Here is a 230,686-nt window from a genome sequence, read left to right on the forward strand (position 1 = left end):
ATCACGTACCGAATAATTTTGCTCAAACTCTTTCACCTTCTCGTTAATCAATCGTGCGGCATACTGTACAGCCTGCTCCTCCTCCTTCTTAACGGTAAGTGGATAGGTGCGTCCCGCAATGATTATTTTTAACGATATCTCAGCCATTTCTATAGTTTCGAGTTCGTTGTTTATTGTTTTTCAATCTGCTGGACTGCTCCAAATCAAACGTACAAACCATAAACCGAACTATTTTATCTATTTCAAAAGAGCAATACAGTTGTCAATTTCCTGCACTAACTCATTAATTTTCACTTTGGTATCTGTTACTATTTTACTTTGTTCTTCGTTTTTAGAAGCTTCAATCTCTTTATTGTTTTTTTCTAAAGCCTCAATCGTTAATTTTTGTTCGTCAATCGTTTTTTGTAAATTTTCTTTATCTGCAGCCAATTGCTCATTCTCTTTTTTAAGCACTTGGTGTAAGTTTACTAATTTCTCTATTTTCGATTTTAAATCTGTTATGTTTAAAGTTAAGTCGTTCATAATCAAGTATTAAATCTGTTCATTTCAAGTTTTTACAAATATAACACTCAATATCTGAACTACAAAATATTTCTTAACATTGGTTTTCCTACTTTTGTGCATGCAAAAAACGATTTTTTGGACATTCTTTCTCTTTTTTTTACCCTTTTCGCTTCTTGCACAGACCCGTTATCCTCAAAATGATTTTCGTTCCCCTGTTGATACTGCCCTGACTTTAGCAGGTAACTTTGGAGAAATTCGCCCCAACCATTTCCATGCGGGATTCGATATCCGTACCAATAACCGTGAAGGAATGCCCATTTATGCTGTTGCTGATGGCTATATCTCCCGAATAAAGATCAGCGCATTTGGTTACGGAAAAGCTATCTATGTTACACATCCGAATGGGTATACATCCGTTTACGGACATTTAAAGGATTTTGATAATGATGTTCAAACATTCACTACCAAAATTCAGTACTTAAAAGAATCCTATGAAATAGACACAGCACTTGCCCCAACAACTCTTCCAATAAAAAAAGGAGAATTAATTGGCATTTCCGGAAATACCGGTGGATCTCAAGGTCCTCATTTACATTTTGAAATACGTGATACCAAAACCGAAATGCCCATCAACCCTTATTATTTCGGTTATTTGATTGCAGATACAGTCAAACCGAGAATTACTCAAATAGCTGTTTATCCAATGAATGATAATTCCAGAATATTCGGAAAAGGATTCGGCTCCTCAAAAAAAATTGCCCCGGTTTATAAAAAAGGGAAATACACCTATTTGAAACAAGATTCAGTAACTGTGAGCGGACAAATAGGGTTCGGAATTGAATGTTATGATACCGAAACAAAATCAACAAACAAAAATGGAGTGTTCTCCATTGAATTACAATCGGGCGGAAAACGAATCTACTATCACGAATTAGAAACATTTACCTTCGAAAATTCACGTTATGTTAACGCTCATATTGATTATGAATCAAAACAAAAACAGGGAACAAAAATTCAAAGGTGTTTTGTTACCACCAACAACAAATCTGGAATTTACAAAGATGTCATCAACAAGGGAATCCTTAATTTCACAGATGATTCGGTACATTGGATAAAATTTATTGTGAAAGATTTTGTTGGAAACACAACCGAGTTATTGTTAAAAGTAAAAAGTTCGTCAAGCAAACTTTCCGGTGAAATGACTTCAAAACTCCCTATTTACAATTGCTTGGAAGAAATAAAACACGAAACGGAAGACATCAAAATAAAAATTCCCGCAGAAGCATTGTACGAGAACACTCATTTTTATTGTACAAAAAACGGTTCCGCACCCCTTACTTTTTCTCCTATATATGAAATCATGAATGAAAACATTGCTTTACAAAAAGCGATCACCTTAAGTATTAAACCCGTTCGACTTCCCGATTCATTACAAAGTAAAGCCTGTATCGTATCTGTAAACAAAAAAGGTGGAAAGAGTTATGAAGGTGGCGGTTTCACAGATGGTTGGGTAACCACACAAACGAAAGAGTTTGGAAATTACGCCATCGGAATTGACACGGTGGCTCCGAAACTAAAACCTGCTTTTAAAATTATTAAAGAACAAATTCCGGATCTAAGTAAGGCTAAAAAAATTGGAGTGATTGCCAGCGACAACCTTTCAGGGATCAGAAAATACCGAGCAACCATTGACGGAAAATGGGTTTTATGTGAATACGAATTCAAGCAAAATTTACTATTTTATACATTTGATTATAAAATTGAACCCGGTCTTCATGAATTTAAAATTGAAGTGACAGACGATAAAGCAAATACTTCCATACTCACCTTTATTTTTAAAAGATAACGATGAATTCTCTTTTATTACTTCATGGAGCCATTGGTGCGAAAGATCAGCTACAACCAATCGCAGAACAACTCAAAAACACATTTGATGTTCACACACTTAACTTTAGCGGACATGGCGGAGAACCAATGCCATCAAGCTTTATCATTGAACAATTTGCGAAAGATGTCTTACTGTTTTTAAAACAAAACAACATTTCAAAAACAAATATTTTCGGGTACAGCATGGGTGGATATGTTGCACTTTATCTGGCTAAACATCATCCGGATAAGGTTGAAAAGGTGATTACATTAGCAACAAAATTTGAATGGACACCCGAAATTGCAGCGAAAGAAATAAAAATGCTGAATGCTGAAAAAATCGAGGAGAAAATTCCGGCATTTGCTGCGGCATTAAAAAAACGTCATCAACCTAACGATTGGAAAATTGTGTTGCAAAAAACTGCTGACATGATGGTGGCGCTAGGGAACAAAAACACCTTACAATTAATGGACTACAAGTCCATCACAATTCCTGTACTGGTGAGTGTGGGCGATGAAGATAACATGGTAACACTTACGGAAACACAACATGTTTGCAACAACTTACAAAACGGAAAATTGATTGTTTTGAAAAACACTCCACATCCGATTGAAAAAGTTGATGTAAATTTAATCGTTGATGAGCTAAAAAATTTCCTTTAATTTTCTACTTTATGATGCAGAGACTCTTCTGCGGAATGTTTAATAAGTCCTTCGGCCTCATTACCTAAATATTTTTTAACTCCTGCATGTCCTGCATAAATAGCGGGCGTAAGAACAACTGCAATAATCAATTTAGCAGTATACCCAGTTAAAGCCATATTTAAATAGGTTGCGGTATCTACTTTGCCGGGCAACCAAAATCCAATTCCAGCCACAATAAATGTATCCACCAACTGTGAAACAATCGTTGAACCGGTACTTCTCAGCCAAATCATCTTGCCTCCGGTTTTATCTCTCAGCAACCAAAAAATACTGACATCAATAAATTGAGATACCAAAAAAGCTAAAACACTACCTACAATAATCCACATACTTTGTCCGAATACTGCTGTAAACTGGCTATCTGTCACCACCGAAATGCCTTCAGCAGCGGGAACATTCATCGCAAAAAATAAAATTACAAACGCATATACAATCAATGATGCTGTAATGAGAGAAAGTTTTCTCACCCCGGTTCTGCCATAATATTCATTGATTAAATCAGTTGCTAAAAAAACGATGGGCCATGGAAGAATGCCCACACTCATGATAAACGGGCCCAAATAAATGAGTTTCCCTCCTATCAATTCTGCTACAATAGCATTGGTGATAAAAATTCCGGCAAGGATAATAAATACGAATTCTTTTTTTGTTTTAAACATGGTACGTCCCTCGACTCCGCTCGGGATGACAATTAAATTTGATTTAAAATAACAACTCTATAAAACTCCTTCTTCTTTTTTTTAAACAATCTCCAAGTCCTCTGCGCCTTCTCTGCGTTCTCCGCGGTTAAATGGAATGCCCATTCAAAAACGCCTCAACACTATCATAAATATAATCCAAATCTTCGTCTTTAATGCAATACGGTGGTAAGATGTAAACGATATTGCCAAGCGGGCGAAGGATAATTCCTTTAGAAATAAAAAATTCGGAGATCTGTTCAGCTAATGAATTCAGGTAATTGGTTGTTTCAGGTGTTTTTATTTCAAATGCTATGATTGTTCCCAATTGTCTTACGTCAACCAATGCTTTGTGCATTTTTATTTTTTCTAAAAACCCTGCATGCTTATTTTCAATACGAGTGATATTTTCAAATGCGTCCGGCTGATCAAACAAATCCAAGCTCGCCAATCCTGCTGAACAAGCAGTTGGATTTGCGGTGTAGGAATGTCCGTGAAAAAATGTTTTCATTTTATCATCACTCAAAAATGCATCATAAATAAATTCCGCACAGCTGGTAACCCCCAAAGGCATAACACCACCTGTTAATCCTTTACTTAAACAAATGATATCCGCTTTCTGATTTAAATAATCGTTTGCGAAAAATTTTCCGGTACGACCAAAACCAGTCATCACCTCATCCGCAATAGTGATTACCTTTTTTGTACGGCACATTTCAATGAATGCATCCAACACAGATGCTTCATACATCACCATTCCGCCTGCGCCTTGTATCAATGGTTCAAAGATAAAAGCCGCAATGTCCTCTTGCTTTAATGCTGTTTGCATTGCAGCAATACTTTCTTCTTCTTTTCCTTTTGTTGGAACCGGAATATGAATGACATCAAATAATAATTTTGAGAAAGGAAGATTGAAAGCGTTGCGAGCGCCAACACTCATCCCACCAAATGTATCACCATGATAAGCATTTTCAAAAGCAATGATTTTTGTTTTAGTAATCCCTTGATTGCTCCAATATTGAAATGCCATCTTCAACGCCACTTCAACAGCCGTTGAGCCATTGTCTGAATAAAATATTTTGGATTGATTCTCGGGTAACCGCAGCAGCAAGCGCTCGGCTAAACGAACGGCAGGTTCATGCGTAAATCCTGAAAAGATTGCATGCTCAAGGGTTTGTAATTGTTCCGCTACTTTTTTCGCAAGATATGGATGTGCATGCCCGTGAATATTCACCCACCAAGAGGCAATCCCATCGATGTAGCGTTTCCCTGTATCATCAAAAAAATAAGCTCCCTCGCCTTTAACAATTGCAATAGGCAATGGAGCCGTTTTTAATTGTGTGAAGGGATGCCACACCACATTCTTATCTCTTTCTTGTATCGACATAAATGAAAAATCCCTTCAAATATCGTAAAATACTTGATGGGATTTTTTATTCTCTTCTCCTTTTTCTCAAAAGAACCCTTCTGTCAAGAAGAAGATCCAGGAGTAGGGATTATTTTAAATATTCAAACTCTTTTGCATAACGCGAAATCACTTCGGAATTCAAATCTTTTTCTTTATTGATACGGCCCAACACTTTCAAGCCGCTATAATCAATAATGATATCTTCTGACAATTGGTGAGGAGCACCATTGAATACGATTCCCAAAATGTTTACACCTCTTCCTTTTAATACATCTATTGTAAGTAAGGAGTGATTGATACTTCCTAAATAGTTTTGGATGACTAATACCACTTCGGCATCAAACTTTTTAATCAAGTCCACCATAAACTCTTTTCGATTCAGTGGAACCATCAATCCACCAGCACCTTCCATAATTAAGGTATCATTTGTTGATGCAGGCATATTCAATTGATTGATATCAATATCAATACCTTCTAGTTCAGCAGCCGCATGTGGCGACATGTACTGTTTTAACAAATAGCCCTCAGGATGAAATTTACTGACAGGGTTCGTGACCCATTTTTGAACTTTTGCAGTGTCGGTAGAAAAGAAACTTCCGGTTTGAACGGGTTTCCAATAATCAGCTTTTAAAGCTTCCGTGAGTACAGATGAAACAACGGTTTTTCCAACGTCAGTTCCAATCCCGGTAACAAATATCTTTCGCATAAATTGTCTTTATGATACTTTTGAACGAAAATATAACTTTTTGGTTACTTTACAAAATATCCGTTTACCGTTGAACAAAGCTTTTTTACCTCTTTTTCGGAATTAAACGAATGCAAACAAATTCGAATACGCTCCTTTCCTTTAGGAACAGTGGGATTAAGAATAGGACGAACATCAAATCCTTTGCTTTGAAGTTGATGTGCCATTTTTTTCACAACATCGTTTCCTCCTATTACGATACATTGAATGGGGCTGCTACTTTCAATTAAAAAAGGTCGTACATGCTTTGAAATGGACGATTTAAAAAGTTCTATATTCTTGTTCAACAATTTAATTTCCTCCTCCTGCGTTTGCAAAAACGAATATGCTTCGTGAATTGCCACAAGGCTTCGCATCGGCAATGAAGTGGTATAAATAAATGCACGTGAAAAATTAATCAGATAATCACGCAAAAGTCCGCTACCTAATACAATGGCTCCATGGCATCCTAATCCTTTTCCAAACGTATGCACACGGGCAAACACATCTTTTTCCAATTTCAATTCCTGCACCCTTCCTTTTCCGTCATTGCTTGTAATGCCTGTTGCATGTGCTTCATCAACTATTAAATTGGCAGAATACTTTTTACATAGCTTTGCCATTTCTTTCAGCGGAGCATAATCGCCATCCATCGAATATACACTCTCTACCGCAACATAAATAATACCTGTTGCAATTTTTAAACGTTCTTCGAAGTGTTTTAAATCGTTGTGCCGAAAGGCATATGTTGTAGCTGCCGACATCTTCATTCCATCGTGCACCGAAGCATGTATCAACTCATCGTAAAGAATGGTTGTACCTTTTTGACCGATTGCTGAAAACAAACCGACATTGGCATCGTAACCTGAATTGTAAATTAGACCTGCAGAGGCTTGATGAAACTTTGCGACATAGGCTTCCAAATTTTCTGCAAAGGAAGTATTGCCTGCTAATAAGCGAGAGCCACCGGAACCATTGGGTTCTTCATGCTTGGCACAAGCTTTAGATATATTTTTTGATAATTTTTTCGAACGTGCAAAACCCAAATAATCGTTGCTGCAAAAATCGATGAGCTGGTCATTGACAACCAGTTTACGCAACGCATTTTGCTCTTGCCGTTTTTGAAGAGATTGAAATAAAGAGGAATCGGCTGAAAACTTAGATTGTTTCAACTTTTTCTGCTTTGATTTTTGACACAGGTTGTGTTGTTCCTTTGAATGCTTTTCGTGGGCTCAATCCAAATATCTTGAACATTTCCATATCCGAATTAAAATCAGGATTTGGAGTGGTCAACAATTTATCCCCTGCAAAAATGGAATTGGCACCGGCCAAGAAACAAAGTGCTTGTCCTTCCAAGCTCATTTGTGTTCTTCCTGCAGATAAACGCACTACTGTTTTTGGAATAACAATACGTGTTGTAGCAATCATGCGCACCATGTCCCAAATTGGAACCAATGGCTGATCTTCCAAAGGTGTTCCAGCAACAGGAACCAATGCATTAATAGGCACCGATTCCGGATGCACTTCCATGGAAGAAAGTGTTTGTAACATCTTCACACGGTCTTCGGTGGTTTCTCCTAAACCAATAATTCCTCCCGAGCAAACAGAAACTTTTGCTTTACGAACATTCTTAATGGTATTTAAGCGATCATCAAAATTACGGGTGGTGATGATTTTTTTATAGCTTTCTTCAGAGGTATCAATATTGTGATTGTATGCATACAAACCTGCATCAGCAAGTTTTTGAGCTTGGCTTTCTGTTAACATACCCAAAGTACAACAAACTTCTAATCCTTTTTCGTTTACCGTTTTCACCATCTCCAATACGCGATCAAAATCACGATTATCACGCACTTCACGCCAAGCAGCGCCCATACACAAACGGGATGCTCCACCTTCTTTTGCTTTATCTGCCGCTTCACTTACTTCATTTACGGTCATTAATTTATGAACCTCAATACCTGTATTGTAGCGAGCAGCTTGTGGACAATAACTGCAATCCTCTGCACAACCACCTGTTTTGATCGAAAGAAGAGAACTTACCTGTACTTCACTTGCATCGTTAAATTCGCGGTGAATGGTTTGTGCTTTGTATACCAAATCCAGTAATGGCATATTGTAAATATCCAGAATTTCGTCAACGGTCCAGTTATGTTTGATTGCTGTCATGCTTCAATTTTAAATTAATGATGTACAAACTTACGGAATAATTCTTTATTCAAAAAGTGGGATGTATTAGAATAAAATCTCCTTATTAAACACTTCTCCACATCAATACATAATTCTTACATTTGCACCATGCGCATCGACATTATTACCGTTTTACCGGAATTGATAAGAAGTCCGTTTGAACACAGCATCTTAAAGCGAGCAATCGAGAAAGGCTTGGTGGAAGTGAATTTAATTAACCTTCGCGATTATTCTACTCATAAACAGAAGAGTGTGGATGATTATGCTTTTGGCGGTGGAGCCGGAATGGTGATGAGTATTGAGCCCATTGCTAACTGCATCAATGCATTAAAAGCAGAACGCACCTACGATGAGATTATTTATACTTCTCCCGATGGCGAATTGTTAAACCAAAAAATGTCTAATCACCTGTCTACGTTTAATAACATCATGATCCTATGTGGACATTATAAAGGTGTTGACCAAAGAGTACGCGACCATTTTATCACCAAAGAGATTTCAATTGGAGACTATGTTTTGTCAGGTGGAGAATTAGCGGCAGCCGTTATCAGTGATAGTATTATTCGTTTAATTCCCGGAGCCATTTCCGATGAAACCTCTGCATTAACAGATTCTTTTCAGGATAACCTTTTAGCGCCACCGGTGTACACCCGCCCGGCAGATTATAATGGAATGAAAGTTCCGGAGGTATTGTTATCCGGACATGCAGCCAATATTGACCACTGGCGACATGAAGAAAGCTTAAAACGAACCAAGGAAAGACGACCGGATTTGTTGAAGTAGGCAGAAATTGCCACTGATTCACAGATTTAATTTCAAAGAATAATTAATCCGATTGAATAATTAAATTGATCAATTGCGTCAACAATTCAAAATCTGCGTAATTTAGTTTTGCAAAATAATCCGTGAATCTGTGGCGAAATCAATTCACCCAGGTTTTTACCCATCAAGACATGAGGAAAGCTTAAAACGAACCAAGGAAAGACGACCGGATTTGCTGAAATAATGGAGTTTAAACCCTTTGAAAATGTGGATTTTAGCAAAAATCACAAATATTTTTCAGGATTTGCTGTTCGATAATAAAAAAAACTTATATTTGCAGTCCTTTTTAGAGGAAGAACTGTTTAACAGATTATAAAACAAAGAGTTATGAGCACATTATTAAAATTCGTAGAAGAGCAATTCGCAGTAAAAACAAACCACCCGAAATTCAAAGCTGGTGATACCGTTACTGTAAACTATAAAATTAAAGAAGGCGAAAAAGAACGCGTTCAGCAATACCAAGGCGTTGTTATTCAACGTAAAGGTGCTGGTGCAACTGAATCTTTCACCGTACGTAAAATCAGCAACAGTGTTGGGGTTGAACGTGTATTCCCTGTTAACTCTCCATACATCGATAGTATCGAAGTAAACAAAGTGGGTGTTGTTCGCAGAGCTCGTTTGTTCTACTTACGCGAATTGACCGGTAAAGCTGCTCGTATCGCTGAGAAAAAACAATAGTATTTTTAAATATACAAATGAACCCTTTCCCGCTTATGCAGGATAGGGTTTTTTATTTTTTAAGCGCATATTATTTACAAAACAAAAATGAAAAATACAATTACCGTTTTGGTCACTTTTGCAATGTTATTTGCGTTAAGCGCGCAGTCACAATGGGCGCAGATTAATATAGGTGCAGATGGATACAACTCCATTTATTTCACATCAAAGGACACCGGCTATGTTGCTGGTGAAAACGGAGAAATACAGAAAACAACAAATGGCGGTATTAACTGGAGTTATGCGCACACTGGCGGTCAGACAATTGTTGAAATTCAATTTCCTACTATAGAAACGGGTTATGCACTCACCCAATACGGTAACTTGTTATTTAAAACGAACGATACGGGTTCAACCTGGAGCGATGTGATTCTTCCTGCCGGCTATTATCCTGGAATGTATTTTTCAACTGCTAACAACGGATTTGTATGCGGTCAAACTACTAGTGCTCTGGCTTGTATTTTGAAAACAACTGATGGCGGGATCAACTGGTCTATTCAAACCTTTGAAGCAAATGCTGAGTTTGTGGACTTACAAATGTTAAGTGCAACAACAGGTTATGCTGCAGGATTCAATTTCGGAACCTACAATGGGATTGTTTATAAAACCACAGATGGAGGTACATCTTGGATTCCACATACTATCTCTATTTTTCCGGACGATTTGAACTTGCGTGATCTTTCCTTTACCGATAGTATTACAGGATTTGTCTGCGGAGATTTTCTTGACGATACGACTTTTACAAACGTTGGAGTTGTTTTCAAAACAACAGATGGAGGAATAAACTGGGTACAATCAAATATTCCTTCTGCAATCAATTTAAGAGACATTCAAATGGTAAGTGATAGTGTTGGTTATATTGCGGGTACATTAACGGGCTCGACTGGAGCAGGAATAAGCCAGATTTTAAAAACTACGGATGCAGGAACAACTTGGACTATCGAGAACACAGGTCCCCCTGTGTATGGCATTTCATCCTTGCATTTTCCAGATGTAAATCATGGATACGCGCTTGAACAAGGCGGACCACTTGGAAACATATTAAAATACGACAGCAATGTAAATTGTTTTGCATATTATTCAGTAAGCTACGATTCCATCACTAACATTTTTACGATTGCAGTCGATTCTACCACCGCTGCCCAAGCAGTAAGTTATTTCTGGGATTTCGGAGACAGCACCACTTCTACTCTTCCAAATCCAACTCATATTATCTACATTGATACAGCATATAATGTTTGTTTAAAAATTTATACAGCAACGGGTGACTCTTGCAATTACTGTCATCTTTTAGGAAAAGACCACTTCTCTAACATTATTCGGAATCCAGGCTATACAATCAACTGTGTAATTCCTGGTATTTCTGCAGATATTCCTTCAGAAACTTTAAAACTTAGCGACCTTCATACATACCCAAATCCTACAGAAGGAATATTTTATGTAAGAGGTCAATTCAGTGAAGCAATTGTGAAAATTTACGATATTACTGGCAGAGAAATTCTAAAAAAAGCTGTTACTGAAAATCACTTTCAAATAGATCTTTCAGATGAAAGCATAGGTATTTATATACTTGAGCTCATAAGCAAAGAAGGAGTTTCCAGAATGAAAATAGGAAAAAAATAATTCAATGACAATTAAAGAAGAAATAGACAGACGCAGAACCTTTGGCATTATCGCCCATCCCGATGCAGGTAAAACTACATTGACCGAAAAACTCTTGCTTTTCGGAGGCGCTATCCAAACAGCAGGTGCTGTTAAGTCCAACAAAATTAAAAAGCATACCACCTCCGATTTTATGGAGATTGAACGTCAACGTGGAATCTCTGTTGCCACTTCCGTAATGGGGTTCGAATACAAAGGCGTTAAAATAAATTTGCTTGATACACCTGGCCACGAAGATTTTGCTGAAGACACCTACCGAACCCTTACCGCTGTAGATAGTGTTGTGATGCTCATCGATTGTGCCAAAGGGGTGGAACCTCAAACACGAAAATTATTAGAGGTTTGCCGTATGCGCAGCACTCCGGTGATTGTATTCATCAATAAAATGGACCGTGAAGGAAAAGATCCATTCGATTTGTTGGAAGAGATTGAAAAAGAATTACGCATCGACTTACGCCCTTTAAGTTGGCCCATCAGTATCGGGAAAACATTTAAAGGTGTTTATAATTTATACGAAAAGAGTTTAACACTTTTCAATTCCGGTGAAAAACAAACCGATGAAAATTCGGTAGAAATTAAAGATTTGAATGATGGCACCTTGGATAAGCTGATTGGAGAGGATTATGCCAACACACTTAGAAGCGACATCGAATTGTTAGAAGCGGGTTACCCGAAATTTGATGTGGAAGAATATTCTGAAGCAATGGTTTCACCTGTTTTCTTCGGAAGTGCCGTTAATAATTTCGGAGTGCGTGAGCTCTTAGACAGTTTTATTGAAATTGCTCCCCGCCCCAAAGGAAGATCAACCGATGTAAAAGAAGTACATCCGGATGATAAAAACTTTAGTGGCTTTGTATTTAAAATCCATGCGAACTTAGATCCCAAACACCGCGACCGAATTGCCTTTTTAAGAATTGTTTCTGGAAAGTTCGAACGCAACAAAAATTATTATCATGTTCGTGAAAACCGAAACATGAAATTCTCTAATCCTACGGCTTTTATGGCCCAGGATAAAAACATTGTTGATGAAGCATTTCCGGGAGACATTATCGGATTGTACGACTCCAGCAATTTTAAAATTGGAGATACCTTAACCGAAGGAGAAAAAATGAACTTCAAGGGGATCCCTCAATTTTCTCCCGAGTTGTTTAAATATGTGGTGAATGCCGACCCAATGAAAACCAAACAATTGAACAAAGGGTTAGAGCAATTGACAGATGAAGGTGTTGCGCAATTGTTTACAAAGAGAACTGACAACCGTAAAGTATTAGGTACCGTTGGAGCCTTGCAATTTGAGGTGATTCAACACCGCTTAAAAAGTGAATACTCTGCTTCATGTAACTTCGAGCATATTTCATTGTACAAGGCATGTTGGATCAGTAGTAAAGACCAGAAAAAATTACAGGAATTCATTTTTGACAAAGCACATCACATGGCTACTGATAAAGAAGAACGTCCGGTATTTTTAGCAGAATCCGCTTGGGCTTTACAAATGGCACAAGAGAAAAATCCAGAAATTAGATTCCACTTTATTTCAGAGTTTAAAGAGGAATAGGTGTAAAAAAAAGTCCGGTGGACAAATTTTCACGAAGGGCATTATAGATTTATCAACTTCATAGGAAAATTTTGAGATACTTAAAATCATTTTCATTACCTGTATCTTTTCTGATTTCACTTAGTTGTGCTGGTCAAATTGAAAAAGAATTTAAACCATATCAATCTGTTGAAGTTAATTTAAACAACCCGATTTATTTCTTTCAAGACAATATTTACAACTTTAAAAATGAGTTAAGTTATGGAGTCGGTGGACAATTTTCTATCAATGAAAAGGTTGTTAAAATCTCACTGGGTGCTTATTATACATCTAAGAATTATTCAACAACCTATCCGATTGACACAAACACAAGCATAAAAACAATCTTTCATGTTGATTATTTGCACATACCTTTTTTAGTGTCTTTCAAAGTAAATCCAGAAAACGAAAAAAACAATTTCTATATTACTACTGGAGCACTTCTTAATTTTTCTGGCAATTTCAGATCAAAAACCATTTATTCTGATGGGAATTCTACAAATAAGAAATTACATTTTGATGCCCGTCCTGGTATTTCTAACCAATTTGGGATTATGTATTCCAGAAAACTATCAGAAAAACTCAGCATCTATATAAAAGAGAATGTTGAAATAAAATTGCGACAAGATTTTAATGAAATTCACTCAAGTCATTTTTCAACGATCCAAGAGGTTAATAACAATCTGACGAATGAAAGAATATCCATTGGAACTAACGTAGGAATATCCTATGCTTTTAGATAAGTTCTTTTAGCTAAAAAAAAGCGCTCATTATTGTACCTTTTCGCATCTTAGTTATCAGGTGTGATGCAAAAGTCTTGACATTGTCAATAATTGCTGCTTTCGTAGCGTCCTTCGAGTTCTGCGCTGGAGCAGAAACGAGAAGCAATCCTTCAGTAATACCATAAAAAAATCCCGTCAAGCTACACTTGACGGGATTTCTAATTCTTTAATTATTCTTAAATTATCTTACGATTAATTTAGAAGTACTTGCTCCGAAGCTAGTTACTACGTTAACTGTGTAGAAACCTTTAGCTAAGTCAGAAGTATTGATGTGTGCAAAGTGACGACCTTGAGGTTGTTCACCTTTTGATACAGTAGCTACCAATTTACCTGTAACATCGTACAAGTTGATAGTCACCATTGACTCAGAAGACAATGTGTAGTTTACTTGAACATTGTCAGTAGCTGGGTTAGGGAATAAGTTTAAAGATAAGTCGTTTTTGTTCTCGTTGATAGAGTTGTACAAAGTACCACGGATCATAACGTCATCGATAGAAACTAAGTTATCATCAGCAGAGTTACCAATAATTGCAATGTAAACCGCTTGGTTAGCATATGCATTCAAAGGAACTGAAAACTGACGTAATTGACCTTGGTGAGAGTTACTTGTACCTGCAAAATCAATATGCGTTCCATCTAAACCATGAACAAATGCACCTGAAGCTGCAGTTGGAGCGAATGTATACGTGCTGAATGTTGTATCAGTACCCAAAACAGTCATTTGAGATGCATTGAACAATACGTGAGAGAAAGCGGAAGTATTATCTGCATTTGTAGTTGTAGATAAACGTACTTCGTAACCATCCAAATAACGTGGAGTTTGACGTGGAGCTGATTTCCAGAACAATGTATCAGCAGAACCTAACTGAACGCTGCTAGTAATTAACCAGTTTTGTTGTGGCATTAAAGCTGTAGTCCAAGAGTTCGTTCCCAAAACTGTATTTGTATCAGGAGCACCAATTGTTCCGTAAACAGTTTCGTATTGATCTACCACAGAAAATGGTTGCAAAGCAAACCAACCATCAGGACGGCTTCCACCAGATCCATCAGTATCTCCATCAGAGTCCATTGAATACCAGTTCATGTCACCAGCAACTCCCGGAGGGATTGTTGATGTAGCATTACAGTCAATTAATAAAGTGTCATAAAAACGAGTTAATTCGAAATCTTCAAAAAGCAACGTATCTTGCGCTTTTACGAACGTTCCAGTCAACAGGAACATAGATAATAAAACGTAAATTTTTTTCATTTGTAGGGTTTTTAGGTTAATAAATTGATTACGCAAATTTAAGTATAATTTTTCAAAACAAAAAATTTTGTAAAAAATGCATTTAAATGGCATTCAAAATCTTTACAAATAGGATAAATACTTATTTTTGGGTTCCTATTATTGAGCAACATGCGTTTCATCCAAAAAACGATTTTTAGTAGTTTATTCTTTCTCTTCTCATTGAGCAATTTCGCTCAAAATCAAGATATTATAATCGCTATCAAGGAGCCGATGTTAAACAAAATGTTTGCCGCCATGGGTGAAATCAAAGGTACTTCCGCCTACTCGTTTATGTTTATAGAGGGGACGTATACCTGGACACTCATCAAGCCACAGATAAAACTTCACCCTGGAAAAGCCAATTTTGAAACGGATGTGAAAGTGGTAGTCGGCAAATTTGAATACACCACGAAAGTCAACGGCATTGTCGAAATCTGTTACGAACCCACCACCAACCTCATTTATGTAGAAATCACCGAAGCACTTTTTCCATTGAACATCCTTTTTTTAGGAAAAGAACGCCATTTATGGGATGTGGACCTTAAAAAATACTTTGAAACCCCATTTACCTTCGAAGGCCCTCTTACCATGGGAACAGAAATGGCTTTTTCGATGCCCGATGGAACAACAAAGGTCATTTATTGCCATCCGGTAAATTGTGGCGTAAAAATTGCGGAAAAACAAATCATTGTTTCAGCGGAAACAGAGTTTATTGAACGGAAAATTGAACCTACACCTATTAAAAAATAATTGTGAATATGAAACACCTTTTCAAAACGCTACTCGTACTTTCAGCATTCATCAGTTCAACCACTTTTGCGGGCAATACTCCTCCAACAGGATGCAACATTAAAATTGTTTCCAAAGGCCTCAAGGAAGGTTCCATGTGTTTATTGGCCTGCTATTATGGTGATAAAAACTATATCAAGGATTCTGCGAAAGCAAATGCGAAAGGAGAAGTAATTTTTACCGCCACTGAGAAATACGATCAAGGAATTTATTTATTTGTGCCTCCAAGCAAAAAGTACTTTGATTTTGTAATGGATGCAGAGCAAAACTTCACCCTCGAAACCGATACACTGGATTACATAAAACACATGAAAGTAAAAGGATCAGAAGAGAATAAATACTTTTATGAATACCAAAGTTTCATGGGGGTTAAACAAAAACAAATTGAACCCTTACGCGATTTGTATAAGAAGGTAAAAGACAACAAAGACTCCGCTAAAATTGTAGGCGATCAGATTGCTGCCATCGATAAGGAAGTAATGGACTACAAAAACAATTTCATTAAAGCCCACCCAACCACCTTCGTATCAAAAATATTCAGAGCGATGGAAGAACCGATTGTTCCGGAAGCACCGATCTTAGCCAATGGCAGAAAAGACAGTACGTTTGGTTACCGTTATTATAAATCACACTTTTTTGACAACATCGATTTTAGTGACGACCGCTTATTGCGCACCCCTATTTTTCACAACAAAATCAAACAGTATTTAGATAAACTCACGCCACAAACTCCGGATTCAATTAACATTTCAACCGACTTGATTATTGAAAAAGGAAGAGCCAATGAAGAAGTATTCAAATACCTGGTGAACTGGATTACCTATACCTACGAAAGTTCAAAAATAATGGGGATGGATGCCGTGTTTGTGCACCTCGTAAACCGTTACCATTCTAAAAAACAAACCCCTTGGATTGATTCTACCCAACTTTATAAAGTAATCAACAGAGCCTATATTCTAGAACCCTTACTAATTGGCAAAAAAGCTCCTGCTGTTGTGATGCAGGATACAACCGGAAAAGAGGTTGCTCTGTATAATGTAAAAGCACGGTATACTGTTTTATTATTCTGGGACGAAAACTGCGGACATTGCAAAAAGGAAATGCCGAAGATTGTGGAGCTGTACAAAAAATTAAAATCAAAAGATGTGCAGATCTTTGCTTATGAAACGGAAGACAGTCCTAAGCTTTGGAAAAAATTCATCAAAGACAATAACCTCCAGTTCATTAACGGTTATCAGCCCGATCAATACAAACGAGCCGTTACCAAAAAGATTTATGACATCTATAGCACACCGGTGATATACCTGTTGGATGAAAATAAAATCATCAAAGCGAAACGCATCGATGCCGAACAATTAGGCAACCTGATTGAAATGTTCGAAAAAGAACGCTTAGAGAAAGAGACGAAGAAATAAACACAGGAATGGTTCCAAAACCATAAAAAAATCCTCCAAACTTAAAAAGTGGAGGATTTTTTATTTAATGCGTGTTACAATGATGGTATTCCCTCGGGAATAGTCAAATTTCCATTCTCGGTCGAAAATACGAGGCAAATAGCGTTTGTATAAATTGATGCGGGAAGTCAGTTTATCTTCAGGTTCGTCTTCCTTTGCTAAACCGGTAAACTCATAAGTCACCATTTTCGGGTGTTCAGCCATAAACATCTTCACTACGGCAACAATGGTGGTCATAACACGGTACAATTCCCCTTTATTGGTAACAGTATACTCCTCCCCTTCAAACTCATCATTGGTAACACCAAATACAATGGTAGCATGCAAAATATTATCTTGCCTGCGACCAAAACGCACTTCATAGTTGATGTCACTATCCGTGGTAAAATAGTAAACACCTGCTGTACTAATTGCAGGAGCTGTAATTTTATATTCTTCGACCGTACCCAATTGATTTTTTTTATCCATGGCGAAATTATGAAAATATTCGGGATTTCCATTTTTTTTAGACAGAATCAAACGGAATATTGAATACCTTTGATGTATTCACATTTTAAAGCTGAAATCGGAGTCTTTTTAGGCCTTATTTTTGCATCAAAAGCCCATAAATACGTGATTGCATGTCGAACAGCAAAATAAACATCCGCTACCTTTTCACCTTTCTTTTTGTTCTGCTTTATAGCCATTCAGCCTTTTCGCAACACGTTCCGGTATTAAAAATCACCGACCTTGAAAAACGTATAAAAAACGAATCGGACACCACCTATATTGTTAACTTTTGGGCGACCTGGTGCGCGCCCTGTGTAAAAGAACTTCCTGATTTTGATAGCATCTCAAAAGAGTATGCCAATACAAAAATAAAAGTACTACTCGTTACAATGGATTTTAAAGAAGAGTTACAAGCCAAAGTAATTCCTTTCATCAAGACAAAAAAGCTTTATTCGGAAGTGGTCTTATTGGATGAGGTGAATGGAAACTATTTTATTCCAAAAATATCCGATGCATGGTCCGGAGCTTTACCAGCAACATTAATCATTAATCAGAAGAAACAAATCAATCACTTTTTTGAGAAAAAACTGACCTATGAATTTTTAAAATCCGAAATCAAGCTTACCCAATAATCATGATGATGAAACCCAAATTTCTTAACCTTGCCTTATTAGCTGTTGCTGCAGGTGTTTTTGTATATGCCTTTTTTATTTATGATACCGACAAGCCCTTACGCCTATTGCCCATTTTTGGTGAAAAGGAGTACGAGTCTAAAAATGGCAAAACCGATACCACCTATCACACCATTCAAAACTTCAGCTTTATCAACCAAGACGGGAAAACAGTGACCGAAAAGGACTTTGCAGGAAGTGTATATGTGACCGATTTCTTTTTCACCACCTGCCATACAATTTGTCCGATTATGAGTACACAAATGGAACGCGTTGCAGAAAAATTCAAAGGGAATCAAGAAGTGAAATTTTTATCTCATACGGTAGATCCTGAAATTGATACCTTAGAACAGTTAAAAGCATACGCGATTAAACACAATGCAGATTCAAAGCAATGGATGTTTGTAACGGGTGAGAAAAAAGCATTGTACGATATTGCCCGTACCGGTTATTTATTGAATGCAGAAGAAGGTGATGGCGGTCCGGATGATTTTATTCACACGCAAAATTTTGCCTTGATTGATAAAGACAAACGCATCCGCGGCTTTTATGATGGGACAGATTCTACCGAAATGAATCAACTGATGAAAGACATCGAATTATTATTGGCGGAACATCATTATAAAGGGAAATAATTTGAAAATTCGGGAATTAGATAATGTGTCAATTAAAGATATTTAATAAAAAAGCCCTTTCAATTTCGAAAGGGCTTTTTATTTGATGCTTATATCATTTTCAAATTGGCAAATTTCCAAATTGTTACTCCACTCTCTTAATCGAGCAACCAACAGATTTAGAAGAATTTGTTTTCACGGCTTTTCCAGTTCCTACTGCGACTATTGCATCTTTTAAATACAACTCTTTTGCATCGGAAGCCGACTTAATATTATCATCAATCGCACCTCTATAGGCCAATCCTTTTTTATCAAACAAAAAGCAATGAGGAGTGCGTGACGCGCCAAAGGCATTTGCAATAGCTGAGTTTTTATCTACGGCATAGTAAAAATCATAGCCTTGTGCTTTTGCATATTTTTTCATTTCATCATACGAATCTTCATCACCACGTTGTGCTTCATTGGAGTTCAATAAAATAAAACCAACCTTATTTGCCTTTGTTAATTTTGACAATTCTTTAATACGTGATTCGCTCAACTTAACGTATGGACAAGTATTACAAGAGAATACAACCAACAAGCCATTTTCACCTTTTGCATCGGCAAGGGAAACCTCTTTACCACTAATGTCGAGCATTTTTACATCCGCACTTGGTATCGCTTTTCCGATTTCCAACTCCGTATAATCAGCCAATTTAAAAGCGGTTGCTGTAGAGAACACAGCTACGGTTGCAATCAAAACTTTAATCGATGTTTTCATTTTTATCTGTTTTTTTAATTTACAGATATAAATTTACAAAAATCAATCCAAAAAACCTCAATTTGTTATCAACTCTTTGTAAACAAACTTTTCTTGCAGCGATTCGAAGGGGCGGTAGATGTAATACACATAATCCCCTTTAATTTTTATTTTTTCAACGTACTGATTACTGAGTTTGAAAGACGCCATTATCTTTCCGGAATACATATTGATTCGTTTTAAATAATAAAATCCATTTTTCTGATACAGCGCATAAGCGGCATTCGCTTCTTTATCGATAATCACTTCATTTTTCCACTCTCTCCAACTTTTCGGATGATTGTAATCAATTGCAATGGAATCGAGTTGTTTCAATTTCCCATCGTATTTAAAAATGGCGTTACTGGAATGATCAAACACACAAATGGTATCGTCCATTACAAATAAAGGCGAGTAAAGCGGACTATAATACATGCTGCTGGTTAAACCGCTCATGTTAGCCGCCACACGGTGAAAATCCACACCATAATAATTGGCAAGCTTTCGCACTTGCACTCGATCTTTTGGTTTTAAAAAATAGTATTCCATGTTGTAGCCATGCATCACTTCCGGATCGCCAACTTTTTTAATCGGTTTAAATACTTGTTCGGATGCATTGTAGGCATAATAGGTGAACTCCGGATAATCGCGTTGGTAATTTGAGAAATAGATAGACTGGTGTGCACTGTCCACACAGGGCATAATAAACTTTTTATAATCCTCTACCGGCAATGAAAACAAACGCAACACATCATCTTGAATGGTAACCCGATAAATGTGGTTCACACACATCACATTCACGAAACCCATATAATCTTTATAAAATTTCTGAGCTTCATCGGGTAGTTCAAAAGAAGAAAGCACTTTTTGATTCGCATCAATCAAACGAAGTGTGGGTTTTTCCAAACTCTTTTCATACGTTAGGATGACCATTTTATCATCAATAAATTCAAAATCGGCTACACTGTATTTCCAGGTTCCAAAGACTGTATCCACAGCAGGTTTATCAGAAACGGTTACCGATTTTAACGTATACGTTGTTTGGGAATTCGCTTTATAAGCGAAAAAAAGAATGATTGAGATGAGTAGTATAGATCGCATATTTACCTCCTTTTTAACAGATAGACGTTTTTACCAAATATTTTCCATAAATTAGTATCAATGCAATACGATTATTACAAAATATTGGACATTCCGAGGGATGCCAGTTTGGAGGATATCAAAAAGGCCTATCGATTAAAGGCCAAATTGGTGCATCCGGATGTGAACAATTCCCCGAAAGCGAATGAAGTATTTGCAGTAGTAAGCGAAGCATACGATGTGTTGTGCGATGATCAAAAACGATATTTACACGATGTCAAATTGAATTATTATGACACCGAAAAGGAAAATGCTGAACGCAAACGACAGTATTATGGCACTTCGGTAAGAAATGATTCCTTCAGCAATCCTTCCAACTTCAACTACGATTGGAATAGTTTCAGTCAATATGCCTACAAAGAAAAAAATGATGAAGACTATTACAAGCAGTCTCCTTTTTTATACAACCTATTTTTTGCAAGTGGAATGTTCATTGGTTTTATCATCATTACGGTTACCATTTATGGCACCTTAAAAAACTTTTGGCCATTGCCTTTTGTATTGATCAGCATTTCCGGATTTATATTGGTAAGAGAAGGTTGGCGGGGCATGATGGGAAAACAAACCATGCTCAATGGTATACTGAAACGATTGAAGAAATAAAAAAAACTCCCCCGAAATTCGGAGGAGTTTTTTGTTTTGCTGAACGATTAACCCACTTTGTACATCCAATTATGAACATCCGGTGATTTACCTTTTCGGATATTATCCAATTCGATGGCAACGCGGTTTGAGAAAATTCGTCCTTGTGCTGGAGGAAGGATATAATCTTTCCCTTCAAATCCGATTTGTGCAATTTGAGCGATGGTAGCTGCAGTTCCTGTACCGAAAGCATCTTCCAAGGTGCCGGCTTTATGAGCATCCAATACTTCATCAATACTAATCTTACGTTCTTGCACTTTCATTTTCCAATCGCGTGCTAATGTTAAAACGCTATCACGGGTAATACCCGCTAAAATAGTATCACCTAGTGGAGGAGTAATCAATACATCATCAATCACAAACATCAAGTTCATTGTTCCGGATTCCTCTAAATAGCGATGATTACGAGCATCGGTCCAAATAATTTGATGATACCCTCTTTGTTGAGCAAGTTTAGCAGGGAATAAAGAACGACCGTAGTTTCCGGAAGCTTTCACATATCCAACACCACCTTCAACTGCACGAATGTAATTCGTTTCTACCAATACCTTTACCGGTTCATTGTAGTATTTCCCGGCTGGAGAAGTGATGATATAAAAACGATAATTATCAGATGGTTTCACACCGATAAATTCATCTGTACCCACAATAAACGGACGAATGTATAAAGAAGAACCGTCTGTATCCGGCACCCAGTCTCTGTCCAAATTCACCAACTCCGTTAATCCGGCCATAAATAAATCTTGCGGAATAGTAGCCATTGCCATCCGTTCTGCAGAGATATTAATTCGTTTGTGATTATCTAAGGGGCGAAATAAAAATACTTCTCCTTTATCATTTTTATAGGCTTTCATTCCTTCAAAAATAGCTTGTCCATAGTGCAACGCAGAAGTTGCCGGACTCATCGGAATAGGACCATATGGTAAAATCTGAGCATCGCTCCATTGCCCATTTTTAAAATCGGCATAAAACATATGATCAGAAAATAACTTACCAAAAGTAATGTTGTTATAATCCAATTCTTTAATTCGGAGGTGAGCCGATTTTTGAACTTTAATAGGTTGAATGGCTGTTGTTACCATATAATTTTAGTTTATGTATTTTATAAAAATAAGTATTTAATTTATTTAAACAAATAATCTGAATGTTAAATTTAGACGAATGTGGAAAGATGGCAGATAAAAAGGGCAAAAGCCATAAAAAACAGGTTATTCTGGCTTAAAAACAACAAAAAATGGGATTAATAAGCCCCATTTCGTTTGCGCATAAACCACTCAATACTTAATAAGGTGAGAATTAAAAAGAAAATCCACTTCAGATGAATCACCTCTTTTAATTTCTTTTCTGAATAAGAAACGGTTTTAATGTCTTCTCGCGCATTTAATTTAGTTGCCAATTGTTCTAATTGTTGCGGATAAATTAATTCACCATCATGTTTTTTCGCTAAACTATATAACATCTGATGATCGGCAACGGTGTTGGTGAGTTCCACCTGAAGTGCAGTAACGCTAAAAGTTCCACGTTGTTGATAGAGCTTCTCTCCTACTTTCACTTTTGCTTCATACTTATATTCACCAACGGGCATCATACCTGCGTTGAGGCGATAGGCATTGGTGGTTTTGCTAAAAGTGTAATTAAATTTTTTATTATCAGCATTCGTAATCACACAATTTACTTCCGGGTCATTGATGAGTTCATAGCTTTCGTTGTATACCTCAGCTTCCATTTCAACGGCTTCGTTTTCGAAAAAATTATTTTTGCTCAACACTTTAAAAAAACTTTTATCCACTTTCACAGATAAATATTGAACGGTTTTAGAAATAAATTCATCAAACAATTGGTGATTCCCATTTGCAGCAAAATCTTGCAAGCGCCAGCGCCAAATCCCTTCTCCGCTGAACAAGGCACTCTTCACATCACCGGTAGTATTAAATACCATGAGTGGATTTTTGGTATCCACAATTCCAATGCGTTGATAAAACAAAGGAGTGCTATTGTTGTCGTTTTGAAAGGTTCCAAAAGGACAAACCACTGCAGGAAAATCTTTCACTGCTTTTTGAAGCCCTTCGCTAATCGTAAACAGTGGAAAATTTTCATCCAACAAGGGTTCTACCTCATTTGTTTTACCTGTTTTTGCTTGCACCGAAAGATTGTTTCGTAGTTGAGTAGCAGCACCGGAAAAAGCCCAAAAAGGAGTGTTGGAGGCATTGAGTTCAGTAATCAATTTTGTTGCTGCATTGCGAGCACTCGGCAAAGAATGCAAAATTACCAGATTGTATTTTTTTAAGGGTTTGTCAAAATTATCCAACGTATAACTTTCTACTTCATAATTTTGATTCGATTCAATAGAACCTTTAATGGCAGCAATATCAGGATGAGGTGCATCCGATAAAATCACAATTTTTTGTCGCGCATCCAAGACATCAATAAATACATCGCGAGCATTGTTAGCAAGACTCATCTCTTCAGGCAAGGAAGTCAATCGAACTTTATAATGCTGCAATCCTACTTCTTTTGCTTGCAACAGAACAGGAATTGTAACGGTAAAGGCGTCAGAATTAAAGTTGACAGACTGTGTAAATAAGGTTGTATTGTTTTTTGAAATGGTGAGTGTTGATGTTTTTCCTTTTAATTGTTTTGCAGTAACCACCATTTCCATCGGAAAATCATTTCCGAGATATGCCAAACGGTTGTGTTCAACTTTTGTAAGAATCACATCTTTTTTAACTGTTGTATCGCCTAAGGCAATTGCATAGATTGGAATTTTTAATTTATCGGAAGTAAAAACCGGACTCGCACCTTTGTTATACAAGCCATCAGAAGCCAGAATGATGGCGCCTAAATTTCGGTTGCTGTAACGGGTTTCTATTTCATCAAATAAGGCCGAAATATCGGTTTGCTTTTCATTAAAGGATAAGGAGTCGATAGAAGAAATAGATTTTATTTTATCGGCAAAAGAGTATAAACGGACATCGTACTTATCACTCAATACATCCACTAATTTCTGTAGATTCTGTTTGTATTCTTGTTTATAAAAACCGGAATCTTTCCCAACAACAATCGATTCGGAATTGTCCTGAGCAATAATCACTACCGGTTTTTCGGTAGTCCTGTTAACTGTTTTAAGAAGCGGAGATAAGAGAAGAAAACAAAGTAAGGTGACAACGACAAAACGAAATGCAGCCATCGCTCTTACTAGCCAAATGGAAATCTCATCAAATTTTTTGTCTTTGCGATAAAGAATGAATGCGTAAGCAACACCGGCAAGGATGCAAAATACTATAAACCAAGATGGGTATTCGAAAACTATGTTCATGTTTTTTTACCGCAGAGGTCGCTTAAGAAAAAGGAGAACCGCAGAGTTTTTTTTCTACGGTTCTTATGATAAACTATTTATTATCCAAAGAGGTTCGAACTAGGTCAACATTCCACCGCAAACATTCAATACCTGCCCGGTAATGTATGCGCTCATATCAGATGCAAGAAATACGGTCGCATTTGCAACATCATCGGCAGTACCTCCACGTTTCAATGGAATACTGTCTCTCCATCCTTCCACTACTTTTGGATCCAACGCATCGGTCATTTCTGTTTCTATAAATCCGGGAGCAATGGCATTACTGCGAATGTTACGAGAGCCTAATTCCAATGCTACTGATTTTGTAAACCCGATAATTCCGGCTTTGGATGCTGCATAATTTGATTGTCCTGCATTTCCTTTCACACCCACCACCGAACTCATATTAATGATGGAACCTTTGCGTTGTTTCAGCATTGGTTTTTGAACTGCTTTTGTTAAGTTGAATACGGATTTTAAATTGGCATTCATTACTTCATCCCATTGTTGTTCGCTCATGCGCATCAATAAGGTATCGCGTGTAATTCCGGCATTGTTTACCAATACATCTACGGTTCCAAAATCGGCAACAACACTATTTACTAATTCTTCGGATGCTTTAAAATCTGCAGCATCCGAACGGTATCCTTTTGCTTTTATTCCAAATGCTTCTAATTCTTTTGCTAATGCTTCCCCTTTTTCAACAGATGATAAATAGGTAAACGCAACGTTTGCCCCTTGTTCTGCAAATTTAAGTGCGATGCCTCTTCCGATTCCGCGAGACGCACCTGTAATTAAAGCAACTTTTCCTTCTAATAATTTCATACTAATTCTATTTCTACGAGTTATGAAACAAAGATAAAAGAAAATTCAAGTCCTTTTTAATAAAAATAACTCACTGGTTTTCAACAACTCTGATTGATTTTAATAAAATTTAACAACATTACAAACATTTGTAATAGTATTACTATTATCTTTGCAATAAATAAAAACAAAATGCTAAACTTGCTATCTAACTTTAAAATCACCATCAATCAGAATCTTTACATCAAAGATCCATCTTCCAGTGATTTGGGAAAAAAGATTATCACCAATGCCATTGATATGATTGATGAAATCGGTTTCGAAACGTTCACGTTCAGAAAACTCGGACAAAAGATTGATTCACCCGAAGCATCGATCTACAGGTATTTTGAAAGTAAAAATCAATTATTGGTTTACATTACTTCCTGGTATTGGGGTTGGATGGAATACCGCCTGGTACTCGAAACAGCAAACATTCCATCTGCAGAGATGCGATTTGAAAAAAGCATTGCCTTAATCACATCAACAAAAGATCATAAATTAATCATTGATGGAATCAAAGTGAGCAAGCTGCACCAGATTTTAATTTCAGAATCCTCTAAATCGTATTTAACCAAGGATGTAGATAAATCAAATAAAGAAGGTGCCTATTTGAACTACAAACAATTTGTTGCGCGTTTGGCGGAAACCATCAAAGAAATTAATCCAAATTATAAATATCCGCACATGCTGCTCTCCACCATTATTGAAGGAGCGCATTTACAAGTGTTTTTTGCCGAACATCTGCCACGGTTGACCAACAAACAAAAATCGGCTGATTACATCACGAAATTCTATACACAATTAGGTTTACAATCCATCAAAAACAAATAATGAAAACGCCTTACCAACGATTTTGGTTATTACTGAAGCCAGATAATAAGGAAATTTATCAGGTATATACCTATGCCTTTTTCAAAGGTGTGATTGCCCTTTCTCTTCCGATTGGTATACAATCCATCATCAATTTGATTCAAGGAGGAAGTGTTTCTGCCTCTTGGATGATACTTGTTTTTATCGTAACACTAGGAATTGCAATGGGTGGCTACATGCAATTGATGCAAATGAGAATTACAGAAACCATTCAGCAAAAAATATTTACGAGAGCGGCATTCGACTTTACGTACCGAATACCAAAAATTAAATTCGAGGAAATTTATAAGCATTATGCTCCTGAATTAATGAATCGCTTTTTTGATGTATTGACTTTACAAAAAAGTTTATCTAAAATCATTATTGATTTTTCAACCGCAATATTGCAAATTGTATTTGGATTAATTTTATTATCCCTCTACCATCCCTTTTTTATTCTTTTCAGTATTCTCTTGGTTATCCTCGTTTATGCCATCATCAAATTAACGAGTAAAAAAGGTTTAGAAACCAGCTTAGAAGAATCGAAATACAAATACAAAGTGGTATCGTGGTTGGAAGAATTGGCAAGAACAAAAGACTCCTTTAAACTTGCAGGTGTAACCAATTTACCGGAAATAAAAACGGATGAACGTGTTACCGGTTATCTTGAATCGAGAGAGAACCATTTTCAGGTGCTCAAAAAGCAATACATCCTTCTTTTATGCTTCAAGATTATTGTGGCTTTAGGACTTTTAATCGTAGGTGGATTATTGGTTTTAGATCAACAGATGAACATTGGTCAGTTTGTTGCTGCTGAAATCATCATCTTATTGGTGATTGATTCTTCCGAAAAAATTATTTTAAGTCTTGAAAACGTCTTTGACATTCTAACATCCTTAGAAAAAATCGGACAAGTAACCGATTTGGAATTGGATGAACAATCGTTATCGTCTACTTTAAATCACAAAATCACTTCACCCATCCATGTTGAAGTTAAAGACTTAAGCTATACCTATCCGGGACGAACAAAAACAGTTCTTAAAAACATCAGCTACGATTTTAAACCGAATCAGAGCTATTGTATCACCGGGACAAATGGCTCAGGGAAATCAACACTCATCCATTTAATTAGTGGTTTATACCGCGCACAATCCGGAAGCATTTGCATCAATGGGTTTCCAATTGGAAATTATACGATTTCTGAACTTTATAAAGTAATTGGAAACGGCTTAGCCGAAGAAACCATCTTTGAGGGCACACTCTTTGAAAACATTACACTCGGTAGAGATTTTATAACCATCGAAGATGTGAAATGGGCAACAGATAACGTGTTTCTTTCGGAATACATAAAAGAATTACCAAAAGGATTGGACACCCCCATCGAAATCTCTGGACAGAAATTATCGAAAAGCATCATTCAACGAATTTTAATTGCCAGAAGCATTGTGAATAAACCGAAACTAATTCTTTTGGAAAATCACCTCGATTCCATTGAAGAAAATGAACGAAAAAAAATCATCCAATTTTTAACGAACAAACAAAACGATTGGACCTTGATTAGCATTTCAAATGATTCGTATTTACACGAAAAATCTGATGCTGTTATTTGTTTAACTGAAGGAAAAATTTTGAGCTAACGATATGCTTAACATCACACATAATACCATAAAAGATAAAAAGGGGTTAGAAAACCTAACCTCCTTCCGCATATTGGCATCCAGAGTGAACAACAAAAAACTAATCAAAACACTTTATGCCATCGGAATTATTTTACTCATCATCCTTTTTTTACCGTGGACACAAAACATTCGTTCGCATGCGAAAGTAACTGCCCTTAGACCGGAACAGCGACCGCAGACCATTCATTCCGTTATTGCTGGAAGAATCGAAAAATGGAATGTTCAAGAAGGGCAATTTGTAAAAAAAGGAGATACCATTTTATTCATCAGTGAAACAAAGGAAGAATATCTCGATCCTAATTTGGTCGCAAATACAGAACAGCAATTAAAATCAAAAGAATTTGCCGTGAAGTCGTATATGGAGAAAGTAATTGCCAACGACAACCAGATTGACGCGATGATTAATGCTCGTAAATTAAAATTTGAACAAGCCGAAAACAAACTCATTCAAGCAAATTTAAAAGTACAAAGTGATAGCATTGAATTAGTCGCAACACAATTGAACTATAAAATTGCGAAAGAACAGCTCACACGTATGGAAGAACTTCATAAAGAAGGGTTGAAATCTTTAACTGATCTAGAAACACGCAAACTAAAATTACAGGAAACACAAGCCAAAGTGATTGCGCAGGAAAACAAATACATCACCAGTAAAAATGAAGTCCTCAATTCAAAAATAGAATTGCAAAGCATCAATGCAGATTACCGCGATAAAATTGCAAAGTCGGAATCCGAAAAATATTCCACCTTATCCAACATGTATGATGCGGAAGCAACTGTTTCGAAATTGCAAAATCAGTTTATCAATTACAGCATACGCTCTGGGATGTATCACATATTGGCACCACAAGATGGTTACATCACCAAGGCGATTCAATCCGGTATTGGTGAAACCATAAAGGAAGGTTCGCCCATCATTAGCATCATGCCATCGGAATATGAGTTGGCCATTGAAATGTATGTGAATCCAATGGATGTTCCTTTATTAGAAAACGGACAAGAAGTACAAATCCAATTTGATGGTTGGCCCTCTGTGGTATTTTCAGGCTGGCCCGGGATTTCATACGGAACATATGGTGGAAAAATTGTTGCCATCGATAATTTCATCAGTGAAAATGGCAAGTACCGTGTGCTCGTAGCTCGTGATAAAAACGAACCGGAATGGCCAAAAGAAATTCGATTGGGTGCCGGAGCAAGTTCAATGACCCTATTAAAAAACGTACCGGTATGGTATGAGCTGTGGCGCCAAATCAATGGCTTCCCGGCAGATTATTACAAAAAAACTGATGCAAAAAAATCAAATGAAACTAAGAAATAATTTTTTCTTCCTTTTTTTTCTTTCTGCATTCGTAAACACGTGTATCGGACAGCAGGATACGTTATCGCAATTGGGTTTTACTGATTTTTTAAAACTCGTAAAACAACATCACCCGCTTGTGAAACAAGCCAATTTGATAACCAAGTCGGCTGAAGCGAATGTTTTATCCGCAAGAGGAAACTTTGACCCGAAACTTTTTTACGACTTCAATTCAAAATTCTACGATTCAAAAAATTATTATGAATTAGGAGAAGGTGGTTTTAAAATTCCTACCTGGTATGGTATTGAAGTAAAAGGAGGATACGAACAAAATAACGGTAGGTATTTAAATCCTGAAAACACCACTCCTGAGCAAGGACTCCTTTACACTCAAATTTCAATGCCTTTATTACAAGGATTAATCATTGATGAAAGAAGAGCCACCCTAAAGCAAGCAAAGGTATTTCAAGAATTATCCACCTATGATAAAATCAATATCATCAATGAGATTTTATATGGTGCGGGAAAAGTATTTTGGGAATGGCAAATGGCCTATTCAAATTTACAAGTGCATAAAAATGCAGTGAACCTGAGTCAAACTCGATTTGAAGCCGTTCGCAAAACAGCAATCTTGGGCGACCGTCCGGCAATAGATACCGTGGAGGCAAACATTCAACTTCAAGATCGACTCCTGCATTTGCAACAAGCAGAGCTGGAGTATCGAACAAAATCTCTCCTCCTCTCCAATTATTTATGGATGGAAAACAATGTTCCAATCGAGTTAACGGAGAAAACAATTCCAGAAACCACATTGCAACCTGCAACTAACAATGCAATAAATGGGCATTTATCGAAATTGGACAGCCTGGTTAACAGCCATCCGGCATTAAAAATATATGAATTTAAATTAGAGGAATTGGCGATTGAAAAAAGATTGAAGCAAGATAAACTAAAGCCTTCTCTCAATGTAAACTACAATCCTCTGTTTAATGCAGAAAACTTAAACATGGGCTACCAAAACAATTATAAATGGGGCGTAACGGTAGGCTTTCCAATATTTTTAAGAAAAGAAAGAGGAGCATTGGAGCTCACAAAAATTAAAATTGAGAACACCAAATTGGATGCTGTCAACAAAAGAAATGAGTTGGTGAACAAAACAAAATCAACCATCAATGAATTTAACATGTCGCAAAAACAAATTGACATATACAGCAAAAACGTAAACAATTATCAGCGATTATGGGAATCAGAAAAACGATTGTTTGAATCCGGTGAAAGCTCTCTGTTTATGATTAACAGCAGAGAAATAAGCTATATCAATGCACAATTAAAATTAAATGAACTATTCAACAAAAACAAGAAAGCAGCATTAGAAGCAGAATATTCATTTGGTTTACTCAATACACTTTATTAATTATGGAACAACTTGTAACATCGGATTTTAAACTTGGAATTATTGCCGGGGGACAATTAGGAAAAATGTTGGCATTGGCAGCCAGCAACTGGGATTTAAAAACTTACATCCTCGACCCAAACGAAAATTGCCCCGCCTCTACCATTTGCACCAACTATACAAAAGGAGATTACAACGACTATGCAACGGTGTATGAATTTGGAAAGAAGGTGGACATGATTACGTTTGATATTGAAAACATTAATACGGAAGCATTACTACAATTAAAGAAAGAAGGCAAACGCATTTTTCCGGAGCCGGAGATTTTAAAATTGATTCAAGACAAAGGATTGCAAAAGCAATTTTTTCAGGAACATACCATTCCGAGTTCGGCTTTTCAATTATTCACTTCCAAAGATGAAATTTTAACTGCGATTGAAGCCGGAACACTCCAGTTACCGTTTGTCCAAAAGCTCCGCACTTCGGGTTATGATGGGAAAGGCGTTGAAGTCATAAATAGCGAGGTGGATTTACCACGACTGATGGAAGGAGCCTCCTTAATAGAAGCCAAAGTAAAGGTAAAAAAAGAATTGGCGGTGATTGTTGCACGAAACAGCAAAGGAGAAATGAAATCGTTCCCAATGGTGGAGATGGAATTTAATCAGGAAGCTAATTTAGTTGAACGATTGATTTGTCCATCCAGCGAACCTCTTCCCATCCAGGAGAAAGCAAAAGCGTTGGCTGAACAAATTATTTCTAATCTTCAAATGACCGGCATCTTAGCCGTGGAATTTTTTCTGGATGAATCGGACCAGCTCTATGTAAATGAAGTTGCTCCTCGCACCCACAACAGTGGTCACCATACGATTGAAAGTTGTATTACATCCCAATACGAACAACATTTACGTTCCATTTTAGGATTCGCTTTAGGGTCGACAGAAATAAAAATTCCATCAGTGATGATTAACCTGCTTGGTGAAAAAAATGAATATGGAAAAGTAAAATATGAAGGATTAACAGAAAGCATGGCAATTGAAGGAATCAAAATCCATATCTATGGAAAAAAAGAAACAACACCCTATCGAAAAATGGGACATGTTACCATCTTAGATAAATCGATAGATGCAGCAAAATTAAAAGCAAAAAAAGTAAGTGAAACCTTAAAAGTAAAAGCATGGAAATGAAAAAAGTAGGAATTATAATGGGATCTGATTCGGACCTACCGATCATGATGGAAGCATCGAAAATATTAAAACAATTTAAAATTGAACATGAAGTAACGGTTGTTTCAGCACATCGAACTCCACATCGCATGCTGGACTATGCCACACAAGCACATACACGAGGTATTGATGTAATTATTGCCGGAGCCGGTGGAGCCGCACATTTACCGGGAATGATTGCTTCCCTTTCTCCGCTACCTGTAATTGGTGTGCCTATTAAATCCACCAATTCGATTGATGGTTGGGATTCTGTTTTATCCATTTTACAAATGCCGGGTGGTGTTCCGGTAGCAACCGTAGCATTAAATGGAGCAAAAAATGCAGGAATACTTGCAGCACAAATCTTATCGGTTGGCAACCCAGCTATACGAACAGAAATACTCAACTACAAAGAACAAATGAAAAACGAAGTTATGCTTAAAGTTGAAACGTTAAATACCAAACTATGATTCTACTAAAAATTTCATCCAAAGATGAACAATCCATAAAAAAAATAGCAGAAGTACTTATCAAAGGAACGTTTGCTGTGGATATAAACATCAGCACTACTGAAAAGCGAATTGAACTGTTGGATTCAACAATCATTTCAACACCCATTTTTGTTTTGACCGCTAAAACAAAAGCCTTGCTGTTTTCGAAAATCGAAAAAGAAATAAAAAGTATTTTCGAAACCAACCTTCCTGAAATTTATTCGTTACCCATCACAACAATCGAGGCTTCTCAAGCAGACAAAGTAATTAATGGAACGTTAAAAGTTTAAGCAATGCGTATAAAAACTATTGTATTTATTTTTTTAATCGGTTTGATTACCTCCTGTTCGATGGTAAAACATTCTCCCGGAAAATGTTATAAAAAAGCGAAGGAAGAACCGTATGATGCGGTGATTATTCCCGGTTATCCACACGATGGAAAAGAATGGAACGCAGTTATTAAATTCAGGCTACTTTGGGCCTTGCATCTATATGATAACAAACTTGCGAAAAATTTTATCTTCAGTGGCGGAAGTGTGCACACACCTTATAATGAAGGTACCATCATGGCATTGTATGCTGTAAAAATGGGAATCCCAAAAGAGAATATTTTTATTGAACCACGTGCAAAACACAGCTCCGAAAATGTTTATTATTCGCTCAAAGTTGCAGAAGAATTAAAATTTGAACGAATCGCCATTGCAACGGATCCTGTTCAGGGATTTTTATTGACCAACTATACCGAGCGTATCCGACACAAAACCGTTCATTACATCAACTTGCAACCAAAAAAAATTAGAGCTGTTAAACATCCGGATGAACCGAAGATAGATTTCTGGTTAGCCTACAACGATGAGTTTTCTCCACTGATAAAGGATAAAAACTATTGGGAAAGAAAAAAAGAGAGTCTTGGACTAGCCATCGACTACAACATGAAAGTGGATGAGTATTTAAAATACAGCAAATGGTTTGACTGGTAATCCATTTAAAACTTTTTCGGATTAAAAACGATACGCCAAATTTAAATCGCATTGTAATTTAGGAAGTGTATAATCCATTTCAATGGTTTCCTCGCGTTTGTAGCCTGCTCCTATTTTAGCACCTAACAATAAATTTTCAGAAAGTCCTAAATAACCACCCAAGTGCAACATGCCTGCATAATGGGATCCAATGTATTTGGTGCTCGTATAATATGGGTAATACGGTGTACCGGAGTTATTATAGGTTTCTTTATAATACGTAAAGCTACCCGCTACAAAAGAAAGTCCCACATAAAATGTACTGCGTGTTTGTCCGTATGGATAAGCGTTAAACTCCAACCCACCGCTGTACAATCTGTTTTGTAAAAACTGTGTGGTTCCGAAACGAGAAGTATAATTCTCTTGATTCGGTCGACCACCCAAGCCAATAGATACCGGCACTTTTATGGAAAGGTGTCCCTTTTTAAAAATGCGTTCGTAGGATGCAGAAAAATTGGTAAACACAATTTCAAAACAATTGATAGCAATAATGTTTTTCATCCCAGCTGTTTTACTCCCTTCAGGTTCCTCCTCCGTAGCAACCGTTTTGGAAGTTGATGTTTCTGTTGATTTATAAAGCGGGGTATGCACTTGTGTTTCTTTCATCGGATTGTAAATCTCTTTCATTCCACCGGAATAAACGATGTATGCGATTTCGGGCTTATTCGATTCCGCTACCAGCTCTGTTCCATTGTTCACAAACTTATATTTTATGGTCGCTGCATTTATTTCAATCACTCTTGCAATAATACGCGAACCGTTTGTTTTATAAATGGTATCCTGTGCAAAAGAGGTGCAAGCAACAATTAAAAACAGGAAGGTCGAAACTAGTTTTGTTTTCATGGCCAATAGGATTATACAACGAATGTAGTCTATTCTTACCAAAGCAAACTCCAATTCCTATCTGATTATTGCCCGATTAGTATTTTTTTGAAAAAAATACTATATTTGAAATACAATCTCTCAAACGAAACTGCTATGAAAAAACAATCTCTCATTTATACACTATGCTTTCTGGTTATCGGAAACATTTGTTTAGCCGGAGACGGTGATAAAAAAAAAACACTTGAAATTCATGCGAAAGCATCGGCCAACTCCACCTTTTTGTTTAACAACAATATTTCGGATGCCGGTGACGACCAAGATTATGCAGCCGGCTGGAGCCTTCATTATGGCGGTGGTGTTTCCATGTATTTTGGTAATGTTGGGTTTGGTGTGGAAGGTTTATTAGGAAATCACCGTGCAGCCTATGCCGGTACATTTACCACCAAGGATGCTGCAGGAAATGTTTTAAGTACAACCGACTACAGTTCGAATGTGAATTTAAAAATCATGCAAATTCCGGTGTTCTTTAAATTAAAAAGTGATATTGGTGGTTACCTGGAAGTTGGTCCACAATACACCATGATTTCCGAAGCAGCTTACCATTATACTGCTGCGGGTGTTCAGCTCGATACCATCATGACCAATAGTTTTGCGAAATCGTATTTCTCAGCGGTGATTGGTTTTGGATTCAAGATTCAAGTTGCAAAATCAAACTTCGCCATTTTAGGTGGTGCTCGTTTACAATATGCGTTCTCCGACATACAAGGGGTGGATGCATTAGGCAGAGAATTCGCCAATCCGTTCATCTACAAACAAGGTGCTGAAACTACAACTGGTGCTACTGCAGGATTAATGTTAGGGGTTGTGTATACATTGGGGAATAAGGAAAAAGCGGCTAGTAAGTAACTAGGTGACTAGATAACTAGGTGACTAGGTAACTAGGTGACTAGGTGACTAGGTGACTAGGTAACCAAGTAAATAAGTAAATAAGTAAATAAGAAAAAGGTAAAAAAAATCCGGCAGAGAAATCTGCCGGATTTTTTTATTTAAAATATTTATTTTGAGATTGCTTCCTCATACGATTGCTATCGGGAGACGCGTTGCAACAACCCAATCACACCCCCTTAGTCACCTAGTTACCTAGTCACTTAGTCACTCAAATTAGTCTACACGATTTGCATGATGATGTGGGCTTCCTTTTCTAACATCATCCGCTAATGCTTTCGCCATTGCTTTTCCGATATCAGCAGGAGAATCCACCACAATAATTCCGCATTCTCTCATAATTTTCTTTTTTGCTTCAGCAGTATCATCTGCTCCACCTACAATCGCACCAGCATGACCCATTGTTCTTCCTTTTGGAGCTGTTTCACCAGCAATAAAACCTACTACAGGTTTACGATTTCCGTCTGCTTTAATCCAACGAGCAGCATCTGCTTCTAAGTTTCCACCAATCTCACCAATCATAATGATACCGTGTGTTTCCACATCGTTCATCAACAATTCAACGGCTTGCTTGGTTGTTGTTCCAATAATTGGGTCACCACCAATACCAATGGCAGTGGTTACTCCTAATCCTGCTTTTACTGTTTGGTCAGAAGCTTCATAGGTTAATGTTCCTGATTTAGAAACAATCCCAACTGTTCCTTTTTTGAATACGAAGCCCGGCATAATACCTACTTTCGCTTCGTCAGCCGAAATAACACCCGGACAGTTTGGACCGATTAAACGGCAATCTTTATCTGTTAAATATTCTTTTACAGCAATCATATCTCTTACCGGAATACCTTCTGTAATACAAATAATCACTTTAATACCCGCTTCAGCAGCTTCCATAATGGCATCTGCACCAAAAGCAGGAGGTACAAACAAAATAGAAACATCCGCACCTACTTTATCTACCGCTTCTTTAACCGTATTGAATACCGGACGATCCAAATGTGTTGAACCACCTTTACCCGGAGTTACTCCACCTACTACATTGGTTCCGTACTCAATCATTTGTCCGGCATGAAACGTACCCTCAGTTCCTGTGAACCCTTGTACAATTACTCTTGATTGTTTATTTACTAATACACTCATTAGATGTTAGATTTTAGATATAAGATGTTAGACTTTTTTTGAGAATGCTAAAGTATAGTTTTAGACCATTATTGCAAAGCATTTTGATATTTTGTGGAAAAGTAATTGGGTGATTGGGTTGTTGAGGAGTAGGTTCTTTTTACTCCGAAAGGTTAATCCACCCGCCATTCATTACAAGTCCTCCTTCGTGCGGGCTTTTCATTACTCCCGATAGCTATCGGGACGGGGCTAGGGACGACATTATTTGGTTTTAAAAAACTAAAAACTCAATCTTTAGCCCCGATTGCAGTGAAAATCCTTTGGCTTTTTTGCCAAAGATTGCAACGAAAAGCGGGTGGATGGTTGTTTCGGAGCGAAAGGAAAGTGCTCCTTTAAAAGAATCCCCATGAATAAACGGCATTTGAACGATGGCTTTCACCAAAAAACTTCCATTTCCCAGAAAATCCCTATATTTAACACAGTTCTAACATCCATTTGTGACTTACGCTACTCATAACGATACAATTGTTGCCCTTGCCACTCCCCAAGGGATTGGAGCCATTGGCGTGATCCGTTTATCCGGACCACAGGCCATTGCTATCTGCGAAAGTGTGTTTGCCACCAAAAATTTGAAGAAAAAGCAGCTGGAAAACAAAGCATCCCATACCATTCATTTTGGGGTGATTCATGAAAATGACGTGATTATTGACGAAGTATTGGTGAGTTTATTCAAAGCTCCCCACTCCTATACCGGTGAAAATACCGTTGAAATATCTTGTCACGGTTCCCAATTTATCCAACAGCACCTCATTCAATTATTTATAAAAAAAGGCGCCCGCTTAGCCAATCATGGTGAATTTACCTTGCGAGCCTTTTTAAACGGAAAATTAGATTTATCACAAGCAGAAGCCGTAGCCGATTTAATTGCATCCAAATCGTCTGCTTCCCATCAAGTGGCCATGCAACAAATGCGTGGTGGATTCTCCAACCAAATAAAAACGCTGCGTCAAAACTTAATCGACTTTGCATCCCTCATCGAATTAGAATTGGATTTTAGTGAAGAAGATGTGGAGTTTGCCGACCGTAGCGATTTAAAAACCTTGGTCAATACCATTCAACGCATTGTGCAACGCTTAATCGATTCGTTTGAAGTGGGCAACGTCATTAAAAACGGAATTCCCGTAGCCATTGTTGGTAAACCCAATGCCGGAAAATCTACTTTATTAAATGCATTATTAGACGAAGAACGCGCCATTGTTTCGGACATACCGGGAACCACCCGCGATGTGATTGAAGACGAAATGACCATTGATGGTGTTCAATTCCGATTTATTGATACAGCAGGCTTGCGCGAAACCAACGATATTATTGAAAGCATAGGTGTTGAAAAAGCCTACGAACAAATTAAACTTTCGTCCATTGCCATTTACCTGTTTGATGTGCATGAAATTACCGCTTCCGAATTAAAATTAATTGTCAACGACATTACCCCACACCTAAACAATGCTCAACTGGTATTGGTGGCCAATAAAATTGACAAGGAAGACATGGAATATACCTACCGCGAATTTGCGGAGTACAAAGACATGCTGTTTATTTCTGCCAAAGAAAAAATTGGCATTGACGAATTTAAAAAACACATGGTGGCCCTTTTCGACAACCGCACCATTAACGTTACCGAAACCATTGTTACCAATGCCCGCCATGTGGAAGCGTTGCGCCATACCAATGTGGCTTTAATAAAAGTTTTAGACGGACTCAACCACAATGTTTCGGGCGACTTTTTAGCGATGGACATTCGTCAGGCACTCCACTACCTCGGCACCATTACCGGTGAAATTTCGTCTGACGATTTGTTGACGAATATTTTTAGCAGGTTTTGTATCGGAAAGTAATCCCCATATTACTTAATACGAATCAATCATACTTAATCCCACCTAACTCAATAATAACAATACTTACAGAGAAATTGTTAATTACTTTTTATTCCGATTGATTTGCTTATAAACTTTAAATGATTGTACCTTTGCTGTACCTCAACCACTCGAGGTACAATTTTCTGTACTTCTAAAAATTTGAGGTTTACAAATTGATACAACATGTTACAACATGTTACATCATGTTACAAATGAGCAGCAATATTCAGATACCAAAAATATGTACCTTCTGTAAAACGCCATTCATCGCGAAAACTACGGTTACAAAATTTTGCTCTCATAGTTGTTCTAAAAAATCATGGAAGAATAACAAGAGAAATGACAAAATAGAATCTGCTCAAAAAGAAGAATACGAAAAATCAGTTGGGATCGATTACGATACTATTCAAGCAAAAGAATTTTTAAGTATTAAAGAGACGTGTTTACTTCTCGGTATCAGCAGAATGAGCTTACATCGTTATCTCAAAAAGAAATTAATTATCTCTGCGGAACTCGGTGGACGAATAATTATTCAAAGGAAATCAATTACTAAACTTTTAAAATAAAATGGCTGTACACCTTCGTCAAAAAGAATTAAAAAATGGGTTAATGAGTCTTTATTTAGACTACTACCCTCCTATCAGAAAAAATGATGGCAAATTAACACGCAGAGAATTTTTAAATAGAACGATCTATAAGAAACCCCAAAACGCAGAAGAAAAAAGAATAAATAAGGAAAATTTAAATTTTGCAAATTTACTCCGACTCAAACGTGAAAAAGGAATATTGAATGAGCAAGATGGCATCTTCGATTCTACGAATAAAAAAATGGATTTCCTTAAATATTTCAATAGCCTGATAGAAAAAAGACAAGAAGATATAGGAAAACAGGATAACCACTTAGGTGCATTACACTATCTTCAGGCTTTTACAAATGGAAAATGCATCATGGGTGAAATCAATGAAAGCTTTTGTAATCGTTTCAAAAACTATTTACTAAATGCTGAAAGATTAAATACTGTGCGAGGATTAAAGCTAGCACAAAATTCAGCTTCAAGTTATTTCAACAAATTCCGTGCAGCTGTTACTCAAGCGTTTGATGAAAGATTGATAAATGACAATCCTCTTAAACATGTTAAAGGGATAGAACAAAAGGAAAGTAAACGTGAGTTTTTAACACAAGAAGAATTGCAAAAATTGGTTCAAACTGATTGCGATCTGCCAATTATAAAAACTGCTTGTTTGTTTTCCGCCTTGACTGGCCTCCGCTGGTCAGACCTTTCAGCGCTGAAATGGAAAGATATTCAGCATACAGAAGGAAAAGGCTATTTTTTACATCTGACACAAAAGAAAACTCAGGATGTAATTATGCATCCTATTAACGATAAAGCTGTTCAAATTCTAGGAACACCATTGGATCCTAATGAAAAAATATTTTATGGTTTAAAATACAATGACAGTAATAACGATAGATTAAAAAGATGGGTGTTAAAAGCGGGAATTGAGAAAAAAATCACCCTACACAATTTCCGCCACACATATGCAACGCTTATATTAAATAAAGGGGCTGATATTTTTACTGTTTCAAAATTACTTGGTCATAAAAATATTAGAACTACAATGATATATGCAAAAATTTTAACTGAAACAAAAGTAAATGCTGCTAATTTAATTGATATAGAATTATGATAGACATTGAAGAAGATTTCCCCGCTGGTTTCCCAACAGTATCTAGACATGAATATGACATTGATGCTTTTGAAATAATAGATAATCTGAGAAAGAAACTAATTCAGAATCTAGATTCTATTCCTAAACATTTGCAAGATTTAAAATTCATAGATGAAGAGGAAACCCATCTCCTCAAAGCTATGAAAGAGAAAGAGGTAGACTTAACTGAAAATCTAAAATATAGAAATTACATTTTACCTTCTTCCTATAATTTATACAATACTTATTTAGGCTGGAAGCTTTTAACCATGGATATCTATAAAATTGAACCACTATTATCTTATCAATCGGTTTTGTTTTTAGGAAACGATTATGCGTCATCAGAAAATTTTATAGGATTAGTTGAATTTCATATATACACTTTTGTAAAAACAAGAATTTTTTTTAATGAAAATCTCAGATTAGAAAAAATTGTAAACTGGCTTGAACGTAACAGAATTTTCTTAATAAATAAAGCATACAATTCAAGTGATACCATTGTTGAAGATTTGGAAGTTGAAGCTACAAATATCATTGACGAAAAGAAAGAAGATGAAATCATACCTATAAGCAATGTTATTCTTGAAGCTTTAGATGTTGAAAGTCCAGAAGTTATAGAGCAAAAGGAAAATGAAACTATTCCTTTGTTTAGAACCATCACAATGGATCCACAATTTGCGAAAACATTTGTTGAAAAACTGGAACCATATTTTGAGAAAAAACATCATAAGAATCTCTATAATCTAATCATGTTAAATAAAACTTCTCAAAAACTATCATTTAAAGGCAACAGCAATGTGTTTGCTGAGTTATTTAAAAGATTACGATATAATAAAAAGATATATGTATTGACTAATGATCACTTAGCAAAGTGGCTTGCGGAAAACTTTAATCTAGAAAGAAATCTTAATAAAATCGAAGAATTAAACCTCTCCTCTGTATTGGCTGTCTTAAGAAAGACAGAAAAAGAACCAACAAAAGATAAAATAATTTTAGAAGAACTAGCACAATACATCCTTCCAAGCCAAAGAAAAAAGTAGATACCAAGAAAGTGGGGCCCTTTTAGTGCCCTTTTGATACCTTTTTAAAAAGGGCACCAAAAGGGCGTTGCAATTGACAATTCGCTCGTCTATTTTTACAGCCATATTCAAAACCCTATGGCTACACTTCAATTAACACCAGAAATTCGTGATCTAATAAGATTGACAGTCGATTCTGCAATTAAAGCTACGATTGAACAACTCAATCACACTTCAACTTTCAATCCTTCTATTCAGGATGAAGACTTCCTTTCAGCTGAACAAGCTGCTCACTTTCTAAAAATAAAATTGAGTACGTTTATATTCTAAGGTCGAAAAATCCGATTTGCCCCACTATAGGAGTGGCAAGAGGAAACTGCTATTCAAGAAAACAGAATTGGAAGCATACGTTGCTGCAAGAAGAGCAAAAGCAATCAAGAAATTGCTGATGAAGTAGATAACTATATTCTAAACAAATAATGAAAACACTAAGAACATAAAAAATAAAACTTAATGGAAATCCCGCGTGTCTTAAAACTTTTGAATAGATAAAAATAAAATAAAACAATAAATAAAATGGAAAATGAAATAGTAGACCCAGACAACGAATACATAAAAATATGCGCTTATGAGTATTGTAAGGAAGTGTTTGAAGCCGATCATATGCTTCAGTGCTATTGCCCTGAAAAAAATGGGATACGCAATTTCTGCAAAAACAGGCAGAAACGCTTAAACGATCAGAAAAAAAAGGAAGAGAAAGAGATGGAGGCAAAAACAATTGAAGTCGCACCCACTCCTCCAGTCATTGTATCTGAACCAGCAGTATTACCTAAAGATCCAGTAATGGATGCTTACAAGCAGAAAGCAGCACAAAGAGACTTGACCATAAAATTTATAATTTCTCGCATTGAGGCTTATAAATTCATTGATGTGCCATTAAAAACTATTGAGGCATTTGGTATAGACCTAACTGCTTTTGATCACAAACAATTTTTACCAGCACAGAAACGCCATATGCTTGTATTTGGGACATATGGCGCTATATGGATTGAGGACCACTTAATACGATTCACTAACTTAATTTAAAACCTAAAAACATGATAACAAGAGAAGCTTTACAGAGCCTTTTTGGCGAGACATCAATTGCTGGTATTCCAGCGGCTGTGCAACCTAAAATTTCCATCCCTAATGCAGCGCCAGGGCAACAAGGAAATAGTAATTTAACAAAGATTTTGGTCATTGGAGGAATACTAATAATTGGAGGTATAATTATCTATACAATTAGGGAAAATAGAAAAGAAAAGGAGAAAAAGGAGTTCAAGTTTAAAAAATAACCCCCAACACAATTAAGTGAATGGGGGGCGCCAGAGAGTAGCTGGCTAAATAAGTGTTAACATTACATCATCAAAATTTTCTGATTTATAATCCTTCTTGGTAATTGAAAATTCTAGCTCAATTATCAAAACCTTTTCAAACGTTAAGTCAAATATTTTATAGATAACGATATCTATATGAACTATAAAAAAGTACTATTCAAAATAGCTTGATTTTACACCTTCTTTTTCACAAACTGATAGTGCATTTTTTAAAAGAATTTCAAATCTTTTTAAATTGCTTGGCCAGTGTAATTCGGTTGTGTCATTTCTATTATTATTGCTTAAACGAAAGTAATCTAGAGCTATATTTAAGTCGTTTTTTATACTATTATTTTCGTAAATTTTCAGACTGCCATAATCATGTAATAACAGAGGCTTTGAACTTTCATAACTTTTTCTTATGTCTTTTCTATCAGGAAAATGTAACCAGACTCCCTTTGCATATAATTTAATTGTTAATTGATTTTCATCCTGTTTTACTAATTCTTTATCTGAAAAGGGAGTGAATTTTATGTTTAAAGACATTTCAAATTTACCGTCCATATTATAATATGTTCCATCACCATAATTAGATGGAACAAGTGATTCTTTTTCATGGTATTCATCCCATCTAATATTATGAGTAAATCCACCTTTATTATGATCAATCAAACGTAATAGCTTTAATTCACTCTTCAAATAAACTAATCCTGATCCATTGTTGCAATGCGGTATGATCTTATGCTCAAAACCATACAGCAAGTCTACAATCGTTTTATGTTTTTCAAGTATTTCAAATTGGTTAAAAGCTATTTCATTTTTAAAAGGAGTAAATATCGAATCGATATTGGTTAATTCAATTAACCTAGCGCCATTAACCCCAAATTCTCCAACATATATTTTTTTATCATTATAATAATAGACTATTTTAGAATTTTCACCTGAAACATATTTTTCCCATAAGGTATCGGGCAACTTTTTATAGGGTATAAAAATGGCTTTAATTGTTAATGCTTGAATAATCACATAATCAGCAATAAAATGCTCGTTAATTTTAACTTTTTCTTCAACCCTAATCTGAGGATAAGATGATTTTATTTTTTCTACAATTGCTTTAATGTTGATCATTTGAAGTGGTTTATATTAATTTAAAATCTGTTGTTTGAAAAATATCCGCCAATTGCCCGCCTTCGCTCATATAACCCACCACCATTTCATCTGCTAAATCTACAATTAGCTTATTACGAAGGAAAGCTGTTTCACGAGTTACACGAATTGTATTTTCGTCAAATGGAGTAATTACCAACAAACGACCAGCATCAATTGCATTTAGAATAGGTTTATCGAATTGTTTATGAATGCCTCTGGCTAATGCAAGAATGATAGGCTGCTTTCCTTTAAGCAAAATCTCAAATACATCTTTTTCTATTTGAGAATGATTACCTGTAATAACACATTTACCTTCCTTACGCATTTTTTGCCCAATCGTAGCTTTTAAGAACTATATCTGCAGAACATTTTTGCGAAGAAAGAAAACCTGTTTTATGCAGTTTTAATATGTCTTTGTTTCCAAAATATTTCATTACAATCGTTATTAATCCTCCTCATCTTCTTCAATATCCACATCGCTTAATAAAATTTTCATACGATACTTAATATCGTAATTAATAATAAAATCCAATTCTTCCTCAGTAAAGCCATAATACTCTGCTAAAACCGTGTCAATCTGATCTATAATATTTTTAGACTTCTTAATATAAAAATATTGCTTTTTCATTTGAAATTCTCGTCCTTTTGTTGAGTAATTCCTAACGACAATTTTACTGTTTTCTTGAAAATCACTTTGTAACTCTTCGCCTAATTGAACTAACTTCTTCTTAGCTGGTGATGAGAGTTTATTAAAATCAAATTTCAAGTCAAAATCACGACTATTAATTACTTGACAACTAGACCAAACAATATAATTTAGAAAGAATAGACTTGAAGAAAGAAGCCCGCCAAAAACATACTTTTTTTCTGATGAATCAAAATATAGTGGTTTCATCTCACCTGTTACTTTATTTACACCATCTTCTTTAAACACAGGGATTTTGTCAAGTATTTTAACCCAATACAACACTGCTCTGAAGTAATAAATCATATTTCTAGTAGCAGAATTAGACTTGAAATACTCTATATTAAAACTTGATGAGTTCGTTTTTTGCAATAGCCTTTTTGCAAATTCATTTGGAACTTTTGGTATACTACCTTCTATAATAAAATCAAGGACAGACGTATAAGATATATTTTGAAAAAGATCCGGTCTGTAATCATTATACCATTTATAATATTGTGATGAATAAAGTTGATCTTTGGTATTGCAATCAGAAATAATTATAGCCAATAACATATTCGCACCATCAAATAATTTACCTGGGCGCCAAGAGTAATTTGATATCCATGATGATTTATTTGTTTTTAAAATTGCTTGTAAAGGACTCAATTTACCAGCGGAAATACTAGAATTAGGTATTATGAATCCAAACTTACCTCTGCTATGAAGTAACGAAAACGATCTTTCTGTGCAATATGCATACAAGTTTGAGCAAGACAGTGTAGTATAATCTTTCAATATATATTCACTTTTTTCTTCTGTATAAACAACGTACGGAGGATTACCAATTATTACATCGAAACCTCCATCTGCCGCAACAATTTTGTAAAATTCTGCAAACCAATGAAAAGGTTTGTGCGAGCTTAACCAGTATTGAAATTGATTGATTTTTTTCTTCGTTTTTTTGCCCTTATCTGTTGTTATCTCTATTTCGACATTTTTTTCTAAATCCGTAATACCATAATTAGAAGAAAGATATTCATTCAATTTTTGATTCAATTCTTTTAATCTTGCACTTAAATCAGCTTTTGCCTTTTTAAAACTATCACTTCCTTGGTCGTTAATTAATTGATTGTTCTGAAAATGGCTGAAGGCTTTACCAACCAATTCAAACTCCTCTTTAAAATCTTCTACTTTTGCTTCGGCAAACATTGGCTCCGTCTTTCTTATAGTTTCCAACATTTCTTTTTCTGTTGCAAAACCAATTAATGTATTACCGGAACGAATATTAAAATCAACATCAGGCAAAGGTTCTAATCCAAAATTTTCTTTCCGTGGATTTACATCTACACAAGCAACTAATTTTAAAAATAAGCGCAGCTTGGCAATTTCTACCGCTTCTTTCATTATATCTACACCGTAAAGATTATTTAGTATAATGCTTTTGTAAATGTAGTATTGTAAGTTTGGATGCTTTTCGCTTTTTACATCTTCTAATGTTTTTTCAAAGAACTTATATTTAGCCGGCTGCTCAGATGTAAACTGTTCCATGCGGATAATACAAGCCTCATACATTGGTTCTAAAATATTGAGTGCCGCAAACAAGAATGCACCCGAACCGCATGTGGGGTCTAAAATTGTAATTTTATTAATTGCTTTGTAAAAATGCTCAACAAAGTTTGCATCTGGTGTGCTTTCGATAAAATCTTGAGTAAACTGACGGATATTTATATTGTAGGAAATAAAGTCATTGATTGACTTTATTTCTCCATTTGATATTTTAGTATTTATTTCATTGTAGCGTTTTCTTCTATCAATTAACTCACGATATAATTCGGTTGGCAATGCAATGTCTTTAGGAGCAGGCTGATTCCATGTTTTACGAATTTCCCACAAGTGAGATTTACTAACTGCATTTACTAATTGCTTTTCGAGGTTATCATTAAAGCCCTCTTGAATTTCTTTAGGTAAATCGCTCAAAATATCCCCATTTTTGCGTATACCATACTTTACTGCATCAAAAATATAATCATCACCACTATTTTTAATATACGACCAAATTTCACCATTTGATTTAAACGGCTCCTTGCAGTTACGTGCAGTTTCATCAAATAAAAATGGGATAATGGTGTTTTTACCTATGTAATCTGTAATATCTTCCTTTGTGTAATATGCTCCCATTTCTGCCCTGTCGTTGATGTATTTTTCAAAGATATAACCAATAACATCTGGGTTAATATCACGACCTGTTGCCTCTATGCTATTATCTAAATGCCAATTCCATTGATCAAAAAAATCAAATATTTTTTTAAAAGCTTCGTCAGCAATATTAATTTGTGAAAATTGATGTTCCAATTCGTGAACATCGAACAAACCACCATTTAGGTAAGGTATTTTACCTAAGTCAACTGGTAATTTTTGTTTACGTTTTTTTCGGGTTTACCTAAACCATCGTGAAATAACTCTAGCAAAAAACTGCGATAAAAGCTATAGAAATTATTTTTACCGGATTTATCTGAACAAGCACCTAACTTATTTTGCAAGTAATGTATATCTTGGTCTAAAAAGCCTTTCTTTTGAATAAAATAACAGAACATTAAACGGTTAAGCATTAAAGATGCATACCATTGTTTATTAAGGTTTTCTTTATCACTAATGTGCTCATCAATCCCATCAATAAAATCAAGAAAAATTGTGTGTTGCTTTTTGAATTGGTCATAGAATTTTTTAGTAACCTGGTCGGTGTTACGTGCAAAATTTTCAGAAATACGTTGCTTGACATCAACGATTGTAATTTTTTCTTCATCATCTAAAGTGAAGAGTAAATTTTTCATTCGTTGAAAAAGTCCTTCAACATCTTGATGTGTGTACCAACTTACTTCACGAACTTGTTTGGGCTTGTTCTCTTCCTTAATTGCGAGTTGCCAAATTTGTTGTTTCTTATCTCTGTCAGAATAAATTATAAGATGTTCGAAATAGTGATTTGCAACTTTACTTTCTAATTGTTTACGAATATTACTTAAAGGAATTTTGCCATTTGATAATGGAGGGCAAAGTATAATTACGAATCCTTTTTTTTCTGCTATACCTTGCAGCATAAACGCTTCCTCGTTTATTGCAACCGGCAATTGATTATTAAAATTATCCCAGCCTAACTGATTAAAAAGGTCTTTAAAATCAAATGCCTTAATAAATTCTGTAAATTGTGCTTTTTTCATATTACTTTATTCTTAAGCCCATCGAGCATATAATTTGTGGCTCTTTACTAACATTCTCGTCTTCACTGATCAGACTTAGTTTTCCGTCTTCACGCAGTGAAACAATTAAGTTACTCAATTCCTCATCTGTAATACCTGTTTTAAGTTGTCTGTTTATCGTATCTCGTGCAAACTCCCTTAAAGGATAATCATAAATATCCTGAATAGCTCGCTTTAATTCTTCCGTTATAAATAAGGTTCCTTCATGCCTTTGAGCATAAGAAAATAAACGATTGTATGCTCTATATCTAGCTCCCGATTTCTTCCCTAATTGACCTCCGACTTTTGATTCAGTATCTTTAATATGGTTTAAGCCAATTTTCACCAAATCATGATGTTTTTCAAATCGTTCAAGTGCAGGTTCTGTAGGGCCACACTTTACGGCTTTTAAAATTTGGAACTGAGACTGAGTAATTATTTTCCCTGTTTCATCAACCCAAGCTAATACATCGTTTTCACTTGCAGTTTTTGTATAAACGATAGAACCATTCTTCTCTTGCTCATTAGAACCCTTCATGGTTGCATAAAGCACATCGGGCATATCAGGAATCAATTTTGCTAGCTCTGGTTGTTGATCAATTGCATTTTTCCATATTTGAAATGCGAATGAAGCCAAATCAACTTCAATATCTTCTTCCTCATCTAGGATGCCTGACTTTTCATTATACAAATCTTGAATATTGATTGGGTCTCCTTCAAAGAAAACTTCATCAGAACCAACTGTTTCGGCATTTTCGCGAATCCTTTGACTTAAACGGCCACGTAAGTTGATAATGTTTTCTATGCCATCTTCTGGTAAAAATGAATAACAAAAAATTTCGTGATGCTCTTGCCCAATACGATCAACACGACCTGCACGCTGAATTAAACGAATAATAGCCCAAGGTAAATCATAATTTAAAACGATATGAGCATCTTGCAAATTTTGACCTTCACTTAATACATCTGTAGTAATCAAAACTCTAATTTCTTGGTTTTGCGGGATGTCCTTATTGTTACTCTTAGGACTGAAACGATAGGCTATTCCTGTAGGATTCTCGTTATCTCCGGTAACACAATCCATTTGCTTAATACCCCTTTTCTTTAATGAATCAAAGAGGTAATTGGCAGTATCAGAGTATTGCGTAAAAATTAATACCTTTTCATTTTTATGTTTTTTAGTTATTAATTCATGCAGCGCATTTAATTGTCTATCCTCTTCTTGCTTCCAGTCTTTTCCCAATGATAATATTTTCATAAGTTCCTTGCCGTCATTCTCCAAATGAGTTTTAAACTTATCGCTGAATAATTGGCTTTTTATCCATTGAAAATTACTTTTCTTATTGTATAAGTAAGAATAATATTTTTCTGCCTGCTTTAAATATTCCTTTGCTGTGGTAAGTATTTCGGTTTGAGATTCATTATTGTTTTCTTCATCGTCCTCCTCATTATCAGAATACATAAAATCATCAATTAATCCAGCTTCTTGTTTGCCAATAGGGAATGGCAAATTGTTTTCAATTGCATAGATAAATAGATAATTTCTAAGTATGTGACGACTTATTGATAGCAGAAAAGAGTAGCCACTACTTTCTAATCTTTTAAAGAGGTTAGTTCTTGCAAAACCAATAAGCCGAGTGCCAGCACGACTAAGATTTTCTTTAATAAGAATTTCTTCCTTTGTAATTTCAACAACGGGCTTCTTGTTTTCATAGCCTTGTTGTCCTAAACCATAACGGGGAAGTATTAATCCATCAATAATATCAACAACCTTTTTGGAATATAATTTAGCATATTGGTCTTTCGGGTCTTTGGGATTAAAAACATATTCGACTTTGCGTGGCAGTCGATCTGGAAAATAGGATCGCCTTCCATCTGAAAATTCCAAGTATTTTCTATCTTTCTCAGGGTCGTTTTTCGCATAGTTCGTTTTAATGAAGCTACGTGTTCTTCGCACTAAAAATAATCGCATTAACTCTGCCCAGTCGTCTGAGAATTGACTTTTTTCAAAAGCAGAAATTGAGGTTTCGGGAACTTGATGGTTAGCGAGAAAATGTATTCTGCCACCGATGCTTTCAATATATCTTTCTGGACTGATGCCAAGATTATATTCTTCATCTAAAAATAAACGAAGTTGATTACTTAAATCTAAATATGTTTTATTGTAAGGTGTCGCTGTCAGCATGATTACCTTACTGTCATTTAACTGAATGTATTCTTGTATGGCTCTGTATCTTTTTCCATCTCGATTACGAAGATTATGACTCTCATCAATTATAACCAACCTGTATCTTCTTTCATTAGCAAGTTTAGTTTGCGCTTGAGTAACAGACATTATTTTTGCTCTTAATTGGTAGGTGTGTGCATAATCAGTCCACATACCAACAAGATTCTTAGGGCATATTATCAACGTTTCGAGAAAAAAATCATCTTCAAACATTTTTGCCAATGCTGTTGCAGTAATAGTTTTTCCTAAACCAACAACATCTCCAATTATAACACCACCTCTGTGATGCAAATGATGAGCTGCAACTTTAACGGCACTCTGTTGAAAAGGCAATAGTTCTCTTTCAAAAACCTTAGGTAATTGAAATTCAGAAATACCAGCCCTTGCTTCTCTTGACAAGTGATAAGCCATTTTAAGGTATACATAGTATGGCAAGTTTAATTTTTCGGTTGCCCAACTCGTTTCAATTATTTCGGCAAGTTCATCTGTAATGTCAATACTCCAGCGATCAATCCATCTGTCCTGATACCATTTTGCAAGTTTTTTTGCAGCGTCACCTTCAACAACATCAACATTCAATTCGCCTTGTCCTTTAATTCCAGAAAAAGTAAGATTAGAACTTCCTACAAATCCAATTGTTGGACTATTATAATCATTACGGTGAGCTAAATACAACTTAGCATGAAGTCTGTGTTTGAGATGTAATTTAACAATAACACGTTTTTCTCTTAGTTGCTTGGCTAATCGTTTCAACGCCTTTTCATCAGAGTTAGTCGGATTTCCAATTACTAATTGCTCACGAAATTCTCTTGCAATTTTCTTTCGCAATTCTTGTGCAGTAATATTATCAATCATAACATTTCCTTCACCGATGTATTGATCCTTAATTTCATCAGCCGGGAGTTTCTGCATACCAATTAAAACTCTACAATGATATTTAGTATCATCTTCAAATTCAGGCGGCAAAAAATCCCCTTCTAGTTTTTCTACTTTTTCAGCTACTTTTTGCCACCCACGCAAATTAAAATAACCGATACAAAAATCGGCTCGTTTTGAAGTTTCAAGCGTTTTGTTTAACCCTTCCTCTAAGTGTTTTTCAATGTTGTCGTATATTGTTGGCATATTATTTCGTCTGTATTATTGGCTAGGCTTAATTTCTTTCGAAAAAGAGTTTAATTTATGTCAATACCATACTTCCTTAGTTTAGCTTCAATCGCTTCATCTAAATTTTCAAGGTCTGAGTCATTTAATTGTATTAAATTAAAATTGTATTTAGCGTATAATTCTTGTTTACTCTTCTTTCGTGCAGCATATTTTTCATTTTCTTCCATTCCCCAAAATTCTATATATATTTTCTTATCCGGTAAATAAAAATCACAATACATTTCTTCATCAATGTTTAATTTCTTTTCATATGCATGAACAATACCATGGGAGTATAAAAAATTATCGATTAATTGTTCTGCTCTGCTTCTTACATAATGTCCATCAGAAGTTCGTTTTTCAGCAGGATATTTTTTTTCTAAAATCGTCTTTCGATTCTTCCTTCTCAATCTCTTCTTTTGTTTCAACATAATTACCCTCCCCGATGGCAATAGTTCTAATTAAAAAACTATTCTTCAATATTGTTTCGTTCCAAATTGCATAAGGCTTTGCGTTTTGGGCTTCCATTTGGTGTCCACCGTTTTTCTTTCCCTCTTTTGTAAGAACCCAACCACCTTTATCTTTTTCAATCCATCCTAACTCCTTTAAATACAAATTGGTTTTTTGACTTGATATTTTAAAATTCTCACCAAGTTGTGTGGCACTTAATGTTCCTTTTGAGCTTATGGATTGTTCAATATTTATATTACTTGGCCAAGCTACATAATCTCCAAATTTAGGATTGCTGAGCATGTCACCACCGGCCATTCTTCCTTCTTTAGTCAAATGCCATTGGTCATCCTTTTTATAAATCCAACCTTTATCTTTTAATTGGATAAATAATTCCTTTGGATCCCAATCCCTTTCTTTTGCTAATGCTGAAGTTGAAATAAGTTTCATATATCTATTTAAATTTTCTTTGTTACTAATAAGTCTTTGGGGCCCATTTCAAGTATTTCGGCAATTTCAAATAGCAAATCCAAACGCGGTTGTTTTTTGTTTTGATCATAACCATTTATTACCGGATAACTCTTTCCTCGTTTTTCTGAAAGCCATTTTTGCTTCATACCCTTCATGTTCTATAACTTCTTTAATCCGGTTCACTTTAATCGTTGTTATAGTTGGAAATGGTGAGTAAATTTTTGGAAACCACATCAGACTTACGCAAGGCTAATATAATGTTTTTTCATAATTATGTATTAAGTTTTTCAATATACCAGAATAAACCATTATGGGACACATGAAGTAAAGGTTTACGTATGAATATTTCCGAGACTTTATCTTCGTGGGCTTGTTGTAATGATAAATTATAAATTATCTGTTTTCTGAACTAATAATACTTGCTCCACTATCTCTCATTTTCTTTTTTTGTTCCTCCTTCCAAGTTTCAATGGCAACAAGTGCTATTTCTTGTTGAGCTTTTGAAATGGCTTCAAGTACTTCTTTATTTGATTGCAATTCAACATTTAATTTTTGTTCATATTTATCTGAATGGATTCTTACTGCTGTATTTATTTCTTGATTTACATTAGACTGTATTTCTAACTGTCTAACTTTTTCTACATGCTTTATTCTGTCGATAATGTCATCATATGGCCCTCTCTCTGTCATCATTTTAAACAAAATTGGTGCAATTTCAATAAAAATAAAAAGCAAAGTAATCAACCATTTTGAAAACCATATTGTTAAGTATCTATCTGTTAAATTAGAAAGGGCCAACATGCGTGCCATTAATCCTGAGAACTGTTTGGTAACTTCATCGTTAGCATTCTTCTTATCTAATAATTGTCTTTCAAAATTAGAGACCTCCTTTTCTAATGCTTCAATTTTGGGTTGATTAATCTTCCTCAACTCATTAGTTTCTTTAATTAAACTCTTACCACTTTCAAATTTCTCATTGTTTAAACTTGATATTTGAGTTAGCAATTCTGACTTCTTTTTAAGGTTCGAACCATTGGAAAATTTGTCTCGTATTTTTTTATATTGACCTTTCTCCGCTTCATCTGTTGCATTTTCAAACAATGTATTGTATTTAGTATAGCTAACATTGTTAGAGCTTATTAATTGGTCAAGTCTGTTTATTTCATCATTAATCAATGCTATTTGCTTGTCTTCTATTGTTTGTGCATTCGGAATTGATTCGACTTTTGTTATTAAGGAATTTTGATCTTGTTTTAATTGTTTGATTTCAGTCTTCTTATCAGAAATAATTTTCAATAATGGAGCCTCTTTACCATCCAACTTATCCCTCTCATTTCTAATCATATTCTCAACTTCAACTTTTATTTCCTTTTCAAATAATTTTAATTCAAGAGGAGTAGAAATAACAAAACCAAGTATGATGGCCATTATAAGCCTTGGTGTTGCTTCAAAAAGTTCCTGTCTCGAAATAGTTTTTTTTCCATCGCCAACACCAAAGGTTGATACGATAAACCGATCTAAATTGAAAATTAAGGCGCCCCAGAAAATACCAAAGAATACAGCTAAATAATAGCTCTTAACTAAAATAATTTCAACTTTGATTCCATCAGAATTCGATAGTTGAAACGATTCCTTAAATGCCGTAAAAAAGGCATACCCACCGGCAAAACTAGCCATCAATGCAGTAAAAATAATAGTCCCACCAATACCTAAAAACTTATTCTTTTCCATAGGCACTTGCTGAAGTACACTTAAATCTGCACCTGATGACCAAAGAAAAAATGTTTCAACTTTTCTAAATACATACTTTATAAATGATTTCATATTTATTATTTTTTATTTATTCGGGTAAAAAGATTATTGAACAACCCTGAAATGTTATTTATTTTTTTATCTGATAGATTATTGTTATTTTTTACTAATTGACTTTCATTAAAATTAATAAATGAAGGTTCAGGTGAATTATACAGTATATTGTTATTTACATTTACTTTTAATGAATCTGTCAGTGTAATTGGGATTTCTAATAAATTAGCTGGAATAGCGGTTTCTAATTTTAAGATTGGGGTTGGAATAAAAAGTCCCTTTATAATTGGAATTGGAAAAGGTTGTGCTTCAATTGTTTTGTCGACTGAATTAAAAAAACCTTTAGCTTTTATTGTAAATTCTGTTTTGTCTATAATCCCAATACTAGTTGAACCATTTAACTCAACCTTTCCAAGATTAGGCGTTATTTCAACATCTGTAGCATGTTCGGTTTCCCAAAATAAATCAATATTATCAATACCTTTTTCTATATTAATTTCATATTTGAATAAGTTAATTTTTACTTGTTCAACATCTATAATTATTTCAGAAAAAACTTCTTGATCGAAAAATCCTTTTACAACAAGCTTGTATACATTGCGCTCAAGGGGATTAATTTCAAATGTACCTGAAGATGATAAAACTTCATTTGCAATATGAACTTCTTTACAATCTCTGGTTTCCCATTTTAGTATTACTGGTGATAAATCAGTTCTCAGGTATATGTTCGATTCGAACTTTAAGATTATTGGGTCTGTTTTTACAGCATAAATTTGCAACTTAGCTTCAGTTACACCAAAATCATTTACCAGTTTGATTGTTACGTTCTGCTCATCTTCTAATGATATTTCTGATATATTTTTAAAAGAATCAACTAGGCTATCGTTTAAATACACCGCCCGGAAAAAGGAGCCTTTCCATTGAAAATTTACTTTCTCATTTTTTTCCTTAATTTCGGTTTTATTTGATTGAAATGCTTCTAATCTTGGAGCCCCAACAAGTTCCTTGCTTATCTCAAATATGAGATCTTTCCATTGTTTTGGCGTTAATCTTTTGTTTGTTCTAAAAAAACCTTCATTGAATACAGTTTTGAATTTATCTATTATCGGCTTAAGACCTTCTTTACTCAAGGCTTCCATTAACTCAATAATTACTTTATGATTATGAACGCTCTCCTTATTAACATGCTCAGATTTGTCTGAAAAATATGGCCATTGATTTTCTTTTTAAATAATTTTCTAATGAATCATCTTCTAAATTTTTAATAAAGTGAAATGGTGGTATCCTAAACAAAACTTCAAATAAACCATTAGCCAAAACCCAGTTCTCTTCATCTAATCTTTCCACTAGTGAAATATCTTTAGAAGAAGTTCCCTTGACCCATTAATTTTCGCCAATATTTAGAAGCCCATGAATTGATGGCTCCAAGGGTTAATGCAAAACCCTGCTTGTCATAATTATATCCTCCATCATAATCAATAATGGAAAGCTGTGGTTTTTCGGGATTAACAAAGATTGAAACATCCTTAAGGTCAGCATGAATAAATTTAAGTTCGTGCAAGAAGTTAACCCCTCTGGAAAATTGATAACATAAATAAAGTTTTTCTTCGAAACCAACACCTTGTATGTACTTATTTCTATCCCAATTCTCTGAGCCCATGTCACTAAATCCAAAGTAGCCGAGATCCTTCATGACGAATCCTGTAACTTCCTTATCTGTGCTATTCAGTTTCCCTTTAAATGCGAGAAATGGTAATCCGTTTAATTCCGGCACTTCATCAAATACAGGAATCTTACTTATAAGCTGCCGTTCATTTATTTTTTCGTGCAAATGGAAAATTGTTTCGAATGATTTGTTACGAAAATCTTCTTCAGACACAATTTTAAGAAGTAATCCATCTTGAGCTATACCATCAATTGTTGTGACCTTAAACACACTTCCAACGGCACCTGCTCCAATCTGTAAATCTTCAAAATTAACCAACTTAAGACTATATAAGTTATAACTTAGGTTCTGTTGTATTGCACTTATACTGTGTATATCGGTAAGTTTATTTTGCATGATAAACTGTTTTATAATAGTTAATTACTTCTTCTGTTAGAATAACACCGACACTTGCATCGTCTTCAAGTAATTTATTTTCTTTAAAATCATTTAATTCGAGCTCTATAAATTTTTCAATCTTTTGATTTGAAATAAAGGCATAGTTAGCTTTTAAAAAATCATGCAGGTGTTCAATGAATTTGGAAAGTAATCCTGATTGATTTCGCCATAATCTGCTTTGGTCGTCTGCTACTATAAAATCGTCTTCTAGTGAGGTTATGCCATCCGTGCAAATAATTACAATATCTCCGTTAATGCCATCAAGTGTGATATCGATATTTGATGGTATTAATTCCTCCGGATTACTTTGATGGGAAACATGCCTAACAAGAATGCCGTCTCTGTCAATATGAGGCATCATCAAATTTAAATATCTGTATGGCTTATTAATATCTGAATATGTTTTCGGGAGTTCATAAAAGTCTCCCTGCATTTTTATAATACCACCATTACCAATATAACTCAAGGCAAGTTTGTTATTATCATCCATTAATGTCGCCATTATATAAGTGGTTCCAGCTATCAGATTACTTGTAATTATTTCCATAACAGACTTTTCAATCATTCCCCTTGTTTCTACGATTGATTGCGTTGTTATTAAATTATCAATTAGTATTTCAGCTGCTTTTGCAGAATCTTTAAATTCTCCTATACCATCACACAAAATTATTTTATCTCTGTCAAAAAAAGTCCTATCCTGGTCTTTTTTAATGGCAATATGTTTAGCTGATAAATAGACCATTGATTATATTTTTGAAATTTTTGTAATACTCTGAATCATATGGCTTCTAATTTTTTCTGGATCCACTGTCGACATATAATCCGCTTCAGAGGTAGCCAATTTAGAAAATTCACCTTTGACACTCTCGATAATAGATTCGTCAAACTTTTCAATCCAACCTGGAGACTCGAATAATATTGATGAAAAAACAATTTTTTCGTTACCAATTAGTGATTCTTTTACCTCTAATGTACTTTCGTAATCATTTATTGCGCCATCACCAAGTATAATAATAAGCACTTTTGTATTTTGATCTCTGTGTTTTTCTAAATAACTTAATGATAGTTCCCTTGCGCTTATAAGAGTATCCTGAAGATTTGTTTTTGAGTAATCATTAATAAACTCGCATGGATTAAAACAATCTTTTACCAAATTAAATTCATTTATCTGTTTAATTGGAAACATAGAAACTGATTCGTTAGCAAATGCCCACAATGCCACATCAAAAGATGATTCGTTTTTGCTGTCTTTCAACCTTTCTAAGACGTTTATTACAGCCTGATGGACTTCATGGCCCTTCGATTTACCCGAACTACCAGGATAAGTCATTGAACCACTTCCATCTAATAGAAATATCACTAACTGATTAAACATCCGAGGTAAAGTAATTTTGCTAAGGCTTGCTAATGATCCAGCCAACATGCTTTGACCAAGTTTCGCCTTGCCCAACCCAGTTTGTTGTTGGCTTAATTTAGTATTGTTTTTTTCTAATTCATTACTCATGATTGCACAAATTTTAATCCTAATCCTTCTTTTTGATTAAACAGAATTGTTTTTTGATTTTCAAAAAACGCATCCCAATTTGTTAGCTCTTTAATCGTTAAATATGGGTCAGTTGTTTTTAATGTTCGTAATACACCTATGTTTTTATTGTATTTAAACTCTAATACGGCTAATTTACTTCTTAACTTTTCCATTTCGGTATCTTTGAGTGTTTCAGAATTAATCACTCCTAACTTAAGTTCATCATAAATATCTTTTACTTTTTCATAATCTTTGGCCTTATAGGCAGTTGAAAGTGCAGAGAATATTTCTTCTGCTTTTGATTTATCTTCAATAACGCATTTTGAAGAATCAGGGTGACATAATGTAGAAGCTTCATGATAAATCCTTTTCAAATCTGATTTATCTTTTCATTAAGATCCGGAACTCTTTTTCCTCCCTCTTTTCTAATTCTTCTTTATTTTTTCATATTGATTTTTAAGTTCTTCAAAAGTTTCATCAAAAATTCCTTTTGCCTTTAGTTTTTCATATATCTTTTTCTTAAGGTTAATTATACTTGCAATAATGGGATTCAATTCTAGAATGTATCTTCTGTTAAAATTGTCAATTACATCCTCAACTTCCGTACGTTCTATCTCAATTTGTTTAATTTGTTCAGAAAGTAACCTAATCTTAAAAACTAATTCCTCCTTTTCTAATATACTAACATTAGTTAGGGCCGTAAATTTTTTAGTTAATAAATCTATTTCAACCTTTGCTTTTTCATATTCACCATTAAAAAGTAAATCCACAGCAGTTTTTAGTTCAGCCACATCCTTTATTTCGTGTAAATACTGATTTATCTCTGCCGTTTTACCCAAGTCGATAAAAGTCTTAATTAATGCAAAATATTTTAGTGCCTTAGAAATTTCAAGTTCATGTAGTTCTTTTTTTAATCCGGCCATTTTTTTCAGGCGGTCGAATTCATCAGTAAACTCATTAATAGACTGTACATCCTCCTTAATAACTAGTAATGTTTCATTATTACTGTCATTCGCTTTTTTTGTCCAATTAAATGAACCTTGCAACAATATTTTATGATCTATTATGCAAAATTTATGATGCATTGTATTATAGTCTCCACCTATTTCTATAAATATACCGCCATTATCTTTTATTAATTTGTAGTCATTACGACTTTCATCATTAAAGTGATGATTTGTTATAATTAATTCAACTTTAACTCCTCTGGCTTGTACCTCAAGCAATTTGTTGAATAGTTTTACATCTGTAAACCATGCCACTGCAACATTAACGCTGTAAGAGGCTAAATCTAGATTTTCCAAAATAACATCTCGAAGGTTATCTTTTTGACTGAAGTATGTGTTTATTGATGACATTACATTTCTTTGTTTAAATTAACAATTTCTTAATTAAATTTCTACCAAATCTCCAGGCAACTCAAAAAACACCTCAAAATCTAATGGCCTAATTGATGAACCACCTTGAATTAATTCAAAGTTATCTTTCCATTCATCGGTAATAAAAAAATCCTCAACCATATGTATTTTCCATCTTTTACTAAGCCCAAATGGTACTCTTCTCCAATTTTCGATTTTTCAAAAGCTACATAAACTTCATGGGCACTTATTATAAAACTATCATTCGAAACAGATTTCACTTCTAAAAAAATCCAATTTTCTGAGTTGTCAATTGTGTATCTAATATCATATCCCAAACTATCGTCTTTAACCATACCTTGCTGCTCGGAGTTGCCTGATAACCATTGAATGTTCCCCTCGGGGTATTCTTTCTTCAAAGAGTTAAAAACAAATTTTTCGGCTATTTTTCCGGCTCTTTTTTGCTGGCCTTCCCTTTTCTTGCTGAACTCTAATGGAGGTCTTGCTTTAGTTTTCTTTCCTTTGGGTAATGGAGCATTTTTTCCTCCAATTAAAGTCTTTGAAATTGGCAAAACTGCATCATCAGATGGAATATCCTTTTCAGTTGCTGTATCATCGTCCTTCTTTAACTCATCAAAAAGTGTTTTTAGGTGAGCGTAATGTCCTTCAAAATAAAGCAATCCTTTAATTTCATCAGACAGATCATTCATTTCAATCTTATAATCATCAAGCAATTCTTCATAGTAATTTAAAATTAAAATACCTACTAGCGCAGTATCCTTAGTGTTGATGTTGTATGATCTATCTAAATTATCTAATAACAATTGTTTATAGTCAACATCAAATAAATATGCATTTTCTATAGAAAGTCTCTTATTTGCTTTATCAACAAATTCATTATAAGTCTTTCTAATACTATAAAATTTTGATTGTTCCGCAATTCCTTGGTTACTTAACGATAATAATAAAGCTTTCCCAAATAGCTCCTCAATAGAAAATAGATTTTTAAATTTTGAATAATGCCAATCTCTAATGCCATTAAAATCGGGTAATAATTTCTTAATCTGCAACAAGTTGAGCGAAGTTAATTTACATGCCCATTTTAGAAAATCAACACTTTCTTTGTTATTGAAATTTTCAAGGTCTACTTTTTTGTAATTTCCTGGTAATTCAAAATCTTCACCAAAAATATTTTTCAACTCTATAATTAATTCGGATTCTTGTGATATGTCTTGACTAATTTTATTAGCATTAGTATTTAATAAAGTATTCCAGAAATTAATTTCTTGTAATGAAACACCGAAAAGGATTCGAGCTTCGCTTAACTTATCCTCTAATGATTTTGATTTTATAATATAAAGCGAATCTTTAAGCGAATTTTTGTCCTTAAAAACTGCTCTATAATCATCCTTTTTATCGCTAACCAAAAAGAGGGTACAAATTATTTCAGCAAATGCTTCACAAAATTCAGAAGATTCTTTCAGGCTCTCCAAAATGCAGCCTTCTTCACCACATAAAATAAACTTACTATGCCCAATTTTTAAATACTCACCCGGTAATAAAATATTATCGTTATAAGTATCAAACGAGTAGTTTATAGATGATACAAGCTCAATTTCTACATTTTTAAGACTCGCAAGGTTCGTCCTTTTTAATGCGTCTGTTTTTATTGCATTTAATCGATGAGCAAATAGGTATGGTTTAATTTTAAGGAACCAGGCATTAAATTCTTTTGTTGCTGCATGGCGATTACTTTCAATTGATGCTTCGTTTATTGATATAGCAATACTATCAATTTTTTTACCCCAAAATACCTTGCTATTTGCTCTTCGCCATTACGTTTTGGGAAATCAAAGATCCAATATTTACTAATGATTTGCCGTGGCATAGTATTATTATCACTATAATAAACTTCTGTTACCGGCTTATAATCTTTAATCCCCTCCTTTTCAGCTAATAAATCATATTTCTTTTCAAATTTTGAAAAATCTTCATCATCAAATGCTTTAAAATAATTAAATGCAGCTAAATAAAGTTTCCGGCCATAATCAAGTTTAGGATCGTTTGCTTTGCATGTTTGAATGTATTCATAAACAGATTCAATTTCCAACTCATTAAACGACAACTTAGCTCCTAGTTTAGAAATAATATAATTGCATTCTTGCTCTGTAATGTTATGTTTTTGAAGAATTCCATCTTCTAAAGTCAATTGAAATTTATTCAAAAATGGAATATCGTTGTTGTCCAACAAGAATTCACTGAAATTATACAATATTTGTATCTGATATTGAATATAAGAAGGGCAAATTATTGTATTATATGCCTGGCTGTATTGGGACCATAGTTTATCACTGTGACTTTGTTCAATTTTTTGCTTTAATCGTCCATCTTTTGAAATAAGTAGAATAAGTTTTTCTGCACTTATATTTTTGAATGTCTTATCAAAATCAATTATCTCATCCCCCTCAAAATGATATTGTGTAACTAATGGCGGTGTTTCAGCAAACTTATCAAACACATAATTCAAATATTCATTTGACTCGAATTTTCCTTTTGCAAATTTTATCGGGCTCAGAATAATATGTTTATTTACGCCAAGCCATAGAAAAAATCTCTCAATTATTTCAATGTCTTCTGTTGTTTCAAAACCAAAATTAAAAGGTGAACCTAGATAATTGTCTGATGAATAAATATCTTCAAATATTTCTTCAGTTAATTTTCCTGTTGGGTAGTATTCACTTAAAAAAAGTTCATTAGATCGCTTTATTTCACCTCTTTTATTTAATAGTAATAATTTTGATTGTAGAATATTCTCTCGCTCTTTATTATGGTTAAATATTGTATATAGTGATTTAATAGCTTTTGAAATATCCTCTTTATGATTTGTGCTTGAATCGATTTTCTCATTAGTCTCGCTGATAATTGTGGAAATAACATCAATAATATCGTTAGAACCTATGTTTACAATAGGCGACAAAACTCTTTTTAAAGCTCTGGAATAATCACCTTCATCTTCTTTTTTATTTTCATCCAGCCTTTGCTTTAATACTTCTTCTAGTTGCTTTCTTAGATCTATATCAATAAAAGAGATATTAACAAAATTGGGAATATGAAGTTGATCAATTGATCCTTTTAAAATGGTAAATACCCTATTGTTTTCAGAAATTATCTCACCCAATGAATCGATCAAAAGAGGAAAGGTTTCTTTAGTGTTAGATTCATGATAAATTTTAAAAACATCATCTAACAAAATTGTTATTAATTCTACCCGTTCATTTATTTTGTTTTTCCCTAATGATTTAGAAATTGATGATATGCTTTTTTTAAACTCTTCATGGCTTATTTTATTATTAAATTCAAATCTTTGTATCTCAACATTATCTTCCGCCCTTAACAAAACATTTGGGAAATATTCTTCAAAACCATTTTGTGAAATCCAACTTGAAAAATCATTATTATAAAAAACAATCTCGTCCTTAGTTCTATATTGGCCATCAAGACAAGGGTAGATAGCTAATGCTTTCTTTTTTTCTAAAAGTTCGTCAAACAAATATTTATTAAGTAGTTTATTTTCTGAACTGCCAACAGGTGTTAATAAATGAAATCCTCTCCAATCGGCTTTTGAACTCTTTTGCAATTCATTAGTGGCCAAATCACATAATAAATTAGCGATTTCTGTTAATACGAAATGATTCTCAGGCAGGTCATTAATGTGATTTCTAGTTGGATCCAAATCAAAAGAGGCGTGAATTAAACAAGGAAAGTGAGTTTTAACCTGTGTAGGAAAGTAAGTAAAGAAGTTTGTGTCTTGGTCTGATAAATCATTTTTCCAGCCAATTTTTATTTGGTAATGTTTTTCTTCATCAACGTTAAACTTTTTTTCTCCTGTGTCTTTTACGTTCCAATTAACAGAATTAATGCTTACTAATGATTCATCATCCTTATTAGGATTAGTTTTGCTTATTGCTGTTGGTACCCCATCAATCGAATAAGTTAAGTTTTTTATATTATTAAGGAAGATAAGTATCTCAGGTTTGAGTGCTTCAAGCTGATTTATAATATCTTTTTTTGCACCATCTTTATAATTCAACACTATAGTAGTTTGCCATGTAAAATTCTCAATAGTATTAGGTGTTAATTTAGGAATGGCCAAAATAGCAAATGGCACAAAGTCTTGCAATGGCTTTTCTTGTTCAATTAGTCTATTTCTTAAATTTTTATCAGTAACAATTTTTTCGAAGTTCTCTTGAGCAATGAGTGGTGAAAATTTTAAGATAATTTCTTTTGTAATTATCTCAATTGAATTAGTCCAGTTTAATATTGAACGGAAACCGAGACCCTTGTTGCCGATAAATGTTTTTTTATTACCTTTTTTTACACTATTATTGGCAATCATTAATGAAGCAATTCCTTCTATTGTAAAGGGATTACCATTGTTTGAAACAGTTAGAGTCTTGTTTTTAGTATCTAATTCGATAAGAACTTTGTCTGTCCCTTCATCATCGGCATTTTGAAGTAATTCCAATATTTGACGGCCATTATAAGCTGCCGTTATTCCAACTTCGCCTCTATAATCGCTTGTAATTCTGCTCGAAGATTTATAAGTATTATAATTTTCGGTAATTAAATCATTCACTCCTTTGACAAAAGGAATAGTTTCAAAATCTATTTTAACGGCATTCTCCATCTGTACTTCTATTTTAAATCTCTCCCCCAAATGTGCCCAAGCGCGTTTGTAATCTTCTACGCAATCGCATATAGTAAAGGGTGGGTAATACGTGTTTTAGTAATAAAAATGAGGGAGTAGCTCATGGCTAAAATAGCAAAAATCGGGACGTTGGGCAAATATTATGCAAAAACCAAGAATTTGCGTAAAAAGCAAGTATTCTTGCGAATTCTCATGAGGGCATTCAATTCCTTGAGAATTCTCGTCCAAACTATTAACAAATGGGTTTACAGAGCCTAGTTGCTTGAAAATTGTCACGTTTTTTTTATGAATTTGAGAGAGTTTTCCACCCATCATTGCTTATCTAATTTTATGTCCTAAAACATCAAAATTAGTATAGAAGAACGCAAGGTATATGCGCAGAGCGATCACTTAAATTTTATTCATCAGCCAATTCAAGAATACAGCTTGAAAATGATTGAGTTCGTTTTGAACATTCTCGAGTTTCAATACATACTTTTTACAAATCGCTTTCCTATCATTTGCCGGTGATTCTATAAAAGCATTAACGAAACCATTAAATTTCTTATGAAACTCTGTACAAGGATTTTTTTTGATGAAACTTTCATAGTAATCAGTTCTCTTTAAAAATTCATCATCATGAACATCGCCTTTGCCTATTCTACATAAAATATCCAATACCCGTATATCAAGGTAGTAATCTTTATAGATGTTCTTTTTTACATTTTTTTCGAAGGACTCAATCCGCTTATTTAATTCTTCGTAATTTTTTGAAAGGAATAAAATCACAAATGCATTCAATTCCATTCGGAGAGGAAAATCCAAAATCTCATTCTCGTTGAACAGTTCTATTTTTTTTCTTGATATATTCTCAAGATCAACAAGTCCATTAATATCCAGAGGGCCATGGTCATTCTTTAAGGTGAAAATCGTTTTTAACTCAAACAATTGTCTGTAAATAAAAACCGAAAGTTCCAAATTGAATTCTTTCATAGAAAACGCATGGTACAACTTATGTTTTATTGATTCGTAAGCACTTTCAAAATCTGAAATATCATTTGAAAGAATAGCTTTGTACATTCGCTCAATTTGAAACAAATATGATTCTACATCAATAAGTGCTTCCTGTGCCTTCTTTTCATTTATACCAATTGTTTTGCCTTTTCCAAAACCTTGAAAAGCAAATTTAAACGCACCCATTCCGCCCTTCCCTTTCAATTCATATTCGAACAACTCTCTTTCATGATTATAAATATTCAATAATCCATAAAAGGTTGATTTATTAAAATCTTCATTATCAAAAGAATCTAACTTGTCACCTTCAGCTAGTGTATAATAAGAATTGCGCGCAATTGCTGTAAATGGTCGGATTAGTAATTCGAATTCTTCGATTGTTTTTTCATCTTTTTTATTCAAATCGACCCTATATCTAACTTGCATTACAAGTGCAAAAGCTCTCAAAGAAAGATAAAGGGTTCGTTCTTTTAAGTTTTCTTTATGCACCTCTTTTAATAGATCGACAGCAGAAAGAATGTTTTTAAGCGAAATAGAATACAAGCCTTTTTCAAACAAGGCAACACCAGTATCTAGAAACTCGACAATTTTCGCTTCCGTTTCGTCTGAATTAACTTCTCTATAATTCTCAGCAATAAATTTTAGTAGTTCAGCATGTAGCTTTTGATTGAGGTCATCTAAGCTCTTTGTAAATAATGCAGCTTCCTTTTTTAAGACATTTTCCTCAATATCTAAATTGTCAGTTTGCTTTTGATAGAGCTTATACAACTTTACATAACGATGCTCCTTTCCGTCAGATGGCTCCTTTCGTAAAGAATACTTATAAAATGCCTTTGCCTCATCTTTATTGATTTTTTTGGCAATACTAAATATTTCAGAAGCTAGTCTTTTGTTCATTATGTGCCTTTTTGAATTAAAAATTTCACTAAAACGTATAGATAAATATATAAAAACAACACCAATACTCCAAATTACCAATAAAATCAGCCACAATAAAGGATATATCAAAAAATTTCAAGATATGCCTTTTTGAATTTTCAAAATACTGGAATGTAGAATGTAGATGTTCGAATTTTATATCCGTAAACTTAAAACCAAAAAACATGAGTAAAAAATCAAATCAAAGGGCTGATGTAAAAAACCCAAACAATGGGGCTTACAAAGCAGACATGGACAACAGAGCAGGTCTCTTAAATCCACGAATTAACGAAGAGCATCCTTTAAATATTAGGCAAGATGCGATTCCAAAAGCTTAATTAAGCCAAAATTAAAATGCGGAAGCCGAAAAGCATATAGAGTAGGCAAAATACTAAAATCGATATCCAATGGCAAAAAGTAGTGGATTAGTAAATGCTCCAAGTCAAACGGGAGGTAAATCAGGTGGTGGAAGAGGAAATAAGTAACTCTCCTGAAACTAAAAGATAAATATTAAAAAGGGAGGGCCAAAAGCCCTCCCTTTTAAATAAATGCACTCGGGCAAACTCAATAAATTATCAGGTTGCTCTCCGTCACTTACTGTCTTGATGTATTTATTGCCGAAACGACTAGTACTAACAATTACGTTAACGGTGCTGCCACCTTTTGTAACATAAAATTCATATTTATCACTTTCAATGTCTGCGATAGCATCTGCTTGAGATATTCTCCAATTCTTGCCGTCAGCATTCTTTCCGCCAATTTGGGTTATTCGCTCATGTGCATTTTGTCTGTCTGCCTTTTTAATACATAAAATTTGATGTCTTGAAGCCATTTTGTTTTGAATTTAGTTTTTAATAAAAACAAAGCTATTTAAGAAGAACGCAAGGTATTTACGTTGCGCTAAAAATGGGCTAAAAAACAGCCAGAAAACATGATTTTGGAATTATTTTTAAAATAATTGCAAATAAATGGTCTTTTTGATTTTTCTGGACTATTTATATAAGTACACCATAAAAGGCTACATAAACAATGAAAATTTACAAAAAAGAAATCATTGCAGGTGCGACTATAGTTGCAATTGCGTGGGTTGTTGTCGACCACACAGACAAAAAAGCAAAGCGTTATGCTGAAGCTAAATTACAAGAATTCATAGATGCCTATATTGGGGCTCGTGGATTCAACTTGTACAAACACACTCAACCTGATACTGTTGGTGTTATGATTACATTTAATACGGATGATTGTCCTACTGAGGAATTCGAAGTATAAAAAAAGGAGGCGAATAGCCTCCTTTTTTTTTGCAAAATTATTAATCGAATTTAAAACGAGAAACTCAGCATTTAACTTCTGCATTTAGCGCTTCATACAACATTACCATTGCCAATGTATCCAACTCACAATACTTTAACAAACCAGAAACAATTTTAGCTCGTTCACGCTCTTCCATAATTTGATATTGCAATTTGGCATACGCAGTTAATGCACCTCCACCATCTTGAATTCCATTCAATTCAGAAATTGAGTTTTCAATTTCTTCTTCTGTCCAGTCATCAAATAAAGGTGGTAGCTTTTTATATGGGTTTATAACATTTCCTTTTTCGTAATTCAACCAAACATGGGAGTCTGAGAAATTTTTACTCGTAAGTTTTAGTTGACCAATTGTTTTTTTGTATTTGTTTTTTAAAAAATCAGATCCTTCCAAAATAGCAGGCAAAACGAATTTGATTCCATTGCCTCCTTTCATTTTTGGATGATAGTAGAATCTTTTAACAACATCGAGTAAATCAATCATATTGCGCACAGGAGTTTCCCAGGTTGCTGTTCCAGAATTTGTGGGAACAGCTATAGACTGAATAAATTCAATTAAATCATCTTTATCCTTTTCTTTTGAATTTAGCAACTGATTACGAATTGCATTTAAAATAGAGTTTTCATGAGTGGCATAACGAAACACTGATCCTTTATTGGCCTCCAAACTCTTTTTTAAAGCACGAATAAAAATAAAATTCGGGAATTCTCCAGGTTTGTGGCTAATGAATTCCCCAGCGTGTTCAATACGTCCATCCTCATATAAAATATGATGTGAAAATTGAAAAGCAACTTGCATGCATTCCTTTTGTAAATGGTAAGGCAACAGCGCTGGTTTCAAAATCAATAAAGTTTAATGGGAATTTCCAGGAACTCATTTCCGCTTTTAAACCCTCCTTTTCAACATGAGCTGTATTATCACCTGAAACAGTTTTTTCAATTTGAATCCATCTTCTTTCGGAAGTTGTTATTGAATTTGCTTCCACCTCTACATCCAAGTCATCTTCCGTGAGCTCTTCCATGAAAATTTTATCCTGCTCCTCAAATAACTTTTTACCTCTTGCAAAGTTCCACACTTCGAAGGTGTTTGGTTTATCAAATTGCTTATCCGTCCAACCCTTTTGCTCCTTCCAACATTCTTCGAAACCACTTTTTAAGATCTTTTCATCTTTACTTTTCGAGAATTCACAACCTTTGCAATGCCAACCTACAGGATGATTTATTTTTTTATCCTTTTCGTAATGCTCAGAAAACAATTTTATCAATTCAAAAAAATCAAGGTCATAAACTTTATCTTCACCTTTATAAATCATCTCCAGAATATCATCCATTGGTGCCAAACCCAAAACAGAATCGCCCGTATCTTTTAATGTTAAACCATCAGGCATTTGAATTCCAGTCCGATTTTCTGATTTTCCTGTTATTCTGAACAGTTGATTTAATCCATCAATACTGGCATTCTTGGTTTTATCAGCAAGCATCAAAAAAGCTTTTACATTCCAGTTAGGAAAGCATTGAAGAATCACATGTTTTTGAAAAGCTAAATCATATAAATAGGAGCGCCACCCTGAAGAAATATTCTCTTTTCTTCCGAGAAAGTCTGGGTTGTTTGAATCAAACGATTTCGCCTTAACTTCTATAAGCTGAATATTAGTTCCTTTTTTTACTAATATATCAGTACGAATGAATAAGTTCTTAAATTTAAAAGCTGCTTCATAAATAATTACATCTTTCTTTGCTAAGAGTTTGTTTGTTTGCTCTACTAACAAATCATAATCTCCATCGTTACCAGAAATTAATACTCCACCTGGATAATGCAAACGCGCTAATTCTTCCACCTGAAAACCGCCTTCTGCTAATGATTGCAGAAATGTGTCCTCTTCTTGTTTATTAGCATACTCTTTCTTTCGAGTATAAAACAGTTTGTTCGGACAATCCAAAGCTAGTTTAAAACGAGATTTAGTAAGGTAACGTGGTTTCATGTTCTGTTTTCTTAAAGCTAATCTATGAAAAATAAGGGTTAAAGCCAATTAAATAGCGTGCCCGTTATAACCGTATCATCCTTTAATGATTTTACTTCAACTCCAGAGTAAGTAATTTTATGCAATAATCGAATGGTTAATTGAGGTGTAAAAAATTGCAATATGTGTAATTGAAATTCTTCAGGAATGAACCTATCGATGTTCATTCTGTATTTTGACAAATGTCCTTTTTCCTGATAGCCAACGACAAAATTAGGTTTATTTGTATCTAACGTGTCCTTGAGAAATTGTTCTTGATTATCAAACAAGGGAAATAAGTTTGCATCATTTATCAATTCATGGAATTGGTAGGTTTTGATTCGCTTTCTATTGAACCAAATTTCCAATTGACCTCTTTCTGATAAATTAGCACCACGATACACCCCTTTGTTATCAAAATCTTTCCATGTGGAATAATTTTTTGTGTCCGTTTTAGGTATTTGATATTTAGCATAAAACTCATCTTCAAATAATAAATAACCGAGTGAACGCTCCTCCTTTGCAATTCCCAAGTTTAATTGGTCTAATAACAAAGAAGGAACCTCACACACACAAACATCGTAACCTGTGCCTATTATATTAATTAGGACTTTATTTTCTGATTTCAATTTTTCAGGTTGTGAGAGAAATTAATTTATCTATATAATTCCTAAGCCAGATGCTTGAACTGCACCTCTGAAATTTTGCAATTGCAAATCAGGAATAGTTTCCAAGTATTGGTGCAATTCAGTTAGTGCTTCAGGCTTAAATTTTAATAACATTTCTACATTCTCCACAAATGTAAATTCCGGTTTCCAAAAGAAGTTTTTGATGCAATAATCATAAATAGTTATTTGAGTTGCACCAAAGCGTTTATCAATAATTGAAAATTGATTTTGCAATCCGTTTAATGGCCAATAGTCTATTGACTTCAAATTTTTGTTACCTAAACAAATAATGCGTTTTTGAACAAAATAGGGCCCATTTTGAAAGGTAGTCAAATTATTTCCATAGCAATTAAAATTCCCATAAATGTATGCTGGAGAATTCTCGAGCGATTCAAGTAGATTATCAGAAATATCTAAATCACCCCAAACCTGATAGAATTTAATGGGAAACTGACGTAAGCCACTATTTGCCCAATTAATGCTTTCGTAGACGGTAATTTGTCCTTTTGTATCAATGTGATACTTAGTAATTCCAAGCTGAAGTAGTTGTTCCTGAATTGTCATAATACTTTCAATGTTTTTAACGATACAAAGAAAATACATTAGAACGCAGGGTATGTGCGTTGGAATTATTTATAAAGAGAATATGTCGATTTTTCTATATCCACAGTACTAGAACCACTATAAAAGTGAGGCCTAAGGATGTCGTTTTCGGAAGAAAATTCTACTATTGGTTCTAGTTTTAGGCTAAAATTACTCGACTGGGATACTACATTATTTCTCAAAGAAAACTTTGCAACCATTTCCAAATATTTATAAATTTCTTTGGGTGTTTTTGTTCCATTAGCAAACTTGAAAGGAGCAAAGGAATAAAACAAGTTTTCTTTTGAAAAGTGCTTTTCGATAATAGATTGAATTTTTTCTGATTTTTCAGTACGTTTTAGATCCACGTATTGGGAAGACATCCCTTTTATGAAATTTTTAAACTCTCCGTTCTCACGCATATATTCTTCCTTATTTGCATAAGCTAAAATGCCAAAAAGGGAGTCCGCAGCAACAATTGTTTGGTCTACATTCCCAACTCTTTTTAATAGTGAATTTTGATTCTCAAATTTCGACAAGAATTCATTATTGAAAATCATGTAAGTGTTTGAGTAATTGAGATGCAAAAAATGGTCAATAATTCTATTCTTGATGCTGTTTTTTGATTCACCAACATAGTATGGAACAAATGATCCATCTTCTCTTCTAAATCCCCAGATATAAATTCCAGGGGAATTCGCTTCTCTTTTTGCAACCAATTCATCATAAGTGTATAATTGTGAAAAGTGCAATTGAATATTTGACATGGTTTATATCTTTACGAGTTCTATATTAAATGTAAGAAATTTATTTTCAACTTGAAAATTCTTGACAACAGTTGAAGAATTCTCGAGGTTTCTCAAGAAATACTGAATACCGGAAAAACCACAACCGGCATACGACAAAAAACTCGTTTTCTCCAAATCTGAGAGTTTAACATTGAATTGCTCCTCATAATTTGCCAAAAGTGTCCAAGAATTCTCGAGCGCTTTTTTCTCAATAATCTTAATTCTGATTCCTTTCAGTTGTGATTTCAGCACTTTCAATTCGTATAATTTTGCCTGAAAATCAAAAATATATGGTTGAAAATTATGTTCATTCAATAACTTTAGAATTTTACGTGTATTTTCTTGAGAATTCTCGGGATAACTCACGCACCATTGGTTTAGAAGCCCTATATCAATAATTACCTTTTCCATTATTTATCGAATTAAAGTGGGATAAAACTCACAATTTTGCAAGGTTTCTTGAAATTCGGCATTACAGAAAACTGTATTCAATTCTGCCATCCGATTTTCTGAATCAAGTAACAGCCATTCTTCTATATGAAGGAATCCACATAACATTCGAGTAATTAAATCCAACAAGGTTAAATCAGATATTTTAAAGCCATCGTTCTTTTCTTTCCACTGATTAATGTAAATCAATATGCGCATAAGCTCCGCTTTGTTCAAAGGGATAACCTCAATATTGTATTGCTTTAAATCACTTTCATCTATAAAATGGGTACAATACATGGAAATGACAGAGCCTGGTAACATGAAGGATGTTGATATTGAATTGGCTAGTCCGTTTGAGAATAAATTAGATATTCGATCCGATTTTTTGTTTAGTCGCTCAACAACCGATTCCTGTCTTTGCAAGATCATGTTTTCTTCACCTTCATTTAAGATGCCCTCTTCACTTCGAACCATGTGCTCAAATCCCTTTAGTGTCATTTCTTCTTCAATCGCTTTTCTTTTATAAGAAGTAATGTTGATGGCCTGCAATTGAAAATCAAAACATACCGCTTGCAATCCAGACTCTCTATTCATATATGCAAAAAATGGATTTTTTGCTTTTTCCGTTTTACTTGTTCCAGGATTTGCTAATGTGCTTAACATTGAATAATCTAATAATACTCTTTTCATCTCATTTACTTTTCGACAAAGGGACTGAGTTTAAACGCAGAGTATTTGCGTGATGCTTTTGATTTTGATATTGCTACAAAACATAGCAATTAGGATTTCTTAACTCTTTCACGTGCGAAATGAATTTTCTCGTTAATCACCATACGCAGGTTTAAAATCTTGTTTAGATTCCCGAATTCGTTAAATATCTTCTCTTCAATATTTTTGATTCCTTTACTGTCGAACTTGTCTTGTTGGAGTGCCTCAAATATTAGCAAATCGCAAACAGTGGATAGCAACCAATCAATTTCTTCTTTGTATCCGATTGTAGCTATTGCTCCTGTCTTATTCAAGAAGGTTTGAATCTTACGTTTATCCATTCGCAATGTTGAACAAGAACCAAAGTGAATTACATTACCCAAACATTTATCCTCGAGTAATTGCGAGAGTTCATCAATTGTGTAGCAATCTTTGCTATTTAAATAAATCCCTTCCTCTTGTCCATGAAAAGCCAAATACAAAATGGGGTATTTATTAGAAACTGACTTCTGCTTCCATTTATTTAGAAAGAACTCCAATTCTTGCCGTGTTGCACAACTGTGATGTATGAATTTGCAATAGCCTCTGTTCTCCAACAAGTTTAGTATTGGTAATACGCTCGACTTATCTTTAATGTTCGTATGATCCCACAATCCTTCTATGCAGTAAATCCCTTTCTTCTTTATTTTCATATTAATTAGTTTGCAGGAAAAAACCTATGCTCTTGTTTTTCCCTTTTTTAACGAAGAGCTCGTTTTCACAATAGTCTATTATTTCATTTATCCCACAAGGCTTATTTGACAATAGCGAGTTCATCAACATCTTTTTTGTGATGTTATCTATTTGTCCTCCCGAGAACTCGAAATCTGTGGCCAACTTTAATGCTTCATCCTTAGAAATTGAATCGATCTTACTTTTCCAAATCTTTGAGCGAGATTCTATACTTGGCTTAGAGAATTTGATTTTAAATAAAAATCTACGATCAAAGGCTGAGTCCAAATTGTGAATCAAATTGGTAGTTGCCATGAGAATTCCTGAGAAATTCTCCATCTCCTGCAAAAGAACATTCTGCATGGCGTTATTCATTTGATCGGTACTATGTGCCACATTTACTCTTTTTGAAATAAGGGCATCGCTTTCATTGAATAACAATATTGGAGCTTCATCAAAATGTTTTAATGCTCTGCGATAAACATTAAAAACTTCCTTTAACTGCTTCTCGGATTCACCAACATATTTATCGCGAATTTGCGAGATATCTACCAGTAAAATGTTCCGCTTACTCTTTCGAGCCAATTGATAAACACTTTCTGTTTTACCCGTTCCTGGGTATCCATGCAAAATGGCCGTTACGCCTGTAGGTAAATTCCTTTGTTCTAACCTTTCGACAACAGATTTATACTTTGCTGGTTGAATAACTTCTTCAAACATTGCCAGCTCTTTCACTTCTGTTTCATCATAAAATAGGGCTTTCTCCTTAATTGATTCATGCTCAACCAAAATGCAGGGACCTGGATAAAAGGTTTTGCGATCGAATAAAATAGATTCATCAGCAAAAATGCGTTCCGTTGCTCTTCGTGTAAATCGCACATACTGATCCGTTTTGAAATGATTATCATTAAACTCAAAAACATCCGCAGACACTAAATAAGCTGTCCGATTTAAAAATCGCTTGCGCATATCCACACGATGCTGAACCTTCAGAATGTATTTACTCAATCCCCACAATAAATCAATGGATTCTTCCCCCCTGGCAAGTATCGGTTAAAACATAAATGAAAATCAGCTTTTCGTTTTCAGACAAAGTGAGTTCATTCATATACTTAAAAACCGGAAAATGTGCGAATCGCTCAACATAAAAATCAATTTCTTCATTCAAATGATCAAATGTGATATCACCATCGCGGTAATCGCCTAAAGTCCTGAACAATATTTCAGAAACTTCAAACAAGCCCATCGTATCATCAATTGGCTCACGTTTTTCACCTTTAGAAACCAACTCAATTAAATCAAATGGAACTGCAAAGCAAACGTGCTGCTTCTTTCGATTGTTATTACTTCCTGCCTTGATGATATGTTTTTTCTTTATTAGTTCGTTCATATCTGGATCTAGTCGGATCATTTCGAAAGGACTGCAATTCAATACGTTTCCAATGTCACTTGCGGAGCAAGATGTCTCTGTTATTGTTAGATAGAAAATGGCACAAAAAAGCATGGTCTGCGTTTCGGTGCATTCCAAATAATCCATAATTGGCTGAATCTCCGATTTAAGTAAATCATTTTGTCTTAATGCTGATTCATCTTTAGCGGTCATCAATTTCATCTGATTACCAATAGATTCAATAGAATCAAGCAGTGTGATTTTCGTTTTAATTTTCATATATTTGTTTATTACGTTGCGGAAGGAAGGCATTTCAGTTTTCGGTACAAAATTCCGAAGTCAAAACGCAAACAAAGTGCGTAGTAAATATTTAGTATTAATTTTCGCTTAATTACTCCAAATGCCAGCAAATAAAGAAGCCCTAATTAGATACCGTATTATTGACGGTGCTTTGCGTGATAAACAAAAGCCCTACCCTACTTTAGGAGAAATCGTGGAATTATGCGAGAATGTCTTGGGTAAAAGCTTTTCTGAATCTACTATCCAAAAGGATATTTATGCTCTCCGAAACGATCAGGGTTTAAATTACAATGCGCCAATAGAATTCAGCCGTCAGCATGGTGGTTATTATTACACTGAAGACAGTTATACAATTGCTTCCATAGCACTTACTGGCGGAGAACTCAATGCGATAGAGTTTGCCGCGGGAATTCTCGAGCAATTTAAAGGGACTGAACTGCATGGCGAGTTCGATAATGCCGTTGAGAAGATCCTCCAAACATTAAGTATTCGCAAGATTTTAAAGAACGAACAAATTGAAAAAATCATTCAAGTTGAAAAAGCTTCCTATTTTAAAGGCACCGAATACCTTTCGCAATTAATTGAGATCATCAAGAAATCTCAAGTAGTTTCATTCGATTATCATTCGTTCGAGCGAGATGGAGCAAAACGACACATCTTGCACCCATATCTATTAAAAGAATACCGCAATAGATGGTATTTAGTTGGCTATCACCCCGAATACAAAGCCATCCGCACATTCGGAATTGACCGTATGGATAATCTGAAATCTGGAAAAGAGAAATACACCATGATTGAAAAGTTTGATCCTATTGCTTATTTCAAACATTCCTTTGGTATTTCAATTTCTGATAATAAACCTGAAGAAGTCATTTTATCCTTTGCTCCATTAGAAGGGAAATACATTAAAAGTCAAACGATTCATTCAACTCAAAAAATAATTACCGATACTGAAAAGGAATTGCGTATTAGTATTAACGTAATGGTTTCTTATGAACTTCAAATGCAAATCATGAGTTACGGTGACCAGGTGAAAGTGATTAAACCTGCTTCGTTGGTGAAAGTTGTGAAAGAGATGCATAAGAGGGCTGCTGAGAAATACTAATCTAAGACCTTAGTCTCAATTAAACATTTCTCCCAAAAGTCTTTCCAAAATACTTCAGGTTCATGATTTAAGAAGTAGTCTTTTAATTCCTGCTTCATAACATCAAAGGACTCCTGAAGTGAAATGGAGCAATCAACTTTCTCTCTTTAATAATCGTCTTCGTCTTTTTTAAAAACCTCACGGTGAAATCCCTCTCTATTCCCTTTATTTAGATAATCATTCACCGCTTCAAACATTTTTATAGGATGAAGATGTGTCCCACATTCAGAACTCATAAGTGAGGGAGCAGTGCAGTTGCCAATAAATTTCATAGGCTGACGGCTATATTCAAGACGGCCATAATGATCACGATAGTTTGAGTAATAAACCTGGTCGATTAAAACGTTCCAAAACAACGACACAACAAAATGTGGCCTAATTTCATTTTCAATAACATCCAAATAATTGTAAAATGGAATTAAATGAAAATATTGAATTGTAATTTCATCTTTTTTAAAATGATTATTCCCTTCAGTGGGAATTTGACCTACGAAACGACCTAAATCTTTGTCGAAATAATTTTTATAATATGTTTGAAAGTCCATAATAGAGTAATGTTTAAAAATCAGTTGTAAAGTCTATTGATATATTCGACTTGCATTTTATATTTGTCTTAGAGAATTATAAATAGGATCCTCCTTCCCCCTCACCTGTCCTACAAAATCAATCTTTCCTTTTATTTTTAATACAAATGTATTCACCAACTGATCATCAACTAAAAGTGTTTTAAAATGCTTCATAGTAGCCTTTTCGATTCCATTTACTTTTATGTCGTGTAACATCGCTCTAATATTCCTGATATATTTTCTGTCCACATTGGTTTTTCATTTACCTTAATTCCGTAACTGTTTGCTGACTATATTTGCTTTGTAATCTTACTTTCTTATTATTTACCTCAAATTCACAACCAACAATTAAAGCTTTTATTTTCAGAATCATTTCATCAGAAATCTTCTCATTTGAAGAAAAGGTCAAATCATCCGCATATCTCGTGTAAGTCAAGTTATAAAAACTTGCTAAAGCAATTAGTTGTTCATCCAATTTTAAGCTCAATAAATTTGCAACAACGGGGGAAGTTGATGCTCCCATGGGCAAACGACCTTTCCAGCAACAAATAAGAGCAATACATGTTGCCAGGTCTTCAGAAAAATTAAATCTACCCGATTGAAAGAAATCTCTTACTTGTGTTGATGTAACAGAATGAAAATAATCTTTCAGATCAATATTTAAAACATAATCCTTACCAACATGATTTTGAGCATTTGAAAATATAGTACAAGTGGATTGTTCTCCTTTAACAGATTGAATAAAACCATAAACATGAGTAGGTTTAATTTTATAATAAACAGCCTGTAAATAATCATTTAACCTCTTTTGAATCAAAGAAAGATATTCATTCGGTGATTCAATTACCCTTTTTCCTCCCTTCTTTTTAGGAATAGAGAACTCAGTATAACTTGCATTTTCAACAACCCTTTTAAAACTATTAAATTCAAAATGTAACAGGTTTGCTAAACCCTGGCTATTCTGCAAGCGCTGAAAATGAACCGTTTTAGAATTAACGCTATAAATTGATTTTTTATGTTTCATTTGATTTGAAAAAGGGAAAAACCGTTAATGATTATCTAAAACTGATTTCTTCTAGGTCAATTTTTCTTTTCGAAAAATTTACCTAGAAAGATCCTATTATCACATTGTGATAACGGTTGCAGGTACACAACCTAAAGCTTAGGCTCGCTCATAATCTTTTTCTAACGGTTCTTCCCAATATTATTAAAATGGATGATCTTCATCAATGTCGTTCATTTTTGAACCTCTTACAATTTTATCAATTGATTCCTTAAATTCATCCTTACGAATTTCTTTAAAATATTCAGCACCATATTGTTGTTTCTTTAAAGCCACTAAATCGATGTCTTGAAACTTAGTACAATTCCCAATAAAATTTAATTTCGCTGAATCCACCACTCCTTCCCTATTTTTCGCAATAATTATTTCTGCCATTCCTCTGGTGTCTGTCCCATATTCATCTTCAGTAATATTATAATATTCGGGACGGTGAATGAACAAAACCTTATCAGCATCTTGTTCAATTGCACCAGATTCACGCAAATCAGAAAGTTGTGGCCTTTTGTCTCCTCCTCGGGTTTCAACAGCCCTGCTTAATTGTGAACTAACTACAACGGCAATATTATATTTCCTAGCCAAGGCCTTTAATTCACGACAAACTTTGGATATGTCCGCTTCCCGATTATTTTCTCTTCTACTTTTTACTTTAATCAACTGAAGATAGTCTATGAATACTAACTCAATCTTCTTCTCCTTTACCAAATAATCAACTTGAGAAATGATATCATCAATTGAAAAACAAGTATCTTCTACCGTTACATTTGCTTCCCCTATTGCTTTGGTTCTGAATAGTATTTCATCTATTTGTGAAGGAGTATTTTCTTTAGAAGCTATAAGGAACGCTGGCATCTCCATAAAAACGCTTAGCAATCGCATCAAAATTTGTTGTGCTGAATTCTCAATTGAAAAATAGGCCATCGGTCTTTTGCTTTCAATCAAGTTAGCCATTATGGAAACCATAAATGCAGTTTTACCCATGGCTGGCCTTGCTCCAATAACGATTAACTCTCCTTTAGGCAATCCCATTAATATTCGGTCCAAATCCGTGAATCCAGTTGGAATGGCTGAAAATAGTTTACTATCACTACCTGGTTTTGCAATTGCTAACATCGTTTCAAGATATAATTCCTTAAAAGTTAATTTTGCATTCTCCTTCCTGAATTCATTGCTAAGAGAAAGCACCTTGCTCGTCCATTTGTTGACAAGATCTTGCTCTGATAAACCTTCGTATTGAACATCCTTTTCAATTTCAACAGCATATTCGGAGAGTGTTTTTCTTATTGTTTTTTCCATGGAGTAATAATTTGATACAAAGAGAATATTAATTCTTGAATCTATTTCTGTTTAAAAATTGTTTCATGCTGATATACATACTTTTAAAATTTTCTAACAAATGTTTTTTTATTGATTGTTTAACAATTAACTGTTTTCATTTTCGGATTGCCATTTTTATCAATCACAACCAACAAACCTCCTTAGCATATCCTCTACAAACCAATATAATCAAGCCAAGAACTATGGCCATATACGTATAATGCCAAAAGTCCAAAAAGATACGCGTGCAAAAATCAAACTTGCTAACGCAGTCTATTTACGTAGTAAACTTTATTTTCTTTCATACTAAAATCAAAACAGCCTTCGTTATGATGAAAACAAACCCCATGAAAAAGCTAATTATACTCTTCAGCATTTTTACTGGTATAGAATCAGTAAGTGCACAAAACATCGACAGTTTATTTTATTCGGGTCAAGACACAACAGGTTGGGCAAAGGAAATTGCAACAGAAGAAGCTGCTTGGTCTTGGGCAGATACATTATGCGATGGCAATTATGATTATATAGATAGTTATGTAATGGGAATGAAAAAGAAATACAAGAACATTCCCGATCTAGCAAAGGACATTAATCTGGCCTTTGATACAGAACAAGAAAAAATACGTGCCATTTTTATTTGGATGACAAAACATATCGCATACGACTATGTAGAATTGGCAAACAAAAACAGAAGCATTGGCGGAAGTGTTAGCTATTCTAAAGGCACGCCCAAAGTTGTTATAGCAGAGAAGTGGGAAAAAATCTATTTCAAATATGCCACAAAGGTACTTCGCGATAAAAGAGGAATTTGCGAAGTTATGCTACCTTATTTTACGAGTTAAAATACACAAACGTGAATTCTGAAATAGTACATGGTTTTGCAGATGAGGATGAAGAAAAGATTGCAAAATACAGAAAGCAAAAATACGTACCAACCAACCATGCATGGAACAGGGTTCTTTTAAATGGAGAGTGGTTATACATAGATGTTACCTGGGCTAGTAACGGAAAATACAATACGAACAGAAAAAGAACAGAACCGATTGGGTACACTCCATACTATTACCTAGTAAAAGAAAGCAATTTGTATCCCGACCATGTAGTAAATGAAAAACGAAGTAAAAGAAGGAATGAAGTAGTAGGGAATTACTAAAACTAAATACTAATTAATACTAAAACGCTCTCTTATGAAAACTAAACTAACAATGGTGTTGCTGTTGATTACACTAGCTACAATCGGTCAAAACTCTGATGGATTTATATCCTCAAATGCATACAGACTTCAGCAAGTTTATCAAATTAGCCCGAAAACTTCAGATACGGCTGACTACACTGATTTTTTTACGAAAGAAAATGGTTTTATTATTATTCTGAATTACGTTGAAAACAAATCAATTTTCTCAGTAGATGCAGGCAATGAGAACTTAATGTTTATTGGTGCGACTAAAACGGACAACAATGCAGAGGAAAAAGATAACACCATTTATACATCGAATTTTATAGCAGGTGGTGTAGATAGTTTGCAGAATGTGACCATAACAAAAACATATCTGAAAGGCAGCTTTGAGGATAGCGGTGAAAAAGTATTTTCATTCTACATGACTTGTAAAAATGACACTTGGGAATTTATCACCACGGAAGTAATAACTGGCAAAAAAGATTTATAAAATGTTTAAAAAAGGACAACTAGTTATTACTATTCGAAAGCACCCAAATGGACTATTCAAAAAAGGAGAGTTATTTATAATCCAATCCGTAAGAAGAGCTTCTTGCGATTGCATGGAGTGCATTGTCGACATAGGAAAAGAATCCTACAAAGCGGTACACTTTTGTGGTGATTGTAATGTACCCTTAGCCTCAATGTCTATAATATACTGGTTTTCTAATCGATATTTTGCTCCAGCCAATCCTTCTTTTGCTCAAAAAATATTAGATAAAATTGAAAATGAATTAAATTCCTAAAATTTATGGTAACATTTAAAACTAAAAAGAAAGACCTCATTAAAATATTCAAACATCTTTGTCCACAAAGAAGGAAAAGATATTCTAAATACAAAACTGACGATTGCGAAATCACAGTTACAGCAGCCAAAGTAGCCTTCGCTTCAAGAGGTGGAATATTTAGCCTTGATTGCGTAACAATAGGAACTGTAAAGGTTGTAGTTCCTGTTTATTATCTCTTTGATATTATTGATGTCGATCCATCTGAAAACATAGAATTTTCAATAACAGAAGGAAGCATGAAAATAAATAACGTTACAATTAATGTAAACACCTGTTTTTTGAAAGATGATAAAATTTTGCGTACCATTAAACTACCTATAAATTACAATTCGGCAGATGTGATAAAGTTATTGAATGATCATACAGAGGAAGAATTGCTATTCAACCGTGTATACGGCAAAATAATCAAAGAACTGTCTCGTTTGGAAAACAATATTATTGCAGCATATGTAATATTAAAAGAATATGGAGTTACGCACGAAGAAATAGAAAAGTTGGTTGTTCCGAAGCTGTTAAAGGATGGGAAGATTCCAAAAGAATATTAAATTAATACAATATGAAAATTTACTTAGATTTTGACGGCACAGTTGTAGAGCACCAATACCCGGCAATTGGCCAATGCAACGATGGTTGCTTTGATATAATTGAGAAGTTGTATAATGCTGGACATGAAATCATTTTAAATACGATGAGAGTTGAGTTCTCGAATGGAACATTGCAAGAAGCAATTGAATTTATTAATCGTGCGATGAAAAATTTGAACATTTCTCAAATTGATTCCTTCAAAAACACTGACCATAAATACGAACCTACCAAGTGGGATTGGGATCTCCATATTAATAGTGGGCGTATTTTCATTGATGATGTATGTGAAGGCATACCATTAAAAAACTCAATAACAACGAGTCGCAAAATGGTTGATTGGGATAAGCTCGATCTTGAATTTATAGAGCATGGCATATATGTAACAAGTGAGAAATAGTGTAGCTGTTTACTTTGCTTCACTAATTTCATTAGAAAATAAGCAAAATGAATACTATAAAAAAGCAGTAATAAATTTCAAAAAATTGTTTTGGGGTAAAATGTGTATTGTTGAAGACAAAGAGGTTGAGAAAAGAATGTTTCAGTTTAATAAAATATTAGAATAAAAAGAAAATGAACATTATGTTAATCATCAAGTTGAAATTAAAAAGGAACTACAATATTTTGCTTTGATTTTAGCCCACACTTGCAGAAACTCAACGATTCACCCCTGAGAAATAAGTTGTAAATCAGAACGATGTAACGGCTATACATCAATGGATCAGGAAGTTAAAAGAATAAAAACACTTCAAAATTTAAAATATAGTAAATTTCGAACATAATTTATTACTCCAATTCTTTCTGAAGCAACTTGAGATTAAAGATCTTTTGAGAGGTATGAAAATCTCCTTTTTCTGAAGTATATTTAAAATTTGCTATCAAAAGCACAAAAACTGTTTCAATTGGCAATGATGTCGCGTATGCATATTTTTGCTTTACCCCTGCATCAACAAATGTATAATCCCATTCATCCTTTTGATCCATGGTCTTTTATCAATTATTTTCTTGAATTTGATTTGATTGTTTATTTCTTTTCCTCCTTCTTCAAATTCATCTTTATCAGTAAGATAAAAAAGATCGAAGGAAAAGTCTTTAATATAATGTCTTACTAACCCTTTGTTTTCAATAATCGAAATGACCTCAACTAAATGAGACTCTTTTTGAGTACCAATTAACTTTAGATCAACATCAAATTGAACTTTAGGATGTTTTTCTCTTTGCAAAACAAATCGCCAGAATGTCCAAGCACCTCCGATCAATATGGCAAGAATTCCTAAAACATCTTTTACATATTCAATTTTACATTCCATATTCTCCATTTAAACTGTTATTATATTGAAATATCAACAACCTCAACAACGGTTACTACATTTTTAGGAATCGATTTGAATGCATCATACCAAGCCTTCGTGTTTGCATCAATTAAACCGATACAGCCTTGGGTTCCAATATAATCGCCTCCATCAGGATGAATCCCAATACCGTTTCTATTAGTTGAAAACTGAGGTATCAAAAGCTGAAACCAGCAATTTTTCAACGAATCACAAAAAGAATTTTGACCTGCCTTGTCTAACAGATCGCTTCTCATAGCATGATATAACCCCAATGGCAATTCACCCCGGCCATAAGGTCCTGAAATAGCCCCGGACTTAAGATTTTTTTCAGGCCATCTTAATGTCCCATAAGCTTTTTGATTTTCTCTTCTTTCGATTGTAAATTTGATTGGCATAGCTATTCGATTTTAAGATTATTTAATAATTTGTTAGTTAAATTTAGTGATCTATTTTTTTTTAGTTTATAAGAAATTTTGTTCCGTAGGACTCTTCTGCAATGTCCGAACTTCCTTGATAATTAAAATCATACTTAGCCGCAGTATACAATGTTTTAGTAATGTATTTAAAGATTGGCGTTTTTATTTCAAGAATGCCATGCAGAAGACTATATTTTACTGAAACATTAAGTAATTGCTTCAGCCATTCCATTTCTTTCGGATATTGATTATTTCCAATGGAAAATATTTCTTCTGAAAGTACAAGGCTTTTTGAACATTCAAGAGTGCAAGGAGTATAAGGCAAGAGAGATAAACCTACATCAGACAGGAGCCTATTCATCCTCCAATCTTGGGGAAGGTGAATTTCATTAGTACCTGATCCTTTTCCCAGAAAGGAATTAAGGCCAGGAACACCATAATTATAAGCACAATTTAATGATGAAGCAGTACAACAAGATAACGGAGAATTCAGAATATTTAAATTGGTAAAAAGTGATTCTTTTATTCTAAGTTTTAATACTTCTAATTTTTCTTTTGTTCCAATCATGACCATCATTTTGTTCTGGGAGTCAAGAGACCCTTCCATCGCTGCAATTGCTATATCCGATTTTTTTAACTCAGAGAGTAACTGAAAAAACTGCCAAGGTTTAATTGTTATTACTATATAAGGAAGAAGGCTTCTTTTTATACACTCAGCATAAATTAACGGTAGTATATTGTTTATTTTTTCAATCCTTTCTTCCCATATTTTTTTTGCTTTATTACTTGACCAGGACCACCTTAGGAAAAAAGGTGTTTTTTCCAAACTAAGAATATTGTCAGGATTAATATTTGCTGACAATCTATGCAAAGGAATATTGTTACCTTCCGTAAGCCCTTTTATAAAATTCAGTTCTATTTCTTTTCGGTTGCGGTGAAGTGAAAGGGGCTGAATTCCTTTTTTTATAATTCCCTCCTCGAGATGACTAAATAGTTGTTTAAAAAGACTACAATCCTCTGTGCGATTACGCCAATCATATCCCATGGAAGTGCCTGGACAATGACCTTTGCACATAAGAAAAACCTGCAATCCTTACATCCTCCAGCATCCTGAGGAGTAAAATATAATGCTATCTGACGCTCATGTCCATGCTTTTCAGATTTAACCATATCTACTCCGTCCTTATTTGTTCTGCCACAATTTGAATATTGGCCATCACCATTAATTCCCGTAACAGCAGCAGTAGTATAGGGATCGCAAGAATACCACACACAGGAAACCTTGGAATCATCACCTCTTAACAACATCTCCATTTCATCAAGAACATCTATCTCTAAATCTGATAGAGTTATCTTGAGTTTAGCAAAAGCTAAAAGAGCTGTAAAATTTTCATTTTCCGAGAGACTAATATCCTTTCTCACAGATTCGTTGTTTACTTCTAAAGTGTGAACCCTAATAGATCTTATACCTTTTTCATGCAATCCTTTTACCCATTCTATAAGTTTTACCAGCTTATCATTGATCGCATTTTTTTTATGAATCGTAATAATTATACTTACTTGGATAAGCTCTTTTCTCAACTGCAAAATAGTTTCTTCAATTTTTGCTGTAAGTTGGCGGGTATGTGTTAAATTCTTACTCCACCTGACGTCATTCAGTTCATCAGGACCATCGATTGAAATTCCAACTGAAACATTATACTTTTTAAAAAGAACAATATGATTGTCATTTATTAAAGTTGCATTAGTTTGGACCGAATTATTCCCATATTTTTCATAACCTAAGCTCCACAATTCTTCCAAATCTTCTAATGGCATCAATAAAGGCTCACCTCCAAAAAGAGTGAAGGGCTGCCTTTCACGAAGAATCGCAGTTTTTATTTTCTCAAGATCGTAGCTTTTAGATATATTACCTGAACTACGTGTTCCTTCCTGATAACAATATGTACAACGAATATTACAAGCATCCTTGAACGGACGTATTTCAATTCCCATTTCTTAAATATCTATATGATTTTTTGTATCAATATGTGGTACAAGAGGAGTATTTACGTGGGCTCTTGCAGATTCATTCACATGGAGTCTTGCAGACTTATCAACATGTGCTGAGCCTCCTATATCGGTATGAAATCCTGTTCTTGTATCAATGTGTGCTTTTGCTCCCTTATCAATATGTCCTCTTGCCCCTTCATCTATATGTCCTTTTGCTCCTTTATCAATGTGCATTGAAGCCGGAATATCTGTATGACCAAGAGAAATATTTACTTTGGCATCTGGAAATATTGTTTTGATTGCCCCTTCAATTATTTTATCGGAGTAGCCAAGATCAGATAGTGCCTTAATTACATTGGCAGCATTCTCTCCAGCACCTTTCAAAACACCCGCAATTTGCTCTGGCTTGAAATCTAGTAAGGTCTTCACGAGTGGAGCAATTTTGTCACGAGCTATACCATAAACATCGTGGAGTGCTTTTCCTATTAATTGATCAACAATCTGTATTATTTTTGCTTTTATTGCTTTTAACCATAATTCTGCATCTTTTAACAAATCTGCAAATATTTTTTCGACATTTTCCTCGATGTATTTAAAAAGTAGATTAGGAATGTCTTTAATATCACGAGTATCCAATTGGATTGTCCCTAAATTAAAGTCCAGACCAATAATCTCAAACTTAGCGTTTATTTTGGTTTTTAAAACACCCTTATTATATATTGCTACAAAACTACCTTTTACAGATGTGCTAAAATCCAACTTACCTAAATTCATTGGCAATGTAATCGATTTGTTTTTAAACCCAACATCTAATCCTGCTTTAGCCTCAAAATTGGTGTCGTTCAAAGTCACTTCAAGTTCGTCTTTAAATATATTGACAATATTAGATTTAACATTTACTGTTATTCCATTATCACTTAGCTTACCACTTGATTCAGTACTCAAACCAAGTATATCTATCTTCGCAGAAAATGAAAAATAATCTGGTCCTTTGGAGTTGAAAAGAAGCTCCATCCCTCCAGGATCTACTTTTGTAGATCCTTTATATTTTTCAGGCGTTCCTTTTCCTTTACCAGATATTTTCAATAAGCCATTACTAATATTTATTGGAGCAGCAATAATTTTTCCTTTACTTTCTGAAGATGAATCAACGAGTATTTCCCCAAATGTTTTATGTCCGAAAATATTTAGAATAGATGAAAATCCAAAAATGGGCAACGCAATAGTTCCATCTGGCTTTGCTTCTCCTTGCGGAGTTTCACACCAATGAAACATCACTTGCTCCATTGCTATTTTATTCAAGAATGCGGGCAATTCAATATTCTTGTTGGTAATCGCTTTAAGGTATTCTTCAAGTGTTAACTTGTCTAAATACATATAAGCAAAAGACGGTTCAATTTTCCTAAGGAAGTGCTTGAAAAATAAATTTATACTGGTTACTTCTTATACCTCCAAATTCTTTTACCGCAGGTTTATTTCCTACATCACCCGGAGCATCCGGACCGATATAAAAATCACCTTCTGTACCCACAATAGGAATTCCATTACTAATTCCAGCAGAGACAGTTAACGTAGAAAGATGCACTCCTACATAACCAAGCGGAGCTTTAATTTTACTGGCTATTTCATCCATTTTGAATTTTCCACGAATCCCATCAGCTGTAAACGCAAATCCTCCATCAAGAGAAACAGAGACACCTGGTAATTTAACATCGAAAATACCGTCAATAGATATGACTGGTGTTTTTAAAGGTTTTAGCACAAGCTTTGGCCTTTTAATAGTGAAAATGTTTTCAAGTTCTATATCTTTCGGAAGTGATAAACTAAAATCGATGTCCAATTTATCTTTCATGTTCCAGGACATAAAATACGGGCCTTCCCCCACCAGAGGTTTCAATGGTTTAATGACCAAACTTGCAATACTTCCAGAGTTTTTCAAGTCTAACAAACCAGCGAGGTTAATTCCTGGCTTAAAGTTCACTTCTCTATTATTGTATTCAGGAAATGTTTCAGATTTGATAATTGAAATGTCTTTTGATGTCAGAACATAAATAAGACTATCTATTTTAATAAAATCCAGTGGACTTAATAAATCTCCAATAATTCCAGGAAGTTTAGATAATTTGGATGGCATCTTTTCAAGTTTACAAATTGCCAATATTTCAAGTTCGCCATCAGAAAAAGAAAACTCCGCCTCAAGGATCACTCCCCTATTCTTAAAAACATTACTCTTAAACAAAAAATCTTTGGAAATAGCCTTAATTTTGAATCGATCCTCAGCTTCTGAAATAATATCAATATTTGTAACATCTAAGATCAGATCGTTAAACAAATTTTTAATTAAAGAAAAACTATCCCCAAATTCATTTAGAGATAAATTAATTTTTTTAAGTTTTGCATCTTCTTTTAATTTTAAAAACTTTTCCTTTGCGGTTGCCATAATTTATTTAAATTAAATTTGTTTAAAACTAAAGCAAATTAAGTCGAAAAAAATGAATTTCAATGAAAAATGAATTTTTTTCGGCAATTAAAGCTTAATTTCCCCATACTGTCGTTGCGGTCATTTACGTTTGTCTTTTGCTAAAGATGAAATATCCTATATTTACTATAATGAAAATTTTAAAAAGAAATATCTTATACATATATACTGATGGGTCATCTTTTTCAAATCCTAGAAAAGGTGGTTCAGGGATTCGGTTTGTTCAATTGGATGAAAATGAGGAGGAAACGTTACTAGATATTGAACCAGATGGGTATATGGGAGCCACCAATAATCAAATGGAATTATATGCTTGTGTTGAAGGATTAAGGCAAGTTTCACTTACTTATATCGATCAGCCTTATAATGTTATAGAAATAAGGTCAGATTCTAAATATGTTATAGATAATGTTAGCCAAGCAAAGTACTATTGGCCAAAGCAAAACTGGTTAAATAGCGATGGGAAACCAATACTGAACGTGGATTTGTGGAAGCAACTTTTAAAGGAAATATCTAAAATAAAAGTTCAAATTGTTTTTGTGTGGGTTAAAGGACATGCTAAAGATGAACATAATAAAGCTGTTGATAAAACTGCAAAAAAATCTGCTAATTCTTTTCTAAAAGCTCCTTTATCAATTGTTACTACAAGAAGAAAAACGACCAAAGAAAAAACAAAAATTGGAAGTGTTGTAAATAGTGGTCAAAAACTTTCAATTAAAATTGTCACAAGTGAATTTTTGAAACAACAAAAACTAGCTAAATATCGATACGAAGTTATTTCTAAAGGGAGCAAGTATTTTGGTAAAATTGATATTGCTTATTCTAAAGTAATTATGAGGGATGCTCATTCTTATGAGGTAACATTCAATAAGAATATTAATAATCCGAGAATACTCAGAATAATTAGAGAAATAAAATAAGTCTAATCTATTTCTTCAAAAAAATTCCGTAAGAGATATTTTTGAATATTTACAAATCGACATGGAGAAGAGTAAAATTAATTATTTACTCTAAAACAATAAATTCTTTTTTCTTACGTTTCCCATACATAAACATCAAGATTCACGCTATGTGAAACCAACCGAGTCGCGAGGCCACGGTGGTAAAATGATGAGGGCATTCAGTCAAAATAAAGCGCAACACCCCCTTTTCAATTTTTCTCGATGTAATGAATTTAATACTAATCTTTAAATCATTACAAAATGGAACAAGAACCAAATCAATCTGGCCCAGACTTTATTTTGCCATTAACTGATGAAGTAAAAGAAATCAATGAAATAGCATTTAGAAATCATGCTAAAATATGGGCATACTCAAATGCTTTTTTACCTGTAATAAGAAAACTTGAAAACAACACACTCTTCCTCACACTCTACTATGATTCATATCGAAACAGAGATATAAGACAAATAGAAGAATTGTGTGCAACCTATTATCGTGAAGAGTTTCCAGGCATTAGTTATTCTGAATGTAATGTTTTAAAAATTTGGCTTGACAAAGAAGTATCTCAAGAAGATATTATAAAAACTAATTCAATGGAAGAACTTGAAAAAGTATTTATCAAGGCCATCGACCAAAAAAATTATAATGCTTGTATTCCATATAAAGGGGGACTTACTATTTATGCACTTTACTTAGACTACAAATTTAAATATTGGAATAAGCTTATTAGTCAGGGATTTTTGGAACCAGACTATGAAGAAAAATTTCAACACCGAATGATGGGTGAGTTTTGCGAAGTTAAAGCTAAAGAGGAAAAAATATTTCCTAAAGAAGAAAATAAATTTATGGCATCAATCCACATTTTTCATAAAACAGGTGGTGAACAACCAACGAATTTAGATCCTAAAGCAATTAATCATTTTTTCAAGGGAAACTATGCCAAAGATTGGGCAATGAGATTGGGTTACATACCTACTTTCAAAGATTATAAAGATGGAGTAATCCATTTCGATATAATTTCAGACCCTCGTTGTGAAGACCATGATTTCTTCTTGGCTCACTTTATTGCCAGTGAATATCTAAAAAAGGTAACGGTGCTAAAAGATGCAACGAACTTCATTGCAAATTATTTTAAGGCAAATGACATTATTGGATTTTTGATAACTAGTGATGAAAAGGATCAATTAGAAAGTTTGAAAGAAAGGATGGATAAATCGTATGCTGAGTTACCAAAGAAACCACAGTTGGTGCATTATGGGGCAATTCCTATTTGATGAAATTATTCAGAATTCAGAGAAGGAAATAACTTTTAAAATCAGTGACGATTTCCATCGATTACAATTGCTTGGAGGCAATTCCAAGCAATTGTAACCGCTTCTAAGCGATTCCATATAATTCCAATCGATTCTAAGCGATTCTAAGTGAAAGGCTCTGTTAATTGCGAAAATGGACGGTAGCGAGAAATTTAGAGAAATCCCAAACTGTTCATTGCTTAACAAAGGGGGAAATTTAGAAGTCCTGATAATTTTCACTTTCCATATTTTAAGTAATTTATAGTTTTTAAATAGTAGATTTTTGACTAACTTTACAATTAAAGTCGTTGACAAAAAATGGATTCAATAAAGAACAACCTTTTAGGTATACAAAAGAAAATTCAGAATTTAAAATCTGATTCTCATAATAGTGGAATACTTCAAGAATTGCTTAATGAGTCCGGGCAACTTATACAATTATTAGATACGGAGGAGGGAGCGAAAATTTTAAAATTCCGTGACGAATTAACCTTTTATTTAAAAGGGGGCGATGATAAACTTGAAAAATTCTTCAAATGCAAAGCCGAAGTACTTACAATTATTGCTCAAAAGATAAATTGATTTCTTCAAAATTTGATTTCAGCCCAAATCTACTGGAAGTAGTGGTGTGATTATTTTTGGTTGGTTTGCATCACAAAAAAACTCGCTGCTAAATAAAAGAACCTATATTTACTCGATTAACCCTTATTTCGCCTACCTACTCAAGGCTAATTAACCCCATAATACTTTTGTGTTGGGGGTTTTTTATTTAAATTATAAAAGTATCAATCATCTAATGTTGGAGCTTAGAGGTAGAAAATGTATAAAAATTAATTTGTACATTTGAGTATTGTCTTGCCAATAAGAGGAAGTTCTATTTCTCTATGTAGGGAGTAACTCGACAAAGAAGCCATATTATTAATTTAATGTGGCTTCGACCATTTATTGTTTATGCGAATAATTATAAGCATTAACAGAGTCATCAAAAGCCTGTTTATTGCGGTTGACAATGAAGCACCTCTTCATTTTACTTTTTGTTTATTCGACAAAAAAGCAATAAGAACTTGAAAAACTGAAGAAAAAAATCACCCCGGATCAACAATGAAACGGGGCGACTCCTTACTAACTATTTATTTAGGGTTAAACTGTGTTCTTTTATTTAACAATTACAATTTTATCCGATTCGATCATTTCATTATTTACAATAATCTGATAGAAGTAAATACCACTTTCCAATTTGCTTTCATCAATTTGTAAAGTATTAGTTCCGCTAGTCAGAGTATACGCATTCAATTTTCTACCAGTTAAATCATAAATAATTAATGTTCCGGTTGATTCTTCATCAATAGTATAATCCATTTGCATTACACCGTTGTTTGGATTTGGATATACTTTACTTGCAAGAGTATTCTCTTGAATAGTTTCCTCTTCTTCTGTTTCCATTGAACGCACTGTGCTATTATCTGTTGGGTCAATACGAAGCATTGCACGGGCACTGTAAACAGCATCACCATCAATCAACGGATCTAAATTTGCGATTGCAAGTAATGTGCTTTCATCAGCAGATTCAAGTTCATAACTACCACTTGCAAACGTTTGTAAATAAATAGCATTAACTGTTTTGCGATTTGTTTCCATTACTGTTGTTGGAGCAACAGCACTGTTTACCGATGTAGCTGTAGCAACATTATCACTATTGATTAAATCACTTACTTGCTCAAATTTTCCTATCGGTGCAGTTTCACTGGCAGTATAAAAATTTTGATAATCAATATCATCAGCAGCACCCAAGGTAAGCATTGCTGGGTCTTTTTCAGCTCTCTGTATGTCATCATTTTATCTGCAAAATCAAATTCTGCAGGCATTGCTGTATAGGCCATCAGGTTGTGAACAATCTTACCAAATTTTTGATTTCTTACATCCGTTGGTGAAGGTGGAGCAAAAAACTAGCGCAAACATCTGCTGAACTTGTTGCACCTAAAGGGTGTCCTGCAACAAAACTCAATGGTGCCATTCCTTGTTGACAACCCATTTCTAGGGTCAGTGAATGGGCTACCACTTATGTACCACATTTCAATTGGTGATAAAATGTTTCCACTCATTTTTGCCGGTCCTAGGTTAATGAACCATACATTACGCTGAGAAACGCCACTATTCAATTGGTTGCCAACAGTGGCTCCGTCAAATTTTAAACCATACCAACATTGAAATAAATTGTTACAAGCAATGGTTGCATTATTACAAGCTCCCAACATTCGTACACCTTGGCCAACTCTTATAAGTGTGTTTTTTCCGACTACACTGTTTTGAGTATTTTCAACGCTAATACCACGTAAAATTAATTCGGTTGCAGCACTTGGTGGTGGTCCCCCTAATTTTTGAACAGTATTATTTTCAACTTTACTATTATCACTTTTTTCTAAACGGATACCGATCAATGTCGCTCCACTTACAACCATACCAAAAGGATATCCAATTGAATTCCCTTCAACAAGCGTAGCATCTGAATTAATCAACCAAATACCTGTTTTTGCTCTTTCTATTGTGTTGCCTGTAATGGTTGCATTATTTGGATTCAACAATACATTTTGTACAACAATGGCATAGTTTGAAATAATCGATCCATATAAACCGCCAGATAAACTAATTTGATTATTGGCAATGTTCATGCTAAATGCATTTGGATTTTCATACATATCAATACCATTGATAACAGCTGTCATTTTATTGTTTACAACATCCAGTAATCTGTTTGAACATTGAGTAACAAAAACACCTGTACCTGTCAAATTAAGAAATACGTTTCCATCAACAAACACATCCATGTTATTTTTTGCTGAAATACCGTTGAGGCAATTAAAGAACGTGTTTTGTATCGTACCAGCTCCTGCAACAATAAGTATGTGTGATGGTGTTTTTTCTCCTGTTGCACATATTGCAGTTCCAAGTTGACAATCACAACCTTTACATGCTACACCTGATGGATTATCAATAACTGTAAATAAGTTGTTGTATACCACAACACTACTACCTTTACTTCTGATACCATTCCCCATGTTTCTGAAATTGTTTTTTAGGGAAGCACTTGTTGAGGTTCCTATCTGAATTTGACTCACCTCATAAATTTCAATTCCTACTCTTGTTCTTGTTCCCGTAGCATAAGGAGGAAGCAATGTCGCATTTGTTAAAGTAGGATAGTTTCTGCAGTATAAATTAGTTTTTGTGATTGTGCCTGTATGCGAACCTGCAAATGGCATTACAACAATATGTTTGAAATTTTTATTTAACTCAGAATTAGTAATGGTGTATTTTCCTCCATCTACGGAAACAACAGCACTATCAGCATCTTCAATGCGTGTGTTGCCATTAACAACAAGGTTTTGACCAGCATTGATATAAATACTATTCCACATAATATTACATGGTGCTGCATGCACATATGTATTGTTTGTCAAAGTCAAAGTTTTTGTTCCGCCAACAGTGGGAATAACAATTTTTGCTCCGGCAGCCATTACTACATTTGTTCCATTTATTGTAAAATTATTGTCAATAGTAAATGTTCCGTTAATTACTAAAGTTCCTCCAATAAAAGGATTTGCCAAAGAACTCGATAAACCATTGATAACATTTGTTGTGCCGTGTGGACCCAAACAACAAGGATAGTAATGCTCTGTTGCTGAATTCGAACAACCTGTTAAAGGATCTGTTGCTGTTACAGTTATATCTGCTCCAAATGTAACAGCACTTGATATCCAAGTAACGGTAAATGTTCCAGCTCCGCTTATTGCAGAAGCTGTACCATATCCTGGTGGAGTTATCAAAGGAGTACTATAAGTATAAGCAGGATTGTAATTTGAAATTATATAGGTATGTGTTGTTGCGCAAATGGTTCCATCTCCAGAAATAATTGGAGCTGCAAATAAAGGTAAAGTAACAACTGTTGTGCTTGCTGTTCCAACACATCCATTTGCATCGGTTACCGTTACACTTATTGGTCCACCAGGTAAGCCGTTAACGTTATCCGAAAACAAACTACTACTATTTGTTGTCCCATTGCTCCATGCATAAACCAAAGGGCCTGTTGCACCGCTCACAAATGCTGAAGCTTGGCCATCCGAATTTCCTGGACAATTTTCTGGTAAGTTTGATTCTACCAAAACTACAGGGTTGGGATGCAATGTTACTGTGAATGGAGGAGATGTACTTTTACAACCACCAGGAAATCCTATTTGTACAGTATATACACCAGGCACAGTAGCAGTATAAAAAACAAAACCTGCACCAGATGCTCCAGGAATGGCTACGCCATTTAAATACCATTGAATCGTGCTATAAAAACCACTGAGAGCCAAAGCTTGAAGAGTTGTACTTCCACCCACGCAAATCTTATTAATGCCACCAACATTTGGTATTACAGGACCAGGTGTAATTACAAAAGAAAAATTTGTCGTTGAAGTACATCCACTAGGAGCAGTACCTGTTAAAGTTACCGTATAAGTTGTAATCATCGTTACTGGGGGCAAAGGACTTGTTATCGAAGCTGTAGCACCTGACGTTGAAAAGCTTGACAATGAAGGGGTACATGTCCATGTAAATCCACTACCATTGCTTGCAGTAAAAGTTGTATTTACTACATCGCCTGTGCAGACATTAGTACTACCACTAACTACGACAAGTGGCGATTCGGTAATTGAAGCATCGTCTGCATAATAATATTGCAATGAACTAACTCCAGTCGCTGGAAATGCACCAATTGCAATAAAAAGAGCACCAGTGGTAGCAGTATAATAGCTTGTGACTTTTGTATATCCGTTTATATCTGGAGACTCCGTTTTGGGTAATGGCGAACCAGGAGAAGATCCAAAGGAAGCACCAGCAGCGAAAACACCAATATTAGGTGCTACTGGTCCAGGATCGGCAGTTTTGTAATAAAAAATTATTTTGTATGTTGTTCCTGGAGTTACTGTAACAGAATTTGTAATATATTCTTTGTATGCTGGATTAGAAGGGCTTCCTATTGCAAATCCCCCATGCCCACTTCCTGTATGAGGAGACGGAGTAAATGAAAGACAAGATAGCGTTCCAGAACTAGTATTAAAATAATCAGGAGTTTGAATTTGCCCCCAACCAGTGGCTAAGGTAACACTGAAGTCTGGAAAAGAAGGAGTAGAAGCACAAAAAGGTAATGCTGAAAAACTTTCAAACCCACCATTGCTTAAAAGGTTTGCACAAGCAGCCATTGTAGCTTCTCTGTTTTCAAGACAAACTGAATAATCAGTTGTAACACTACTATTGTAAATTTTAATAAAATATTCTTGCGTTGTTGATAGGCCCATTGCATTAATCGTCAAGCTTTTTCGAGCAGCATCAGTAGTGCTTTCAGAGTATAACAGACTCATGCTAGTGCAATTTCCACTATAAAGTTCTAATTGAGTAATGTAGTTGTTTGGATTAAGACTGTCAGGAATAATCGAACAACCAATAGTGACATTTACCGAATCAGGAATAAATTTATGCCAGATTATCTGACTTGCACTTGCCGAATAAACAGGACATTGCAGTACACTGGTATTTGATATTGCACTAATACATGTAGAACCACTTTGTGCACTTGCAGAAAGAATGATAAAACATAAACTAAGAAGAGAAATGATTTTTTTCATGAAGAGTGTTTTTAATTTAGCTTATAACAACATTATAACAAAAAAAATCAAAAAGCAAAAACATTGCTAAGTAAATACCAACATTAATTTACAATGCAAAGCTTTCCCTTGTGAACCTCTCCGTTATTCAATTTTAAGTAATAGTAATAGATTCCAGTTTCAAATTCAATGGTATTCAAATTGTTTTTGTAATTCGTATTTTTGTAAACGATTTGTCCTAATGAATTATATAAGAACAATTCTGTAGTTCCTTGCAATCCTTTTATTTCAAAAATTTGATTTCCTCCCATCAATGTAGGAATAAATAATTCTTCTATTGGCGGGTCAGGACAAGCGGTTACACTCGCATCATCAACATAATAATGTATATTACTTTCGATATTTCCAGGATATGTTGTGTCTATTACAATGTCGGTGTCGCTTAAAAAAGAACCAATGATCATGTATCGCTCCCCTCCAGTAGCAATAAAGCTACCAGATACCAGCATCCAATTAGTAGTATCAGATAGCAAAACACTCGCAGGACTTACCACTTGTGGTAAAACAGGAAGGTAAAAAGGGGTCGTGTAGTCTGTTAGCTTGGTAGCTGAAAAATAAGCCCCTATAGATCTCGTTGAAAATATTGCATAATTACTTAAAGAGAGGTGAAATTCTACACAATATTTTTTATTAGCTTCTAAAGAAGAATCTAATTGTATTCCGATATATTCTCTTTGAAAACTGTTCATCCCTATTCCTGCATAGGCATTTCCTGTTCTTGCAGGTTGATAACCAATGGCATTAGTTGGAACTCCCATATATGCTGCACCTGTGCTATCAATAGCACATATATTAAAATAATCGGGTGTATTAGCTGTTGGATTATACCAAGGTGTTGCTTTATACAATTGATTTGTTAATGTAGGACAACTTGTATATGTTTCAAACGATGGATTAGGAACAAGATTGACTTGCCCAATACAAAAATGGAATGGAATTACTATAAATAATATGTAAATGAGATGCTTCATAAAAACAAAAATGCAATGACACGATTAGTGTCATTGCATTAAGTTAAGATTTTTATTTCACAATTACAATTTTATCAGATTCAATCATTTTATTATTTACAATAATTTGATAGAAGTAAATACCACTTTCCAATTTGCTTTCATCAATTTGTAAAGTGTTAGTTCCGCTAGTCAGAGTATACGCATTTAATTTTCTACCAGTTAAATCATAAATAATTAATGTTCCGGTTGCTTCTTCATCAATAGTATAATCCATTTGCATTACACCGTTGTTTGGATTTGGATATACTTTACTTGCAAGAGTGTTTTCTTGAATAGTTTCCTCTTCTTCTGTTTCCATTGAACGCACAGTGCTATTATCTGTTGGATCAATACGCAGCATTGCACGGGCACTGTAAACAGCATCACCATCCGTCAAAGGATCTAAATTAGCGATTGCAAGTAGTGTGCTTTCATCAGCAGATTCAAGTTCATAACTACCACTTGCAAACGTTTGTAAATAAATAGCATTAACTGTTTTGCGATTTGTTTCCATTACTGTTGTTGGAGCAACAGCACTGTTTACCGATGTAGCTGTAGCAACATTATCACTATTGATTAAATCACTTACTTGCTCAAATTTTCCTATCGGTGCAGTTTCACTGGCAGTATAAAAATTTTGATAATCAATATCATCAGCAGCACCCAAGGTAAGCATTGCTGGGTCTTTTTTCAGCTCTCTGTATGTCATCATTTTATCTGCAAAATCAAATTCTGCAGGCATTGCTGTATAGGCCATCAGGTTGTGAACAATCTTACCAAATTTTTGATTTCTTACATCCGTTGGTGAAGGTGGAGCAAAAAAACTAGCGCAAACATCTGCTGAACTTGTTGCAACTGCAGGGTGTGTTGCAACAAAACTCAATGGTGCCATTCCTGGTGTTGACAACCCATTTCTAGGGTCAGTGAATGGGCTACCACTTATGTACCACATTTCAATTGGTGATAAAATGTTTCCACTCATTTTTGCCGGTCCTAGGTTAATGAACCATACATTACGCTGAGAAACGCCACTATTCAATTGGTTGCCAACAGTGGCTCCGTCAAATTTTAAACCATACCAACATTGAAATAAATTGTTACAAGCAATGGTTGCATTATTACAAGCTCCCAACATTCGTACACCTTGGCCAACTCTTATAAGTGTGTTTTTTCCGACTACACTGTTTTGAGTATTTTCAACGCTAATACCACGTAAAATTAATTCGGTTGCAGCACTTGGTGGTGGTCCCCCTAATTTTTGAACAGTATTATTTTCAACTTTACTATTATCACTTTTTTCTAAACGGATACCGATCAATGTCGCTCCACTTACAACCATACCAAAAGGATATCCAATTGAATTCCCTTCAACAAGCGTAGCATCTGAATTAATCAACCAAATACCTGTTTTTGCTCTTTCTATTGTGTTGCCTGTAATGGTTGCATTATTTGGATTCAACAATACATTTTGTACAACAATGGCATAGTTTGAAATAATCGATCCATATAAACCGCCAGATAAACTAATTTGATTATTGGCAATGTTCATGCTAAATGCATTTGGATTTTCATACATATCAATACCATTGATAACAGCTGTCATTTTATTGTTTACAACATCCAGTAATCTGTTTGAACATTGAGTAACAAAAACACCTGTACCTGTCAAATTAAGAAATACGTTTCCATCAACAAACACATCCATGTTATTTTTTGCTGAAATACCGTTGAGGCAATTAAAGAACGTGTTTTGTATCGTACCAGCTCCTGCAACAATAAGTATGTGTGATGGTGTTTTTTCTCCTGTTGCACATATTGCAGTTCCAAGTTGACAATCACAACCTTTACATGCTACACCTGATGGATTATCAATAACTGTAAATAAGTTGTTGTATACCACAACACTACTACCTTTACTTCTGATACCATTCCCCATGTTTCTGAAATTGTTTTTTAGGGAAGCACTTGTTGAGGTTCCTATCTGAATTTGATTCACCTCATAAATTTCAATTCCTACTCTTGTTCTTGTTCCCGTAGCATAAGGAGGAAGCAATGTCGCATTTGTTAAAGTAGGATAGTTTCTGCAGTATAAATTAGTTTTTGTGATTGTGCCTGTATGCGAACCTGCAAATGGCATTACAACAATATGTTTGAAATTTTTATTTAACTCAGAATTCGTAATGGTGTATTTTCCTCCATCTACGGAAACAACAGCACTATCAGCATCTTCAATGCGTGTGTTGCCATTAACAACAAGGTTTTGACCAGCATTGATATAAATACTATTCCACATAATATTACATGGTGCTGCATGCACATATGTATTGTTTGTCAAAGTCAAAGTTTTTGTTCCGCCAACAGTGGGAATAACAATTTTTGCTCCGGCAGCCATTACTACATTTGTTCCATTTATTGTAAAATTATTGTCAATAGTAAATGTTCCGTTAATTACTAAAGTTCCTCCAATAAAAGGATTTGCCAAAGAACTCGATAAACCATTGATAACATTTGTTGTGCCGTGTGGACCCAAACAACAAGGATAGTAATGCTCTGTTGCTGAATTCGAACAACCTGTTAAAGGATCTGTTGCTGTTACAGTTATATCTGCTCCAAATGTAACAGCACTTGATATCCATGTAACGGTAAATGTTCCAGCTCCGCTTATTGCAGAAGCTGTACCATATCCTAATGGAGTTATCAAAGGAGTACTATAAGTATAAGCAGGATTGTAATTTGAAATTATATAGGTATGTGTTGTTGCGCAAATGGTTCCATCTCCAGAAATAATTGGAGCTGCAAATAAAGGTAAAGTAACAACTGTTGTGCTTGCTGTTCCAACACATCCATTTGCATCGGTTACAGTTACACTTATTGGTCCACCAGTTAAGCCGTTAACGTTATCCGAAAACAAACTACTACTATTCGTTGTTCCATTGCTCCATGCATAAACCAAAGGGCCTGTTGCACTACTTACAAATGCTGATGCTTGACCATCCAAATTTCTGGACAATTTTCTGGCAAATTCGATTCTACAAATACTATAGGATTAGGATTTAATGCTAAAATAAATGGATTAGAAAAAACAGGACAACTTCCATCAGTGTAGCTTATTTGGACAGTATATATTCCAGGAATACTTGCAGTATAATTTACAGACGTTGCACCACTAATTGGTAATCCATTTAAATACCATTGTATTGTAGTCGGATAAATTGTACTTACACTTAAAACACTTGTTCCACCAGCACAAAGCAAATTGCTATAACTAATTGTTGGCAAAGCAGGTGGTGCTGTAATAGTGTAAGGATAAGTAGTTGTGGAAATACATCCACTGGTAGTTGTACAAGTTAATGTTATCGTATATATTACTGTAGTTGTTTGGCCTGCAATAGGGCCACTAAGAGTAGCTACATTCCCTGACGATGAAAAAGAAGTCGATGGTAAAGCGGGACTACAAGTCCAAGTGAAACCAGATCCAGTACTTGTATTTGCTGTAAAAGTAACAGTTCCATTTTCTGCAGCACAAAAAGTAGGTGGTCCAGCTACCGTTACTATAGGTGACTCAACCATTGATACATCATCAATACTCCAATAATTGTTTGTGCTATGATCTATTCCTGAAAAGTAATCTCCAATTGCAAAAAGGACAGTACCAAAAGTAGTTGCATGAGTATAAAATGTAGTAACTTTTACCCAACCTCCAGCTATTGGTGTTTCAGTTTTAGGTAGAGGCGTTTCACCAAAAAGTGGATCAGACATAGTAGCTGGTCCGGGACGTAAGGCTACAGCAATATTACTAGGATCGCTTCCAACGATTCTTTTATAGTAAAATTCAAATTTATATGTAGCACCATTAACCATACCCGTTGCACCATTTAATATATACTCCCTGTACAAACCACCAGAAGCTGTACTACTACCCACTCCTGCTGAACCATTTGCTGTTCTTGGTGGAGCTAAAAAAGAGAAGCATGCAGGTACAATTGGAGAAAGAATATTTTGATAATCTGGAGTAAGTCGAGCACCTGTACTGCTAAAAGGGTTTGGGGAATCCATCCAACCACTAGCTCTGGTAATTCGGAAACTGGTTGATGGGCTTGAACAATCTGGTAATGAACTGAAACTTTCAAAACCACCATTTGAAATTTTGTTTCCACAAGGTACAGACGAAGAAGATTTATTTTCAAGACAAATCGAAAAATCGGTATTGTAGATTCCATTGTAGATTTGTATGAAATACGTTTGCCCAACTATTAAACTCGTAGGATTTAAAAACATTGATTTCATCATTGATGTGTCAGTAGTACTTTCAATAAGGGTCATTCCGCTACAAGTACCAGAATATAAATCAAGTTGAACAATTCTATTGTTAAGATTGAGACTGTCAAACATTGCAGAAACTTCAACAGTAACATTAGTAGAGTCAGGGATAAACTGAAACCATGTTATCTGATTTGAAGTTGCACTATATATAGGGCAATAATTTCCGCTCGTTAAATTAATTGCACTAATACAAGTTGCGCCAGTTTGTGCATTTGTTATAACAGAGCAAAGAAATAAACTTAGGAATAGAAGAAGTTTTTTCATGAGATTTAAAATATAGGGTATATTAAAATTATGGATAAACGCTTATCTATGGCTAATATAGAATAATTTGGATAAAACTCAAACTTTAATACTTAAAGATGATATTAATTAAAATTCCTACGCAAAATAATTCTTTGATTATTTAACCTCCGAATGTTAAATAAATATATTCTAACTTTTTTGGACACTTTTCGACTTCCGTGACATTTTTGTTGATGGTTCAAAAGACCAAATAGGTTTTTTATCTGTCATTGTTTCAATGACACGATTGTCATCGTTCCAGCTACATAAATATTTATACTCTTTTGTACTCAAATTTACCTCCGCAGGTCTCTATGTCAATTATCGCAAACATTGTTAATATTTTCTTGTGGTCTGTAATGCCTTGTGTTAAGGACTTTAAAAGGTTGCTAAAATATGTAGCACAAATATACTAAATATATTGGTAATTTTAAAACTCGGAATTAACCCTACTCAAATCCAATGAATAAGCGAACGATTGTCCACATGGACTTAGATACTTTCTATGTTTCTTGTGAGAGACTCAATAACCCAGAATTAAACGGACTACCATTAATTATTGGTGGTAGTTCTGACAGAGGCGTTGTTGCTTCTTGCTCATACGAAGCACGAAAGTTTGGTGTGAGATCAGCTATGCCAATGAAATTTGCACTTCGTCTTTGTCCTCAGGCTAAAGTAATTAAGGGAGATATGGAATTGTATTCAAACAAATCGCATGAAATAACATCCATAATTCAAGACCAAGCTCCTGTTGTTGAAAAAGCGAGTATTGATGAATTCTATTTGGACATTTCAGGAATGGATAAATTTTTTGGTTGTTATAAATGGACAACTGAACTGACTTCAAAAATTATGAAGGAATCTGGTTTACCTATCAGCTTTGCTTTGTCTGTAAACAAAACTGTTTCAAAAATTGGAACAGGAGAAGCAAAACCGGTAGGCAAGTTAGAAATCAGAGAGGAAATGGTTAGACCATTTTTAGATCCTTTGTCAATTCAAAAAATCCCAATGCTGGGTGATGTTACATTTCAGTTGCTTTCCCGAATTGGTATAAGAACTATTAAAACATTATCTGAAATGCCTGCCGATGTGTTACAGCAGATGATAGGCAAGAACGGGATTGAGTTATGGAAAAAAGCAAATGGAATTGATAATAGTCCTGTTGAACCTTTTTCAGAAAGAAAATCAATTTCGACAGAACATACTTTTGAAAAAGATACGATAGATATTCCAAGATTAAAAGCATTAATAGTTGGAATGGTTGAAAAACTTGCTTATCAATTACGTTCTGAAAAATGGTTGACTTCAACCGTTGTTGTCAAAATACGATACAACAATTTTGATACGGAAACAAAGCAATGCAGAATTGCATATACTTCTTGCGATCATATTTTAATTGATAAAGTAAATGACTTATTTGACAAACTGTATAATCGAAGAATGCGTTTACGTTTAATAGGAATTCGCTTTACAAGCTTAGTTCATGGAACTTATCAAATAGATATGTTCGATGACACAACAGAAATGATGTCTTTATATCAAGCAATTGACAAAATGAAAAATCGTTTTGGCTTTGATGCAATTACTCGTTGTGCAGGTACAAAAATGAAAGATAAAAAAAAGTAAGATGTACCTTAATTGTCATTCATATCATAGTCTACGTTACGGCACAATTCCATTAGATGAATTAGTGCAGAAAGCCAAAGAATGCAATGTTAAAGCGATGGCTCTAACAGACATTAATACGGTTACTGGTATATATGATTTTATAAAAGCTTGTAAAGCTGTTGAAATTAAACCGCTTGTTGGAATTGAGTTTCGATACAACAATAAATTACATTTTGTAGGAATAGCAAAAAAAAAAGATGGAATTGGAGAAATGTGCCGCTTACTTACAAAGCATAATTTTGAGAATACACCACTTCCTGAATATGCACCTGAATTCATTAATGTCGCAGTAATATATCCAATGGAAAACATACCATTGGTTTTAAGAGACAATGAGTACATCGGTATTCGTTCGGAACAGTTAATAAAACTCTTTAGAGATGAGTGGAAAGATAAATTAGAGAAGATGGTTGTTTTTCATCCAGTTACTTTTAGAACTAAAAAGGAATTTAACCTTCACAAGATTCTTAGGGCAATTGACACAAACATTATTTTATCAAAACTAACGAGTGATGATTACTGCAAAACAACGGAAGCAATGCTTCCGCTAGATGAATTACTTTCAAAATATAGCGACTACCCTGAAATAGTAAAGAACACCGAACGACTGATAGATGATTGCAATTTTGAATTTATTTTCAATACGCCACGAAATAAAAGATATTATACAAAAAGTAAACTTGGAGACAAATTACTTTTAGAAAACTTAGCAAACGAAGGACTAATTAAACGCTACGGTAAAAATAATAAAGAAGCGCACGCAAGAGTATTAAAAGAACTAAAAGTAATTGACGATTTAAATTTTGGAGGCTACTTCTTAATAACCTGGGATATTATCCGATACAGCAACAGTAGAGGATTTATGCACGTTGGGCGTGGTAGCGGTGCAAATAGCATAGTTAGTTATTGTTTAGGAATCACAGACATTTGTCCAATCGAATTGGATTTATATTTTGAACGCTTTTTAAATTCAAGTCGCAAAAGTCCTCCAGATTTTGACATTGATTGGTCGTGGCAAGAGAGAGATTTTATTTTGGATTATATATTTAAACGCTTTGATCCAAATCACGTTGCTTTTTGTGGAACAATAGCTGAGTTTAAGTATCGTTCGATATTTCGCGAGGTTGGGAAGGTATTTGGTTTACCAAAAGAGGAATTGGATGTATTAGCAAAATCTCCAATGGCTTCGCACGATAAAAATTCAATTGTAAAGTTGGTTGAGGAATACGGAATGATGCTGGAGAAGTATCCAAACCAAAGGAGTATGCACTCTTGTGGTATTCTTATTTCTGAAGAACCCATCACCAATTTTACTGCTTTGGAAATGCCACCTAAAGGATTTCCAATTGTGCAATTTGATATGCACATAGCGGAAGACATCGGATTTGAGAAATTCGATATACTTAGCCAAAGGGGCTTAGGAACAATTGACGACACAGTGAAGTTGGTTGAAAAGAATCGCGGAATAAAAGTAAATATCAAAGATGTTTCCATTTCTAAAAATGAAGCAAAGTGCAACGAGTTTTTAAGTAGAGGAAAAACACTTGGATGCTTTTACATTGAAAGTCCTGCAATGCGAGGATTGCTTAGGCGTTTAAAATGTGACAACTACAAAGTGCTGGTAGCTGCATCAAGTATCATTCGTCCAGGTGTTGCACAAAGCGGAATGATGAAAGAATATATTTTTCGCCACAACAATCCAGATAAGTTTGAATATTTTCACGATGTTTTTAAAGAACAGCTTGGCGAAACATACGGAGTAATGGTGTACCAAGAAGATGTAATTAAAATTGCTTTGCATTATGCAGGGCTTGAAGCTGCTTATGGTGATATTCTGCGAAGGGCAATTAGTGGAAAAAGCAGATCACTTAAAGAATTACATACTGTCAAAGAACAATTCTTTTTATCCTGCGAGAAAAAAGGGCATCCGCTTAAATTAAGCGAAGAGGTTTACCGACAAATTGAATCATTTGCGGGTTATTCATTTTGCAAGGCACATTCCGCTTCCTATGCAGTTGAAAGTTATCAAAGTCTTTATTTGAAAGTTTATTACGGAATAGAATTTATGGTGTCGGCAATAAATAACGGAGGAGGATTTTATCGACCTGAAATCTATGTTCATGAAGCACGAATGTCGGGCGGGAATATTAATAACCCCTGCGTAAACAAAAGCTTGTATGAAACAATGGTTTATGGGAGTGATGTTTACTTAGGTTTTATGCATTTAAAAAGTTTAAATTCCACATTGGCTAATTCCATTGTAGAGGAAAGAGAAAAAAACGGTGAATACAAATCAATGGAAGATTTTATTAATCGTATTTCAGTCGGCATTGAGGGAATGCAAACTTTAATATTCATCGGTGCATTTCGTTTTACTGGAAAAACAAAAAATGAATTAATGTTAGCTGCAAGATTGATATTGGTGAACTTCAAACCAGAAAACAGAAATTGGATGTTGCTACATGAACCAGTTAAAGAATATAAATTACCCGTTTTGGAACGCTCCGATTTTGAAGATGGGTTTGACGAAATTGAAATTTTAAGCTTTCCTGTTTCCTGCTCACCATTTGATTTATTGCAAACGAAGTATCGCGGAGATGTAATGGCAAAGGACTTATTGCAGCATCATAAAAAGCAAATAAAGATGCTAGCTTACTTGGTTTCAACTAAGCAAGTACCAACTAAGGCAGGAACTATGTATTTCGGAACTTGGATAGATGCAGAAGGAGAATATTTTGACACTGCACATTTCGCAAATAGTTTAGTTAATTATCCATTTAAAGGTGGAGGATGTTATCTGTTATATGGCACAGTTGAAGTTGATTTTCATTTTCCGACAGTTACTATAACCAAGATGGCAAAGATGCCTTTCATTCTGATCCACGTTACTCGAATTCAAGTGGAAGGCAATTCAAAGTGCATGAACAAATAAAACAAGATGTGAGTTCAACACATCGTGCGCCCTATCCAACTGAGGTTGATTTACCGCGAACAAAAATGAAAAACTAACTTAGAGCCAGTTCAGGGTATTCAAAAGGCTCCATCACTTTTGGATTATTAGGGTTTTCCTTTCGAGAAGTAATAAGCTTACTAATTGGATTATCTGCCATTAAACCTGAATCGAAGGGTTCAAGCAATTGCTTTTTCTGTTCATACGAAATACCTGTATCTAACCATGTCTTTGCATCATTCAAATTAAGAATAGCAGGCATTCTCTTTTTTGAATTATGAATCCACTCCATTCTATCGTTAGCGCGGGTAGTTATGATAGTAAAAGTATCATGCACTTCATCAATTGCTTTATTCGTCCACTGATTATACAATCCTGCCAAAAGAAAGACAGATTGATCTTTCGGATAAATAAAATGAGGGTATTTCTCATCATTAAAATGATGCCATTCATAAAAACCATTAACGGGGATAATACAAAATTGGCCGTTCTTAATAGCATCTCTAAATGATGGTTTAGAATCAGCTTCTTCGCCAATTGAATTTAAGCATTGAACTCTACTTTTTTTCGCTGCTTCCCAATCTTTTGCCCAATGAGGAATTAATCCCCAACGATAATTTTTAAACTTCTGTTCAGAAGTTATTACAGGTAACTTAGGATGAGAGAAACCAGAAGCAACATAAAACTCAGGAACTTCCTTTTCTTCCAATTCGGTAGAAAAATCATTTTCCAGTTGTTTTATCTGAATGCCGGATAATTTTGAAGAGACAGAGTAACACATATATCAAAAATACGAAAATTCATTTTGTAAGCGTATATCGTTTCTATATTAATTACTTCAAAAAAAGAAAATCCAAATCAAGAAAAAGTGAAAGACGAATTTGTTTACAAAGAAATGCCTCAAATTTAAAAAGACTATATTTGATATAATCATTCTTGGGAGTAGCATTATTTGAATTGAGACGCTCGAAGCCTTTAATAAAAGCAGGTTCAACATTTGCAAAAAAAGATATTAACATCAATAAAAAAATCTTATATTTATGTTTGCAATAAATCAGCAAAAAAATAAAAATAAACGCTTGTACGATTTACTACGATTGAGTCATATGGCATTTGGTGAACTTTTGTACTTTCTCTGTACCTCAATCTGCCAAAGGCCTACATACATGCACAATCTCAGGTTCTGTATCGGTAAATAATTTCATTATCTTTTTGGAGCACAACCATTTTCATTCATAATAAACTCACACCCGCCTGCCTGCCGGCAGGCAGGCTTTTCACTACAAGTCCTCCTTCGTGCGGGCTTTCCGTTACTCCCGATAGCCATCGGGACGGGGCTAGGGATTTTAATTTGAGTTGTTGGGGGCACTTTCATTTTTTGAAGCACTTTCATTCTTAGTAGCATTATCCTTTTCCTTCGTAATATACTTACACCCGTCTGCCTAAAGGCTTTCCGTTTCTCCCACACGTGCGGGATTCTCTTCTCCCGATAGCTATCGGGACGAGGCTAGGGATTTTAAATTGCAGCATAAAGCCTGCCTGCCGGCAGGCAGGCGGGACAATGAAAATTAGGACGAAAAAGCACGTGCTCCAAAATATTAAAATGAATATGCTCCAAAACATTCAACTTAACATTCAATACAAAAAACTCAGCACCAAAGCAGAAACTAAAAAATTCCTTTTTTCCTTCCTTCCTCCTGCTCTATATTCTTTTCTGTTTTATTGGCGGATTTTCCTTTGCTAAAACGATAACTCAGTTGAACCATCACTACGTTTTTAAGAATACTGATATCGTACGTCTTAGTTTCTTGGTAGGATTGAGTTTTCAAATAACCGCCTTGATCAAAGTCACACCCAAAATTTGTTGGAATAAAATACAAAAGCATCACATTTAATTTCTCTTTAAAGAATGGCTGTTGCACAAAGGCAATCCAATAATCATTGTCTCCTTTATCATATCCTTGCGCTGTAATATATCTTACAAGATTTTTTTGATACTGTAAACCAGCAACTGTAGAATATTTAGGATTCTGATAAATCAATTGACTTGACATGGTCCAAAAGTTAAAACTGTTTGATGTGGTTGCATATTTAATGCTATTGCTGAACACATCAACATCTGTCTGCAAAAAAATTGATTTTGAAAAAGGAATCGTCAAACGTGCCTCTGATCCATATCTTACGTAGTTGCCCGCATTGTTATAACTGTATTCAAATATGTTATCACTGCGCAAAGTTCCAGTTGTGGTTATGTAGTTGTTGGAGAAATGGTAATACGGTTCAATGGTGAATAATCCTCCAAGGATATCTATCTGCATCGACACTTTATTTGTCACTTCCGGTTTCAGATACGGATTTCCAGTTTGTATACTTTGTACATCAATAAAGGATGTAAATGGATTTGTTTCTTCAACATCCGGGTAACGATTGTCTGCACGAAATTTTAGTTTAATGCCCAAGTTTTGCGAAGGAGCGTATTTAATATCGGCATAAGGCTGAGCAATAATATAGTGACGTTTTATTCCGTCCGCATTGGGGGCGCTTGTTTCTGTAGCTGCACCTATTTTTATTCCTAGCTTTTTAGTTAGCTGCCATGAATAATATGCATATAACTTATGGCGAAAATCGATGTACTTAAAATTATTGGTGATACTGTCGGATGTTAATTTGTTATTCTGTTGTTGCCATGCATTGCCATACCCAATTTGCACATTCATTTGTTTCTTGAAGGTATGTGTATACTCTACATAAAATTTACTTGAATTTTTAGTATCATTCCCCTTCTGGTTGGTCACATTTAGTAAATCATCATTGTAATGATTGGTGGTGGTGGAATTCAAAATTGAATAATTAAAACTGGCATTTATTAAATTGTTCTCGTCCAGTTTACCATTGTAAAACAAGTTATTTTTTGAATTCATATTGGACGATGTTTGCAGGGAACTGGAATTGAAATTCAGAAAAGAAGTTCCTGCGTTGGAATAATCTATAGTATACTCTTGTGAAGTACTGTTGTATTTCAATGGGGCGGCCGACAGATCACTTTCAAAACTAATGGTATGTTTGGGGTTGATATAATAATCGGCACCCAAGGTGTATGAATTTGTAACCTCCTTTACATGCATATTCCTATCACCCCTCTTTTTATTTTCGATAACCAAACCACTTCCGTATTCTTTTTTTGTATTCGCATCAAAATTAAAATTGTTGATACTACTATTATACGTACCGTAGAGATTTACTTTGTTGTAAACATAATTTAAAGATACATTGAGTTCGTTCTGCATGGGAACGTATTTTTTTTGATTCGCATCAGCATCCAGCAAGGTTTGATTATTCACTTGAATATCAGTTCCGCGATAATCTTTTTAAGAATAATATTAATCACTGCCGAATAGCCTTCCAACCCGTAACGTCCACCGGGGTCGCGTATCACTTCAACTTTCTTTAATCTATCGGGCGATAAATTTTTAATATATTCTTGATCTTTCTCCATTCCATCTACCAATATAATCACTTTGCTGTTGTTATCTACTTTTATACTGTTGTTGAACCTATCGTAGGTAACACCGTTTACTTTTTCTAGCACTTCTTTCGCATTGGCTGCTCCAACTCTCATTTTATCGGTAACTATTTGTACATCTTTATCCAATTGATTTTCGTCAGAGCGGGATGTCACGGCAACTTCTTTCAATAAGGCAGCATCTTGCTTCAGTTTTATCACACCCAGAAATTTGTTTTCGTTCATCTCGAACGCTTGAGTTGTATCCGGTTTGTACCCGATATTACTTACAACAACTTTGTAGGTTCCTGCATCCAGAGGGATGGTAAAAAAGCCTTTGTCGCTGGTTACGCCACCTGTTATTAAGCTATCTTTTTGATTATATATAATAACATTACAAAACTCCAGGTTATCTTTTGATGTGGCATCTTTTACTTGCCCTGTTAGTTCGAGCTTTTGTTGTGCTGATAGTGTATTTGTAAGAATAAGTAGTAATAGAAGTAACTTAATTTTCATAGATGCATTTTTGAATTTTCGCACGTATGACGTTCAAGTATATCGAATAGTTACAAGGGAGTTTAGTTTGAATTTAAGATGAATTTTTTTAGTAGCACCATCCTTTTCCTTCGCAACATTCATTCACCCGCCTGCCTGCCGGCAGGCAGGCTTTCCGATTCAATCTTTGGCAAAAAAGCCAAAGGATTTCCTCTTCAATCGGGGCTAGGGATTATATTTAGTTTTTTTTAAGTAATAAGCTTACTCTTTAGCCCCGTCCCGATAGCTATCGGGAGCAGTGAATTACGCACATGTGGGATTCTCTACTCGCGATCCCGATCCCGATAGTCCCGATCCCGATAGTCCCGATAGCTATCGGGATCGGGACTATCGGGATCGGGACGGGGCAAGGGATTTTATTATTTCTTTTTAAGAAACTTCTATAAAACAGCAAAGAGGATGAACTTCATCCTCTTTGCTGTTTATTTTTTGCACAAAATAAATTGAAACATATTTCTTATGTTGATAAATAAGAACCAACTCTAGCGAATCACGATTTTTTTTGTGACACTTCCTGCATCAGAAACTATTTTTAAAAAGTAGGTTCCTGTTGCATAATGGGAAACATCCAGCGTGGTTTGCTCACCGTCTACTTTAGCAGTGTAGATAACCTCCCCTAGCACATTGCTCAGCTCCACCTTGCTGTTATTTTTATGCGTGAAGGTAACACTTCCTGTTGCCGGATTTGGAAACACGATTATCTGATCATTACTGAAAACACCGTCAATACCAACGGTTGACGAAGGACCAAGCTTTGCAATGTATATTTCACGATTGCTGGCATTGAGTGTGGTGCTGCCGAACGCAAGTGAAAGATCTTCGAAAAATCCAGTATAATAAGTAGCATAAGCTGCATCAACAACAACACCGGCTCCCCATGCTCCGGCTGACGACACCAGATTTTTTGCCCACATCGCTGTTCCTGTGGTGCTGTATTTGGCTGTAAAAAAATCTCCGATAGGACCGGTAGCGCCCGAACTGAACAAGGTAGTGGTCCCGAAAATGATGGACGAGCCCTTGAAATAACCCGTTACATAACAGTCGCCAAGCGCATCCACGGCAATGCCCAGCGGCATATCAAATCCATAGGCTACAGGCTTTTTCACCCACTGCAGGGTACCTGCAGCATCGTATTTCGCAACAAGTATGTCAGGATCAGGAGCGCCTGAATTTGTTAATGTTGTTCCGCCAATCACAATGGAGTTGCCTTTGAAATAACCTGTCATGTATGAATTTCCGGACGCATCAATGGCTATACTCATACCCATGTCTTCCGCGGTGCCGTTTGCGCTCTTCGCCCAAACCGCTGTTCCGGAAGGGTCATATTTCGCAATAAAAATATCTTTGCCTGCACCTGTAAGTGAAATGGCATCAAACGTTGCAGCGCTGGAAAAGAATCCCGTCACATAGGAATTTCCGGCAGCATCCACGGCTATGTCGTTACCGATACTTTGCGAACTGCTGGTTGTGGCTTTTGCCCATACAGGGTTTCCGGATGCATCATACTTTGCAATAAAGAACTGATAACCACCCGTACCCGAAAAAGGATTAGAGAGTGTGCTGCTGCCAATTATTACTGTGCTGCTGTTGAAATAACCGGTGATATAACAGTTGGATGCTGCATCCACACCTATGCTATAACCATAGTCTCCTCCTGCACCGCCCACTTTTTTCGCCCAGAGGATGTCACCGGAGGAATTGTATTTTGCAATAAATGCATCGTTGAATGCAGTTGTACTGATCGTAACTGTATCAAACACCATGGATGTGCTACTGAACTGTCCGGTAATATAAACGTTTCCGCTTGCATCCACAGCAATTCCTTTTCCAAGGTCGTCACCGGTTCCGCCTGCACTGCGCACCCATAGCAATGTTCCAGTTGGGTCATATTTGGCAACAAATGCATCCTTCCCCAAAACGGACGTAATGGTACTTGTTCCAAAACTGATCGTATACGATGTAGGATTTGCTTCGTTATAAAAACCAGTAATATAGGTATTGCCGCTAGCGTCAATGGCAATGGCTGTTGCTTCTTCATACCACATGTTGCCTGCACTTTTTGCCCATACCCAGGATGGAGCTTGCGCAAGAGCAGTTAATGATGCAGCAATAATTAAAATGGTTGTGAAAATGGTTTTCATGATAAGAGATTTGAGTGAGTATGAAGTATAAGCGAAATTAGATTAATTATTAGGGAAAGCAAAAAGAAAATGAGTGACGCAGACTATTAACCTTCTAGGACTTAAAATTGGAAATAAGAAATTGAATCTATTTTAGAAGCATTCTCCTTTAAAAAATCTAAACTACCCTAGCACAAAAAATCATACCTTATCATGAAAATCATATCCAATCTGCGTTCTCATTGCACACAGCTTTCATTCATCATTTATAATTCTTTTCACTTTTCCCAGTAACCACTTCCTCCGAAACAATTTTCACTGGGACAGGTAAAGATCCTGCTTTCAAAACACTTGCAAAATCTTGTGCTTGTTGTTGTGTGAAATTTCCTGAAATAACGGCAACTCCTCCTGGAATTTCTGAATTTACAAATGGATAAGAATACACTTGATCATCCACTACAATGGCTATTGATCTTCCAATATTGTCTCTGGTTAGTTTATGCCAATCCATGGCTGCTACTTTTTGCATGGTCATGGATATTTGCGGCCCCCAATCACTGTCCGAGACTTTCGCATCTTCAATTATGTTGTCGTACAAGGCTGCTTTACCCGTACGAGTGATTCTTATGGCTACCAGTTGATGAATAATATCTTTTGTTTCTTTTATGGGTTCTAGTGTCCACAAAAACTTTACTCCACTTCCAAAAATTTTTTTTGCTGTTGGTGAATTGAAATAGGAATTTATTTTGCTGGTATCTTTTAAGAGTGCCATTCCTACGACAGGACCATCCATCAATTCATAATTGCGACCATCGTATCTCACGGCTGGGTTCAACAAGGCAAACAAGGGATTCTGTTTTTGTGCATTCTTCATCTTCTCCTCTTCTATTTCTTTCTCCGATTTCTGCGCTGCAAATTGTTTCTCCATAGATACTCCTTCTAAATTTGCTTTTACTTCTTCAACAACTGTATCTTTCAACTCTGGGAACAATTCTTCGCTTAATACCGTATTTAGCTTTGCAATTTTTTCATACAGCTCTTTGTTTTCATGCGTTTCCCAGAATTCCAATTTGGCGGTGCTTTGCAATAGTTTGCGAATGCGTTGCATGTCATGCAACTTACCTGGAATTTCTACAATCAATTGTTCTGGTTTTTCACCCGCACGAACGGTTGGATTATCAATACCAAAAGACTTCAAACGTTGTGTAATAATAGATTTTATTCTTTCCAGTTGTGTAGGATCTGCATTGTGAGCTTCCAAAACCACACGAACACCACCCGCTTCTTCAAAGGTTGGTGCTGCACAGGAAAATAAAAAAAGAAGTGAAAGGAGGAGTACATTTTTCATTAAAACAGCTATTTAGCTTTAAACTTTATTGGCATATTAAATTGCACTCTCACAGGTCTTCCGTGCTGCAAACCTGGTATCCAGTTGGGCATCATTTTTACAACACGCAATGCTTCCTGATCACATTCTGGACAGTTAACAAAATCTCTTAATAACTTTACGCCACTGATACTACCATCTTTTTCAACTACAAACGTTACATAGCTGGTACCCGAAATTCCTTTATCACGAATCACCTTAGGGCATACAACATTTTTAGAAATAAACTTTATTCTTTCTGATCCCCCGCCATTATATTCAGGCATTATTTCCGACATATACTTCACATTCATTTCTCTGTTAAAACTTTGTGATTTAGGCACGTGTATATTTTGATAGGTACCATCAATAAAAATGTCAATTACCAGTGAATCCTTTCTATCTTCATCCCACGTTGTCCAAATACCCACCTTTTTATCATTAGTATAATTACCTTCGCTACTTTTCTCCCCAGATTCAAAATAAAAAATTGATTTTCCTTCGTTTATAAGATTGGGATCAATGCTACTGCAATAAGCAATCATTTGTGGGGTGTTTGTTTTCATGTACATATCATGCACCAAGTACAGTTCACCCTGCTTAACTGAAGTTCTGTAATATTCCGCTTCTGCTTTCTCACATTTCTTCCAGTCCTTAGTATAATAAGTTGTATCCGTTTGAGCAATGGAGGTTGCGGTAACAAACAGACTAATTCCTGCAAAGAGCAATTGTTTCATATTAAATTATTGTTTAGGAGTAAACTTTAGTGGCATATTAAACTGCACCCGTACTTTCTTCCCATCCTGTTCACCCGGAATCCATTTGGGCATTAACTTGGTTACTCTTATTGCTTCTTCATCACATGGCGGACAACCTGCATTGGGTTTCAATACTTTTACATCTGAAATACTTCCATCTTTTTCTACTACAAAGGTGATGTAACTCATCCCTCCCATTTTTGCTTTTTTAGCAGCCTTGGGATATTTAATTTTTTTGCTTAAAAATTCCACTCTCTTTTCTTCTCCTCCTTTAAATTGAGGCATTACTTCTGATATATGAATGGGGTTATCATCTTGCGCCAAGGTGATGTTTGCTAGGAAGAGGGTGATTAGGAGAAGGAGGTGTTTCATTGGGTATTTTATTTGCGTAAAGTTAATCATTATGATAGCAAATCCCACTTTTCTAAAAATTCTCCATTTTTGTCATCAAACTTTCTCATAGAACTATCATTGTGAGCTTGGCCTTTTTTACCTGGCTTTGCTAACCAATTAGAATGCCCCTCTTTTACATATTCTGCAACTTTTTTGCTAGGTACTATGAAATAATGAGGTCTTTCATTTTCACCACGCAAAGCAACAAAAACATAAAAAAAGTTTTCTTTATGGTGAATTTCCGACTTTTCACTCAAAACCCAAACAGCTTTTCCTGATTGGTTTGATTTTACTTGAATCGCAAATATCTTATCATTTGAGAGCTTTGATGCATGAATATCAATACTATCATTATTTCTTAAAGTAATCGAAGCCATAAACCCACGTCTGGAGAGTTCCGCTGCTACAAAATATTCTCCAGCAATACCGGTAAGGCCTTTGCTTAATTTTTCATCTAACTTCAATTTGCTATAGCTTTAGTTTATTATGTAAGTTTTTCAATATCATTTTTATAATGAAAATCAATTCCAATGGCTTTACACGATTTATTGAGTGTTTCAACATCGACTATATTTGACATTAGATCTGATAGTTTTAGCAAATACAAATCAATAGGATTATCTGGTAGGCCACCAACTCCAAAAACCACATACACATCTATATTTTGATCAACTTCAAACTGCTTGTAACGTTTGAATTGACTGGCACCAATATCTAATGCATTATTAAAACGATAACTTCTAAACTTGCATTCAACAGCTATCTTCTTTTCTATCCCATTATGAGTAAAACCAAAAACAATATCAGGCTCGGCATTAGATTCTGCATATCTACCATTTACTCCTTTATCGCCACGCCAAACCAATATTTTAAAATATGATTTTGGGAACTTTTCAACAATATACTTTTCAAATTCAAATCCTTTTTTTCTATTTATTTCTTCTTCAGTCAAAACACTTAATGGTTCTAATTTTTCTTTCGCTTGAAGAATATCATCTGCTATAACAATTGGCATAATGACTGGACTTATTACAGGAACCACAACAGTTTTTTTCTGACTCCTCAAATAAAAAAGAAACACAACTCCTACCAATCCAAAAAAAAGAATAAAGATGAGATATATTGAAAAATTACTTGAATTATTTTCATCCGTCAATTTCGAAGATTTATAAGGTAAGGAAGACAATACAAGATTGTCTACATCTAGCTTATATTTCAAATTTCTGTCAGTAACCAAATCGCTTTCGCCAACAATTTTGTAATCGCTACCGTACTTATATAATAAAAGATAAGACGGATATTCCTTTACCCGTTTAGTTGTTTTAACTTCCTTAATAAATGAAGCCTTTACTACATTATTAGAATAGAGGTCGTAAGAAATTTCAGAAATAATTTTTTGGCTAAAAACTTCATCTGGCTTAAATAAGCTGGACTTTTTAGAAACACAAGCCTCTTTTTTTAATTGTTGACAATAGAAAAGTACATCAGAAGCATACAACTCATTAAACTTTTTTAGATCCCAGTTATTGTGGGCTTCAGACCAGCTCCCTACAATCTTATCTAAATTTGATTTATCAACGGATGCCGCCACTTCACGTCCTCTTATCGAAAGAGAACAAACCAAAAAGAAAGAAAAAAAGAGTAGTATATTTTTTTTCATTTTATAAATATACAATTATTACTTGATTTTAAATTAATCAAAAAGATCAGTAAGGGTTTAAGATAAACCCTTAATAATTTATAAAACACAAAGTAATATTTGCTACAAAACTTAGCAATTTCATTTTTGTTAATAATTATTTGAAGAATTAATTGCTTTAATTAAATCTGTCCGTAAATTTGTCCGTATCCTTAAAGACCCACCTTATGGCAAATGTTAAATATTATCTTGATAGCAAAGCAGACAAAAACAGGCTTTATCCTATCCATCTTGTGATTAGACAAAAGGAAACACAGGTAAAAGTTTCTACTGGTGAAAAAATAAAAAAGAAAGATTGGGATAATAAGAACCAAAAAGTCAAGGATAGTGAGTATAGCTATAAATCGATAAATAATTTCTTGTCTTTCATCAAACAAGAAATAGAAAAGCATATATCTAATGCCCCACTAAGCCAACTAACAGATAAAAAGATAAAAGAAAAAATCCTATCATTTGTAAATGGGAGAAAAAGTAATTCGGAAACTAAGCTTGTATCTGAAGATCCAGAATACTACAAGGGAAAAGAAAGATTTACATTTGTAGATTTATTTGCTGGAGCAGGTGGTTTCAGTGAAGGGTTTTTACAAGCAGAAGACGGAAAACGCCTATATGACTTTTTACTTGGAAGTGACATAAATGAAAACTGCGAATTAACACATCTTGCACGATACAATCATCAATTAGGTCTTGACGCAGAATTTTTACGTCAAGATATTACGGAACCTGACTTTTTAGATAACTTGATTAAAGGCCTTAAAGGTAAACAGGTTGATGTGGTTTGCGGTGGACCTCCGTGCCAAAGTTTTAGTTTGGCAGGGAAAAGGAAAAAATTCGATAAAAAAGATGATTTATTTTCTCACTATTTAAAAGTAATTAGACAATTGCGTCCTAAATATTTTGTAATGGAAAATGTTAAAGGTATTTTAACAAAAGAAGAAGGACGCGTTCGTGAGATGATATTGCAAGAAATAAGATCTATTGTGGACTTAAAAGAGTTTCATCAATTAATTAACTTCATTGCTAGGTTACGACAAGATGAAAAAAAACAGCAATTTATTTTAGATTGCTACAACCAGCGCTTAAAATTTGAATCTAGTGAAGAAACTAAGATTGACGGTTTAAAGGAACAATATATCCAAAACATTGAAAATAAATTCAGAATACTTACACCAAAAATTGTTGATTACAAAACGAGCAAAACCGATTCTAGTATAAGTACAATAAGGCATGGTTTTAATCTTTTAAAAAGAACTAATGAACTAGCCTATATTAGAAAAAAAGTAATTAACGAAAAAGCATTCAATGATTTAGATAATGACTTTTTTGTAGCAGATTTTAACAATTTCCTAACTTCAATTGAACCCGAATCTATTGTTGACAGAATTCGCGAAGCCTTTAAAAATTTAAAACCATCCAAGAATCATATTGATGAAGTAAATGAAATAATTAATTCGCTAGAAATATATACATATTCATTTGACGAGTGTATGGATGGTTTGAAAGTTTTTGTCAAACAAGCAAAAAAAGAAAAAGAATTCGAATTAATTTTATCACAAATAAGATTATACAATATAGAGCAGCCATTTGTTGCCTTAGCTTCAAATTATGGTGTTCCGCAAAATAGAGAACGCGTATTATTTATTGGATGTAGAAAAGATCAAAAATTAATCAGAGATGTCCCTCCAACTGTAAGCGAAAAAGAAAAAGTAACAGTTTTTGAAGCATTATTTGATTTAGATTTTATTGGGAATGATGATGAAAAATATGATTATGAGAAGGTAAACCTAAAGGCAAAGTATAATGGTTCTACTGAAAAGATGAAATCACTAGTACAAAAAAGATCCATCTGCGGAAAACCCAATGAAAAAAGTGGCTTAACATATTCAGAATGGTCAAAAAAAGGAAGATTGAATGAAAGATTTTCAAATGCAAAAACTCCTTTTTATGTCCGAAACAATGAAGAGCTTGATAATATTTTAACCCACTTAGTAGTTCCACTTCATAACCATAAGACTAGTAAACAAAATGATGATGTCGTAAAACGACTTAGTGTAATCTTAAAAACAGGAGATTATGATTTAGCAAAAAAAGAGTTATTAAAAATTGGATTAGGCTCAGAAAAAAGAAATTATAATGTTTTAAAACCTGATTCACAAAGCCCAACAGTAATGACGATCCCAGATGATTATATACACTTTTCAAGTCCTAGAGCATTAACAGTTCGTGAAATGGCAAGATTGCAATCATTTGATGATTCATTTGTTTTTCAAGGAAAACGTTCAACCGGTGGAAATAAGCGTAAATTTGAAGTACCACAGTTTACTCTAGTTGGAAATGCAGTTCCTCCGTTAATGGCTCGTGCTGTAGCGTTGGAAATATTAAAAAATATAAAGTAAAAAAAATAAAACATGTCAAGTCTTAAAATAATTGGAAAAACCAAAGACCTTAGAACTAATACAAATGTTCTATATGTTGAAATTCTTGCTAAAGATTATATTAATCTCGTTGGTGATGATTTTGACAAATTTGAAATTCAACGAAAAAGAGTTGACCCAAAAAAATATTCGCGATTGAAAGAGGATTTCAAGAAAGGTGCATTATTACCAACAATAACTTTAGCAGTAGAATTTTCACAAGTAGAGAAATATCTAAAACTTATTGACAGCGATGATTTTGCTTCAATAGAGAAGCTATTAATTAATAGTGAACAGATTTACATTCTTGATGGCTTGCAGAGGACTTATATAATTGACGATTTATCAAAGGATGGAGTCGAGTTACAGGAAAATCAAAAATTATTACTTGAAATTTGGTTTGAAAAACAGATTAATCACTTAATCTATAGATTAATAGTTCTTAACTCTGGACAAAAACCAATGTCAATGAGGCATCAAGTTGAACTATTATTTATGACATTAAAGAATAGTTTATGTAAGGATATAGATGGGTTAGAGTTGTATGTTGAAAAAGATAATGCAATAAGAAGTAAATCCAAAAAATTTGCCTTTGATAGAATTGTAAATGCATATTATAGTTTTCTTACAAAAAGTCCAGAAACAGATAGAGACAACTTAGTAGTGAAAAAACTTAATGAGGATGATATTTTATCATCAACTGAAACTGAATTAAATGAAAATTATATTTGTTTTAAAAAATATTTAGCAAAATATTGTGAAATAGATGAAGAGATATTTAGGATATATAATAACTCTTTAGAGCTATCAAGTTTTAAAAACTGGTTAAGTGAAGAAAATACAATGAAAGCTTTTTTTGCAGCAGTTTCAAAGTTTAAGATTGACGAAAAAAGAGAAGCAAGGATGGACTTGGCGCTTCATAAATTGTTGACAACGTTAAAACAAAGCCAAGAGAGTGTAGACTGTTTGGATTTAGCACAATTTAATGAGATAAAAAGAGGAATAGATTCAAAGAAAAGCAATGTAGGTGTTGCATTAAGAAAAACAATAATGGATGGTTTTAGAGAGTATTTTATGAATGAAGGGGAAGAATCTTTTATTGAAAGTTTAAAAGTTGCTACAAGTTAAAATGACTATTTCAGAAATTCAAAATAATTTGGTTGGTATAAATCAAATAAATAATTTGACAGCTTGTTTCGAATACTCATATTCAGCGAGTTTGAAATTCCTTCAATTAGATGATTTTGTCGTTCATAGAATAGAGCTCCTAAATAATTCCTATGACAGCAGTGTATCAAACACGACTATTGAATTAGCTGGCGTTTCAATAGGAGATATATTTTATCTCAAGGATCATAAGTTTGAAACTGCGTCTCTAAGTGGTTTTCAATTTTATGCGTATTTAAAGGAATGTGAATTAGCCGATATTGCATTACCTGATTATACATTTAAATATAATTATCTTTTAATTCATAAAGATTATATCGATGAATTTCATTTAAAATACAGCTCAACATCAGCGGTTTGGGGTGGGTTTAAAATATCAGAAAACACAAACGTAATAAATTATTATAAAAAACAAATTCCTACAATTACGATACCAGATGAGTTAAAAGAGCTTGATTTTTACGCACAAGACAGCATTTTCAGAGCCTTGGACCAAAAACATTCATTTGAAAGGTATTTAAAATTATACCATCTTTTGGAGTTAGAGTTTGATTACTCATTAATAAAAAAAATCCAAACGTTAAATATAACAACTGATAGTAATTTAATTGGTAGTTTGCTTAATGAATACACCAGAACTGAAAATGATCAATTATATGACCTAATTTCATCAAAATGTTCCAATATTTTTAGTTTAGCATTAAAACTGAATGGAGTTAAACCATATCAAGCTCTGGGTGAAGAAATCTTTATAAAATTTGGCAAGAATAAGGGTGGTAGTTTATTTTTAAATGATTTAACGAAGTATAACGCTTTATTAACGGATGTAGATTCTTTTATAAGTACTTCTTCGGTAAAAACACATGTTAATATAAGTCTTACAGATTATAATAAATTTATTCATACGGTCACTGCTTATTGGATTTATAGAATAAGATGCAGTATAGCTCATTTTAAAATTGGCGAATACATATTAACAAGAGATAAAGAGGATTTTATTGTCGAATTTGCAGAACCTTTGATTAAAGAAGTTTTGATACAGTTTTATAAAAAGTAGTATGAGGCAATTAACAAACCTTGAAATAAGTAGGATAAAACTTCTAACTGAAAAATCTGTTGAACTTTGTCTGATTGAACCAACTGGAACTGGACTAAAAAAGTCGATTATGGATGCTACAGGTTCAGTACGAACCTATTTAAAAGCCAGTAGGATTCACGATTTTGAACTACAAAAACAAGGGAAGGAAAGTAAAATACAAATTACTTCATTTTTAATCTCATCTGATTTATTAGTAAATTCAGTTGCATCATTATATCGTCCGAATACTAAAAATGGTGATCCAAGAATTTGGTTCAAAGGATTAGGGGCATACTCAAAAGCAAACGATATTTTAGGAATAATTGCTTTTGAGGATGGCTTGTACGTTTTGAATATTACACAACTTGATTTACACAAGTTAATTGAAAGTAAAATATCAAATCCGCTTCAGGATTTGGTTAATACAATAAATCAAATTTCTAATGAAATTTCAGCAGAGCTGTTGATTCTATTAAAAAAAATTGCCATAAAACCAGTACCTGGAATGCTAAAAGCAGACACTTCGATTGGAAGAACACTTGAAACTCTTTTAGGAATTGAAATAAATTCATCAAAAAAACCGGACTACAAAGGGATCGAATTAAAAGCCTTCAGAGATAATAGAGGAAATAGAAAAAACTTATTTGCTCAAGTTCCAAATTGGAAATCTAGCAAATTTAAAAGTTCTGCAGAAATATTAAACGCCTTTGGATATGAAAGAGGGGATGATTATAAATTGTATTGCACAGTTTCGAGTTTAGTAAGAAATTCACAAGGTCTTCAACTAAAAATGGATACAAAATCAAATCTCCTATTTGAAAATTCAGATAAATCGTCTATTGGTGATTTTGTTGTTTGGGGGCTAGAAACTTTACATAATCGATTACTAGAAAAGCACAATGAAACGTTTTGGATTTCTGCAGAACCAATAATAATTGATGGTAAGGAGCATTTCCAATTTAAAAAGGTAGAACATACAAAAAAACCTATTGTTTCTCAATTTGACATTTTACTTGAGCAAGGAATAATTACACTTGATCATCTAATTAAAAGAAAAGCAAACGGAAGTGTATTAGAAAAAGGTCCGATTTTCAAAATAAAACCCAATGCATTAAATTTATTGTTTCCTCCTAGTCAATTATATTCATTAACGAAGTGAGAAAATAATAATTAAAAAGCTGTTATATCAATTACGCCATTATTAATTGCTGCAGTTAAATCCACTGTAAAATTATCAATTTCCCTCAAAAAAGGCTTACCATTAATATTATTAATTGCTTTCGAATTGACTGGAACTATTGCATATAAAGCAGAAGGCATATAAATTGCGATGAAACTTCTAAACAAATAGACTTTTGTTCTTGATTCTGTCCATTCATCTGGATCATTAAATAAGCCCCAACCAACAGTTGGCGAAAGAAGGTTGCCGCTACCGCTTACTAATAATCTTTCTTTTGCTTTAAAACTTTTCACAGAAATCAACAGATTGAATGGATGGCCTAATAAAGAAAAGTCAGCCATCCAATTCCATTTATCACCTATAGTTTTATAAATTTGAGGAACTCTCGCCAAAAGAGCTAATTCACATAATCTTTCAGAAATAGTTCCCGTTGTTTTTCCGTTTATTGGATTTTGAGTATTTAAAAATTCTAAACGAGCAACTATGGCACTTATCTGTAAATACTTTGCTTGAGGAGTTGATGTCTGTAGTCCCAAATGGGAATAAACATTATTTAAAATTCTATCAGATTCTGTCATGTTTTTTATATGAAATTTATTAAAATAGTACCATTAAAGGAGTGATATATTAAAAATAGCTTAAACTATTTACCAACTTAAGATCCAAACCACTCCTCCGTCTCCTTATCCTCAAAATACACATAACAGCCTTTCATTCCTCTTGTCATTAAGGTCCTATAGGTGTTCTTTATAATAGAACGAGTCATTTCTTTCGCTTTTTCTGGTTCTTTTAGGAGCATTGACTTGTATCCTTTAATACTTTGGTCTTGTTTGGAACGTTTTGATGGGTCAACCAATACTTTCCCATCCCTAACAATCAAATCCTTTCCTACAATTACTCCAATGTAATCCACTTCTAAGCCTTGGCAAGTATGAATACAACCTATTTCGTATACAGAATTGGGCATTTGAATACATAGACTCCCATCCACAGATAAATTCCATTTCATAGCAAAATTGTATTCGGGAATAATAATGTCATTTGCATTTTTATCATTCTTACTTTTCCAATCCCAACAATATCCTGCCACTAATCGTGCTTTGTTATTTGCTTTGTTCTTTTCAAAAATAATGTCTCGCAATTCATTGGGAGAAGAAACCACTTTAAAATCGTAACCCAACTCTTTTATATCAGTATTGGCTGTTTCACGTATTTGTAGCATTTGGTCCAACCAAGCTAAATAACCATCAGAGCCGGCACAACGAAATTGGGATGACAATTCTAATTCATGAACGATTGCACCCTCTGATTTTGCCCATTTTTTAATTTCTTCTTTGTTTCCAATATCTTTCATTGTTACTCGCTGGTCTTCATCAATAAAGAAAACTGAGAACTTGGATGCTGAAATAATTTCTTTCACCTGGTTTTCGCCTAAATTGGAATATAAACCAGACTTTTCATTTAAACGGTGCGCTTCATCAACCACCAAAGTATCAAATGTATTTTTAGCCGTATCGGTAAAAGCACCAGAACCTTTAAATAAATTAGAAAATTTTGTTTTGGTTAATGTCTTTGTGAGTTTACTAGCATATACAGCACGAGGAGCGGCATTCTTTGAAACATATTGAACAACCTTTGATAAATTCGTTATTCCAACAAGTAAATTTATAGCAACTACAGATTTTCCTGTTCCCGGTCCGCCTTCAACAATCAATACATTTTTATTTTTAGCCGTAGATTCTTTAGCCAATGCCATTGCATTTTCATAAACAATCTTCTGCTCGTCTATCATAATAAACTCTTGATTGCCAGCAATCATTTTAGCAAGACTCTCAGAAAGCATTTTAGATGGTCGTATTTCGCCTTTATCAATGCGGTACATAATGTCCCCATCATCTCCTGTTTTAACAAATGCTTTAATGAATTCACGCAATTTGGCAATGTCTTTTTTTAAAAAGACAGGTGCTTCATCTAAATATTTTTGATAGAATGGGTTTCGGATAACATCATCCTCAATATAGTTATGCAAGTAAGCACAAGGATGAAGTTGAATATTTTCGTTTTGAATGGTTGTATTAAAATCTTGCAACAAAGCAGCATAAGACCAGGCTTGGTAAGACGGGTGGTTTGATTCATGAAGTCCTTTTCCCAATGCTGTTTTTACAATCCCATCTTTTTCGGTAAGTTCAGAAGCTTGCCATTGTTTTAATTCTACAATTACAACATGATCTTTACTATTTTCGTTTTTACCAGAAATGATAAAATCTATTCTCTTAGAAGTTTGAGGAATTTGGAGTTCAATAGTTACTCCTGTGTTATAAGGAATCTCAGGGTCGCTTAACACAGTATTCATATAATGAAGAGAGTTTCTCCATGAATCTTGTTCTTTCTTTCCGGTTGAGCGATGTAATTTAGTTTCGTAAAGTTTGAGAATGATATTCTCTATATCTCCACTAATAATATCATCTTCAAAACCTTTTTTTGTTTTTTGGTAGACGATCATTTATAGCTCGTTGTATTTCTTAGCGTTTCCTTTTGCTTTGTCTACGGGATATTTTTCGCCATTGGCATTAATCTTATCCAATACAATTTGCTTCACATCCAAATTGTGCTTCTTCGCAAGTAAAAGAGAATACGCCAACACATCGGCTAATTCGTTTTTTAATTTTTCTACATTAACATCTTTAGCCTCTTTCCATAAAAACAGCTCATTCAACTCCCCCGCTTCAATAGATATTGCCAAAGCAAGGTCTTTTGAATTGTGAAATTGCTCCCAATCGCGCTCGTTGCGGAATTTTATTAAAGCATCAATGATTTCCTCGATATCTGACATGTGAAGTATTTTATCCTTTTCAAATATAAGAAATCCAAACCAATTTTTTCAAAAAATAATGGGAGTAGCAAAACACTACTCCCATGAAAAACTGGAGTATTTTTCATGTTTCAACTAAAGCGTTAATGGGTGATTGAGGCAGTAGCTCAGAATCTTAGCTAAGACCGTAAAGTTTTTAACCCGACAATTATGTCGTTAAATCGGTCCGCGAGAGCATGCACTATTTGCAATTGCAATTCTACGGGTACAAATTACCGACCATCCAATACCGACAATTATGTTTGGCAATACTTTAAGATTCCAATAGTTTACAAGGAGATTATTTTTTCGATTTTTTCTAAAATCAGTGGATGCCTTTCCGCGACCATCAGCGGATGGATCTGAACAGAAATAATCTCTTCGAATTGTGAGTGGGCTTTAACTTCTTTGAATCGTTCTACAAGAAACCCCTTAACGGCTTCATCTGAGTCTATTATCTCATCAACAATATTTATTCTATTATCTAAAACATAAATGATGTCCTCAAAATCATGGCTAGTTCTATAATCTTTTCCTCGATCTGCAAATGCAGAAAATTTAGTTGCCAAAAAATATGGAGCAGATAAAATACTTACTTTTTCATTTTGCAAAGCAACTTCTACCAAATACGAAAAGCCCGGTTGATACCAAGGATTCGCAGGTCCGATTGGTCCATCCTCTGATGGCATGATATCAATAAGAACATCTTGATAGGTATAACTACAAATTGCATGGCCTTGAGGATTTGGATGAAATCCTAGCTCTGCTAAACGCACCTGTATTTTAGTCCAAGCGCCAAATCCGTGTAGGTTGATTGTCATATCGATATCTTGAGTAGGCCTGATTTCATCGGCTGCCGGATCATCGGTGTACAAACTAATAACAGCTCCACCAACAAACACCATCTGTTTTTTTAATTCTTTTAAAGCACTTGCCACTTTTTCTACAATAGCAATATTGATGATTTTATTTTCCATTTAACAACATCTTTTCCAGTTCTTTTTTTGCTATCTCTCTTTCTCTTGCTCTTCCCACTCGAATGGCATCAACCAAAGCTAGTAATTCATATAATATTTTATCATTTTTTATGGCTTCTACAACACTCGGATATAATGGGACAATTGCCTGTCCTCTAATTTTTCCTACTCCTGAAGGCCAAACATAATTGTCCGAACTTACAATTATTGAATTAAGCGGAGGCGCAGAATGAGCTGTAGGAATGCCCCTAACAATTGCCCCGGGTTGCTGTGGAAATGCATAACGAAGCCCGTATATCAAAAACTCCAGCAATGCCATTCGCATCACCTTCTTTCTAGAGTCGTCTATCAAACCTGCATACCTCGACCTATTGAGTGATTGAGTTACCTCCGATTGGCTAATTCCTATATCATCTGCTAATGTATGATGGAACCATTCCTGATCTCCCAATGCTATTATTTTAAGCAAGACTACGACATCTTGTGGTCTAATATTGACTTGTGTTTGTTTCATAATATTTCATATTGCGATATGCAATATTACAAATATAAAACAACAAAAACAAGCATTTCAGCATATATATTTCATATTGCGATACGCAATAAATTCAACTTGTTATCGATTTTAGAATTTGTATATCGATATAAGAATAATAGAACCCTTTATCATAGCTGGTGCGATGGGACATGATTTCAATTGTATGAATCGTTTCTTGCTCAACCTAATAAATCCATAAAATCAAAGCACATTATTGGTAGATTGTTATAGGAATATGCTATTTATAAGTTTATTTTAGAATGTTGGCACTTCGCTTCTTTCAATTTTAATTCGATAAAAAGCTTTGCGCTTAGTAATTCCTGTTAAGAAAATCGTTATTCTATAATTGTCGTATTCAGTAGATATTTTTTTTATATCCCCAACCTTTTGAGTTACACTCGAAACTATTTTTTCATTGAACTTTAAATCATACTGAACAGAATTGTCTTTCACATTCACTTCATTCATGTAAATTGAAAAATTTTCGCTCATTTGGCTATACCAGCCGGGCCCAGTGTATCGTTCCTCATCATAAATTAAAGTGTATTTGTCAGCATTAGAAGAAATCGGGATATTCAAGTTGGTCGTATTTTCTAATTTTTCCTTTGCAAATGTGATTGCTTCAACCTTCTTGATGCTTAATTGTTCTGCTTGTGATTCAAGCAATTTGATTTGCGTTTTTATTTTATCTAAATCCTTTACCGATTTAACATTGTTTTCTGAATACAATTCTGACTTTAGTGAATCCACATTTTTAACAACTACAGTTAAACTATCACTGGTGTTTATCACATTGGCTTTAGCGTTATCTATTCTAGTTTGATATAAATCACGCAAAGAAGCAAATCCACTTTTCAAACTATCTTCAATAATTGTATAGCTTAAAAACTCGCACATTGCATGAACACGGTTATATTTCATAGAGTCCTTTTCCATTAACTCTACAAATTGTTTTACATAAGGCGCAATCGTTTCTGAATCTTGTTTTCTAGTTTGAAGTTTTAATTCATAATTCTTAAAAATAAATGTAGTATATGCTGTGAAAGCGCCAATAATAATCGTTCCAAAAAAATATTTTAGAAATTCAAACCAAAAAGCAGTCTGTTTTTCTTTGAATGCAGCTTTAGCTTCAAAAATCTTCTGCTCTTCCTGAAACCATTGCTTTCTATATTCTTCATATTGCTTGAAAAGCTCGATGTCTTTCGGTTCAACAGCAATCTTTTTGTAGTCTTCGAATTTTATCATTCGTAAATATTTAATTAAAAATTCATATTAATCTTCTCCAACGTATACCTGATTGACTCCGTATACTGACGTATCATTTAATGCGATGGCTTTAAATACAATTAATCCGGTATAAGTAGAATCTTGAAGCCAATATTCAACGGTTGTATTTCCATCCGAATTTGAAAGGGTTCTATTAAAAAAAGCTCCTTTTAAATTTCCTAAAGAATCCATTGCTTTGTATGTCAGATCCTGCCCTTGTGAAACAGTACCTCTATTTCTGCTCAAGCTCATTGTCAATACAAGTTTTTCTCCCAAAGCATTTGTCATTAATGCATTGCAATTCACATTAATATGTTCTGCATATGCTGTTGTAAATGTAATGGGGCTTGAATTTATATTTTGTGCCCCCACAGTAGTTGCGGCAGAAATTATTGATTGTCCGACAACTACTGATTTTAAATATGCTGTTGCATTCCCTGCATTATCGAAGGTTACATCTATGGTATTGCTCTCATTCGAAAATTTTCCAATATTCGCAGTAAGGGTTGTCTGTTTTATTGCTGTCGGATAATCCGTTTTTAATTGGATTTTCAGGGTAGTATCACCATCTGCTGTTAATATTGGCGTAGCAGAAAAAGGAACAAAATAAATTGATCCATCTGGCACAACAGGAATGTCTTCTTTATAGCAAGAACTCAAGACAAAACATAAAATAACGAATATAGGGCTTAGCTTTTTCATTAGGATTTAATTAATACAGTTATTATTTTCTCAGGAGTTGTTTCATTATCAATTGTGGCTATTGCTTTTAACTCAAATTGATCAGATGGTGTTTTAGAATTTCCGCTGATTGAAAACGTTACCAACTCATGTATTGTCTCTATTTGGGAAATACCATTGTGTTCCACGCTTAGTTTTTTACTCTTATTGTCAAAACAAATATTGCTATTGTTACCTTCAACAGAATAAGTTATCTTCAAGTCAGCAAACTCTTTTAAATTATCTGTCCATTCTACAGCCAAACTCAGTTGAACATTTTTTTGATTTGGAAAAATAATTTCCAACGGACCAGCATCGTTGAATTTAAATTTTGTGATTGTCATGTTTATTTTTTTATTATTCGTTACCAGGAAAAATTAAGTCAGTTAGATTTTTTATATATTTTTTCACATCCAAGTCTAGTGAGATTGATACATATGGTGTTGCTTTGAGATGGTAGTCTTCAATCAACAAATTTTGATCCCTCTGCTTTGAAAACACAAAACCTCCGGAAATTCGCCCGTAATCTCCTAGTCGATAGGCCACACCTGAAAGAAGGGCTAAATTTTGTGATGTTCCTACAAGTCCTTTCCGATATGTAACATCATTCACCGTTTTTTCAACCGACACAATTGTTACCCCTGATACAATCGAAATTTTTTTACTCTGGACATACCACCAACTTTTGAATGGGGTATTACAGATGTTTTTGTATTTACGATAACGATAACGTGCTTGTCGGTTAATAGATGCTAAATTAAAATTAACACCAGTGTACGGAAGCACTTCATCCCATTTTTTTGTTGTATTATTTGAATATCCTAAATTAAACATTCCATAAGCAATGCCAATATCGGCTGTTATATAATATTCCGCACGTGTCATAAAGTTGGCAATTGTGCTTCCAGCAACAGGCATCTTAATATCAATATAATTCAATACATCTTTTGCATCCAACAAATCAATCTGACCGGTTAGTTTATAATAGCTCTCTCTCAATACACTTGTGGAATTGTAATATGCCAATACTTCAGCATATAGTTGTTTAAGGATATTTGAAAATGTTAGCCACCCTTTTTTGTTTCTATTAAGTGCTTCAAGTGTAGTATATTCTGTTTTTAATTTTTCTAAAAAAGCTTTTTGATTTGTATACATTTCTTCAACACTTGCAGAATCAAGTTTTGTTTCTAAATCATCAAAACTTGCAGGCTTATCCGTCTTTATATTATATTTACCCAGCATTGCTTTTTTAATGTTTTGATCTCCGTCAACGCCATTTATGATTTCAAGAATCCAAGGGTTTTCAGGGAATTCAAATTCTGTTTTATTTTTAGGATCTATAAAATTGTTGAGATCTTGTCTGAATACAGTCCATGATTTCATAATTTTTTTTGAATACTCTGCTTGTCCATTCAGTTCTCCTTTTATAACAGCCATTTCATTCGCCAATTTGCTCCAATCAAGATTAGAAACAACATTCCTATTTTCACTTTCAAATTCAATCTTTTTTTCTTTTGAATATTGAAAGTCAATCTTTGATTTCCCGTCCTTATCTTTTCTATTTTTTGAATACAGAACATTTATCCATTTATCCAAGTTCTCCGAATATATTGTATCCAGACGCTTCATTGTTTGGCCGGGGTCAGTTCGATAAATTGTCTTGAAATCATCTCGAATGCTATTCAATAAAACTTTCTTCTGCTCTAAATTTATTACTCTCAATTCGTGTCCACTGTATTTTCTTTCTAGCTTGAACAGAAACTGATAACCTGCATTTGCCTTAAGTGCTGGCATTGCGATATAAAATGAATCCTGAGACTGTGTGGATGTATAATAAGTTTTCTTCCATTGGCAGATGCGATACGTTCCTTTTAAATCCTCATCACAATTACAGACAAATACATCTTGTGTATCTTTTGTGTATATCTGCTGCTCGCTTGCTTATAATATACGGTTATAGAAACTATTTCAGAGTCTACAGCTCCGTAAAAAACAAAAGGAACATCAAAAGGAAGTGTTTGAAACCCTTCAATTACACCATTTTTTAGATCTACTTTAATTTTTTCATAATAATCTCTTCCGATTTTTTTAGGTGGATCCTCTGTTTCCCCTTTTGAAATTTGCCAAAAAAATATTAAAAGAAAAATTAACATTGATTTAATTAGATGAAGTTTCATAAATTATAGTTTTATGTTAATGATTATAACTTAAGCAAATTATGCCTTATATTTTTTTCTTCGTAAAGCAAATTGAGTTTATAGAAACTCCCCAATGAAAAAGCTGATATTTTTCATTCATAATTGATTTACTAAAATTTTGATTGAGGGAGTAGCTCAGAATCGTAGCTAAAATAGTAAAGTTTTTGAACCTGCAAAATTATTTTTAAATCAATCAGCGGGATCATTTATTGTTGTGGCGTCTTTGGCGTCTTTATGGCGTCATCAGCATTTCTCAAAACTTTTACAACACGAATTGTTCTCCCCCGTGGATTCGAACCACAATTTTCAGTGTCAAAAACTGATGTCCTGCCAATTAGACGAAGGGAGAGGATAAAAAAAACGCCCACAAGAATATTCTTATGGGCGTTTGCATTTTTAAATAACATCCACAAGCACATCAACCGCTTTGTTGCAGTTGTAGGACAAGTTGAATTTGAATGTTCATTGTTTTCATTTTTCTTTTATTATTAATCTTCTCTGCTTCCATCGTCCGCCATTCTCACAATTTTTGGAGTGAAGCGGGCAAGCACATCCACCAAATCTGTTTGAGCAGCCATTACCATGTCTATATCTTTATAGGCCATGGGTGCTTCATCCAAACCGGCTCCAATCAATGTTACACCATGATCTTTCAAAATGGTGGTCATCTCATTTTTTGTAATGGATTGGATTGCTTTTGTTCGGCTCATCTGACGGCCAGCACCATGCGAAGCCGAATTTATCGAATTCACTTCTCCTTTTCCTCGTACTAAAAATCCGGGCGCGGTCATTGATCCGGGAATAATTCCCATCACATCTTTCGAAGCCGGTGTTGCACCTTTACGGTGAACAATTACTTCCTCTCCATTCCAAATTTCTTTCCAGGCAAAGTTGTGATGATTTTCCACTTTTGCTAAAACGGTTCCACCAATGGCTTTTGCCAAACGGTTATGAATGACTTCGTGACAGGCAGAAGCATAATCTCCGGCTAAGTTCATCGCCATCCAATACTCTTGCCCTTCAGCAGAATTCAAATCTAAATATGCAAGATTCGCAGCTTCTTTGGGCAATCGACAAAGTTCTTTCGCCAACTTGGTATAATATCCGGCAACGGTAGCACCAAATCCACGCGATCCGGAATGGGTTAACAAAGCAACATACTTTCCTTTTTTGATGTTTAATGGTACATCGTCTTCAAGCATTTCAATAATCCCCCATTCCACAAAGTGATTTCCACCACCCGATGAACCCAATTGTGTAAAGGCTTTATCCTGCAAATTTTTCACAAAGGAGTCATGTTGAATTCGGATCTATCCAATACAGCATGATTCGCTTTTTCTCTTCCTTGCCATCCATTACCTGCACCAAATTTTGTAAACGCAATTAATTCACGTTTGAATTTTCCGTGGTTTTCGGTAAAATAGGTTTCCGGAATATCAAAAATGGATAAGGCCATACGGCATCCGATATCCACTCCCACACCAAATGGGATGATGGCATTTTTTGTTGCCAATACACCACCGATGGGTAAACCATATCCTTGATGAGCATCCGGCATTAATGCTCCTGCAACGGTTACTGGTAAGGTCATTGCAATTTCCATTTGGTTAATCGCACCTTCTTCAATATTTTTTGCACCATAAACGGCATAACCATTATGTGATTCTTTTAAAGGAATAATCTCACGTGTATCTTCGTCTTCTGATTTGGGTTTTTCCAATAATGCAGCAGCAATAACTCCTAAAATTTCATCCTCCATATAATCGATTGGCGACAAGACCAATTTCGAAAATTGTTCAAGCACAAGTTCTTTTGTTGATTTACGAAATTTCTTTTCGATCACAACGATTGCTACACCAATGGCTTTACCTTGCGGGAAGCCGATTGCTTTAAGGTCTTCTCCTGTTATGTTTAATTTGTTCATGTTTTATGCTGTTTAATTTACGTATAATTTTCTTTTCTAATTCGTTTTTACTAATTGTTTGCTGTTTGTATTCCATTACTTCTTCAAAAAACGATTCGGCATAGAGTCGATCAGCACCAATTTTAATCATCAATGGAAATTTAACACCATCTGATTTTTTCCGCAAATAACTGATTTCATCTGTTGTTAAATCACTTTGAATTTTTTCCCTGTTAGTGTAAATCAAGCAGTATTCAACATCAATTAAAGGGATGAGTTGCTGCTCAATAATATCCTTTATCCGTTTGTTGGAACTATACCAGAAGAAATAGTTCCCTATGTTTTTTGTCCGAAACTTTTTTAATTGGTTGTCGCGGATCTGTTGATTGACAAGATCCCAGATGGCTAACAAAACAATGATTGCAATAATTGACAATGTAATTTTATAAAAATACAAGGCCGCTGCAACAAGGATTAGGATCACTGAAATATTTACAATTCTTTTCATGGTACAAATCAACAAGCTATCTGCGCAACCAAATTGCGCAATTGAAATTATTTTAAAAAATAAAGGGCAATGTTCGAAAAATGTTGTGTTTTTGCGTGACAGGCGAAGTAACAATTTTCAACGGCACCTTTGTCGGTTTACATGGATTCGAACCATGGACTCCCGTCTTAAAAGGACGGTGCTCTGCCAACTGAGCTATAAACCGGTATGAATGGGCAATGAGCGAACAAAGCACGTGAGGTGCTCTAACCAACTGAGCTACAAAAGCAATCCGTTACGGGAGTTGCTAGAGGCAGGACTTGAACCTGCGGCCACCCGATCCTAAATCGAAGTAGCTCTGTTCTACGACACCATTCAATAATTTTTGATAAGGAAAAAAGCGTAAAGCGTTTTTTTTGCTGAACTACCCTGCTTTCGCAGGGGCCGGAATTGAACCAGCGACCTTTCTTCTTTCGAAGAATGTTCTGACCGAAGTATCGCTTTACTACGTCACTTACCAATATTTTAAAACAGGTAAAATCCAGTAAGATTTTTCTGCTCTACCGACTGAGCTATCCACCGAAGCGGAGTTGGATTCGAACCAACGACACGAAGTAATTCTTACCTACGACACTGTTTACAATTTTTTATGAAAGAGCAAAATTCGATCAGAGATAGTGGGGATTCGAACCCCTAGCCTTTCGGCATCGGCCAGACGAAGTAACTCTTAATCAACGGCATCTTTCATCCCGATGATTATCGGGATTGTCAAAAGCAAAAAGCGATTCGGGAACGGGGATACGCATTGAGGATTTGCACCTCTCCTTTATTTTCACAAAGGCCCTTCCCCTGATTGGAGCGAAGTATCCCGTTTCTACGGCATTTTGACAATGTCTATTAATATTTTACAATAATTTAAAGAACGTTTGTGACCGGGGTGAGATTCGAACTCACAATTTCTTTCGAACAGTATGGTTGTAAATACGCTTCCCTACTTTGATAAATCATTTCGGTGTCCCGCACATGCGGGATAAATTGAACTCATTATAACGTGCAGTCATAACCAGATATCCATACACTCCGTGGTTCCGTAATTTTACCACAGCTTTTCCTTTTAAGCTACCAGGCCTTGTTAAACCCCTCTGTCAATGTTAACAGAGGGGTTCCTCTTTTTACAACTCTACTTGTTTGATTTTCTCTACTGCATTCTCACCGTTTTCGATGGCAGCCAATACATCAAACACTTTATCTGACCAACCTGCAATCAAGCAGACATCATTATTCAGCATTTTTAATGGAGTGTTTCCATAACCTGCCAAATCGAAAACATATAATTTTGCTTCCGGAGCTATTGCTTTGTATGCCTTCCATGATTTCTCAAGGCTTGAGCTTCCAAAAGTGCTATCCCACATCTGTGCATCGGTGAACATCATCACTTTATCCATTATCACTTTACGTGCGATCAAATCATCGATCACTTTGTAACCGTTTGTTGCGTAACCCACTTCTCCTTCACGTTTATAGTATTCGTCAACATTCGACAAAATTCCACAGTTAGGCATGTTGATTACTTTCCAGGTATCACCAAACATACCAGTTACCACACGTTTACACTTCGACTGCATCAACATCCCCAACATCAATCCGATATCGAAAAACAAAACTTTGCTTTTTGCGGATATTGATTTCTGCATCGATCCCGAAACATCACAAGCAATCAATACACGGGTTGTTACATCAAAACCTTTTAGGTTTTTAATACTTGCAACCACAGCGTCTTCCAATGCATTCAGAACCATGGTAACAAATTCTGATTTCAACACTTTCACCTCACGGTATGCTGCAAGGAAACGGAAAGGCAATTGTTTTGAATTTGAAACTGCAATCTCATTCGACAAATAGGCACATACGCTCTCAACATGCGCTGCAGATACATTTGCATCCAAGATGTTACGTAGGTTTCTCATCAAAGCCATGTAACCAATCTTTTTGCTATCAATCAATTCTTCCCATTTTGCTTTTACGGCTTCAGCCTTCGCTTTTTCATTTTCGTATTTGATCTGACCAACAGCCGACAATTCTGTTTCCCAAGTATATGGTACCGCCAATTGGTTCGAAACAATTTTATTGAACACCGCTTGCTGAGCGTCATCCTTCGCTTTCGGGTGAACCAAAAACAAGGCATCACGCAATTTCACATCTGTTTCACGGTTATATTTTCCGAACTGATATTCATCAAATTGATTGAACGATACCGACAAACCCTTTTGAATTTGCTTTGAAAGTTTATTCAATTTTTTAGCACCTGTTCTTTTGTTCGCCAATTGATAATATGCAAGCAATTCGGTGATTTCATCTGCACGTTTAACAACTCCACTTACCGTTTTAGCAACAATTGCATTACCGGAATTTGTTTTGGCCAATTCAACAGCCAATACCATTGAGATACTTCTCATATACATTTCGTTACGTGTATATACTGCCAATCGTGCAACATACTCCGGATCATTCTTCACGATCAATGCTTTGATACGTTCCAAGCGGTCTTCCCCTTTTTCATAAAAGGTATCACTCAATCCGGCTGTCGCAACAGCTGAATACAATTCCATTTCAGGAGTTAACGCATACGCTTTTGCACCTTCGTAGTTCTTAACTACCGTTGCATTCTTTTTGAAGATGTTGAATTTCATAGTACTTGTTTTTTAATTTTTGTAAACGATTGCTTCTTTTATTTTTTACTTTTCAATATGTTTTCACTTGTTTCATATTGACGATGCAAAGATTCTACACAAGTACGCATTCGAATTGCGCAGATAAATTTATTTTCTATTTTTTCTATAATCTACTCATTTCCAGCACAATTAAATTCGTTTCAATTGCTTCATTTACCCAACTACGCAAATAGATTGCGCATTAAAATGATATTTAACTATATTTGATCCTCCTTAATCTATTCCAATATGCCGATAAACAAACTTGCCCTCATTCGTTACAAAACAATTGATAATTGTTTGCAGAACCGTTTCCGTAAATGGACACTGGAAGATCTGATGGAAGCCGTATCCGATGCTTTGTATGAATACGAAGGAATGACCAAAGGAATCAGCAAGCGCACCATTCAACTTGATCTGCAAAACATGCGAAGTGAAAAGCTTGGATACAATGCCCCCATTATTGTAACGGATAAGAAGTATTATTCCTATGATGAAAGCAATTACAGCATCACCAATACTCCTTTATCCAAGCAAGACCTTGGCACACTCAATGAAGTACTGGATGTTTTAAAACAATTCAAAGGATTTGGTTATTTCCAAGAGTTAACCGGAATGGTTACAAAACTCGAAGACAAAATCTACAAACAAAAACACAAAGGCCGATCCTACATTGATTTTGAAAAGAACGAATTATTGAAAGGACTTGAATTCATTGATCCGTTGCACAAAGCCATCATCAGTAAAACGGCTCTTCAGTTATCCTATCAATCGTTTAAGGCAGAAAAGCCGAATGACATGATTTTCTTTCCTTATCTCTTAAAAGAGTACCGCAATCGTTGGTTTGTATTGGGAGCAAATAAAAAATCGAGAGGCATTATTAACCTGGCCCTCGACCGCATTGTTGAACTGAAGGAACTCCGTTCGGAAAAATACCATGAGAACAAACTGATTGATATAGCAACCTATTACAATGATACAATTGGAGTGACAAAAGCCATCGGACAAAAACCTCAAACAATTGTTATCCGAATAGACAAAGCGAATGCACCTTATGTTAAAACAAAACCACTTCATACTTCTCAAACTATTCTCAAAGAAGATTCCGAAGGAATGATTTTTAGCATTACCGTAGTATGGAATTTTGAATTAGAGCGGGAACTGTTAGGCTTTGGTGAACAAATCGAGGTGCTCGCTCCGAAACGGTTAGTCGGCACCATTCAATCACGATTAAAAAACAGTTTAAAAAAATATCACAATCCAAACGATTAATGTGGTGTTGTGTAATCTTTCGATGCTATTTAAATAATAGCACTACTACAACACTTCCTTAAATACTTTGACAGGGTTCCCTCTCAAAAGCAAGTTGTGTTCCATCCATTGATCCTGAATTTTTTCATTCGCCTGTTCCAGTTTCCAACTTATCAATTTATTCTTCAAACGCTCTGTCGCCTCCTTTTTGTTCATGAGTTGCGACCGTTCAGCAGAAGCAGTTACACTTATTCCGGATGGCAAATGTGTTGCTCTTACCGCTGACTCCGTTTTATTGACATGTTGTCCACCTGGTCCGGATGCTCTCATTGTCTGATACACAACATCTTTATCGTTCCATTCCATTTGTTTTGTTATGTCATGAACAATCACACCAACAAACCAGTTCTTACGCTTATGATATTTACGATACGGGCTTTGTGCGATCCATTGCACACTTCCTTCCCACTGAGTGCAAAACAGATTTGTTCCTTTTCCTTTCAACATAACCATTGCCGATAATAACGTACCGGCAATATTTCCTTTTACGGATTCAACCATCGTTGTTTCTAGTTCAGCAGTGCGAGCATGCTTGAGAATTTTCTCAAGCACTTTCGCCACCACTCTTTCGCATTCTGCAGGTCCTTTTCCTGATGTTATTTGTATTATTTTCTGTTCCATCATTTTTATTCTTTATTCATTCTTACAATTTTAGGTGTGAACTTCCCATGAATATCCACAAGGTTTTGTTGTGCCACCATTACTTCTTCGATGTCTTTATAGGCAAAGGGAGATTCTTCCGAACTCGCTCCAATAAGTGTGACACCTGCGCTCTCCACCATTTTTCTGAATGAAGATACAGTGATACTTTCTTTGGCCTTCTTCCGTGACATACTTCGCCCTGCTCCGTGAGAAGCAGAATTGAGTGAATCGGAAATTCCCTTTCCAACAACCAGGTAACCGGCATCAGTCATATTACCAGGAATGATTCCGAGTTCTCCTTTATGTGCAGGTGTTGCACCTTTGCGGTGAACAATCACTTCTTTTCCATCTAACTCTTCTTTCCAAGCAAAGTTATGATGATTTTCTACTTTCACGAAAGGCTTTAATCCAATTGCTTTTGAAATATTGATGTGTATTCGATCGTGGCAAGCTTTTGCATAATCTCCTGCCAGATTCATACTCATCCAATACTCTTGTCCTTCGGCTGAATTCAAATCTAACCAAGCCATGTGTTGCGCTACTCGAGGCAGCTTACAAACTTCCATCGCAAGTTTGGTATAATGTTGCGCCACGTTTGCACCTAGTCCTCGTGAACCGGAGTGTGACAATAGCCCCATGTATACACCGGCAGGCAAACCAACTGTATTGTTCTCGTTCAGTTCTATGAGTCCGAATTCCACAAAATGATTTCCACTGCCTGAGCTTCCCAACTGTCTGATAGCTTTACCATGAAGTTTACGGAGCAATTCCGTTTGGCGAAATTCATCGCGGTCAAGGACTTCGTGTTCCTGTTTGAACTCCAAGGCACCATCCATGCCAAAGTGTGTAAATTCTTTCAGAGCTGTTTTCAACTCATAGTGATGACGAGAAAGATAGTTCTCTGGCACTTCATAAATTGACAAAGCCATACGGCAACCGATATCTAATCCCACACCAAATGGAATTACTGCATTCTCCACAGCTAGCACACCACCAATCGGTAAACCAAAACCACTATGTGCATCTGGCATCAATGCTCCGCGAATACTCACAGGAAGACTCATAGCGATCTCCATTTGTTGTTTTGCATCCGCTTCAATTCCCTTTCCACCATAAATCTTCAGCAATCCTGTTTCCTGTAAAAGATCATACGAATTGAAAGCCTTCAACTTATCTTTAACGATGAAGGTATTTGCCAGAAGTCCAAACAAAGGATCAAATTCATAATCCGCTGGCGTTTCTTTAATTTTTTGAAACAATGCAAGAATTTCTTCTTTTTTCGCATGTTTCATATGTCTGGAAGCAGTCGTTATTGCAACACTTCTCGACACATCATTCTCAAATCCGATTTTATTGAGGTCTTTCCCTCTTAATTTATTATTGCTCATGTTTTATTTTTAATAATTTTTAATTTCCATTTCTATCTTAGAAACAGATTCTGTTTTAAACAAACTTTTGTACTTCATCTTATCTTGTTTTTTCCAATTCGAATTATACTTCGCATATCCATCTAGGATCTTATACATCTTATTCCTTAGATTATTTTTAATGAGATAATTCTCATACTCTTGCTCTGCTTTCATTAAAGCTGGATCAATAATCTTTACATGTGTGATCATATTGGGTATTACTTTAAGTACAAATCTCCAGGGCTCCTTGAACACAAGTACTTGTCGAAATAAGTGCCAGTGTTTCGGGTCATACCTTCTCTCAAGATTAAAATACGTTCGTTCTTTTTCTGTTAACTTTAGTGTTCTTAATTGATAGAGTTCTATTACCGGCAGTTGTTGAACACAATCCACATATACCTTTTTACCTTTTTGTTTCTTCCGCTTTTTAAAATCTTTGCGGTGACTATAGGCAGGCACATTGATTTTATCGATAATCTGCTGAAAAATAATTGCATCACTTGTTCTTGCAACATCTTCGCGAAGTACAAAGAAACGTTTCCATCCTTTTTGTATCGGAGGTACGAGGTCGGCATAACCGAGATTATTATGTTCCCTTCTGATACGTTTCAATTCTTTGTATACGTAAATCAGTTTCTTCTCCAGATCTTTTTTCTGCAATCTTTTTTTTGTCCGTTCAGTCTTTAAGCGGCTGCATGAGGCATAGAACTCCCTTTCACGGGTATGCATTTGCATGTGTGTTAAATTGTGATTAAATAATTTAATTATTGGAACCTGCTATACAGGATGTCCGCTGCAAAAACTGAACGAGTTTTTAAGAAAACCTCATGATTTTTTTTGATAACGCGGGACTAAATAAATTTGACTTGATCAAAAGACCTTTTAAGCTAATAAAATAAAAAAGGGATTTAGAGCCGCGTATTACGCAGTGAAATGCAGGGATGATATGTGTTTGCGCTCTTGCATGTGTAGTTTCCTCCTATCATTAAATTGTATCTCAGAGGTGAAATGCGTTGCAAATGTATATCAAAGATGATTGCATGTCAAGTAAAAAATGATTTATTTTTTTTATTTATAAATTATAAATTAAAAAAACACCTCAAAATATCAATATTAACAGCACTTACAGAGAGTCAGATTTTTTTAGCTTTTCAAAACAAGTTTTGCTTTTTCTTTTGCTGTTCCGATTACTGCAATTGCTCCAGAATTGAAATTCAGAAAATCACTTTCGATCCCATCAGAAAAGATTACTCCATTGTTTGGCATATACGACTCCAAAATCAAGCTAGACTGATGATTTAGCAACCCTGTTACAATACCTGTTTGTGTTTTTTTACTTTGAAAAGGCTCTCTTACAACAAACATTAGCTGCTCATCATTCAGTTGCTTGCTCTGAATATCTTTTTTTTCTTTGTGCATAAACCCATTTACTCCTCTTGTCATGTTAAACACAGAGCTTAACCAACCCGATGAACCGGCCTTTGTAGAAACAATAATACCAGAAGAAGAATGTTCTTCCGATTTATTAGCATAAGAAATTTTGTACCTAGCAGAAACATGTGATGAAGCTCCAATAAAAAGATCATTAAATGCTAATAACCGTTGTCCATCATTCAACTGCGCTTCAGCAAAAGAAGCAGTTTTGGAATCATAATCATTTTTTATCACGGCCTCAACTCCTGAAATAAAATTTTCAGAAGTAAACGGCAACAAAAAACCATCATATCTATCTGTGTCAGGATTGATTGCTACAATTGGAATTCCATTCACATATTTAGCAGTGTTTGCAACCAATCCATCCTGACCAATTACTATCACCAGCTGTTTTTCGTTGAAAAGAAAAGATGGCAAAAAGGTTCGTTCAACAATCTTATTTTTTATCACAGCGGAAAGCTGTTTCTGAACAGCGGAAAGGGAGTTATGAAATTGAACATGCTCAACCTCATACTCTTTCCAATTGCCCCCCGAACGCTCAATGTAAAATTGAGCTTGAGCCTTTGTATTAAAGCGCTCAACCAGGACTTCCAATCGTGTTTTATTTTTTACGATAATTGCATAGTCAATACTCATCTCTTACTTTCCTTTTTTATCTCCAACCAATGATTCTAACAATTCAGGGCTGATGTTTAAAGTTCCAATCTTACTTGCATTTTCAGCAAGCTGACGAAAAGCAAGTGAGATGTTAAATTTAGGATCTGGATTATTATTTAAGGCGGTTAATATTTTCCAATCCATTTCTTTATATGGTTTTAAAGTTGTTTCAAGAACATACCCTTGTGTTTCTGCCTCCAGTTTATCATTTGCCGCTTTTTGTCCTATCAAGAGCTTACGTTGGTTCTCAACGGAAATATCTGCTTCCACTTGCATTTCTCTTAACTTTCTTTCATTTTCAGCACCTTGAATTCTTGTTTCCATTTGCTTTTCAGCAATTTGTTTTTGTTTCTCTTCAATCGCGATTTCGGTATTTAATTCACTTTCTTTAATTTTTCGCTCCTGCTCTACGGCAAAGTTTCTGCGTTCATAAATTGCTTGATCAGCTTCTTGCTGTAATTTCTCTCTCGTTTCTGTTTCCAAAGCTCTGGCCATTTCAGGAGTAGCTGTAATAGCTAGAATATTTGCTCCTAATATCTCAATTCCTAAAAGTACAATAGCCGGAGATGATTTAAGTCCGTCCAGAATTTGAGCTTCAATTGATTTAGCCGAACGAATGGCATCCTTTAACTTAATTCCATGGATATAAGAAGATGTGGATGTTTGTGCTACATTAATAATACGCTGATTCAATTTCTCAAGGTCATTCTTTTTATAAACGCCATTGCTATTTACAGTAAAGTCCAAAACGTCAGCAAGGGCTTTGGGGTTACTTATTTTATAACTGATTTGCCCTTGAATGGAAACAGTTTGATAATCGTTGGTCGTTTCATTAAAAATAAATGGCAAATCATTACTTCCCATTGCAATTGCGACAATAGAGCTATTGGGCTCAAAATAAAAGAACGATAGCCCGCGGCCTTCTCTTACCACTTGTCCATTTTTAAAATGGATAACAAAGGTCATCGAGTCAAATTTGATGTGTTTAATTCCGAACATATTTTTAGTTATTTAGTTAATTATTAATTTTATAGATCCATAATGGTGAGGAGTATTACATATGATTTAATTTAAACTTTCTTAGTTTCAGATCAAGTAAATTAAAAACAAGCAATTCACCTTCACAAACATCTTCCCTGTTTAATATTATCTTAATTGCTTCATTTACTTGTAAACTTGCTGCAAAACCACATGTACTTCCAACTACACCTTGAACATCGCAAGCATCTATCGTTTTAAAAATACTTTTATCGGAATAAACATCCTTATATCTTACCTTTTTCTTATAATTAAAAACAGAGAGTTGGCCTTCAAATCCACCAACTGCCGCATATATCCATGGCTTTCCAGTGGAAAAACAATTTGAATCGATCACATACCTTGTTTCATAATTATCACAGCAATCTATCACAAAATCAAAATCTTCTAAAATTGTCAGAGCATTTTCATCGGAGAATCGAACATTATAAGTCACAATTTCTAATTGAGAATTCTGCTCCTTCATTTTTTCTTTTACTAAATCTACTTTGAATTTTCCGATGTCAGTTTCTTTGTAGATGATTTGACGATTTAAATTTTTTACATTAACAACATCAAAATCAACAACCCCAATCTTACCTATACCCAAAGCGGACAAGTACATCAAAACAGGGCAACCCAAACCTCCAGCACCAATAACAAGCACATTGGAATTTTCAATTGCATTTTGTCCGTTTACACCTATTTCAGGTAAATTAATTTGTGTCTGGTACCTATTATCGAAACTCATTTTCGGTTAATCTGGCTTGTAATAGTAGAATCTGTTATTTTATCATCCTCTGAAAGTAAAAGTGCTTTACTTATAATAACAGACAGACCACTGTCTCCTTCAAAAGGTATAAATAAATTTTCGGTATTTGGCTTGGAGCGATCAGGAACGATGCATAGATATTGATCGTTAGGTTCCATCAATATATTTGTACTACCAATATGTATTTTGTAAGTTCTTAATTTACCTTTTACAACAAGGAATTTATCCTGAATAGTCGAAATGGAAGCAATCTTTAATTTAGGCAACAACTTCTGAAGTATTTCTTTTCTTGTTTTCGCCACTTCAGAAAGATCACCAAAAGAGTACGACTGCCAATAATCACGATAAGCTGGAATCCCTCCACTATCTTGCCATGTTGGATCATTTCCTACACTAGCCACACCAACAAAAAGATCAACATCCCTCATGACCTCTGAAAATACAACCGCAGGAATATTGGTTAATTCAATTGGATCTTGATTGTTTAGTGCTGTGTATCTAACCTGATCAGTAGCTATGTAATTCCAAATACCTGTATCATTAAAGGCATCATCAGCATTAATTTCATTAACCCAAAATTCAGCTTTAAGATTATATTCAGGTAATTCTATTGTTGCAGCCTGATTAAACATTCCATTATCATATGCTCCAAGCAATGTATACTTCCACCCACGAATATTTGCCAATGAATTAAACTGATGCTGCTTCAATACATGAGCAGCCATCCGATTGCTATAAACCCTTGTATTTATTTCTGCGTCAGTTAAAATATATACTTCACGAAAGGCCTGTTTAACAGGTTGAGAAAGTTGATTCTTTTCTAGAAATTCTCTCCATGATCTTATTTCTTCAATATTGCTTTTTACTGGATGCCATAATTCTGCTGTAGCATTTTCAGTTTCAAATTTCACTTCTTCTCCTTTACAATTCTTCCATTTATCATCCAGCCAAATACAATTAACTTGCTTCTCAGCTGACGATATCGTCCATATTTGTTTTTTAGCAATAAAAGAGATTAGTCCATGTGAAAAATAGAATTGATCGAACTGAGCCCAAGACAATTTTCTTTCAAGTTTTAACATTCTGTCAATTCTATCTCTCTGAGCAGTCAGATTTATTTCAATCTGCTTAATCGTAGATTTGACCTTTTTTAGTTTTGCTGCTAGTTTTTCTTTTACTAAGGCAGGCACTGATTTTTGTGGACTACCATCGGGCTTAAACCAATTCAAAGTAGTCTTTCCTATACCAGTGATTTTAAGTTTAGCTGAATATCCTTCCAGATCAAAAGACATAGCCCCATTGGTTAAACCAAAATCATCAGCCGCCATATCCTCTATTTCAGCAAGACTTACGCCCATTTTTTTCGCGGCAGAAACAAGATACTGATCAATCGTCTTCCTTGCGCTGCTTTGTTTTATTCTTAGTTTTAACCTCGATAGGTGGCCAATTCCATCGAGTCCTCTTGATTCAGCCAACACATACATGCAGGCATTACCAATGGCAGCTGCTGCAGGTCCTTTTCCGGGAATTTTTCTGTAAGCGCGCTCAGCTAGTGCTGAAATCGTGAACAACGTTGCTTTGTCGTAGAAGTTCGTATACAACCATACAAAACCTTTTAAGGTATCGAGATTAGTGGAATTTAGAAATTGATAATAAGTATGTGTATTGGTTCTTCCCTGCCACTCGGATACATGTTGCTTTTCAGTTTCTTTATATTTAATTATAAACTCCAACCAGCTGTTAACCGTTCTTTTAAATTTTTCAGGACCAAGGGTTTTGTAAAGAGCTGTTCCCTGAACAATATATTTTCCGGAAGGTTTTGACCCTGATGCCTTCCTACACATGGAAACAAGCTTATACCAGATGATTCTGGTCTCCATGGAATATTCATCAATAGTTTTGTTGGCAAAAATCCCAAACTCGTCTTCAGTTTGAAAATAGGAAGGCTTTACTTCTTCTGATGTATTATCTTCTTTGAAAATAATCGCATCAATCTTTTCCTGAAGTTTGAGCTTATCTTTTTCATCGTAGAAGTAATCGAGTACAGAAATAGCTTTTTTTATAGTCGATAATGATGTGCGCAAATCCGGAGAGAGTCCTCGCTGCTTGATCTGTTTTTCTATCTGATTAACCAACAAGCCAACCGGCCATACAAGCCGAGTCACTCCATGCGTGAAGGTTCTGCCTGTTGTGAAGATAGTACACAATTCTGCAATATGCTTGTCTGTTAGTTCAAGACGGGTTTTTAAAACGTGTTTAATGAGTGTTTCTCCCACCCTGTCCTTCATGTATTCGATGTCATTTGTCGAATAGGTTTTCCTGCCCTTGTGATAGTTATCACATCTCTTAATAGTTTCACTGATGAACTCCACCTTTTCCTGATCACTCAGAATAAAAATTTTTTCATTGTATGTTTTAAGCTGTGACGGTTTTACCGACCACCAATTTGTCCCAGCTTCTTTTGCAGCTTCAGTGACCAGACGCTCATATTTCGATGCGAGGTCTTCGCTTGACTTACCTTTAAAAAAATCCAACAAGCCCATATTATCCTCCTACTAATGGCGTTAGCTTTACAAAACTGATTGTCGTATCCTTTGTCAAAAGCACTTCCTCATCCAAGGTTCCAACCTGCTTATCATCAATAAGAATAAAAAAAGAATTCTTCAAATAAGCATCACAGGCCACATAAAACTGTTTTTCAGGATCTATATTTCTTTTCTTTTTAAGCTTATAGCCATTCAGTGTCACTTCAGCTTCTTCAGGCTGTACTAATCCATTAAAATATTCCGGAAGTTTTGAATTATACTTTTCTACTTCAAAAAAAACTCTAGCCTTAAGTATATCTTCCACTTTTGTTATCTCTGACTCTAATGACAGAATAATCTCACCGATGATTTTACCTCCAAGGGTTTCATCCATTATTTTTAAATCGATTTTACTCATTTCTTAACAATTTTTTTTATTTTAACGACCTCAATATAATAACAAAAATTTTTTTCTCCTTATAAACCTTCCTCTCCATATGCAAGATGAGAAGGAATAAAAAAATATCCTTTTCCATTCTCATTTAACATAGAAAAAGCCTCCTGAAATCCTTTTACGTAGTAATTTTTACCAACAATTGTTTCTTGTACTCCTATCTTTTTATCATAAGTAGTGAACAACATTTGTTTTGCCTTTTCAGAGTACCAGGTAAAATGGATGCTAACACTATCACCATCTACCATTCGAATTCCATTTCCAACATCAACAATATAAAATTTGAGTCCAGCTGGATTAGTTTTCCATTCGCCCTCTTTCCATTCTTGGGCAATTAACCCAAAAGGAAAAACGACCAAGAGAAAAACAATAAATTTAAAAGTTAGTTTCATCCTTTCTCAAATATAAGGAATTTAAAGACCAGAATAAAATGATTGCGATTTTGTTAAAAAGCCGTCCAAAGTTTTTTCTTGAAATTGAAGGATGATTATGGCATATTATCTCCTGCAATTGGCAGCAGAACACTACCAATAAAAACTGATTAGACCATTCACTGATGAGCGTTCAGATTATTTTCAATTTTAATTGTTCGCATTTCAATAAACCAGTTAATAGGATTCGATTTTATGCTTATATCCGGATTTATAATGCAGATATAAACTGAATTTAAAAACAAAATAAAACCTTCGAATTGTTTTTTTTGGTATATTCGATAGATCAACATTCAACAGATTTTTACGATTAACTAAAACTATAACCTATGAAAACAAAATCTCTTTTTCTCGCTTTAATTGCAGTGATTGCAATCAACACACTTGTTGCACAAACACTCCCTTTTACGTTTATTAAGGCATGTACCACGTTCGACAGAGCGGCTTTTACGGAAGACATGACTAAGAAGAAATTTTATGTGGTGGAGGAATCTTCTAAAAAATCGACCAATCCCATGATGGATGGCGCTACGTTTTATTGCAACGAAAAAGAACGCGAATTGGGAAATGCTGAAATTGATGTTGTATCGAGTGTGAAAGGAGACAAAAAAATAACAGAGATCACGTTCATTAAAGGAAACAAACACGATTATGCTAAAAACTTTGGGGAGATCTACAATCAAATGAATTCGATGTTCAATAAAACAGCTCCTATTCAAAGTAAACGCTACAAAACCGAAGTAACCACCTTTACTAAAAATGGTATCTTTTATTATACCTTTAAAGTAAACGAACTACCGGTGATTGTGATTTCGAGCTATAAAATAGATACTGAATTTTTTTAGTCTTAATTGATGAAGCTATCTTTACGGTTACTTCCGTTACTTCTTTTCTTTTCGGTTTCCATCGATGCCAACAACAATTCTATTGACTCTGTTAGAAGGATTGCACTGAATATACATGAGGTAGATACGGTGCGTGCAGATGCCATTCGGCTATTGGCGGTTTATTCCAGAAACGCACCGTATGACACAATCATGCCTTTATTGGAGGAAGCCATTGTTATTGCCGAAAAACACAAACGCAACAAGCTTTTTTTACAATTAGTCTTCGAAAAGGTAAGCACGTATATTGCAGCCCAGAAGCAAATTGAAGGATTGAACTATTGTGAGCAACTCATTAGCAGAGCTGAAACCGAAAAAAATATCGAACTCAAAGGGATGGCACATACCTGCCGAGGCGACTTATTCCGCTCCTACGGATTATACGACAAAGCCGAACGTGAATATGAAAAGGCTGTTGAGTTTTATAAACTCACTACCAATACCAAACAATATGCTAAATCGGTTTTTGTGTTGGGGTACATTGAATTTGGAAATGAAAAACTGGAAAAGGCGCTCAAAAATTTTAGAGTAGCATATTATTCTAGCTTAAAAAACAGTCCGGATGACATGCGTGGCTTATATGAAAACTCCGGGTGGATTGGTAATGCCTACCGTGATTTAAAACAATTCGAAAGCGCGATTTATTATAGAAGACTTGCACAATCGTATGCCAGAAAAGGATATTTAAAAAGTGGTAACATCTTTGACTATGCGGAATCTGAACGCTACCTGGGTGCTGTTTACTTAAAAATGGAAAACTACGATAGTGCACTTGTAAACTTCAAAAAAGCTTACAAACATTTTGAAATCGCAAAATCCCGCAGTCGGAAAATGTTGGTGCAACATTATATCGCTACTGTTTTAGATAAACAACAGAACTATTCGGAAGCGGCTAAAGAACTCAACCTCTTAATTGCAGAAACAAAAGAAACAGACGATTATCAAATCTTATTAAAGATTCATAAACTGGGGGCCAGTGTGTATGAAAAAAACAATGAATTGCGAAAAGCCTACCAATGTGCAATGGACTTAAACCGCTTTACAGATAGCGCCAGTCAAACCGGACAGCAAGCAGAACTTGCCGAACTTGATAATGAAATTCGTTTTGAAAATGAACAAAAAATATTTGAGCTCAAACAAAAGGAAATTGCTTACAAGGCAGAAGAAGAGCTAAACAAACAGGCCATGATTCGCAATGTTTTCATTGTAGGATTTTTAATCCTGGGAGTTTTCTTAATTGTGGTGTTTCGAAATTATAAAGAAAAGAAAAAAGTGAACCAACTTTTGGAAGCTCAAAAAAACATCATCGAAGAAAAACAAAAAGAAATTCTGGATTCTATCCACTATGCCAAGCGAATTCAGCAAGCACTGATCACCAGTGAAAACTATATTGAAAAGCACCTCAAACGACTGATGAAGAAATAAGGCTGTAGATGGATGATGGACAATGGATGATGGAAGATGGAAGATGGAATCCCAATAGCTATCAGGAGGAAGATTTCACATTATACATTTGCCATTATACATTTGCCATTTTACATCCTACATTTGCCATTTTACCTTATACCTCCTTTAGGTATTAGTGACTGCTGATATAATTTCTCAAATTATCTTTATTGCTACTAAATGTGACTTCATCCACTAGTTTATAATAGTTTGGTCGGTCGGTACATTTTGCATACGAGTTTTTGATTACGATCATTTTCTCGTCATCAAACGGAAATTGCTTGGAGATGGCTCTCACTTGCTCCACATTAAAACATCTGTCTTTCGACACCGTATTAAACAACTTCATTTTATCATCTGTAAAACGTTGTTCTTCAAAATCTTTGATTAATGCTTTAAAAGCAGCATCTGAAACCAAGCAAGGCGGTGGTGGCGGAGTTAAATAGTTTTTTGCAAAGGCAATCCATTCATTTTTTACAGCCTCTGTTGCAAACACTACTTTTCCGGATTCATAATGTTCTTGGTCGTAGGTTTTTGCAAACGTATTCATCATGATTTTTGAACGCATACTTTCTTGTTGAAGCAAGGAAGCCAATTTCATCATCATGGTGAAACTCAAACAGTTTTGGTCTGATACATTTTGAATCGCTAAATATTTTGATTCTTCTGTAGGCTGACTATTGACATTCATAGCTGAAGTTTTAAAAAGCTCATCAGAAATTACGGGTCCCGCACAACCTTTTTTACCATTATAATTTGTATGAGGAGGATACACCCAGATAGGGAAAACAACACCTGCTGCCGGAGGCAAAGGAGTTGTGACAACTGGATTTGTAACAACAGGTGTTGTTCCGCCATTTACTCCCAAAATATAATCGTGCAACATAAAAGCGACAGAGAACTTGTTGAATGCATCGTAAACCTGATAATAACCGGCACGATCAAAGGCATGCAAATAAGCCGCTTTGCAATATTCTAAACGAAACATATCATCGGTAAACAACTGGGCCATCGACTTGATGTTTTCACTCATCAAGCAGGAGTTGTTCAACAAACCCATTGCTTTTACCAACTTGGCATCGTTGCTCGGCAGAACAGCAACTTGATTAAAGCCTGTTTGAAAAACGGCTTGTGAAATGGGATTGCTACAATTTTGTCCGATTGAAAATTGAACGGCAAAAATGAAAAGGAGTACTAAGTATATTTTTTTCATAACGTATAGATGTTTCAGGTTGCTAAAATGAGTTTTTTTACTGAGAAAATGAAATATCAAGAACGGTGCCACTACAAAATGCCCTTGGGAATCACTTTCATGGCCCCTGTTTTAAAGTTTTTCTTCAGTCCTGCTTCGTTATCCGGATTAAAATGAACGGTGGTTTCCCAACAGTTTTCAGGTTTCAACTCCTCCTCCATTCCTACCAACACCCCTTTGGATATCGCAGGGGAATAAATAATCGTTACACATTCGGTATTTAAATTTGCCGAGCGCGGATCGAGGTTAAACGTTCCGATAACGGTAATCTCTCCATCAATCACCATCGATTTTGCATGCAAACCAAACACGGGTGTAAAGTCCATTTTCTTTTGCAAGGCACCGGTCATAATTTTTTTACGAATGGCTGCATCGGGTTTGTATTCAAAAATTCGAACTCCTGTTTGGAGCAGTGCAATCCGATCACGCTGATAACCACTAAACGCTTCTAAATTATCGGTGGAGGCCATGCTGTTGGTCATGATCTTTACTTCCACTCCTCTTGCAACTGCTTCTTTAAAAAGATTTTTACCTAAATCGGTTGTAATTAAATATGGCGACTGAATGACAATGGATTTTTTTGCGTTTTTTACCAATTCTATCAAGGCAGAAGTACTATTACCACCACCGGACAAACCTTGTGTTCCATCATTTTTGCCGGGTACATCGCTCACAAACACAACACTGTCTACCCATTGCAATCGTCCGGATTTTTGAATCAATTCAAATGTTTCTGGAATATTTTTAATCTCTTGTCGCACTTGCGGCCAAAAGTTATTCGAATCGCAAGTATATTGATGCAATTGTTCGAAACGTTCATCCGTTTTTAGCTTGTATTTATTTGCATCCACAATTTTGGTAACGTCACGACTAATCGGACTAATCCAAAATTCCTCAAAAGAGTTCACCACCTTTTTGGTTGTTCCTCCAATTAACAATACATCTCTATCGCGAAAGTTATAGTCGTGGTCGTAATCAAAATATTCATCAGCAATATTTCGACCACCGGTTATCACCACTTTTCCATCCACAATAAATGTTTTGTTGTGCATGCGTTGGTTGGTGCCTCTAAAATCAGCGTCCAGATTCCCTAGCTTTTCAAAAATGTTTTTACCGATATTAATGGTAGGATTATAAATTTTGATGGAAATGTTTTCATGCGCATCCAAGGTCAATAATTTTTCTTCATCGGCTTCTACCATAATATCATCAATCAGGATTCTTACTTTCACACCCCGATCTGCTGCACGCACCAAATAATCAACGGCTATCAATCCTACATTATCGGTTGAGAAAATAAAATATTGAACATCAATTGTTTTTTCTGCGTTTTCACAAAGCCAAGCGCGCGCCACCATCGAACCGCCTCCATCTTCTAAAGCGCAAACGCCTGTTTTATTTTTATTATAGGTAATGAGTGAATCCACTACCGACAAGCCAATTCGTTTTTCAAGATGAATGCTGGAGCAAAAATCAACAGTAGGCGAATTCGTTTCTTCTTTCACAGGGGAAGAACAAGAATGGAATAAAACAGTAAGAAGTGATAGAAGTAATAAACGTGTTTTCATGGTATGGATAAAGGTATTAAAATACTGTTAAAATATCGGAACGTCATTCACTTTTTGACAAATGTCAAAATCTCCCTCCTGCACACACTTTAATTTCGAAGAAAAAAAAAGAACATGGAAAATAGTCAATTAAAAAAAATTGGAGGATTGATTTTATTATCAATAGCAGCATGCACCGGATTATTTTTATTACAACCTGTTTGCCAGGATACCTGCTATCACCAGTTTGCAGACAGTAGAAGTTTATCAACCATTTCCAATTATTGGAATGTACTTTCCAACATACCCTTTTTAGGAATTGGTGCAGCAGGTATGATTATAAGTTTACTAAAATCGAAAACAAGAATCCGTGCAAATCTTCGGATGCATTACTTTCTTTTTTTCTTAGGAATATTTTTAACGGGCATCGGCTCCGGTTATTATCATTTTAATCCGAACAACAATACATTGGTTTGGGACCGATTACCTATGACCATTTCGTTTATGTCGTTTTTCGCAATCATCATTGCCGAATACATCACGGTTCAATATTCACGGATACTATTGTTTGCATTGCTCTTTATCGGAGTGGGGTCTGTAATCTATTGGCAGTATACCGAAACAATGGGTTGTGGTGATTTACGAATGTATATGGCGGTTCAATTTTTACCGATGCTTTTGATACCGATTATCCTCGTGATTTTTAAAGCCCCACATTATCCTTCGAAACAGATATGGTTCATGTTGCTGGTGTATGTGCTTGCAAAGGTATGTGAGACCTACGATAAACAACTTTTTAGTTCCCTACAAGTCATCAGCGGTCATACTGTGAAGCATTTTTTAGCCGCCATTGCACCCATTCTCTTTTTACAGGGAATAAAGCAAAAAGAAAATCCCAAATAAAGCAAATGGCTTTATTCGGGACTTCACAAACTAACAAAAAACAGGTAAACTACTATACTAACAAAGCATTAAGCATTATGTTCAAAATGATCCGATTTTTTTTCATCAATCGCTTCCTCCGACCGTGCATCTCGGATATTCTTTTGAACAGCTACGGCTCCAAACATTGCCAAAATGAACGACATTCCATAAAATCCCTTTTCACTCAACAACAAGGAGGCATTCCACAAGCCGATAACCAACAGTAAGATGGCGAGCAACGTTGAGAACCAACTGATTCCATAATAGATTCCGGTAACGGGGATGTTTTCCAGCTGATCACGAACGGCTTTTTGTAACGAAACAGCAGCGAATAATCCGAACATGAGTACCGTGAAGTAATACCCTTTTTCGTTTAATTGCATTTGGGCGTTCCACAATCCGATGTTGTAACCGACTGCTCCGGTAATTAATGCAAGCCATGAGGCTGCAATAAAGGCATTTGATGGTTTTTTCATAGTTATAGGTTTTGATGATGGGACAAAATTAGAGAAGGGATTGGAGGGGATTTTTGATAATTGTCAAAAAGCGAGGATGGAATCATACACATTTTGAGTAGAACGATTAAATATCATTCTTTTCAGACAAAATCCGTTCACTGTAAAATAGCTTCTTTCTTTCTTTTGATTCTCCAAAAGAAAGAAACAAAGAAAAAGCGACCACGAAAACCAACCTAAAGCTTTTGTTTTACACTCAAATCTCCTCGCTTGGAGGCCACAAAACTTTGGGTTCGCACTTTTCGTGGACGTCTCCCCGCTGCTCCGAAATACAATTTTTAGATAAATAAGAACAGCCTCAATTTTGAAGAAAAACGTGCATCACTATACTTCTGCTCTAATCCGACTCAATGTTTCTTGTGTGATTCCGAGATAGGAAGCAATTTGTCCTAAGGATGTTCTTTGTAATAAGGAAGGTTTTGATAAGAGAAAATTTTGATAACGCTCTTTGGCGGTTTTAAATTGAAGACTCAACAAACGCTCTTCTAATTTGATATAGTAATTTTCTGTAATGATTCTACCCAATCGTTCTGTTTCCGGAAATTGAATATACAACTGTTGTAACGCAGAAAAGGAAACTTGTGTTAATACGGAATCTTCCAAAGCTTCAATTGTTTCAAATGAAGGTTGTTTGGAAACAAAAGCATAAAAACAGGTTGCAAATTCGCCTTCCTGTGCAAACCAATTCGTAATTTCTTTCCCATCATCCAAATAAAATCCACGTAACAACCCTTTTTCCACAAAATATAAATCATTGCAACGGCTATCAATTTCAACAATGGTATTGTTTTTTGAAACATGAATCTGCTTGGTGAGCTGACTCAATTCCTTTTCAAGCGACTTTGAAACGGATAATACAGAGGATAAATGAGAGAGGAATGTCATGTAACAAAGCTAAATAAAAATCACTAGCTTTAACTTATCTAATGCATTGAAAATTAAAAATGACACCAATGTATCAACAGGAAAAATAGTGATTAACTGATTCGTATTTGTTAAAACTTAGCATAAAAGAATACATAAATGGCAAGAACGATTTTTATGAGAATAAATTGCTTTATCAATAATTTGCCTTGTATAATTTTTAGCACTAATTTCGAAGGATAATTTATATAACCTTTATGACAGAGATTCGTGCGGAAAATTCAGTTGCAGCCATTGCCTCCAAATTCATCAACAACACCAATAAGAATGTTTTTTTAACCGGGAAAGCCGGCACCGGGAAAACCACCTTTTTAAAACACATCATCAAACACACCTATAAAAACGCAGTGATTGTTGCACCAACAGGGATTGCCGCAATCAATGCTGGTGGCGTAACCATCCACTCTCTTTTCCAATTGCCTTTTGGGGCATTTGTTCCGGTTCGCGATACCACCATCGAATTTAATGAACATATAAAAATAAATACCCCCAACACCCTATTCAAAGGATTTCAACTCAATGCCAGCAAACGAAAACTACTTCAAGAATTAGAACTACTGATTATTGATGAAGTAAGTATGCTGCGCTCCGATTTACTTGATGCTATTGATACCGTTCTCAAAAGTGTAAGAAGAAAAAATCAATTACCATTCGGTGGTGTTCAAGTTTTATTCATCGGTGATTTATTACAATTACCTCCGGTAGTAAAAGAAGACGAATGGAGATACTTAAAGTCACACTATAAAAGCGCGTTTTTCTTTGATGCAAAAGTGTTACAAGAAAACAAACCCTTATACATCGAATTGGATAAAATATATCGTCAGGCTGACAATACATTTATTTCTATCCTCAATAATTTAAGAAGCAATCAAGTTACCACAAGTGATATTGAAACACTCAACTCCTACTACAAACCGAATTTCAGTCCGAGCGTAACCGACAACTACATTCACCTGACCACCCATAACAACAAAGCAGATAGCTTGAATCGCGAATCCTTACAAAAACTGGGAGGCAAATCCTATTTTTTCAAAGCAGAGATTACAGGTGATTTCAATGAATACTCCTACCCTGTTGAAGAAAACATGGAATTAAAAAAAGGAGCTCAGATTATGTTTATTAAAAATGACCCAACCGGAGCCCAACGTTTTTTTAATGGGAAAATCGGCATCATTTCAAACATCAGCGAAAAGCATATTGAGGTGAGTTTCAGCGACAACAGCAAACCGGTGAACATCGAAAAATACGAATGGCAAAATATCAAATATGCCATCAACGAAGCGACCAATGAAATTGAAGAGAAAATTAACGGCACCTTCACGCATTACCCAATTAAATTAGCCTGGGCAATCACCGTGCACAAAAGCCAAGGACTTACCTTTTCAAAAGCCATTATTGATATTGGTCAAGCATTTGCACCGGGACAAGTTTATGTTGCGCTTTCGCGATTAACTAGTTTAAATGGGCTTGTGCTATCATCACCCATCAACACCAATAGCTTAAACATTGATGCCAACATCACTGCTTATTCCAATTCAAAAGAAAGCGATGAAACATTAACGAATTTATTTGAATCCGAATCGTTTTTGTTTTTTCAAAATTACATTGTACAGTGTTTTAATTTTGCGACTTTAAATCATGCCTTAACCACGCATATTGAAAGCTATCAAAAAGACGAACAAAAATCTGCGAAGCAAAAACATTTCAATTGGGCATTTGAACTAAAAAAAGAAGTGGATGTAGCCAAATCCGTCTCCGATAAATTTCTGAATCAACTCAAACAGATTTTTCATTCCAAACAACCTGATTATAAAGCGCAACTCCAAACACGAGTTGAAGCGGCTAAAAATCATTTCAGTCCGATTTTAAAACAATTCTCAAAAACAGTCCTCAAGCAAATAGAAGTATTAAAAGATGAGAAGAAAGTAAAAACCTATTTGGAAGAGCTTGCTGAGCTGGATGCTATGTTTTTCAAACAAGTCCAACTGATCAATAAGGCAGATGCAATGGTAAAAACAGCCACTGAGAATTCTGAATTTTCAAAAGATAAAATCAATACTGCCGAAGAAAACAAAGAACGCATTGCCGAGTTAAGTGCTATTGGTCCGATAAAAGGCAATAAGAAAGAACGAAAAAAGAAGGACACCGAGAAAAAAGAAAAAGTAGATACAAAGAAAGTTTCCTTTGATTTATATAAATCAGGGAAGACGATTGATGAAATTGCTGCAGAACGCAAAATGGTTCCCATGACCATCGAAGGACATTTGGCACATTATGCGGGACTCGGACTCATTGATGTGAAATTATTTGTGGAAGAAGAAAAAATGAAAAACATCATCACGGTTTCCAAAACCTTAGATACAACGTTGTTTGGTCCCATCAAACAATCATTAGGTGATGACTACTCCTATTCTGAAATTCGCTTTGCAATGGCGTGGTATCAGAATTCGAAGAAGTGAAATCTCGCAAAAACATCATTACAAGGCGTCATTGCGAGGAACGAAGCAATCAGGAGACGCGCTAAAAGAGCTCAACTGGTTCTCGATACATTTCTTTCGCTGCCGCTCCAGAAACACTCGAACTGACAGAAAATTTCTCATTTTTTTCCTTATATTTGAAAAAGAACTAAAATCATTGTTATGGCGGAAAGAATTCACCCAAAAGGATTACCATTTTTATTTTTTGCAGAAATGTGGGAACGATTCGGTTATTATTTAATGATCGGAATTTTTACACTTTATTTAAAAGATACGGTAGATGGTTTCAGCATGACAGAAGCGGAAGCCTCTGATTTATATGGAACATTCATCGCCTTTGTGTTTTTAACTCCTTTTGTAGGTGGCTTGTTGGCTGATAGAGTTCTTGGTTATCGTAAATCCATTACCATTGGCGGACTCATGATGGGTGCAGGATATTGTTTGATGTCCATTCACAATTTACCAATGCTCTACATTTCCATGCTATTGGTCATTTTAGGAAATGGTTTTTTCAAACCTAACATCTCTACGCTTTTAGGAAATCTATACAATGAACCTAAATACAAAGCAAAAAAAGATGCCGGCTATAGCATCTTTTACATGGGAATCAATATTGGTGCCTTTGTTTGTAATTTTTTTGGTGCAGCATTATACAATATGCTTGGCTGGGGTGCTGCATTTATTGCTGCCGGTGTAGGAATGTTTATTGGGATTATTATTTTTTGGATCGGTACAAAACATTACAAGCATGTGGATGTAATTAAACCGGTGCAAAAAGGAGATATGCCATTGGGTAGAATTTTCGGGGTTATCCTTTTACCATCCATTGTGTTTGGATTCATTGGCTATTTTTTAAATGGAATAACATCGCCCACCAATCCTGGCGGAAACTTTGTTGGTTCCGATACCACCGATGCCTTTCTATTAGGTTGTATTCCAATTGTATTTTTTTACGGACGATTGTGGTACAAATCCCCGGCATATGAAAAACGACCAATTGCTGCGATGTTAGCAATTTTTGCGGTTGTAATTGCTTTTTGGGCAGTGTTCAAACAAAACGGATCAACACTCAATACCTGGGCTGATCGATACACCGACAGAGAAATTCCAGCTTCTATGGTTCCTGCATTGGGAGCACTTGAACTTGTTGCAACAGTTAAATACGAAAAGGCAGAACGCGTGGTGATGGACAATCAATTTCGTGTGGCGGATAAATCCAAAACCGAAATCGCTTATCCACCCTATTTCAAAAATATGAAACCGGAAAACCTTCCTGCAGAAGGTGCGGAAGTAAAATTATTTAACACGAATTTATTTCAATCCGTTAACCCATTTTGGGTAATTGCATTAACACCATTGGTTTTGGCCTTTTTTGCTTTTCTGCGAAGAAATGGGAAAGAACCGAGCACACCAGCAAAAATCGCTTACGGATTAGTAATATCTGCTCTTTCAACCTTAGTGATGTATGCCGGAGTTATCGCCAGTGAAAATGGAGAAATTAAATCTTCCGCTTGGTGGTTTATTTCTTCCTATGGAGTAATTACCATCGGTGAATTATTTTTAAGTCCAATGGGATTATCACTTGTTTCAAAATTAAGTCCGCCTCGCCTCACCGCTTTAATGATGGGTGGATGGTTTTTGTCGACCTCCATCGGAAATAAATTATCCGGGGTATTGAGCAGTTTATGGGATGGTTATGAAAACAAAGCCAATTTCTTTATTGTTAACTTTTGTTTATTAGGCGCTGCGGCATTATTGTTGTTCTTAATGTTAAAATGGTTAAACAAAATCTTTAAAGAACACAATGTTGGATAGCTGAAAGGCGATAGGCAATAAATAAATAAAATAATAAGCGAAGCTTATAATTCATAAAAAAATCATAAAAAACACTACTAAAAAAATCATTTTTTATCATGAAAATCATAAAAAATCTGCGTTCCCATTGTGTTTCAACTAGCCACCTAAGCATAAATCAACTACTTTTCATATTTCTTTTTATCGGCTTCTCAGCCACCGCTTCTGCACAAGAAGAAGTGAAAGCCACTGTTGATACAAATGATGCGACTGGATTACTCATCAAAGCTGGTAATTTCAAATGCGACTCCGCAGAAGCTAATTTTAAAAAAAATAATCCGAAAGTGGCCAACAAATTTTACTCCGAGGCGATTAAAGATTATAAAAAAGCGGTTAAGCTGAGTCCAACCTCTGCCGAAGCAAATTATCGACTGGCTTTAGCACAAACAAAAACAAAGGAATACAAAGCAGCCATTCTCAATTTCGACAAAGCACTCTTAGCCGATCCAGAACGGGGAGATTTTTTTCGTGAACGCGGTGTGGCTCAAATGGGTTTAGGAGTTGACTCCATAGCAATAAAGGATTTTAACAAAGCGATTGATAAAAACTATGACGATTACCAAGCTTATTATTATCGTGCGATGATAAAATACAAAGGTAAAAATCCACAAAATGCATTAGAGGATTTAACCCATGCGATTGAGTCAAAGCCCAATTATAAAGAAGCTTACCTTAGAAGAGGAAAAATATATTTGGAGCGTGTAAAAGACTATGTATTGGCATTAAATGACTTCAACAAATACATCGAATTGGATCCGGATAACATGGAAGCCTATTTGTTAAGAGGTAAAACCAACTACTACGGTGGTGCCTATAAAAGTGCTGAAAAAGATTTGTCCAGATACATTGATATGGAACCAAACAATGTTGATGCCTTAATAACAAGAGCAACTGCCCGAATTAACTTAGCAAATTATTCCGGTGCCGTACGTGATTTGGATGATGCACTAAAAATTGATCCCAAGAATGTGATTGCACTCATGAACAGAGGCACCGCAAAAGGTGCGATGAAAAATTATACAGGAGCGCTAGAGGATTTGGACATGGCGATTAAACTAAAATTCGACTATTCTTCTGCGTATATCAATCGCGCTTTGGTAAAATATTCGAACCATGATAAAAAAGGAGCTTGTAAAGATTTGGAAAAAGCGGATTCGTTAAACAACGAAAAAGCGGCAGACTTGCTGGAGCAGTATTGTAATGATGGGAGGAAATAAATTGATGGAAGATGGGAGATGGTAGATGGAAGATGGAAGATGGAAGACGGAAGACGGGAGATGAAATAAACTAGAAATTTTACATTTTACATTTTACATTTCCCACTAATACCCTTCTAAAATCAATGGGTTCTCCCCTACACGATAAATGGTCGTGGAAACGTATTTCCCATCAACATATTCCAACTTTATAAACCCGGTTGTTTGATCGTCTTGAAAAACAGAATTAAACTTTTTTCGTTTCATCAAATGTGAACGTTTACTTCCTGATCCACTGATAACATAGCGATTCCCATTTTCCTTAAAGCATTGTAAATTGTGCTCGTGTCCACTCGCATACACAATGTTCTTGTGTTTATTTAAATATTGAAACATGTTTTTTCGCATCTTCCGGTAACGAGGTTGCGCCATGTCCTGAGAATACAAGCGGTTGATTCCTAACAAGCCAAACAGCTGAAAAGGCGTACAATTGATTAAAAAACGAAAAGGTTGTTTTGCTTTTGCATGCTGTCCGTTTGAATACAACGGATGATGCGCTGCAATGATAACATGTTCATTCTTCATGGATGCGTAAGCCAACAAACTATCCAAACGTTGATAAAAAATCTTTTTTGTTTCCTTTTTTGAACCAATCGAATTCTTTTTATAAAAATGCAAGAACCATTGTGTATCAATAATAATTAACCGCAATTGATCACTCAGCATAACTGTTTCCGGACCGGGCAAACCATCCTGAGGTAGAAATGTTGTTTGACTTTTATTGGCAACAGAAGAATTTTTCTTTAAATAATCCTCAACATAGAACTCTTGGTCTTTCAAAATTTGCAAGCCATTTCGTTTTTGAGCTTCCCAATCGTGGTTACCGGGAATAAAATAAACTTTTCCTTTATACTCTTTTAAAATTTGCAATTGAGCTTCCAAATGCAATACAGATTCTTTGCTATTCTTTTTTAATCCGTTTGGATAAACATTATCACCTAAAAATACAACAGCACTGTTCGGATGAGCCAATAGCTCTTCTTTTAATAGTAACAATGCCTTACCAGGAATGGTGTCTTCACCGGCATCACCTACTAAATAAACTTTGTAGGGAGTCACATCTTGAGCAAAAGACTCACAAAAAAACAGAAGAAAAATGTATTTTATATAATATTTCATACGATGTCGTCCCTACGGGACTTTTGCATGGTTAACAATTTTGGTGCTACCTGGATTCAATCCCTACGGGATTATCATTTTTCAACAATTCTGTACACAAACTATTTTTATTAATGTTACCTGGACTCAATCCCTACGGGATTATCATTTTTCAACAATTCTGTACTTAACCTGTTTTTTCTAAATGTCCCAGAGGGACAAAATATCGATAAACTACACCACCAAACAACGTTTAAGTCCCGTAGGGACGATATATTTCCGATTCAAGCAGCTATAATACCATTTTTATAAAATAGCTAATCAATACAATCGCAACAGTTGAAATAAATGAGTATTTAATTATTGTAGCCCCATTTTTAAATTTAAAAATTAAATGGAGCATCGTAAACAACAATGTAAAGATAGTTGGTAAAAGAGCAGGATACAATTGAAAACTCTCCACAAAATTACCTTTCAACAATTCAATAACAGAACGTTGCATCCCACAACCGGGGCAATCCACACCGGCAATTGCCTTGTAGGGGCAAGTCATAAAATGATTTTCGAGCCAATGAATAATGGATTGCATCTTTTTAAAATAAAAAAGTCTCCCGAAATTTCGGAAGACTTTTTATGAGAGATTGAAGAATTATCTAAATGTTTCCCAAGGCAATCCGGAGATAACGCTACCGATGATCGCAATGTAAACAATGAAGAAAATTAAATAACATGCAGATAAGCACAATCCAATGATGGCACAAACTCTACCGGCCTTCATATTTTTAAAAGACGCTTCGGTATACATTCCCGGATTCGTTTCGTATAATTTCTTTGCTTTACCAGATAAAACGAGTGCAATGATACCTAGAATTAATCCAATGATACCATAACAAAAACAACCAACAATAGAAATGATTCCTAAAACCAAAACTGCTGTTGAGTTCGGTAATTGTTGTTGTCCGAATTGTTGACTAAATTGTTGATTTACGCTTTCTTGGTTGGGTGTAGCTTGATTTTCCATAGTTGTTTTTTAAATTATCAATCGAAAATAGTAAAGAATTCGGAGATGGGCAAAATTATTTATTGATAAGCGCTTTATGAACGTCCAAAACCTGCGGTATCAAAAGAGTTTGCTCATCATTTTGAATCACAAAATCCGACCGTTTTACCTTTTCTTCATCATTTAGTTGAAGTTGCATTCGACTTAAAATTGCTTCTTTTGTGGCTCCATCACGTTTAATGGTCCGCTGAATTTTCAAGTCCAACGGTGCCACAACCGTTATCACTTTATCAACTTGTTTATACGCTCCGCTTTCAAACAAGATAGCGGCTTCTTTTAAGATATAGGGGGCTTTTTTCGATCGATGTTTTTTTCTTCATCCAGTATAGAGTTACCAAAAAGCGCTACGACTTGTTCCTTTACAGCCATATTTTCAGCAAGGAGCTTTTTTGATTCTTCATCCGAATAATAAACGGGAATGCCCAGCAATTCAAACAACTTGCAAACAGTTGTTTTGCCACTTCCTATTCCACCAGTAATGCCAAGTTTCAGCATGTTTATTTTCGGATTATGTATTCAACTTTTTCGTTACTCAATCGCACAGAGCGAACATTGGCAGGTGATTTTACTAAAAACACTTTTAGCTTATTGTTTCCGGGCTCTATCTTGGTATAATCTACCGCAACTCTAAAATCACTTGCATTCACTTTCCCATACTCATCAAATGCAACTTGGTACTTTATTGTAATCTTATCCGGAAAGGTTTTCATATTTAATCCAGCGGGTAAATTCACAACCTCAACCGGCAGCTCCAACACCGATTCCGTAAACTTGGTTACATTGATTTTCGCTTTTACAGTGTTTTGAGAAAATTCAATCTTTTTCATCGAAGAATCTTTAAAAAGTTTCAAATCCAAGACCATCGATTTATTTACTTTGTGGACTGATACCGGAATGGTTTGAACAAAATTTATTGCTCCTAACACATTCGATGACCCTGAAATTTCAACAAAGCTCGGTTCCAACAAAACACTATCTGTTTGATGGTATTGTTCTTCAAAATCGAGGATGATGGATGCTTTTACCGGAACTCTTTTCGTAATCTTTTTATTGTAATTTATAAAAACAGTATCCGGTACAATATGAACCACTTTGATTGCGCTATTAAATTGGCTTGTTACTTTGTCCAATCGATCATTACAATTGATATAAAAATTGTTTTTTATCGAAGTCGCTTTTGCGTCTTTGATATCTAAAACAACGGTTTCCTTCTGTTGCTTTAGTTTGTAGATTAACAAATTAAAACCAGTTGAGCGAATTTCAACATCAATCATTTCCGGCAATTGATTCACAATCAATTTATCTTTCGGTAGATTAATATATTTAACAGGAAAGCTAAGAGAAATGGAATATTCCTTTGATAACGACATCAACAACCAAATAAAAATTGAAACCAATAGGCAGAAAATAAAAGTGACCGCTCGTCTGTTTGAACGTGCAGCATCCTTTAGATTTGTTTTAGTAGTTTTATTAAATATTGATTTCAATTGGTCGCTTGCAAATTAAAGTTATGTGTTCGCATAAAATTACAAAAAAAGCGTTGAGCAATCCAAATCACTCAACGCCCATGAAGTAAGCTATTAAATCTTATTTTTGCTCTGCTCCCAACAAAGTGGAAGCATCCATTGAGATTGCACTCTTTTCAATTTTTAATTTCACACCACCTTCTACAGTAATCATAAAAGTTGCTTCTTGGATATCTGCAATTTTACCATGAATACCACCAATCGTTACAATTTTATCACCAATTTTAATGTTCTCGCGAAATTTCTTTTGTTCTTTTGTTTTTTTCAACTGAGGGCGAATCATGAAAAAATAAAATACTACGATAATTAATACTAACGGAAGAAACTGACCTATTTGACCCATAATTGCTTGTTTTTTTTAATTGATTACTTAATTATATAATTTTCATTGTTTTCTTTTCACTTAGTTACCTAGTCACTTAGTCACCTAGTCACGTTGTTACCTAGTCACTTAAACTATTCCTCTTCCGGCACATCAACTGTTGCACTAATCGTCAACACTTTCGTACTGGGTGTACAATTGGTAACCAAGGTAACTGTTTTTTTTACCAACCCTGATTTTCCACTACTTTCAAATTTTACATCAATTTTTGCTGTTTGTCCTGGCTTAATTGCTTCTTTCGGATAGTTTGGAATGGTACAGCCACAGCTTCCTTGAGCGGAAGAGATTACTAAATCGGAGCCACCGGTATTTTGGAACATAAATGCATACGAAACGGTTTCTCCTTGTGTAATTTTGCCAAAATCGTGCACCTCATCTTCAAATGACATCACGGGAGTTGAGCCTGGAACAGCTTTTCCTGAAGCCGTTGCTGGCACATTAATCACATCAGAAGAAATCGTTCTGTCTTCAGAAGATTTATCTTGTCCGCATCCAACTGCCAGCAATGAAACTGCGAACGCTAAAATTAAGTTTGTCTTCATTGTATTTATTGCTATAACATTTTTTCTTTTCAACACCCTTACTCCATCAATCCTCTACCCATTTTATTGAGCTTATCCCCTGCTTTAAAATCGGCTACAATTTTATCTAAAATTCCATTGATGAAAATTTTACTTTTCGGAGTACTATACATTTTTGAAATTTCAATAAACTCGTTTAAAGTAACCTTTACGGGAATACTGGAGAAATGCAAAATTTCGGCAACAGCCATTTTCATCAACAAAACATCCATCATGGCAATGCGCTCCACTTCCCAGTTTTTTGTTTTATCGCCAATCATTTTTTCAATCTCATCGTTGCGCATTACGGTTTCACGAAATAAATCTTTCACAAACAGCATGTCCTCTTCTTTGTCTTTGTATAACGACATAATTGGAGCATCCGGAGCAGCATCTTCTTTTGAAGACTCAATCAACTTCACCACCATTGGATTTACAATGTAAATATCATCTCCCCAATGCAAGTTTTTCTCTTCATACAAATGATTCAACAATTCGAAATCAGCAATGGATTCTTTAAACATCTCTAATACAAAATCGCGGTGGGTATTAAACGAATCATCCGAAACATTCATGAATTTTTCAAACTCAGGAGATGCTTTGATATTATTGAAAATCTTTTTTACCAATTCAAATTCATTGTTCCAATTAATTCTTCGGTTATTAATTTCACGCTGTACATGAATATTTTCCGCTAACTGGTTAATAAACTTATTCTCAATAAATTTTAAATTGGGATTCAAATCGTGTTCGGTAGGAAGTCGTTTTACTTTCGCCTCTTCCATCAACACGGTAGCCACGTGTCTTAATTCAATTAGAAACGCAAGCTGATAAATAAACAGGTCATAGATTTTATCTATTCCGGCAAATAATTCCTTCTCACTTCTTGCAATGTCTTTTGTGTCGGATTGAAAAAATCCGTACAACGCTTGCATCACCTTTATTCTTAAATACCTTCTGTTTAACATATCAAATAACTATGTACGAATGACTAATTTACTCCATCGAACCTGCCTAACGCTGGCAGGTTAAGAAAACATATACGAATTACGAATTCTGTTATTAAAACTTCACTTTAATTTTACCAATATCTTCCAATCGTTTTTCAGCAAGGCGATTTGCAGCCATATAGGTTGGAATGTTTTGTTCTTTGGATAATTTAAAAATATTCAAAGTAGTATCATAAATTTTTTCAGCATGTGCCATTGCGCGCTCACGGTTATATCCTTCTAACTCATAAAACACATTGATGATACCGCCTGCGTTCACAACAAAATCAGGAGCATAAATGATGTTTTTCTCTATCACCATTTTCCCATGGACATTTTCGTCTGCCAATTGATTGTTAGCAGCACCACAGATAATGGAACACTTCAAACGATTTAAGGTATCCGTATTAACGGTAGCACCTAAAGCACATGGCGCATAAATGTCCATATCCATATCGTATAATTTATTTCCATCGGCAATCACCTCTGCACCTGTTTCTTTTGCGATTGCTTTTAAACGCTCTTCATTGATATCAAAAATGGAAACTTTTGCTCCTTCTTTTACCAAGTGTTTCACCAAGTTTTCGCCTACGTGACCGATTCCTTGAACCACCACTTTTTTGCCCGCCAAGCTATCATTTCCCCATTTCTCTTTTGCAGATGCTTTCATTGAAAGGTAAACACCATACGCAGTAACCGGAGAAGGATCTCCACTACCACCCATATTTACAGGCAATCCACTTACAAAATCAGTTTCCATTTTAATGTACTCCATATCTTTTGTGCTCACTCCAACATCTTCAGCAGTGATATACTTTCCGGATAAACTGTTTACAAACTTACCGAATCTGCGCATCAACGCTTCATTTTTCTGTGTTTTTGAATCCCCAATAATCACTGCTTTTCCACCACCTAAATTCAAACCTGCAACCGATGATTTATAAGTCATCCCTCTTGATAGACGCAATACATCTGTCAATGCTTCCATTTCATTGTTGTACATCCACATGCGTGTACCACCTAAACTCGGACCTAAAATCGTATTGTGAATTGCTATAATTGCTTTTAATCCAGTATCGTTATCGTTGCAAAAAACCACTTGCTCGTGATTGTTCAAAGTCATTTGAGCGATCACAGGATTTTCTGCCAGAGGAGATTTTTTTATATCCAGAACTTCCATGTCTCTTTTTTGTTAATGAATTAGTAGAATGGTGGTTATTTTTTTAAGTACTTTTGAACCGCTAAAAATACCGCCTGTATTTTATTTGACCGCAAAATTATATTTATTTTCCGAGTGGACAAAAATAAACAGACAGAAGCGTAATTTTAGCAGACCAATACAAAAACAGTAATAAACGTGGGATCTCTCAAACATATCAATAAATACCTCTACAAGTATCGGTTTCGATTGCTTTTGGGAGTAATATTTGTGGGTGTCTCCAACTATTTCGCAGTAACAGCTGTTCCCTACATTCGTCTCACCATCGACTATTTAAAAACGGCCAAGGCGGAAGGGATTCCAGAAGACGAAAGCTACCACCTACTGCTTGTTTACGGATTATACACCCTAGGATATGCCCTTTTGAGTGGATTTTTCCTGTTTTTAATGCGCCAAACCATCATTGTCATGTCGCGGTTAATTGAATACGACCTCAAAAACGAGATGTATGCACATTATCAAAAGCTGGATACCGCCTTTTACAAACGCAACAATACTGGCGATATGATGAACCGCATCAGCGAAGATGTAGGAAGGGTGCGGATGTATATTGGTCCTGCCATCATGTATATTCTCAACACCTCCTTTTTATTTTTCTTTACCATTACCGAAATGATTCATGTGGATGTAAAACTAACCTTGTTTGTATTGATTCCATTACCTTTTCTTGCTATTTCTATCTATTACGTTAGCAATACCATCAATAAAAAAAGCACCAAGGTTCAAGAGCAACTCTCCGACATCACCACACATACTCAGGAAGCGTTCTCCGGAATTCGAGTATTAAAAGCCTATGGCAGAGAGCATCAATCGTTAACCGATTTTGAAGTACAAAGTAATTCGTACAAAAACTTAACGATGGGGTTAATCAAAGTCGAATCACTTTTCCAACCATTCATGATTTTATTGATTGGCTTAAGTACGCTTTTCACCATTTACATTGGTGGAATGCAAGCCATTGGTGGAAAAATAACCTATGGTAATATTGCCGAATTCATTGTATATGTGAACCGTTTAACTTGGCCCATTGCGTCCTTAGGCTGGGTAACCTCTTTAATACAGCGAGCTGCCGCATCTCAAACCCGAATCAATGCATTTCTACATACTGCTCCTGAAATTGTCAGTCAAACTACCGAAACCGCACCAATTGAAGGGGATATTGAGTTCAAAAATGTGAGCTTCATTTACCCGGATTCCGGAATAACCGCCTTAAAGAATGTTTCTTTTACCATACCAAAAGGCAAAACCTTAGCCATTATTGGACGAACCGGATCCGGCAAATCCACAATTGCGAATTTAATTTGCCGCTTGTACGATGTGAGTTCGGGAGAATTATTGATCGACCAACAAAATATTAAAGTCATCCCAACATCTTCACTCCGAAGCCAAATAGGGTATGCACCGCAAGAGGTGATCTTATTTTCTGATACGATTACGCATAACATTGCCTTCAGTATTGATGAAGATGTGCAACTGGAAGAAGCCATTGTTCAAGCTGCAAAAGATGCCGCCATCTATGAAAACATCATGAGTTTTAAAGACCAGTTTGAGACAGTAGTAGGCGAAAGGGGAATCACCTTGTCAGGGGGACAAAAACAGCGTATTTCCATTGCCAGAGCGATTATCAAACAACCACGAATTATGATTTTTGACGATTGTCTTTCTGCGGTGGACACAGAAACAGAGGAAGAAATTTTGGGTAACCTTCGAAAAGTGATGACTGGCAAAACCTGCTTGATTATCAGTCATCGTATTTCCACAGTAAAAAATGCCGACAACATTCTAGTAATCGACAAAGGAGAAGTGGTTGAATCGGGCTCACACCAACAACTAATTGAAAAACAAGGTGCTTACTTTGAATTGCACAAGATGCAGTTGCTAGAAGAAGAAAAAACAGCCTAATTTGCTCGTATTCCCTTTACCACTATCAAATCCTCATTACTAACAAGCTTTCAAAAGTTATTAACAAGCCTTGTTTTAGCAAGTTTTTTTGTAAACATTTGTCAGAATGTAATTATTAAACACGTTAAAACAACAACATTAACAACGATGGAAGAAGGATTTGACAAAAACGGAATGGACAGAGAAGAAATTTTCTCGAAATCTGTTAGAGCAGGTAAAAGAACTTATTTTTTTGATGTAAAAAGCACCAAAGGAAATGATTACTATTTGACAATTACAGAAAGCAAAAAACGCTTTGGTGATGATGGTAAATTCTTTTATGAAAAACATAAATTGTTTTTATACAAAGAAGATTTTGAAAAATTTGCAGAAGGTTTAAACGAAGCAGTTGCTCACATTAAATCTATTTCTCCTGCAATTGAACCACGCCCTGAATACGTTCCAAATGAAACACCAAAAACAGATTCTAGTTTTTCGGATGTGAATTTTGAAGATTTAGATAAATAATTTTAGTTTATACCTTAAATAAATCCCTGCTCTGTTTGATAACGGACAGGGATTTTATTTTGAAGGACTGGTTCACTTGTCACTTCGAGTGATTCTCTGACGAAGGAAGAGAAGTATATCGAGAAGTAATTACAAAGTGTTCTCGATATATTTCTTTCGCTGTTGCTCCAGAAACACTCGAACTGACCATACAATTTTAAAACTCAAACAAAATGAATATAAACGACTGGATAGGATTTATCGGAGTAACCATTTTACTGATTGCATTTTTTCTCAACCTCTCCAACAAACTTCACAAAGATTCTTACGCCTACATTCTGATGAACATTTTCGGGGCAGGCATCGCTTGTTTAGCTTCTCTGTTGATTCATTACCTACCTTTTGTGATATTGGAAGGTTGCTGGACAATTGTATCCATCATTGCGTTGGTTGGGGTGATGCGGAAAAAAATCTAATTCATTAACAAATTCTTCCTATTCAAAAAAAGCCAGCCACCGATTAGCTGATTAAAAAATTAAAATTGTTGCTGATTCATTGCTAAGGCAATGTCTGATTCAATTTAAATCTTCCAATTTTTTTTAGAGGGCTAAAATCTGCGAATCTGTGGCTATTTAAATCTTCCAAATTTTTCGAGTTTAAAATCTGTGAATCTGTGGCTAGCCATTACTTCCCTTTTCTTGCAGGAAACATTTGTCGAATGGTTGCAAATCCACCTCCCGCATTTTCTGTAAAAACACCTTGACTGGTATTTTTAATTTCTTCGATGGAATAAAAAGCCGTTGGATTGTATTTCCGGATCAGTTGCACCACTTCTTTTACATTCTTGCGTTTGATGATTGTAAAAATCATTTTTACTGGCCCTACAGCCCCTTGCGCATCCACCACAGTTATTCCATGATTGTCTTTTTTAAAGGCTTCCAACAATTCACTGCAATCTTGATTGGTGATGATTCGAATTACTTGTAAACCCAAGGCCAACTTTTCTTCTATCCACAACCCTACAAAAGTGCCGGTAGCAAAACCACCTGCCCATGCTAAGTAGCAGGCAACATTGTTCAAATTTTTCATCACTTGGGCTACCACAATGATCCAAATCAACACTTCGAAAAAACCCAACAGCGGAACCACTTTTCGAAAACCTTTTGAAATAAAAACATGACGCAATGTTCCCAAACTCACATCACAAATGCGAGAAAAGAAAATAATCAACGGCAAAAGTATCCAGTTGTAATAATCAAAATGACCGTAGGCATCTAAAAACATAATCTATCTAAATAAATGATATGGTAAAAGTAGGTGCAAAAAAAATCCCCCGAAGATTCGAGGGACTTATTAACTAACAATCTAATGTTTATTTAACAATGATCATTTTATTGGTTTTTCGCCTATTGTCGGCTGTTAAGCTATAATAATAAACACCCGACTTCAAATTCTTTTTATGGAATACAACTGAATGTTTTCCTTCTTGCAAGTCCGTATTAACCAATGTTTCCATCAATCTGCCATAAGCATCCCAAATTTGCAAATTCACGTTTGCTTTCGCATTCAGTGTGAATTCAATGGTTGTATTCTCTACAACCGGATTCGGATAATTGGTCAATTGCAAATCGTTTTTAGATCCTTCAATATCTTTTACGGTTACAATATCATTCACACTTGTAATGTACGTTGAATAAATTCCACTGGCATGTGTTGCTACGGCTACCAACCCATCAGAAGGACGAACATCAATCATGTCACAAACTGAATTACCAATCGTGCTCGTTCCTTGTTGCACCCAAACGGTTCCACTTCCTGTTGCTGCACCCGCTGCAATCAACGTATCTGTTGCGTATAAACCGGTGCTGGTTGCCAACAAATAAACGGTTCCATCAGCCACATGCAAAATACTGGCCCATCGAACAGAAGGACTTGAAACAGCTGACGCTTCGAGATTACCACCGACTTTTATCCAACTGGTACCGCCATCTTCTGTATAAAACACACTATATACTCCATAATTCGAAAAAGTAACCATTACTTTATCTCCATCTAACGGATCAGCTGCTATACAGCTCACATAGGCATTTGGAAATAAAGCAGAGGTAATTGTAGAAGTAATATCCACAGGAGTTGGTGTTCCCACATTGGCATTGTCTACGCGATAAACTCTCTTCTTGTCGGTTCCATAATACACTCTGTTTGCAGGTGTTTTACAAGCAGTGACAGCTGTTACAATTGAATTAACTGTTGGAACTGAATCAATAAACTGCACCCAATTCGTTGAAATAGAATCCCAGTTTCCCACCATCGGAATGCCCGATAAATCATTGTTCCGCCATAAATATTTTCCACCCGCCAGATACATGATATTGTTGTTGTTGGGATCCAATGTATACGGATTGATAAACTCCGGATTTTTTAAACCAATAGGATCGATTCGTGCAAACGATGTAATGTTTCCAACTCCATCCAATGTCGCTTTCATCATCTTCGCATTTTGAATCGAGAAATAATAATTGGTTTGCCCATCCGCAATGGCGCAATATGAACCATCACCACCGCGAGGTTGCGACCAAGGAGTTGTTGGTGATGCGGTATTGGTATACCATGTCCCATTGTCTTGTGCTCCGGCAACAATAATATTGTTTCCAGGCAGTGGCGTGATCAATCGCAAGTGTATAAAACATGGTTGTTAAATATCCATTGTTCAACGATTGCCAAACAACAGCAGTTGCGGTATCATTGAGTGTCTTAAAAACCCCACCATCATTAGCACTAAACATCACATCTGGATTAGAGGGCAAAAACTCAATCCAATGTTGATCAGGATGATGATTCGGATAGGAGTTAATTACGGGCAATGCCGAAAACTGTTCGTAACCACCAATAAACGTAGTATTTGTTGAGTCTTGAAAAGCTGTAGTAGAACGATATAAGTTTGTTCCGCCAATGTATACCACATTAGAGCTTCCTGGTTTTACACGCACTACCATATCATACGAACCTTGCACATTCCATTTATCAAACATACCACCGGTATTCGGCAAATTCAGCGACAAATCTTGCCACGTTCCACCTGCTCCCGTTCCGTCTCCGGAAACATACGTGTATTTCCACAAGCTATTCCACTCCGGTGTTCCTAAATAATTATAGGTCACTTTTCCAAATCCGGGAGTGTTTGCTAAAAAATAAACTTCGTTTTCGTTGTTCGGGTTTATTCCTGAAACGATGCGGTTATAAGCCGTAGGAAATCCAACCGGTAAAATATTTACAAAAGCACTGTCGTTTTTTGCACGCCAAATTCCTTTTTGCGAACCATCATCGCTTTGTGTCGCATAAACAATTCCAGTGGTGGATATCTGAACATCGGTAAAGTACGATCCACCGCCTAACATGGCTGTCCATGTAGTTCCACCATTTATAGTACGTTGAATTCCACCATATATGGAAGCATAAACTTCTTCAATCGAATCGTTTGCAGAATTATCGTTAGCAATGTTCCAAACCAATTGCCAGCCAGTTGTAAATCCATTTGGATTTCCACCGGCAGTGCTTGCAATAGGTGTCCAGGTTACACCGCCATCTGTTGACTTAAATACACCGTCTCCTAAATAATAAGCACCGCTTCCACCGCTAGCAGATGCACCGTATGCTTCACCACTTCCATAATACCAAGTATTTGTATGCGTAGCACGTTTATCTTGTGTTAAACACGTTGCATTTTTTAATTGGGATAAGGTATTGGATTGCGACCAAGAGGTACCTCCATTTGTTGAAAGCCACATGCCACCGGAACAAGAACCTGCCAACAATCTGTTTTCATTACTCACATCTACACCAAATGCACGCGTTCTTCCACCCACATTCCAAGGCCCGCGATTCGTCATCGTTAAACTAGCCATGCTTCTATCAGTTTGTAAATCGTTTGGCAATGTAGCTGCAAATGCCAATTCCAATTGACGAATATTATCTGGAATTTTTCCGGTAGCAGGATCTGCCAATCGGGACATTTCCCACTTCAACCGTTTGGATGCACCATGCACCATTCCTTCATTCACGGTATCGGAGGTAAATTTGTTTTTTAGAAAATTTCCTCCCGCAGTAATGTATGCAACTGCCGAAATAGAAAGTGCACTGGCAACAAAGAATGTAAATTTTGATTTCATCGTGATAGTAGTTTTAATTTCGCACGCGCGAGATTCAAATATAAGACTATTTCAACTTCTTTTTCATCTCCTCTACAATTTCAAAAGCAGCTGGACAAACATGCGTGTTTTTAAGTGTAAGGTCGAGGATTTGAAAAAAACGCTTGCGGTTGGTATGAGGGTATTCACGGCAGGCTGTTGGACGATCTTCGTATATCAAACAATAATTTTCATTATCTAAAAACGGACAAGGTGCCACGTTTAAAACATAATCTTTGTCTTCATCAATGTGTAAATACTTGGCAATAAAATCGGATGGACGCATGCGCAATCGTTTGGCAATACGATCTACATCGCGATCATAAAAAATCGGACTTGTTGTTTTGCAACAATTGGCGCATTTCAAACAATCAATCCGCTGAAACGCTTCTTCATGTAATTCGTGTACAACATCATCCAAATTTTTAGGCTTCTTCCTTTTCAGATGCTCAAATAATTTTTGAGATGAAGGCTCCGCTTTTTTTGCTTCTTCTTTTAGTTTTTCTAAATCCATTTATGCGAATTTACTACTTTCGTCTTTCCAAAATGAAAAACCAACTCCTCTTTTTCTGCCTCTTGTTTCCTGCCTTTTCTTTTTCACAAGAAAACAAAACCCTTTCCAGCAAACAAACAAAGATTGAAATACACGGTCACAGAGGATTTCGTGGACGCTTTCCTGAAAACACACTCATCGCTTTTAAAGAAGCCATCAAGGCCGGAGCGGATTACATTGAACTTGATGTGATTATCTCCAAAGACTCTCAGGTAGTTGTTTCACATGAACCTTGGTTCAACCCAAAAACGTGTACTGCACCCGATGGCAAAGCAATTACCAAAAGGACAAAAAACAATCTGCATCAGTTAAATTATGCCGAAATAAAAAAATACGACTGTGGAAAAAGAGGAAATAAAAAATTTCCGCAACAATTAAAAACAGAGGTCTTCAAGCCGCTATTAAGTGAAGTGATTGAAGAAATGGAAAAATACACGCAGGAGAATAATCTTCCTCCAATTTATTACAATATTGAAATAAAAAACAATTCAATGGGTGACCGAAAGTATCATTATTCAACAAAAACAACCGTCGCTTTAATTAACGATGTATTAAAGAAGTATGCGGTCAACGACCGTATACTAATTCAAAGTTTTGATGTTCGATGCCTAAAAGAAATACATACACTAAACCCCGAGCTAAAAACCGGTTTATTAATTGCCAACCTCCGATCCGTAAAACACAACATTCGAAAACTCCACTTCACTCCAGCCTATTATAATCCGGCTTTAAAAATCTGCAAAAAAAAGACCATCCGTCAGGCGCATCAATCCGGATGCAAAGTGGTGGTATGGACAGTAAATTCGCAAAAGGAGATGGTCAAATTTAGAGACTTAGGTGTTGATGGAATTATCACAGATTACCCCAACTTTGCCACAATTCTAAAGTAATTACTTAGCAGCAAAACCAAAAGTGCGCTATTATAGCCCTACAGCGTCCATCAAAAGCAAAGAAGAAGTAAAACCCATTTTTTTTTGTCAGTTAGCAATATTTTATTACTTTCGGGACTATAAAATTTGTTCAAAAAAAAACAAATACACTTAACATTGTTCAATTATGAAGGTAGGAATTCCATCGGAAATTTTTCCAAATGAATTAAGAGTTGCGGCTACTCCCAAAACCGTAAAACGACTTCAAAAACAAGGGTTTGAAGTTTACATTCAGAAAGGTGCAGGAACCAAAGCCAATTTTTCAGATAAAGAGTTTGAAGAAGCAGGAGCAAAAATAGTAGCAACTGCCGCTGACATTTATGGAAGCTCTGACATTGTTTTAAAGGTGAAGGAACCTTCCATGGAAGAAGTAGATATGATGAGAGAAGGTTTGGTAACGCTAAGTTACTTATGGCCTGCTCAAAATCAGCCCTTACTCCAAAAATTAGCAGATAAAAAAGTGAATGCCATTGCAATGGATGCGATTCCACGTATTTCCAGAGCACAAAAAATGGATGTATTGTCGTCCATGGCAAACATTGCAGGATATAGAGCCGTAATTGAAGGTTCATTTCATTTCGGAAGATTTTTAAATGGACAAATTACAGCAGCAGGAAAAGTAGAACCTGCTAAAGTATTGGTGATTGGTGCCGGTGTTGCCGGTTTAGCTTCTATCGGAGCAGCCAATTCATTAGGTGCAATTGTCCGTGCATTTGATACACGTAAAGAAGTTGCTGAACAAATCGAATCGATGGGCGCAACATTCTTAACAGTGGAAATTGAAGAAGACGGAGCAACATCTTCCGGTTACTCAAAAGAAATGAGTCCTGCTTTTATTGAGGCAGAGATGAAATTATTTTTAGAACAAGCGAAAGAAGTTGATATCGTAATTACTACTGCACAAATTCCAGGAAGACCAGCTCCGAAATTATGGATGGATTATCACGTAGCTGCCATGAAACCAGGTTCGGTGATTATGGATTTAGCTGCATCAACTGGTGGTAACTGTGCTCTTACAAAAAACGGAGAAGTTTATACGACTGATAATGGAGTTACCATGGTTGGTAAATTAAATCAACTTCCTACACAAGCATCACAACTATACGGAAACAACTTATGTCATTTATTAGATGACATGGGGAAAGCAGAAAAATGGAAAATTGATATGGAAGATGCTGTTGTGTCAAGAGCAATGGTTACCTACAATGGTAAAATCAACTGGCCTCCTGCTCCACTTCCAGTTAGTCCGACCGCTGGTGGAAAACCAAAAGTTGTTCCACCTACAGAAGCAGAAACAAAAGCAACAAATGAAGCAGCGGCAAAAAAAGCAACCACTTCAATGGTTATTACATTGGCAGTAGTTGGCGGCTTGTTGTTCTTGGTTGGGAAGTTTGCACCAAGTGAATTCATTCAACATTTCACGGTATTCGTTTTATCAATCTTTGTTGGCTGGCAGTTGATCACCAATGTTGCACATGCATTACATACACCGTTAATGGCGGTAACGAATGCGATTAGTGGAATCATCGTTGTTGGTGGTTTATTACAAACAACAGGTGACATCAAAAATCCAGTTACGATAATAGCCGTTGTAGCTATTTTGATTGCCAGCATTAATATTGTTGGTGGATTCTTCGTAACGCACCGTATGTTGAAAATGTTTAAAAAATAATACTCCTTCATAAAAGCTTGAAGGTTATATCCAACGACAAGCAAAAGTGAAATAAAAGAAAAAAATTATGATTGAAATAGCAAAAGAAATTCAAACAGCAGCATATTTATTTGCAAGTATCCTGTTCATTTTAAGTTTAGGCGGATTAGCCTCTCAAGAATCTGCAAAACGTGGAGTTATCTACGGAATTGTAGGGATGATTGTAGCAATCATCGCAACCGTATTAGGTCAGGGTGTTGAGGGGCATGTTTATATTATTGGAGCGATTGCAGTTGCTTCCTTAATTGGTATCATGGTGGCTCGTAAAGTAGAAATGACTTCCATGCCTCAACTGGTTGCCATCCTGCATAGTTTTGTGGGATTAGCTGCAGTATTGGTTGGTTTCGGTTCGTACCTAGATCCTGAAACACAAGCATTAACAGGTGCATCGCACATGATTCATTTGGTGGAAGTATTTATTGGAATTTTCATTGGTGCAATCACGTTCACAGGTTCAATTGTTGCTTGGGGAAAATTAGATGGAAAGATTCCTTCTAAGCCTTGGGCATTTAAGGGGCTTCAAATGATGAACATCATTTTAATGATTGCATGTACTGTTTTAGGAGTATTATTCTGTAACGCACATGGAACAGAAGGAATGCTTCCATTATTAATCATGACAGCCATTGCATCGTTCATTGGAATTGTATTGGTGATGGCAATTGGTGGTGGAGATATGCCGGTAGTTGTTTCTATGTTGAACTCTTATTCCGGCTGGGCAGCATCTGCCGCTGGATTTATGCTAGGAAACGATTTATTAATTGTAACGGGTGCACTTGTTGGAAGCTCCGGAGCAATTCTTTCAATGCATATGTGTCACGCCATGAACCGTTCTTTCTTCGCAGTAATTTTTGCGAATGCAACGGCATCTTCATCTCAAGGTGGTGAGAAAAAAGCAATTGAAGGTGAAGTAACATCCTTGAATCACGAAGAAGTTGCTACCTTATTAAAAGAAGCAAAATCAGTTGTGATTGTTCCCGGTTATGGAATGGCAGTAGCAAAAGCACAATATCCTATTTACGAAATGGTTCAAACCTTGCGCAAAGCAGGAAAAAATGTTCGTTTCGCGATTCACCCTGTTGCCGGTCGTTTACCAGGTCACATGAACGTATTGTTAGCGGAAGCAAATGTTCCTTACGATATTGTTTTGGAAATGGATGAGATTAATGAAGATATGCCGGAAACAGATGTGGTAATGGTAATTGGCGCAAACGATGTGGTTAATCCAAGTGCACAAGATGATCCTGCAAGCTCTATTTACGGAATGCCGGTAATTGAAGTTTGGAAAGCAGAAAAAGTAATTATTATGAAACGTTCGATGTCGGCTGGATATTCCGGTGAAGACAATCCTTTGTTCTACAAACCAAATTCAGAAATGCTTTATGGTGATGCCAAAGTGAGTGTAGAGAAGTTGTTGGGATTCCTTAAAGGATAATTGAAAATACAAAATAGTTAAACGTCCAGTCTAAAAATGCTGGACGTTTTTTTATTGATTATATTTGAATGAATGAATAAATGGATTTTATATTGTATCGTTTGGACAACCCTCTCCAACTTTTCAGCATGTGCAAATCAAGAAAAGTCTGATTTAAAGAATATAATTTCCGGCAATGAAGTATTAACTTCAACAGACAGCTTAGCTCAGTTAACTAAAATCTATTCTCAAGCGATTGCAGACTTCATCAAAGACGCCAACAAAAAAAACAAAACAAAATTTGACACCTTGTACTTTGGAAATCGAAAAAACGGACAGCCTGATGATTTTCCAAATATAAAACTACCTGAGACAATAGCACACACACATATAAGACTTATTTCACCGGAAGAAGGAACAATAAAGCAAAATGAACTCAAGTCGCGTATTTATATAAACCTGATGGGGTGGGTAGAAAAAGAAAGTGCTGAATTTATTTTTTATATTTTCTCAAATGGTTTTGAACATCAATACAACTATACGATAAATTATAAATATAATACTCAACGAAAAGAATTTGAATTAACGAATCTACAATTTGAAGTAGCCAATAAAAAGAAATAAAAACAACTACAGTGAACAAAGACATCCTTACCTACAACAAATCACAAACAGCAGCAGACAAAAAGATCTGCGATACCTTGGCTGCAATTATAGAAGAAAATCTAACCAAATCGGAAAACAAAGTATGGCATGGACATCCTGTTTGGTTTTTAGATGGCAACCCAATTGTGGGCTACAGCAAACAAAAAGCAGGCTGGCGGTTGATGTTTTGGAGCGGGGCCGATTTTGAAGAAGATCAACTAGATGTTGTTGGTGGAAAATTTAAAGATGCTTCTATCTTTTATAATTCCGTTGAAGAAATCAATGCAAAAGATTTGAAACGTTGGTTGAAAAAATCAAAAACAATTCAATGGGATTATAAAAACATTGTGAAACGCAAAGGCGTTTTGGAAAGATTGAAATAATCATTGAAAAAGTATATCTAACATGAAAAATACAACTCAAATAGCTCATCGGTTTCGAGAAGTAATTTTAAATGGAACTTGGATTGCAAACACGAATTTTAAAGATCAATTATCAGGACTAAACTGGGAAATTGCCACTACTCCATTCAAATCCTTCAATACAATTGCCACTTTAGCGCAACACATCCATTATTATGTAAATGGAATAAACAAAGTGTTTAAAGGTGGTACGTTGGATATAAAAGACAAATACAGTTTTGACTTTGCTCCTATTCAATCTCAACGGGAATGGGAATCATTTTTAGATAAATTCTGGAAGGACTCCGAAGAATTTGCTTCTTTGATTGAAGAAATGCCTGAAGAAAAGTTAAAACAAGTCTTTATTGATGAGAAATACGGAACCTATCAACGCAACATCGATGCATTAATTGAGCATGGTTATTACCACTTAGGTCAAATCGTTTTGATTAAAAAAATTATTACCGACTCGACTAAACATTAACTAACAACAATTTTGAAATGAGTACTTCTATCCCAACCACCCCTTACACAATCACTTCCACTCGAACTATTGCAGAACCCATTCAAAAAGTCTTTCGAGCATGGACAGAACCTACGCATTTAAAAAATTGGTGGGGACCCAACGACTTTACGAATACCTTTCATGAATTTGATTTACGCCCGGGTGGGAAATGGAAACTCACCATGCATGGCCCGGAAAAAGGTAATTATGAAAACGAAGCTGAATTTATTACCATCGAAAAGCCAACGCTCATTTATTGGAAACGACATTCACAACCGCTCTTCAAGGTGCTTGCTACATTTGAAGAAATTAGTCCAAAGGAAACAAAAATTGTTTTTAAGATGATTTTTGATGCACCAAAAGATTATGAAACCATTCAAAAATTTGCTCCGGAGAAAAACGAAGAAAATTTTGATCGATTGGAAGCGGAGTTGAAAAGGATGAAGGATTAAAAATTTACCTTCTCTTTAAATCAATTTTATTTTAAAATAATACCCCAATGAAACGATTGCCACAAGCGATTCATTGGGGTATTTGAAAATGTTAATTTGTTTTTGAAATTCGCACAACACTTGTATTTACCCCATCACTAAAAGAAAGTAAATAAATACCATTTTTGTATGATGAAAGATCAATATCTGTTTTGCTACTTGTAATATTCAGCTGTTGCATTAATTGTCCAACCGAATTGTACAATACAAGTTTGTAGTTTGTATTGGTCGCATCAAAATTATCAATTGCGATAGTGGTTAAGCCATTTGTTGGGTTAGGAGATACAGAAATACTGCGAGTAATCTCAACAATAGTCAAATCGTTTTTTTTCAGGTCTTTGTCTTTCAGTTGTTCGTCTTTTGAGATACGTTCATCCTTAACAAATGTGTGTATTGCTGACCGGAAACAGCCCACACTATCATCAGGCAAGCAAGTACACGGTGCTATATGTGCCAAAAAAATAGGTGTAGCTAAAAAACCTGGTCCCAGATCAATGTATCTTCCTGCTTTAAATTCAACGTTAGAAAATCCTGCGGTTGATACATTTCCAATAGTTTTTATTGAGATGTCTCTCGAAGTATACCAGTCAGAAATTGGATTCGCAGTAGTGTACGTTGCATAATCTTCACATTCACGTTTTATTGTAAAACATTCTGTTACAGAAACCCCACATGCAGGAATAGTAACTTTTAAACAAATTTCACCACCGGATGCGTTATCAGCACTAAAAACACCTGTGCTATTGCCACCATCAAAACCAAAACACTCTGGATATGTCCATGTATAAATAACATCTTCTCCTGCTTCTCCACCTTGATCAGGAGTTACTATTGTTAAAACAGAATCATTATTACATCCAAGTATAATATTTGAAAAACTAAATAGCGGTTGTTGAATGGCTAATATAGTTACTTCTATACTATCTGTTTTATTTATTGTAACGGGATTATCCGATGAATCAAGAAACGAACAATTATACTTCACTTTTACCTCGCCAAGAGTGGTCGCATCAAGACTTGGGTCCCATGAAATTGTTACTCCAGAGCCTATCGACAAAGAAACAAGCGAACCAGGAGCATTTATAGTGGGTGTCCATATTACATCCGCAATTCCTTCACCACATCCTGCGTCAGACAAAGTATAGAGTTTTATATCACCTTCACAAACAGTCGTATCTCCGTTAATAACCTGAGCAGATGAGTTATTCCATAAAATATTTATGAGAATAACCAAAATAATATACCTTCCCATAACTTATTTTTTTAGAATTTCAAGTTCCAACTTAATTGCTTCATTTTCCTTCTTCAAAGCAATCATATAAAGCGTTAGCTCTTCAATTTTTTCTAATAATTTGGCATCCATTTTAGCCAAATCAATTCCACTTTCTTTCACTTGTTCTGCACTAGGCACATTTGGTAAATGTCCATTTGTGTTAATAAATGCTTCTACATCTTTGAGTGGTAACAACGAATAATCTTTCTTGAAAACATAATCTGCCCAGTCAGCAGTATTCACTAAAGCAACTTTTACTCGTTCTGTTAAAATCCCTTCTGCAACATATAGTCTATAGCCAGCAGGATACGTAGTTGTTAGTGGATTAAAGCCCATACTAACTCTTCCATCATTTTTAATAAAAAGATGGTAATTCCCACCATTCGGTCCATGCGGAGTTGTGCTTCCTGCTGGTCGCCAGAAATTTAATCCACCTGCATGATTATTATATTCGATTCCCCATTCTCCATGAGTGACTCCAGTTTCTCTACCAAGCAATAAGGATGCTTCAAAACCATCGATTAATGTAAACCCGCTTAAACGCGAATCAACCGCAGTTGTACCCTCATCTGCTACATGAAATGTTACTGATGGTGCTTTTGTTCCAATACCAACTCTTCCTGCCGTAGTTAATGTCAAAGGAGTTTTGTTTCCATTTAAAATAAAATTTCCCATAATCTGCACTTAAATCCCATTGATGAGCAGTGTATGTACCTCCAGAAGTGCCACTCCAGTTATGAGTGATTCTCAAACCTGTTGTATAAGATTCAATTGGTGATCCAGCAGCTGGTAAGCCGGTAAACGTTTTGTAGATACTTAAACTACGCGGTAGAACACTTGTACCTGTGCCTATACCCACATTTCCTGTTCGATATAGATTTCCCGTTAAGGTGGTACTACCTGCCCATTGTTGGGCAAAAGAAGTCGTTGTTGCTACAATTAATCCAAAAACAAATGCAATTTTTTTCATGATTTTAAAATTTTAGTTTATAATTTTTAATAAGAACAGGGTTAAGGAAATTTCCTTAACCCTGATTAGATTTTTAATTTATTTTAGAAATTCGCACTACACTCGTGTTAACACCATCACTAAAAGAGAGGATGTAAAGACCATTTTTATAATCTGAAAGATCAATATCCGTTTTGTTACTTGTAACATCCAATTGTTGCATTAATTGCCCAACCGAATTGTACAATACAAGTTTGTAGTTTGTATTGGTAGCATCAAAATTATCAATTGCGATAGTGGTTAAGCCATTTGTTGGGTTAGGATACACAGAAAGTTGCGACAATTCGAATTTTGCAACTTTCATGTTATTCTCAATTGCCACTTCTTCACTTCTGTATGCTCCAGCAAAATTAGAATTCACACGAACAAGAAAACCGTTCTTATGACCGGCCGCTCCACTTGAAAGCAAATCGTTAGTTGGCGATACCAAAAGATTATCAACCCTTAAACTACTAGAGTATGCTCCAACCATAAAACTGTGTCCATTCACACCTGAATAAATTGACTCGACCTCATGAACACCTGTATTTGAAACGTCTCCTGTTACATTTACTGTTGGAAAAGCAATTGTTCCATTAGCATTATACGCTGCGGTATACGAATGAGACAAATTGTTTGGTGCTCCAACTGTATAATACAATACAGAAGGGTAACCCGTTAATTGAAGGATATTTTTATAATAATTTCCTGTAAAATAAGCAACGCCCATTCTTGCGCCAACCGATTTCCCGTTTGCAATATTACTTGTTGCAATACCGGACTTCGCCCAGATTCCTAAACCAGCAATTTTTATCATATAGGCCTTGTCTGTTGTTGATCCCACTGTAGAAAGCAACAAACTTGCCGTTTGAAAAGCAGGTTGTGCTGCAGTGGCTTGGTCTCTATATGATCCTGTTATATAAACCGAATTGTCAGAAGCATCTACAGCAATACCTTCACCCGTCATGTACAAGGTATTATTTCCCCGTCTTAAAAGTGTTGACGTAAAAAATGTACCACCATCTGTATATGACACTAAGAAAGCATCTTTGATAACAACAGGACCTCCGTATGTAAGTGTTCCTCCCGGCACAAACGTAACATTTTTAGTAAAACTGCCGATTGCCCATAATGTATTTGTTGTTTCATTAAAATCCATATCCTCAACTTTATTAACACCCCCGGCTGTTGTTGTTGAGGTGACCGTTGCAATCAGCCCTCCAAGTGTTCCAGCGGGTGTATACTTGTTAATAAAAGAACTTGGATCAGTACCACCACTGGTAGTTGACTTCGCTCCTCCGACATAAATTGCTCCATTTGTTTCATTTATCGTTATTGCTTCACAACGTGTATAAGCAGAAACGTTAATCGCCTCTAAGATCTCGATGCAACCCGTTGTCATATCAAATGCTGCTACATATCCTCTAGAGCCAGACAATGATGCTGTGATAGAAGTAGGTAGCCCGCTACAAATATTTGAAGTTGTAAACCTTATTCGACCTTCAAAATCACCAGTAATATAAACTCTATTATTAGGTTGATCTAATACAATGCTGTTTCCATAATTATTTAAAAAGTCTTTTGCATGTGCTTCCCACAACAAATCCCCACAAGCGCTATATTTTGCGATATATGAAGTTGGAGCAAGAGTTGAGCTTCCCGACAACAAGGTAACGTCTGCGTTATTACCTCCTTCAAGTGTTGTTTGAGAAGTGTAATAACCGGTTACATAAACATCACCTGCAGCATCTGTTATTACATCTTTTGTTTGATCTCTGCTAACTGCATTTTTTGTTGTTTGATGCCAACTCTCATTGTCGACATTCAAACTTATTGCATCAATACCATAATCACCGTTAGCAACTTGTCCAATTTGAGAGATAGAAAGAGCAACGACTCCTGTTGCTCCTGTATAGGTAAAAGGAACACATACCTCGTTCCAAACATACATACCTGCAACATAAGAACCGGTTGGTGATGTTGGGTTAGCTCCAATGTTCATTCCGCCCACGGTAACATTTAAATTTTGTCCTGGCGATGCAAGTGAGACACTGGGCATTACATGCATTTTAAAAACATAAGATGCCCCATTTACCATTGAAACAGGTTGCGACCAGATAAGCCCCACTCCTGCACCACCAAGACCAGGGTTTCCATCTATTACCATGTAAGAACCAAGGTTTGTCCCCATATCAAAATCCCATAAATCATCAACCCAGGAAGCCATATTGCATTTTGTCCTTGGCTCGTTAGCAATGCAGTAACTATTGGTTCCACAAGCGCACAAATTGCCTAAAACACCACCTGTAAGTCCAGTTGTAAATCCGACATTGCCTGCTCTAAAATCGCCATTAAAAACAAGGTTACTTGCACATGGACCTAACGTTGCACATGTTGATAGTTGAGCTTTTAACACAACCGCTGATAGAAGCAATGATGCTCCTACTAAAATTAGTTTAATTTTTTTCATGATTTTTGGTTTTAAATGAATAAAATCCAAGTGAGTCATCTCTTGTAAACAACTCACTTGGATTCTAGAAGAATTAATTTATTTTAGAAATTCGCACTACACTCGTGTTAACCCCATCACTAAAAGAGAGGATGTAAAGACCATTTTTATAATCTGAAAGATCAACATCTGTTTTGTTACTTGTAACATCCAATTGTTGCATTAATTGCCCAACCGAATTGTACAATACAAGTTTGTAGTTTGTATTGGTAGCATCAAAATTATCAATTGCGATAGTGGTTAAACCATTTGTTGGGTTAGGGAAAACGCGAATTGATTTGGAAATACTATTTAAAGCTACTTCGATACTCTCCGTCTCTTCATCCATATCAGAAGTTTTAAACTCAGCTGTAGATTCATTCACACGCATTATGTAGGCATTGGGCGCACCACTAATAACTAATGGACCACTAGCTGGAGAACCGGAAAAATAATCCAACGTCTTATTAAATTGACCTGTCACAAATGAGCAACCTTTTCGATTTGTTTCAATTGCAACTCCTGTATGGTTATCGGGCGAAGATATTGTACCAGCTTCTGTTACATTCATAACAGTTGCCACACCACTTTCATTATAACCGATTACCGAAACATGTCTTTTTTGGTCAGTAATCGTTCCAAATCCTCCAACAAAATTAAAATATGGAAAACCCGTTGAGCTAATGGAAGCATACGCAAATTCACCTAAAAAGTATGCTCTTTTATTATGCACTGCTACATCTCTTCCAAAAGAAGAACCGTTAGATGAATTTAAAAAAGTAGTACGCGACCAAGCTGTAACCACACCACTAAGATTGGCCGACATCATGTATTGTTTGTTTTGTCCAACACCCGTTAACATCCCTGCTCCAAAAGCACCCAAACCAAAAGGATTATTAATAGTTCCAGTATAGGTTCCAGTAAAATAAGGTCTTCCAGTTGTTTGATCTACAGAAACACCTTCACCTGTCATAAAATTTCCAGATGTAGCCCCACCTGCATTGAAAAATTGCATAACTGGTGTTGTTAAATCGCGATACACAGCAAGATAAGCGTCAGAAACTGAACTCGTAGTATTAACAGCAGGAGCAGTTGTACCGTTATTAAGTACACAAGTTTTTTTGAAATCTCCAATGATAAAAATTCTGTTCACCGGTTCATAATAATCCAAATCTTTTACTCTACTAAATGTTACTGGAGTAGTAGAATTATCTGTTAAGGTCCAAACGAGAGGACCTAAATTATTGGATGATCCTAACGTGGTTACTGGAACATAACGCTGAACAAATGATTTTGTATCTGCTGAAGGTATAGAAGCAAGCCATGATCCACCTGCAAAAATATTTCCATTATTTTCGTTAACCGTCAAAGCATTTAATCGTGTTTCAGCTCCTAAGTCAATTGCCTGTGCAAAATACAAACAACCTGAATTTGCATTGTATTGAGCAACATAACCTCTTACTTCAGGTGAATTTAGGGGTTGACTATAACCACTTGCGCATAGTGCACCAGCACTTTGTGAACTATTAAAAGTAGTGTTTCCATTAAAAGTTCCGCCTACATATACCATTTGATTATTCTTATCATAGGTTATTGCCGTTCCTTCACAATTTTCGGCATTCGTAGTATTTGCAACCCAAATTAAATTTCCACAACCATCATACTTTGCTAAAAATGTATTTGGATTATTTACTGGCATAAGGGAATTAATCTGAATATCGGGAGTACCATTAAGGTAAGTCGATTGTCGAAAAGTACCTGCAACATAAACATTTCCATTATCATCAGTGGTTACAGCATTTATGCTTTCACCAATACCGAGTGCTGTTGAATTTTCAGTGTATTGATGCCATGTACTTCCATCGGTTACTATTGTTGATGCTGTACCAACACAATGTGTTACTGAATTTGTAACGGTTACAGAATAGGTTCCAACAGAAGAAACTGTTATTGAAGATGTAGTTTGACCGGTAGACCACAAATAAGTATAAGGATCGGGAGAAATTGGAACCGTTGCATTCAACGTAGTTGTTGTTCCTGTACAAATAAGCGTATTTCCTGTTATAACTACTGCTGGAAGTGGGCTGAATGTTACGTTTACACAATCAGTTTTTGAACATCCAAGTGGATCAGTAACAGTAACACAATAGGTTCCCGAGGAAGTTGCATAAATTGTGGCGGTAGTGGCAGAAATCGGACTTCCGTTTTTTGTCCAAGAGTATGAATAACCTGCCCCTAAACTCGTTCCTAGTATTGGAATAATACCTGTACCGCATATAACTTTATCTTCACCTAATGAAATATTAAAATCCTCACCAACACAAACCAAAGCATAATCAGCATCCCAGGGCGTAAAACAATTACCAACCGCATGCTGAATTAAGTAGCAATGGCCAGGAGTAATAAATGAAACATGATCACTGAAATTGAAAACACCTGCAGGACCAGTATACCATGAACTCCATGTTGTTGCAGGATTTCCTAATGGTGCTCCCCCAGATGTTGCCTCAGTAATGTACCAAAAATGACTATCGTCACCCACAGAATTTGTTCCATCAACGATAAGGTCATCTCCATTACAAAGAAGATTGGGAGCAACGACATCTGCATTGGCATCTTCCCTTATAATATAAACATCATCAATGTAAAGATCAATTTTATTGTTACTTGGATTATAAGGGGCGATAACTTTTCTAATTTCAATCCTGTCATACCCTGCCAACTCATCAGCTGCTGTTAGGTTCAATGAAATTTCATAATTTGTCCAATTAGGTGAAGTAAGATACGCTGTTGTAAATAATATCTTTTGTGGGGTTTCAGAGCAATCTGCTTTACGTAAAACCATTTCTACTTGAATGGTCGGATTAAGACCAACTGCGGCAGCAACCCAATACCCAAATTTATACTTACAAGCTTTAAGAGGTTCTGTAATTGTTCCAATTAACGATTGGTTATAATACTTACTATCGACTGGAGGCGTGGGAGTCTCTAAAAAAACACCATTTCCTCTAAAATTACCAAAACGAGTCCCAGAATGAGCAGAAGTAGGTTCACCTGCAAAACCCGCAACCCACCCGCCTACACCAGTTTGAAAAAGTGAAGCTGTTGTAGAAGAAGTATTCAAACTAAATGACCATCCGCAACCATCATTCCAACCAGTTGCGTTAGCTATTTGATTAAAGTTTGTTGGCGCAGAGCCTAGTTCAAAATCAGGGTTTTGAACAATGTTTATTTGTGCTGAAACATGGCAATAGGTCATGCTGGCCAAAATAGAAATAGCAATAATGGTTTTCTTCATGATTTTTTAGATTTAAAAGTTTGAAGCAAAATTACGTTGACCCACAAGAAAAATTGCTTGACAATAAAGGGTTTGGGACGAATCCCCCACATAATAGTGACAAAAATTGATTCTTAATTTGAACTTTTAAATCAAAAGGGATGAACTTACCATAATTTGGTGCTGGAAATTTTAGCATACTTTTCGAGTACCTCGAATAATTACAAAAATCCCTTCCATTTAATCCGAGGGAGAACCAGAAATACTCAAAATGATAAAAAAACATTCCAGATAAGGATTGCCCAAATCATTTCATTTCTGAAAAATTTCTTCTAAAAACTTGACAATTAAATAAATCTGTCTAAATTTGTAACCGATTGGTTACATATTAAGAATCAGAAAATGAGAAGAGACGTATTTCAGGCCATAGCAGACCCAACACGCAGAGAGATTATTGGCATGGTTGCGCACCAATCCTTAAACCTAAATGCCGTTGCCGACCAATTTAAGATTAGTCGACCCGCCATTTCAAAACATATCAAAATTTTAACCGAATGCGGGTTAATTATTATTAAGAAAAAAGGAAGAGAACGCTATTGCGAAGCAAAATTTGAAAAACTAAATGAAGTTTCAAATTGGGTGGAACAGTATAAAAAGTTCTGGGAAGAAAAACTGGATGCCTTGGAGGTATACTTGAAAGAACTTCAGGAGGAAAAAGGGAAAATGGAATCCCAATTGCCATCGGGAGTAAAAAGTAAAAAGAAAACAATTAAAAAACATAAAAGATGACAACAAAACAAAAAATCACAGTCGAAGTAACTGTAAACCAACCTATAGAAAAGGTGTGGAAAATCTGGACAACACCCACAGATATCATGCAATGGAATACTGCATCAGACGAATGGCATACTCCAAAAGCAGAAAACGATTTACGCGTTGGCGGAAAGTTTCTTTCTCGGATGGAAGCAAAAGATGGTAGCTTCGGATTTGACTTTACAGGAACGTATACTTCGGTAAAAACAAATGAAGAAATTGGGTATCTGATGGATGATGGAAGAACGTGTGTGACAAACTTTTCCAAAGAGGGTAATACTACAAAGATTGTCACTGTCTTTGAAGCAGAAACAGAAAACTCAATAGAATTACAACAAGGCGGATGGCAGGCAATAGCAAACAATTTTAAAAAATACGCAGAAGCAAATGGATAAGTCGAAACAAAAACTATCAATAACAAAAACACTAAATGCACCAAAAGCAATGGTGTTTGAAGCTTTTTCAAATCCGGAAGCACTTGCAAAATGGTGGGGTCCTGTTGAAGCACCCATTGATGTAATGCAACTCGATTTCAAAGTGGGTGGAATTTTTCATTACAAAATGAAAGGTCACCAAGTCAATTACGGTATTATGAAATACAAAGAAATTGACAAACCCAACAGCATTACTTGGATCAATTCATTCGCCAATGAAAAAGGTGAAATCATCAAACCGCCATTTGAAGGAATGGATGTACCTAAAGAAATTTTATGTAAAATTTCGTTGACAGAAAATAATGGCATCACGACTCTACTTATGCAAAGTGAACCTTACAATGCTTCCGAATCAGAAATCAACACGTTTGTTGCAATTTACGAAGGCATGGAACAAGGATTTGGTGGAACATTCAGTCAATTAGAAAATTATTTGAAAACAAGAATTGGATTAATGAAAGAGAACAAGACTACAAAAAAAGCAAGGAGCAGTAGTTATTTGAATTTTAACGGTAATACCGAAGAAGCGTTCAATTTTTACAAAAGTGTTTTCAAAACTGAATTTTCAGGAAAAGGAATGCAGCGTTTTGAGGATGTTGCAGGAAATGAGGGAGCTCCTCCGATGGACGATTCACTTAAAAAATTGATTATACATGTAGAACTTCCAATTACTGGAGGGCACACCATCATGGCAACCGATGCACCTGAAAGCATGGGATTCAAATTGGTAACTGGAAACAATATGCATATCAACGTAGAACCGGAATCGAGAGAAGAAACGTATCGACTCTTCAATGAACTTTCTGCAGGGGGTAAAATAGATATGGAAATGCAGGATATGTTTTTCGGAGCATTGTTCGGCAGCTGTACCGATAAATATGGAATTAACTGGATGTTTACGTATAGTGACTAAGTGACTATGTGACTAGGTAATCTTAAATATTAATCAAACATTAAAAAATATTTTATGAAAAAGATAAAAATCGCTTATTGGATTGTAACAGTATTGTTTGCCGGATTTATGCTTTTTAGCGCTATTCCGGACATTCTGTTAACTCCTGATGTAATCAAGTTTATTGTAGACTTGGGTTACCCTTTGTATTTTATCCAGTTTATAGGAATTGCAAAAGCACTCGGAGCAATTGCGATTGTTATTCCGGGATTTCCAAAAATTAAAGAATGGGCGTATGCAGGACTGGTATTTGATTTAATTGCTGCCATGTATTCCATTGCTGCAACAAGTGGCGTAGCTGCTTCAATGCCGATTCTTCTGTTTCTCGCATTTGCATTCGCATCCTATTTCTTATATCACAAAAACTTAAAAATCGCATAACAATAATCTATTCAAAAAAAAGTCTGACGTAAAAACGTCAGACTTTTTTTAACTTAGGCTGTTACTTCTTCTTTGCTAAAATCGTAGTTGGAATAATCCGTTATCACGTTGTAAAGTGTATCGCGTTCAATGGGTGTGCGACCAACTTGTTTGATCAATTCAACCAGTTGTTGTGTTGTTAAAGCCGGAGATTGTTCTTCCGAACCGGCCATGGTATAAATTTTTGTGGTATCATCAATTGTTCCGTCAATATCATCCACACCAAATGCCAACGATAACTGAGCCGTTGTTCTTCCAATCATTGGCCAATACGCTTTTACATGTCCGAAATTATCCATAAAAATACGTGAAACAGCGTAGTTGCGTAAATCTTCGATTACAGTTGATTCGGCAATATGACTCATCTGATTGCCACCATTTCTGAATTTAAGCGGAATGAACGTATTAAACCCTTTTGTTTTATCCTGCAAATCACGTAAACGGTTCATATGATCAATACGATGTTCAAACTTTTCAACATGGCCGTACAACATGGTTGCATTCGAAGGCATTCCGAGCTTATGTGCTGTTTCATGAATCTCTAACCATTGAGCAGATGTACATTTATCTTCACAAATTTCTTTACGGATGGTTTCATCAAAAATTTCTGCTCCTCCTCCCGGTAAAGAATTTTGTCCATGGTCTTTTAAAATTCTCAAACCTTCTTCGTAACTCACTTTCGCTTTTCTGCACATATAATCCAATTCAACAGCGGTAAATGCTTTTACATGGATATCAGGTCGAATGTCTTTTATTTTTTTTATCAGTTCAGCAAAATACATCAACCCCATTTTCGGATGAACTCCTCCCACAATATGCACTTCAGTAACTGGCTTGCCATCATAACTTCTTACTTTATCCAAAATTTCGGCTTCCGACAATTCCCAACCTTCTTCCTTATTCTTTAATAAACGGGAATAGGAGCAAAATTTACAATCGAATACACAAATATTGGTCGGTTCGATATGGAAGTTTCTGTTGAAATACACATTATTTCCATTTTTTTGCTCACGTACAAAGTTTGCCAATGTTCCTAAAAAGCCCAATTCGCCTTTTTCATACAAAAGCACCCCTTCATCAAACGTTATGCGCTGATTCCCGAGTACTTTTTCGGCAATTTTTTTTAAATCGTTGGAAAGTTTGGAATCCAATAAAAGGGAAGAAATGGCTTGTGCTGACATGAGAATAATTTAGGGTACAAATTTACGCTTTGTCCACTTTATTAACAAGCATAGAAAGTTTTTGTTTTATCTTTGTACCCGTATGAGCCAAAAGCGCATTTTATTAGTTGAAGACGAAGAGCATTTGCTTCAAACCATCCGCTTAAACCTGGAATTGGAAGGATATGACGTATCTACCGCCTCCAATGGCTTAGATGCGCTTAAAACCTTCCGAAATTACAATTTCAGCCTGATTATTCTGGATGTGATGCTGCCCGAAATGAATGGATTTGACGTTTGTGAGCAAATCCGGAAAGAAAACAGCAAAGTGCCCATTCTGTTTCTAACGGCCAAAGGCTCTAGCTCCGATAAAATTCAAGGGTTGAAATTGGGCGCAGATGACTATCTCACCAAACCGTTTAATCTGGAAGAATTGCTCCTGCGCATACAGATACTTGTGAAAAGAGGTAGCCAACAAAAAGAAACTGAAAAAACGATTGAATCCTATACGTTTGGTAATAATATGGTGAATTTTATCACCTATGAAATTACCGGAGTAAGCGGCAAGTCAGAGATCAGCAAAAAAGAAATTGCGCTCTTAAAACTATTAATTGAACGTAAGGGAGAAGTCGTTTCACGAGAAGAAATTCTGGACTCCGTTTGGGGGAAGGATGCCTATCCATCATCACGCACAATCGACAATTATATACTTGCTTTTCGGAAATATTTTGAAAAAAATCAACGGGAACCGATTCACTTCCACTCCATCAGAAGTGTGGGATATAAATTTACGGAGTAGTTCTTACCAGAATTGTGTACATCAGAGTCGTCATTGCAATTAAAGAAACAAGGACATGAATAAGATTACTTTGTTTTCTCCACTTTCACAGGTTCCTTCCCTTCCTCTTTCTCCATGGCTTCAATAATCACAAACATGACTAACAAAATCAACAAAATAACAATGAACACCTTTTTGTTTTTATAAAGCGGTGTTTTGTACAAAGGCTTTGTAGCTGACTGATAATTATACATCAACTTCTTAAAATCTTTATGCTTGTTGATTTGCTCGTCCGGCAAATCGGGTCTATCAATATTGAATTTCAAGTTCGACATTATTTCTTGCTCAACACTTTTTTTAATTTATCTAAAATGCGATAGACTTTCACTTTCGCATTGTTCTCAGTAATACCAATAATCGCACCGACTTCAGCAAAAGAACGTTTTTCGAAAAAACGAAGCTCTATTAATTGAACTTCATTTTCTTCTAATCCTTTTAATGCACTCATCATTTGTTTAATTCCTTCTGCATTTTCCTCCAAGTCGGTTTCCTGAGCAATCTGCAAAATCCCGTTTTGATCCAAGCTTACCACCCTATTTGCATTATTTTTTCTAAAATACATATTAATTTCATTAAAGGCAATTCTGAATAACCAGGCAGAAAATGGAACTCCTTTATATTCGTATTGCTTCAGATTAATGAGTGCTTTTAAAAAAACCTGTGATGTGATATCAGCCGTTAGCTCTTCGTCTTCCGTTCTGCGATAAATAAATACGAAAATCGATTTATAATATTTATCGTACAAGACACCAAAACGCGCTGAATTTTCTTTAGCAGCATTTATTTGCTGCAATTCCTGCTGAATTTCGATATCCGATTTATGATGAGAGCTCACCGGTACAAATTAGTTTAGTTTAATAATGCAGTAAATGTAAGAAAGATACAGTAACCTTTAATTTTGAAGATTTATCAATAAAAGTTACATTTGAGAATCTATGAAACGTGGGATTTCTTCATTTGTTGTTTTGAAAGTGTTGTTGCTTTCTTTCATTACCCTCCTTTCCGGCTGTGCTGTTCGATCGGTATACGTACCTACCGTTGGGAATGTGCAACTTTTCAACGAGCAAAAACAGGTGCAAGCCATCGGATATGTGGGAACCAACCATGTCGAACTATTAGCCGGCATGAACCCTATCAAACATTTTTCAATCGGAGTGAATGGCAGTTATGGAAAAGGCTTAGCCATTTACGAAGGACTGATAGGTGTTCACGGATATTCAAAAAATGAAGCAAAATGGCGATATGAACTCCTTGCTGGAGGAAATTACACCAACAACTCCTTACAACAAAAAAGCGTTTGGATCAACTTATTTAAAGAAGACAAATCCAACTACGAGACTATCGGCCGTTACAACAAATATTTTATTCAACCATCATTCGGCTATTTCGGGAAAATGGAGATTTACAAAATTAACTACTCCTTTGCACTTTCTTGTCGCACCTCCTACATAGATTATAAAAAGTACATTTACCGTGAATTAAATGCCGACAGCACCCAATTGATGAACAATCCTGTTTATATTGTTAACAAGGAATTTTACAATAAAAGTTTGTACTTACTCGAACCATGTATAACGAATAAAGTCGGGATTAGAAACGTATCTGTTATTCTGGAAGGGCAATTTATGATTCCTTACTCTAAAGAAATCGACATTCGATATACTAAATTTAGTCCGGTTTTTATTTTTAGTATTGGCTTTCAATACACATTTCTAATTAAAAAGCAAAAGAAGACGACCACATGAGACGAATCGGATTCATCTTCTTTCTTTTCTTATTTCAGTCGTGTATCTTTTTTGGTACGCGTCAGAACAAGCATTATAAAAGTGTTGAACAAATCAAACCTATTGATGTAATTATCGTCCCCGGCTTACCCTTATACAAAGGGCAATGGGATACGCTTCTCAAAGCACGCATTATTTGGTCCAGCTTTCTTTATAAAAAAGGGATTGCAAGCAATGTACTTTACTCAGGAAATGCAGTTTATACCGTTTGGAAAGAAGGCCCGTCCATGGCGTTGTATGCAAAACAACTAAACATAAAAAGTGAACATATTCTAATTGATACCATTGCCGAACACAGCACCGAAAACCTGTTTTACAGCTATTTTCAAGCAAAAAAAATGGGATTTAAAACCATTGCAGTCGCCACCGATCCATTTCAATGTGCAATGCTTCAAAAATTTGCTAAGAAAAATTTAAAAGAAGAAATCTATTTCTTACCTATCATCTATGATAGCATCCGAGAGGAGATGAAAATTGAATTATCAATTGACACAAACATTACCAAAGCAACTAATTTTATTCCATTAGAGCAACGGCAAGATTATAAAGAAAGATTAAATGGAACGAGAGGAAAACATATTCCAAAGTAATCACTAACGATTACACACGCCTTTAAATGCGCAATATTCACAATGGTCTTTTTCCTTTGTTTGAACAAACGGGTGTTCTCCATCAAAAATTTCAGTCATTAAAACGACCAATTGTTTTTCGTATTCTGCCAATACGTTAATGTTGAGGCTTGCCGACTCATTTACTTTCACAGTTTTTAATCCGGCACTCAACTCTCTGAAGGTTATAATTCCTGAAACAATGTTCTCCTGAATTGCAGGATTCATCTTTTGGTACAACCATGCATACGTTAGTAGCTGAAAACTTTTTGCCAATGTTGTATTCGTTCGCAGTTCATCCCATTCATCAAATTTCAATTCCTTATTATCTGCAATACCTGTTTTATAATCGACAATACGTGTTAAACTACCTACGCTATCTACCCGATCGGCTTTTCCTTTTATCTTAACTTCTTGTCCGGCTATTGAAAGTACACTTTCCAATTCTGTTTCTAATGCTTTAATGATAATAGGAGTTGCATTTTTTTCTGCTAACTGAATATTTTTAATTTCAGCATCTAAAAAATTATGAATGAACTTCAGCGCCACTTTAATGGTCAATAGGTTTTTTCCAAAATTAACTTCGGTATCACTGAATTCTTTTTTAAACAAGGTAATGGTGGTTGACTCCACCAGCTTTTTCATTTCCTTGATATCTGCTTCTTGAATTTTCTTGCCGACAAACGGTTTGTAAAAAGATTCCAGTGCCTCATGAATCACATTCCCTAAGGTATCTGCACCAATGGTTTCTTCAATCTCATCAGCCTCTTTTAAGCCTGCAATGGCATGAAAATAAAATTGCAGGGAACAATTCCGATAAATGTTTAACAACGAAGGTGAAAAACCATACTCCGCTTTCGCTTTCAATTTTTCTCGAATCGCCTCCGACTTTTCGATCGAAATTACATTTTCAATACCATTATTAATAATCGGGATACTCACCAACGTTTCGGTGATTGTAACATTGGGATTTACTTTCGGAAGCTCATAAATTAATTGCGTTAAAAAACGACTCTTCTCCCCGCTTCCCAATGCATCACTTTCGGTATTGTACAACAGATGAATGTTTGTAGCTCTTTGCAATAAACGGTAAAAGTGATATGAAAAAATCGAATCTTTATCGCCATACGTGGGTAAACCGAACACCCGCTTCAATTCAAAAGGTATAAAAGAATTTACCGCTTTCCCGGATGGTAAAATATCTTCATTGCAGGAAAGCAAAATCACATTTTTGAAATCCAAAGTACGAGTTTCCAACATCCCCATCACTTGTAAACCCAAGAGCGGCTCCCCATAAAAGGGCAATGTACTGGTACGTACAATTTGATTCACCAAGCTTCTAAACGTTTTTAAATCACCCACTGATTCAGGATATTGCTCCATCAACACTTGAATGCGTTTAATAATTTTGGTAAAAGCAAACAAATATTCTAATTCCAAACTGGCTTTATTCTCTTCCACATCGCCCTGTTGTAATACAATTCCATCTTTTAATATTTCGATCGTATAATGTACACAAGCGATTGCATCAGCAGGTGTTTCCCAGTGTTTAAACAAACCACTGATCACATCATATTCTTTCTCACAGTCAAACTCAACAAAAAGCCCTTTGAGCATTTTAAGATTAGCAAAAACAATATTTCGCTGTTGTAAAGCCAATAACACTTTTCGTAATGGATAATTTGCCGACACTACTCCCAGGGCGGTTGCACTGTATGCGTGACTAAGTAGCTTAATAATATCGCTATGGTAAAAACTATAGTTTGATTTCCCTTGTGCTAATTTCAGTCCGGTTTCATGCATTGCAAAAATCAAATCAAAATAGCCTGCAACAGGAGTGTTTTTAAGAGGATATCCCATCGTGACGTTGATATCCTTTAAATTTTCGGGTAAAGAATGCAAAACAGGAAATAATAAATTCTCATCCGCCAAAACAATTGCGGTTTCTTGCAAAAGCGGATCTGTTTTTTTTATTTCATTAATTAAACTTCCTGCAACCTTTGCCTGTGCAATGTTTTTTGCAGCACCGATAACAGTAATCGATTTCTGCTCGGCAGACAACAACGTTTCCTCTATGGTAATATTTTTTATCGATGTATCACTTGGAAGTGCTTTCGAAAATTTACCGGATTGTTTGTATTTGCGAATGAATCGACCTGCCTCCTGATTTACATTATTGACATAATAAGAATCAGTATCCCAAATAATTTCTGCTTTATCCGCATTGAGTAACTTTTCAATGATCTCTTCTTCGGCTTTGTTGAGGGCATTAAATCCTGCAAAAATTATCTTCTTCCAAGGATATTTACCAACACGCTCCTCCACACAATCCGCCACTATGCGATACGCTAAGCCTTGATATGCCTGATGCTGTTCTAACAAGCGTTTTGTAAAATGCTCGTAATATTCACCCAACAATTTCCAAAATTCAAGGTATTGCTTTTGAAAATCTGTGAGCGTTTCTTCGGAGTTTAAGCTCCAGGCTTCCAACTCTTTTATATCTTTCAGATTTCCGAACAATTGCTTGGAATCGACCAGATATCTGTCCAATTCATTAAAATCACTTAAAAGTATCTGTCCCCATTTGCTGAATTCGTCAAACGTTTCAATTTCTCTTTTGCCAATCGTTTTTACGGTTTCATACAATTCAAAAAGCAAAGTTGTAGAATCCGCCACTTCCAGCTCGGCTAATACCGACACAAAATCTTCGGTTGCCAGTATCTCCGGACTCCAGAATGTTTTTTTTAGTTTTTTAGAAAAATGCGTTTTGAGAAACAACCCAGCTCTTCGGTTAGGTAATACAATGCATAATTCGCTGATATCATCACCATATTTCTGGTGAAGATAATCGACCGTTTTTTCGAGGAATGACTGCATGAATGACCTTTTCTAAAATTATTCTTATAAAATGTAAATATAAAAATACTAATTGGTAATATTGGCACGTTATATGAATTCAATCGACATTTAGTAAGTATTCACGAATTCCTAAAACCTTACAATTATGAGCAAATCATCATTCTTCCTTTTCGTTTTTGCAACAATTGTTAGTACAACTACTTTGTCAGCACAATCCGATGCTTGTCCAAGTTGGAACAAAAAACAAGCAAAAACAAGCACCAATTATGCGGCATTGAGTAAGCGCTCTGCTGCTGACAACACCTCCGATTTCAGCAAACCTAAATATCAAAGCATTTATGCAAAAAATACAGCATCAACAACAATTTCTAAACGTGGAAGAGCATATTCAGCGCCTGCAAAAGCAGCACCAGCAAAAGCTGAGAAACGAGTAGCAACTGTTCCCGAACAAAAAAATACCTCCAGCAAAGCTATCCGTACCCCGGTAAACGAGGAAGAGGCTAAAAAGGCTATTTTAACAGAAGAAGAAAACAAAACAACGCCAGAAACTGAAAAAGAAACGGCTACAAAAACGGCAGAAATACCTACCGCTGCAAACGAAGCAACTCCTTCTGCGGCAAAGGCATCAGGAAAAGGAAAAGAAAAAACTGCTGCAACCCTTAAAAAAGAAAAACAAGCAGAAGCAGCAAAAAGCAGCCAACAAAAACAACAACGAAAAGCAGCTGTAAGAAAATTACGAATCGGGAAAAAGAAAGCGACCGACTGCCCTGACTTTTAATCTATGGAAACAAGCTATCCGCAATACCGGAAATATTTAAACAACAAATCGTTCTTTAAAATCGTTTCTCCTACCGAATGGGAAGAAATTCAAATCATCGGAAGTAGGTACATCTTAAATACCTTTACTGTGAAAATTCTACCGGATAGAAATTTCATGCAGGATATGACATTTGATTATAAAGATAATTGGGAAGTGATAACAGAAACAGAATATGAACAAAAAAAAGACCTTGTTAAATAGCAACAAGGTCTTTTTCATTCACAAACAATATTTCATTACCAGATCTCAGCTCTTTCAGCTTTCGGACGATACATCTTATCACCTTCTTTAACGCCAAAGGCATCATAAAATTCTTGCATATTACTCAATGGTCCGTTTCCACGGAAGTTTCCTGGAGAGTGAGGATTCGTTTGCACCATGTTCTTTAAGAACTCTGGACGCATATTTCCTCTCCAACCTTGTGCCCACGACATAAAGAAACGTTGCTCAGCAGTAAAGCCATCAATTTTCTCAGGAACAGGTTTGCCTTCCATTGATTTTTTCAAAGCATAATAAGAAATGGTTAAACCACCCAAATCCGCGATATTTTCACCCAATGTTAATTCTCCTCTCACGTGCATACTATCAATTGCAATATAGCTGTTGAATTGATTAATCAACATATCTGTTTTCTTTTTGAAGTTTGCTTTATCAGCATCTGTCCACCAGTTTTTCAAGTTTCCATCCGCATCAAATTGCGCACCTTCATCATCAAAACCATGTGTTAATTCATGCCCGATGATTGCACCCATACAACCATAATTCACAGCATCATCCGCATCCGGGTTAAAGAAAATCGGTTGCATGATTCCTGCAGGGAAAACGATTTCGTTCATAGAAGGATTGTAATACGCATTGATTGTAGGAGGTGTCATTCCCCACTCTGTGCGATCAACCGGTTTGCCCAATTTATCCACCATTTGTTTGAAAGCATACGTATTTGCACGCATAAAATTCTGAACATATGAATCGCGTTTGATGTCTAATGAAGAGTAGTCTTTCCATTTATCCGGATACCCTAACTTCAACATTACTTTATCCAATTTCAAGTTAGCCGCTTTTTTAGTTTCTTCGCTCATCCAATCACGACTTGCAATACGCACACGGTAGGCAGCAATTAAATTTTTCACCATTTCAGCAACACGATTTTTACTCTCTTGTGTAAAATGCTTTTCAACAAATACTTGTCCAAGTGCATCACCCAAAGCTGCATCTGTAGCTTCAAAAGCACGTTTCCAACGCGGTTTCAATGCAGGAATTCCTAACAATGTTTTGCCATAAAAATCAAAATGTTCATTTACCACATTATCACTCAATTTACTTGCTGTTTGATCAATTAAGCCCCAACGCAAGTATGTTTTCCAATCGTTGATAGAAACAGATTTTAATGCACCGTTTAGCGCTTTAAAAAATTCAGGCTGTCCCACAATTACATTTTCAATTCCTTTGATTTGTGTGGATTCGAAATAAAGTCCCCAGTTAAAGTTGGGAGTCAAAGCTGCCAATTCTTTTACTGTTTTTTTATTGTACATCAATTCCGGGTTGCGCATATCGATTTTTGTCATCGATGCTTTTGCCAAATTGGTTTCGATGCCATAAATCACTTTCGCATTTTTTTCTGCCACTTCTGGTTTATCCCCTAAAAGCACAAACATATTTGCTACGTGTTTTTTAAATGCATTTTGAATACCAATAGTACGTTCATCGGTATTGGTATAATAATCTCTGTCCGGCAATGAAATACCACCTTGACCGATTTGAGTAATAATCTCAGTACTGATTTTCGGATCTTGTCCGATATATCCGCCAAACATTGCACCCACGCCAATCGTATGAAGATGTGCAACAGCTTTGATCAAATCATCAGATGTTTTAATACTTTCAATTGCAGCAAACTCTTCCTTTAACGGAGCAATACCGTCAGCATTTAATTTAACAGAGTCGTTTGCAACCGAATAAAAATCACCGATTTTTTGTTTGTTGCTGCCGGCAGTTGCTGCTTTATCATTTGCAGCATCGTCCAAAATCGCTTTCAACTTCGCCAGATTTTTCTCCATTAACTCATTAAAACTTCCCCAACGGCTTTCTGATTCAGGAATAGGATTATTTTTCAGCCAATTGCCGTTCACAAACTGATAGAAATCGTCTACCGGTTTAGCAGTACTATCAATGTTTTTAACATCAATACCGGTATTCGGAGCTTTAGCAGCTTCGTCTTTTTTAGCATCTCCACCACAGGATGCAAGTGTTATTGTCGAAACAAGTAACGAAAGTTTTAGAATGTTTTGCATGTTTTTTTTGAATTTGAGAACGAATTTACCTTAAAACATCAAGATGACAAAATGATTTTGTTAAATGGTGATTTTTAGGGACAAAAGGCATAAATGAACGTCCCGTTTAAAAGAAACACAACAATTGAAGCATGGATCTCAAATTATCAAAACTTCTTACTCTTTTTGAATGGAATTATATGGAGACCACTTTTTCCGACTCGATATAAACAAGCAATCGATCGGTAACAATGTAACCCATTTCCGAAAGTAAATCGGAGTAGCCAATGATTTGTTCTTTGTGTTTTTTACGCTCTTCTCCGGTTTTGTAATCAATGATGACCGCCTTTTTTCCATCAATCACTACTCGATCCGGGCGATAGAGTTCACCGGAAGAAGTCACAATTTCGGCTTCGTTTTTTACAATTAAGCCTTTTGCAAAAAGCGGTTTTAACTTCGGTAAATTCAAAATGGTAGTCAGCGTTATTTTTAAAACATCTTTTTCTTCAACGGTAATTAATCCTTCTGCACACATCGCAGTCAACGATACATCCACATCTTCCGGCACTTTTACTTTTGCCAATGCGGTATGCACCACATTTCCATAATCTTTTTTCACTTCGGCCATATTCGTATTCCAGATGCTTGGGGCAGCAGCACGCATTTTAATGCTCTCACGCCAGCGGCTGGAATTAAAGGTCACCAACTCAAAGCTGGAAGTTTGTTTGTCTTTTAAATTTTGCTTATGCTTCACAGCTTCACCAAACGAATAGAGTAACTTGCCTTCTTGCCACTCTCCCTTTGTCATATAATAATGTGCCATCATATCCGATACTGATCCACACTTATCCGGGTTTCTGCCAGGCATACCCGACAAAACATATAAGCGCTCTTCGGCACGTGTAAAACCAACATACAATACATTTAAGTTATCCAACATCGATTTGCTTTTTCATCCTGATATAAATCCGAATAAATCGTTTCTTCTAACTTTTGATTGGTTGGCACTATCGCAGATGGAAGATTCGGTAGTTTTTCATTTGCCAAATCAATCCAAAGATTCTTTTTACCATTTTTTGTTTCCGTGTTGGAAAAAGGCAAGATCACGACAGGAAATTCCAATCCTTTGGAACGGTGAATGGTCATAATGTTCACCGCATTCATTCCTTGCGGAATAATCAAGGATGCTTTTTGCTTTTTATCTTCCCAATACTCTATAAAATCATTCAGATTGTTATTTTTCTTGATACTGTAGTTCAATACTTCATCCAAAAAGAGTTGAATATAAGCATTGGGAGTAGCGTTCAGTTTAAATAAACGAATCAACTCTTCACACAATTCATACAACGCCATTTTCGAAAGTTGTGTCACGCTAAATTCAACGCCTTCGTTTTTCAAAATACTACTCACCCCGATTCGGTTCTGAAGCACTTCCGGCAAAGTAATGGAAGTCACAAATTTAGAAGCGACCAAATATTCCACAATCTCTGTTTGAATAATCGTATCAGCTGTGTTGGCCAAATATTTCAATAAAGAATGTAAAAAATTAATTTCTGCTGAATTACTCAATAACAAAGAGTCAGATGAAATAACATCAATTCCATTTTCTGTCAGATAATTTGCAACATCACTTCCATCTGTATTTTTACGAACAAGAATTGAAATATCTTTGAGCAAATAATTATCCGCAATCAATTGATGGATCAACTCCAAGGTGCGTTTTTATTTTGCTCCCGATACACATCTTTCTCCCCTTCAATAAATTCCACCTGCACAAATCCGCCTGTATTATCAGGATTAAAACCTTGTTCCAGCCCTTCGTAAATTGTTAAAAATTTTTGATTTAATTTTTCAGACAACACACGAAAAACAGAATTATTAAATTCAATTACTTCTCGTTTACTGCGATAATTTTTATCCAGTACTTCGGGAATGTGATTTCGAATTAACGCTTCCTCCCGCTCCAACACCAAAGGATTGTTATTGTGCTTAAAAACATTCGGTAACATTGCAAATTGTTCTACTTCCCCACCGCGCCACCTGTAAATGGCTTGCTTTCCATCACCCACCAACATTGTAAAATGACCGTTCGCCAGGGAGTTATCAATCAGGGGCAATAAATTTTGAAATTGCAAAACGGAAGTATCCTGAAACTCATCAATCAAATAATTATTGTAACGTTCACCCAATCGCTCATATATAAATGGAATTGGCTCATTCAACACAATTTTGGCAATCATCTTATTGAATTCCGAAATGTGAAGAATATTATTTTGTGTTTTATATTCCGTTAATAGTTTTTCAATTTCATTTAAAACAGCCAGAGAATAAATGCTTTTGTTGATGAGTGAAAACAAAATATAATTCGCATACGATTCGTCTTTTAATTGTTGAATGTTTACAAAGCAATCCAACAAAACAGGTTTAATTCCCTCAATTGCGGATTTGGTTTCACCTGTAACTTTTCCACCTGCCCACTTATCATCTCCTGCGGTTGCCTGCACATAGGTGTTTGGTTGAATATAGTCCATTCTTCCTCCGGCAAGTTTTTCGAAGTATGCCGCAATTCCTTTATCACCGTAATAAAAATCTTTGGATGTAAGTCCGACCTTTTTAATCGTATCCGCGCCCTTTTGAGCTGCAGTAGAAACAGCTGTTTCAAACAATTTTATCTCTTTCGCTAACACCTCTTTGATTCCAAAAAAATCATCAACACTTAAATGTTTGAGCTTTTCGATATGAACAGCACCATCTTCGTTCAATAAGTTTTTTGCAAACTCTTTCAAATCGTTTTCAATGTGCCAGCTTTTTTCATCATCAGTTTTGCTTTCGGTAAACTCCACCAATGCTTTGGTTAGTCGTTCATCATTCCCTATTTGCGCTAACAATAAGTCGATGGCTTGTGTCAGTAGTTTATCATCATCCATCTCGATTTCAAAACTCATTGGAATTTTTAAATCGAACGCGAAGGTACGTACCACTTTATGCACAAAACTATCAATGGTACCGATGGCAAAATCAGAATAATTATGAAGAATGGCTGTAATCACCCGTTGAGCACGTTTACGGATAATGGTATCATCCAATGCCTTTGATTTATTTAATTGTTTGTGCTTTTTTAATTCAATCAACAATGTTTTGGTTCCACCCGAAACCTGTCCGTAATCTTCTTCTGAAAGTTCCTTTAAGGCTTTAATAATCCTTTCCTTCATTTCTGAAGCGGCTTTATTGGTAAAGGTAACTGCTAAAATATGCCGATAGGCTTGTGGTGGATCAGCTTCATCATTTAAAGCAAGCGCCAGATATTCTTTCACCAAGGTAAACGTCTTGCCCGAACCGGCTGATGACTTATAAATGGTAAAATTCTTATCTGACATAAAAATTGGGATTGACAATTGCAAATTACACAATAAATGGTTATTTTTATTTAAAATTATCTCATTATGAAGAATTTTAAATTCCTCTTTTCTTTTGTATTGCTTTTCACTGCGACATTAACAAAAGCCCAGGAAACAAATATTGTTCCCGGCAACGTATTAGTAATGTTGCGTTCAGAAGCCGGTGCTGCAGAGCTAACAAGAGAATTGGCGACCATCAATGGAGTTGCAACACATCTAAAAGTGGTACGCACCTTATCCGCATCCATGCACATTTACTTGATGACATTTGACGAAACGGTTATCAATCCTGATTTATTTTTAAGAGCCGTTAAACAAAACCATTTGGTAAAAATTGCGCAATTCAATCATACGTTTCAGGAACGTATCATCCCGAACGATACACAATTCGGAGTGATGTGGGACATGCACAATACGGGTGCGAGTGGTGGTGTGGCTGATGCAGACATTGATGCTATTGAAGCTTGGGATATCACCACAGGTGGTTTAACTTCTGATGGCGATACGATTGTAGTCGCTGTTGTGGATGGAGGATTTGACTTGGCTCAAGAAGATTTAAATTTTTGGAAAAATTATCAGGAAATACCGAACAATGGTATTGATGATGATGCGAATGGATTTGTGGATGATTATGACGGATGGAATGGAGCAACTGCAACCGATAATTTTTCTGTATCCAGTCATGGCACACATGTATCCGGAACGGTTGGAGCAAAAGGAAATAACAATTTAGGAGTAACCGGAGTGAATTGGAATGTAAAAGTTATGGCTATTTCGTATGGTTCATCCGGAGGAAGTTTTGAAGCCAATGTTGTGGCATCGTATGCATTTGCGATGGATCAGCGCAGATTATACAATCAAACAAACGGAGCCAAAGGTGCTTTTGTTGTTTCAACAAATTCTTCATTCGGAATCGATTTAGCATTTCCTTCATCGTATCCTTTGTGGTGTGCGATGTATGATTCATTAGGTTCGGTAGGAATATTAAGCGCGGCAGCAACTGCGAATGCAAATTACAATGTAGATGTACAAGGAGATATTCCTACAGCCTGTGCAAGCGATTGGATGATTGCGGTAACGAATACCACGCGCACTGATGCCAAAAACAGCAGCTGCGGTTATGGAGCAACCACCATTGATTTGGGTTCACCAGGAACAAATATCACCTCTACGTATCCTTCCAACACATATTCTTCTATTTCCGGAACATCGATGGCAACGCCTCATGTTGCCGGTGCGGTAGCATTAATGTACTCCGTGAATTGTCCGATATTTATGACCAACTACAAATCCGATCCAGCCGGAGTGGCCTTGATGGTGAAAGATTCATTGTTAGGTGCAGTAGATATTATTCCTTCCATGAGCGGAGGAATTACAGTAACGGGTGGACGATTAAACTTGCACAAATCCGTTGTTGCTATACAAAATTATTGTTCAACAGTGGATGTAGAAAACATGACTGCGCTTTCCGATTTTGAAATCCAAAACGTTTATCCGAATCCTGCCGACAATATGATCAATGTTGTTTACAGCAGTTATGATGTAGTGGAGATTTCAATTACGAATGTGCTCGAACAAGAATTAAAACGTGTAAAAGGCGATACGACAACAAAAGGTATTCAACATACCAGAATTGATGTTTCAGATTTCAACAAAGGCGTTTACTTTATTTCTATCCAAACTGCAAACAAAAAATCGAATGTTGTGAAAGTGATTGTTTATTAAATTAAGGTATAAACTAAAAACAGCAACATCATGAAAGTCGTCTCTATTTCAGGATTCGTCCTCAGTGTTTTATCTTTTGTTACAGCATTGTATTTGCAATTTATTTTGGTTCCGGCTGCAGAATCACTAGAAGATTCATTAAACACAGGATTTTCAGACAATACCACCAGTTTATTGTTTTATGCAGCACATGAATCCATGGTAACAACCGGAATGAATTTAGTCATTGCAGGAGGATTAGCCGTAATTCTTTGTAGCATTTCACTATTCAAAACCAAGAGTAAGCTTTCGTTGTTCGGAGGACTTATTTCTTTATTTGCATTCATTATCGGTTTAATCCATGGGACACATCTGTTTTCTTAAAAAAACCACCGAATTAATAATCTAGCTTGACTATTTTATAAAAGTATTCTTTTGTAGAAATTACAACTTGCAACAAATACATACCTGGAGCTATTCTATCTAAATTAATATTCTTTGAAGTCAATGCTATTTCACCAGAATCAATTAATTTTCCTGCAAGGTCAAAAACCCTATACTCAGCGTCAGTATTTAAACTAACAGTTATCTCCTTCTCAAATGGGTTTGGATAAACAATTGGTGAGTCGCCATCAGTCGACATATCAGAGCTTGAAGTAACTAAACATGAATAGGAAATCGGACTCAATTCTATTGGCGGGCCTGGTGTAAGTGTATGCCCACCAAAAGCGGGATAGTCGTAATTATAAAACACGGTTCTGAACACACCATTATTAAAAATGCTGGTTCCTTGTGGTCTCGGCCCTAACCCATTCACAGGGTTTTTATATTCCCAAACGATGTTATTTAGACTATCAATTTCTATAAACTCCCCTTTATTTCCATTACAAATAAGGGTATGTCCATTTGCAATGCGCTGAGCACCAGAAATTTTATCCGAATACAGATCTGTAGGTATTGAATCTTGATAGATCCAATACGAATCTAAGGGTAGAAAAGAAAGAGTTGCACTACCCATATAATTTCCAAAAGTATCTACTGGTGTTTTAATAATTTCAACTGTAGAATAATTTCCAGCAGGTCGATCTTTTCCATTGTTAAAAACCATAATATCACCTTCCCCAGCCAATCCTTGTAAAATCCAATTCGCACTATGTTGTCCAAAAAATTTCTGATCGGAAACAGCACCTCTGTTGTATACAATTGGGTTTCCCCATCTATAAATAAAATCTCCACCTTTTCCACAATTACCTCCTGCATGAGATGCTGCTTCTAATGTGGTTGTGCTGTGATCGATAATATATATTTCACTTGTAAGACGAGAACTAATTAAGATTTGATCCAATGATGCATTATAATCTATTGAATTAAAATGCAACCAATCGGGATTAGAAGATGATGAAAAATTGGTGTTAATGTTTATTAAACCAGGATTTTGATTAATGATACCAAAATTTGATTTTGTACTATCAAAATCTTGAATCAAATGGTCCCAACTATTCCATTCCCAAACAATGTTTGCTCCTGTTGTTCCTAATGGTTGAAGTTCAACAATTTTTTCATTCCAAAATGTTGTTCCTATAAAATTAGTATCTCTTCCAGCAAGAATTGCATCTGCTTTTGTTTTTTTTTCCCATACGAGCGCAAGCACATTTCCATTCGGTAAAGGATGAATATCATGATGTTGACACATTGTGGAATCAGAAATAAGATAAGACCATACGACTGAGCCACTCCAATCTATTTTTTCAATAATTCCACCGGCTCCACCTCCACCAGAAAAAGTAGGATTATTTGTGTTACCTGGGCGCAACAACAATCCATCTTCTAATAGATATGAGGATAAACCAGGCTTATACGCACTGGTCCAAGAATGTAAATAATATCCGCACTTATTAATTAAATAGGTTGTGTTATTTGCATTTGGAGCGAAAAGTATTGTTCCAGGTTGATTTGTCACATCTTGATACAACAAACCTATTGTAACTGATTGAGCAAAAGAAAAATTTGAAAACAAAAGAAAACAATAAAAGCAATATCTCATTTCAATAAAAAAATATTTTCAAAAAAAAGGGCATTCAAAACTGAATGCCCTTTTCTAAGTAAAAAAAATTATTTAATAATTGTCAGATTTTTATTTACAGTATATTCTGAGCTTGTAAATCTTATAGTATAACTTCCAGAGGCAAGCTCTGAAAGATTAATTTCTTTTGTACCAAATGTTACAGATTTAGAGAATACAATTTCACCTAAATAATTAATCACACTAACATTTGTAGTTGTTCCAAAAGCTGAAGGAACGTTAATTGTAAATACATCTTTACCTGGATTTGGGAAAATAGTTGTATTCGCATCAACAACATTTTGATCAATTGTAGTTGAGAAACTTACTGTAGCGGTTGCAGTTGAAGAGCAACCATTCGCATCGGTAATAGTAACAGTATAGGTTCCTGGTAACAATCCTGTAGCTGTTGCTGACGGTCCTCCTGAAGGAGCCCAAGAATAAATAACCGAACCAACAGTTCCTGATGTAGTAGCTGTAACTGAGCCATCAGGGCAAGTTGCGCATGTTGCATTTACTGAATTAGCACTAGCAGAAACACCAGAACAATCAGGGTTCAAATTTAAACGAATTACGTAAGGTTTATTAAAGCCCGGTACACCAAAAAATTCATTGTTTGCCCATCCACCAGCAGGTGTTGTAGGCCAATTTACCCATGTTGTTCCCAATTTAAAAATATTATCTGTTTGTGCTAAACTTAAAGTACTATCAGCAACAAATTCCATTGAAGTGATTGTATAATCACCAGGAGTTAATACAAATGGTCCACCAGAAATTCCAAGTGTGATTAATCTAGCAGAGTCATTTGGATATAACATCGTGTCTGTAGTAGCTATTATTGCAGATGGCACACCAGCAACCATACTCCATAAAGCACAAGCTGTTGGTCTTCCGGTGTATCCTCTGTTTACATAATAAGAAACTGAAGTTAAGGCAGAAACAGAATTCACTGTAAATTCTTGACCCAAATGACCTCCATTACCTGCACCAATACCTAAAGCACCAGTAACAACTCCATTATCACGAGCATATGTTGAGTCCGTTACAATAATCGAATTATATAATGTATCATTTAATGGATTACTATCCGCTGTGGAATGTGTCACAACATATTCGAAAGTGTAAACATCTGGCGTTGCTGGAATAGCATAATTTCCTGCACTCAATTGAACTGTAGCAGCTGGAGCTAATGTAGCTGCAGGAACTCCTGTATTTGTGTAAATCTGAGTTGATGCACCATTGTATACATTTAATCTTAGTGAAACATTTGTAAGTGCACTCGTTCCAACATTACTAATCGTGGCTAAAGTTGGCATATTCCAAACTTGACTCTTTGGAACCATTGTATACTCTGGAACGGTATCTAAAGAAACAAGTCTTCCATCAAATGGTGCAGAAACTTCTAATTTTACATCATCAATCAACAATAAAAACATATCTACTGAATTGTTTCTAAATGATATGTATACTGTTTGACCAGCGTATGCACTCAGACTAACTGTTCTGTTGGTCCAAGTAGTATTTTCAGCCGGAGTAGAAAACAAAACCGTTGAAGCTGTTATTAAATTGCCAATCACACCTGTTCCACCTGTTGGAGGAACCGTCATAATACGCACTTCGTATCCATCAGGATAAGCTGCATCATACGTAACAGCATTCCATGACAATACAACATTTGCCGGTAAAGGGCCAATTGCAGGAGTTGTCATCCAATCGTTGGAAGGCCCTGCTGGCGAATACCAAGAAGTACTAAAAGCCGCAGAATCTCCTACAGCGAAAGAAAAGTCTTCACGTCTTTCCCAAGCAGCATTTACATATGAAACAGAAGCATTCGGAGTGCTGTTATCCACGTTTGCTAATGACCATCCTGAAGGAAAGTTATACGTTCCTGCCCCACCAGCTGTTGGCCCTGCAATACCATCAAAATCTTCTAAAAATATAACTTGTGATTGTGCAATAGAGAATGCACCTATTGCAAGTGCTGTAAGTAAAATTTTTTTCATGTTTATTGGTTTATGTATTTATTTCAATTTTTCGAGTGCAAATCTATGCTATTTTTTTTGCCTAAAATAATTTTTCGCCTTTACATAATTACTTTCTGTAAGAGGGCTTATATATTTTGCAATGTCTACTTTTTTAACGGCTAATTGATTCGTATTAAGTTGCTGATTATTAATTAAGGTATCCGATTCAAAATTGAATATTTCTTTACTTAGAATATTCTCTATCGATAAAACTTGCCGGATTTTATACGAATACACTTGATTATTATTACTTGTGAGGCAAGTTTCATTTATAATATACTCGATTTTATTCGTTTTCAGAGTTGACTTCTGTATTTCTTTGTTAGTTCTTAGCTTAAGTTTCTTAATTGAAGCGATTGCTGAATTATGGATAGCGTTTTTTAGCTCTTCTTCATTTGCAATTGGTGAAACACCAGAATTTCGACACCCTGAATTAATTTCAACCTCTACTAGCTCTTTTTCTTCCAAAAAAACAAGTTTCAACTGCTGTGTCTTGCAAGAGTATGAACTGACAAACAATAAAATTACGATAATACACTTTGGAATAGCTTTCATAACCTGCATTAAATATAAAACACCACAAAAATGTGGCGTTTTACAATCTAAATATAATATTAGTTAGTGGTGTTTTGCGCAAGCATCTCCACATTTTTTAGCACATTCTTCTTTTGTTTTGCAACCGTGAGAACAACCTTCCATACATCCTTTATCACCATGTCCTTCACCTGAGCAAGCTTTTCCTGCTGCTGCTTTGTCTTTGCAACATGCTTTCGGAGCAGCAGCTTTTTCTTTGCAACAAGCCTTCATTTCACTCGGGTGTCCGGCAGGCATACCTGCGTGTTTTACACACATTGCTTTTTCTTCTGCAGAACAGCCAACAGAATCACAATATTTTGCACATTCTTCTTTGCTCATGTTCATGCATTTGTTCATGTCGCATTTCGGACCAACAAATTTTCCATCTGCACCGTACATGCTCATGCAATATGCTTTTTCGTCAGCAGTACAACCAACTGAATCACACATTGCAGCACATTGTTCTTTTGTCATTGAAGCGCATTTCGTCATATCGCACTTACCCATTCCACCTTCGTGACAAGCTTCCATCATTGCAGCACCATGTCCTTCACAACATTCTGTTTGAGCACCGTGATCGTCACAACCAGCCATTCCTGCTTCAGCAGTATTTACAGCAATGTATGGAGCAATCACTAATGAAACGATTGACATCAATTTAATTAAGATATTCATGGATGGACCAGATGTATCTTTAAATGGATCACCAACTGTATCACCTGTAACTGATGCTTTGTGTGGTTCCGATTTTTTATAGAACATTTCACCATTAATCAATACACCTTTTTCGAATGATTTCTTAGCGTTATCCCATGCACCACCAGCATTTGATTGGAAGATACCCATCAACACACCGGATACCGTAACACCCGCTAATAAACCACCTAATACTTCTGGCCCGAAAATAAAACCAACAATTACTGGAGTAACCAATGCAATTGCACCGGGCATCATCATTTCACGGATAGATGCTTTTGTAGAGATGGCTACACATTTTTCATATTCAGGTTTTGCTTTGTATTCCATAATTCCTGGAATTTCGCGGAACTGACGTCTAACTTCCTGAACCATGTCCATTGCCGCTTTACCAACCGCTTGAATACACAAAGCTGAGAAGATAAAAGGAATCATACCACCAACAAATAAACCTGCTAATACAGGAGCTTTGTAAATATCGATTGCATCAATACCTGCAATACCAACAAACGCAGCAAACAATGCCAACGAAGTTAATGCAGCAGAAGCAATTGCAAATCCTTTTCCGGTAGCAGCAGTAGTGTTACCTACAGCATCTAAATTATCTGTACGTTCACGAACTTCAGGAGGCAATTGACTCATTTCAGCAATACCACCAGCGTTATCTGCAATCGGACCAAAAGCATCAATAGCCAATTGCATAGCAGTAGTTGCCATCATACCTGCAGCAGCAATTGCCACACCATATAAACCTGCAAAATAATAAGAAGCCATAATTCCGGCAGCCAATGTTAAAATTGGAATAACCGTTGATTTCATACCTACAGATAAACCACCGATGATGTTAGTCGCATGACCGGTAGAAGATTGTTGAATGATTGATAAAACTGGCGCTTTACCCATTGCTGTGTAATATTCAGTAACAATACTCATGATAGCACCTACCACTGTTCCAACTACAATCGCTAAGAATACATTTAACTTAGAAAATTCATATCCACGTAAATTCAATGTTTCAGGCAACATCCACATTACAATAAAATAAGAAGCGATAACAGTTAATAGCATTGATGCCCAGTTACCCATATTTAATGCATTTTGAACATTTGATTTATCATCTTTAATTGTAACAAACCAAGTTCCTACAATTGAGAAAACAATTCCTAAACCACAAATCACCATTGGTAATAAAATTGGAGACATTCCATTGAAGTTATCTACCACCACAATTTCTTGTCCCAATACCATCGTTGCCAAAATTGTTGCAACATATGAACCGAATAAATCGGCACCCATACCAGCCACATCACCTACGTTGTCACCAACGTTATCAGCAATGGTTGCCGGGTTACGAACATCATCTTCAGGAATACCTGCTTCTACTTTACCAACTAAATCCGCTCCAACGTCAGCTGCTTTGGTATAAATACCACCACCCACACGTGCGAACAATGCAATGGACTCTGCTCCTAAAGAGAATCCTGTTAATACTTCGATAGCAGTTTTTACAGTATCTGCACCTAAATTGCTGAATATAGATAAGAAAGCTATGAACAATCCACCTAAACCTAAAACAGCTAATCCGGCAACACCTAATCCCATTACGGTTCCACCGGTGAAGGATACTTTTAAGGCTTGTTTTAAACTAGTACGAGCGGCTTGTGTTGTACGAACGTTTGCTTTCGTTGCTACCTTCATACCAATATATCCTGCTGTAGCAGAAAATACCGCTCCAATGATAAAGGAGATTGAAATAATCCAGCTGGAGTGAATCGGCTTTCCGTTCACTTCATGAATTGTTCCTGAATAAGCTAATAATGCAGCAGCAAACACAACGAAAATACTAAGTACTTTCCATTCTGCCTTTAAAAATGCCATGGCTCCATCGGCAATATAACCGGCAAGCTCTTGCATGTTTTTATCACCGGCATCTTGCTTACTAACCCAAGCCGATTTAATTGCCATTACCAGCAATCCTAAAATCCCTAAAGCGGGCACTAAATAAATTACGTATTCGTTCATAGTTTTAATTAATTATTGTTTTTTATTTTTCGCCTAAGAAGAGCATACTTATATTATATATCCTCCTCAAATTGGGGTGCAAACTTATGTAAAATATAGTAAATATCAAAAAGAATTGATTACCAGATAGTTAAGCCTAATCTAAGGCTCTTTTGTTAAAAATGATGTATCCGAAATGGAAAAGGATGGAAACAGGATCTTTCACCTGATCATAATAATTGGCGGTAATGCTCATCGGTCCAACCGGAGTATGCCATACAAAACCTGCATTTGCAATATAATGTTGTAATGCAAAAGGAACTCCAAATTCCGTTTTCAAATCGGCCGTTTTTATCAATACCTGATAGGGTTGGTAGATATAACCTTCCATCCGAAACTCGATATTTTTTCGAATGTTGACGACAAATTTTACTCCACCTGCCACATATTTATGGGTCCGATAATTTTCATTGAAGATGGTTTTACTATCCGGACTCGGTTGAAAAGCTTGAGCGGATAAAATACTGGACGTATAATTCTGAAAGAGTGTTTGTGTAGAATACACACCTTCTCCAAACACTCCAATTTTGACGGTTCCCCTCCGATTAAAATAACGCTCACCAGTCAGCTTAAAAACAGCCCATTCGTGGTGATTTGAATTTTCAGCTGTATCCAAGGAAGTGGATCCTGGAGTATTGATTTCAATCCCGTTTACATAACGGGCACTAATTCTTAAAAACTCTCCTTGATTGGCATACTGTTTTCTATTCAACGAATTAATTTCATAATAACCTTTCACAGAAAACACATCAAAATTGGTTTGATCGGCCGTATCCAACTGAACAAAAAATGGCGTTTGATAATAACGATCGGTTAAACGCGCTACGGATGCTCCACCAACAATACGGCCCTTTTTGCCTGTGGGAAAACCAATATCCAAACCACCGTGCTCTTCATTTTGAATTAAATAGGCCGGCTTGGTGTCTTCCAAAAATGCGCTACTGCTTTTGTAATAATCCCACTTATTCCATGTTGCATTGGGTTCAATAAATATAGGAACACGTGTTGGAAAATCGAAGCGTGTTTTCAATTGAATGGAACTGTATAATTTTCCAAAATAGGCATTGGCCATAATTCCCGCTGCAAATTTTCCTAAATAGTTGTACTGAACACCTATATAACCGTCACTAATCGGACGGTTTGAAAAATTTCCGCCAAAATCCGTAATCAGATTCCGTTCTTTTTTAATTCGCAAATACAAATCGTAATACCCTGTTTTTGCATTGTATTTGACTTTCGGATAAATGTATTTGATTTTATTGTCGGCAGACAACCGGAAATATCCTTCCTTCATATCTTCCAGATTCACCACTTTATTTTTATGACGCAATACCTTTCTCACATATTCCGATTGTTTTTTATTTAATCCTTCGATATAAATATTATCAAAAACAATCTTCGGTTCCGAACTCTTAAAATTACTTCGTTTGATTGTTAATTCTTCTTTCGTTCTGCGTTGCTCTACAAATGTTTTTATAAAATCCATCTGTCGCATTGCAGCAGCGTAACCACTATCAATAAGGGGCTGCAAGTCGCCAAACTCAAACAAACCCACATCTGTTTTGGGTTCAATAATCACTCCTCCTTCACATAAAATATCGTAATTGGATTTGCTTTGCAACATCGATTTGATTTGCGACAATAAATTGTCTTCATCCGGTGGAGGATTATTTCCACTCACATTGCTACCAATCATAAAATCAGGAAAACATTCCTCATACATTACATTGGAGGGAAAATTATTATACAAACCTCCATCAAACAACAATTTGCCATCCACTAAAATGGGTTTAATGTAAAACGGATACGACATGGATGCTCGCACGGCTTCAGCCAAATCCCCCTTCCTAAAAACAACGGATTCCTTTTTTTCGATATCCGATGCCACACAACGAAAGGGAATAAACAAACTATCAAAATTATAATTGGCCACCGCTGATGGTCCAGCAGCCAATTCCATCATTCCAAAATCCATTGCAACCGGAGATATGAGATTGGTAGGCAATGTGGAAACAAAAGCGGAGTCGAGAGATAATTTAAACGTTACCCAAGAGGCATTGTCATCGGTTCGCTTAAAGTAATAGGCGTATTTCTGATCTACAATTCCTTCTGACCAATTTTTAAAACGCTCCGTTTTTACCAATGCTTCCAGCTGTTCCGGAGAATATCCCATGGCATACAACGAACCAATCAATGCACCCATGGAGGTACCTGTAATGTAATCAATCGGGATATTGTTGTCTTCCAGCGCCTTCAAAACCCCAATATGGGCAATACCACTGGCCGCACCTCCACTTAATACAACACCTACTTTTTGTGCTTGAGCAGAATTTGGAGAAAGAAACAGCGATACAAAAAGAATACAGAAAAGAAATATTGGCTTTAAAAAAGTCATTGTTTTTTGTTGCTTCACAAAGCTACTAATAATATCAAAGGAATTGGAAGATTGGAAGATTGAAAATTGAAAAATTACATCCTAAAAGGTAAAACAGACCAATAAACCAATATATAAGCGAACTAATCGACTATGGTTTAGACGTAATTTCTTCAATTAGTTGCTTAAAATATTCCGGAGATTTTAATAAACGTGAACCATACCAAGAAAACAATTCGCCATCTACAATTAAAATGTGTGCATCCGGACAAATCGCTTTTAATTCATGAATGTGTTTTTCTTTAAAAGGATAAGGTTCGGAAGACAACAAGATTACTTGTGGCTTTGATGCGGTAATTTCTACTCCTGTTACTTCCGGGTATCGTCCCTCAAAAATATTTTTTAATCCGCATACCCATAACAGCTCGTTGATGAATGTATTTCTGCCGGCAACCATGTAAGGATTGTTCCAGATGAAATAGGCCGTTGTTGGTTGTTCGTTGTTCGTTGTTGGTTGCTTGAATTGATTAAATCCAGATTCAATTCTAAGCTTGAGAAAAGTGGCTTCTTGTTGTTTTCCTACCAAGGTTCCCACCCGGGTGATCATATCATACGCATCTTTTAACGTATAAATATCACTCATCCAGACATTGTAATCCTTCATTAATAATTCAATCTGCTTTTGCTCATTTTCCTCCTTATTACCAATGATTAAATCGGGTTGCAGTGCTTTTATTTTTTCAAAATCAATTTGTTTGGTTCCTCCAATACGCGTTTTGGTTTTGAACCATTCATCTGGGTGGATACAAAATTTGGTAATCCCAATCACCTCATCACGCAAACCCAAATCGTATAACAATTCTGTTTGGGAAGGCACAAGGGAGATAATCCTTTTTGGTGGAGAGGATAATTCGATTTTACGATTAAGTTGGTCGGTGAAGATAGACATCAGGAAAAAAGTCAAATAAGTTAAATGGGGTAATTTAGGTTTTGCCTAAATTACCCCATTTAACCCAATTAACATATTACTTTGTTAAAGCATTCATAATATCATAACACGTAATGATATAGGTTTTATCCAATTTAAAATCCTTTACCAATACTGCTAAATTTTTATCGTTCACCATTGCCGATAATGAATCAATCGGTGTAGAAATATCTACAAACGGAAATGGAGCCGCCATGATGGTTTCAATCTTTTGATTTTTAATATCTGGATTTGCGATAATCTTTTGATACAACATGCTCTCGTTTAAAGAACCAACAATTCGTTTATCATGCGAAACAGGAATCTGAGAAATATCCATCTTGTTCATCAATGCTACTGCATTTCCTACAGTATCCGTGCTTTCGATGGTGATCAATTTTCCGTTGGTATTGTTGTTTACCAAATCTTTCGCTACCAATCCTTTTTTATCAAAGAATCCTTTTTCCATCATCCACTCATCGTTGAACATTTTTCCTAAATAACGTGTTCCATGATCATGGAAAATTACCACGACTAGATCACCTTCTTTCAATTCATCTTTCAACTGTAACAATCCGGCCATCGCTGATCCTGCAGAGTTACCTGCAAAAATTCCTTCTCGTTTGGTAATTTCACGTGTCATGATGGCTGCATCTTTATCCGTAACTTTTTCAAAACGATCGATGATACTGAAATCCACATTTTGTGGTAAAAAATCTTCTCCGATACCTTCGGTGATGTAAGGGTAAATTTCGTTTTTATCAAAGATTCCGGTTTCCTTGTATTTTTTAAAAACCGAGCCATACGTATCAATTCCCCATACTTTGATGGTTGGGTTTTTCTCTTTTAAATATCTTCCAGTTCCACAAATGGTTCCACCTGTTCCAACACCCACTACTAAGTGAGTAATCTTTCCTTCTGTTTGTTCCCAGATTTCCGGACCGGTTTGTTCGTAATGTGCTTGTGAGTTACTTAAGTTATCGTATTGATTGGGTTTCCATGCATTTTCTACTTCAGCAACTAAACGTGACGAAACGGAATAATAAGAACGTGGATCTTCCGGTTCAACGTCAGTCGGACAAACAATTACATCCGCACCAAAAGCACGTAAAGCATCAACTTTTTCTTTTGATTGTTTATCGGTTGTAGTAAAAATACATTTGTATCCTTTGATAATCGCAGCAATTGCCAACCCCATTCCGGTATTCCCGCTGGTTCCTTCAATGATGGTTCCACCCGGTTTTAATCGTCCATCTTTTTCTGCGTCTTCAATCATCTTCAACGCCATACGATCCTTAATCGAGTTTCCGGGATTAAAGGTTTCTACTTTTGCATATACTGTTGCTTTTAGGCCTTTTGTCAGGTTATTGATACGAACCATCGGAGTATTACCAATTGTTCCTAAAATGTTATCACAGGTCTTTTTCATATTACGGATAGCGAATTATTACGAATTTACGAATCTAAGTTTTCTTTGAGGAGCCAAAAATACAAATTTAAAGCAGAATATTAATGCATTGAGAGTCATTGTTCTTGAACATAATAAATAACAAACACAGATTCGTTTTATTCGTTTTCTGTACCTAACTGAAGCGTATCGCTTTCACGGGAGTAATTTTCGAAACGATAAAGCTCGGAATAATTAACATCAATAAACAACATAGCAATGTTCCGTGATTCAATAGTAAAACATCCATCAAATTTAAATGTATCGGAATTTGTGAGATGTAATATATTTTTTCATCCAACTTAAAAATACCAAAGTGTTGCTGAAGAAGTGCAATCGCAATTCCAAAAATATTTCCCCACAGCAATCCTTTTCCGATTAGATACACAGAGTTGTACAAAAATATTTTCTGAACGCTTCCATTACTTGCGCCCATCGCTTTCAAAATTCCAATCATGTTGGTGCGTTCCAAAATCAAAATCAACAAGGCCGAAATCATATTGATGCCGGCTACAATCACCATCAATACCAACACCACAATTACATTCACATCAATCATTTCCAGCCACGAAAAAATAGCTGGATTTGTTTGCTTGATGGTCATCGCCACCAACCCTTGTCCGATTAACCCATCCACATCATAACCGATGTCATCAATCTTTTTATAATCTTTAATTGCAATTTCAAAACCTGCAACTTCATCCTCTTGCCAGCCGTTCATTTTCTGAATGCGTTTGATATCAGACAACACCAACGTTTTATCAATATCTTCCAAGCCGGTTTCATAAATCCCTGAAATGTAAAAATCTTTGGCAGCAGTTTCGGTCCTCACTTTTGTTCCTAAACTATCAAACCGATCAACAATAAAATAGATGATCATTTTATCGTTTAATTTCAAATTCAGTTTATCGCTAATGTGTTTGGAGATTACAATGTTTTTGGAAACGGTATCCGCTGTTAAATCCAATGCTTTCCCTTCCACAAAACATTTGTTCAAAAAAGTCCAATCGTAATCCGAAGCAATTCCTTTTAAAACAATTCCTTCGTTATCCGTTTTTGTTTTTACAATACCGCTTTTGGTGGCATATACCGAAATGTGTTTAATTTCCGGATTGGAGTTAATCTCCGGCAAAAAAGGTTGAATTCGGCTGATGGGTTTCGGTTCTGCACTAATATTGTTATCGTAATTGGAGATTTGAATATGTGAGTTAAAGCCAATCAACTTTCCTTTGATTTCGTTTTGAAAACCGGTTACTACCGCTACCGCCAATATCATTACCGCCAAGCCGAGTGTAATGCCCAACACCGAAATGCGCACAATTGGGCGCGAAAGTTGATGAGAAGCACTTGAACCGGAAAGGATTCGTTTAGCAATGAAACGTTCGATGTTCAAAATTTAGTAGCTTTGTTTAGATTATATGATTTACAAAAATACTCTTTTACCGCCAATGTTATTTAGAGCTTATCGAGAAATCTTTACAATTGCAACACTGCTTCTATTTGCAGCTTTTGCCAACGCGCAAGGCATTACCAAAATAGAAACGGCTGTTAAAACCATAAATGATTTAAAAGTGGGAGCCGACCGCACAACCGAATACCTTCCGTTATTAAAAGGCAAATCGATAGCAGTAGTCGCCAACCAGTCTTCTGTTATTAAAACCACCCATTTAGTAGACAGTCTGATTGCCTTAAAAGTTTCCGTTAAAAAAGTATTTTGTCCGGAGCATGGTTTCCGTGGCTTGGTGGATGCCGGAGAAAAAGTGGCAACCGAAAAAGATGCAAAGACCGGATTGAGTATTATATCACTTTATGGCAAAAACAAAAAACCATCGGCAGCGGATTTAAAAGATGTGGATGTGGTAATTTTCGACATACAAGATGTGGGCGTTCGTTTTTATACCTACCTCTCTACCTTGCATTATGTGATGGAAGCCTGTGCCGAAAACAACAAACAAGTAATTGTATTGGATCGTCCGAATCCAAACGGGCATTATATTGACGGACCTGTTTTGGAGGATGCTTATAAATCGTTTTTAGGTTTACATCCAGTTCCAATTGTATATGGATTAACCATTGGTGAATATGCACAAATGATTAATGGTGAAGGTTGGTTAAAAGGTGGAGTAAAATGTAATTTAAAAGTGATTACCATTACCAACTATTCACATAACGACATGTTTGAATTGGGTATTCGTCCATCACCCAACTTACCGAATATGAGTTCGGTATATTTATATCCAAGTTTAGGATTGTTTGAAGGCACACAAATTTCGGTGGGACGCGGAACCGACTTCCCGTTTCAAGTAATTGGGAGTCCGGTTTTAGAAAAAGCCAATTATAAATTTACGCCACAACCTAAGCCGGGAGCGATGGAGCCAAAGTACAAAGGCATCGAATGCAAAGGGCATAACTTATCCGAGTTTGGGAAAGAATACATGAAAGACACCAAGAAAATTTATTTATTTTGGTTGATCGGTACGTATGCGAACACTCCTGACAAATCAAAATTCTTTGATGAAAATTTTAATTTCCATGCCGGCAATGCTACCTTGCAACAACAAATTAAAGACGGAGTAAACGAAGATGCAATCCGCAAAAGTTGGGATCCTGGTATTACAAAATTTAAAGTCATCAGAAAAAAGTATTTGTTGTATAAGGATTTTTAAAAAGATACATCATTACCCATAATCTAAAATCAATTAATCGAAAAGGTGGTAAAGGAAGAAGCCTACTGGATGATTTGTCCGGAATGTCTGGGGCGCGGTAAAAAAAGTCAACGACTCCGCAAGAGCGTTCGACTCCGCTACCAAATGGCTGTTGACCAATTTGAAAAATCAAAAAATACTGGATTGCCTCCTATTCGCCCGAAGGGACATCTCTCTGCTTGTGTAAAATGTTCCGGCTCCGGCTTGCTTCCTTCTCCAAATCCTCCAAAAGCAGATACAGAAAATTACCCTCATGTTGCAATTATTGGTGGCGGCATTGGCGGAGTAGCATTGGCTGTAGCCTGCTTGCATCGCGGTATTCCTTTTACATTATTTGAACGTGATAATAGCTTTGATGCGCGCGCTCAAGGTTATGGACTCACACTCCAACAAGCCAGCAAGGCCATTGAAGGCTTGGGCATTTTTTCGTTGAAGGAAGGTGTGGTTTCAACCAGACATGTGGTACATACTACAGAAGGAAAAATAATTGGGGAATGGGGAATGCGAAAATGGATGCAAACGAATGCTAAAAAAGTTCCCAAGCGCACGAATGTGCATATCGCTCGACAAGCATTACGGTTTGCATTGCTTGAGCAACTGGGTGGAGAAAATGCCGTGCAGTGGGGACATCAATTGCTGAGTTGGAAAGAATCTGCAGACAAAAGTATCGAGCTAAATTTTCAAGTGGATGGAACAATAAAAAGTGCAAAAGCAGACCTTGTGGTTGGAGCAGATGGCATTCGTAGTTCGGTGCGCAAGTTGGTGATTGGTGACGAAATTACTCCATTGCAGTATCTTGGTTGTATTGTGATATTGGGCATTTGTCCGCTCAAAGCACTCGAAGGACTGGAAAGTGAATTACTGGATTCAGCCACTGTATTTCAAACTGCAAATGGTCATGAACGAATATATGTGATGCCCTATTCGTCCGACACCGTAATGTGGCAACTGAGTTTTCCAATGTCGGAAGAAGACGCAAAGGCTTTGAGTGCTCAAGGTTCCCAGGCGCTAAAGCAAGAAGCATGCAACAGAACACAATGGCATACTCCTATTCCACAGATTTTAGCAGCAACTCCAGAAGCACACATTTCCGGCTATCCAGTGTACGACAGAGAAATGCTTACAATAGAATTATTGGAAAAAGCAGGAGCAGTAGCACTGATTGGTGATGCGGCACATCCGATGAGTCCGTTTAAAGGACAAGGAGCAAACCAAGCATTGCTGGATGCATTGGCTTTGGCTCGCGCAATCGCCAAAGGATGCAGACCATTCTCAAACTGGAGAGAAATGGGAATCCGGAAAAGTGTATTAACTGAATTTGAATCAGAAATGATTGCACGCAGTGAAATCAAAGTGAAAGGTTCTGAAGAAGCGGTAAAGTTTCTTCACTCCGAAATTGTACTCCATGAAGGAGATGAGCCAAGAGGGAGATGCTTGAAAAAAAAGATTCCGTAAAAAAATCGTTTTCAATAAATTGTTTTGAAGGTTAGTTTAATAACACGAAGGCATTTTTTTCGTTTCTTTACAAGAAAGAAATTAAGCATGAACAAAAAAAATATTCTCCTCCTCCTTCTTACCTTTTTCTTTTTTCATATTTCATTTTCCCAGGATTTAAAACGTGTTCGTCATTTTGGAAAAAACAAAGGTCATTTAAAAATGTACCTACATACACCACCCAATGCAGACAAATCAAAACCTGCACCCATGGTCGTTGTTTTGCATGGCTGTTTGCAATGCGCAACCAAAGTACAAAAGCAATCGGGATGGAGTAAGTTGGCCGATGAAAATGGTTTTTATGTTTTATATCCACAACAACGTTTTTTTAATAATCCTGAAAAATGTTTCAGATGGTACAAGCGCAAACACACAAATAAAGGTCGCGGAGAAAATGCATCCATCAAAAAAATGGTGGAGTATATGCAGGCCAACTATGCGATTGATTCTTCCAAAATATTTATTACCGGCTTATCTGCCGGAGCCGCGATGAGTGTCGTCATGATGGCCGATTATCCGGAAACATTTAATTCGGGGGCAGTGTTTGCCGGTGGTGCATACAAAGCAGGCAATGGCTATGTAAGTGCAGCAATGGCCTTTTTAGGTTGGCGTGTAAAGCCTGCAGAGAAATGGGCAAACATTGTTCGCAAACAAAATCCCAATTACAAAGGTGAATACCCCCGCATGATTATTTATCAAGGCAACAGCGATTGGATTGTAAACAAACGCAATGGTGTTGAGATTATGAAACAGTGGACCAGCTTGCACCATATCAGCACAACACCGACCGAAACCATTGATGGTTATTTAAATGTAAAAGACATTCATCGTTTGGCTTACAACAGTCCGACAAAAAAAGAAGCAGTTGTTTTTTACAAAGTAGATAAATTGAGTCATGCTTTGTTGGTTGATCCCGGCAAATGTAAAAACCAAGGTGGACGAAGAGGTTTTTTCTCGAAAGATAAAAATTACAATTCCACCTTGTGGACAGCTTATGATTTCGGATTGTTAAAAGCACCGGAGATTGATGGTCCGCACGAAGCATTGTTAAAACAAACGGTAACCTATTCGGTACCACTTACTAACGGTTGTACCTACGAATGGACTTTTCCGGAAGGATGCACATTGGTGACCGACCAAAACACCAATTCCATCACATTGAATTGGGGCGCCTCCAGCGGTTGCATTAACGTTACAGAAATGGATGCAAATGGCTGTAAAAAGCAATTCAAGACGGTTTTTGTAACTGTACGGGATTTCAAATAAGCACTCAAGCTTCAGAAGAAGATAAATCTTAACTATTTATTAAGAGAAACAAGCCTTCCAACTAACTCCTTCCCAAAAGTCGCCCCACAAGTCCTATTCAACAAACCTCTCAAGGTTATTAACAGTATTAACAATTGACAAAACCACTAATTTTATTAAACATACAGACGTAATTAACACCCACATGTTCATTACTTTAATTCCCAAGTTAAAAAGTCGCAGTCAAGTGCTTTAATTTTGTTCTATAAAATCCTAATTCATAACTGCTATGAAAAGAGCACTTTACGTATTGTCATTTTTAGCGTTTGTTTTTTTGTTGCCTGTGGCATCCGTTGCAGGAGATGACAAAAACATCAAAATTGGTGAAAAAGAGAGCGACATCAAGGCAGAAAAAGTGATGGCCACTTTCGAGATCCAATCTTTCAAAATCAGTAAAGATGGAATGGTGAGTTGGACCGCAAAAAACGAATCTGGTTCCTTGCCATATATTGTCGAACAATATATTTTCGATAAATGGGTAACGGTTGCAAAAATAAATGGAATTGGTAGTCCGACCCCTAACTCCTACTCTGTCCCGGTTATTTTAAACAGTGGAGAGAATAAATTCAGAGTAAAACAAAAGGGATACGATAAGATGAGTAAGTTTTCAGATGCAGTAACCTATTACTCCAAAAAGGAACCGGTAAATTATACTGTAAAAAACAAAAATCAATTATTAGAATTTACAAGTGATACGTATTTCATTGTTTACAATCCTTACGGAGCAATTGTAAAGCAAGGTTATGGAAATTCATTAAACATTTCGGAATATGCGAAAGGATATTATTGTTTGGTATACGACAATAAGTTAGGCGGCTTCGAAAAGAAAAAAGTGTGGTTTAAAAATAGTTTTTGTCCAATTGTAATCAACCCTATTCATGTCCGCAAGAAAAAGAAATAAAACAAAGACTCCAAAAACGAAAGCTCAGAAAAAAGACTTGTTTTTGATTCCCTTGCAATTCTAGTTCACTTCTTTAGTTTGAAGTAGTTGGTTGATTTTTTAACGTTGCCTTTTTGAGCACATACGTTATAAAAATCAAATCTTTATTCACTGCTACATTAAACTCGTTCACCAATCTGTTGTCTCCACATTGCATAGTACAACCCCTTCTGAGCAAGCAAATCATCGTGTTTTCCAAACTCCGTAATTTTACCTTTTTCCAAGCAGAAAATTTTATCCGCATGCATGATGGTACTCAAGCGATGGGCAATCATGATGGTTACCTGATTTTTATTTTCAGAAAGTGACTTCACCGTATTACTGATTTCTTCTTCAGTAATTGAATCCAAGGACGAAGTAGCTTCATCAAATACAAGTAAAGAAGGCTTACGCAAAAGTGCTCGTGCAATGGATAAACGTTGTTTTTCACCACCCGATACTTTCACCCCACCTTCACCAATCATGGTGTTGATACCGTTTTCAGCACGTGCTAATAAACTATGGCATGCTGCTTTGTGTAATACATCCAAACATTCTTCATCGGTTGCATTCGGAGCAACAAACAATAAATTTTCTTTGATTGTTCCGGAAAAAAGTTGTGTGTCTTGTGTAACAAATCCAATTTGAGAGCGCAATTCATCCAAGTCGATGGTATTATAATTGTTTCCGTTGTATTCAATTTTTCCATCCAGCGGAGGATACAATCCAACCAACAATTTCACCAAGGTGGTTTTTCCGGAGCCGGAAGGCCCCACAAATGCTATGGTTTCACCCTTCTTAGCATCAAAAGAAATACCATCCAAGGCATTGTTGTTTGCAGATTGATGTTTAAAGCTCACATTTAAAAACTCCAATTTTTCAATTCCCTTAATGCTTACCGGTTGGTTTGGTTTTACATCTTTTGGTGTGTCTAAGATGGCTTTAAAATTATCAAGGGAGACTTCCGCTTCACGATAAATGTTAATGATATTTCCCAATTCCTGAAGTGGTCCGAAGATAAAGAACGAATAGATCTGCATCGCAAACAACTGTCCGAGCGACATGACATCCCCGAAAATAAAATACAACAAAAGAAAAAGAATACTGCTTCTTAAAAAATTCACGAACGTTCCTTGGATAAAGCTGATACTGCGGATGTAGCGTACTTTCTTCAATTCCAATCCCAATATTTTCACGGTGGTATCATTCAGTCGCTTGATTTCCTGATCGGCCAAACCTAAACTTTTAATCAACTCAATGTTGCGAAGCGATTCGGTGGTTGAACCCGCTAATGCAGTGGTTTCACCAACGATTTTTTTCTGAATGATTTTTATTTTCTTACTTAATAAAGAAGAAATAAACGCTAAAATAGGAACAGCAGAAAAGTAAACCACCGCAATCATCCAGTGAATGTTAACGGCATAAATCATCACGAAGACAACTCCAACTAAGGATGTGAAGAGAATGCTAACAAAGGCCATGATTAACTTTTCGACATCAATACGAACTTTTTGAAGTTTACCTAATGTTTCACCGCTGCGTTGATCTTCAAAAACCTGATAGGGCAATTCCAATGAATGTTTTAATCCATCCGAATAAATTTGAGCACCTAGTTTTTGCGTAATGACATTTACAAAATAATCCTGAAAGTTTTTAGCTATCCTGGAAACCATGGCAGCGCCCATTCCTAATAAGATAAGCAGCCCAACACCTTTTACAAACTGATAACGTGTTAACACATCGTGGTGCTCCGTTTTTATATGAGGTGTTGTTGCAAAGTCGTCAACAATTCGACTGAAGATATAAGTATCAATGAGTGAAAAAATTTGATTGATGGCGGCCAATACCAAGGCTAAAACAACAAGCCATCTGTATCTTTTCAGGTAATTATATAATAGTTTCATAAGGGGGAGGTCAGATTTTGTGCAAAGATACGCTAATTGTATGTACCTACATACAAATTTTACATTTTAGCGCTGGCTTTTTCAACTATTTTTGACTAACTTCGCATCGACTAATACTAAATTTGAGTCGACCAACAAGTGCAAATACTAGACAAAATAAACATTTCTCTTGGGACGATTTCTATTCAAGAAGAAGGGATTCTCCGTTTTGATATCGATTCAGTTGATGAAATAACCTTGCAAAATTTAAAAGAACATTTAGAAGTTGTAAAAGCGCTCGGGAATGGAAAATCATTTTGCAACTTGGTTGTTCTAACTAAATTTATTCAAGTAGGAGACGATGCACGTAAATTTGCAGCAAGTAAAGACAGTAACATGTATACCCTTGCCGATGCATTCGTGATTAATTCTGTTGCTTTAAAAATTGTAGGCAACTTTTACATTCGCTACAACAAACCAGTGCGACCAACCCGTTTGTTTACGGATGAATCAGAAGCCCTGCGGTGGCTAAGAACATTTTTATAAACATGGAAAGCCTAACCATTGATATCATTAAACAAGTTGATTTTGAAGACAAATTCGTTGCACTTCGAAGCGATGGAATTGTTTTTGTAAGTATCAATAGCAGTGAGGATGTTGAAATTAAAGATGTGAAAGAAGTGGTGAGTGCCTTAGAACAAATCGGGAATGGAAAAAAATTTCCATTGTTGATTATTACGCACAAATATACGTTACCTGCACCCGAAGCAAGGTCCTATATTGCTACTGCCGAATCCGACCCATATGCGAGTGCAGAGGCTTACGTGATTCAATCCTTATCACAAAAATTAGTTGGAAATGTCTACTTAAAATTCAACAAACCTGCCCGTCCGACACATATCTTTACAAGCGAAGAAAAAGCAGTTGAATGGCTAAAAACGTTTTTGTAAATTACTTAAAACCGTTTTATCAATTTCGTGCTTCCCTTTAAAACGTATTAATTCAAAGTCAATCTTATTCTTTTTCAAAAAGTCACTTTGTTTGACAACCTCTTCTTCATTTATAAATTCGTCTGCATCACCAACAACAACATACGTTTTCAAAGTATCAAACACGCTTCTATCTTGTTTAAAATTCATATCCGGAGGAAAAGCACCTGCCCATAAAATAAAATTATCCGCCTGCACGTTCCCATTCGCAACCCATCGACAAACCGTTGCTGTGCCTTGAGAAAACCCCAAAATATTTACTTTAACCTTTCTATTTTTAAAGGATGACATCACTTCATCATACACCAGATTCAAATAGTTCACATAATCCGAAATATCATTTTCACGATCTTCCTTTGTCATCCAACTTGCTACCACCCTTTCCGAAAAGCCTTTCCAATAAAAACGATGCAATCCTTCAGGCGCAACAATTAAATGTTTTGCAGGGTCCAATTCATCGAAATTTTTAATAAAGTAATTGGCCAATTGCGCATAGCCATGACAAACAAACCAAACCTGTTCGATTTGTTCTGTGGGCTCATTCAAGATGAAATAACGCGCTGTTTTGGGTATCGTTATGTTTTTTTGCTGCATGTGTATCCATAAAAAAACACCGTCACTCACAACTATTTGAAATGACGGTGTTTATTATAATTCGATTTTTTTTATTCAACTACAACTACCAAATATTTGGAAGCACTCCAAAAATCTTCGGCATTGGTAATCACAATCTTTTCTGCTTTCCCATCAGCGCCTTCAATTTTATAAGAACCAGCAGGATGAGTTGTGATAATTTTTGCTTTTTTAGCACCTAAAACGATTTCAGAAACAACAGAAATATCCACTTTTGTAAAATATCCCTTATTGAAATCTTCCTTCATTTTCGCTGTTTTACCCATTCCGATAAAACCACCTTCTTTGGTCAACACATTATTCTTAATCAATTCTTTTGATGTTCCAAAGGCATAATAAGCAGTATTTAATTTTTCCGTTTTAACCGCTGACTCATGCGTTGCTTCTTCGTAATTTAAGTTCAAAGCTGTCATCTCAACATTCATACGCTCCAATTGACCTTTCAAATCATTGATTTGAGCATCTTTCTCTTCGATTTCAGTTGTTAAACGAGCAATAAATTTCTCCAACTCATCATTTTTCTGGTTCGAATCTTTCAATTTCGATTTTAAAGAAGCAATGCGTTGTTTGTTCTTGTTCATGATATCATAAATCGATTGGATATCATCCACAATTTGTTGCTCCTTTGTTTTGCGAACTTCAGGATCTTTACTGTTTTCAGAAACAATTTTTTCTTTTCTCTTAATCTCATCTAAATTATCCTGAATTTCATTAAATCCACGGATAAACGATTGAATACTGGAGTCCTGTCTGTCGATACGAACAGCTTGACCACCGGAAATAGCTGTCAAACTATCTTCAGCAGACAATACCCCATCTTTGCCGCCACCACCACAAGAAGTAACCACAAAAGGTAAAAAGGCTAATAAATAAACGATTTTTTTCATCTGAATTGTTTTAAATTTTCTGCAAAGATAGGTGAAATAGGGATAGATTAGAAAAATGAAGATTGAAAAATTATTCTTCCATCTCTACTGCGCTAGAATTCGCGTTGAGAATTTCTAAAACACCTTGGATTTGATAGGTGCTGCGGTTGTACTTATTCCCTAAAACAATTACCGTTGTTTGATCCGCTGGTCTTCTAAAAAACAAGGTATTATAGCCATGCCACCACCCGTTGTGATAGATGATTTTCGGATTTTTACCATCATCGGTTAACCGCCAACCATAACCATAATTGCGTTTCCCTTTATGCTCATTGCTGTAGCCGGTAAATGCCAAATCTTTCGTTTCTTTCTTAAGTAAGGTTTCACCATAAAACGATTGATCCCATTTCAACATATCTTCTACGGTGGAATAAATCCCTTTGTCGCCTACTACATCATCTGCATAGGTTTCATCCTCAAAATAACCAGACGCTTTATGTCCCATCGTTTTGTTCTTATGCGCTATTGTTCCTTTTGGATTGTGTACCCAGGAATGATCCATACCCAACGGTTTAAATACATTTTGTTCTACATAATCCGCAAAACTTTGTCCGGATACTTTTTCAACGATACAAGCAAGAATAGCGTAGTTAGTATTCGAATATTCAAATTTTTTATTGGGTTGCGCATACACATCACATTTGTTGTTGGTAATAATTTCCATCATTGCAGCATTATCAAAAACACCTTTATTGTATTTATTGGGTTTCTCACAAAATTTTTCACAGCAATAAATGTAATTAAACAACCCCGAACGATGTGATAGCAATAAATCAATTGTTATTCCACTATAGGGAAATTTCGGAAAATACTTTTGTACATTGTCTTTCAATGAAAGTTTCCCCTGATCCATCAACATTAAGATGGCGGTTGCTGTAAATGTTTTGGAAACAGAAGCTAATTGAAAAGCGGAATTAATTTGAAGTGAATCTTTTGTTTTTAAATTGGCGAAACCAAAACTGTTTTTATAAATCACCTGTCCTTTTTGCGCCACCAATACACAACCATTAAAACCTGCTAATTTGGCTTTATTTTTAAACAAAGTATCCAGGCGTTGCGCTTTTTCGCTGGCACGAATCTCCTTTCGAACTTTTAAGATACTATCATTTGACGCAGCAAATTCTTTTTCTCGCGCCTGATCTCCTGTTTCGGAAGCGCAACAAAGCAACAGCGAAATAAAAAAAAGAAAAACAAACTTTAATTGGCTCATGGGCAACTATTTTATCTTCTTCTTTCTTCCGCTTCCTGAACAATTAACTCACGTCCTTTTACTTCTTTCCCATTCAAGGCTTCGATTGCTTTCTGACCATCCGCTTTTTTAGCCATTTCCAAGAAGGCAAATCCTTTTGATTCCCAGGTAATGGTATCATACACAATTTTAGTGGAAACTACTTCTCCAAACTGGGCAAATAAACCTTCCAATTGCATTTCATTGATATCTCTATCTAGGTTTTTAACAAATATCTTCATGGTGCTACGAATTACGAATTTTAACGAATTACGAATCTGTTGATGTTAAACTTTCACAAATATATTTTTTAAAACGATTTTTGATTAACTTTGGGAAACGAATAAGCTAACATGAGAAAGTTAATAACCTTTACATTGTTTTTATTTAGTGCGGCTTTTATCCAAGCACAAAGCACAACTGACGATTATTTCAATCCGTCAAAACCCAAGCTATTATCAAAAGATAGGGTATCAGCCTCTATTTCAGCAGGAGCTGGAGTTAGCTTTCTAGGCGCTTCAAAAAACACGGCCTTCACAACATTTATTGCACCTAAAATTGGCTACCAATTAACCAATCGCTTCAAATTAAATGTAGGGTTGATGCATTATTCAATAACCGGCAACACCTTTATGCCCATTAATCAGAATGAAGCGTTGTTTAACACCAACAATAAAGCACGGACTGGCAATTTGTTATTTGTAGAAGGACAATATCAATTAAACAAACGTGTTGCTGTTTCCGGAGCGGTAATTTACGATGCCAACAACATGGCAAACCGACAAAACAACTTCAAAGCAGTTTCAGTTGGAATGGATTACAAAGTTTCTAAAAACAGTACATTAAGCTTCAGGACAGTTGTATCTCAAGGGAACAGTCCATACATCAATAATGGATTCGGAGCACAAACCAATCCGATGATGTTTGATAGTTTCGGAGGCTTTGGTAACGACTTTACCAATCGCTTGAATTCGAGCATCCGATAATCGTTTCAAAACTAATTTCTTAATCCCTTCAACTCATGCAAAAGAGATACCTTCATCTGGTTTCCGTTACTATTGTAATTTTTTGCATCTCCATTTTTATTGCCTGCAGTTTCACAGAGAAAACAAGTAGTTTTCAAAACGGAGATATCATTTTTCAAACCTCACAATCAAAGCAGTGCACGGCTGTGCGAATTGCGACTCGTTCCATATATAGCCATTGTGGAGTCATTTATATTGAAAATAGTAAAGTATATGTTTACGAAGCTGTAGGTCCGGTTAAGCTCACACCATTCAGCGAATGGATACAACATGGAAAAGATTCTAAATATGTTGTAAAGCGACTAAAAGATGCAGCTACTTCATTAACACCTGCCATCTTTTCGAAAGTAAAAGCTAGCGGAGAAAAGTACAAAGGAAAAAGTTATGACATCTATTTCGGATGGAGTGATGATAAAATCTATTGCTCCGAATTGGTTTGGAAAATATACAA

General features: G+C 35.6%; 208 protein-coding genes, 1 tRNA gene, 7 pseudogenes and 1 riboswitch (2 of these 217 only partly in view). Of the genes and pseudogenes, 82 read left to right on the forward strand and 134 right to left on the reverse strand.

Annotated elements, in window-relative coordinates:
* On the reverse strand, positions 1 to 147 hold the 5' portion of the coding sequence (locus IPP64_11355; GenBank protein ID MBL0329987.1) for a cell division protein ZapA. 144 nt of this gene lie to the left of the window's left edge; only the first 147 of its 291 coding nucleotides appear in the window; the start codon lies at positions 145 to 147; the stop codon falls past the left edge of the window.
* A 90-nt stretch (positions 148 to 237) separates the two neighbouring features.
* Positions 238 to 522 carry a hypothetical protein gene (locus IPP64_11360; protein MBL0329988.1) on the reverse strand — a complete coding sequence of 95 codons (285 nt, stop codon included), beginning with the start codon at positions 520 to 522 and terminating at the stop codon, positions 238 to 240.
* A gap of 100 nt (positions 523 to 622) precedes the next feature.
* Here IPP64_11360 and IPP64_11365 point away from each other — a divergent pair, with 100 nt between their 5' ends.
* Complete coding sequence (locus IPP64_11365; GenBank protein ID MBL0329989.1) at positions 623 to 2,350, forward strand: M23 family metallopeptidase; 1,728 nt, start codon at positions 623 to 625, stop codon at positions 2,348 to 2,350.
* A gap of 2 nt (positions 2,351 to 2,352) precedes the next feature.
* A complete protein-coding gene (locus IPP64_11370; protein MBL0329990.1) occupies positions 2,353 to 3,033 on the forward strand; it encodes an alpha/beta hydrolase in 681 nt (226 codons plus the stop codon).
* Here IPP64_11370 and IPP64_11375 read toward each other — a convergent pair.
* The 5 genes from IPP64_11375 to bioB form a co-directional block, all read right to left on the reverse strand.
* Complete coding sequence (locus IPP64_11375) at positions 3,030 to 3,734, reverse strand: queuosine precursor transporter (GenBank protein ID MBL0329991.1); 705 nt, start codon at positions 3,732 to 3,734, stop codon at positions 3,030 to 3,032. The two genes, IPP64_11370 and IPP64_11375, sit on opposite strands and share 4 nt — an antisense overlap.
* Before the next feature lie 127 nt (positions 3,735 to 3,861).
* Positions 3,862 to 5,139, reverse strand: coding sequence for an adenosylmethionine--8-amino-7-oxononanoate transaminase (gene bioA / locus IPP64_11380; GenBank protein MBL0329992.1), 1,278 nt, complete (start codon positions 5,137 to 5,139; stop codon positions 3,862 to 3,864).
* Positions 5,140 to 5,248: 109 nt separating this feature from the next.
* Complete coding sequence (gene bioD / locus IPP64_11385; GenBank protein MBL0329993.1) at positions 5,249 to 5,866, reverse strand: dethiobiotin synthase; 618 nt, start codon at positions 5,864 to 5,866, stop codon at positions 5,249 to 5,251.
* Positions 5,867 to 5,910: 44 nt separating this feature from the next.
* Entirely contained in the window at positions 5,911 to 7,056 is a 1,146-nt protein-coding gene (locus IPP64_11390) for an 8-amino-7-oxononanoate synthase (GenBank protein ID MBL0329994.1), read from the reverse strand.
* A complete protein-coding gene (gene bioB / locus IPP64_11395; protein ID MBL0329995.1) occupies positions 7,043 to 8,053 on the reverse strand; it encodes a biotin synthase BioB in 1,011 nt (336 codons plus the stop codon). The genes IPP64_11390 and bioB overlap by 14 nt, the downstream gene beginning before the upstream one ends.
* A 129-nt stretch (positions 8,054 to 8,182) precedes the next feature.
* On the opposite strand from bioB, the gene trmD reads away from it, so the two are divergent.
* From trmD to IPP64_11420, 5 genes are all read left to right on the forward strand, one after another.
* Positions 8,183 to 8,857, forward strand: coding sequence for a tRNA (guanosine(37)-N1)-methyltransferase TrmD (gene trmD, locus IPP64_11400; GenBank protein ID MBL0329996.1), 675 nt, complete (start codon positions 8,183 to 8,185; stop codon positions 8,855 to 8,857).
* Between the two features lie 366 nt (positions 8,858 to 9,223).
* Positions 9,224 to 9,574, forward strand: a complete 351-nt coding sequence (gene rplS / locus IPP64_11405) for a 50S ribosomal protein L19 (protein MBL0329997.1) — start codon at positions 9,224 to 9,226, stop codon at positions 9,572 to 9,574.
* An 87-nt stretch (positions 9,575 to 9,661) separates the two neighbouring features.
* Positions 9,662 to 11,236 (forward strand): T9SS type A sorting domain-containing protein, encoded by a 1,575-nt coding sequence (locus IPP64_11410; protein ID MBL0329998.1) that lies wholly within the window; start codon positions 9,662 to 9,664, stop codon positions 11,234 to 11,236.
* A 4-nt stretch (positions 11,237 to 11,240) separates the two neighbouring features.
* The gene (locus tag IPP64_11415; protein ID MBL0329999.1) at positions 11,241 to 12,830 is read left to right on the forward strand and encodes a peptide chain release factor 3; all 1,590 of its coding nucleotides are present in this window, start codon (positions 11,241 to 11,243) and stop codon (positions 12,828 to 12,830) included.
* 71 nt (positions 12,831 to 12,901) lie between these two features.
* Positions 12,902 to 13,591 carry an outer membrane beta-barrel protein gene (locus tag IPP64_11420; GenBank protein MBL0330000.1) on the forward strand — a complete coding sequence of 230 codons (690 nt, stop codon included), beginning with the start codon at positions 12,902 to 12,904 and terminating at the stop codon, positions 13,589 to 13,591.
* A 220-nt stretch (positions 13,592 to 13,811) separates the two neighbouring features.
* Here the strand turns inward: IPP64_11420 and IPP64_11425 are convergent, their stop codons facing one another.
* A complete protein-coding gene (locus tag IPP64_11425; GenBank protein MBL0330001.1) occupies positions 13,812 to 14,879 on the reverse strand; it encodes a T9SS type A sorting domain-containing protein in 1,068 nt (355 codons plus the stop codon).
* A 276-nt stretch (positions 14,880 to 15,155) separates the two neighbouring features.
* On the opposite strand from IPP64_11425, the gene IPP64_11430 reads away from it, so the two are divergent.
* Positions 15,156 to 15,650, forward strand: a complete 495-nt coding sequence (locus tag IPP64_11430; GenBank protein MBL0330002.1) for a hypothetical protein — start codon at positions 15,156 to 15,158, stop codon at positions 15,648 to 15,650.
* 8 nt (positions 15,651 to 15,658) lie between these two features.
* Entirely contained in the window at positions 15,659 to 17,104 is a 1,446-nt protein-coding gene (locus IPP64_11435) for a redoxin domain-containing protein (protein MBL0330003.1), read from the forward strand.
* A gap of 60 nt (positions 17,105 to 17,164) precedes the next feature.
* Here IPP64_11435 and IPP64_11440 read toward each other — a convergent pair whose 3' ends face one another.
* Positions 17,165 to 17,611 carry a hypothetical protein gene (locus IPP64_11440; protein MBL0330004.1) on the reverse strand — a complete coding sequence of 149 codons (447 nt, stop codon included), beginning with the start codon at positions 17,609 to 17,611 and terminating at the stop codon, positions 17,165 to 17,167.
* A gap of 152 nt (positions 17,612 to 17,763) precedes the next feature.
* Here IPP64_11440 and IPP64_11445 point away from each other — a divergent pair, with 152 nt between their 5' ends.
* Both IPP64_11445 and IPP64_11450 read left to right on the forward strand, forming a co-directional pair.
* On the forward strand, positions 17,764 to 18,264 hold the full coding sequence (locus tag IPP64_11445) for a redoxin domain-containing protein (protein MBL0330005.1): 501 nt from the start codon (positions 17,764 to 17,766) through the stop codon (positions 18,262 to 18,264).
* Positions 18,265 to 18,272: 8 nt separating this feature from the next.
* Entirely contained in the window at positions 18,273 to 18,938 is a 666-nt protein-coding gene (locus IPP64_11450; GenBank protein MBL0330006.1) for an SCO family protein, read from the forward strand.
* A 124-nt stretch (positions 18,939 to 19,062) separates the two neighbouring features.
* Here IPP64_11450 and IPP64_11455 read toward each other — a convergent pair whose 3' ends face one another.
* Together IPP64_11455 and IPP64_11460 are read right to left on the reverse strand one after the other, a co-directional pair.
* Positions 19,063 to 19,677 (reverse strand): thioredoxin family protein, encoded by a 615-nt coding sequence (locus IPP64_11455; GenBank protein ID MBL0330007.1) that lies wholly within the window; start codon positions 19,675 to 19,677, stop codon positions 19,063 to 19,065.
* 57 nt (positions 19,678 to 19,734) lie between these two features.
* Positions 19,735 to 20,796, reverse strand: a complete 1,062-nt coding sequence (locus IPP64_11460; protein ID MBL0330008.1) for a hypothetical protein — start codon at positions 20,794 to 20,796, stop codon at positions 19,735 to 19,737.
* A gap of 60 nt (positions 20,797 to 20,856) precedes the next feature.
* Between IPP64_11460 and IPP64_11465 the strand changes: the two genes are divergently transcribed.
* Positions 20,857 to 21,438: a DnaJ domain-containing protein gene (locus tag IPP64_11465; protein MBL0330009.1), complete on the forward strand. Its 582-nt coding sequence runs from the start codon at positions 20,857 to 20,859 to the stop codon at positions 21,436 to 21,438.
* A 47-nt stretch (positions 21,439 to 21,485) separates the two neighbouring features.
* Here IPP64_11465 and IPP64_11470 read toward each other — a convergent pair whose 3' ends face one another.
* The 3 genes from IPP64_11470 to fabG form a co-directional block, all read right to left on the reverse strand.
* Positions 21,486 to 22,559 carry a branched-chain amino acid aminotransferase gene (locus IPP64_11470; protein MBL0330010.1) on the reverse strand — a complete coding sequence of 358 codons (1,074 nt, stop codon included), beginning with the start codon at positions 22,557 to 22,559 and terminating at the stop codon, positions 21,486 to 21,488.
* A 158-nt stretch (positions 22,560 to 22,717) separates the two neighbouring features.
* The gene (locus IPP64_11475) at positions 22,718 to 24,793 is read right to left on the reverse strand and encodes a hypothetical protein (protein MBL0330011.1); all 2,076 of its coding nucleotides are present in this window, start codon (positions 24,791 to 24,793) and stop codon (positions 22,718 to 22,720) included.
* A gap of 99 nt (positions 24,794 to 24,892) precedes the next feature.
* Positions 24,893 to 25,639: a 3-oxoacyl-[acyl-carrier-protein] reductase gene (gene fabG / locus IPP64_11480; GenBank protein MBL0330012.1), complete on the reverse strand. Its 747-nt coding sequence runs from the start codon at positions 25,637 to 25,639 to the stop codon at positions 24,893 to 24,895.
* A gap of 171 nt (positions 25,640 to 25,810) precedes the next feature.
* Between fabG and IPP64_11485 the strand changes: the two genes are divergently transcribed.
* Genes IPP64_11485 through IPP64_11520 form a run of 8 tightly spaced genes read left to right on the forward strand, consistent with a single transcriptional unit; the run spans position 25,811 to position 33,551 of the window.
* Complete coding sequence (locus IPP64_11485; protein ID MBL0330013.1) at positions 25,811 to 26,491, forward strand: TetR/AcrR family transcriptional regulator; 681 nt, start codon at positions 25,811 to 25,813, stop codon at positions 26,489 to 26,491.
* A complete protein-coding gene (locus tag IPP64_11490) occupies positions 26,491 to 28,146 on the forward strand; it encodes an ABC transporter ATP-binding protein (protein MBL0330014.1) in 1,656 nt (551 codons plus the stop codon). The genes IPP64_11485 and IPP64_11490 overlap by 1 nt, the downstream gene beginning before the upstream one ends.
* Positions 28,147 to 28,150: 4 nt before the next feature.
* The gene (locus IPP64_11495) at positions 28,151 to 29,506 is read left to right on the forward strand and encodes an HlyD family efflux transporter periplasmic adaptor subunit (GenBank protein ID MBL0330015.1); all 1,356 of its coding nucleotides are present in this window, start codon (positions 28,151 to 28,153) and stop codon (positions 29,504 to 29,506) included.
* Positions 29,475 to 30,899, forward strand: a complete 1,425-nt coding sequence (locus tag IPP64_11500) for a TolC family protein (protein MBL0330016.1) — start codon at positions 29,475 to 29,477, stop codon at positions 30,897 to 30,899. Before IPP64_11495 ends, IPP64_11500 begins: the two co-directional genes overlap by 32 nt.
* A gap of 2 nt (positions 30,900 to 30,901) precedes the next feature.
* Positions 30,902 to 32,062 (forward strand): 5-(carboxyamino)imidazole ribonucleotide synthase, encoded by a 1,161-nt coding sequence (locus IPP64_11505; protein MBL0330017.1) that lies wholly within the window; start codon positions 30,902 to 30,904, stop codon positions 32,060 to 32,062.
* The gene (gene purE / locus IPP64_11510) at positions 32,059 to 32,550 is read left to right on the forward strand and encodes a 5-(carboxyamino)imidazole ribonucleotide mutase (GenBank protein ID MBL0330018.1); all 492 of its coding nucleotides are present in this window, start codon (positions 32,059 to 32,061) and stop codon (positions 32,548 to 32,550) included. Before IPP64_11505 ends, purE begins: the two co-directional genes overlap by 4 nt.
* A complete protein-coding gene (gene cutA, locus IPP64_11515) occupies positions 32,547 to 32,861 on the forward strand; it encodes a divalent cation tolerance protein CutA (protein MBL0330019.1) in 315 nt (104 codons plus the stop codon). The genes purE and cutA overlap by 4 nt, the downstream gene beginning before the upstream one ends.
* A gap of 3 nt (positions 32,862 to 32,864) precedes the next feature.
* Entirely contained in the window at positions 32,865 to 33,551 is a 687-nt protein-coding gene (locus IPP64_11520) for a YdcF family protein (GenBank protein MBL0330020.1), read from the forward strand.
* 21 nt (positions 33,552 to 33,572) lie between these two features.
* Here IPP64_11520 and IPP64_11525 read toward each other — a convergent pair whose 3' ends face one another.
* Entirely contained in the window at positions 33,573 to 34,433 is an 861-nt protein-coding gene (locus tag IPP64_11525; GenBank protein MBL0330021.1) for a hypothetical protein, read from the reverse strand.
* A gap of 135 nt (positions 34,434 to 34,568) precedes the next feature.
* Between IPP64_11525 and IPP64_11530 the strand changes: the two genes are divergently transcribed.
* Complete coding sequence (locus tag IPP64_11530; GenBank protein MBL0330022.1) at positions 34,569 to 35,321, forward strand: outer membrane beta-barrel protein; 753 nt, start codon at positions 34,569 to 34,571, stop codon at positions 35,319 to 35,321.
* A 255-nt stretch (positions 35,322 to 35,576) separates the two neighbouring features.
* On the opposite strand, the gene sucD is transcribed toward IPP64_11530, so the two are convergent.
* Positions 35,577 to 36,497: a succinate--CoA ligase subunit alpha gene (gene sucD / locus IPP64_11535; protein MBL0330023.1), complete on the reverse strand. Its 921-nt coding sequence runs from the start codon at positions 36,495 to 36,497 to the stop codon at positions 35,577 to 35,579.
* 476 nt (positions 36,498 to 36,973) lie between these two features.
* On the opposite strand from sucD, the gene mnmE reads away from it, so the two are divergent.
* From mnmE to IPP64_11570, 7 genes are all read left to right on the forward strand, one after another.
* Positions 36,974 to 38,371: a tRNA uridine-5-carboxymethylaminomethyl(34) synthesis GTPase MnmE gene (gene mnmE, locus IPP64_11540; GenBank protein ID MBL0330024.1), complete on the forward strand. Its 1,398-nt coding sequence runs from the start codon at positions 36,974 to 36,976 to the stop codon at positions 38,369 to 38,371.
* A gap of 233 nt (positions 38,372 to 38,604) precedes the next feature.
* Entirely contained in the window at positions 38,605 to 38,958 is a 354-nt protein-coding gene (locus IPP64_11545; protein ID MBL0330025.1) for a helix-turn-helix domain-containing protein, read from the forward strand.
* A 1-nt stretch (position 38,959) separates the two neighbouring features.
* Positions 38,960 to 40,081, forward strand: coding sequence for a site-specific integrase (locus IPP64_11550; GenBank protein ID MBL0330026.1), 1,122 nt, complete (start codon positions 38,960 to 38,962; stop codon positions 40,079 to 40,081).
* Entirely contained in the window at positions 40,078 to 41,142 is a 1,065-nt protein-coding gene (locus IPP64_11555; GenBank protein ID MBL0330027.1) for a hypothetical protein, read from the forward strand. The genes IPP64_11550 and IPP64_11555 overlap by 4 nt, the downstream gene beginning before the upstream one ends.
* A gap of 117 nt (positions 41,143 to 41,259) precedes the next feature.
* Positions 41,260 to 41,451, forward strand: a complete 192-nt coding sequence (locus tag IPP64_11560; GenBank protein ID MBL0330028.1) for a hypothetical protein — start codon at positions 41,260 to 41,262, stop codon at positions 41,449 to 41,451.
* Between the two features lie 246 nt (positions 41,452 to 41,697).
* A complete protein-coding gene (locus IPP64_11565; protein ID MBL0330029.1) occupies positions 41,698 to 42,207 on the forward strand; it encodes a hypothetical protein in 510 nt (169 codons plus the stop codon).
* Positions 42,208 to 42,218: 11 nt separating this feature from the next.
* On the forward strand, positions 42,219 to 42,455 hold the full coding sequence (locus IPP64_11570) for a hypothetical protein (GenBank protein ID MBL0330030.1): 237 nt from the start codon (positions 42,219 to 42,221) through the stop codon (positions 42,453 to 42,455).
* A 195-nt stretch (positions 42,456 to 42,650) separates the two neighbouring features.
* On the opposite strand, the gene IPP64_11575 is transcribed toward IPP64_11570, so the two are convergent.
* The 17 genes and pseudogenes from IPP64_11575 to IPP64_11655 all read right to left on the reverse strand — a co-directional run bounded on the left by IPP64_11575 (position 42,651) and on the right by IPP64_11655 (position 65,303).
* Complete coding sequence (locus tag IPP64_11575; protein ID MBL0330031.1) at positions 42,651 to 43,604, reverse strand: hypothetical protein; 954 nt, start codon at positions 43,602 to 43,604, stop codon at positions 42,651 to 42,653.
* A 10-nt stretch (positions 43,605 to 43,614) separates the two neighbouring features.
* A pseudogene (locus tag IPP64_11580) lies at positions 43,615 to 44,059 on the reverse strand (DNA-binding protein).
* An 11-nt stretch (positions 44,060 to 44,070) separates the two neighbouring features.
* A complete protein-coding gene (locus IPP64_11585) occupies positions 44,071 to 46,644 on the reverse strand; it encodes an Eco57I restriction-modification methylase domain-containing protein (GenBank protein ID MBL0330032.1) in 2,574 nt (857 codons plus the stop codon).
* Positions 46,645 to 46,688: 44 nt separating this feature from the next.
* Complete coding sequence (locus tag IPP64_11590) at positions 46,689 to 47,507, reverse strand: hypothetical protein (protein ID MBL0330033.1); 819 nt, start codon at positions 47,505 to 47,507, stop codon at positions 46,689 to 46,691.
* 1 nt (position 47,508) lies between these two features.
* Positions 47,509 to 50,874 (reverse strand): DEAD/DEAH box helicase family protein, encoded by a 3,366-nt coding sequence (locus IPP64_11595; GenBank protein ID MBL0330034.1) that lies wholly within the window; start codon positions 50,872 to 50,874, stop codon positions 47,509 to 47,511.
* A gap of 50 nt (positions 50,875 to 50,924) precedes the next feature.
* Positions 50,925 to 51,795 (reverse strand): annotated as a pseudogene (locus tag IPP64_11600) (glycerol kinase).
* 8 nt (positions 51,796 to 51,803) lie between these two features.
* A pseudogene (locus IPP64_11605) lies at positions 51,804 to 51,999 on the reverse strand (helix-turn-helix transcriptional regulator).
* Between the two features lie 210 nt (positions 52,000 to 52,209).
* Positions 52,210 to 53,640, reverse strand: coding sequence for a DUF4407 domain-containing protein (locus IPP64_11610; GenBank protein MBL0330035.1), 1,431 nt, complete (start codon positions 53,638 to 53,640; stop codon positions 52,210 to 52,212).
* Positions 53,641 to 53,645: 5 nt separating this feature from the next.
* Positions 53,646 to 54,761: a hypothetical protein gene (locus IPP64_11615; protein MBL0330036.1), complete on the reverse strand. Its 1,116-nt coding sequence runs from the start codon at positions 54,759 to 54,761 to the stop codon at positions 53,646 to 53,648.
* Between the two features lie 221 nt (positions 54,762 to 54,982).
* Positions 54,983 to 55,684, reverse strand: a complete 702-nt coding sequence (locus IPP64_11620) for a hypothetical protein (protein ID MBL0330037.1) — start codon at positions 55,682 to 55,684, stop codon at positions 54,983 to 54,985.
* Positions 55,674 to 56,468, reverse strand: a complete 795-nt coding sequence (locus IPP64_11625; protein ID MBL0330038.1) for a hypothetical protein — start codon at positions 56,466 to 56,468, stop codon at positions 55,674 to 55,676. The genes IPP64_11620 and IPP64_11625 overlap by 11 nt, the downstream gene beginning before the upstream one ends.
* Before the next feature lie 3 nt (positions 56,469 to 56,471).
* Positions 56,472 to 57,230: a VWA domain-containing protein gene (locus IPP64_11630; GenBank protein MBL0330039.1), complete on the reverse strand. Its 759-nt coding sequence runs from the start codon at positions 57,228 to 57,230 to the stop codon at positions 56,472 to 56,474.
* Positions 57,227 to 57,625, reverse strand: a complete 399-nt coding sequence (locus IPP64_11635) for a hypothetical protein (protein ID MBL0330040.1) — start codon at positions 57,623 to 57,625, stop codon at positions 57,227 to 57,229. Before IPP64_11635 ends, IPP64_11630 begins: the two co-directional genes overlap by 4 nt.
* A gap of 51 nt (positions 57,626 to 57,676) precedes the next feature.
* Positions 57,677 to 58,609 carry a hypothetical protein gene (locus IPP64_11640; protein ID MBL0330041.1) on the reverse strand — a complete coding sequence of 311 codons (933 nt, stop codon included), beginning with the start codon at positions 58,607 to 58,609 and terminating at the stop codon, positions 57,677 to 57,679.
* Positions 58,610 to 58,719: 110 nt separating this feature from the next.
* Positions 58,720 to 60,102 carry a DUF3883 domain-containing protein gene (locus IPP64_11645; GenBank protein ID MBL0330042.1) on the reverse strand — a complete coding sequence of 461 codons (1,383 nt, stop codon included), beginning with the start codon at positions 60,100 to 60,102 and terminating at the stop codon, positions 58,720 to 58,722.
* A 278-nt stretch (positions 60,103 to 60,380) separates the two neighbouring features.
* Positions 60,381 to 63,296, reverse strand: coding sequence for a hypothetical protein (locus tag IPP64_11650; protein ID MBL0330043.1), 2,916 nt, complete (start codon positions 63,294 to 63,296; stop codon positions 60,381 to 60,383).
* Between the two features lie 411 nt (positions 63,297 to 63,707).
* On the reverse strand, positions 63,708 to 65,303 hold the full coding sequence (locus IPP64_11655) for a hypothetical protein (protein ID MBL0330044.1): 1,596 nt from the start codon (positions 65,301 to 65,303) through the stop codon (positions 63,708 to 63,710).
* A 110-nt stretch (positions 65,304 to 65,413) separates the two neighbouring features.
* Between IPP64_11655 and IPP64_11660 the strand changes: the two genes are divergently transcribed.
* The gene (locus tag IPP64_11660; protein ID MBL0330045.1) at positions 65,414 to 65,566 is read left to right on the forward strand and encodes a hypothetical protein; all 153 of its coding nucleotides are present in this window, start codon (positions 65,414 to 65,416) and stop codon (positions 65,564 to 65,566) included.
* 158 nt (positions 65,567 to 65,724) lie between these two features.
* Here IPP64_11660 and IPP64_11665 read toward each other — a convergent pair whose 3' ends face one another.
* The gene (locus IPP64_11665) at positions 65,725 to 66,060 is read right to left on the reverse strand and encodes a DUF3892 domain-containing protein (GenBank protein MBL0330046.1); all 336 of its coding nucleotides are present in this window, start codon (positions 66,058 to 66,060) and stop codon (positions 65,725 to 65,727) included.
* 197 nt (positions 66,061 to 66,257) lie between these two features.
* On the opposite strand from IPP64_11665, the gene IPP64_11670 reads away from it, so the two are divergent.
* A complete protein-coding gene (locus IPP64_11670; GenBank protein MBL0330047.1) occupies positions 66,258 to 66,497 on the forward strand; it encodes a hypothetical protein in 240 nt (79 codons plus the stop codon).
* Positions 66,498 to 66,561: 64 nt separating this feature from the next.
* On the opposite strand, the pseudogene IPP64_11675 reads toward IPP64_11670, so the two are convergent.
* The 9 genes and pseudogenes from IPP64_11675 to IPP64_11715 all read right to left on the reverse strand — a co-directional run bounded on the left by IPP64_11675 (position 66,562) and on the right by IPP64_11715 (position 74,094).
* Positions 66,562 to 68,518, reverse strand: a pseudogene (locus tag IPP64_11675) (DUF2779 domain-containing protein).
* A gap of 38 nt (positions 68,519 to 68,556) precedes the next feature.
* Positions 68,557 to 69,165, reverse strand: a complete 609-nt coding sequence (locus tag IPP64_11680; protein MBL0330048.1) for a hypothetical protein — start codon at positions 69,163 to 69,165, stop codon at positions 68,557 to 68,559.
* A gap of 30 nt (positions 69,166 to 69,195) precedes the next feature.
* Positions 69,196 to 69,768, reverse strand: coding sequence for a hypothetical protein (locus tag IPP64_11685; protein ID MBL0330049.1), 573 nt, complete (start codon positions 69,766 to 69,768; stop codon positions 69,196 to 69,198).
* Between the two features lie 65 nt (positions 69,769 to 69,833).
* A complete protein-coding gene (locus IPP64_11690) occupies positions 69,834 to 70,553 on the reverse strand; it encodes a hypothetical protein (GenBank protein ID MBL0330050.1) in 720 nt (239 codons plus the stop codon).
* A 3-nt stretch (positions 70,554 to 70,556) separates the two neighbouring features.
* Positions 70,557 to 70,985 (reverse strand): hypothetical protein, encoded by a 429-nt coding sequence (locus tag IPP64_11695; protein MBL0330051.1) that lies wholly within the window; start codon positions 70,983 to 70,985, stop codon positions 70,557 to 70,559.
* Positions 70,986 to 70,988: 3 nt separating this feature from the next.
* On the reverse strand, positions 70,989 to 71,696 hold the full coding sequence (locus tag IPP64_11700; protein MBL0330052.1) for a hypothetical protein: 708 nt from the start codon (positions 71,694 to 71,696) through the stop codon (positions 70,989 to 70,991).
* Between the two features lie 89 nt (positions 71,697 to 71,785).
* Entirely contained in the window at positions 71,786 to 72,406 is a 621-nt protein-coding gene (locus IPP64_11705) for a hypothetical protein (protein MBL0330053.1), read from the reverse strand.
* Between the two features lies 1 nt (position 72,407).
* Entirely contained in the window at positions 72,408 to 73,433 is a 1,026-nt protein-coding gene (locus IPP64_11710; GenBank protein MBL0330054.1) for an ATP-binding protein, read from the reverse strand.
* 13 nt (positions 73,434 to 73,446) lie between these two features.
* Positions 73,447 to 74,094, reverse strand: coding sequence for a hypothetical protein (locus IPP64_11715; protein MBL0330055.1), 648 nt, complete (start codon positions 74,092 to 74,094; stop codon positions 73,447 to 73,449).
* Positions 74,095 to 74,215: 121 nt separating this feature from the next.
* Here IPP64_11715 and IPP64_11720 point away from each other — a divergent pair, with 121 nt between their 5' ends.
* Complete coding sequence (locus tag IPP64_11720; protein ID MBL0330056.1) at positions 74,216 to 75,220, forward strand: WYL domain-containing protein; 1,005 nt, start codon at positions 74,216 to 74,218, stop codon at positions 75,218 to 75,220.
* Positions 75,221 to 75,366: 146 nt separating this feature from the next.
* On the opposite strand, the gene IPP64_11725 is transcribed toward IPP64_11720, so the two are convergent.
* The 4 genes from IPP64_11725 to IPP64_11740 form a co-directional block, all read right to left on the reverse strand.
* Entirely contained in the window at positions 75,367 to 75,804 is a 438-nt protein-coding gene (locus IPP64_11725; GenBank protein ID MBL0330057.1) for a hypothetical protein, read from the reverse strand.
* A 57-nt stretch (positions 75,805 to 75,861) separates the two neighbouring features.
* On the reverse strand, positions 75,862 to 76,041 hold the full coding sequence (locus IPP64_11730; protein MBL0330058.1) for a hypothetical protein: 180 nt from the start codon (positions 76,039 to 76,041) through the stop codon (positions 75,862 to 75,864).
* Positions 76,042 to 76,087: 46 nt separating this feature from the next.
* A complete protein-coding gene (locus IPP64_11735; GenBank protein MBL0330059.1) occupies positions 76,088 to 76,849 on the reverse strand; it encodes an RNA-directed DNA polymerase in 762 nt (253 codons plus the stop codon).
* 183 nt (positions 76,850 to 77,032) lie between these two features.
* On the reverse strand, positions 77,033 to 78,181 hold the full coding sequence (locus IPP64_11740) for an AAA family ATPase (GenBank protein MBL0330060.1): 1,149 nt from the start codon (positions 78,179 to 78,181) through the stop codon (positions 77,033 to 77,035).
* 368 nt (positions 78,182 to 78,549) lie between these two features.
* On the opposite strand from IPP64_11740, the gene IPP64_11745 reads away from it, so the two are divergent.
* The 5 genes from IPP64_11745 (at position 78,550) to IPP64_11765 (ending at position 81,188) form a co-directional block, all read left to right on the forward strand.
* Entirely contained in the window at positions 78,550 to 79,044 is a 495-nt protein-coding gene (locus IPP64_11745; GenBank protein MBL0330061.1) for a hypothetical protein, read from the forward strand.
* Between the two features lie 11 nt (positions 79,045 to 79,055).
* Positions 79,056 to 79,355, forward strand: coding sequence for a hypothetical protein (locus IPP64_11750; GenBank protein MBL0330062.1), 300 nt, complete (start codon positions 79,056 to 79,058; stop codon positions 79,353 to 79,355).
* Between the two features lie 34 nt (positions 79,356 to 79,389).
* Positions 79,390 to 79,869 (forward strand): hypothetical protein, encoded by a 480-nt coding sequence (locus IPP64_11755; protein ID MBL0330063.1) that lies wholly within the window; start codon positions 79,390 to 79,392, stop codon positions 79,867 to 79,869.
* 300 nt (positions 79,870 to 80,169) lie between these two features.
* Positions 80,170 to 80,751 (forward strand): hypothetical protein, encoded by a 582-nt coding sequence (locus tag IPP64_11760; GenBank protein ID MBL0330064.1) that lies wholly within the window; start codon positions 80,170 to 80,172, stop codon positions 80,749 to 80,751.
* An 11-nt stretch (positions 80,752 to 80,762) separates the two neighbouring features.
* The gene (locus tag IPP64_11765) at positions 80,763 to 81,188 is read left to right on the forward strand and encodes a hypothetical protein (protein ID MBL0330065.1); all 426 of its coding nucleotides are present in this window, start codon (positions 80,763 to 80,765) and stop codon (positions 81,186 to 81,188) included.
* 535 nt (positions 81,189 to 81,723) lie between these two features.
* On the opposite strand, the gene IPP64_11770 is transcribed toward IPP64_11765, so the two are convergent.
* From IPP64_11770 to IPP64_11795, 6 genes are all read right to left on the reverse strand, one after another.
* The gene (locus IPP64_11770; protein MBL0330066.1) at positions 81,724 to 82,107 is read right to left on the reverse strand and encodes a hypothetical protein; all 384 of its coding nucleotides are present in this window, start codon (positions 82,105 to 82,107) and stop codon (positions 81,724 to 81,726) included.
* 11 nt (positions 82,108 to 82,118) lie between these two features.
* Positions 82,119 to 82,517, reverse strand: coding sequence for a hypothetical protein (locus IPP64_11775; protein ID MBL0330067.1), 399 nt, complete (start codon positions 82,515 to 82,517; stop codon positions 82,119 to 82,121).
* Between the two features lie 61 nt (positions 82,518 to 82,578).
* Entirely contained in the window at positions 82,579 to 83,613 is a 1,035-nt protein-coding gene (locus IPP64_11780; GenBank protein ID MBL0330068.1) for a hypothetical protein, read from the reverse strand.
* The gene (locus tag IPP64_11785; protein ID MBL0330069.1) at positions 83,502 to 84,533 is read right to left on the reverse strand and encodes a radical SAM protein; all 1,032 of its coding nucleotides are present in this window, start codon (positions 84,531 to 84,533) and stop codon (positions 83,502 to 83,504) included. Before IPP64_11785 ends, IPP64_11780 begins: the two co-directional genes overlap by 112 nt.
* Before the next feature lie 3 nt (positions 84,534 to 84,536).
* Positions 84,537 to 85,907, reverse strand: a complete 1,371-nt coding sequence (locus IPP64_11790; GenBank protein ID MBL0330070.1) for a hypothetical protein — start codon at positions 85,905 to 85,907, stop codon at positions 84,537 to 84,539.
* A gap of 25 nt (positions 85,908 to 85,932) precedes the next feature.
* The gene (locus IPP64_11795) at positions 85,933 to 86,970 is read right to left on the reverse strand and encodes a hypothetical protein (GenBank protein ID MBL0330071.1); all 1,038 of its coding nucleotides are present in this window, start codon (positions 86,968 to 86,970) and stop codon (positions 85,933 to 85,935) included.
* Positions 86,971 to 87,140: 170 nt separating this feature from the next.
* Between IPP64_11795 and IPP64_11800 the strand changes: the two genes are divergently transcribed.
* The 3 genes from IPP64_11800 to IPP64_11810 all read left to right on the forward strand — a co-directional run bounded on the left by IPP64_11800 (position 87,141) and on the right by IPP64_11810 (position 89,825).
* Positions 87,141 to 87,929, forward strand: a complete 789-nt coding sequence (locus tag IPP64_11800; GenBank protein MBL0330072.1) for a ribonuclease HI — start codon at positions 87,141 to 87,143, stop codon at positions 87,927 to 87,929.
* A 127-nt stretch (positions 87,930 to 88,056) separates the two neighbouring features.
* Positions 88,057 to 88,151: riboswitch (SAM riboswitch) on the forward strand.
* 60 nt (positions 88,152 to 88,211) lie between these two features.
* A complete protein-coding gene (locus tag IPP64_11805; GenBank protein MBL0330073.1) occupies positions 88,212 to 89,225 on the forward strand; it encodes a hypothetical protein in 1,014 nt (337 codons plus the stop codon).
* Positions 89,226 to 89,561: 336 nt separating this feature from the next.
* Positions 89,562 to 89,825, forward strand: a complete 264-nt coding sequence (locus IPP64_11810; protein MBL0330074.1) for a hypothetical protein — start codon at positions 89,562 to 89,564, stop codon at positions 89,823 to 89,825.
* Between the two features lie 573 nt (positions 89,826 to 90,398).
* On the opposite strand, the gene IPP64_11815 is transcribed toward IPP64_11810, so the two are convergent.
* The 5 genes from IPP64_11815 to IPP64_11835 form a co-directional block, all read right to left on the reverse strand.
* Positions 90,399 to 91,043, reverse strand: coding sequence for a T9SS type A sorting domain-containing protein (locus tag IPP64_11815; GenBank protein ID MBL0330075.1), 645 nt, complete (start codon positions 91,041 to 91,043; stop codon positions 90,399 to 90,401).
* Between the two features lie 146 nt (positions 91,044 to 91,189).
* Complete coding sequence (locus tag IPP64_11820) at positions 91,190 to 94,906, reverse strand: right-handed parallel beta-helix repeat-containing protein (GenBank protein ID MBL0330076.1); 3,717 nt, start codon at positions 94,904 to 94,906, stop codon at positions 91,190 to 91,192.
* 83 nt (positions 94,907 to 94,989) lie between these two features.
* Positions 94,990 to 95,916: a gliding motility-associated C-terminal domain-containing protein gene (locus tag IPP64_11825; protein MBL0330077.1), complete on the reverse strand. Its 927-nt coding sequence runs from the start codon at positions 95,914 to 95,916 to the stop codon at positions 94,990 to 94,992.
* Positions 95,917 to 95,968: 52 nt separating this feature from the next.
* Positions 95,969 to 98,947, reverse strand: a complete 2,979-nt coding sequence (locus IPP64_11830) for a right-handed parallel beta-helix repeat-containing protein (protein MBL0330078.1) — start codon at positions 98,945 to 98,947, stop codon at positions 95,969 to 95,971.
* Positions 98,908 to 100,524 carry a hypothetical protein gene (locus tag IPP64_11835; GenBank protein MBL0330079.1) on the reverse strand — a complete coding sequence of 539 codons (1,617 nt, stop codon included), beginning with the start codon at positions 100,522 to 100,524 and terminating at the stop codon, positions 98,908 to 98,910. The genes IPP64_11830 and IPP64_11835 overlap by 40 nt, the downstream gene beginning before the upstream one ends.
* 483 nt (positions 100,525 to 101,007) lie before the next feature.
* Here IPP64_11835 and dinB point away from each other — a divergent pair, with 483 nt between their 5' ends.
* Together dinB and IPP64_11845 are read left to right on the forward strand one after the other, a co-directional pair.
* A complete protein-coding gene (gene dinB, locus IPP64_11840) occupies positions 101,008 to 102,171 on the forward strand; it encodes a DNA polymerase IV (GenBank protein ID MBL0330080.1) in 1,164 nt (387 codons plus the stop codon).
* A 1-nt stretch (position 102,172) separates the two neighbouring features.
* Positions 102,173 to 105,222: pseudogene (locus IPP64_11845) on the forward strand (DNA polymerase III subunit alpha).
* Here IPP64_11845 and IPP64_11850 read toward each other — a convergent pair.
* The 9 genes from IPP64_11850 to IPP64_11890 all read right to left on the reverse strand — a co-directional run bounded on the left by IPP64_11850 (position 105,219) and on the right by IPP64_11890 (position 115,517).
* Positions 105,219 to 105,944, reverse strand: a complete 726-nt coding sequence (locus IPP64_11850; GenBank protein MBL0330081.1) for an SOS response-associated peptidase — start codon at positions 105,942 to 105,944, stop codon at positions 105,219 to 105,221. The pseudogene IPP64_11845 and the gene IPP64_11850 sit on opposite strands and share 4 nt — an antisense overlap.
* An 886-nt stretch (positions 105,945 to 106,830) precedes the next feature.
* Positions 106,831 to 108,504 carry a TonB-dependent receptor gene (locus tag IPP64_11855; GenBank protein MBL0330082.1) on the reverse strand — a complete coding sequence of 558 codons (1,674 nt, stop codon included), beginning with the start codon at positions 108,502 to 108,504 and terminating at the stop codon, positions 106,831 to 106,833.
* Positions 108,501 to 109,181, reverse strand: a complete 681-nt coding sequence (locus IPP64_11860) for a carboxypeptidase-like regulatory domain-containing protein (GenBank protein ID MBL0330083.1) — start codon at positions 109,179 to 109,181, stop codon at positions 108,501 to 108,503. The genes IPP64_11855 and IPP64_11860 overlap by 4 nt, the downstream gene beginning before the upstream one ends.
* A gap of 521 nt (positions 109,182 to 109,702) precedes the next feature.
* Positions 109,703 to 111,361, reverse strand: a complete 1,659-nt coding sequence (locus IPP64_11865) for an SBBP repeat-containing protein (GenBank protein MBL0330084.1) — start codon at positions 111,359 to 111,361, stop codon at positions 109,703 to 109,705.
* 241 nt (positions 111,362 to 111,602) lie between these two features.
* Entirely contained in the window at positions 111,603 to 112,688 is a 1,086-nt protein-coding gene (locus tag IPP64_11870; GenBank protein MBL0330085.1) for a hypothetical protein, read from the reverse strand.
* A gap of 8 nt (positions 112,689 to 112,696) precedes the next feature.
* Complete coding sequence (locus IPP64_11875; protein ID MBL0330086.1) at positions 112,697 to 113,443, reverse strand: TonB family protein; 747 nt, start codon at positions 113,441 to 113,443, stop codon at positions 112,697 to 112,699.
* A 6-nt stretch (positions 113,444 to 113,449) separates the two neighbouring features.
* Positions 113,450 to 113,836 (reverse strand): TonB family protein, encoded by a 387-nt coding sequence (locus IPP64_11880; GenBank protein MBL0330087.1) that lies wholly within the window; start codon positions 113,834 to 113,836, stop codon positions 113,450 to 113,452.
* 29 nt (positions 113,837 to 113,865) lie between these two features.
* Positions 113,866 to 114,321 (reverse strand): aspartate ammonia-lyase, encoded by a 456-nt coding sequence (locus IPP64_11885; protein ID MBL0330088.1) that lies wholly within the window; start codon positions 114,319 to 114,321, stop codon positions 113,866 to 113,868.
* 20 nt (positions 114,322 to 114,341) lie between these two features.
* Positions 114,342 to 115,517, reverse strand: a complete 1,176-nt coding sequence (locus IPP64_11890; GenBank protein ID MBL0330089.1) for a hypothetical protein — start codon at positions 115,515 to 115,517, stop codon at positions 114,342 to 114,344.
* A gap of 206 nt (positions 115,518 to 115,723) precedes the next feature.
* On the opposite strand from IPP64_11890, the gene IPP64_11895 reads away from it, so the two are divergent.
* The 4 genes from IPP64_11895 to IPP64_11910 are packed head-to-tail and all read left to right on the forward strand — an operon-like array spanning position 115,724 to position 121,374.
* On the forward strand, positions 115,724 to 117,952 hold the full coding sequence (locus IPP64_11895; GenBank protein MBL0330090.1) for a DNA cytosine methyltransferase: 2,229 nt from the start codon (positions 115,724 to 115,726) through the stop codon (positions 117,950 to 117,952).
* Between the two features lie 12 nt (positions 117,953 to 117,964).
* Complete coding sequence (locus IPP64_11900; GenBank protein ID MBL0330091.1) at positions 117,965 to 119,098, forward strand: hypothetical protein; 1,134 nt, start codon at positions 117,965 to 117,967, stop codon at positions 119,096 to 119,098.
* Between the two features lies 1 nt (position 119,099).
* Positions 119,100 to 120,194 carry a hypothetical protein gene (locus IPP64_11905; GenBank protein MBL0330092.1) on the forward strand — a complete coding sequence of 365 codons (1,095 nt, stop codon included), beginning with the start codon at positions 119,100 to 119,102 and terminating at the stop codon, positions 120,192 to 120,194.
* Position 120,195: 1 nt separating this feature from the next.
* The gene (locus IPP64_11910; protein MBL0330093.1) at positions 120,196 to 121,374 is read left to right on the forward strand and encodes an MvaI/BcnI restriction endonuclease family protein; all 1,179 of its coding nucleotides are present in this window, start codon (positions 120,196 to 120,198) and stop codon (positions 121,372 to 121,374) included.
* A gap of 11 nt (positions 121,375 to 121,385) precedes the next feature.
* On the opposite strand, the gene IPP64_11915 is transcribed toward IPP64_11910, so the two are convergent.
* The 15 genes from IPP64_11915 to IPP64_11985 all read right to left on the reverse strand — a co-directional run bounded on the left by IPP64_11915 (position 121,386) and on the right by IPP64_11985 (position 135,025).
* Entirely contained in the window at positions 121,386 to 121,973 is a 588-nt protein-coding gene (locus tag IPP64_11915) for a hypothetical protein (GenBank protein MBL0330094.1), read from the reverse strand.
* 77 nt (positions 121,974 to 122,050) lie between these two features.
* The gene (locus IPP64_11920) at positions 122,051 to 123,898 is read right to left on the reverse strand and encodes a DUF2075 domain-containing protein (protein MBL0330095.1); all 1,848 of its coding nucleotides are present in this window, start codon (positions 123,896 to 123,898) and stop codon (positions 122,051 to 122,053) included.
* The gene (locus IPP64_11925) at positions 123,899 to 124,228 is read right to left on the reverse strand and encodes a nucleotide pyrophosphohydrolase (GenBank protein ID MBL0330096.1); all 330 of its coding nucleotides are present in this window, start codon (positions 124,226 to 124,228) and stop codon (positions 123,899 to 123,901) included.
* A gap of 308 nt (positions 124,229 to 124,536) precedes the next feature.
* Positions 124,537 to 125,223, reverse strand: a complete 687-nt coding sequence (locus IPP64_11930) for a nucleotidyl transferase AbiEii/AbiGii toxin family protein (protein MBL0330097.1) — start codon at positions 125,221 to 125,223, stop codon at positions 124,537 to 124,539.
* Positions 125,213 to 125,737, reverse strand: a complete 525-nt coding sequence (locus tag IPP64_11935; GenBank protein ID MBL0330098.1) for a hypothetical protein — start codon at positions 125,735 to 125,737, stop codon at positions 125,213 to 125,215. The genes IPP64_11930 and IPP64_11935 overlap by 11 nt, the downstream gene beginning before the upstream one ends.
* Before the next feature lie 279 nt (positions 125,738 to 126,016).
* Positions 126,017 to 127,006, reverse strand: coding sequence for a hypothetical protein (locus tag IPP64_11940; protein ID MBL0330099.1), 990 nt, complete (start codon positions 127,004 to 127,006; stop codon positions 126,017 to 126,019).
* A 27-nt stretch (positions 127,007 to 127,033) separates the two neighbouring features.
* The gene (locus IPP64_11945; protein MBL0330100.1) at positions 127,034 to 127,729 is read right to left on the reverse strand and encodes a hypothetical protein; all 696 of its coding nucleotides are present in this window, start codon (positions 127,727 to 127,729) and stop codon (positions 127,034 to 127,036) included.
* The gene (locus IPP64_11950; GenBank protein MBL0330101.1) at positions 127,729 to 128,091 is read right to left on the reverse strand and encodes a hypothetical protein; all 363 of its coding nucleotides are present in this window, start codon (positions 128,089 to 128,091) and stop codon (positions 127,729 to 127,731) included. The genes IPP64_11945 and IPP64_11950 overlap by 1 nt, the downstream gene beginning before the upstream one ends.
* A 13-nt stretch (positions 128,092 to 128,104) precedes the next feature.
* The gene (locus tag IPP64_11955) at positions 128,105 to 129,541 is read right to left on the reverse strand and encodes a hypothetical protein (GenBank protein MBL0330102.1); all 1,437 of its coding nucleotides are present in this window, start codon (positions 129,539 to 129,541) and stop codon (positions 128,105 to 128,107) included.
* 77 nt (positions 129,542 to 129,618) lie between these two features.
* Entirely contained in the window at positions 129,619 to 129,924 is a 306-nt protein-coding gene (locus IPP64_11960) for a hypothetical protein (GenBank protein MBL0330103.1), read from the reverse strand.
* Between the two features lie 509 nt (positions 129,925 to 130,433).
* Positions 130,434 to 131,231 (reverse strand): RtcB family protein, encoded by a 798-nt coding sequence (locus tag IPP64_11965; GenBank protein MBL0330104.1) that lies wholly within the window; start codon positions 131,229 to 131,231, stop codon positions 130,434 to 130,436.
* The gene (locus tag IPP64_11970; GenBank protein MBL0330105.1) at positions 131,228 to 131,869 is read right to left on the reverse strand and encodes an RtcB family protein; all 642 of its coding nucleotides are present in this window, start codon (positions 131,867 to 131,869) and stop codon (positions 131,228 to 131,230) included. Before IPP64_11970 ends, IPP64_11965 begins: the two co-directional genes overlap by 4 nt.
* Positions 131,835 to 132,356 (reverse strand): hypothetical protein, encoded by a 522-nt coding sequence (locus IPP64_11975; protein ID MBL0330106.1) that lies wholly within the window; start codon positions 132,354 to 132,356, stop codon positions 131,835 to 131,837. The genes IPP64_11970 and IPP64_11975 overlap by 35 nt, the downstream gene beginning before the upstream one ends.
* Before the next feature lie 132 nt (positions 132,357 to 132,488).
* Positions 132,489 to 132,561 (reverse strand) — tRNA-Lys (locus IPP64_11980).
* 946 nt (positions 132,562 to 133,507) lie between these two features.
* Positions 133,508 to 135,025 (reverse strand): TROVE domain-containing protein, encoded by a 1,518-nt coding sequence (locus IPP64_11985; protein MBL0330107.1) that lies wholly within the window; start codon positions 135,023 to 135,025, stop codon positions 133,508 to 133,510.
* 270 nt (positions 135,026 to 135,295) lie between these two features.
* Between IPP64_11985 and IPP64_11990 the strand changes: the two genes are divergently transcribed.
* On the forward strand, positions 135,296 to 136,318 hold the full coding sequence (locus tag IPP64_11990; protein ID MBL0330108.1) for a WYL domain-containing protein: 1,023 nt from the start codon (positions 135,296 to 135,298) through the stop codon (positions 136,316 to 136,318).
* Positions 136,319 to 136,363: 45 nt separating this feature from the next.
* Here the strand turns inward: IPP64_11990 and IPP64_11995 are convergent, their stop codons facing one another.
* The 9 genes from IPP64_11995 to IPP64_12035 all read right to left on the reverse strand — a co-directional run bounded on the left by IPP64_11995 (position 136,364) and on the right by IPP64_12035 (position 145,659).
* Complete coding sequence (locus tag IPP64_11995) at positions 136,364 to 136,978, reverse strand: peptide chain release factor H (GenBank protein ID MBL0330109.1); 615 nt, start codon at positions 136,976 to 136,978, stop codon at positions 136,364 to 136,366.
* Between the two features lie 5 nt (positions 136,979 to 136,983).
* Complete coding sequence (locus IPP64_12000) at positions 136,984 to 138,387, reverse strand: RtcB family protein (protein ID MBL0330110.1); 1,404 nt, start codon at positions 138,385 to 138,387, stop codon at positions 136,984 to 136,986.
* 9 nt (positions 138,388 to 138,396) lie between these two features.
* Positions 138,397 to 139,068, reverse strand: a complete 672-nt coding sequence (locus IPP64_12005; protein ID MBL0330111.1) for a hypothetical protein — start codon at positions 139,066 to 139,068, stop codon at positions 138,397 to 138,399.
* Positions 139,069 to 139,551: 483 nt separating this feature from the next.
* On the reverse strand, positions 139,552 to 140,478 hold the full coding sequence (locus tag IPP64_12010) for an NAD(+)/NADH kinase (GenBank protein ID MBL0330112.1): 927 nt from the start codon (positions 140,476 to 140,478) through the stop codon (positions 139,552 to 139,554).
* 3 nt (positions 140,479 to 140,481) lie between these two features.
* Positions 140,482 to 141,498 carry a membrane protease subunit, stomatin/prohibitin gene (locus tag IPP64_12015; protein ID MBL0330113.1) on the reverse strand — a complete coding sequence of 339 codons (1,017 nt, stop codon included), beginning with the start codon at positions 141,496 to 141,498 and terminating at the stop codon, positions 140,482 to 140,484.
* Positions 141,499 to 141,553: 55 nt separating this feature from the next.
* Positions 141,554 to 142,267 (reverse strand): HesA/MoeB/ThiF family protein, encoded by a 714-nt coding sequence (locus IPP64_12020; GenBank protein ID MBL0330114.1) that lies wholly within the window; start codon positions 142,265 to 142,267, stop codon positions 141,554 to 141,556.
* Complete coding sequence (locus tag IPP64_12025; GenBank protein MBL0330115.1) at positions 142,264 to 144,831, reverse strand: DUF4132 domain-containing protein; 2,568 nt, start codon at positions 144,829 to 144,831, stop codon at positions 142,264 to 142,266. Before IPP64_12025 ends, IPP64_12020 begins: the two co-directional genes overlap by 4 nt.
* A 1-nt stretch (position 144,832) precedes the next feature.
* The gene (locus IPP64_12030) at positions 144,833 to 145,222 is read right to left on the reverse strand and encodes a hypothetical protein (protein ID MBL0330116.1); all 390 of its coding nucleotides are present in this window, start codon (positions 145,220 to 145,222) and stop codon (positions 144,833 to 144,835) included.
* A 68-nt stretch (positions 145,223 to 145,290) separates the two neighbouring features.
* Positions 145,291 to 145,659 (reverse strand): FKBP-type peptidyl-prolyl cis-trans isomerase, encoded by a 369-nt coding sequence (locus IPP64_12035; protein ID MBL0330117.1) that lies wholly within the window; start codon positions 145,657 to 145,659, stop codon positions 145,291 to 145,293.
* Positions 145,660 to 146,027: 368 nt separating this feature from the next.
* Here IPP64_12035 and IPP64_12040 point away from each other — a divergent pair, with 368 nt between their 5' ends.
* The 3 genes from IPP64_12040 to IPP64_12050 are packed head-to-tail and all read left to right on the forward strand — an operon-like array spanning position 146,028 to position 148,165.
* Entirely contained in the window at positions 146,028 to 146,543 is a 516-nt protein-coding gene (locus IPP64_12040; protein ID MBL0330118.1) for a hypothetical protein, read from the forward strand.
* A 9-nt stretch (positions 146,544 to 146,552) separates the two neighbouring features.
* Positions 146,553 to 148,007, forward strand: a complete 1,455-nt coding sequence (locus IPP64_12045) for a hypothetical protein (protein ID MBL0330119.1) — start codon at positions 146,553 to 146,555, stop codon at positions 148,005 to 148,007.
* A gap of 8 nt (positions 148,008 to 148,015) precedes the next feature.
* Positions 148,016 to 148,165: a hypothetical protein gene (locus tag IPP64_12050; GenBank protein ID MBL0330120.1), complete on the forward strand. Its 150-nt coding sequence runs from the start codon at positions 148,016 to 148,018 to the stop codon at positions 148,163 to 148,165.
* Here IPP64_12050 and IPP64_12055 read toward each other — a convergent pair.
* Both IPP64_12055 and IPP64_12060 read right to left on the reverse strand, forming a co-directional pair.
* Positions 148,162 to 149,241, reverse strand: a complete 1,080-nt coding sequence (locus tag IPP64_12055; protein ID MBL0330121.1) for a DUF4476 domain-containing protein — start codon at positions 149,239 to 149,241, stop codon at positions 148,162 to 148,164. The genes IPP64_12050 and IPP64_12055 overlap by 4 nt on opposite strands.
* Before the next feature lie 71 nt (positions 149,242 to 149,312).
* Positions 149,313 to 150,848, reverse strand: coding sequence for a phospholipase D family protein (locus IPP64_12060; protein MBL0330122.1), 1,536 nt, complete (start codon positions 150,846 to 150,848; stop codon positions 149,313 to 149,315).
* Positions 150,849 to 150,962: 114 nt separating this feature from the next.
* Between IPP64_12060 and IPP64_12065 the strand changes: the two genes are divergently transcribed.
* Positions 150,963 to 151,730: a ceramidase domain-containing protein gene (locus IPP64_12065; protein ID MBL0330123.1), complete on the forward strand. Its 768-nt coding sequence runs from the start codon at positions 150,963 to 150,965 to the stop codon at positions 151,728 to 151,730.
* Positions 151,731 to 151,798: 68 nt separating this feature from the next.
* On the opposite strand, the gene IPP64_12070 is transcribed toward IPP64_12065, so the two are convergent.
* Positions 151,799 to 152,227 carry a hypothetical protein gene (locus IPP64_12070; GenBank protein ID MBL0330124.1) on the reverse strand — a complete coding sequence of 143 codons (429 nt, stop codon included), beginning with the start codon at positions 152,225 to 152,227 and terminating at the stop codon, positions 151,799 to 151,801.
* Between the two features lie 363 nt (positions 152,228 to 152,590).
* Positions 152,591 to 153,151 (reverse strand): Crp/Fnr family transcriptional regulator, encoded by a 561-nt coding sequence (locus IPP64_12075; GenBank protein MBL0330125.1) that lies wholly within the window; start codon positions 153,149 to 153,151, stop codon positions 152,591 to 152,593.
* Positions 153,152 to 153,387: 236 nt separating this feature from the next.
* Between IPP64_12075 and IPP64_12080 the strand changes: the two genes are divergently transcribed.
* The 3 genes from IPP64_12080 to IPP64_12090 all read left to right on the forward strand — a co-directional run bounded on the left by IPP64_12080 (position 153,388) and on the right by IPP64_12090 (position 158,738).
* Positions 153,388 to 155,649: a helix-turn-helix domain-containing protein gene (locus IPP64_12080; GenBank protein ID MBL0330126.1), complete on the forward strand. Its 2,262-nt coding sequence runs from the start codon at positions 153,388 to 153,390 to the stop codon at positions 155,647 to 155,649.
* 180 nt (positions 155,650 to 155,829) lie between these two features.
* Positions 155,830 to 157,482: a peptide MFS transporter gene (locus IPP64_12085; GenBank protein ID MBL0330127.1), complete on the forward strand. Its 1,653-nt coding sequence runs from the start codon at positions 155,830 to 155,832 to the stop codon at positions 157,480 to 157,482.
* 98 nt (positions 157,483 to 157,580) lie between these two features.
* Positions 157,581 to 158,738, forward strand: a complete 1,158-nt coding sequence (locus tag IPP64_12090) for a tetratricopeptide repeat protein (protein ID MBL0330128.1) — start codon at positions 157,581 to 157,583, stop codon at positions 158,736 to 158,738.
* Positions 158,739 to 158,843: 105 nt separating this feature from the next.
* On the opposite strand, the gene IPP64_12095 is transcribed toward IPP64_12090, so the two are convergent.
* From IPP64_12095 to IPP64_12135, 9 genes and pseudogenes are all read right to left on the reverse strand, one after another.
* Complete coding sequence (locus tag IPP64_12095; GenBank protein MBL0330129.1) at positions 158,844 to 159,896, reverse strand: metallophosphoesterase; 1,053 nt, start codon at positions 159,894 to 159,896, stop codon at positions 158,844 to 158,846.
* Between the two features lie 271 nt (positions 159,897 to 160,167).
* Positions 160,168 to 160,464 (reverse strand): DUF2752 domain-containing protein, encoded by a 297-nt coding sequence (locus tag IPP64_12100; protein ID MBL0330130.1) that lies wholly within the window; start codon positions 160,462 to 160,464, stop codon positions 160,168 to 160,170.
* 60 nt (positions 160,465 to 160,524) lie between these two features.
* Positions 160,525 to 160,803 carry a hypothetical protein gene (locus tag IPP64_12105; protein ID MBL0330131.1) on the reverse strand — a complete coding sequence of 93 codons (279 nt, stop codon included), beginning with the start codon at positions 160,801 to 160,803 and terminating at the stop codon, positions 160,525 to 160,527.
* A 148-nt stretch (positions 160,804 to 160,951) separates the two neighbouring features.
* Positions 160,952 to 161,430 (reverse strand): annotated as a pseudogene (locus IPP64_12110) (dephospho-CoA kinase).
* A 2-nt stretch (positions 161,431 to 161,432) separates the two neighbouring features.
* On the reverse strand, positions 161,433 to 162,305 hold the full coding sequence (locus IPP64_12115) for a hypothetical protein (protein ID MBL0330132.1): 873 nt from the start codon (positions 162,303 to 162,305) through the stop codon (positions 161,433 to 161,435).
* A 217-nt stretch (positions 162,306 to 162,522) separates the two neighbouring features.
* A complete protein-coding gene (yajC, locus tag IPP64_12120; protein ID MBL0330133.1) occupies positions 162,523 to 162,804 on the reverse strand; it encodes a preprotein translocase subunit YajC in 282 nt (93 codons plus the stop codon).
* Positions 162,805 to 162,917: 113 nt separating this feature from the next.
* Positions 162,918 to 163,385 (reverse strand): DUF1573 domain-containing protein, encoded by a 468-nt coding sequence (locus IPP64_12125; protein MBL0330134.1) that lies wholly within the window; start codon positions 163,383 to 163,385, stop codon positions 162,918 to 162,920.
* 38 nt (positions 163,386 to 163,423) lie between these two features.
* Complete coding sequence (locus IPP64_12130) at positions 163,424 to 164,371, reverse strand: transcription antitermination protein NusB (protein MBL0330135.1); 948 nt, start codon at positions 164,369 to 164,371, stop codon at positions 163,424 to 163,426.
* Between the two features lie 94 nt (positions 164,372 to 164,465).
* Positions 164,466 to 165,515, reverse strand: coding sequence for a Glu/Leu/Phe/Val dehydrogenase (locus IPP64_12135; protein ID MBL0330136.1), 1,050 nt, complete (start codon positions 165,513 to 165,515; stop codon positions 164,466 to 164,468).
* A 234-nt stretch (positions 165,516 to 165,749) separates the two neighbouring features.
* Between IPP64_12135 and IPP64_12140 the strand changes: the two genes are divergently transcribed.
* The 3 genes from IPP64_12140 (at position 165,750) to IPP64_12150 (ending at position 168,475) form a co-directional block, all read left to right on the forward strand.
* Complete coding sequence (locus IPP64_12140; protein MBL0330137.1) at positions 165,750 to 167,513, forward strand: ABC transporter ATP-binding protein; 1,764 nt, start codon at positions 165,750 to 165,752, stop codon at positions 167,511 to 167,513.
* A 147-nt stretch (positions 167,514 to 167,660) separates the two neighbouring features.
* Positions 167,661 to 168,020, forward strand: coding sequence for a PUR family DNA/RNA-binding protein (locus IPP64_12145; protein ID MBL0330138.1), 360 nt, complete (start codon positions 167,661 to 167,663; stop codon positions 168,018 to 168,020).
* A gap of 212 nt (positions 168,021 to 168,232) precedes the next feature.
* Positions 168,233 to 168,475 (forward strand): hypothetical protein, encoded by a 243-nt coding sequence (locus tag IPP64_12150; GenBank protein ID MBL0330139.1) that lies wholly within the window; start codon positions 168,233 to 168,235, stop codon positions 168,473 to 168,475.
* Positions 168,476 to 168,683: 208 nt separating this feature from the next.
* Here the strand turns inward: IPP64_12150 and IPP64_12155 are convergent, their stop codons facing one another.
* From IPP64_12155 to IPP64_12170, 4 genes are all read right to left on the reverse strand, one after another.
* Positions 168,684 to 169,283: a DUF2179 domain-containing protein gene (locus IPP64_12155; GenBank protein ID MBL0330140.1), complete on the reverse strand. Its 600-nt coding sequence runs from the start codon at positions 169,281 to 169,283 to the stop codon at positions 168,684 to 168,686.
* Positions 169,284 to 169,371: 88 nt separating this feature from the next.
* Entirely contained in the window at positions 169,372 to 170,670 is a 1,299-nt protein-coding gene (locus IPP64_12160; GenBank protein MBL0330141.1) for a T9SS type A sorting domain-containing protein, read from the reverse strand.
* On the reverse strand, positions 170,555 to 172,168 hold the full coding sequence (locus IPP64_12165) for a hypothetical protein (protein MBL0330142.1): 1,614 nt from the start codon (positions 172,166 to 172,168) through the stop codon (positions 170,555 to 170,557). Before IPP64_12165 ends, IPP64_12160 begins: the two co-directional genes overlap by 116 nt.
* A 46-nt stretch (positions 172,169 to 172,214) precedes the next feature.
* Positions 172,215 to 172,700, reverse strand: a complete 486-nt coding sequence (locus IPP64_12170) for a YkgJ family cysteine cluster protein (protein MBL0330143.1) — start codon at positions 172,698 to 172,700, stop codon at positions 172,215 to 172,217.
* Positions 172,701 to 172,732: 32 nt separating this feature from the next.
* On the opposite strand from IPP64_12170, the gene IPP64_12175 reads away from it, so the two are divergent.
* The 7 genes from IPP64_12175 to IPP64_12205 all read left to right on the forward strand — a co-directional run bounded on the left by IPP64_12175 (position 172,733) and on the right by IPP64_12205 (position 178,796).
* Positions 172,733 to 173,629 carry a glycerophosphodiester phosphodiesterase gene (locus tag IPP64_12175; GenBank protein ID MBL0330144.1) on the forward strand — a complete coding sequence of 299 codons (897 nt, stop codon included), beginning with the start codon at positions 172,733 to 172,735 and terminating at the stop codon, positions 173,627 to 173,629.
* A gap of 166 nt (positions 173,630 to 173,795) precedes the next feature.
* Positions 173,796 to 175,340, forward strand: coding sequence for a Re/Si-specific NAD(P)(+) transhydrogenase subunit alpha (locus IPP64_12180; protein ID MBL0330145.1), 1,545 nt, complete (start codon positions 173,796 to 173,798; stop codon positions 175,338 to 175,340).
* 76 nt (positions 175,341 to 175,416) lie between these two features.
* A complete protein-coding gene (locus IPP64_12185; protein MBL0330146.1) occupies positions 175,417 to 176,814 on the forward strand; it encodes an NAD(P)(+) transhydrogenase (Re/Si-specific) subunit beta in 1,398 nt (465 codons plus the stop codon).
* A gap of 72 nt (positions 176,815 to 176,886) precedes the next feature.
* A complete protein-coding gene (locus tag IPP64_12190) occupies positions 176,887 to 177,417 on the forward strand; it encodes a hypothetical protein (protein ID MBL0330147.1) in 531 nt (176 codons plus the stop codon).
* Positions 177,418 to 177,428: 11 nt separating this feature from the next.
* Complete coding sequence (locus IPP64_12195; protein MBL0330148.1) at positions 177,429 to 177,821, forward strand: DUF1801 domain-containing protein; 393 nt, start codon at positions 177,429 to 177,431, stop codon at positions 177,819 to 177,821.
* 22 nt (positions 177,822 to 177,843) lie between these two features.
* A complete protein-coding gene (locus tag IPP64_12200) occupies positions 177,844 to 178,323 on the forward strand; it encodes a DUF1572 family protein (GenBank protein ID MBL0330149.1) in 480 nt (159 codons plus the stop codon).
* 17 nt (positions 178,324 to 178,340) lie between these two features.
* Positions 178,341 to 178,796 carry an SRPBCC domain-containing protein gene (locus IPP64_12205; protein ID MBL0330150.1) on the forward strand — a complete coding sequence of 152 codons (456 nt, stop codon included), beginning with the start codon at positions 178,341 to 178,343 and terminating at the stop codon, positions 178,794 to 178,796.
* Positions 178,797 to 178,887: 91 nt separating this feature from the next.
* Here IPP64_12205 and IPP64_12210 read toward each other — a convergent pair whose 3' ends face one another.
* From IPP64_12210 to IPP64_12230, 5 genes are all read right to left on the reverse strand, one after another.
* Positions 178,888 to 180,087 (reverse strand): T9SS type A sorting domain-containing protein, encoded by a 1,200-nt coding sequence (locus tag IPP64_12210; protein ID MBL0330151.1) that lies wholly within the window; start codon positions 180,085 to 180,087, stop codon positions 178,888 to 178,890.
* Positions 180,088 to 180,090: 3 nt separating this feature from the next.
* Entirely contained in the window at positions 180,091 to 180,747 is a 657-nt protein-coding gene (locus IPP64_12215) for a hypothetical protein (protein MBL0330152.1), read from the reverse strand.
* Positions 180,674 to 181,078: a hypothetical protein gene (locus tag IPP64_12220; GenBank protein ID MBL0330153.1), complete on the reverse strand. Its 405-nt coding sequence runs from the start codon at positions 181,076 to 181,078 to the stop codon at positions 180,674 to 180,676. The genes IPP64_12215 and IPP64_12220 overlap by 74 nt, the downstream gene beginning before the upstream one ends.
* 73 nt (positions 181,079 to 181,151) lie before the next feature.
* The gene (locus IPP64_12225; protein MBL0330154.1) at positions 181,152 to 183,566 is read right to left on the reverse strand and encodes a T9SS type A sorting domain-containing protein; all 2,415 of its coding nucleotides are present in this window, start codon (positions 183,564 to 183,566) and stop codon (positions 181,152 to 181,154) included.
* A 73-nt stretch (positions 183,567 to 183,639) separates the two neighbouring features.
* Positions 183,640 to 186,882, reverse strand: coding sequence for a T9SS type A sorting domain-containing protein (locus tag IPP64_12230; GenBank protein ID MBL0330155.1), 3,243 nt, complete (start codon positions 186,880 to 186,882; stop codon positions 183,640 to 183,642).
* Positions 186,883 to 187,263: 381 nt separating this feature from the next.
* Here IPP64_12230 and IPP64_12235 point away from each other — a divergent pair, with 381 nt between their 5' ends.
* Genes IPP64_12235 through IPP64_12250 form a run of 4 tightly spaced genes read left to right on the forward strand, consistent with a single transcriptional unit; the run spans position 187,264 to position 189,441 of the window.
* Complete coding sequence (locus IPP64_12235; protein ID MBL0330156.1) at positions 187,264 to 187,650, forward strand: winged helix-turn-helix transcriptional regulator; 387 nt, start codon at positions 187,264 to 187,266, stop codon at positions 187,648 to 187,650.
* Complete coding sequence (locus tag IPP64_12240; GenBank protein MBL0330157.1) at positions 187,647 to 188,069, forward strand: SRPBCC family protein; 423 nt, start codon at positions 187,647 to 187,649, stop codon at positions 188,067 to 188,069. Before IPP64_12235 ends, IPP64_12240 begins: the two co-directional genes overlap by 4 nt.
* Complete coding sequence (locus tag IPP64_12245; GenBank protein MBL0330158.1) at positions 188,062 to 189,021, forward strand: SRPBCC domain-containing protein; 960 nt, start codon at positions 188,062 to 188,064, stop codon at positions 189,019 to 189,021. The genes IPP64_12240 and IPP64_12245 overlap by 8 nt, the downstream gene beginning before the upstream one ends.
* 54 nt (positions 189,022 to 189,075) lie before the next feature.
* Positions 189,076 to 189,441, forward strand: a complete 366-nt coding sequence (locus IPP64_12250) for a DoxX family protein (GenBank protein ID MBL0330159.1) — start codon at positions 189,076 to 189,078, stop codon at positions 189,439 to 189,441.
* A 53-nt stretch (positions 189,442 to 189,494) separates the two neighbouring features.
* On the opposite strand, the gene mqnE is transcribed toward IPP64_12250, so the two are convergent.
* A complete protein-coding gene (mqnE, locus tag IPP64_12255; GenBank protein MBL0330160.1) occupies positions 189,495 to 190,661 on the reverse strand; it encodes an aminofutalosine synthase MqnE in 1,167 nt (388 codons plus the stop codon).
* 82 nt (positions 190,662 to 190,743) lie between these two features.
* Between mqnE and IPP64_12260 the strand changes: the two genes are divergently transcribed.
* Complete coding sequence (locus IPP64_12260) at positions 190,744 to 191,439, forward strand: response regulator transcription factor (protein MBL0330161.1); 696 nt, start codon at positions 190,744 to 190,746, stop codon at positions 191,437 to 191,439.
* A 65-nt stretch (positions 191,440 to 191,504) separates the two neighbouring features.
* Here the strand turns inward: IPP64_12260 and IPP64_12265 are convergent, their stop codons facing one another.
* Positions 191,505 to 191,753: a hypothetical protein gene (locus tag IPP64_12265; protein MBL0330162.1), complete on the reverse strand. Its 249-nt coding sequence runs from the start codon at positions 191,751 to 191,753 to the stop codon at positions 191,505 to 191,507.
* Positions 191,753 to 192,313, reverse strand: a complete 561-nt coding sequence (locus tag IPP64_12270) for a sigma-70 family RNA polymerase sigma factor (protein MBL0330163.1) — start codon at positions 192,311 to 192,313, stop codon at positions 191,753 to 191,755. Before IPP64_12270 ends, IPP64_12265 begins: the two co-directional genes overlap by 1 nt.
* A 100-nt stretch (positions 192,314 to 192,413) precedes the next feature.
* On the opposite strand from IPP64_12270, the gene IPP64_12275 reads away from it, so the two are divergent.
* On the forward strand, positions 192,414 to 193,223 hold the full coding sequence (locus tag IPP64_12275; protein ID MBL0330164.1) for a hypothetical protein: 810 nt from the start codon (positions 192,414 to 192,416) through the stop codon (positions 193,221 to 193,223).
* Positions 193,220 to 193,852, forward strand: coding sequence for a YdcF family protein (locus IPP64_12280; protein ID MBL0330165.1), 633 nt, complete (start codon positions 193,220 to 193,222; stop codon positions 193,850 to 193,852). The genes IPP64_12275 and IPP64_12280 overlap by 4 nt, the downstream gene beginning before the upstream one ends.
* A gap of 3 nt (positions 193,853 to 193,855) precedes the next feature.
* Here IPP64_12280 and IPP64_12285 read toward each other — a convergent pair whose 3' ends face one another.
* Positions 193,856 to 196,747 carry a PD-(D/E)XK nuclease family protein gene (locus tag IPP64_12285; GenBank protein MBL0330166.1) on the reverse strand — a complete coding sequence of 964 codons (2,892 nt, stop codon included), beginning with the start codon at positions 196,745 to 196,747 and terminating at the stop codon, positions 193,856 to 193,858.
* Between the two features lie 127 nt (positions 196,748 to 196,874).
* Between IPP64_12285 and IPP64_12290 the strand changes: the two genes are divergently transcribed.
* Together IPP64_12290 and IPP64_12295 are read left to right on the forward strand one after the other, a co-directional pair.
* A complete protein-coding gene (locus IPP64_12290; GenBank protein MBL0330167.1) occupies positions 196,875 to 197,507 on the forward strand; it encodes a hypothetical protein in 633 nt (210 codons plus the stop codon).
* A 3-nt stretch (positions 197,508 to 197,510) separates the two neighbouring features.
* The gene (locus tag IPP64_12295; GenBank protein MBL0330168.1) at positions 197,511 to 197,750 is read left to right on the forward strand and encodes a hypothetical protein; all 240 of its coding nucleotides are present in this window, start codon (positions 197,511 to 197,513) and stop codon (positions 197,748 to 197,750) included.
* A gap of 35 nt (positions 197,751 to 197,785) precedes the next feature.
* On the opposite strand, the gene IPP64_12300 is transcribed toward IPP64_12295, so the two are convergent.
* The 4 genes from IPP64_12300 to IPP64_12315 all read right to left on the reverse strand — a co-directional run bounded on the left by IPP64_12300 (position 197,786) and on the right by IPP64_12315 (position 203,196).
* Positions 197,786 to 199,840 carry a M13 family metallopeptidase gene (locus IPP64_12300; GenBank protein MBL0330169.1) on the reverse strand — a complete coding sequence of 685 codons (2,055 nt, stop codon included), beginning with the start codon at positions 199,838 to 199,840 and terminating at the stop codon, positions 197,786 to 197,788.
* 175 nt (positions 199,841 to 200,015) lie between these two features.
* Positions 200,016 to 200,759 carry a hypothetical protein gene (locus IPP64_12305; protein ID MBL0330170.1) on the reverse strand — a complete coding sequence of 248 codons (744 nt, stop codon included), beginning with the start codon at positions 200,757 to 200,759 and terminating at the stop codon, positions 200,016 to 200,018.
* Positions 200,744 to 201,532 carry a hypothetical protein gene (locus IPP64_12310; protein ID MBL0330171.1) on the reverse strand — a complete coding sequence of 263 codons (789 nt, stop codon included), beginning with the start codon at positions 201,530 to 201,532 and terminating at the stop codon, positions 200,744 to 200,746. Before IPP64_12310 ends, IPP64_12305 begins: the two co-directional genes overlap by 16 nt.
* Entirely contained in the window at positions 201,523 to 203,196 is a 1,674-nt protein-coding gene (locus IPP64_12315) for a UvrD-helicase domain-containing protein (GenBank protein ID MBL0330172.1), read from the reverse strand. Before IPP64_12315 ends, IPP64_12310 begins: the two co-directional genes overlap by 10 nt.
* 66 nt (positions 203,197 to 203,262) lie before the next feature.
* Here IPP64_12315 and IPP64_12320 point away from each other — a divergent pair, with 66 nt between their 5' ends.
* A complete protein-coding gene (locus tag IPP64_12320; protein MBL0330173.1) occupies positions 203,263 to 204,942 on the forward strand; it encodes a S8 family peptidase in 1,680 nt (559 codons plus the stop codon).
* A 30-nt stretch (positions 204,943 to 204,972) separates the two neighbouring features.
* The gene (locus IPP64_12325; protein MBL0330174.1) at positions 204,973 to 205,305 is read left to right on the forward strand and encodes a hypothetical protein; all 333 of its coding nucleotides are present in this window, start codon (positions 204,973 to 204,975) and stop codon (positions 205,303 to 205,305) included.
* 13 nt (positions 205,306 to 205,318) lie between these two features.
* On the opposite strand, the gene IPP64_12330 is transcribed toward IPP64_12325, so the two are convergent.
* The 8 genes and pseudogenes from IPP64_12330 to IPP64_12365 all read right to left on the reverse strand — a co-directional run bounded on the left by IPP64_12330 (position 205,319) and on the right by IPP64_12365 (position 218,521).
* Positions 205,319 to 206,938 (reverse strand): aryl-sulfate sulfotransferase, encoded by a 1,620-nt coding sequence (locus IPP64_12330; protein ID MBL0330175.1) that lies wholly within the window; start codon positions 206,936 to 206,938, stop codon positions 205,319 to 205,321.
* Positions 206,939 to 207,033: 95 nt separating this feature from the next.
* On the reverse strand, positions 207,034 to 208,986 hold the full coding sequence (locus tag IPP64_12335; GenBank protein ID MBL0330176.1) for a T9SS type A sorting domain-containing protein: 1,953 nt from the start codon (positions 208,984 to 208,986) through the stop codon (positions 207,034 to 207,036).
* Between the two features lie 48 nt (positions 208,987 to 209,034).
* Complete coding sequence (locus IPP64_12340) at positions 209,035 to 209,562, reverse strand: hypothetical protein (GenBank protein ID MBL0330177.1); 528 nt, start codon at positions 209,560 to 209,562, stop codon at positions 209,035 to 209,037.
* Positions 209,563 to 209,955: 393 nt separating this feature from the next.
* Positions 209,956 to 212,301, reverse strand: a pseudogene (locus tag IPP64_12345) (sodium-translocating pyrophosphatase).
* 136 nt (positions 212,302 to 212,437) lie between these two features.
* Positions 212,438 to 214,735: a patatin-like phospholipase family protein gene (locus tag IPP64_12350; protein ID MBL0330178.1), complete on the reverse strand. Its 2,298-nt coding sequence runs from the start codon at positions 214,733 to 214,735 to the stop codon at positions 212,438 to 212,440.
* A 130-nt stretch (positions 214,736 to 214,865) separates the two neighbouring features.
* Complete coding sequence (locus IPP64_12355) at positions 214,866 to 215,663, reverse strand: ABC transporter substrate-binding protein (protein MBL0330179.1); 798 nt, start codon at positions 215,661 to 215,663, stop codon at positions 214,866 to 214,868.
* A 76-nt stretch (positions 215,664 to 215,739) separates the two neighbouring features.
* Entirely contained in the window at positions 215,740 to 217,110 is a 1,371-nt protein-coding gene (locus tag IPP64_12360) for a pyridoxal-phosphate dependent enzyme (GenBank protein MBL0330180.1), read from the reverse strand.
* Between the two features lie 154 nt (positions 217,111 to 217,264).
* A complete protein-coding gene (locus IPP64_12365) occupies positions 217,265 to 218,521 on the reverse strand; it encodes an ABC transporter permease (protein ID MBL0330181.1) in 1,257 nt (418 codons plus the stop codon).
* Between the two features lie 25 nt (positions 218,522 to 218,546).
* Between IPP64_12365 and IPP64_12370 the strand changes: the two genes are divergently transcribed.
* From IPP64_12370 to IPP64_12385, 4 genes are all read left to right on the forward strand, one after another.
* A complete protein-coding gene (locus IPP64_12370) occupies positions 218,547 to 219,794 on the forward strand; it encodes a DUF1343 domain-containing protein (protein ID MBL0330182.1) in 1,248 nt (415 codons plus the stop codon).
* 69 nt (positions 219,795 to 219,863) lie between these two features.
* Positions 219,864 to 221,288: an FAD-dependent monooxygenase gene (locus tag IPP64_12375; protein ID MBL0330183.1), complete on the forward strand. Its 1,425-nt coding sequence runs from the start codon at positions 219,864 to 219,866 to the stop codon at positions 221,286 to 221,288.
* An 87-nt stretch (positions 221,289 to 221,375) separates the two neighbouring features.
* Positions 221,376 to 222,593 (forward strand): PHB depolymerase family esterase, encoded by a 1,218-nt coding sequence (locus IPP64_12380; GenBank protein MBL0330184.1) that lies wholly within the window; start codon positions 221,376 to 221,378, stop codon positions 222,591 to 222,593.
* A 268-nt stretch (positions 222,594 to 222,861) separates the two neighbouring features.
* Positions 222,862 to 223,533, forward strand: coding sequence for a hypothetical protein (locus IPP64_12385; GenBank protein ID MBL0330185.1), 672 nt, complete (start codon positions 222,862 to 222,864; stop codon positions 223,531 to 223,533).
* A gap of 158 nt (positions 223,534 to 223,691) precedes the next feature.
* Here the strand turns inward: IPP64_12385 and IPP64_12390 are convergent, their stop codons facing one another.
* Positions 223,692 to 225,455 carry an ABC transporter ATP-binding protein gene (locus IPP64_12390; protein MBL0330186.1) on the reverse strand — a complete coding sequence of 588 codons (1,764 nt, stop codon included), beginning with the start codon at positions 225,453 to 225,455 and terminating at the stop codon, positions 223,692 to 223,694.
* A gap of 138 nt (positions 225,456 to 225,593) precedes the next feature.
* Here IPP64_12390 and IPP64_12395 point away from each other — a divergent pair, with 138 nt between their 5' ends.
* Together IPP64_12395 and IPP64_12400 are read left to right on the forward strand one after the other, a co-directional pair.
* Positions 225,594 to 225,980 carry a hypothetical protein gene (locus tag IPP64_12395; GenBank protein MBL0330187.1) on the forward strand — a complete coding sequence of 129 codons (387 nt, stop codon included), beginning with the start codon at positions 225,594 to 225,596 and terminating at the stop codon, positions 225,978 to 225,980.
* Between the two features lie 2 nt (positions 225,981 to 225,982).
* Entirely contained in the window at positions 225,983 to 226,384 is a 402-nt protein-coding gene (locus IPP64_12400; GenBank protein MBL0330188.1) for a hypothetical protein, read from the forward strand.
* On the opposite strand, the gene IPP64_12405 is transcribed toward IPP64_12400, so the two are convergent.
* The 4 genes from IPP64_12405 to IPP64_12420 form a co-directional block, all read right to left on the reverse strand.
* The gene (locus IPP64_12405) at positions 226,367 to 227,017 is read right to left on the reverse strand and encodes a phospholipase (protein MBL0330189.1); all 651 of its coding nucleotides are present in this window, start codon (positions 227,015 to 227,017) and stop codon (positions 226,367 to 226,369) included. The genes IPP64_12400 and IPP64_12405 overlap by 18 nt on opposite strands.
* A 71-nt stretch (positions 227,018 to 227,088) precedes the next feature.
* Positions 227,089 to 227,943 (reverse strand): hypothetical protein, encoded by an 855-nt coding sequence (locus tag IPP64_12410; protein MBL0330190.1) that lies wholly within the window; start codon positions 227,941 to 227,943, stop codon positions 227,089 to 227,091.
* Between the two features lie 70 nt (positions 227,944 to 228,013).
* On the reverse strand, positions 228,014 to 229,192 hold the full coding sequence (locus tag IPP64_12415) for a beta-lactamase family protein (GenBank protein ID MBL0330191.1): 1,179 nt from the start codon (positions 229,190 to 229,192) through the stop codon (positions 228,014 to 228,016).
* An 11-nt stretch (positions 229,193 to 229,203) separates the two neighbouring features.
* The gene (locus IPP64_12420; protein MBL0330192.1) at positions 229,204 to 229,452 is read right to left on the reverse strand and encodes an RNA-binding protein; all 249 of its coding nucleotides are present in this window, start codon (positions 229,450 to 229,452) and stop codon (positions 229,204 to 229,206) included.
* 111 nt (positions 229,453 to 229,563) lie between these two features.
* Here IPP64_12420 and IPP64_12425 point away from each other — a divergent pair, with 111 nt between their 5' ends.
* Positions 229,564 to 230,196, forward strand: coding sequence for a TonB-dependent receptor (locus tag IPP64_12425; protein ID MBL0330193.1), 633 nt, complete (start codon positions 229,564 to 229,566; stop codon positions 230,194 to 230,196).
* Positions 230,197 to 230,231: 35 nt separating this feature from the next.
* A protein-coding gene (locus IPP64_12430; protein ID MBL0330194.1) for a YiiX family permuted papain-like enzyme crosses the window boundary here: on the forward strand, positions 230,232 to 230,686 show its 5' portion. It continues 184 nt past the right edge of the window; only the first 455 of its 639 coding nucleotides appear in the window; the start codon lies at positions 230,232 to 230,234; the stop codon falls past the right edge of the window.

This window comes from Bacteroidota bacterium (assembly GCA_016722565.1).
Lineage (GTDB): Bacteria > Bacteroidota > Bacteroidia > 2-12-FULL-35-15 > 2-12-FULL-35-15 > 2-12-FULL-35-15.

What these genes read in the sequence shown, in the direction of transcription:
- IPP64_11695 (MBL0330051.1), bottom strand. Translation starts at nt 70,985, where the DNA reads ATGGAAAAGGTAATTATTGATATAGGGCTTCTAAACCAATGGTGCGTG.
- IPP64_11720 (MBL0330056.1), top strand. Translation starts at nt 74,216, where the DNA reads ATGCCAGCAAATAAAGAAGCCCTAATTAGATACCGTATTATTGACGGT.
- IPP64_11415 (MBL0329999.1), top strand. Translation starts at nt 11,241, where the DNA reads ATGACAATTAAAGAAGAAATAGACAGACGCAGAACCTTTGGCATTATC.
- IPP64_11525 (MBL0330021.1), bottom strand. Translation starts at nt 34,433, where the DNA reads ATGAAAACAAAACTAGTTTCGACCTTCCTGTTTTTAATTGTTGCTTGC.
- IPP64_11940 (MBL0330099.1), bottom strand. Translation starts at nt 127,006, where the DNA reads ATGATAAAATTCGAAGACTACAAAAAGATTGCTGTTGAACCGAAAGAC.
- IPP64_11365 (MBL0329989.1), top strand. Translation starts at nt 623, where the DNA reads ATGCAAAAAACGATTTTTTGGACATTCTTTCTCTTTTTTTTACCCTTT.
- IPP64_11990 (MBL0330108.1), top strand. Translation starts at nt 135,296, where the DNA reads ATGCCGATAAACAAACTTGCCCTCATTCGTTACAAAACAATTGATAAT.
- IPP64_11970 (MBL0330105.1), bottom strand. Translation starts at nt 131,869, where the DNA reads ATGAACAAATTAAACATAACAGGAGAAGACCTTAAAGCAATCGGCTTC.
- IPP64_11660 (MBL0330045.1), top strand. Translation starts at nt 65,414, where the DNA reads ATGAGTAAAAAATCAAATCAAAGGGCTGATGTAAAAAACCCAAACAAT.
- IPP64_11665 (MBL0330046.1), bottom strand. Translation starts at nt 66,060, where the DNA reads ATGGCTTCAAGACATCAAATTTTATGTATTAAAAAGGCAGACAGACAA.
- IPP64_11725 (MBL0330057.1), bottom strand. Translation starts at nt 75,804, where the DNA reads ATGGACTTTCAAACATATTATAAAAATTATTTCGACAAAGATTTAGGT.
- IPP64_11985 (MBL0330107.1), bottom strand. Translation starts at nt 135,025, where the DNA reads ATGAAATTCAACATCTTCAAAAAGAATGCAACGGTAGTTAAGAACTAC.
- IPP64_11875 (MBL0330086.1), bottom strand. Translation starts at nt 113,443, where the DNA reads ATGAAACAATTGCTCTTTGCAGGAATTAGTCTGTTTGTTACCGCAACC.
- IPP64_11910 (MBL0330093.1), top strand. Translation starts at nt 120,196, where the DNA reads ATGAGGCAATTAACAAACCTTGAAATAAGTAGGATAAAACTTCTAACT.
- IPP64_12235 (MBL0330156.1), top strand. Translation starts at nt 187,264, where the DNA reads ATGAGAAGAGACGTATTTCAGGCCATAGCAGACCCAACACGCAGAGAG.
- yajC (MBL0330133.1), bottom strand. Translation starts at nt 162,804, where the DNA reads ATGGGTCAAATAGGTCAGTTTCTTCCGTTAGTATTAATTATCGTAGTA.
- IPP64_11650 (MBL0330043.1), bottom strand. Translation starts at nt 63,296, where the DNA reads ATGGAGAATGCCGTTAAAATAGATTTTGAAACTATTCCTTTTGTCAAA.
- IPP64_11975 (MBL0330106.1), bottom strand. Translation starts at nt 132,356, where the DNA reads ATGAAAAGAATTGTAAATATTTCAGTGATCCTAATCCTTGTTGCAGCG.
- IPP64_12095 (MBL0330129.1), bottom strand. Translation starts at nt 159,896, where the DNA reads ATGAAATATTATATAAAATACATTTTTCTTCTGTTTTTTTGTGAGTCT.
- IPP64_11375 (MBL0329991.1), bottom strand. Translation starts at nt 3,734, where the DNA reads ATGTTTAAAACAAAAAAAGAATTCGTATTTATTATCCTTGCCGGAATT.
- IPP64_12260 (MBL0330161.1), top strand. Translation starts at nt 190,744, where the DNA reads ATGAGCCAAAAGCGCATTTTATTAGTTGAAGACGAAGAGCATTTGCTT.
- purE (MBL0330018.1), top strand. Translation starts at nt 32,059, where the DNA reads ATGAAAAAAGTAGGAATTATAATGGGATCTGATTCGGACCTACCGATC.
- IPP64_11490 (MBL0330014.1), top strand. Translation starts at nt 26,491, where the DNA reads ATGAAAACGCCTTACCAACGATTTTGGTTATTACTGAAGCCAGATAAT.
- bioB (MBL0329995.1), bottom strand. Translation starts at nt 8,053, where the DNA reads ATGACAGCAATCAAACATAACTGGACCGTTGACGAAATTCTGGATATT.
- IPP64_12170 (MBL0330143.1), bottom strand. Translation starts at nt 172,700, where the DNA reads ATGGATTTAGAAAAACTAAAAGAAGAAGCAAAAAAAGCGGAGCCTTCA.
- IPP64_12300 (MBL0330169.1), bottom strand. Translation starts at nt 199,840, where the DNA reads ATGCAAAACATTCTAAAACTTTCGTTACTTGTTTCGACAATAACACTT.
- IPP64_11850 (MBL0330081.1), bottom strand. Translation starts at nt 105,944, where the DNA reads ATGTGTTACTCTGTCTCTTCAAAATTATCCGGCATTCAGATAAAACAA.
- IPP64_12400 (MBL0330188.1), top strand. Translation starts at nt 225,983, where the DNA reads ATGGAAAGCCTAACCATTGATATCATTAAACAAGTTGATTTTGAAGAC.
- IPP64_11740 (MBL0330060.1), bottom strand. Translation starts at nt 78,181, where the DNA reads ATGGAAAAAACAATAAGAAAAACACTCTCCGAATATGCTGTTGAAATT.
- IPP64_12265 (MBL0330162.1), bottom strand. Translation starts at nt 191,753, where the DNA reads ATGTCGAACTTGAAATTCAATATTGATAGACCCGATTTGCCGGACGAG.
- IPP64_11895 (MBL0330090.1), top strand. Translation starts at nt 115,724, where the DNA reads ATGGCAAATGTTAAATATTATCTTGATAGCAAAGCAGACAAAAACAGG.
- IPP64_12080 (MBL0330126.1), top strand. Translation starts at nt 153,388, where the DNA reads ATGACAGAGATTCGTGCGGAAAATTCAGTTGCAGCCATTGCCTCCAAA.
- IPP64_12280 (MBL0330165.1), top strand. Translation starts at nt 193,220, where the DNA reads ATGAGACGAATCGGATTCATCTTCTTTCTTTTCTTATTTCAGTCGTGT.
- IPP64_12125 (MBL0330134.1), bottom strand. Translation starts at nt 163,385, where the DNA reads ATGAAGACAAACTTAATTTTAGCGTTCGCAGTTTCATTGCTGGCAGTT.
- IPP64_11835 (MBL0330079.1), bottom strand. Translation starts at nt 100,524, where the DNA reads ATGAAAAAACTTCTTCTATTCCTAAGTTTATTTCTTTGCTCTGTTATA.
- IPP64_11755 (MBL0330063.1), top strand. Translation starts at nt 79,390, where the DNA reads ATGAAAACTAAACTAACAATGGTGTTGCTGTTGATTACACTAGCTACA.
- IPP64_12320 (MBL0330173.1), top strand. Translation starts at nt 203,263, where the DNA reads ATGAAGAATTTTAAATTCCTCTTTTCTTTTGTATTGCTTTTCACTGCG.
- IPP64_11930 (MBL0330097.1), bottom strand. Translation starts at nt 125,223, where the DNA reads ATGGAAAATAAAATCATCAATATTGCTATTGTAGAAAAAGTGGCAAGT.
- IPP64_11770 (MBL0330066.1), bottom strand. Translation starts at nt 82,107, where the DNA reads ATGGAGAATATGGAATGTAAAATTGAATATGTAAAAGATGTTTTAGGA.
- IPP64_11685 (MBL0330049.1), bottom strand. Translation starts at nt 69,768, where the DNA reads ATGACAATTCAGGAACAACTACTTCAGCTTGGAATTACTAAGTATCAC.
- IPP64_12135 (MBL0330136.1), bottom strand. Translation starts at nt 165,515, where the DNA reads ATGACTTTGAACAATCACGAGCAAGTGGTTTTTTGCAACGATAACGAT.
- sucD (MBL0330023.1), bottom strand. Translation starts at nt 36,497, where the DNA reads ATGAGTGTATTAGTAAATAAACAATCAAGAGTAATTGTACAAGGGTTC.
- IPP64_12075 (MBL0330125.1), bottom strand. Translation starts at nt 153,151, where the DNA reads ATGACATTCCTCTCTCATTTATCCTCTGTATTATCCGTTTCAAAGTCG.
- IPP64_12200 (MBL0330149.1), top strand. Translation starts at nt 177,844, where the DNA reads ATGAAAAATACAACTCAAATAGCTCATCGGTTTCGAGAAGTAATTTTA.
- IPP64_11715 (MBL0330055.1), bottom strand. Translation starts at nt 74,094, where the DNA reads ATGAAAATTAAAACGAAAATCACACTGCTTGATTCTATTGAATCTATT.
- IPP64_11435 (MBL0330003.1), top strand. Translation starts at nt 15,659, where the DNA reads ATGAAACACCTTTTCAAAACGCTACTCGTACTTTCAGCATTCATCAGT.
- IPP64_12010 (MBL0330112.1), bottom strand. Translation starts at nt 140,478, where the DNA reads ATGAGTATTGACTATGCAATTATCGTAAAAAATAAAACACGATTGGAA.
- IPP64_12225 (MBL0330154.1), bottom strand. Translation starts at nt 183,566, where the DNA reads ATGAAAAAAATTAAACTAATTTTAGTAGGAGCATCATTGCTTCTATCA.
- IPP64_12145 (MBL0330138.1), top strand. Translation starts at nt 167,661, where the DNA reads ATGGAAGAAGGATTTGACAAAAACGGAATGGACAGAGAAGAAATTTTC.
- IPP64_12290 (MBL0330167.1), top strand. Translation starts at nt 196,875, where the DNA reads ATGAGCAAATCATCATTCTTCCTTTTCGTTTTTGCAACAATTGTTAGT.
- IPP64_11810 (MBL0330074.1), top strand. Translation starts at nt 89,562, where the DNA reads ATGGATTCAATAAAGAACAACCTTTTAGGTATACAAAAGAAAATTCAG.
- IPP64_11425 (MBL0330001.1), bottom strand. Translation starts at nt 14,879, where the DNA reads ATGAAAAAAATTTACGTTTTATTATCTATGTTCCTGTTGACTGGAACG.
- IPP64_11730 (MBL0330058.1), bottom strand. Translation starts at nt 76,041, where the DNA reads ATGTTACACGACATAAAAGTAAATGGAATCGAAAAGGCTACTATGAAG.
- IPP64_12205 (MBL0330150.1), top strand. Translation starts at nt 178,341, where the DNA reads ATGAGTACTTCTATCCCAACCACCCCTTACACAATCACTTCCACTCGA.
- IPP64_12305 (MBL0330170.1), bottom strand. Translation starts at nt 200,759, where the DNA reads ATGTTGGATAACTTAAATGTATTGTATGTTGGTTTTACACGTGCCGAA.
- IPP64_12340 (MBL0330177.1), bottom strand. Translation starts at nt 209,562, where the DNA reads ATGAAAGCTATTCCAAAGTGTATTATCGTAATTTTATTGTTTGTCAGT.
- IPP64_12405 (MBL0330189.1), bottom strand. Translation starts at nt 227,017, where the DNA reads ATGCAGCAAAAAAACATAACGATACCCAAAACAGCGCGTTATTTCATC.
- mqnE (MBL0330160.1), bottom strand. Translation starts at nt 190,661, where the DNA reads ATGTCAGCACAAGCCATTTCTTCCCTTTTATTGGATTCCAAACTTTCC.
- IPP64_12335 (MBL0330176.1), bottom strand. Translation starts at nt 208,986, where the DNA reads ATGAAAAAAATTTTACTTACAGCACTTGCAATAGGTGCATTCTCTATT.
- IPP64_12000 (MBL0330110.1), bottom strand. Translation starts at nt 138,387, where the DNA reads ATGAGCAATAATAAATTAAGAGGGAAAGACCTCAATAAAATCGGATTT.
- IPP64_11550 (MBL0330026.1), top strand. Translation starts at nt 38,960, where the DNA reads ATGGCTGTACACCTTCGTCAAAAAGAATTAAAAAATGGGTTAATGAGT.
- IPP64_12150 (MBL0330139.1), top strand. Translation starts at nt 168,233, where the DNA reads ATGAATATAAACGACTGGATAGGATTTATCGGAGTAACCATTTTACTG.
- IPP64_12350 (MBL0330178.1), bottom strand. Translation starts at nt 214,735, where the DNA reads ATGACTTTTTTAAAGCCAATATTTCTTTTCTGTATTCTTTTTGTATCG.
- IPP64_11440 (MBL0330004.1), bottom strand. Translation starts at nt 17,611, where the DNA reads ATGGATAAAAAAAATCAATTGGGTACGGTCGAAGAATATAAAATTACA.
- IPP64_12250 (MBL0330159.1), top strand. Translation starts at nt 189,076, where the DNA reads ATGAAAAAGATAAAAATCGCTTATTGGATTGTAACAGTATTGTTTGCC.
- IPP64_11455 (MBL0330007.1), bottom strand. Translation starts at nt 19,677, where the DNA reads ATGAAAACATCGATTAAAGTTTTGATTGCAACCGTAGCTGTGTTCTCT.
- IPP64_11410 (MBL0329998.1), top strand. Translation starts at nt 9,662, where the DNA reads ATGAAAAATACAATTACCGTTTTGGTCACTTTTGCAATGTTATTTGCG.
- IPP64_11935 (MBL0330098.1), bottom strand. Translation starts at nt 125,737, where the DNA reads ATGAAACAAACACAAGTCAATATTAGACCACAAGATGTCGTAGTCTTG.
- bioA (MBL0329992.1), bottom strand. Translation starts at nt 5,139, where the DNA reads ATGTCGATACAAGAAAGAGATAAGAATGTGGTGTGGCATCCCTTCACA.
- IPP64_11870 (MBL0330085.1), bottom strand. Translation starts at nt 112,688, where the DNA reads ATGAAAAATGTACTCCTCCTTTCACTTCTTTTTTTATTTTCCTGTGCA.
- IPP64_12155 (MBL0330140.1), bottom strand. Translation starts at nt 169,283, where the DNA reads ATGTTTTTAGATGCCTACGGTCATTTTGATTATTACAACTGGATACTT.
- IPP64_12295 (MBL0330168.1), top strand. Translation starts at nt 197,511, where the DNA reads ATGGAAACAAGCTATCCGCAATACCGGAAATATTTAAACAACAAATCG.
- IPP64_11890 (MBL0330089.1), bottom strand. Translation starts at nt 115,517, where the DNA reads ATGAAAAAAAATATACTACTCTTTTTTTCTTTCTTTTTGGTTTGTTCT.
- IPP64_11530 (MBL0330022.1), top strand. Translation starts at nt 34,569, where the DNA reads ATGAAAAAACAATCTCTCATTTATACACTATGCTTTCTGGTTATCGGA.
- IPP64_11735 (MBL0330059.1), bottom strand. Translation starts at nt 76,849, where the DNA reads ATGAAACATAAAAAATCAATTTATAGCGTTAATTCTAAAACGGTTCAT.
- IPP64_11590 (MBL0330033.1), bottom strand. Translation starts at nt 47,507, where the DNA reads ATGAAAAAAGCACAATTTACAGAATTTATTAAGGCATTTGATTTTAAA.
- IPP64_11575 (MBL0330031.1), bottom strand. Translation starts at nt 43,604, where the DNA reads ATGATCAACATTAAAGCAATTGTAGAAAAAATAAAATCATCTTATCCT.
- IPP64_11995 (MBL0330109.1), bottom strand. Translation starts at nt 136,978, where the DNA reads ATGGAACAGAAAATAATACAAATAACATCAGGAAAAGGACCTGCAGAA.
- IPP64_11430 (MBL0330002.1), top strand. Translation starts at nt 15,156, where the DNA reads ATGGGTGAAATCAAAGGTACTTCCGCCTACTCGTTTATGTTTATAGAG.
- IPP64_11505 (MBL0330017.1), top strand. Translation starts at nt 30,902, where the DNA reads ATGGAACAACTTGTAACATCGGATTTTAAACTTGGAATTATTGCCGGG.
- IPP64_11670 (MBL0330047.1), top strand. Translation starts at nt 66,258, where the DNA reads ATGAAAATTTACAAAAAAGAAATCATTGCAGGTGCGACTATAGTTGCA.
- IPP64_11900 (MBL0330091.1), top strand. Translation starts at nt 117,965, where the DNA reads ATGTCAAGTCTTAAAATAATTGGAAAAACCAAAGACCTTAGAACTAAT.
- IPP64_12025 (MBL0330115.1), bottom strand. Translation starts at nt 144,831, where the DNA reads ATGGGCTTGTTGGATTTTTTTAAAGGTAAGTCAAGCGAAGACCTCGCA.
- IPP64_12385 (MBL0330185.1), top strand. Translation starts at nt 222,862, where the DNA reads ATGAAAAGAGCACTTTACGTATTGTCATTTTTAGCGTTTGTTTTTTTG.
- fabG (MBL0330012.1), bottom strand. Translation starts at nt 25,639, where the DNA reads ATGAAATTATTAGAAGGAAAAGTTGCTTTAATTACAGGTGCGTCTCGC.
- IPP64_11445 (MBL0330005.1), top strand. Translation starts at nt 17,764, where the DNA reads ATGTCGAACAGCAAAATAAACATCCGCTACCTTTTCACCTTTCTTTTT.
- IPP64_11700 (MBL0330052.1), bottom strand. Translation starts at nt 71,696, where the DNA reads ATGAAAAGAGTATTATTAGATTATTCAATGTTAAGCACATTAGCAAAT.
- IPP64_12220 (MBL0330153.1), bottom strand. Translation starts at nt 181,078, where the DNA reads ATGAAAAAAATTGCATTTGTTTTTGGATTAATTGTAGCAACAACGACT.
- IPP64_11485 (MBL0330013.1), top strand. Translation starts at nt 25,811, where the DNA reads ATGCTAAACTTGCTATCTAACTTTAAAATCACCATCAATCAGAATCTT.
- IPP64_11460 (MBL0330008.1), bottom strand. Translation starts at nt 20,796, where the DNA reads ATGCGATCTATACTACTCATCTCAATCATTCTTTTTTTCGCTTATAAA.
- IPP64_12070 (MBL0330124.1), bottom strand. Translation starts at nt 152,227, where the DNA reads ATGAAAAAACCATCAAATGCCTTTATTGCAGCCTCATGGCTTGCATTA.
- IPP64_11705 (MBL0330053.1), bottom strand. Translation starts at nt 72,406, where the DNA reads ATGAAAATAAAGAAGAAAGGGATTTACTGCATAGAAGGATTGTGGGAT.
- IPP64_12055 (MBL0330121.1), bottom strand. Translation starts at nt 149,241, where the DNA reads ATGAAAAAAATATACTTAGTACTCCTTTTCATTTTTGCCGTTCAATTT.
- IPP64_12375 (MBL0330183.1), top strand. Translation starts at nt 219,864, where the DNA reads ATGATTTGTCCGGAATGTCTGGGGCGCGGTAAAAAAAGTCAACGACTC.
- IPP64_12410 (MBL0330190.1), bottom strand. Translation starts at nt 227,943, where the DNA reads ATGAAAAAAATCGTTTATTTATTAGCCTTTTTACCTTTTGTGGTTACT.
- IPP64_12015 (MBL0330113.1), bottom strand. Translation starts at nt 141,498, where the DNA reads ATGTTCGGAATTAAACACATCAAATTTGACTCGATGACCTTTGTTATC.
- IPP64_11595 (MBL0330034.1), bottom strand. Translation starts at nt 50,874, where the DNA reads ATGCCAACAATATACGACAACATTGAAAAACACTTAGAGGAAGGGTTA.
- IPP64_12065 (MBL0330123.1), top strand. Translation starts at nt 150,963, where the DNA reads ATGGAAAATAGTCAATTAAAAAAAATTGGAGGATTGATTTTATTATCA.
- IPP64_12130 (MBL0330135.1), bottom strand. Translation starts at nt 164,371, where the DNA reads ATGTTAAACAGAAGGTATTTAAGAATAAAGGTGATGCAAGCGTTGTAC.
- IPP64_12415 (MBL0330191.1), bottom strand. Translation starts at nt 229,192, where the DNA reads ATGAGCCAATTAAAGTTTGTTTTTCTTTTTTTTATTTCGCTGTTGCTT.
- IPP64_11465 (MBL0330009.1), top strand. Translation starts at nt 20,857, where the DNA reads ATGCAATACGATTATTACAAAATATTGGACATTCCGAGGGATGCCAGT.
- IPP64_11520 (MBL0330020.1), top strand. Translation starts at nt 32,865, where the DNA reads ATGCGTATAAAAACTATTGTATTTATTTTTTTAATCGGTTTGATTACC.
- IPP64_11625 (MBL0330038.1), bottom strand. Translation starts at nt 56,468, where the DNA reads ATGGTCTATTTATCAGCTAAACATATTGCCATTAAAAAAGACCAGGAT.
- IPP64_12240 (MBL0330157.1), top strand. Translation starts at nt 187,647, where the DNA reads ATGACAACAAAACAAAAAATCACAGTCGAAGTAACTGTAAACCAACCT.
- IPP64_12045 (MBL0330119.1), top strand. Translation starts at nt 146,553, where the DNA reads ATGAAGCTATCTTTACGGTTACTTCCGTTACTTCTTTTCTTTTCGGTT.
- IPP64_11765 (MBL0330065.1), top strand. Translation starts at nt 80,763, where the DNA reads ATGAAAATTTACTTAGATTTTGACGGCACAGTTGTAGAGCACCAATAC.
- IPP64_12285 (MBL0330166.1), bottom strand. Translation starts at nt 196,747, where the DNA reads ATGCAGTCATTCCTCGAAAAAACGGTCGATTATCTTCACCAGAAATAT.
- IPP64_11370 (MBL0329990.1), top strand. Translation starts at nt 2,353, where the DNA reads ATGAATTCTCTTTTATTACTTCATGGAGCCATTGGTGCGAAAGATCAG.
- IPP64_12115 (MBL0330132.1), bottom strand. Translation starts at nt 162,305, where the DNA reads ATGTCGTTATCAAAGGAATATTCCATTTCTCTTAGCTTTCCTGTTAAA.
- cutA (MBL0330019.1), top strand. Translation starts at nt 32,547, where the DNA reads ATGATTCTACTAAAAATTTCATCCAAAGATGAACAATCCATAAAAAAA.
- IPP64_11745 (MBL0330061.1), top strand. Translation starts at nt 78,550, where the DNA reads ATGAAAAAGCTAATTATACTCTTCAGCATTTTTACTGGTATAGAATCA.
- IPP64_11615 (MBL0330036.1), bottom strand. Translation starts at nt 54,761, where the DNA reads ATGGAAGCCTTGAGTAAAGAAGGTCTTAAGCCGATAATAGATAAATTC.
- IPP64_12050 (MBL0330120.1), top strand. Translation starts at nt 148,016, where the DNA reads ATGGATGATGGACAATGGATGATGGAAGATGGAAGATGGAATCCCAAT.
- trmD (MBL0329996.1), top strand. Translation starts at nt 8,183, where the DNA reads ATGCGCATCGACATTATTACCGTTTTACCGGAATTGATAAGAAGTCCG.
- IPP64_12020 (MBL0330114.1), bottom strand. Translation starts at nt 142,267, where the DNA reads ATGAGTTTCGATAATAGGTACCAGACACAAATTAATTTACCTGAAATA.
- IPP64_11775 (MBL0330067.1), bottom strand. Translation starts at nt 82,517, where the DNA reads ATGCCAATCAAATTTACAATCGAAAGAAGAGAAAATCAAAAAGCTTAT.
- IPP64_11630 (MBL0330039.1), bottom strand. Translation starts at nt 57,230, where the DNA reads ATGAGTAATGAATTAGAAAAAAACAATACTAAATTAAGCCAACAACAA.
- IPP64_11950 (MBL0330101.1), bottom strand. Translation starts at nt 128,091, where the DNA reads ATGACAATCACAAAATTTAAATTCAACGATGCTGGTCCGTTGGAAATT.
- IPP64_11915 (MBL0330094.1), bottom strand. Translation starts at nt 121,973, where the DNA reads ATGACAGAATCTGATAGAATTTTAAATAATGTTTATTCCCATTTGGGA.
- IPP64_11805 (MBL0330073.1), top strand. Translation starts at nt 88,212, where the DNA reads ATGGAACAAGAACCAAATCAATCTGGCCCAGACTTTATTTTGCCATTA.
- IPP64_11880 (MBL0330087.1), bottom strand. Translation starts at nt 113,836, where the DNA reads ATGAAACACCTCCTTCTCCTAATCACCCTCTTCCTAGCAAACATCACC.
- IPP64_11815 (MBL0330075.1), bottom strand. Translation starts at nt 91,043, where the DNA reads ATGCTTACCTTGGGTGCTGCTGATGATATTGATTATCAAAATTTTTAT.
- IPP64_12175 (MBL0330144.1), top strand. Translation starts at nt 172,733, where the DNA reads ATGAAAAACCAACTCCTCTTTTTCTGCCTCTTGTTTCCTGCCTTTTCT.
- IPP64_11620 (MBL0330037.1), bottom strand. Translation starts at nt 55,684, where the DNA reads ATGCAAAATAAACTTACCGATATACACAGTATAAGTGCAATACAACAG.
- IPP64_11955 (MBL0330102.1), bottom strand. Translation starts at nt 129,541, where the DNA reads ATGCCAGCACTTAAGGCAAATGCAGGTTATCAGTTTCTGTTCAAGCTA.
- IPP64_11360 (MBL0329988.1), bottom strand. Translation starts at nt 522, where the DNA reads ATGAACGACTTAACTTTAAACATAACAGATTTAAAATCGAAAATAGAG.
- IPP64_12180 (MBL0330145.1), top strand. Translation starts at nt 173,796, where the DNA reads ATGAAGGTAGGAATTCCATCGGAAATTTTTCCAAATGAATTAAGAGTT.
- IPP64_12315 (MBL0330172.1), bottom strand. Translation starts at nt 203,196, where the DNA reads ATGTCAGATAAGAATTTTACCATTTATAAGTCATCAGCCGGTTCGGGC.
- dinB (MBL0330080.1), top strand. Translation starts at nt 101,008, where the DNA reads ATGAATAAGCGAACGATTGTCCACATGGACTTAGATACTTTCTATGTT.
- IPP64_12165 (MBL0330142.1), bottom strand. Translation starts at nt 172,168, where the DNA reads ATGAAATCAAAATTTACATTCTTTGTTGCCAGTGCACTTTCTATTTCG.
- IPP64_12100 (MBL0330130.1), bottom strand. Translation starts at nt 160,464, where the DNA reads ATGCAATCCATTATTCATTGGCTCGAAAATCATTTTATGACTTGCCCC.
- IPP64_12425 (MBL0330193.1), top strand. Translation starts at nt 229,564, where the DNA reads ATGAGAAAGTTAATAACCTTTACATTGTTTTTATTTAGTGCGGCTTTT.
- IPP64_11790 (MBL0330070.1), bottom strand. Translation starts at nt 85,907, where the DNA reads ATGTATTTAGACAAGTTAACACTTGAAGAATACCTTAAAGCGATTACC.
- IPP64_11780 (MBL0330068.1), bottom strand. Translation starts at nt 83,613, where the DNA reads ATGTGCAAAGGTCATTGTCCAGGCACTTCCATGGGATATGATTGGCGT.
- IPP64_12370 (MBL0330182.1), top strand. Translation starts at nt 218,547, where the DNA reads ATGATTTACAAAAATACTCTTTTACCGCCAATGTTATTTAGAGCTTAT.
- IPP64_12060 (MBL0330122.1), bottom strand. Translation starts at nt 150,848, where the DNA reads ATGAAAACACGTTTATTACTTCTATCACTTCTTACTGTTTTATTCCAT.
- IPP64_12040 (MBL0330118.1), top strand. Translation starts at nt 146,028, where the DNA reads ATGAAAACAAAATCTCTTTTTCTCGCTTTAATTGCAGTGATTGCAATC.
- bioD (MBL0329993.1), bottom strand. Translation starts at nt 5,866, where the DNA reads ATGCGAAAGATATTTGTTACCGGGATTGGAACTGACGTTGGAAAAACC.
- IPP64_11905 (MBL0330092.1), top strand. Translation starts at nt 119,100, where the DNA reads ATGACTATTTCAGAAATTCAAAATAATTTGGTTGGTATAAATCAAATA.
- IPP64_11640 (MBL0330041.1), bottom strand. Translation starts at nt 58,609, where the DNA reads ATGTCATCAATAAACACATACTTCAGTCAAAAAGATAACCTTCGAGAT.
- IPP64_11960 (MBL0330103.1), bottom strand. Translation starts at nt 129,924, where the DNA reads ATGAAACTTCATCTAATTAAATCAATGTTAATTTTTCTTTTAATATTT.
- IPP64_12085 (MBL0330127.1), top strand. Translation starts at nt 155,830, where the DNA reads ATGGCGGAAAGAATTCACCCAAAAGGATTACCATTTTTATTTTTTGCA.
- IPP64_11945 (MBL0330100.1), bottom strand. Translation starts at nt 127,729, where the DNA reads ATGAAAAAGCTAAGCCCTATATTCGTTATTTTATGTTTTGTCTTGAGT.
- IPP64_11565 (MBL0330029.1), top strand. Translation starts at nt 41,698, where the DNA reads ATGGAAAATGAAATAGTAGACCCAGACAACGAATACATAAAAATATGC.
- IPP64_11470 (MBL0330010.1), bottom strand. Translation starts at nt 22,559, where the DNA reads ATGGTAACAACAGCCATTCAACCTATTAAAGTTCAAAAATCGGCTCAC.
- IPP64_12420 (MBL0330192.1), bottom strand. Translation starts at nt 229,452, where the DNA reads ATGAAGATATTTGTTAAAAACCTAGATAGAGATATCAATGAAATGCAA.
- IPP64_12210 (MBL0330151.1), bottom strand. Translation starts at nt 180,087, where the DNA reads ATGGGAAGGTATATTATTTTGGTTATTCTCATAAATATTTTATGGAAT.
- IPP64_12360 (MBL0330180.1), bottom strand. Translation starts at nt 217,110, where the DNA reads ATGAAAAAGACCTGTGATAACATTTTAGGAACAATTGGTAATACTCCG.
- IPP64_12230 (MBL0330155.1), bottom strand. Translation starts at nt 186,882, where the DNA reads ATGAAGAAAACCATTATTGCTATTTCTATTTTGGCCAGCATGACCTAT.
- IPP64_12355 (MBL0330179.1), bottom strand. Translation starts at nt 215,663, where the DNA reads ATGTCTATCTTCACCGACCAACTTAATCGTAAAATCGAATTATCCTCT.
- IPP64_12390 (MBL0330186.1), bottom strand. Translation starts at nt 225,455, where the DNA reads ATGAAACTATTATATAATTACCTGAAAAGATACAGATGGCTTGTTGTT.
- IPP64_11450 (MBL0330006.1), top strand. Translation starts at nt 18,273, where the DNA reads ATGAAACCCAAATTTCTTAACCTTGCCTTATTAGCTGTTGCTGCAGGT.
- IPP64_11800 (MBL0330072.1), top strand. Translation starts at nt 87,141, where the DNA reads ATGAAAATTTTAAAAAGAAATATCTTATACATATATACTGATGGGTCA.
- IPP64_11795 (MBL0330071.1), bottom strand. Translation starts at nt 86,970, where the DNA reads ATGGCAACCGCAAAGGAAAAGTTTTTAAAATTAAAAGAAGATGCAAAA.
- IPP64_12245 (MBL0330158.1), top strand. Translation starts at nt 188,062, where the DNA reads ATGGATAAGTCGAAACAAAAACTATCAATAACAAAAACACTAAATGCA.
- IPP64_12325 (MBL0330174.1), top strand. Translation starts at nt 204,973, where the DNA reads ATGAAAGTCGTCTCTATTTCAGGATTCGTCCTCAGTGTTTTATCTTTT.
- IPP64_11785 (MBL0330069.1), bottom strand. Translation starts at nt 84,533, where the DNA reads ATGGGAATTGAAATACGTCCGTTCAAGGATGCTTGTAATATTCGTTGT.
- IPP64_11860 (MBL0330083.1), bottom strand. Translation starts at nt 109,181, where the DNA reads ATGAAAATTAAGTTACTTCTATTACTACTTATTCTTACAAATACACTA.
- IPP64_11820 (MBL0330076.1), bottom strand. Translation starts at nt 94,906, where the DNA reads ATGAAAAAAATCATTTCTCTTCTTAGTTTATGTTTTATCATTCTTTCT.
- IPP64_11925 (MBL0330096.1), bottom strand. Translation starts at nt 124,228, where the DNA reads ATGTCAGATATCGAGGAAATCATTGATGCTTTAATAAAATTCCGCAAC.
- IPP64_11865 (MBL0330084.1), bottom strand. Translation starts at nt 111,361, where the DNA reads ATGAAAACCATTTTCACAACCATTTTAATTATTGCTGCATCATTAACT.
- IPP64_11760 (MBL0330064.1), top strand. Translation starts at nt 80,170, where the DNA reads ATGGTAACATTTAAAACTAAAAAGAAAGACCTCATTAAAATATTCAAA.
- IPP64_11495 (MBL0330015.1), top strand. Translation starts at nt 28,151, where the DNA reads ATGCTTAACATCACACATAATACCATAAAAGATAAAAAGGGGTTAGAA.
- IPP64_11475 (MBL0330011.1), bottom strand. Translation starts at nt 24,793, where the DNA reads ATGAACATAGTTTTCGAATACCCATCTTGGTTTATAGTATTTTGCATC.
- IPP64_11570 (MBL0330030.1), top strand. Translation starts at nt 42,219, where the DNA reads ATGATAACAAGAGAAGCTTTACAGAGCCTTTTTGGCGAGACATCAATT.
- IPP64_11920 (MBL0330095.1), bottom strand. Translation starts at nt 123,898, where the DNA reads ATGATCGTCTACCAAAAAACAAAAAAAGGTTTTGAAGATGATATTATT.
- IPP64_12380 (MBL0330184.1), top strand. Translation starts at nt 221,376, where the DNA reads ATGAACAAAAAAAATATTCTCCTCCTCCTTCTTACCTTTTTCTTTTTT.
- IPP64_11610 (MBL0330035.1), bottom strand. Translation starts at nt 53,640, where the DNA reads ATGAAATCATTTATAAAGTATGTATTTAGAAAAGTTGAAACATTTTTT.
- IPP64_11560 (MBL0330028.1), top strand. Translation starts at nt 41,260, where the DNA reads ATGGCTACACTTCAATTAACACCAGAAATTCGTGATCTAATAAGATTG.
- IPP64_11825 (MBL0330077.1), bottom strand. Translation starts at nt 95,916, where the DNA reads ATGAAGCATCTCATTTACATATTATTTATAGTAATTCCATTCCATTTT.
- IPP64_12190 (MBL0330147.1), top strand. Translation starts at nt 176,887, where the DNA reads ATGAATAAATGGATTTTATATTGTATCGTTTGGACAACCCTCTCCAAC.
- rplS (MBL0329997.1), top strand. Translation starts at nt 9,224, where the DNA reads ATGAGCACATTATTAAAATTCGTAGAAGAGCAATTCGCAGTAAAAACA.
- IPP64_12090 (MBL0330128.1), top strand. Translation starts at nt 157,581, where the DNA reads ATGAAAATCATAAAAAATCTGCGTTCCCATTGTGTTTCAACTAGCCAC.
- IPP64_12275 (MBL0330164.1), top strand. Translation starts at nt 192,414, where the DNA reads ATGAAACGTGGGATTTCTTCATTTGTTGTTTTGAAAGTGTTGTTGCTT.
- IPP64_11555 (MBL0330027.1), top strand. Translation starts at nt 40,078, where the DNA reads ATGATAGACATTGAAGAAGATTTCCCCGCTGGTTTCCCAACAGTATCT.
- IPP64_11545 (MBL0330025.1), top strand. Translation starts at nt 38,605, where the DNA reads ATGAGCAGCAATATTCAGATACCAAAAATATGTACCTTCTGTAAAACG.
- IPP64_12035 (MBL0330117.1), bottom strand. Translation starts at nt 145,659, where the DNA reads ATGAAACTAACTTTTAAATTTATTGTTTTTCTCTTGGTCGTTTTTCCT.
- IPP64_11500 (MBL0330016.1), top strand. Translation starts at nt 29,475, where the DNA reads ATGCAAAAAAATCAAATGAAACTAAGAAATAATTTTTTCTTCCTTTTT.
- IPP64_11690 (MBL0330050.1), bottom strand. Translation starts at nt 70,553, where the DNA reads ATGTCAAATATTCAATTGCACTTTTCACAATTATACACTTATGATGAA.